The sequence below is a fragment of the Vibrio phycocola genome, assembly GCF_054404255.1.
In genome coordinates this window covers 1-230,686 of the sequence record NZ_JBTAMQ010000008.1, presented here as the reverse complement: position 1 = coordinate 230,686, position 230,686 = coordinate 1, and the positions used below count along the sequence as shown (strand labels likewise).

196 protein-coding genes and 3 pseudogenes (1 of these 199 cut by a window edge) are annotated in these 230,686 nt (G+C 41.2%); 137 read left to right on the top strand and 62 right to left on the bottom strand.

The window, feature by feature from the left end:
* The 5 genes from ACXJY6_RS12765 to ACXJY6_RS12745 all read right to left on the bottom strand — a co-directional run.
* Nucleotides 1-30: the beginning of an ATP-binding cassette domain-containing protein gene (locus ACXJY6_RS12765; RefSeq protein ID WP_456049945.1), read on the bottom strand. Its footprint begins 1,917 nt before the window's first position; only the first 30 of its 1,947 coding nucleotides appear in the window; its start codon is at nt 28-30; its stop codon lies beyond the left edge, outside the window.
* Nucleotides 31-380: 350 nt separating this feature from the next.
* Entirely contained in the window at nt 381-2,495 is a 2,115-nt protein-coding gene (locus ACXJY6_RS12760; RefSeq protein WP_456049944.1) for an alpha-galactosidase, read from the bottom strand.
* A 108-nt stretch (nt 2,496-2,603) separates the two neighbouring features.
* Nucleotides 2,604-3,830 carry an ABC transporter substrate-binding protein gene (locus ACXJY6_RS12755; RefSeq protein ID WP_456049943.1) on the bottom strand — a complete coding sequence of 409 codons (1,227 nt, stop codon included), beginning with the start codon at nt 3,828-3,830 and terminating at the stop codon, nt 2,604-2,606.
* 180 nt (nt 3,831-4,010) lie between these two features.
* Nucleotides 4,011-4,862, bottom strand: a complete 852-nt coding sequence (locus ACXJY6_RS12750) for a carbohydrate ABC transporter permease (protein ID WP_456049942.1) — start codon at nt 4,860-4,862, stop codon at nt 4,011-4,013.
* On the bottom strand, nt 4,862-5,782 hold the full coding sequence (locus ACXJY6_RS12745) for a carbohydrate ABC transporter permease (RefSeq protein WP_456049941.1): 921 nt from the start codon (nt 5,780-5,782) through the stop codon (nt 4,862-4,864). Before ACXJY6_RS12745 ends, ACXJY6_RS12750 begins: the two co-directional genes overlap by 1 nt.
* A 317-nt stretch (nt 5,783-6,099) precedes the next feature.
* Here ACXJY6_RS12745 and ACXJY6_RS12740 point away from each other — a divergent pair, with 317 nt between their 5' ends.
* The 3 genes from ACXJY6_RS12740 (at nt 6,100) to ACXJY6_RS12730 (ending at nt 9,507) form a co-directional block, all read left to right on the top strand.
* Nucleotides 6,100-7,185, top strand: a complete 1,086-nt coding sequence (locus tag ACXJY6_RS12740; protein WP_456049940.1) for an ABC transporter ATP-binding protein — start codon at nt 6,100-6,102, stop codon at nt 7,183-7,185.
* Nucleotides 7,186-7,316: 131 nt separating this feature from the next.
* Entirely contained in the window at nt 7,317-8,534 is a 1,218-nt protein-coding gene (locus tag ACXJY6_RS12735; RefSeq protein WP_456049939.1) for an MFS transporter, read from the top strand.
* A 235-nt stretch (nt 8,535-8,769) separates the two neighbouring features.
* Nucleotides 8,770-9,507, top strand: coding sequence for a sulfite exporter TauE/SafE family protein (locus tag ACXJY6_RS12730; RefSeq protein ID WP_456049938.1), 738 nt, complete (start codon nt 8,770-8,772; stop codon nt 9,505-9,507).
* Between the two features lie 113 nt (nt 9,508-9,620).
* On the opposite strand, the gene mobB is transcribed toward ACXJY6_RS12730, so the two are convergent.
* Together mobB and ACXJY6_RS12720 are read right to left on the bottom strand one after the other, a co-directional pair.
* Nucleotides 9,621-10,121, bottom strand: a complete 501-nt coding sequence (gene mobB / locus ACXJY6_RS12725; protein WP_456049937.1) for a molybdopterin-guanine dinucleotide biosynthesis protein B — start codon at nt 10,119-10,121, stop codon at nt 9,621-9,623.
* Between the two features lie 125 nt (nt 10,122-10,246).
* Nucleotides 10,247-11,779: a sigma-54 interaction domain-containing protein gene (locus ACXJY6_RS12720; RefSeq protein ID WP_458768581.1), complete on the bottom strand. Its 1,533-nt coding sequence runs from the start codon at nt 11,777-11,779 to the stop codon at nt 10,247-10,249.
* Between the two features lie 273 nt (nt 11,780-12,052).
* Here ACXJY6_RS12720 and ACXJY6_RS12715 point away from each other — a divergent pair, with 273 nt between their 5' ends.
* The 3 genes from ACXJY6_RS12715 (at nt 12,053) to ACXJY6_RS12705 (ending at nt 16,426) form a co-directional block, all read left to right on the top strand.
* The gene (locus tag ACXJY6_RS12715) at nt 12,053-15,016 is read left to right on the top strand and encodes a molybdopterin-dependent oxidoreductase (protein ID WP_456049935.1); all 2,964 of its coding nucleotides are present in this window, start codon (nt 12,053-12,055) and stop codon (nt 15,014-15,016) included.
* Nucleotides 15,017-15,018: 2 nt separating this feature from the next.
* Nucleotides 15,019-15,876 carry a 4Fe-4S dicluster domain-containing protein gene (locus tag ACXJY6_RS12710; protein ID WP_456049934.1) on the top strand — a complete coding sequence of 286 codons (858 nt, stop codon included), beginning with the start codon at nt 15,019-15,021 and terminating at the stop codon, nt 15,874-15,876.
* Nucleotides 15,877-16,237: 361 nt separating this feature from the next.
* The gene (locus ACXJY6_RS12705; protein ID WP_456049933.1) at nt 16,238-16,426 is read left to right on the top strand and encodes a hypothetical protein; all 189 of its coding nucleotides are present in this window, start codon (nt 16,238-16,240) and stop codon (nt 16,424-16,426) included.
* A gap of 128 nt (nt 16,427-16,554) precedes the next feature.
* On the opposite strand, the gene ACXJY6_RS12700 is transcribed toward ACXJY6_RS12705, so the two are convergent.
* The 6 genes from ACXJY6_RS12700 to ACXJY6_RS12675 form a co-directional block, all read right to left on the bottom strand.
* Nucleotides 16,555-16,767, bottom strand: coding sequence for a hypothetical protein (locus tag ACXJY6_RS12700; protein ID WP_456049932.1), 213 nt, complete (start codon nt 16,765-16,767; stop codon nt 16,555-16,557).
* 169 nt (nt 16,768-16,936) lie between these two features.
* Nucleotides 16,937-18,262, bottom strand: a complete 1,326-nt coding sequence (locus ACXJY6_RS12695; protein ID WP_456049931.1) for an MFS transporter — start codon at nt 18,260-18,262, stop codon at nt 16,937-16,939.
* A gap of 589 nt (nt 18,263-18,851) precedes the next feature.
* Nucleotides 18,852-20,594: an FAD-binding protein gene (locus ACXJY6_RS12690; protein WP_456049930.1), complete on the bottom strand. Its 1,743-nt coding sequence runs from the start codon at nt 20,592-20,594 to the stop codon at nt 18,852-18,854.
* A gap of 11 nt (nt 20,595-20,605) precedes the next feature.
* The gene (locus ACXJY6_RS12685; protein WP_456049929.1) at nt 20,606-22,270 is read right to left on the bottom strand and encodes an FAD-dependent oxidoreductase; all 1,665 of its coding nucleotides are present in this window, start codon (nt 22,268-22,270) and stop codon (nt 20,606-20,608) included.
* 67 nt (nt 22,271-22,337) lie between these two features.
* Entirely contained in the window at nt 22,338-22,775 is a 438-nt protein-coding gene (locus tag ACXJY6_RS12680) for a MarR family winged helix-turn-helix transcriptional regulator (RefSeq protein WP_456049928.1), read from the bottom strand.
* Nucleotides 22,776-22,977: 202 nt separating this feature from the next.
* Nucleotides 22,978-23,793: a fumarylacetoacetate hydrolase family protein gene (locus ACXJY6_RS12675; protein WP_456049927.1), complete on the bottom strand. Its 816-nt coding sequence runs from the start codon at nt 23,791-23,793 to the stop codon at nt 22,978-22,980.
* 506 nt (nt 23,794-24,299) lie between these two features.
* On the opposite strand from ACXJY6_RS12675, the gene ACXJY6_RS12670 reads away from it, so the two are divergent.
* The 10 genes from ACXJY6_RS12670 to ACXJY6_RS12625 all read left to right on the top strand — a co-directional run bounded on the left by ACXJY6_RS12670 (nt 24,300) and on the right by ACXJY6_RS12625 (nt 34,034).
* Entirely contained in the window at nt 24,300-24,950 is a 651-nt protein-coding gene (locus ACXJY6_RS12670) for a CoA transferase subunit A (protein WP_456049926.1), read from the top strand.
* A gap of 5 nt (nt 24,951-24,955) precedes the next feature.
* Nucleotides 24,956-25,612, top strand: coding sequence for a 3-oxoacid CoA-transferase subunit B (locus ACXJY6_RS12665; RefSeq protein ID WP_456049925.1), 657 nt, complete (start codon nt 24,956-24,958; stop codon nt 25,610-25,612).
* Nucleotides 25,612-25,965, top strand: coding sequence for a cupin domain-containing protein (locus ACXJY6_RS12660; protein ID WP_456049924.1), 354 nt, complete (start codon nt 25,612-25,614; stop codon nt 25,963-25,965). Before ACXJY6_RS12665 ends, ACXJY6_RS12660 begins: the two co-directional genes overlap by 1 nt.
* A 63-nt stretch (nt 25,966-26,028) precedes the next feature.
* Nucleotides 26,029-26,844, top strand: a complete 816-nt coding sequence (locus ACXJY6_RS12655; protein ID WP_456049923.1) for an SDR family NAD(P)-dependent oxidoreductase — start codon at nt 26,029-26,031, stop codon at nt 26,842-26,844.
* Between the two features lie 42 nt (nt 26,845-26,886).
* Nucleotides 26,887-27,840 carry a 3-hydroxyacyl-CoA dehydrogenase family protein gene (locus ACXJY6_RS12650; RefSeq protein WP_456049922.1) on the top strand — a complete coding sequence of 318 codons (954 nt, stop codon included), beginning with the start codon at nt 26,887-26,889 and terminating at the stop codon, nt 27,838-27,840.
* Between the two features lie 79 nt (nt 27,841-27,919).
* Nucleotides 27,920-28,891 (top strand): cyclase family protein, encoded by a 972-nt coding sequence (locus tag ACXJY6_RS12645; protein ID WP_458768580.1) that lies wholly within the window; start codon nt 27,920-27,922, stop codon nt 28,889-28,891.
* 152 nt (nt 28,892-29,043) lie between these two features.
* The gene (locus ACXJY6_RS12640) at nt 29,044-30,222 is read left to right on the top strand and encodes an acetyl-CoA C-acetyltransferase (RefSeq protein ID WP_456049920.1); all 1,179 of its coding nucleotides are present in this window, start codon (nt 29,044-29,046) and stop codon (nt 30,220-30,222) included.
* A gap of 43 nt (nt 30,223-30,265) precedes the next feature.
* On the top strand, nt 30,266-31,186 hold the full coding sequence (locus tag ACXJY6_RS12635) for a beta-keto acid cleavage family enzyme (protein WP_458768579.1): 921 nt from the start codon (nt 30,266-30,268) through the stop codon (nt 31,184-31,186).
* A 158-nt stretch (nt 31,187-31,344) separates the two neighbouring features.
* The gene (locus ACXJY6_RS12630; protein WP_458768578.1) at nt 31,345-32,328 is read left to right on the top strand and encodes a LysR family transcriptional regulator; all 984 of its coding nucleotides are present in this window, start codon (nt 31,345-31,347) and stop codon (nt 32,326-32,328) included.
* Nucleotides 32,329-32,558: 230 nt separating this feature from the next.
* The gene (locus tag ACXJY6_RS12625) at nt 32,559-34,034 is read left to right on the top strand and encodes a sodium:solute symporter family protein (RefSeq protein ID WP_458768577.1); all 1,476 of its coding nucleotides are present in this window, start codon (nt 32,559-32,561) and stop codon (nt 34,032-34,034) included.
* Between the two features lie 378 nt (nt 34,035-34,412).
* Here the strand turns inward: ACXJY6_RS12625 and ACXJY6_RS12620 are convergent, their stop codons facing one another.
* From ACXJY6_RS12620 to ACXJY6_RS12610, 3 genes are read right to left on the bottom strand one after another with little or no spacing between them, the layout of a single operon-like run.
* The gene (locus ACXJY6_RS12620) at nt 34,413-36,464 is read right to left on the bottom strand and encodes a bifunctional diguanylate cyclase/phosphodiesterase (protein ID WP_458768576.1); all 2,052 of its coding nucleotides are present in this window, start codon (nt 36,462-36,464) and stop codon (nt 34,413-34,415) included.
* A complete protein-coding gene (locus tag ACXJY6_RS12615; protein WP_458768575.1) occupies nt 36,461-36,976 on the bottom strand; it encodes a YfiR family protein in 516 nt (171 codons plus the stop codon). Before ACXJY6_RS12615 ends, ACXJY6_RS12620 begins: the two co-directional genes overlap by 4 nt.
* 36 nt (nt 36,977-37,012) lie before the next feature.
* Nucleotides 37,013-39,079: a TonB-dependent receptor plug domain-containing protein gene (locus ACXJY6_RS12610; RefSeq protein WP_458768574.1), complete on the bottom strand. Its 2,067-nt coding sequence runs from the start codon at nt 39,077-39,079 to the stop codon at nt 37,013-37,015.
* An 891-nt stretch (nt 39,080-39,970) separates the two neighbouring features.
* On the opposite strand from ACXJY6_RS12610, the gene ACXJY6_RS12605 reads away from it, so the two are divergent.
* From ACXJY6_RS12605 to ACXJY6_RS12570, 8 genes are all read left to right on the top strand, one after another.
* The gene (locus ACXJY6_RS12605) at nt 39,971-41,869 is read left to right on the top strand and encodes a cadherin repeat domain-containing protein (protein ID WP_458768573.1); all 1,899 of its coding nucleotides are present in this window, start codon (nt 39,971-39,973) and stop codon (nt 41,867-41,869) included.
* Nucleotides 41,870-41,911: 42 nt separating this feature from the next.
* Nucleotides 41,912-43,228 carry a cadherin repeat domain-containing protein gene (locus ACXJY6_RS12600; protein WP_458768572.1) on the top strand — a complete coding sequence of 439 codons (1,317 nt, stop codon included), beginning with the start codon at nt 41,912-41,914 and terminating at the stop codon, nt 43,226-43,228.
* Between the two features lie 289 nt (nt 43,229-43,517).
* The gene (locus ACXJY6_RS12595) at nt 43,518-47,954 is read left to right on the top strand and encodes a beta strand repeat-containing protein (RefSeq protein ID WP_458768571.1); all 4,437 of its coding nucleotides are present in this window, start codon (nt 43,518-43,520) and stop codon (nt 47,952-47,954) included.
* Nucleotides 47,955-48,288: 334 nt separating this feature from the next.
* On the top strand, nt 48,289-52,197 hold the full coding sequence (locus tag ACXJY6_RS12590) for a beta strand repeat-containing protein (protein ID WP_458768570.1): 3,909 nt from the start codon (nt 48,289-48,291) through the stop codon (nt 52,195-52,197).
* Nucleotides 52,198-52,367: 170 nt separating this feature from the next.
* Nucleotides 52,368-55,013, top strand: coding sequence for a sulfotransferase (locus ACXJY6_RS12585; protein ID WP_458768569.1), 2,646 nt, complete (start codon nt 52,368-52,370; stop codon nt 55,011-55,013).
* Between the two features lie 188 nt (nt 55,014-55,201).
* Nucleotides 55,202-56,428 carry a TolC family protein gene (locus tag ACXJY6_RS12580; protein ID WP_458768568.1) on the top strand — a complete coding sequence of 409 codons (1,227 nt, stop codon included), beginning with the start codon at nt 55,202-55,204 and terminating at the stop codon, nt 56,426-56,428.
* On the top strand, nt 56,425-58,623 hold the full coding sequence (locus ACXJY6_RS12575) for an ATP-binding cassette domain-containing protein (protein WP_458768567.1): 2,199 nt from the start codon (nt 56,425-56,427) through the stop codon (nt 58,621-58,623). Before ACXJY6_RS12580 ends, ACXJY6_RS12575 begins: the two co-directional genes overlap by 4 nt.
* The gene (locus ACXJY6_RS12570; RefSeq protein WP_456049907.1) at nt 58,613-59,827 is read left to right on the top strand and encodes a beta-barrel domain-containing protein; all 1,215 of its coding nucleotides are present in this window, start codon (nt 58,613-58,615) and stop codon (nt 59,825-59,827) included. Before ACXJY6_RS12575 ends, ACXJY6_RS12570 begins: the two co-directional genes overlap by 11 nt.
* Nucleotides 59,828-59,937: 110 nt before the next feature.
* Here ACXJY6_RS12570 and ACXJY6_RS12565 read toward each other — a convergent pair whose 3' ends face one another.
* From ACXJY6_RS12565 to bcsG, 4 genes are all read right to left on the bottom strand, one after another.
* Nucleotides 59,938-63,312: an EAL domain-containing protein gene (locus tag ACXJY6_RS12565; RefSeq protein WP_458768566.1), complete on the bottom strand. Its 3,375-nt coding sequence runs from the start codon at nt 63,310-63,312 to the stop codon at nt 59,938-59,940.
* A gap of 251 nt (nt 63,313-63,563) precedes the next feature.
* Entirely contained in the window at nt 63,564-64,886 is a 1,323-nt protein-coding gene (locus ACXJY6_RS12560; RefSeq protein ID WP_458768565.1) for a GGDEF domain-containing protein, read from the bottom strand.
* A 7-nt stretch (nt 64,887-64,893) separates the two neighbouring features.
* Nucleotides 64,894-65,910, bottom strand: a complete 1,017-nt coding sequence (locus tag ACXJY6_RS12555; protein WP_458768564.1) for an ABC transporter substrate-binding protein — start codon at nt 65,908-65,910, stop codon at nt 64,894-64,896.
* Between the two features lie 170 nt (nt 65,911-66,080).
* On the bottom strand, nt 66,081-67,685 hold the full coding sequence (gene bcsG / locus ACXJY6_RS12550; RefSeq protein WP_458768563.1) for a cellulose biosynthesis protein BcsG: 1,605 nt from the start codon (nt 67,683-67,685) through the stop codon (nt 66,081-66,083).
* A 243-nt stretch (nt 67,686-67,928) separates the two neighbouring features.
* On the opposite strand from bcsG, the gene ACXJY6_RS12545 reads away from it, so the two are divergent.
* Genes ACXJY6_RS12545 through ACXJY6_RS12520 form a run of 6 tightly spaced genes read left to right on the top strand, consistent with a single transcriptional unit; the run spans nt 67,929 to nt 78,525 of the window.
* Nucleotides 67,929-68,132: a hypothetical protein gene (locus ACXJY6_RS12545; RefSeq protein ID WP_456049902.1), complete on the top strand. Its 204-nt coding sequence runs from the start codon at nt 67,929-67,931 to the stop codon at nt 68,130-68,132.
* Complete coding sequence (locus ACXJY6_RS12540) at nt 68,110-68,874, top strand: ParA family protein (protein WP_458768562.1); 765 nt, start codon at nt 68,110-68,112, stop codon at nt 68,872-68,874. Before ACXJY6_RS12545 ends, ACXJY6_RS12540 begins: the two co-directional genes overlap by 23 nt.
* A gap of 37 nt (nt 68,875-68,911) precedes the next feature.
* The gene (gene bcsA / locus ACXJY6_RS12535) at nt 68,912-71,467 is read left to right on the top strand and encodes a UDP-forming cellulose synthase catalytic subunit (protein WP_458768589.1); all 2,556 of its coding nucleotides are present in this window, start codon (nt 68,912-68,914) and stop codon (nt 71,465-71,467) included.
* A gap of 3 nt (nt 71,468-71,470) precedes the next feature.
* Nucleotides 71,471-73,681 (top strand): cellulose biosynthesis cyclic di-GMP-binding regulatory protein BcsB, encoded by a 2,211-nt coding sequence (gene bcsB, locus ACXJY6_RS12530; RefSeq protein WP_458768561.1) that lies wholly within the window; start codon nt 71,471-71,473, stop codon nt 73,679-73,681.
* A gap of 15 nt (nt 73,682-73,696) precedes the next feature.
* Nucleotides 73,697-74,815, top strand: a complete 1,119-nt coding sequence (gene bcsZ / locus ACXJY6_RS12525; RefSeq protein ID WP_458768560.1) for a cellulose synthase complex periplasmic endoglucanase BcsZ — start codon at nt 73,697-73,699, stop codon at nt 74,813-74,815.
* Nucleotides 74,812-78,525 (top strand): cellulose synthase subunit BcsC-related outer membrane protein, encoded by a 3,714-nt coding sequence (locus tag ACXJY6_RS12520; RefSeq protein ID WP_458768559.1) that lies wholly within the window; start codon nt 74,812-74,814, stop codon nt 78,523-78,525. Before bcsZ ends, ACXJY6_RS12520 begins: the two co-directional genes overlap by 4 nt.
* Nucleotides 78,526-78,623: 98 nt before the next feature.
* Here ACXJY6_RS12520 and ACXJY6_RS12515 read toward each other — a convergent pair whose 3' ends face one another.
* Both ACXJY6_RS12515 and asnS read right to left on the bottom strand, forming a co-directional pair.
* Complete coding sequence (locus ACXJY6_RS12515) at nt 78,624-79,814, bottom strand: amino acid aminotransferase (protein WP_458768558.1); 1,191 nt, start codon at nt 79,812-79,814, stop codon at nt 78,624-78,626.
* Between the two features lie 245 nt (nt 79,815-80,059).
* Nucleotides 80,060-81,460 carry an asparagine--tRNA ligase gene (asnS, locus tag ACXJY6_RS12510; protein ID WP_456049895.1) on the bottom strand — a complete coding sequence of 467 codons (1,401 nt, stop codon included), beginning with the start codon at nt 81,458-81,460 and terminating at the stop codon, nt 80,060-80,062.
* A gap of 480 nt (nt 81,461-81,940) precedes the next feature.
* On the opposite strand from asnS, the gene ACXJY6_RS12505 reads away from it, so the two are divergent.
* Complete coding sequence (locus ACXJY6_RS12505) at nt 81,941-82,438, top strand: DUF2127 domain-containing protein (RefSeq protein WP_458768557.1); 498 nt, start codon at nt 81,941-81,943, stop codon at nt 82,436-82,438.
* Nucleotides 82,439-82,480: 42 nt separating this feature from the next.
* On the opposite strand, the gene ACXJY6_RS12500 is transcribed toward ACXJY6_RS12505, so the two are convergent.
* Nucleotides 82,481-82,954, bottom strand: coding sequence for a peroxiredoxin (locus tag ACXJY6_RS12500; protein ID WP_458768556.1), 474 nt, complete (start codon nt 82,952-82,954; stop codon nt 82,481-82,483).
* A 188-nt stretch (nt 82,955-83,142) separates the two neighbouring features.
* On the opposite strand from ACXJY6_RS12500, the gene ACXJY6_RS12495 reads away from it, so the two are divergent.
* Complete coding sequence (locus tag ACXJY6_RS12495; RefSeq protein WP_456049892.1) at nt 83,143-83,544, top strand: phosphate-starvation-inducible protein PsiE; 402 nt, start codon at nt 83,143-83,145, stop codon at nt 83,542-83,544.
* Nucleotide 83,545: 1 nt separating this feature from the next.
* Here the strand turns inward: ACXJY6_RS12495 and ACXJY6_RS12490 are convergent, their stop codons facing one another.
* Complete coding sequence (locus ACXJY6_RS12490) at nt 83,546-84,130, bottom strand: CoA pyrophosphatase (RefSeq protein WP_458768555.1); 585 nt, start codon at nt 84,128-84,130, stop codon at nt 83,546-83,548.
* On the bottom strand, nt 84,127-85,530 hold the full coding sequence (gene pabB / locus ACXJY6_RS12485) for an aminodeoxychorismate synthase component I (protein ID WP_458768554.1): 1,404 nt from the start codon (nt 85,528-85,530) through the stop codon (nt 84,127-84,129). The genes ACXJY6_RS12490 and pabB overlap by 4 nt, the downstream gene beginning before the upstream one ends.
* A gap of 193 nt (nt 85,531-85,723) precedes the next feature.
* On the opposite strand from pabB, the gene ACXJY6_RS12480 reads away from it, so the two are divergent.
* The 8 genes from ACXJY6_RS12480 (at nt 85,724) to ACXJY6_RS12445 (ending at nt 93,488) form a co-directional block, all read left to right on the top strand.
* Entirely contained in the window at nt 85,724-87,241 is a 1,518-nt protein-coding gene (locus ACXJY6_RS12480) for a fumarate hydratase (RefSeq protein WP_456049889.1), read from the top strand.
* 128 nt (nt 87,242-87,369) lie between these two features.
* Nucleotides 87,370-87,558 carry a hypothetical protein gene (locus ACXJY6_RS12475; protein WP_456049888.1) on the top strand — a complete coding sequence of 63 codons (189 nt, stop codon included), beginning with the start codon at nt 87,370-87,372 and terminating at the stop codon, nt 87,556-87,558.
* A 108-nt stretch (nt 87,559-87,666) separates the two neighbouring features.
* The gene (locus ACXJY6_RS12470; protein WP_458768553.1) at nt 87,667-89,049 is read left to right on the top strand and encodes a YcjX family GTP-binding protein; all 1,383 of its coding nucleotides are present in this window, start codon (nt 87,667-87,669) and stop codon (nt 89,047-89,049) included.
* A complete protein-coding gene (locus tag ACXJY6_RS12465; protein ID WP_458768552.1) occupies nt 89,046-90,095 on the top strand; it encodes a YcjF family protein in 1,050 nt (349 codons plus the stop codon). Before ACXJY6_RS12470 ends, ACXJY6_RS12465 begins: the two co-directional genes overlap by 4 nt.
* A 143-nt stretch (nt 90,096-90,238) precedes the next feature.
* A complete protein-coding gene (gene tyrR / locus ACXJY6_RS12460; RefSeq protein WP_456049885.1) occupies nt 90,239-91,783 on the top strand; it encodes a transcriptional regulator TyrR in 1,545 nt (514 codons plus the stop codon).
* A 52-nt stretch (nt 91,784-91,835) separates the two neighbouring features.
* Nucleotides 91,836-92,402: a GNAT family N-acetyltransferase gene (locus tag ACXJY6_RS12455; protein ID WP_458768551.1), complete on the top strand. Its 567-nt coding sequence runs from the start codon at nt 91,836-91,838 to the stop codon at nt 92,400-92,402.
* 39 nt (nt 92,403-92,441) lie between these two features.
* The gene (locus tag ACXJY6_RS12450) at nt 92,442-92,996 is read left to right on the top strand and encodes an HD domain-containing protein (protein WP_458768588.1); all 555 of its coding nucleotides are present in this window, start codon (nt 92,442-92,444) and stop codon (nt 92,994-92,996) included.
* A gap of 9 nt (nt 92,997-93,005) precedes the next feature.
* On the top strand, nt 93,006-93,488 hold the full coding sequence (locus tag ACXJY6_RS12445) for a DUF2947 domain-containing protein (RefSeq protein WP_456049883.1): 483 nt from the start codon (nt 93,006-93,008) through the stop codon (nt 93,486-93,488).
* Nucleotides 93,489-93,520: 32 nt separating this feature from the next.
* On the opposite strand, the gene nqrM is transcribed toward ACXJY6_RS12445, so the two are convergent.
* A complete protein-coding gene (gene nqrM, locus ACXJY6_RS12440) occupies nt 93,521-93,733 on the bottom strand; it encodes a (Na+)-NQR maturation NqrM (RefSeq protein ID WP_458768550.1) in 213 nt (70 codons plus the stop codon).
* A 257-nt stretch (nt 93,734-93,990) separates the two neighbouring features.
* On the opposite strand from nqrM, the gene ACXJY6_RS12435 reads away from it, so the two are divergent.
* The 7 genes from ACXJY6_RS12435 to ACXJY6_RS12405 all read left to right on the top strand — a co-directional run bounded on the left by ACXJY6_RS12435 (nt 93,991) and on the right by ACXJY6_RS12405 (nt 104,540).
* Nucleotides 93,991-97,098, top strand: a complete 3,108-nt coding sequence (locus tag ACXJY6_RS12435; protein ID WP_458768549.1) for a beta-galactosidase — start codon at nt 93,991-93,993, stop codon at nt 97,096-97,098.
* 99 nt (nt 97,099-97,197) lie between these two features.
* Nucleotides 97,198-97,905, top strand: coding sequence for a DUF2057 family protein (locus ACXJY6_RS12430; RefSeq protein WP_458768548.1), 708 nt, complete (start codon nt 97,198-97,200; stop codon nt 97,903-97,905).
* A gap of 326 nt (nt 97,906-98,231) precedes the next feature.
* Nucleotides 98,232-98,942 (top strand): GntR family transcriptional regulator, encoded by a 711-nt coding sequence (locus tag ACXJY6_RS12425; protein ID WP_458768547.1) that lies wholly within the window; start codon nt 98,232-98,234, stop codon nt 98,940-98,942.
* A 9-nt stretch (nt 98,943-98,951) separates the two neighbouring features.
* Nucleotides 98,952-99,842, top strand: a complete 891-nt coding sequence (gene prpB / locus ACXJY6_RS12420) for a methylisocitrate lyase (RefSeq protein WP_456049878.1) — start codon at nt 98,952-98,954, stop codon at nt 99,840-99,842.
* 138 nt (nt 99,843-99,980) lie between these two features.
* Complete coding sequence (prpC, locus tag ACXJY6_RS12415) at nt 99,981-101,108, top strand: bifunctional 2-methylcitrate synthase/citrate synthase (protein ID WP_456049877.1); 1,128 nt, start codon at nt 99,981-99,983, stop codon at nt 101,106-101,108.
* Nucleotides 101,109-101,149: 41 nt separating this feature from the next.
* Nucleotides 101,150-102,601 (top strand): bifunctional 2-methylcitrate dehydratase/aconitate hydratase, encoded by a 1,452-nt coding sequence (locus tag ACXJY6_RS12410; protein ID WP_458768546.1) that lies wholly within the window; start codon nt 101,150-101,152, stop codon nt 102,599-102,601.
* Nucleotides 102,602-102,650: 49 nt separating this feature from the next.
* On the top strand, nt 102,651-104,540 hold the full coding sequence (locus ACXJY6_RS12405; RefSeq protein WP_458768545.1) for a propionyl-CoA synthetase: 1,890 nt from the start codon (nt 102,651-102,653) through the stop codon (nt 104,538-104,540).
* On the opposite strand, the gene ACXJY6_RS12400 is transcribed toward ACXJY6_RS12405, so the two are convergent.
* Entirely contained in the window at nt 104,505-104,711 is a 207-nt protein-coding gene (locus ACXJY6_RS12400) for a hypothetical protein (RefSeq protein ID WP_458768544.1), read from the bottom strand. The two genes, ACXJY6_RS12405 and ACXJY6_RS12400, sit on opposite strands and share 36 nt — an antisense overlap.
* A gap of 4 nt (nt 104,712-104,715) precedes the next feature.
* Here ACXJY6_RS12400 and ACXJY6_RS12395 point away from each other — a divergent pair, with 4 nt between their 5' ends.
* The 9 genes from ACXJY6_RS12395 (at nt 104,716) to ACXJY6_RS12355 (ending at nt 111,798) form a co-directional block, all read left to right on the top strand.
* Nucleotides 104,716-105,846, top strand: a complete 1,131-nt coding sequence (locus ACXJY6_RS12395) for a ribosomal protein uL16 3-hydroxylase (protein WP_458768543.1) — start codon at nt 104,716-104,718, stop codon at nt 105,844-105,846.
* 316 nt (nt 105,847-106,162) lie between these two features.
* Nucleotides 106,163-106,675, top strand: coding sequence for a ferredoxin-type protein NapF (gene napF, locus ACXJY6_RS12390; protein ID WP_458768542.1), 513 nt, complete (start codon nt 106,163-106,165; stop codon nt 106,673-106,675).
* Nucleotides 106,672-106,980, top strand: a complete 309-nt coding sequence (locus ACXJY6_RS12385) for a chaperone NapD (RefSeq protein ID WP_458768541.1) — start codon at nt 106,672-106,674, stop codon at nt 106,978-106,980. Before napF ends, ACXJY6_RS12385 begins: the two co-directional genes overlap by 4 nt.
* Before the next feature lie 13 nt (nt 106,981-106,993).
* Nucleotides 106,994-109,483, top strand: coding sequence for a periplasmic nitrate reductase subunit alpha (napA, locus tag ACXJY6_RS12380; RefSeq protein ID WP_456049870.1), 2,490 nt, complete (start codon nt 106,994-106,996; stop codon nt 109,481-109,483).
* Nucleotides 109,484-109,585: 102 nt separating this feature from the next.
* On the top strand, nt 109,586-109,996 hold the full coding sequence (locus ACXJY6_RS12375; RefSeq protein WP_456049979.1) for a nitrate reductase cytochrome c-type subunit: 411 nt from the start codon (nt 109,586-109,588) through the stop codon (nt 109,994-109,996).
* A gap of 9 nt (nt 109,997-110,005) precedes the next feature.
* On the top strand, nt 110,006-110,581 hold the full coding sequence (locus ACXJY6_RS12370) for a NapC/NirT family cytochrome c (protein ID WP_456049869.1): 576 nt from the start codon (nt 110,006-110,008) through the stop codon (nt 110,579-110,581).
* A gap of 9 nt (nt 110,582-110,590) precedes the next feature.
* Complete coding sequence (locus tag ACXJY6_RS12365; RefSeq protein ID WP_456049868.1) at nt 110,591-110,722, top strand: TIGR02808 family protein; 132 nt, start codon at nt 110,591-110,593, stop codon at nt 110,720-110,722.
* 260 nt (nt 110,723-110,982) lie between these two features.
* A complete protein-coding gene (locus ACXJY6_RS12360) occupies nt 110,983-111,384 on the top strand; it encodes a hypothetical protein (RefSeq protein WP_458768540.1) in 402 nt (133 codons plus the stop codon).
* 129 nt (nt 111,385-111,513) lie between these two features.
* Complete coding sequence (locus tag ACXJY6_RS12355; protein ID WP_456049866.1) at nt 111,514-111,798, top strand: hypothetical protein; 285 nt, start codon at nt 111,514-111,516, stop codon at nt 111,796-111,798.
* 76 nt (nt 111,799-111,874) lie between these two features.
* Here ACXJY6_RS12355 and ACXJY6_RS12350 read toward each other — a convergent pair whose 3' ends face one another.
* Nucleotides 111,875-112,426: a hypothetical protein gene (locus ACXJY6_RS12350; RefSeq protein WP_456049865.1), complete on the bottom strand. Its 552-nt coding sequence runs from the start codon at nt 112,424-112,426 to the stop codon at nt 111,875-111,877.
* 259 nt (nt 112,427-112,685) lie between these two features.
* The gene (locus ACXJY6_RS12345; RefSeq protein WP_458768587.1) at nt 112,686-114,227 is read right to left on the bottom strand and encodes an alanine/glycine:cation symporter family protein; all 1,542 of its coding nucleotides are present in this window, start codon (nt 114,225-114,227) and stop codon (nt 112,686-112,688) included.
* 947 nt (nt 114,228-115,174) lie between these two features.
* Here ACXJY6_RS12345 and ACXJY6_RS12340 point away from each other — a divergent pair.
* The 4 genes from ACXJY6_RS12340 to ACXJY6_RS12325 all read left to right on the top strand — a co-directional run bounded on the left by ACXJY6_RS12340 (nt 115,175) and on the right by ACXJY6_RS12325 (nt 118,952).
* Entirely contained in the window at nt 115,175-115,762 is a 588-nt protein-coding gene (locus ACXJY6_RS12340) for a histidine phosphatase family protein (protein WP_458768539.1), read from the top strand.
* 376 nt (nt 115,763-116,138) lie between these two features.
* The gene (locus ACXJY6_RS12335) at nt 116,139-117,578 is read left to right on the top strand and encodes a glyceraldehyde-3-phosphate dehydrogenase (protein WP_458768538.1); all 1,440 of its coding nucleotides are present in this window, start codon (nt 116,139-116,141) and stop codon (nt 117,576-117,578) included.
* A gap of 187 nt (nt 117,579-117,765) precedes the next feature.
* Nucleotides 117,766-118,335: a histidine phosphatase family protein gene (locus ACXJY6_RS12330; RefSeq protein ID WP_458768537.1), complete on the top strand. Its 570-nt coding sequence runs from the start codon at nt 117,766-117,768 to the stop codon at nt 118,333-118,335.
* A gap of 140 nt (nt 118,336-118,475) precedes the next feature.
* On the top strand, nt 118,476-118,952 hold the full coding sequence (locus ACXJY6_RS12325; protein ID WP_456049861.1) for a GNAT family N-acetyltransferase: 477 nt from the start codon (nt 118,476-118,478) through the stop codon (nt 118,950-118,952).
* Between the two features lie 75 nt (nt 118,953-119,027).
* Here the strand turns inward: ACXJY6_RS12325 and ACXJY6_RS12320 are convergent, their stop codons facing one another.
* Together ACXJY6_RS12320 and ACXJY6_RS12315 are read right to left on the bottom strand one after the other, a co-directional pair.
* On the bottom strand, nt 119,028-119,840 hold the full coding sequence (locus ACXJY6_RS12320) for a Cof-type HAD-IIB family hydrolase (protein WP_456049860.1): 813 nt from the start codon (nt 119,838-119,840) through the stop codon (nt 119,028-119,030).
* 138 nt (nt 119,841-119,978) lie between these two features.
* Nucleotides 119,979-121,175 carry a tetratricopeptide repeat protein gene (locus tag ACXJY6_RS12315; RefSeq protein WP_458768536.1) on the bottom strand — a complete coding sequence of 399 codons (1,197 nt, stop codon included), beginning with the start codon at nt 121,173-121,175 and terminating at the stop codon, nt 119,979-119,981.
* Nucleotides 121,176-121,359: 184 nt separating this feature from the next.
* On the opposite strand from ACXJY6_RS12315, the gene ACXJY6_RS12310 reads away from it, so the two are divergent.
* The 14 genes from ACXJY6_RS12310 to ACXJY6_RS12245 all read left to right on the top strand — a co-directional run bounded on the left by ACXJY6_RS12310 (nt 121,360) and on the right by ACXJY6_RS12245 (nt 135,030).
* The gene (locus ACXJY6_RS12310; protein WP_458768535.1) at nt 121,360-122,079 is read left to right on the top strand and encodes an HAD family hydrolase; all 720 of its coding nucleotides are present in this window, start codon (nt 121,360-121,362) and stop codon (nt 122,077-122,079) included.
* A 31-nt stretch (nt 122,080-122,110) separates the two neighbouring features.
* Entirely contained in the window at nt 122,111-122,242 is a 132-nt protein-coding gene (locus ACXJY6_RS12305; RefSeq protein WP_458768534.1) for a GFA family protein, read from the top strand.
* Entirely contained in the window at nt 122,230-123,054 is an 825-nt protein-coding gene (locus ACXJY6_RS12300) for an aminoglycoside phosphotransferase family protein (protein ID WP_458768533.1), read from the top strand. The genes ACXJY6_RS12305 and ACXJY6_RS12300 overlap by 13 nt, the downstream gene beginning before the upstream one ends.
* Nucleotides 123,055-123,091: 37 nt before the next feature.
* On the top strand, nt 123,092-123,592 hold the full coding sequence (locus ACXJY6_RS12295; RefSeq protein ID WP_458768532.1) for a GNAT family N-acetyltransferase: 501 nt from the start codon (nt 123,092-123,094) through the stop codon (nt 123,590-123,592).
* A gap of 248 nt (nt 123,593-123,840) precedes the next feature.
* The gene (locus ACXJY6_RS12290) at nt 123,841-124,752 is read left to right on the top strand and encodes a siderophore ABC transporter substrate-binding protein (RefSeq protein ID WP_458768531.1); all 912 of its coding nucleotides are present in this window, start codon (nt 123,841-123,843) and stop codon (nt 124,750-124,752) included.
* A 29-nt stretch (nt 124,753-124,781) separates the two neighbouring features.
* Nucleotides 124,782-125,720: an iron chelate uptake ABC transporter permease subunit VctD gene (vctD, locus tag ACXJY6_RS12285; protein ID WP_456049853.1), complete on the top strand. Its 939-nt coding sequence runs from the start codon at nt 124,782-124,784 to the stop codon at nt 125,718-125,720.
* Complete coding sequence (locus tag ACXJY6_RS12280) at nt 125,710-126,660, top strand: iron chelate uptake ABC transporter family permease subunit (RefSeq protein ID WP_458768530.1); 951 nt, start codon at nt 125,710-125,712, stop codon at nt 126,658-126,660. Before vctD ends, ACXJY6_RS12280 begins: the two co-directional genes overlap by 11 nt.
* 5 nt (nt 126,661-126,665) lie before the next feature.
* A complete protein-coding gene (gene vctC, locus ACXJY6_RS12275) occupies nt 126,666-127,421 on the top strand; it encodes an iron chelate ABC transporter ATP-binding protein VctC (protein WP_456049851.1) in 756 nt (251 codons plus the stop codon).
* 112 nt (nt 127,422-127,533) lie between these two features.
* Nucleotides 127,534-128,229, top strand: coding sequence for a response regulator transcription factor (locus tag ACXJY6_RS12270; RefSeq protein ID WP_458768529.1), 696 nt, complete (start codon nt 127,534-127,536; stop codon nt 128,227-128,229).
* Nucleotides 128,226-129,572, top strand: coding sequence for a histidine kinase sensor domain-containing protein (locus ACXJY6_RS12265; RefSeq protein ID WP_458768528.1), 1,347 nt, complete (start codon nt 128,226-128,228; stop codon nt 129,570-129,572). Before ACXJY6_RS12270 ends, ACXJY6_RS12265 begins: the two co-directional genes overlap by 4 nt.
* A gap of 110 nt (nt 129,573-129,682) precedes the next feature.
* Nucleotides 129,683-131,635 carry a TonB-dependent receptor domain-containing protein gene (locus ACXJY6_RS12260; protein WP_458768527.1) on the top strand — a complete coding sequence of 651 codons (1,953 nt, stop codon included), beginning with the start codon at nt 129,683-129,685 and terminating at the stop codon, nt 131,633-131,635.
* 177 nt (nt 131,636-131,812) lie between these two features.
* Entirely contained in the window at nt 131,813-132,745 is a 933-nt protein-coding gene (locus ACXJY6_RS12255; RefSeq protein WP_458768526.1) for an FG-GAP repeat domain-containing protein, read from the top strand.
* A 101-nt stretch (nt 132,746-132,846) separates the two neighbouring features.
* Nucleotides 132,847-133,485 carry a glutathione S-transferase family protein gene (locus ACXJY6_RS12250; protein WP_458768586.1) on the top strand — a complete coding sequence of 213 codons (639 nt, stop codon included), beginning with the start codon at nt 132,847-132,849 and terminating at the stop codon, nt 133,483-133,485.
* Between the two features lie 243 nt (nt 133,486-133,728).
* Nucleotides 133,729-135,030, top strand: coding sequence for a hypothetical protein (locus ACXJY6_RS12245; RefSeq protein ID WP_458768525.1), 1,302 nt, complete (start codon nt 133,729-133,731; stop codon nt 135,028-135,030).
* A 113-nt stretch (nt 135,031-135,143) separates the two neighbouring features.
* Here ACXJY6_RS12245 and ACXJY6_RS12240 read toward each other — a convergent pair whose 3' ends face one another.
* The 3 genes from ACXJY6_RS12240 to ACXJY6_RS12230 are packed head-to-tail and all read right to left on the bottom strand — an operon-like array spanning nt 135,144 to nt 140,516.
* Nucleotides 135,144-137,945 (bottom strand): Hsp70 family protein, encoded by a 2,802-nt coding sequence (locus ACXJY6_RS12240; protein WP_458768524.1) that lies wholly within the window; start codon nt 137,943-137,945, stop codon nt 135,144-135,146.
* 46 nt (nt 137,946-137,991) lie between these two features.
* The gene (locus ACXJY6_RS12235; protein WP_458768523.1) at nt 137,992-139,896 is read right to left on the bottom strand and encodes an Hsp70 family protein; all 1,905 of its coding nucleotides are present in this window, start codon (nt 139,894-139,896) and stop codon (nt 137,992-137,994) included.
* A complete protein-coding gene (locus ACXJY6_RS12230; RefSeq protein ID WP_458768522.1) occupies nt 139,896-140,516 on the bottom strand; it encodes a DUF2760 domain-containing protein in 621 nt (206 codons plus the stop codon). The genes ACXJY6_RS12235 and ACXJY6_RS12230 overlap by 1 nt, the downstream gene beginning before the upstream one ends.
* Nucleotides 140,517-140,763: 247 nt before the next feature.
* Here ACXJY6_RS12230 and ACXJY6_RS12225 point away from each other — a divergent pair, with 247 nt between their 5' ends.
* Nucleotides 140,764-141,294, top strand: a complete 531-nt coding sequence (locus tag ACXJY6_RS12225; protein WP_458768521.1) for a 3'-5' exonuclease — start codon at nt 140,764-140,766, stop codon at nt 141,292-141,294.
* Nucleotides 141,295-141,570: 276 nt separating this feature from the next.
* Nucleotides 141,571-142,569 carry a branched-chain amino acid aminotransferase gene (locus tag ACXJY6_RS12220; RefSeq protein WP_458768520.1) on the top strand — a complete coding sequence of 333 codons (999 nt, stop codon included), beginning with the start codon at nt 141,571-141,573 and terminating at the stop codon, nt 142,567-142,569.
* A gap of 104 nt (nt 142,570-142,673) precedes the next feature.
* On the opposite strand, the gene ACXJY6_RS12215 is transcribed toward ACXJY6_RS12220, so the two are convergent.
* The 3 genes from ACXJY6_RS12215 to ACXJY6_RS12205 form a co-directional block, all read right to left on the bottom strand.
* The gene (locus ACXJY6_RS12215) at nt 142,674-142,901 is read right to left on the bottom strand and encodes a glutaredoxin family protein (protein ID WP_456049839.1); all 228 of its coding nucleotides are present in this window, start codon (nt 142,899-142,901) and stop codon (nt 142,674-142,676) included.
* Between the two features lie 81 nt (nt 142,902-142,982).
* Complete coding sequence (locus ACXJY6_RS12210; protein ID WP_458768519.1) at nt 142,983-143,849, bottom strand: AraC family transcriptional regulator; 867 nt, start codon at nt 143,847-143,849, stop codon at nt 142,983-142,985.
* 140 nt (nt 143,850-143,989) lie between these two features.
* Nucleotides 143,990-144,529, bottom strand: coding sequence for a peptidylprolyl isomerase (locus ACXJY6_RS12205; RefSeq protein WP_458768518.1), 540 nt, complete (start codon nt 144,527-144,529; stop codon nt 143,990-143,992).
* A gap of 225 nt (nt 144,530-144,754) precedes the next feature.
* On the opposite strand from ACXJY6_RS12205, the gene ACXJY6_RS12200 reads away from it, so the two are divergent.
* Nucleotides 144,755-145,099 (top strand): YajD family HNH nuclease, encoded by a 345-nt coding sequence (locus ACXJY6_RS12200; protein ID WP_456049836.1) that lies wholly within the window; start codon nt 144,755-144,757, stop codon nt 145,097-145,099.
* An 8-nt stretch (nt 145,100-145,107) separates the two neighbouring features.
* Here ACXJY6_RS12200 and ACXJY6_RS12195 read toward each other — a convergent pair whose 3' ends face one another.
* Complete coding sequence (locus ACXJY6_RS12195; protein ID WP_458768517.1) at nt 145,108-145,563, bottom strand: tellurite resistance TerB family protein; 456 nt, start codon at nt 145,561-145,563, stop codon at nt 145,108-145,110.
* Nucleotides 145,564-145,626: 63 nt separating this feature from the next.
* Nucleotides 145,627-145,989 (bottom strand): VC1380 family protein, encoded by a 363-nt coding sequence (locus ACXJY6_RS12190; RefSeq protein ID WP_456049834.1) that lies wholly within the window; start codon nt 145,987-145,989, stop codon nt 145,627-145,629.
* Between the two features lie 201 nt (nt 145,990-146,190).
* On the opposite strand from ACXJY6_RS12190, the gene hrpA reads away from it, so the two are divergent.
* Both hrpA and ACXJY6_RS12180 read left to right on the top strand, forming a co-directional pair.
* The gene (gene hrpA, locus ACXJY6_RS12185) at nt 146,191-150,114 is read left to right on the top strand and encodes an ATP-dependent RNA helicase HrpA (RefSeq protein ID WP_458768516.1); all 3,924 of its coding nucleotides are present in this window, start codon (nt 146,191-146,193) and stop codon (nt 150,112-150,114) included.
* Between the two features lie 137 nt (nt 150,115-150,251).
* Entirely contained in the window at nt 150,252-150,743 is a 492-nt protein-coding gene (locus tag ACXJY6_RS12180) for an outer membrane beta-barrel protein (protein WP_456049832.1), read from the top strand.
* A gap of 289 nt (nt 150,744-151,032) precedes the next feature.
* Here ACXJY6_RS12180 and ACXJY6_RS12175 read toward each other — a convergent pair whose 3' ends face one another.
* Nucleotides 151,033-151,260, bottom strand: a complete 228-nt coding sequence (locus tag ACXJY6_RS12175; protein ID WP_456049831.1) for a hypothetical protein — start codon at nt 151,258-151,260, stop codon at nt 151,033-151,035.
* Between the two features lie 236 nt (nt 151,261-151,496).
* On the opposite strand from ACXJY6_RS12175, the gene ACXJY6_RS12170 reads away from it, so the two are divergent.
* Entirely contained in the window at nt 151,497-151,745 is a 249-nt protein-coding gene (locus tag ACXJY6_RS12170; protein WP_456049830.1) for a DUF3297 family protein, read from the top strand.
* 81 nt (nt 151,746-151,826) lie between these two features.
* Here ACXJY6_RS12170 and ACXJY6_RS12165 read toward each other — a convergent pair whose 3' ends face one another.
* Nucleotides 151,827-152,336, bottom strand: coding sequence for a 3'-5' exonuclease family protein (locus tag ACXJY6_RS12165; RefSeq protein WP_458768515.1), 510 nt, complete (start codon nt 152,334-152,336; stop codon nt 151,827-151,829).
* A 283-nt stretch (nt 152,337-152,619) separates the two neighbouring features.
* Nucleotides 152,620-153,522, bottom strand: a complete 903-nt coding sequence (locus ACXJY6_RS12160) for a GGDEF domain-containing protein (RefSeq protein WP_458768514.1) — start codon at nt 153,520-153,522, stop codon at nt 152,620-152,622.
* Nucleotides 153,523-154,033: 511 nt separating this feature from the next.
* Here ACXJY6_RS12160 and ACXJY6_RS12155 point away from each other — a divergent pair.
* The 16 genes from ACXJY6_RS12155 to ACXJY6_RS12080 all read left to right on the top strand — a co-directional run bounded on the left by ACXJY6_RS12155 (nt 154,034) and on the right by ACXJY6_RS12080 (nt 172,274).
* Nucleotides 154,034-155,737, top strand: a complete 1,704-nt coding sequence (locus tag ACXJY6_RS12155) for an alpha-amylase family glycosyl hydrolase (RefSeq protein WP_456049827.1) — start codon at nt 154,034-154,036, stop codon at nt 155,735-155,737.
* Nucleotides 155,738-155,817: 80 nt separating this feature from the next.
* A complete protein-coding gene (locus ACXJY6_RS12150) occupies nt 155,818-157,173 on the top strand; it encodes an ABC transporter substrate-binding protein (protein WP_458768513.1) in 1,356 nt (451 codons plus the stop codon).
* 64 nt (nt 157,174-157,237) lie between these two features.
* Complete coding sequence (locus tag ACXJY6_RS12145) at nt 157,238-158,101, top strand: carbohydrate ABC transporter permease (RefSeq protein ID WP_458768512.1); 864 nt, start codon at nt 157,238-157,240, stop codon at nt 158,099-158,101.
* A 6-nt stretch (nt 158,102-158,107) separates the two neighbouring features.
* A complete protein-coding gene (locus tag ACXJY6_RS12140; protein WP_456049824.1) occupies nt 158,108-159,070 on the top strand; it encodes a carbohydrate ABC transporter permease in 963 nt (320 codons plus the stop codon).
* Between the two features lie 2 nt (nt 159,071-159,072).
* Nucleotides 159,073-160,170: an ABC transporter ATP-binding protein gene (locus ACXJY6_RS12135; RefSeq protein WP_458768511.1), complete on the top strand. Its 1,098-nt coding sequence runs from the start codon at nt 159,073-159,075 to the stop codon at nt 160,168-160,170.
* A gap of 53 nt (nt 160,171-160,223) precedes the next feature.
* Nucleotides 160,224-161,237 (top strand): LacI family DNA-binding transcriptional regulator, encoded by a 1,014-nt coding sequence (locus ACXJY6_RS12130; protein ID WP_458768510.1) that lies wholly within the window; start codon nt 160,224-160,226, stop codon nt 161,235-161,237.
* A 7-nt stretch (nt 161,238-161,244) separates the two neighbouring features.
* Complete coding sequence (locus ACXJY6_RS12125) at nt 161,245-162,381, top strand: glycerate kinase (RefSeq protein WP_458768509.1); 1,137 nt, start codon at nt 161,245-161,247, stop codon at nt 162,379-162,381.
* 203 nt (nt 162,382-162,584) lie between these two features.
* A complete protein-coding gene (locus tag ACXJY6_RS12120) occupies nt 162,585-163,556 on the top strand; it encodes a hypothetical protein (RefSeq protein ID WP_458768508.1) in 972 nt (323 codons plus the stop codon).
* A 147-nt stretch (nt 163,557-163,703) separates the two neighbouring features.
* On the top strand, nt 163,704-164,054 hold the full coding sequence (locus tag ACXJY6_RS12115) for a RidA family protein (protein WP_456049819.1): 351 nt from the start codon (nt 163,704-163,706) through the stop codon (nt 164,052-164,054).
* A gap of 110 nt (nt 164,055-164,164) precedes the next feature.
* Nucleotides 164,165-164,653, top strand: coding sequence for a DUF3617 domain-containing protein (locus tag ACXJY6_RS12110; protein ID WP_458768507.1), 489 nt, complete (start codon nt 164,165-164,167; stop codon nt 164,651-164,653).
* 323 nt (nt 164,654-164,976) lie between these two features.
* Complete coding sequence (locus tag ACXJY6_RS12105; protein WP_458768506.1) at nt 164,977-166,095, top strand: methyl-accepting chemotaxis protein; 1,119 nt, start codon at nt 164,977-164,979, stop codon at nt 166,093-166,095.
* Between the two features lie 2 nt (nt 166,096-166,097).
* The gene (locus ACXJY6_RS12100; RefSeq protein WP_458768505.1) at nt 166,098-166,892 is read left to right on the top strand and encodes a hypothetical protein; all 795 of its coding nucleotides are present in this window, start codon (nt 166,098-166,100) and stop codon (nt 166,890-166,892) included.
* Between the two features lie 294 nt (nt 166,893-167,186).
* Complete coding sequence (locus tag ACXJY6_RS12095) at nt 167,187-167,639, top strand: Fur family transcriptional regulator (protein ID WP_456049814.1); 453 nt, start codon at nt 167,187-167,189, stop codon at nt 167,637-167,639.
* Nucleotides 167,640-167,649: 10 nt separating this feature from the next.
* Complete coding sequence (locus ACXJY6_RS12090) at nt 167,650-168,651, top strand: CobW family GTP-binding protein (protein WP_458768504.1); 1,002 nt, start codon at nt 167,650-167,652, stop codon at nt 168,649-168,651.
* Between the two features lie 127 nt (nt 168,652-168,778).
* Complete coding sequence (locus ACXJY6_RS12085; protein ID WP_458768503.1) at nt 168,779-170,065, top strand: peptidoglycan DD-metalloendopeptidase family protein; 1,287 nt, start codon at nt 168,779-168,781, stop codon at nt 170,063-170,065.
* Between the two features lie 178 nt (nt 170,066-170,243).
* Nucleotides 170,244-172,274, top strand: a complete 2,031-nt coding sequence (locus ACXJY6_RS12080) for a hybrid sensor histidine kinase/response regulator (RefSeq protein ID WP_458768502.1) — start codon at nt 170,244-170,246, stop codon at nt 172,272-172,274.
* Between the two features lie 68 nt (nt 172,275-172,342).
* On the opposite strand, the gene cqsA is transcribed toward ACXJY6_RS12080, so the two are convergent.
* The gene (gene cqsA, locus ACXJY6_RS12075) at nt 172,343-173,524 is read right to left on the bottom strand and encodes an alpha-hydroxyketone-type quorum-sensing autoinducer synthase (RefSeq protein WP_458768501.1); all 1,182 of its coding nucleotides are present in this window, start codon (nt 173,522-173,524) and stop codon (nt 172,343-172,345) included.
* 345 nt (nt 173,525-173,869) lie between these two features.
* Between cqsA and ACXJY6_RS12070 the strand changes: the two genes are divergently transcribed.
* Entirely contained in the window at nt 173,870-174,505 is a 636-nt protein-coding gene (locus ACXJY6_RS12070) for a LysE family translocator (RefSeq protein WP_458768500.1), read from the top strand.
* Here ACXJY6_RS12070 and ACXJY6_RS12065 read toward each other — a convergent pair.
* Nucleotides 174,502-175,413, bottom strand: a complete 912-nt coding sequence (locus ACXJY6_RS12065) for a DMT family transporter (RefSeq protein ID WP_458768499.1) — start codon at nt 175,411-175,413, stop codon at nt 174,502-174,504. The genes ACXJY6_RS12070 and ACXJY6_RS12065 overlap by 4 nt on opposite strands.
* A gap of 124 nt (nt 175,414-175,537) precedes the next feature.
* Here ACXJY6_RS12065 and ACXJY6_RS12060 point away from each other — a divergent pair, with 124 nt between their 5' ends.
* Nucleotides 175,538-175,990, top strand: a complete 453-nt coding sequence (locus ACXJY6_RS12060; RefSeq protein ID WP_458768498.1) for an Lrp/AsnC family transcriptional regulator — start codon at nt 175,538-175,540, stop codon at nt 175,988-175,990.
* Between the two features lie 5 nt (nt 175,991-175,995).
* Here ACXJY6_RS12060 and ACXJY6_RS12055 read toward each other — a convergent pair whose 3' ends face one another.
* Nucleotides 175,996-176,619, bottom strand: coding sequence for an SGNH/GDSL hydrolase family protein (locus ACXJY6_RS12055; RefSeq protein ID WP_458768497.1), 624 nt, complete (start codon nt 176,617-176,619; stop codon nt 175,996-175,998).
* A 226-nt stretch (nt 176,620-176,845) separates the two neighbouring features.
* Between ACXJY6_RS12055 and ACXJY6_RS12050 the strand changes: the two genes are divergently transcribed.
* Nucleotides 176,846-178,744 carry a PhoX family protein gene (locus tag ACXJY6_RS12050; RefSeq protein ID WP_456049805.1) on the top strand — a complete coding sequence of 633 codons (1,899 nt, stop codon included), beginning with the start codon at nt 176,846-176,848 and terminating at the stop codon, nt 178,742-178,744.
* 56 nt (nt 178,745-178,800) lie between these two features.
* Here ACXJY6_RS12050 and ACXJY6_RS12045 read toward each other — a convergent pair whose 3' ends face one another.
* Nucleotides 178,801-179,754: a hypothetical protein gene (locus ACXJY6_RS12045; RefSeq protein ID WP_458768585.1), complete on the bottom strand. Its 954-nt coding sequence runs from the start codon at nt 179,752-179,754 to the stop codon at nt 178,801-178,803.
* Nucleotides 179,755-179,905: 151 nt separating this feature from the next.
* On the opposite strand from ACXJY6_RS12045, the gene ACXJY6_RS12040 reads away from it, so the two are divergent.
* Nucleotides 179,906-180,379, top strand: a complete 474-nt coding sequence (locus ACXJY6_RS12040; RefSeq protein ID WP_458768496.1) for an Lrp/AsnC family transcriptional regulator — start codon at nt 179,906-179,908, stop codon at nt 180,377-180,379.
* Nucleotides 180,380-180,447: 68 nt separating this feature from the next.
* Here ACXJY6_RS12040 and ACXJY6_RS12035 read toward each other — a convergent pair whose 3' ends face one another.
* The gene (locus ACXJY6_RS12035) at nt 180,448-181,176 is read right to left on the bottom strand and encodes a helix-turn-helix transcriptional regulator (protein ID WP_458768495.1); all 729 of its coding nucleotides are present in this window, start codon (nt 181,174-181,176) and stop codon (nt 180,448-180,450) included.
* A gap of 105 nt (nt 181,177-181,281) precedes the next feature.
* Here ACXJY6_RS12035 and ACXJY6_RS12030 point away from each other — a divergent pair, with 105 nt between their 5' ends.
* The 5 genes and pseudogenes from ACXJY6_RS12030 (at nt 181,282) to ACXJY6_RS12010 (ending at nt 184,657) form a co-directional block, all read left to right on the top strand.
* The gene (locus ACXJY6_RS12030; protein WP_456049802.1) at nt 181,282-181,647 is read left to right on the top strand and encodes a hypothetical protein; all 366 of its coding nucleotides are present in this window, start codon (nt 181,282-181,284) and stop codon (nt 181,645-181,647) included.
* Between the two features lie 65 nt (nt 181,648-181,712).
* A complete protein-coding gene (locus tag ACXJY6_RS12025) occupies nt 181,713-182,129 on the top strand; it encodes a GFA family protein (RefSeq protein WP_456049801.1) in 417 nt (138 codons plus the stop codon).
* A gap of 137 nt (nt 182,130-182,266) precedes the next feature.
* On the top strand, nt 182,267-183,259 hold the full coding sequence (locus ACXJY6_RS12020) for a D-cysteine desulfhydrase family protein (protein WP_458768494.1): 993 nt from the start codon (nt 182,267-182,269) through the stop codon (nt 183,257-183,259).
* 62 nt (nt 183,260-183,321) lie between these two features.
* Nucleotides 183,322-183,778: pseudogene (locus ACXJY6_RS12015) on the top strand (GNAT family N-acetyltransferase).
* A gap of 174 nt (nt 183,779-183,952) precedes the next feature.
* Nucleotides 183,953-184,657: a hypothetical protein gene (locus tag ACXJY6_RS12010; protein WP_458768493.1), complete on the top strand. Its 705-nt coding sequence runs from the start codon at nt 183,953-183,955 to the stop codon at nt 184,655-184,657.
* Nucleotides 184,658-184,766: 109 nt separating this feature from the next.
* Here the strand turns inward: ACXJY6_RS12010 and ACXJY6_RS12005 are convergent, their stop codons facing one another.
* Nucleotides 184,767-185,894, bottom strand: a complete 1,128-nt coding sequence (locus ACXJY6_RS12005) for a zinc-binding dehydrogenase (protein ID WP_458768492.1) — start codon at nt 185,892-185,894, stop codon at nt 184,767-184,769.
* A 58-nt stretch (nt 185,895-185,952) separates the two neighbouring features.
* Nucleotides 185,953-186,630, bottom strand: a complete 678-nt coding sequence (locus ACXJY6_RS12000; RefSeq protein ID WP_458768491.1) for a glutathione S-transferase family protein — start codon at nt 186,628-186,630, stop codon at nt 185,953-185,955.
* 217 nt (nt 186,631-186,847) lie between these two features.
* Here ACXJY6_RS12000 and ACXJY6_RS11995 point away from each other — a divergent pair, with 217 nt between their 5' ends.
* The 10 genes and pseudogenes from ACXJY6_RS11995 to ACXJY6_RS11950 all read left to right on the top strand — a co-directional run bounded on the left by ACXJY6_RS11995 (nt 186,848) and on the right by ACXJY6_RS11950 (nt 198,135).
* Nucleotides 186,848-187,747 (top strand): LysR family transcriptional regulator, encoded by a 900-nt coding sequence (locus tag ACXJY6_RS11995; protein WP_458768490.1) that lies wholly within the window; start codon nt 186,848-186,850, stop codon nt 187,745-187,747.
* Nucleotides 187,748-188,069: 322 nt separating this feature from the next.
* On the top strand, nt 188,070-190,532 hold the full coding sequence (locus tag ACXJY6_RS11990; protein WP_458768489.1) for an EAL domain-containing protein: 2,463 nt from the start codon (nt 188,070-188,072) through the stop codon (nt 190,530-190,532).
* Nucleotides 190,533-190,910: 378 nt separating this feature from the next.
* Entirely contained in the window at nt 190,911-191,444 is a 534-nt protein-coding gene (mog, locus tag ACXJY6_RS11985) for a molybdopterin adenylyltransferase (protein WP_458768488.1), read from the top strand.
* Nucleotides 191,441-191,953: pseudogene (locus tag ACXJY6_RS11980) on the top strand (GNAT family N-acetyltransferase); the annotation flags it as partial. The gene mog and the pseudogene ACXJY6_RS11980, both read left to right, overlap by 4 nt.
* Nucleotides 191,954-192,104: 151 nt before the next feature.
* Nucleotides 192,105-192,731 (top strand): HD domain-containing protein, encoded by a 627-nt coding sequence (locus ACXJY6_RS11975; protein WP_458768487.1) that lies wholly within the window; start codon nt 192,105-192,107, stop codon nt 192,729-192,731.
* Between the two features lie 253 nt (nt 192,732-192,984).
* Nucleotides 192,985-193,416 carry a MarR family winged helix-turn-helix transcriptional regulator gene (locus tag ACXJY6_RS11970; protein ID WP_458768486.1) on the top strand — a complete coding sequence of 144 codons (432 nt, stop codon included), beginning with the start codon at nt 192,985-192,987 and terminating at the stop codon, nt 193,414-193,416.
* Between the two features lie 17 nt (nt 193,417-193,433).
* Complete coding sequence (locus ACXJY6_RS11965; RefSeq protein WP_458768485.1) at nt 193,434-194,612, top strand: MFS transporter; 1,179 nt, start codon at nt 193,434-193,436, stop codon at nt 194,610-194,612.
* Between the two features lie 682 nt (nt 194,613-195,294).
* Nucleotides 195,295-196,254 carry a TRAP transporter substrate-binding protein gene (locus tag ACXJY6_RS11960; RefSeq protein WP_456049790.1) on the top strand — a complete coding sequence of 320 codons (960 nt, stop codon included), beginning with the start codon at nt 195,295-195,297 and terminating at the stop codon, nt 196,252-196,254.
* Between the two features lie 78 nt (nt 196,255-196,332).
* The gene (locus tag ACXJY6_RS11955; protein WP_456049789.1) at nt 196,333-196,812 is read left to right on the top strand and encodes a TRAP transporter small permease; all 480 of its coding nucleotides are present in this window, start codon (nt 196,333-196,335) and stop codon (nt 196,810-196,812) included.
* Between the two features lie 15 nt (nt 196,813-196,827).
* Nucleotides 196,828-198,135 (top strand): TRAP transporter large permease, encoded by a 1,308-nt coding sequence (locus ACXJY6_RS11950; protein WP_456049788.1) that lies wholly within the window; start codon nt 196,828-196,830, stop codon nt 198,133-198,135.
* Nucleotides 198,136-198,191: 56 nt separating this feature from the next.
* On the opposite strand, the gene ACXJY6_RS11945 is transcribed toward ACXJY6_RS11950, so the two are convergent.
* From ACXJY6_RS11945 to mpaA, 7 genes are all read right to left on the bottom strand, one after another.
* On the bottom strand, nt 198,192-198,560 hold the full coding sequence (locus ACXJY6_RS11945; protein ID WP_456049787.1) for a hypothetical protein: 369 nt from the start codon (nt 198,558-198,560) through the stop codon (nt 198,192-198,194).
* A 209-nt stretch (nt 198,561-198,769) separates the two neighbouring features.
* Nucleotides 198,770-200,476 carry a dipeptide ABC transporter ATP-binding protein gene (locus tag ACXJY6_RS11940; protein WP_458768484.1) on the bottom strand — a complete coding sequence of 569 codons (1,707 nt, stop codon included), beginning with the start codon at nt 200,474-200,476 and terminating at the stop codon, nt 198,770-198,772.
* A complete protein-coding gene (locus ACXJY6_RS11935) occupies nt 200,476-201,381 on the bottom strand; it encodes an ABC transporter permease (RefSeq protein WP_458768483.1) in 906 nt (301 codons plus the stop codon). The genes ACXJY6_RS11940 and ACXJY6_RS11935 overlap by 1 nt, the downstream gene beginning before the upstream one ends.
* Nucleotides 201,382-201,390: 9 nt before the next feature.
* Nucleotides 201,391-202,353, bottom strand: coding sequence for an ABC transporter permease (locus ACXJY6_RS11930; protein ID WP_458768482.1), 963 nt, complete (start codon nt 202,351-202,353; stop codon nt 201,391-201,393).
* A gap of 113 nt (nt 202,354-202,466) precedes the next feature.
* Nucleotides 202,467-204,071 (bottom strand): ABC transporter substrate-binding protein, encoded by a 1,605-nt coding sequence (locus tag ACXJY6_RS11925; RefSeq protein WP_458768481.1) that lies wholly within the window; start codon nt 204,069-204,071, stop codon nt 202,467-202,469.
* A 318-nt stretch (nt 204,072-204,389) separates the two neighbouring features.
* Nucleotides 204,390-205,220, bottom strand: a complete 831-nt coding sequence (locus ACXJY6_RS11920; protein WP_458768480.1) for an alpha/beta fold hydrolase — start codon at nt 205,218-205,220, stop codon at nt 204,390-204,392.
* Nucleotides 205,221-205,363: 143 nt separating this feature from the next.
* Complete coding sequence (mpaA, locus tag ACXJY6_RS11915; RefSeq protein ID WP_458768584.1) at nt 205,364-206,074, bottom strand: murein tripeptide amidase MpaA; 711 nt, start codon at nt 206,072-206,074, stop codon at nt 205,364-205,366.
* Between the two features lie 389 nt (nt 206,075-206,463).
* Between mpaA and ACXJY6_RS11910 the strand changes: the two genes are divergently transcribed.
* The 5 genes from ACXJY6_RS11910 to ACXJY6_RS11890 all read left to right on the top strand — a co-directional run bounded on the left by ACXJY6_RS11910 (nt 206,464) and on the right by ACXJY6_RS11890 (nt 210,251).
* On the top strand, nt 206,464-206,874 hold the full coding sequence (locus tag ACXJY6_RS11910; protein ID WP_456049781.1) for a methylglyoxal synthase: 411 nt from the start codon (nt 206,464-206,466) through the stop codon (nt 206,872-206,874).
* Nucleotides 206,875-207,295: 421 nt separating this feature from the next.
* Nucleotides 207,296-207,994 carry an HAD family hydrolase gene (locus ACXJY6_RS11905; RefSeq protein WP_458768479.1) on the top strand — a complete coding sequence of 233 codons (699 nt, stop codon included), beginning with the start codon at nt 207,296-207,298 and terminating at the stop codon, nt 207,992-207,994.
* A gap of 139 nt (nt 207,995-208,133) precedes the next feature.
* The gene (locus ACXJY6_RS11900) at nt 208,134-208,940 is read left to right on the top strand and encodes an AraC family transcriptional regulator (protein ID WP_458768478.1); all 807 of its coding nucleotides are present in this window, start codon (nt 208,134-208,136) and stop codon (nt 208,938-208,940) included.
* Between the two features lie 75 nt (nt 208,941-209,015).
* On the top strand, nt 209,016-209,639 hold the full coding sequence (locus ACXJY6_RS11895) for a LysE family translocator (protein ID WP_458768477.1): 624 nt from the start codon (nt 209,016-209,018) through the stop codon (nt 209,637-209,639).
* Nucleotides 209,640-209,903: 264 nt separating this feature from the next.
* On the top strand, nt 209,904-210,251 hold the full coding sequence (locus ACXJY6_RS11890) for a DUF3316 domain-containing protein (RefSeq protein ID WP_458768476.1): 348 nt from the start codon (nt 209,904-209,906) through the stop codon (nt 210,249-210,251).
* Nucleotides 210,252-210,345: 94 nt separating this feature from the next.
* Here the strand turns inward: ACXJY6_RS11890 and ACXJY6_RS11885 are convergent, their stop codons facing one another.
* Nucleotides 210,346-210,801 carry an Lrp/AsnC family transcriptional regulator gene (locus ACXJY6_RS11885; RefSeq protein WP_458768475.1) on the bottom strand — a complete coding sequence of 152 codons (456 nt, stop codon included), beginning with the start codon at nt 210,799-210,801 and terminating at the stop codon, nt 210,346-210,348.
* 150 nt (nt 210,802-210,951) lie between these two features.
* Here ACXJY6_RS11885 and ACXJY6_RS11880 point away from each other — a divergent pair, with 150 nt between their 5' ends.
* The 4 genes from ACXJY6_RS11880 (at nt 210,952) to ACXJY6_RS11865 (ending at nt 214,583) form a co-directional block, all read left to right on the top strand.
* Nucleotides 210,952-211,866: a DMT family transporter gene (locus ACXJY6_RS11880; protein ID WP_458768474.1), complete on the top strand. Its 915-nt coding sequence runs from the start codon at nt 210,952-210,954 to the stop codon at nt 211,864-211,866.
* A 25-nt stretch (nt 211,867-211,891) separates the two neighbouring features.
* Nucleotides 211,892-213,097, top strand: a complete 1,206-nt coding sequence (locus tag ACXJY6_RS11875; RefSeq protein ID WP_458768473.1) for an amino acid aminotransferase — start codon at nt 211,892-211,894, stop codon at nt 213,095-213,097.
* Between the two features lie 402 nt (nt 213,098-213,499).
* Nucleotides 213,500-214,069: an outer membrane beta-barrel protein gene (locus tag ACXJY6_RS11870; protein WP_458768472.1), complete on the top strand. Its 570-nt coding sequence runs from the start codon at nt 213,500-213,502 to the stop codon at nt 214,067-214,069.
* Between the two features lie 22 nt (nt 214,070-214,091).
* The gene (locus ACXJY6_RS11865; protein ID WP_458768471.1) at nt 214,092-214,583 is read left to right on the top strand and encodes a putative outer membrane beta-barrel protein; all 492 of its coding nucleotides are present in this window, start codon (nt 214,092-214,094) and stop codon (nt 214,581-214,583) included.
* Nucleotides 214,584-214,650: 67 nt separating this feature from the next.
* Here the strand turns inward: ACXJY6_RS11865 and ACXJY6_RS11860 are convergent, their stop codons facing one another.
* The 3 genes from ACXJY6_RS11860 to ACXJY6_RS11850 all read right to left on the bottom strand — a co-directional run bounded on the left by ACXJY6_RS11860 (nt 214,651) and on the right by ACXJY6_RS11850 (nt 216,771).
* Nucleotides 214,651-215,679 carry an AraC family transcriptional regulator gene (locus tag ACXJY6_RS11860; RefSeq protein WP_458768470.1) on the bottom strand — a complete coding sequence of 343 codons (1,029 nt, stop codon included), beginning with the start codon at nt 215,677-215,679 and terminating at the stop codon, nt 214,651-214,653.
* A gap of 195 nt (nt 215,680-215,874) precedes the next feature.
* Nucleotides 215,875-216,309: a DMT family transporter gene (locus ACXJY6_RS11855; protein ID WP_458768469.1), complete on the bottom strand. Its 435-nt coding sequence runs from the start codon at nt 216,307-216,309 to the stop codon at nt 215,875-215,877.
* 3 nt (nt 216,310-216,312) lie between these two features.
* The gene (locus ACXJY6_RS11850; protein WP_458768468.1) at nt 216,313-216,771 is read right to left on the bottom strand and encodes a DMT family transporter; all 459 of its coding nucleotides are present in this window, start codon (nt 216,769-216,771) and stop codon (nt 216,313-216,315) included.
* A gap of 94 nt (nt 216,772-216,865) precedes the next feature.
* Here ACXJY6_RS11850 and ACXJY6_RS11845 point away from each other — a divergent pair, with 94 nt between their 5' ends.
* The 7 genes from ACXJY6_RS11845 (at nt 216,866) to ACXJY6_RS11815 (ending at nt 224,587) form a co-directional block, all read left to right on the top strand.
* Nucleotides 216,866-217,777, top strand: coding sequence for a LysR family transcriptional regulator (locus tag ACXJY6_RS11845; protein WP_458768583.1), 912 nt, complete (start codon nt 216,866-216,868; stop codon nt 217,775-217,777).
* 430 nt (nt 217,778-218,207) lie between these two features.
* Complete coding sequence (locus ACXJY6_RS11840) at nt 218,208-219,359, top strand: HDOD domain-containing protein (RefSeq protein ID WP_458768467.1); 1,152 nt, start codon at nt 218,208-218,210, stop codon at nt 219,357-219,359.
* Between the two features lie 9 nt (nt 219,360-219,368).
* Nucleotides 219,369-219,737 carry a response regulator gene (locus tag ACXJY6_RS11835; protein ID WP_456049767.1) on the top strand — a complete coding sequence of 123 codons (369 nt, stop codon included), beginning with the start codon at nt 219,369-219,371 and terminating at the stop codon, nt 219,735-219,737.
* Entirely contained in the window at nt 219,734-220,318 is a 585-nt protein-coding gene (locus ACXJY6_RS11830; RefSeq protein WP_456049766.1) for a chemotaxis protein CheX, read from the top strand. The genes ACXJY6_RS11835 and ACXJY6_RS11830 overlap by 4 nt, the downstream gene beginning before the upstream one ends.
* A 14-nt stretch (nt 220,319-220,332) precedes the next feature.
* Nucleotides 220,333-221,643 carry a sensor histidine kinase gene (locus tag ACXJY6_RS11825; protein ID WP_458768466.1) on the top strand — a complete coding sequence of 437 codons (1,311 nt, stop codon included), beginning with the start codon at nt 220,333-220,335 and terminating at the stop codon, nt 221,641-221,643.
* A gap of 23 nt (nt 221,644-221,666) precedes the next feature.
* Complete coding sequence (locus ACXJY6_RS11820; protein WP_458768465.1) at nt 221,667-223,289, top strand: EAL domain-containing protein; 1,623 nt, start codon at nt 221,667-221,669, stop codon at nt 223,287-223,289.
* Nucleotides 223,286-224,587 (top strand): response regulator c-di-GMP phosphodiesterase, NosR family, encoded by a 1,302-nt coding sequence (locus tag ACXJY6_RS11815; RefSeq protein WP_456049763.1) that lies wholly within the window; start codon nt 223,286-223,288, stop codon nt 224,585-224,587. Before ACXJY6_RS11820 ends, ACXJY6_RS11815 begins: the two co-directional genes overlap by 4 nt.
* Before the next feature lie 67 nt (nt 224,588-224,654).
* Here ACXJY6_RS11815 and ACXJY6_RS11810 read toward each other — a convergent pair whose 3' ends face one another.
* Nucleotides 224,655-226,310, bottom strand: a complete 1,656-nt coding sequence (locus ACXJY6_RS11810; RefSeq protein ID WP_458768464.1) for a sensor histidine kinase — start codon at nt 226,308-226,310, stop codon at nt 224,655-224,657.
* Between the two features lie 9 nt (nt 226,311-226,319).
* The gene (locus tag ACXJY6_RS11805; RefSeq protein WP_458768463.1) at nt 226,320-227,135 is read right to left on the bottom strand and encodes a phosphate/phosphite/phosphonate ABC transporter substrate-binding protein; all 816 of its coding nucleotides are present in this window, start codon (nt 227,133-227,135) and stop codon (nt 226,320-226,322) included.
* Between the two features lie 416 nt (nt 227,136-227,551).
* Here ACXJY6_RS11805 and ACXJY6_RS11800 point away from each other — a divergent pair, with 416 nt between their 5' ends.
* The 6 genes and pseudogenes from ACXJY6_RS11800 (at nt 227,552) to ACXJY6_RS11775 (ending at nt 230,573) form a co-directional block, all read left to right on the top strand.
* A complete protein-coding gene (locus tag ACXJY6_RS11800; RefSeq protein WP_458768462.1) occupies nt 227,552-228,007 on the top strand; it encodes a GNAT family N-acetyltransferase in 456 nt (151 codons plus the stop codon).
* 45 nt (nt 228,008-228,052) lie between these two features.
* Entirely contained in the window at nt 228,053-228,568 is a 516-nt protein-coding gene (locus ACXJY6_RS11795) for an SF0329 family protein (protein ID WP_458768461.1), read from the top strand.
* Nucleotides 228,569-228,633: 65 nt separating this feature from the next.
* Nucleotides 228,634-228,771: pseudogene (locus tag ACXJY6_RS11790) on the top strand (colicin E3/pyocin S6 family cytotoxin); the annotation flags it as partial.
* Between the two features lie 24 nt (nt 228,772-228,795).
* Nucleotides 228,796-229,062: a DUF6980 family protein gene (locus ACXJY6_RS11785; RefSeq protein ID WP_458768460.1), complete on the top strand. Its 267-nt coding sequence runs from the start codon at nt 228,796-228,798 to the stop codon at nt 229,060-229,062.
* A gap of 378 nt (nt 229,063-229,440) precedes the next feature.
* Nucleotides 229,441-229,962: a hypothetical protein gene (locus ACXJY6_RS11780; protein WP_458768459.1), complete on the top strand. Its 522-nt coding sequence runs from the start codon at nt 229,441-229,443 to the stop codon at nt 229,960-229,962.
* 143 nt (nt 229,963-230,105) lie between these two features.
* Nucleotides 230,106-230,573 carry a GNAT family N-acetyltransferase gene (locus ACXJY6_RS11775; protein WP_458768458.1) on the top strand — a complete coding sequence of 156 codons (468 nt, stop codon included), beginning with the start codon at nt 230,106-230,108 and terminating at the stop codon, nt 230,571-230,573.
* Nucleotides 230,574-230,686 lie beyond the last annotated feature (113 nt).

Genomic DNA, 230,686 nt, shown 5'->3' with positions numbered 1-230,686 from the left:
TTTGATCAGTAAAGAAATAATTGATTTCATGCAAACCTCAAAGAGAATACGTCAACTTATATTCTGTGCTAACTGTAGACGTTGCAATCCAACCCACTCGATGAGTGAAATGACTTATATAACCCTGGAGCGGGACACTTAAATACATTGGATAGTTATTTTGCGAACGACAAAGTTTTATCTAGTATTTTATGAGTATAGGATAAGAATTGATAACTTGTGGATTTAATTAGTAATTTTTTGTTAAAAGAATGAAAGTAAAGTGGCAAAGTAAAGGAACAACCGTTTAATTGATACGAATTGGTTGTTCCGAATACGATTTATGGTAAATATCGTGAATGAAAGACTTGTCGGAATGAAAATAAGTTGAATAAATAAACTCAGGAAATTTCTTTAATAGAAATCATCATAGCCGATTCTGGGTCTTGCACTGGCATGGTTAAACCAATCTTAGTTAATACATCACCGCTAACCTTCATTGACGTTTTCATCCACGGTGGCACTTGTTTCATCAGTTGCCAGCTTGCTTCTGGAAAATCAACAAGCTCTAACGAATATTGCTTATTAGGATCTAGGTAATCCAGTCGCAACGGCTCAGGGATAGCATGGTCTGGCATCGTCAACTGGCAGACTGTGATCAGCATTTCATTGGCATTTTTAACTCCATAGACGTTGCGAGTGTTGTCGCAGCAATCCAAATAAAACACCTCGCCAGAATGAAGTAAAGGCCGAAAACGTTTGTGCAGTGCGATATAGCGAGAGAATGCGGCTTTTTCTTTGTCGCTCTCTTTAACAGGGTCGAGCTCAACGCCCATATGTCCGCTGAGTGCGGTGATACCGCGTAAATTGATATTGTGCTGGCGTCGAGTTGTATGGCTGCTCGCGGGGCCTATATGGCTGCCCATTACTTCAGGTGGGAAGAAATAACTCATGCCTTTTTGAATGGTTTGGCGTTCTAGAGCGTCGTTGCAGTCTGAGGTCCAGAATCGGTGAGTGCGCTTAAGGACTTCGAAATCAATACGGCCACCGCCTGATGAACAGGATTCAATTTCAACTTTAGGGTGTTTACGTAGAAGAAGATCAATCAGTCGATAAAAGGCGAGAGTTTGACCACGAGTTGCCGATTGACCTTGATGCGCTGCTTGCACCAATTCTCGGTTCATGTCCCATTTTAAATAACCGATATTGTAGGTCGAAAGAAGATCATCGAGCCGTTCGAACAAATAGTCGAAACAGGCAGGGTTTTGCAGGTTAAGCACAAATTGATTACGACCGCTAGGCTGATCGTAACCTTCAATCCCAAGTACCCAATCGGGGTGTTCACGGAACAAATTGGAGTCGGGATTGACCATTTCCGGTTCAACCCATAAACCAAACTCCATACCGAGTTTATTAACCTGTTCAATAACGGGTTCAAGTCCATTAGGGTATTTGGTTTGATCTAGAAACCAGTCCCCAAGGGCGGCGTGATCGTCGTTGCGACCAACAAACCAGCCGTCGTCGATTATAAAGCGTTCAACACCCATGTGTGCGGCTTGTTGCGCCATATTCTGAATATAATCTGGATCGTGGTCGAAATAGATTCCTTCCCATGTATTTAAATGAACAGGGCGCTTGTTCTGTGTTGGAAAGCGCAATATATGTTCACGAACCGTGCGATGAAACTGCTTGCGAATCCCATTGAGACCATCTTGGCTATAGCAAGCATACAGTGTCGGTGTTGAGTACGATTGACCCTGTTCTAGGGTAATTTCACCGGACGCTAACCATTCACTCATTTGAATAAAACGGCGTCCATCGCTTTTGGTTTCACAGCGCAATTGATGGTTGCCGCTCCAACCTAGGTGAAACCCCCACACTTCGCCAGTTTGTTCAGAAAATCCTTTACAGCCTACCATGGCTCCGGGGAAGTATTCGTGCGAGGTTCTGCCACGGCGATTGGTTTGGTTAAACGCACCGTGATCTAGGGAAACGCGTTGGGTTTGAAATTCTCGGCTCCAACGACCATGAAAACTCATTAATTCGTTGGCACGGTGTGGTAGGGGAAGAGTATTGTGTAGTTGCGCAAGCTGATAGCTTTGTTCGCCATCATTTTTTATGGTTATTTTCTTCGTTAATACACCCGCATCATCGAGTATAAGGTTAATGGTTAAACTAAGCTGCGCAAGCTCATCGTTACATTCAAACCTTGCTGAGTGATCATCATGTTCAACACTCTGGACTGAAAAAATCGGTGCCCAATCGATATTGTTTCCGGTTTTATCGGTGCGAAAACCTTCAATACCGGGAGAGCTATAAAGGCCACGACCAAATTCAGGACAGAGGGTTATAGGAATATCTTTGTCTAAACGAGCTTGAGGAATAGCGCGTTGAGTGAGTTGTTCGATTGTGTGATCAACATGAGCAAGTCTTGCACCCCAATAGAGAACTTGAGGCATTGGGTTAATTAGAATGACGAGACTGGTTTGTGCGTTAGATAGATGAATTATTCCCATATTGATAACCCTAACTTGTAAAACTAAAACGGAAGGACAGATTGTATTTAGAAAGAAACCGCAGCCAATTCGACTGCGGTTTCTTTTCTCCGAAGAAGCGCTTAAGACTTATTTAAACTCTCTTTGGCGTACTTTTTCTAGACGTTTTAAGATCGCATCTAAACGTTCAGGTTTTACCATAAACTCTTGGAAACCTTTCATACCTTCTTTCGCCATAGCGGGAGAAGTATCACGGTCATAAAACTGTGCAGTACCGCTTGCATTACTTAGCATTTCAACGCCTTTATTCAAGAATTCGTTGTCTTTTGCTTCTGCTTTGGTATTGGTTGGAATTTGCAACAACTGTTCGTTGATCAATTGTTGATTCTCGGTACGAGCGACAAATTCCAGGAATTTACGTGCATCTTCTTTATTCTTCGCTTTAGATGGAATATGGATAGTATCCATTGGAGCGTCTTCCGCGACCGCAACGGCTGGGTCAATAATTGGGAACTGGAAGAAGCCCATTTTGCCATCTAATTCTTCAGGGAAGCTAGGTGTAATGAAGTTGCCGATAAGGTACATCGCCGCTTTGCCGTTGTATAGGAACGGTTGCGCTTCCTGCCATGAATAAGACGCATGGTTATCGAGGAAGTAGCCTGGTTCAATTAACTCTTTCCAGTTCTCGAAGGTTTTCTTAACGCGCTCATCAGTGTAAGGGATTTTTCCATCCATTAGATCAATGTGGAAGTCCAAACCGTTGGTACGAAGATTGAGATAATCAAACCAACCAGCTGCGGTCCATAGGTATTTGGTGCCAATGGCAAACGGTGCAATATCTTTTGCTTTAAGGGTTGCTGCCGCTGATTTTAGATCTTCCCACGTTTTAGGTTCGCTAATACCATTTTGCTCAAACAGGTCTTTACGATAATACACGCCCCACTGGTAGTAGGTGTATGGAACGCCGTATTGCTTGTCATCAACCGTCATTGCTGGTGTGGCCGGTTTGTAATCATCGTACATGTTTTGGTCTTGCCAGATGTCACTAACATCTTCGAACAGCCCACGTTCAACAAAGGTTTTCATACGGTTACCAGCATACCAAAAGACCACATCTGGCGGTGACGTCGCAAGCCAGTTACGAATCGTAGTTTTGTAGGCTTCTTTATCGTATAGATTATATTTGATCGTGATATCTGGATTTTCAGCTTCAAAACGTTTAACGACTTCAGCCCATGCCGCTTTTGGCGCTGGATCTGATTGGTCAGAGTTTATCACCAATTCCCCTGCAAATGCTGTTGTTGTTAATGCAGCGCTAAGCATCATGGTTTGCGTGATATGTTTGATGTATTTCATATTAGAAGTCCCTTATTCCGGTTCTTTGATTCACGTTTTTCCGTTAGAGTTTTTATTTTTATTTCAGTTGTTTATAGCGTTATTAAGGTGTAATAAATACACATAGCTATTTTGATTAGGCTGCATGACAATACTCTTTTTTAGGCATTCCAAATACCCGGTATTGTCACACAAAGCCAATTATCCTTTGGTTGCGCCCAAGGTTAATCCGGTAATAAAGTGGCGCTGCATGGTAAAGAACAAGATTACTGGTGGAATCGCGGCGACGATAGCGCCTGCAGACATAAACTGCCACGATGCCAACCATTGACCTTGTAATGCACTTAAGCCAGCGGTTACTGGGCGAACTTCGTCACTCTGTACTAATACCAATGCCCAGAAATAGTCATTCCAGATGAAGGTGAACACGAGTACCGACAATGCCGCTAGAGCAGGGCGGACAAGTGGCAATACGATGTGCCAGAATATTTTCCATTCTCTCACGCCTTCAACTCGTGCCGCTTCAATAAGAGCATCTGGAATCCCGACGATAAAGTTACGCATAAACAAGGTACAGAACCCAGCTTGAAATGCGACGTGAAACAAGATTAACGCCCAATGGGTATCGTATAAACCAAATGCGATGGTGAGGTCGCGTACTGGAATCATTAGTATTTGGAATGGAACAAAGTTACCCGCGATAAAAGCTGCAAAAATCCAAATATTGGCTTTAAATTTGTATTTCGCAAGGGCGAATCCGGCCAAGGTGGAAAGTGCGACGGCACCAGCAACAGCGGGTAATGTAATAAACAAACTATTAATTAAATATTGACCCATAGGTGTCGCAGTAAATATTTGCGAATAGTTTTCAATAAACTGAATATCAGTTGGCCAGCCCCAGTAATTGCCTTTATTGATGTCATCGATTGAACGAATTGAGGTCATCATTACGGCAAGGAGAGGCAATAGCCACATCACAATGGAAATCGGTAATGCAACGCGGTAGCTAATATTGGTGAAGCGACCGGCTTTTTCAATTGGCTGGGGATACATTATTTTTCACTCCTCAACATACGCCACAAGAAGTAAGCGATATAGATATCCATAATTAAGAACAGTACAACGGATACCGCTGCGCCATAGCCCATACGATAGTTAAAAATTGACTCTTCATACATTTGATAAGCAAGAACGGATGAGCTGCCCCACGGGCCACCGGCGGTCATCGTGGCGACTAGATCGAATGAACGTAGTGCGCCAATAATGGTAACAACTATGGCAATAAACGTAGCAGGTCTAAGTTGTGGAATTACAATATACCAAAGCATTCTCAATTTCTTAGCACCGTCCAAACGGGCGGCTTCGAGTTGCTCGGGGTCGAGATTATTCAAGCCAGTAAGATACAAAATCATACAATAGGAAATTTGTGGCCAAAGTCCGGCGGCGATAATTCCGTAAGTAACATAATCTTCATTTGCGAGTATCGCGATTGGTTCAACACCAAACCAACCGAGCGCGATATTGAGTAAACCGAAACTTGGGTCGTAAAACCATGCGAACACAAGACCCACTACCACTTGAGAGATAACAAATGGAAAGAAAAAGAGAGACTTAACAACGCGGATTCCTTTAACTTGTTGATTAAGGAATAGGGCAATCGCGAGACCAATTGGCGGAGCTAACATATAAAATATTAACCAACGGATGTTGTTGCCAAGCGACGTATAAAAAGCTTCGGAATCGAACAACTCGATGTAATTTTCAAATCCAACCCAGGTTTTTTCACCTAATCCATCCCACTGATAAAAGCTCAATGAAATACTGCTGATAATCGGATAAATCACATAGACCGCAAATATAATCATCGCGGGAGTTAAAAACAGCCAAGGCGCTAATTTGATGCCCACCAGCTTTTTATTGCGCGCTGAAGGCATATTGTTTTTTGGGTAGCTAACTGTCACAGAATGCTCCATTTATTGCCGCTTCATCGAATAGGTAATGTTAATTCCTGTCTTTCGACGTGTTTGGTGAGCTGAAAAAGGCGATATAAACCAGTACGTATTAGCACTGGTATGATCCAAATCATAGAGATTGACGAAAAAATTAATACCGAAGAATTCACGTTTTGTAAACGTTTCCACAGATATCGTACAAGTTGGCTTCGGAAGTATGATGACGATCAACAATTTCAATTTGATTTCTCACAACAACGAGCAAAAAGAGTATGTTTTGCTCATCAACGAACATTTACAAACATTCCATTTAGTAGAAGTGGGTAAAGGAGCCTGTAATGGCAGACATTACGTTAAAAAAAGTCATTAAACGTTTTGATAGCGTTCAGACAATCCATGGTATTGATTTACAAATAGATGATGGTGAGTTTGTCGTGTTTGTCGGTCCCTCTGGTTGCGGAAAATCAACCTTGTTACGTTTGATCGCTGGTTTAGAGGAAATCACTGAAGGCGAGATTAATATTGATAATACGCTAGTGAATGATGTTGACCCTGCTGAACGTGGCGTGGCAATGGTGTTTCAATCTTACGCCTTATACCCGCATATGACGGTTGAAGAAAATATGGGCTTCGGTCTAAAAATGAACGGCGTCCCTGCTGATGAAATTGCGGCTAAGGTTGATGCCGCCGCTAAAACATTGCAACTTGACCAGTTACGTAAGCGTAAGCCGAAAGAGTTGTCCGGTGGACAGCGTCAACGGGTAGCGATTGGACGTGCCATAGTTCGTGATCCTAAAGTCTTTCTATTTGATGAACCTCTTTCGAATTTGGATGCAGAGCTCCGTGTCGAGATGCGCTTGCAGATCGCTAAATTGCATCAAAAATTAAAGAATACTATGGTCTACGTGACTCATGATCAAGTTGAAGCGATGACTCTCGCCGATAAAATTGTTGTTTTAAGGGATGGCAGAGTAGAGCAGGTTGGTTCACCTTTGGATCTGTATCACAAGCCAGCAAACCTGTTCGTAGCGGGATTTATTGGGTCGCCTAAAATGAACTTTATACCGACGACGGTAAAATCTTTGACGTCAGACTCCGTTACTTTAAGTGCGGGTGATAATAGTGAGTTCATTGTCTCGTGTTCAAATAAATCATTCTCTGTTGGTGATAAAGTGACGTTTGGAGTTAGACCAGAGCATCTATTGGTTGGCGACGAAGCCCAAATCAAACTTACATTCCAAAGTGATGTGGTAGAGCGTTTAGGCAATAGCACATACATGTTTGGTCAATCTTCAGGAGTTGAAGGGTTTAAAGTTCACCTAGCGGGTGACAAAGAAGTTAAGAGTATGGAAACTTTAACCTTGAGTTGCAATGATTCTGAAGTCTATCTATTCGATGAAAATGGCATCGCTATCGAACGCTAGATATCAAATCAATTAAAATTAATTGACGTTAAAAGCCCGCATTTATGTGGGTTTTTCTATTTCAGTGTTAGAGTGTCGGCAATTTAATCACAATGTGCAGATTCACTCGACCACCCATAACGGAAACAACGATGTCAAATAGCAATAAAGTAAGAATTTTAGCATTTTTAGGTATCTTGTTTGTCGCGTTAAACCTACGTGCTCCATTTACTGCCGTTGCGCCTGTGCTTGGTCAAATTATGGAAGGATTATCGTTAAGTTCTTCAGCGGCGGGGTTTCTTACGGCATTACCGCTGTTGTCATTTGCTATTTTCTCTCCGATGTCTGCGTCTCTTTCTCGTCGTATCGGATTATACCCTTCACTTACCATTGCCTTGGTCTTGATTGGACTTGGCATCACACTGCGCTCATTAGGTTTTCAGTCATTTTTATACCTTGGAACGGTCATGCTTGGTGCGGGAATCGCCGTGGGTAACGTACTGCTTCCTGTGGTCGTCAAGGTTAATTTTCCGACCAAAATTGCCGTTATAACGTCACTTTATATTTTCGCTATGGGCGTAAGTTCAACATTAAGCTCGAGTTTAATGGTACCGATTTCTGGGATAGAGTTGTATGGATTCACGGGATGGCAATTAGCGCTGTTTTTAAATCTACTTTTTCCTATTATCGCCTTGATGATATGGATTCCGCAAAAGATGAGTGGTGCCTCTTCATCAGATACAACAACGTCAGATTCTAGCGGGTTGATGTTTAAAATGCTGAAATGTCCTGTCGCTTGGCATCTTACTCTAGGTGTAGGATTAAACTCTTTTATCTTTTACTCTTTTGCCGGTTGGTTACCCAAGATTTTACATGACTTTGGTTATGATGAAATAACATCAGGCTATATCTACGGCTTCCTTCAGTTTTCAACCATGGTTCCTGGGCTATTACTGGTGCCGATTTTGTCTCGTGTTCGTAGTCAACGACAACTTGTTTCACTAACCGCAATCTTAAGTGTTTTGGGAGCAGTTGGGATGATATTGTTACCACAGTTTGCCATTCTATGGGTTGGGGTATTTGGTCTAGCGAATTGTTCTACTTTTATCATCGGAATATCGTTTATTGGTTTAAGAACAGAAACACCCCTTCAAGCTGCGGCTTTATCAGGCATGTCGCAAAGTATCGGCTATGGTTTAGCGGCAACAGGCCCATCAATTATTGGTTATTTGCATGGTGCTACGGACTCATGGACAGCCTCGTTGGTAATGATCACCGTTGTTGCTTCTATCTGTGGTGTATTCATTAATCTGGCCGCGAGAGATCGTATGGTGTTAACGCGTGGTCGATACAACCAGAACCTTGATTAATTGCTCTGATCATAGAGTAGGGTGTTCAGCAATCTTCTATATATCAAAAACTAATTTCTGCTGATCGAATATTTTTTACATCATAATGTGTTGCATATATAAGTATTCCAACTTGAAGTCATTTAATCTAGCGCCACAGTACTCAATCCTTCCCCAGTATTCGATTCTGGCGGCGAACGTGTTTTAAGCATTGACTTGATATACGTAAATGTAAGTTTATATAAGAATATTCATTATGATTACAGATTATCTTTTCTATTTAACTGCTATACCGGCTGTATTAATTTATGGAATCAGTAAAGGTGGGTTTGGTGGCGCACTAGGCGTTATTGCGGTGCCTTTGATGGCCTTTACGACGTCACCAGTGCAAGCTGCTTCTGTGTTGTTGCCAATTCTATGTGTAATGGATGCATTTGCTATTCGTTATCACTATAAAAATTGTGATTTTAGTGAAATCAAAATGATGATACCGCCGGCGATTGTGGGAATCATTGTGGCATCATTTATTATGGGGTTTGTCTCCGATCAAGCTGTTGAACTTGTTGTCGGTACTATCTCACTGTTGTTTTGCGCACAGTACTATCTAAAAGGGGCGACATTTAAAACTTACAAATACTCAGGACAGTTTTGGAGTGCATTATCTGGATTGTCGAGTGCCATGATTCATGCTGGTGGTGGTCCAATAAGTATGTATTTGCTGCCGAAAAAGCTCGATAAAATGGTGATGGTCGGTACGATGGCAGTGTTTTTCGGTTTAATGAATTTGATTAAACTGATTCCTTACACCTACCTAGGTAATTTTGATCATCAAAACTTAATGACGTCTTTAGTTTTGATTCCATTGGCTCCCATTGGCGTTAAAATCGGGACGATGTTACTTAAAGTGATCAGCCAAGAGCGAGTTTATCAAGTTTGCTATTTTTTCTTGCTGATTTCCGGTGGGAAGTTGTTTTATACAGGCCTGACGGGTTAGTCCTATTTCATCCCATTGAACCTGACAGCCAGTGACGATGTAGAATCTCTCTGGCTGCATGATTATTCTTACTAAACGTGCATCAATAAATAACGTCTTAAACAACAAATCCTTTATCGAACAACAGCTTGCCCATTTTCTAATAACCAATCAATTAGCTGTTGCGTATTATTCAAATCTAATATCTTTAGTGACTGCGGTACGTCATAATCGGCAATGTTAATTGTGTCATCGATGGCAATAGCATCTGAGCAAGAAAAATAACTAATATCAATCTCATTTCTAAAGATCGCGATTCGCGGTAAAGGCAAGGTTTTCAAGCCTTCGACAATCAAAATATCAAACTCGGCTAACATCTCGATAATATTCTCAATTTCTCTAGGTCGCTGTGATAAATAGGTTGTTCGAGTTGGCGATGTCACAACAATTTCAGCGCCGGTTTGACTAAATTTCCAGCTATCTTTACCTTCTTTGTCGAACTGAGCCTTATCACTTGGGTCGTGTTTGACAATGGCTAAGCGATAATCTTTGGTCAGTTGTTCAGCGATGCGTAATATTGTGGTGGTTTTACCGCTGCCAGATGGGCCGGTAAAAGCAATCGAGATCGGATTCATGAAACTATCCTTTTTTGCTTGAGAATAGGAGATGAGAAACTTGAGTAACGCAAAACTAAGGTTACTCAATGTGAATAATTTAGCCTCGCTAGAGTAACGAGTAATACTGATAAAGCAAGTGTGGATTATTCGTTATATGAGATGCCTAATTTTTTAATTCGGCTGCGTAAAGTATGTGGATTAATATTGAGCAATTGTGCTGCGCCATCTGGTCCTTGTATCTTTCCATTTGCCACTGCTAACGCCCGTTTTATATGTTCACGATTAATTTCTTCGAGAGTTAACATAGCGGTATTTGGATTGATATTAACCGCTGGTGCAAAGTCAACCACGTCTGAATGTCGATTTAGATTGAAAATTATTGGCCTACCGTGTGCCGCAATCACTGAGCGTTCGATAACATTGGTGAGTTCGCGAATATTTCCTGGCCAAGAATGACTTTGCAACTTTTCGATTTCACCAATCGCAACTTCTGAGGGCGGAAGATTAAACTTCTTGCGGCATTGCTGGATAAAATAATTGGCAAACAATGGAATATCTTCGAGGCGTTCACGCAGAGGTGGGATCTTAATTGGGAACAAGCACAAACGATAGTATAAATCTGGACGAAACTCATTGCTCGCAACCATATCTTCTAGTGAGCGGTTTGTTGCGGCAATAACACGAATATCAAGCTTAAGTGTTTTCTTTCCACCGACTCTCTCTATCTCACCATTTTGCAGTACTCGAAGTAGGCGAACCTGAGCTGCTTTCGATAATTCACCGACTTCGTCGAGAAATATTGTTCCTTTGTTCGCTCGTTCAAAGCGGCCAATCTTTTGTTCCGAAGCGCCGGTAAATGCACCTTTTTCATGACCAAATAGCTCACTGTCAACGAGCGATTCTGGTATAGCTCCGCAATTCACTCTGATATAAGGCTGGGATTTTCGAGATGAATTGTGTTGGATCATATTGGCAATCACATCTTTACCTACGCCCGTTTCACCAAGAATGAGTACAGGAGCATCAGTATTAGAAACTTCATCGACCTTTTGAATAGTACGCTTTAAACCACTATTGCTACCAATAACGTCGTAATGATTAATCTGGTTATATTTTGATTTCAGTTGTTCATGTTCATCAAGTAGCTTGGAGTGCATATCTTTAATCGCGATATGCTTTAAGCTGTTAGAAACCGCGATACCGAACGGGGAATCGAGAGTCGAGAACAGTTGTGCATGCTCTGGCTTAAACTGTCCTCTACCTTTCGCTAAAAGAACGAGGTCACAGATTCTCTCGTCACCAATTTTAACTCGAGAAATCAAGTGAGAGTAGTGCTCATCACCGTAGATAGTCGCCATATGATCTTCGACTAATGAACTGATGGGATCATCGACAAAGTCATTGATGATTTTGACACCCAAACCATATTCCCAGCGCGTGATATGACGCATTTCTTGTTCGACAGGAATGATAATACTGCATAGGTGCCCATGGTGTTTATCGGCTGTGGCTAATATCCGTAGGGAACATAAATTCTCGTCCCATAAATGGACAGACAACACATCTGCAGGGATAACATCACGCAAGAAATTAATACAATTTTTCAAGCTTTCTTCAATGTTTAAACTTCCAGTTAATGCCTCAACGGCCTGGCGATAAAATAGGTTATTATCCATTCGTTTCCATGCTAAATACTGTGCTGTTTTGAAGCCGAAATTATACCTGTTTAGTTATGATATATCATAGTGATATATCACAGAGTAGGAAATATCATAGGATATAAAAAGTGACTAAAGGCTCTGAATTGATGTGGATCATGATTAGTTTAATATTCTGTATGACATTGATCATGGATTTCTAACTAATTAATTTTTAAAGGTTTGGCTCGTTTATTGCTCTTAATAGATCAGAAAAAATAAAGAGTAGTAACTGGGAGCATAATTTTGAAAATGGCCAATATAGCTTCAGAGAAGCAATTGAAGGTAACTCTGCTCGGTTTAGCCCAAGCAGTAAAGTTATTGTGTAAGACGGATAGAAAATTCAAAGCGCTTGTCGCTAAAGAAAATCTTACCGCTTGTATCTGTGTTCGTACCTCAAAAACAGGACGTATTTTTAAGATTACTGATGGGAAAATGTCTTCCAAATCAGGTAAAGATCTTGATGCTGATGTTGTAATGATGTTTAACACTGCAGCAGATGCAATGAAAATGATGGTGCCATGGCGCGACTATCAAGATGTTATCGATATGGCGAAACTGTTCAAAGTTGAAGCCATTGGTGATGAGAAACTGATTGTCCAGTTCACCGATATTCTAGGTGCAATTGTCGACAATCAAGCTAAATATGGTACACCAATGCCTGACGGTACGATGCGTTTTGTCAGCAATACCAATGGTGGTCCAGTCTTCGTGTATGTTAAAGACGACAAAATTATTCGTATAACTCCGATCGATTTGGCTGATGACGATCCAGAACCATGGACTATCAAAGCACGCGGTAGAGAGTTTACTCCAACGAAAAAGGTAACCGTTAGCCCACATACACAAGCGATCAAATCTACTATCTACTCAAAAGACCGAATTCTTTACCCTATGAAGCGTGTCGATTTTGATCCAGATGGTGAACGTAATCCACAAAACCGTGGTATTTCTGGCTATGAACGTATTAGTTGGGATGAAGCAACGGATCTTGTCGCGAAAGAAATTGGACGTGTTAAAACTGAACATGGTCCAGGCGCAATAATGAATGGTACGGGTTCGCACCACTTATGGGGTAACTTGGGTTATTGGTTATCTTGTCGTATGCGTTTCTTTAACATCATTGGTACCTCTTATGTTGCCCATAACCCAGATAGTTGGGAAGGCTTCTACTGGGGTGCAATGCACCACTGGGGAAACTCGATTCGTCTAGGTTCACCAGATACCTATTCAACCGTTGAAGATGCACTAAAACACGCAGAGATGATCGTGTTCTGGTCGAGTGATCCAGAATCTACTTCTGGTGTATACGGTGCGATGGAAGGTACACAGCGTCGTCTATGGGCGAAGCAGTTGGGTATTGAATTTGTTCACATTGACCCATTCTATAACCACACAGCAGCATTGCTTGGTGGTAAATGGTTTGGTACTAACCCGGGTACAAGTAACGCAATGGCATTAGCAATTGCTTACGTTTGGATGCAAGAAGGGTTATACGACAAAGACTTCGTTGAAGATAAGACCGAAGGATTTGCAGAATGGAAAGAGTACGTTATCGGTAACGAAGACGGCATTCCAAAAACACCTGAATGGCAAGAAGAAGAGACAGGTATCCCAGCACGTGATGTGCGTGCATTAGCCCGTAAATGGGGTAATAAGAAAGTGTATCTTGCAGCGGGTGGTGTTCAAGGCTTTGGTTCTGCATGTCGCAGTGCAACCGGTGCTGAGTGGGCACGTTCAATGGTTTGTCTAATGGCGATGCAAGGAATTGGTAAGCCTGGTGTCAACATGGGTAACCTACAACAAGGTACGCCAGTTGATACTCGCTTCTACTTCCCTGGATACTCAGAAGGTGGTTTATCTGGTGACTTTGAAGGTACAGGTGTTGGTGTAAACATGTACCAACGTATGCCACAAGTTATGACGATGAACCCGGTCAAACAGAAAGTGCCTCGTTTACGTATCCCTGAAGCGGTTATGGAAGGTAAAGCAGAAGGTTACTTAACGGATACCAAGCACATTGAGGGACAGTTCTGTGATTTCAAATATCCAGCACCTGGTCACTCGCAAATTAAGATGTACTACAAATATGGTGGCTCTCACTTTGGTACCATGAATGACACCAACCGTTTCGCGAATATGTATCGCAGTGACAAGTTGGAAGTTGTGGTAAACCAATCAATTTGGCTGGAAGGTGAAGCGAAGTTTGCGGATATTATCCTACCAGCGTGTACCAACTTTGAACGTTGGGATATCGGTGAGTTCGCAAGTAGTGGCGGTTATATCCACCATAACTATAACCAATGTAACCACCGTGTTATTACGCTTCAACACAAGTGTATTGAACCTCTGGGCGAGTCGAAATCGGATTACGAAATCTTCCGTATGATTGCGACTAAGTTAGGTGTTGGTGCGTACTTCTCTGAAGGTTCGTCTGAACTTGAATGGGTAAGAAGGCTGTATAACGGTACCGATCTACCTGAGAAAATTTCTTGGACGAAATTCCTTAAGAAAGGATATTACATCGTTCCGCCACCGAAAGAGGAAGATCGCGATCCAGTTTCTTGGAATTGGTATTACGAAGGCAGAAAGAAAGATGTGCCTGAAATGAACCCATTACCAGCAGAATACAGTGATTCATTCAGAAGTGGGTTGCAGACCCAAAGTGGCAAGATTGAATTTGTGTGTAACAGCTTGAAACGCTTTGCTCCTGATGATCCTGAGCGTCCAGTAATGACTAAGTACATCCCATCTTGGGAAGGTCCACATTCTGGTGAGCTATATGAGAAATACCCACTACAGATGATCACACCACACAGCCGTTATAGTTTCCACACAATGGCTGACGGTAAAGATTCACATATCAATGATATCGTTGATCACCGCGTAGAAATCGATGGTTACTACTACTGGGTTATCCGTATTAATGGTGCCGATGCTGAAGCTCGTGGTATCAAACATCATCAGATTGTTGAAGTATTCAATGATCGTGGTTCTGTTCTTTGTGCGGCGGATATTACTGGTCGTGTGCCTGCAGGTACCGTTCACTCATATGAATCGTCAGCGCTTTATGAACCAATTGGTATACCTGGAAAATCTCCAGATAAAGGTGGCTCTATGAACACATTGACACCAAGCAGACCAATTATCAAAAAATCACACTCCACAGCGTGTAACTCATGTCTGGTTAATATTAGAGTTTGGGAGGGAGAGTAATCATGGAAAATCAACAAGTTATCGCTAAGTGGAATCTGGTTATTGATGTAGAGAAATGTGAAAACTGCAATAACTGTTTTCTAGCAGATAAAGATGAGTACTGTGGTAATACTTTCCCTGGTTACTCAGAGTCTCAACCTCGTCATGGACATCGCTGGATTAATATCCTAAAACGCGAACGTGGTACTGGATCTTTAGTCGATATGGCTTACGTCCCAACGATGTGTGGTCAATGTACTGACGCTCCATGTGTTCAATCATGTAAAGATGGTGAAATCTACCAGCGTGAGGACGGCATTGTTATTATTGACCCAGTCAAAGCTAAGGGTCAAAAACGTCTAGTTAAATCATGTCCACATGGTCATATCTGGTGGAATGAAGAGTTAGAATTACCGCAAAAATGGTTCTTCGACGCACATTTACTAGATGCAGGTTGGAAACAACCTCGTTGTGTTCAGTCATGTGGTACAGGCGCGATGCAATCGATGAAAATCTCTGATGAAGAGATGAAAGCGAAAGCGGCGAAAGATGGCCTTGACGTGTTGGGTGAAGAACATGAAACTCAACCACGAGTTTGGTATAAGAACTTATATCGCTACACTAAAGAGCACGTTGCTGGTTCAGTGGTAATGACTATCGACGGTATCGAAGAGTGTGCTGAAGCTGCTCAGGTTGTGCTGTCTAAAGGTGACGAAGTTATCCAAGAATTAACAACGGATTTCTTTGGTGACTTTAAATTTGATGCACTAGATGCAAATTCAGGTGAATACACGATAACTGCAACGAAAGATGCATTGTCAGGTAGCGTATCATTTGAATTAAAAGAGAGCGTTAACTTAGGTGTCATTGCACTGGCTTAGTGTCTAACGCTTAAGTACTAAGTCTCTATAACTTAAGATAAGACCCATAACTTCATAGTATAAGGAGTTATGGGTCTTTTTATTACCTGCACTTTTATCTTGTAATAATCTTTAATTGCCTCGATCGTCGCTAGTTTTCTTTGCAAACTTCTTCAAATTAACTCTTCTAATTGCCTTCCGACGACTTTATTTGATAATTGTATGACTTTTAGTTTATTACTGGAGAATCAGAGACTAACCATCCTATTAAAAGAAAATCATTCCTATTTAGCTCATTATGCTTAAAAATTGTTAGGTAGATCACATTGCATATGCTATATTTATTGATATAAATCAATAAATGAAAATCTTTGGAGTGGTTATGGTCATTGTTAATATTATTATGCTATTGCTAGCGGTTGTTGTTTGTTGCATATGTGTTGCTATAAATCTTTATTCAAATTCTCGCCGAGAAAGAGAAACTCAATTTCATGAGTTATGGTTTGTTACTGCTAAAAATAATTCAGCAGCCTCTCGAAATGCCGCAACTCAATTTGATTTCGAAGCTTAGTATCATCGTCTAATCGACTATTTATTTGATAGCGAAAGGGCGACGACGATCTCAATACCATCATACACTTTCAGAAAATCCCACAGATATTGGAAGTATCGCCAAGTGACGAATCGTGTTCTCTGGGTCTAAAGATACGAGATACATCCACACGATCCCATCTTCATTGCGGTAAATCGAATTAATGCCGACACAAGCCTGTTTCTGTTGCTAAAGCGAAATTGCGTTCCTGAAAGACTTAGAGTCATCAGCATAACCGTAGTTGGCGCAACGAGAGCGTCAAATAGCACATTAAACGCAAAAAAGAAGCCGAGCGGTTGAGTAGGCAGCTTAGGTTCCACACCAACACTATTTGATGTTTAGCATTTTAGAGGTTGAGAAAAAATGAATGTTATCCGAGTTGGATGAGTAGGTTGTGTGGAAGTGCGTGAATCAGAAGAAATTAAGTTAATTACTGAGTATAAAAAATAAGAAACCCCTGTAAGCGTACACTTACAGGGGATGTCGTTATCAGCTTAACGATTCACGAGTAGAAGCAAGCTTTTCTTTTTCTTCAAGTGCAATACGCTCTGGGTCATAGGTTTTCTTAATCGATAAGAACATGAAGCAACAAACCGCTGCAATAGGAATGAAGGTCATGAAAGATAACGTGTACGATCCGGTAATATCATTCATCACTGCTAGGTAAGTCATACCTGCACTCATACATATCATCTGGAAGCCATATAACCATCGGTTAACGTTAACAAACTCATCACGACCAAATACATATGCGATCAGTGATGGCATTAAGTTAGGCATACCACCGACGCCGAGAGAGATACAGAACAAGGCTAGGTAGATCAAGTACATGCTGTCCGGTCCACCAAACGCAAATCCAGCGGATCCAATGACATAAGCAAGAGAGAAGACAGCATTGGTTTTAGGAGTACCAATTTTATCGTCTAACCACCCCCAGAAATAACTGAGTGGCATACCTGCGATGGCCATAATTGACATTAGAGTAAGAGCGGTTTCTAACTGCATACCAGAACTTGTTAGAATAGGAATAACTTGACTCATAATTCCAGCCATCATCATCCCGCCGATAAGACCCCACGGAATGGTGACATACCAAAACTCCTTACACACTAATAGGCGTTTAAGTGTCCACTGTGTAATTTGATTATTTTCTTTGTGGCGTATCGCTTCTACTTCGGCTTTTTCTTCAGCCGTAAATGGGATTCCATCTGGATCAAACCCATGGTCTTCTGGTTTTTCTTTCATCGCCCAGATACCGAGAATACCCCAAAATGCAATGATGGCGCCGAGACCTGTATAAAAAGTTACAAAGCCCACTTCCATAAAAATGGGCAAGCCAATTGGGGTGAATGTTGCCGTACTTAATGGTGCAGAAATGGTTACAATACCAAAGATAACACCCTTATAGCGCATGAACCAATTCGCAATTAGACCACCTTGTATGAACATGAGTACAGGAGTGATGATGGTGAGGATAGTTTGGATTATCATGATCCCCATCCAAGAGTCCACTCGTCCCATCATCGTCACGGAAAGACCTGCGATTACAATTGAAGGTACCCCAATCTTTTTGAAACCCATCTTCATGATGAGCGCACCGGTAACAACCCCCGCAACAACACCAAGTAAACGAACCGCTGAAATGCCACCCATAATCTCACCAGGGGCCATCCCAAACTTTTCTACGAGCGCAGGCATTAGTATGTTCATACTGTCTGGACCTGCGATAGTTAATTGCAAGTACATTGTGACAAATACATAGATGATCACACCGAGTGCCTTAGCTTTAAAGCCTTTTTGCAGCACCTTTTCCATGTTTCCTCTCTTATAAGTTAAATTGTAGTGATTTAAATTAGATTAGTTGAACAAAATGTTTAATATGTAAATAGGTAATTATATTACAATCAATAAATAAAACTTTTTAATATATTATTAACCATACTCTTTTCAGGTATTAATTAAAGTATTAAAAAATCACTCTAGATATTTAATAACAATATTGATCGAGATCTGGTTCACAGAGTAAATAATAATAAGAGTCACATCACGGTTATATTGATACATTTTCTAATTATGAGAATGCATTTCCCATTTATGGTGGTGCCTTTTGTAGTAAGGCTTTTCGGCTATATGGAAATAAGATTTATTTGTATTAACATGCGGTTTTTGTTTATTGATTTAAAACAAATAAATGACATATATTTTTGAAATAAGTTGTATTGAAATGAAGTTTTAAAAGATGGGTATAGTGTGATAATACAATGTTAATATATTCAAATAAGGAATATTAATTAATTTCTAATTCTATTTTTATATATTATTAAAAGACAGGTCAAAATAATATAATTATTTTGACCTGTCTTTGATATTAAAATAACGTGATTAATTCTAAAGCTTGATTAAATTAATCAAGTATCCCTGCTTTTTCACGTGCCTCATCTTCACCTGGATATACATATGCGTATTTTTCTCGATAGCTTAACGATGAATCTGGGTGCCACTCCTGAGGAATTGGGTGTAGTTCAGGGTGAACATGACCCTCGTCGTTTAGCGTCAGTTTAACCCATGCGAGATACTTAGAATCATCACGATATGGATAATCTTCACGGTAGTGAGTACCACGACTTTCTTTACGCTCCATGCCAGCGACAAGCTTCATTTCGGCGTTAAGTAGCATATTGCGACATTCATGAGCATTGCGCAGTTCGTGAAAATCCTCGACGCGCAGGTTATTTGCGAACTTTTTCTGCAAGTATTTGATTTGCTTTAGCGCGATTTCCAAGCGATCTTGCTCTTTGGTGTACATAACATAGTAAGGGTACATGATGCCTTGCATTATTCGAGTTACCCAATTTGGGTTGAATCCTTGTTCATTGTTAATAGGGAATAAAATTTGCTCTTTCATTTCCTCAAGAATTAAAACATCGACACTTGGCGTTGGTTGATCTTTTACATATTCAGCTGCAGCCCAACCAGAGCGAGCTCCTTGTACTGCAGACCCTGAAGATGATGAACCAAAACCGGCATATCCGGCGCCATTTTGCATTGAACACATTGCATCACCAGCTGCCCATAAGCCTTCGAGGTTTGAGCGGCCGTTGATATCTTGTGGAAAGACTCCTTCACCTTTATGGTTTCCCATACCCGTGGTTGAATACCCGGTTTTCATGCGTTCGGCTGTACCTGAGCCACTTGTTATATGGCAAGTTCCGCCCGGGCCTTTTAAGTATTGAGGATCCATCGGCTGTCCGCCAATGTTGATACCAATTGCGGTATCGATGCGTAAGCCCATTTGTCCGCCATTGAAATCTTTAGGATCAAGTGGACCGTCTTGACTCGGTGGACCGCCACCTAAACCTAATACCGTTTTCTTACTCGTTGCATCACCCGATGCTCGTTTCAAGCCTTTTTCATCTAGATAGCTAAATGGACGAGAAGGGTGGGCATCGTTGAACTCTTTGCCAGAAATTTGTGCACCAGCACGTATAGCCATCGCATCACCGTCGGCTGTGGTAGACGAACATGGGTATCCCATACCAACGGGTTTAAGTGAAGATGGGCCTGAACAAAGAATGGTGGCTTTTGCTAGAATTGCATACGGTTCACCTGTTTCCATATGGAAACCCATGCCGCCAACCACTTTTTCACCTTCTTTGATAAGCTCGACAATCATCACACGCTCAACCATTTCGACACCGACTGATACTGCTTTGCGACGCATAGGGTCGCCTGCGGCACAGTATTCTATAGACCGGGAAACTGTACCGTGTTGATAGTAATACGGGCGACCTTCTTCTGGATAATCTAATGCGGTAGTTGCACCCCATTCCCGAAGTTCATCAAAACGATCACGCGCTTCATCCATTAAAAGATTAGAGAAGTCTAAGTTGTTTAAATATTCACCTGATAATTTAAACTGAGTTAGGTAATCATCTCGGGTGATCTTTCCGTGGAATTCATCGTAAACAAACCAAGAGTTTGCCCAAGGTGTAAGGCCAGACCGACCAGTACGACCTTTCACTGCCATCGTAACTTTAGCGCCTGCTTCAGCTGCTTTTACTGCAGCAAAGCAGCCAGCAAAACCACCACCGATAACAAAGATTTCGGTCTCAATAACGTTAAGCTTCATATTCTTTTTGTTACTCATAACTGAACTCCTTATTGGTTTAGGTCTTTGCCAAGATTGACGACATCGAAGTTATGTAACGATGTCATGTATGCGCCTTCTGAGATTTCAATACAATCTGCAGGGCAGAAGTGTGCACAAAGCCGACATACTTGACAGTCATCAACGTAAGCAATTTTTGAGCGGCTACCACAGGTTAAGCAGCGTTCAGCTTCTCTTTGAGCTTGCGCTCTAGTGAATGATTGCATAGTTTCGTCGAAATTCGCGACGCGAACTTGTGCATCGGTAGACGTACGCTCTTGGCGCTCTTCAATGTATAAGTTGTTGCCTTGTGGAACAGGTTTTGCAATCTCTTGTTCTACTTCCGGTTGTGCCAACTCTTCACCTTTTAAGTAGCGGTCAACCATTACAGCAGCACGTTTACCGGAGGCAAGAGCCACGACGACGGTTGTTGGTCCTGTTACACCGTCACCAGCGCCAAATATATCTGATTCAACTTGTAGAGTTTGCTTATCAGCTTGAATATACCCTCGTTTGTTAGTTGCAACTTCAGATGGTACCAATTCTGCTTCAGCAGTTTGGCCGATGGCCATGATTACTGTTGTAATTTGAAGTTGTCCAACAACCTCACTACCAATTGAAGGGTTAAATGAAAGATCGGCATTTCGAACGCTTTCACATTCTAGTAGTGAGACGCCTGACAATGTTCCATCTGTTTGACTGAATGACTGAACACTACGCTGAGTATGGAAAATTACACCTTCTTCTTTTGCTTCTTTGATCTCTTCTGCGAGTGCAAGCATGTTATCTTTGTGTCCAGGCTCTATACGCTCTAAGCAAACTACATGCACTTCTTTTGCACCTAAACGAACAGCGGTACGAGCTGCATCTAACGCCACACTACCACCACCGATTACAGCAACACGTTGGTCAATAGAGTCAACGTTACCCGTACGCACACCTTTTAGGAATTCAATTGCTGTAGTTATTCCTTTAGAGTCAGCACCAGGTACCTTTAACAGCATTGGTTTTGCTGCACCGGTTGCCGCAATAAACGCTTTAAACCCCTGCGCTTCTAATTCAGTTTTAGTTATGTCTTTACCCACCGCAACACCAGTCTTAAACTGGATGCCCATTTTTTTATAAAAATCAATCTGTTGGGCGATAATTTCGTTAGACAAGCGGAAAGCGGGAATTGAATATTGAAGAAGACCGCCCGGTTTTTCATCTTTTTCGAATACGGTAACTTGATAACCTTTTTGAGTCAGCGTATAGGCTGCACTTAGGCCTGCTGGCCCAGAACCAATAACGGCGACTTTATCACCACTGTTACAAGGTGGCACAACACCATTATCTAAAACGATATCACCTAAATATTGTTCAATCCCGTTAATGTTGATGGCGGTATCGACTTGAGCACGGCTACATTCTGTCTCACAAGGGTGAGGGCAAACACGACCAGTAATAGAAGGCATTGGATGGCGCGATTGCAATGCAGCAGCGGCATCGTTTATTTGGTTTAATTTGATGAGATAGTGATATTCACGTTGATTTAGTCCTAGTGGACAATCACTACTGCATGGTGAAATTTCCGGTTGATTCTCTGAGGTGTCAAGCCGAAATACATCCATTGGGCAAGATTCAACACAGGTTCCGCAACCTATGCAATCTTCCGTATATATCTTTCTTACAGGCATTGCTCGTGCTCCAATACTATTTATATTTGTAATTTAGTTGCCCAGGGTAACTAATTGGGCAAAATTTTTAGTTTGTTACGTTGTTAATCATCTTTTTTAATGTTGATTTAAAGGCTTCAGCTTCTTCTGCGCTGATGCCTTTAAATACGCTATCTTTATGTTCATCAATGGTTCTGTGGACTATGGCTCGTATTTTGTGACCTTCAGGTGTTAAAAATACGTCCTTATTTCGCTGGTCATCACTGCGTTGGACTCGTATTGCTAGGTTGTTCATCTCGAGTAAATTCAGAGCTTTGACGACCGAAATTTTATTCATTTTTGTCAGTTCGGATAAACGTTTTTGACTCAGTCCGTCTTCTTCAAACAAGTACAACAGTAAGTGAAGCTGTTGGCTTGAAACATTAAGGCCTTGCTCACGAACTCGTTTTGCCAAACCTTCTTTTAAATGCTTATGAACGACACCTGTGAGGTTGAGAGGGCAATCGCTTGTGTAACACTTTTTCATCATCAATCTTAAATTTGGTAAATTTCGTTTCCCTAGGAAACTAAAATTAAGAAGCAATTACAATCAAATACTTACTCTTTGTGGTTGTTATGAGCTTTAGATCAAATTTGCTATTTCCATAATGTTAATGGCGTTTTACTTCTGTGGTAATTGTGTTTTAAGTGATGAGTGAATTTTAACAATCTGGAACGATTGTTAACGTTTAATCAGAAGTAAAGTGAATCTGGTTTTCCACTATCCCCACATCTTCAATAGCGACTGATACTATATCGCCATCAGAAAGAGCTTGCGTTCGTCCCGGTGTCCCCATAAATATTAAGTCTCCGGGCTTTAGGGTAAAATAGTGACTAAGATAGCTGACGACTTTACTTACGCTGTGAATCATAAATCGAGTACTCTCTTGTTGAACCACTTCATTGTTTAAACGTGTGGTTAATACGACATTTTCATAGTCGATCCCGCGGGTAATCGTATTCGCCAGTGGCCCAAAACCATCACTGGCTTTCGCTCTCATCCACTGCAAGTCTTGAGATTGCCAACTCCGTTCGGTTAAATCGTTACCTACCGTTACGCCAAATACATAATCTTTTGCATTGGCTTCTGAGACATTTCTAGCTTCTCGGCCGATAACCAAAACAAGCTCACCTTCGAAATGTAAGTTGTGAGCGTCTTTAGGCACGTCGATAGTTTTACCCGATAAAATCAGCGATGAAGGCAACTTGAGAAACAGTGGCGGTGCTTGTTCAGAAGGAGAGGAGAGGTGGCTGGCGAAGTTCATACCTACGGCAAAGACTTTTTCTGGCTCTGTTGGAAGTAAAAGTTCAACGTCTTGGAACGATAGTGGTTTACTACTCAAAGTATATTCAGAAAAAATATCACCGATTATCGGTTGGATTGAAATCCCTTCTACTTTTCCATAATAAGTGTTTTGTTGGTATTGGTAGCGAACATATTGCTCTGGTGCCGCTTGGACAGTACCAGCGAGTAATAATGTAATAAAGAACAGATATCTTGCCATGGAGTTCTCCTTGCTAAGAATTTTTGAAGCTCTTCGGTGTGAGCGCGCATCGACCATATAACTGTTAACTTATCAGATATGAATAATAAATAGATGTCTTTTTTGGTTGAGTGCTAAACCCAGCAACGCAAAAAATACATTGTTGCTTGATTAATTCCTATCCCGAATTTCGTATTTAACTACACAAACAGCCAACTTTTCATAATTTCCCTAAGAATTTTTAAACCTTTGTTTATATGTGTATATAGGTGAAATTGTAATCAGGTAATGAAAGTTGACCTAGCGCACGAATAATTCGATCAATATTTCATAAATGACAGCTGCTCGTTTCACTGGTGGGAAAAACAGTCTTCATATCGTGATATTTCGTCACTGAGAATGATTTTTGTGACCAATATCATGAGCTTCATTTCATAAATAGGATGTTCGATCTTATTTTTGCTGTTCTGAGTTGTTTCAATCGGAGTAGAGTTTGTTGCAGTTGAAACAAGAAGAGAATTCTTACAATGCTCAGGAAAGATATTTTATCCCCCAAAGAAGCCGCTGCAAAAGTCGAAGATGGCATGACTGTTATGGTCGGCGGATTTATGACAATAGGTACTCCAGAAGCGTTAGTCAATGCCGTTGCTGACTCTGGCGTGAAAAACCTAACGATTATTTGCAACGATGCAGGCTTGCCTGGTAAAGGCGTTGGTAAGTTAATTGAAAATGGTCAAGTGTCGCGCTTGGTTGCTTCTCATATTGGACTGAACCGTATTGCTGGTCAGAAAATGAATGCTGGTGAAATGGAAGTTGATCTGGTCCCACAAGGTACGCTCGCCGAGCAAATACGATCTGCTGGAGCGGGCCTTGGTGGTGTTTTGACCAAAACAGGCCTTCATACTCTTGTCGAAGAAGGTAAGCAAAAAGTTACGGTTAATGGTCAAGAATATTTACTTGAAGAGCCAATTAAAGCCGATGTGGCGCTTCTAAAGTCAAGTTTGACTGATGTTTATGGAAACACGTCATTTAATAAAACAACTGCGAACTTTAATCCAGTAATGGCAACCGCTGCCGAGCTTGTCATGGTTGAACCTGACCAAATCGCAGAACCTAACGAAGTTGATCCAAATAACTTCTCTCTTCCTTCAGTTTTAATTGATTTCATCGTGAGGTAATTGATATGTCCATGAAAGATATGATTGCTAAACGTGTTGCTCAAGAGCTGAACATTGGTGATTTAGTAAATTTAGGCATCGGAATGCCAACATCAGTTGCGGATTTTGTACCCGCTGATAAACACGTAGTCTTCCAATCTGAAAACGGTATGGTCGGCCTCGATGCGACGCCTGCTGAAGGTGAAGAAGATTGGGACCTGACTAATGCTGGTGGAACACCTGTGACCGCTGTTGAAGGTGCTGCTTATTTTGACTCAACATTCTCATTTACTTTAATTCGCGGTGGTCATGTTGATGCAACCGTTCTTGGCGCGATGGAAGTTGACCGCGAAGGCAACCTTGCAAACTACATGATTCCTAAAAAGATGGTCGCTGGAATGGGCGGCGCGATGGATTTAGTAAGCGGGGCTAAGCGCGTCATTATTATGATGACTCACTGCAACAAAAATGGCGAGCCTAAAATTCTTGAAGAGTGCACCTTACCACTCACTGCAGCCAAGTGTGTTCATCTAATTGTTACCGAGCTGGCAGTTATCGAACCAACTGAAGCTGGCCTAGTACTTAAAGAGATTGCTTACAACACAACCGTTGAAGAAGTTATTGACCGAACAGGTACTGAATTAATCATACCTGAATCAATTGAAATATTTGGAGAAGAATAATGAAACTCGTTCAAGCTAAAGACGTATCTGAATATCAACCACCAGCGCATTTTAATGTTGCTTGTCAAAAAATTCAGGGTCCAGAAACTGGCCTAGCTAAGTTTTGGCAAGGTCTTTCAATTTTTGAAGCTGATGGTGGCGCTGAGTGGCAATACGCCGAAGGCACATTCGGATGTGAGACTGAAAAAACCTATTTTGTTATCGAAGGTGAAATCACAGTGGAAAACGAAGCGGGTGAAACCTTTGTTGCAGGGCCACTTGATTCAATCTCCATGCTGCCAAATGAACAGCGCAAAATGTGGGTGAGTGGTGGCACTGTTGCTAAAGTTCTCGTCACGATTACCGCAGCGTAAAAGTTATTAAGCAACACAACAGATTAATAAATTAAATTTAAAAATATTAGAAGGTACAGAATAATGGTCATGACAAAAACATGGGATAACGACTTCGCAAAAAACTGTTTCGATCTTACAGACCGAGTTGTTGTTATTACTGGTGGTAACGGCACATTAGGCGCAGCATACGCTCAAGCATTTGCTTTACATGGCGCAAAAGTTGTTGTTACTGCTCGTAAAATGGAAACACTGCTAGAAACTGTAAAGTCAGTTGAAGAAGTAGGTGGTGTATGTACTGCTATTTCTGGTGACGTAACAAGTGTTGAAGCACAGCAAGCTATCGTAGATCAAGTTGATGAAATGTACGGCCGTATCGATATTTTAATTAACAATGCTGGCATGGCATTCCGTGCTCCAGCTGGAGAAATGCCTGCAGACAAATTCGAACAAGTATTGAGCGTGAATGTTACTGGTACTCTTGTTCCTTGCCAAGTTTTTGGTAAGTACTTCATGAAAAAAGGCCAAGGCAAAATCATCAACACATCAAGTGTTCGTGGATTCTGTGGTCACCCAGATGGATACTCTGCGTACTCTGCATCTAAAGCCGCTGTTGATTCAATCACTAAGCAATTGTCTACAGAATGGTCAATCAAAGGTGTGAAAGAAGGTTTCCGCATCAATGTAAACGCAATCGCACCAACATTGATTAAGTCTCCATTAACTCAAGAAATCTGTGAAGATCCAGCGCGTATTGCTCCTTTCCTAGCTCGCTTACCAATGGGACGTGTTGCTGAAACTAAAGACATGTTTGGTTTGGTTCTTTTCCTCGCATCTGATGCATCTGACTTTATTAACGGTCAAATTGTCTACGTAGACGGTGGCTGTACAGCGGGTTAATTGCTTGCTGGTTGTCCTCCTGAAATTTACGAAAGGTGAATTATGAAACACACTGACATTAAAAATATTACGATAGCTGGCGGATCTGGAATGATGGGCGTGGGAATTGCGCAAATCTTTGCAGCGGGCGGCCGTAATGTCACGATTAAAACACGTAACGTTGCAAATTGTTCTGTTCACGAAGATATGGCATCTCAATTAGATATGTTCATTCGTGAAGGCCTGCTTGATGCTGACCAAAAACATAACATTCTTGATAAAGTTACGATTACAGCTGATGCGATTGAAGCATATTCTAACGCTGATCTTATTTTTGAATCTGTACCAGAAGTTATGGATATCAAGCACGCAACGTTCAAAGAAATGGAAGCGCACGCAAGCCCAGAGTGTATTTTTGCATCGGGTACATCTGTGAAATCTATTACTGAGATAGCTGAAGTTGTAGAGAAAAAAGATCGCGTTGTGGGTATGCACTTTTGGAACCCAGCGGTACTTATTCCATTAGTTGAAGTTATTCGTACTGAAGCGACGAGTGATGAAGCTATTGATGTTTGTATGGACTTGCTCACCGATTGTGGTAAAGCACCAGCAGAATGTAAAAAAGATGTACCTGGTTTCTTAGCTAACCGTCTGCAGCATGCGTTGTGGCGTGAAGCTTTCTATATGTTAGATGCCGGCATTGCTGATGCAAAAACCATCGATGAATGTATTAAAAATTCATTTGGGTTCCGTGTTCCTCAACTTGCCCCATTTGAAAATGCGGACATGGTGTCAACGGAACTTAGCCTGAACATCCATAAGTATATGTTTGAATACTTGTATTCAGGCACAGAGCCTAGTGAAACATTGCAACGTCTTGTTGAAGAAGGCAAATCAGGCTTTAAAACAGGTGAAGGTTTCCAGAAGTGGACCGAAGCTGAAGCAAAACAGTCTAAAGATGATCTATTTAAGTACCTAATTGATCAAACTAAATATCGTAAACAAGCGAAAGCTTAACACGCTATGACGTACCCAATTTTTGGGTACGTTGATTCTACGTAAAATCTAATTAAGAATAATTCATTGGAGCAATAAAATGAGTAACAACTACGTTAACCCGTTCGAAGGTAAAGTGATTGTCGACCTTTCTCACCCTGTTGGTTCTCAGTCACCTCAGTGGCCTTACTTCCCACAACCAGAAGTGACTCGTGCACACGGTCTAGCGAAATCTGGCGTATTAACTCAGTTCTTCAAAATGCCAATGCACTGTGGTACTCACGCAGATTCTCCACGTCACGTAATTGAAACTGAATTTGACGGCCGCCGTGCTCGTTATACTCATGAAATGGATCTGAATGCTTATTGTGGTCCAGCGGTATGTTTAGACCTTTCTGATCTTGAACAGTGGACACTAATCAAAGCAGAACACATGGATGCTGCACTTGCTAAAACAGGTGTAACTCACGCTGAACTAAAAGACATGATCGTGATTATTTACACTGGTATGTGTGAAATCTGGGACGACAGCAAACAGTACTACCACTACGCAACTGGTGTAGGCGCATCTGTTGGCCACTGGTGTATGAAGCACGACATCAAAGCATTGGGCGTTGACCAACAAGCACTTGACCACCCTCTACATACATCTATCGGCGAAAAACTTGCTGGTAAATTGTCTATGGGTCTAGAAGGATACTCAGGTCTTCCTCTACGTCACGAATATATCGAGAAATTTGGTATTGAAGAGTTTGCTCACTTTGATCGCGAACTATATAAAGAAGTTCACGGCGAAGAAGCGTACCAAGAGCTTTACGGTTTAGTAGAAGAAAAAGGTATGTGTAACGGTGTTTGGGAACCATGTCACAAACTGTTATTAGGTAACGGTAAGGTAGGCTGGGAAAACGTTGGTGGTAATGTTGCTAAGATCGCTGGTAAGCGTTGCACAATCATCGGTGCTCCACTGAACCTTTACTGTGGCGATGGTTCTATGACTCGTCTAATGGCTGTTATTGATAAAGACGATGTAAACGATGTTGCAGACCGCGTATACCCATACGGCGATCACTAATTAGATAGTTAATTTAAATTTGAAACTTCTTTGCTGTATTTGATAGTTGCCTACCTACCTACTTAATAATTAAGCGATGAAGTTTCTCTTTTTATGGCCAATCGAATCGGAGTAAAACGAATTCGGGTTGGTTTAATGAAATGAGGCGTAAAATGAAAGACATAGTCATTGTCAGCGCAAAACGTACAGCTGTTGGTGCATTTCTTGGCGCATTTAACAGTGTGTCCGCTGTCGATTTAGGTGTAACAGCGGTAACAGCAGCGCTTGAAGACGCTGGTGTTAAACCAGAGCAAGTTGACACTTTGGTTTTTGGTAATGTGTTAAACGCTGGTTTAGGCCAAAACCCAGCTCGTCAAGTTGCTATTAATGCTGGTATTCCAGCAGACCGTACTGCAAACGTCGTTTCTATGGTTTGTGGTTCAGGACTTAAAGCCGTAATGGATGCAGCAAACCAAATTCGTTGTGGTGAAGCTGAAATTGCCGTAGCGGGTGGGACTGAGTCAATGTCTCAGTCGGGTCACATTGTGTCAGGGATGCGTGCCGGGACTAAAATGGGCGACGGTAAGATGGTTGATACCATGTTACGTGACGGATTGACCGATGCTTTTGGTGGATACCATATGGGTATTACGGCTGAAAACTTGGCGGAGAAATTTGGGTTTACTCGCGAAGCTCAAGATACGTTCGCGGTTCAATCTCAAAATCGTGCAGAAGCTGCTATCACATCAGGTCGCTTTAAGGCAGAAATCGCTCCACATACAATCAGCACTCGCCGTGGCGACACAGTAGTAGATACCGATGAATTTCCGAAATTTGGAGCTTCAATGGAGACGGTTTCTAAACCACGTCCAGCGTTTAAGAAAGACGGTACAGTCACAGCTGCAAATGCTTCTGGTATCAATGATGGTGCAGCGGCAGTTGTTCTGATGACCAAAGAAAAAGCGCAAGAGCTTGGTCTCACACCAATGGCAACGATTAAAGCTCAAGCGACAGCAGGTTGTGCTCCAGAAATTATGGGATACGCTCCTGTTCCGGCAACTGAATTGGCCCTTAAGCGTGCTGAACTGTCAGTTAGCGATTTAGACCTTATCGAAGCGAACGAAGCATTTGCTGCTCAAGCAATGTCTGTTTGTGCAGATCTAGGCCTTGATTCTGAAAAAACAAACGTCAATGGCGGCGCAATCGCTATAGGACACCCAATCGGTTGTTCTGGTGCTCGCGTACTTGTAACACTGCTTCATGAGATGCAAAAGCGTGAATCTCAATATGGACTAGCAACGTTGTGTATCGGTGGTGGCCAAGCGGCTGCACTTATCGTTGAGCGCAGCTAAGCTGAGTTTCTAACCATTTAAAATTTACTTAGAGGTAATATTTATGTCTTTGGCAAACAAAAGAATTGTAACCGTTGCTTGTACTGGTGCATGGCCTAAGAAAGAACAGTTTCCGGATGTACCGGTAACTCCTCGCGAAGAAGCTGATGAAATCATTGCATGTCATGCGGCTGGTGCTTCAATTGCTCACATCCACGTACGTGATGACAACCAAAATGCAACAATGGATCTTGAAAAATTCGTTGAAACTGTTGGTTATATCCGTGAAGCGAAGTGTGACATCGTTCTTAACTTAACCACGTCTGGTGGGCTAGGACTTGCAGATGAAATCCGCATGATGCCTTTCCAAGAGCTACGTCCAGAAATCGCAACGTTTGACGCTGGTACTATGAACTGGGCACACTCAACCGTATTTGAAAATACGCCTGTGTTCTTGGGTAAACTTGCTAAAGAAATGCCTCTAGTAAACGTTACCCCAGAAATTGAAATTTTCGATATCGGTATGATTCATAACGTACTGTTCTATCGTAAGTCTATCGATAAAGCGAATGCAAAAGCACGTGATGCTGGTGAAGCAGAAGTTCATAACCCATTCACTCGTCCACACTTCCAGTTTGTATTAGGTGCACCAGGCGGTTCTCCAGCTGAAGTTCATATCCTTTTACAAATGTTAGATGAAGTTCGTCGTCATTGGGGTGACAACTTTACTTGGGGTGGTTTAGGTATTGGTCGCGGTCACTTACCTATTATCAATGCTTGTATTGCACTTGATGGCCACATCCGTGTTGGTATGGAAGATAACGTTTACTACCGTCGTGGTCAGTTAGCGAAATCCAATGTCGAATTTGTAAACCGTACTAAAGAAATGTTGGCTTGTTGTGACATGGAAATTGCGACGCCTGATGAAGCTCGTCAAATTCTAAATCTTAACAAAGCAAACTTCCCATCGTGGAAATCATATTAATAATCAATTAGTTGATTATTAAGTTTAAAAAGGGATTATTATATATAATCCCTTTTTCATTTGTGCGATGTCTCATAACTGTCGAATTTTTTCATATAGAACGCCAAATGGTATTACTATGAGCGCTATTCGTAAATGTACGTAGTTTGGGCTTTACAATGTTTAACGACGATTTAAAAAAAATGAATATAGTCACAAATCCAAACGCGATTGATCCGCAGCAACTAGTAAGAATGTTATTTTTTATTGAGTTAATCAATGCTGGTTCAATCACTAAAGCGGCTGAGGCACTTAATGTTTCCACCAGCACAGGCTCTCGTTGGTTAAATGATCTTGAGCATGAACTTGGATTAAGTATCTATCAACGAAATAATCCCAATGAGCGTTTAACTGAAGCGGGTTCATTTTTATATAATAAATTCTCCGATATAACAGGTGATATTCATTTAATGATTAATGAATTGACCCAATTTACCAAAGAAACTCGTGGTAATATTCGTGTTTGTTGCACACCTATTTATGCTGAAAATGTTGTATTACCAATCGTGGGTGAATTTCTTGATGAAAACCCCTTGGTTAATATTCAAATGATGGTCACGCCAAGATCAATGGACTATTACAAAGACCATGATTTCATTATTTCTGCAATTGCGGGCTCTGCCTCTAATAAAGATGCTGAATTATTACTAGTTAGGCGAAATTTATTATCTCAAAAATTTATTACTGTCGCATCACCTGAATATATCCGTAAACATGGTGAACCATTAGTTCCTTCTGATTTAATTGACCATCGATGCTTGTACTCTAAAGCACTGCAAAACCAAAATGAGTGGTTGTATAAAAAAGATGGTGAAGTAATGCCAGTTAAGATAATGAAATTCATAGAGTTATCTGATGGTAAAATGGAAGTGGCTGCTGCGTTAAATTCTATTGGTATTACATATGTTCCAGAATTTATTGTTTCCAAATATATTCAAGATGGTTCTTTAGTTTCTCTATTAGATGAATATGAAACCGATGATTGGTTCTTAAATGTATATTATTTACCACAACGGTTTATGACTCATTGTATAAAATCATTCAAAGATTTTTTCTTAGAACATCACAGAGATAAAACGAATAAATTTACAAATCCTCTCTAATTACAATTCATATAATAATACTAGGTCAGAACAAAGGTTCTGACTTTTTTTCATTTAAATTACTCTATTGTAACATTTTTTATTAATGGGAATGGGGTTCCTATATATGCATTCTAATTAAATCGAAATGGTGACCAGACCTTATTTTTTATCGATATATATGAGGCACAATTGCGGTGAAATTGAAGCAAATTGGGCTCGATTGAGACAAATAAAATAAGAGGTTTACTATGAACTCGGTGTTATTAATGGTACTCATTTATAATGTCATCGTTATTGGTGGGATTGGGTGGTACTTAAATCAGAGAGAAAAGGCGTCTGGACAAGTAACAGATATGGCACGGGGGGGAGCTGATGCAAATATGGCTATGTTCTCTGTAACATTAGCTATTACTTATCTCGGCTCTGCGCACGTATATGGATTAATGGAAGTGGCATATGGAATGGGTGCGGTCGCACTTTGGTTCTGTTTTGCTCACACTATTTTAATGTGTGTTATTTGTCTTGGTACGGGCCCTTGGGTTCGTAGGTTTGGTTGTACAACAATCCCAGAACTACAAGGCCAAATGTTTGGAAAACAAATGAGAAACCTAACTGCATGTATTGGTGGTATGGTTGTATTTGGTCTAGTGTCTCTTGAAACACAAGCTCTTGGTATTGCTTTATCGGCAACCAGTGGCTGGACACTTCCTGTATCAGTTGTTGTCGGTGCGATTCTTGGTCTTGCTTACGTTAGTATGGGCGGTATTAAGCAAACCATGTGGGTTAACTTAGTCAATGCAGTTGTGATGTATGGCTCTATTATTATTGCAGGATTCTATTTAGCGTTCGTATTACCAGAAGGTTGGAACGGCGTTAGAGAGTTTTATGTTAATAATGGTCAGGAATTTAAACTCAGCATTTTTGGTAACTCTGACCTGTTATTTGGCTTCGGTATTGCTACAGTATTTTCGGTTGTTTTCTCGCAATCAGTCAACCAACAAGGTATGGCTGCTGCAATGTCGGCGAGAGACGAAAAAGTTATACGTCGCTCATTATGGATCGCTGCACCAATCAACGGCTTATTCGGTGTGTTCCCAGTTTTAGTTGGTCTAGCGGCATTTACTATTCCTGAGTTTGCAGAGTTAGGACCGAAATTAGCCGGTGCAACGTTGGTTACTAAACTTTTACCTACCTGGTTAGTAGTATTATTACAAGCTGGCTTCCTTGGTGCGCTATTGTCAACGTACGCGATGACCGTTTTAGCGCCAGCGACAATATTTACTAAAGATATCATTCAAGCCAACCGTAAAACGCCTATGACGCCAGTTGAAGAAAAACAAACTATTCGTCGTATGATTCTTATTTTTGGTGTTGTGGGTGCGATTCTTACCTTCTTTAATCAACCAGCAATCGTCCCTTCGATTAACTGGCTATTTGCTTGGTTAGCACCACTATTCTTTGTGACTATCGCAGGCTTGTTCTGGAAACGAAATGCTACCGTTGCTACTACCGTTCTCCTAATCTCATGGGCTTGTAACTTAGCATGGACTATTCGCCCTGTTAAAGAAGCGATCATTTCTGTAATACCAGCAAGTGCTCCTTTACAGAATGCACACATCACCGCGGTAGTGGGTTGCGTGCTTACCATTGTATTACTGGCGGTAACGGGCGAAGCTAAATCAGCAATGCTAAGTAAACAAAAAACCGCAACTGTTGGAGGTTAATGAATATGAACTTTGCCGGAGAACTATTTTTAAATGCATTCGCAATGATGATAGCGATTGTCGTAACGGGATATATTGTCTCACGAATATTAACTTCAATTTGGGGTGATAAGTAATGGACCAGACAGATGTATGGATGATTGGTGTTATAGTTTCAGGTGTTGTGTTTTACATTTGCACAATCTACTTCGGACGTGACTAACAACGACTATCAACACATATAATGTATTAAGCATTACCGAATAAAACGTCTGAAAGCAGCTCACTTTGATGAGCTGCTTTTTTCGTGCGTGTGTTTTAATACTATCAATACGCTAAGTCGTTGGAGCTTATATTGAGTTTACCCTGTGGGACAGTTACATACCCCATAACCAAGCGCTAAATACTGTATCGGAAGGATGGTGATGTATCGCTAGAAAGTAGCTCTTCAAAGCGGTCCATATTGAGAGGACTAGAGAAAAGGAAGCCTTGGCCATATTCGCATCCATATTGAGCTAACAAGGCAAGCTGTTCATGTTCTTCTACACCTTCGGCCACAACTTTAATATTTAGATTATTTGCCATACTCACCATCGTTTTACAAAGGGTGTTGCTTGCAATATCTTGATTGAGTTGACTGACAAAACTACGGTCGATTTTAATTATGTCGACGTCAAGTTTCTGCAGATATGAAAGCGATGAATAACCAACTCCAAAATCGTCGATAGCTATTTCAATCCCCATTTTGTTCAGTGCAAATACTTTATCCAGAGCAGACTGATCATTCTCCATTAATGTGTTTTCGGTAATTTCAACAGCAATGGCATGCTTGCCGAGATTCGACCGTTTTAGTTTGTAAATAAGATCATCAAACCAGAGGCTATCCTTACGGAATTGCACAGGTGACGCATTGATTGAAATGGTAAAATTAGGATCGTACACTTGACGGAATCGTTTCGCCGCAGCTATAGCCTGATCCGTGATCCAACATCCGATATTGTTCACTAATCCATTATCTTCTGCATGTGGAATGAAATCGTCAGGTGAAATTAGTCCTTTTTCTGGGTGATTCCAACGTATTAGGGCTTCCGCTTTTTCAATTCGTCCATTACGAATATTAACTATTGGTTGGAAGAATAACTCGAACTCATCATTTTCGATGGCAGTCCTCAAATCGTATAGCATACGTCTTTTGAGTTGCATTTTGTCAAGCATAGGTTGTTCGAAAAAGCGGTAACAGTTTCTACCCGCGTCTTTTGCAGCGTACATTGCTAAATCGGCTTTCTTCATGATCGCTTCAACCGTCGTCCCTGAAGTAGGGTAGGAACAGATTCCGATACTTGCTGTTATGTTGACTTCTTCACCAAGAATTTCAAAGGGCATTGATAATGCTTCTCGAGTTTTTTCGGCGATATGAGATATTGCGGTGCGATCGCAAGTTTCGTTTACTAGAAGCGTAAACTCGTCGCCACCTAGGCGGGCAAGTGTATCTTTAGAGCGTAAACTGGCTTTAATTCGATTTGCCGCTGAAATAATGAGCAGGTCTCCAGCATCATGCCCCATGGTATCATTGACCTCTTTGAATCCATCCAGGTCGATGAACATTAAAGTGAAAGTATGGTCAATAAAGTCGTTAATTAATTCGCTCATTAACTCAATCAGATAACGCCTATTTGGGAGATCGCATAAAATATCTTTATAGGCTTGATCCTTGAGACGAATATTGGCAACTTTCAATTGTTTTGTTCGTTTTGATACTTGCCATTCTAGTGTTTGGTCTCGTTGCTCAATGGTGGCAAGCATTGAATTGAAGCATCGTGTTAAGTCGCCAATTTCATCTTCACGAGAGTGCTCCGCTCGCAGAGAGTAGTTATTACTTTGTGTCACTTGATTAGCAGTAAACGCAAGCCGGCTTATCGGTGTGGTAAAGTGACGGCTGACGGCGACCGATACACCAAAGCTGATAAAAAGGGTTATCCCTAGTATTATGGATATAAAAATCACAAAAAATTGCACATGCTGGTCAATTAAACTGTCATCCGCTTGAATGATCAATTCACCATAATAGGTACCCTCCATAACAAGAGGAGCACTAATTTGCTTTAATTTTATTTGTGATTGTAGCGGCAGCTCGATGTTCGTTTGAGCAACAAAAATGTCACCATTCGAATCGTGAACTGTTACCTCTACGATACTGGGCTGATCATTTAATGGCTGGATGAGTTCATTGGCAGTGTCTTTGTCATCGAATATCAGAGAGGCAGTCAAATTTGGCGCTAGTATGTCAGCAATAGATTGTAAGCGAAGTGTTTCAGAGCTTTCAGCTGTATTGTATTCATAAACCGAGAAAACAAGAGACGATATCGTGGTTGAAATTACAGCAATCATCATCAAACGTATCGTAAGCTGCGTTTGAAGTGTTTGCTTAATCTTTGGCCATAGTCTTATCATTTCGAGACATCCTCAATAACTCGACCCATTCTCAAAACCTTCGAACTTAATTTAATGCCATTCTCTTCCAATGAATTAGGAGCGACTTCAAAACGAACCTTACCACCAGCAATGAAAAAGTTAATATGGCCACCTTGTTTGATAAAATCTCTCGATTCTCCGACAACCATTGTTCGCTTTAATTGAGAGCTTTGTAGATATTGCTTAGTATTGGGTGTATTTGAACTAATAAATATCGAATGACAATGTGCTTTCTGGAGTGAATCAGGTGTACCGATATAGTCTATTAAAACGGACTTGCTTTTTACTTTTTGTTCTTTCAATACGTCAGTTGCTACCTGCTGAAAAACTGGGTCAGTAGTGCAAATTATGTACTGCTTTTCGTTATCGCTATTAAACCATTCTCCCTCACTGTATCGGGCAAAATTGTAGATAAATCCGGCTTTTAGCGCTTTTTCGCGATCATCGGCACGCGAAAACCCTGGCAACAGTGTTACCAGTAATAGGATCATGAACAGCGCGCGTCTTAACATGCTTTACTTAGCCGATTAAAATGTGAGTAGTAATTTTGCTGTAACTGTTGGTTCGATGTAACTTGGAATCGTAAACGTCATATTGGTGTCAGCATATTCTATATACGAATTATTTAATAAGTTATTCGCCGACAATCCAATCATAATTTGTTGTGACATCAGCCAATTCCAATTTAAGTCTAACGCATAAAAATCGTCGGTTTCATAGGCTTCGCCATCTTCGTAACGCAAAACACTATAAATCATATGGTTATCATTAATACGTGCTGAGGTCTTAAATAGCCATTGTCTAATTATCGAATCGTTACTCAGAGTAGCAACGTTACTGTTCGGCAGGGTATAATCGATTGATATATAAGAGTATCCGAGCTCAGACTTGATATTGTCGGTAAACTGCTTAGTTAGCACAAGCTCACCGCCGTAAGTTTCAAGCTCAACATCGGTGATGAAGGTTTGATTCACGTAGGCATTGTTTATGTAGTCGATTAGTGCAGCAGGATCATTTATAGCTAAACCAACAAACACGTCTGCTAACGAGTAACTCGAATCAGAGTCAAATGACGATTCTAGTGCGGTAACATTATTTGAATTGGTATGAAACAAAGAAATATCTGCCGTCCAGTCAGTGCTGTTGTAGCGATAACCGATTTCTTTGGACACCGATGTTTCTGCCTCGACATCTTCATTGCCTTTAAGCATTTGCGTCACATACATATCTTCATATGCACTTAGGCTTGGGTCAAGTTCTGAGACAGAGACTCCTCCCACTGTGATATCGGCACTATATTCGATCAATGATGGAATTCTTACGCCTCGAGAAACAGACCCCCAAAGTGTATGACGAGAGTCTGGCGTCCAGACCAACCTTGCCATCGGTTGATGTTCCCAACCTGTCATTTCATTGTGTTCGGATTTATTGCCAATAATGAACTTCAATTCGTCAGGTGACAATTCAAACTGTGCTTGGATAAATGCACCATATTGTTCCATTTTATATGAGTCGTTTTCTATGGCTACATAGTCAGTTTCGGAAAGCTCAAGATCCGCATAGCGATAGTTGATACCCCAGTCAAACTGAATTGAATTCATCAATGCGTTGCGCTGATAATCAATATCGAGAGTGTTGTTGTTCTCTTGGTAATACATGTTTTTGCTTGTCGTGCCCGTGTAAGCCACCTGCAACATTTGACTGGTATCTCGATCGACGGAATGGTCTACTCGAGACATTAACGAATAATTCCGACGATTATCTTCATCAGTAATAGGGGTATTGACGTGTGTTGTAGCATCTGGAACTCGGATACTACTGCCAATGTCTTGTTCTTGATATTGACTTTGTACCAATAAGAAAAGGTCGTCTCGCAAGTTGAGATCGAGCCTTCCCATAATACTTTCAGATTCACTGTAATCATTAGTACCTATATCAAATTTATAGGCATCATCTGATTCGCTCATCGTGCGAGATTGGGCAGATAGTCGAAATGAACCTAGGTTGTCTAAGTCATTGCCATAGCGCACAACTAAATCATGATCGATTTTGCTGCCTGTAGCGGCATATACTTTTGTACCACGAGTATCTTCACTATGCTTCGTTATTATATTGACGACGCCATTGGTTGCGTTACTTCCCCACAGTAAACTACCTTGGCCACGAATAACTTCTATTCTATCAATATCGAATAGAGATAAATTTAGCGACTGCCAATTTACTCCTGCATGGATAGGGTCATACACACTTAGGCCATCAACCAATACAAGCAGTTTACTAGAGTAGACTCCTGCGCTTGAACGGATACTGACAGCCCAAACATTATTGTCGATCTGGCGAACCTGCATCCCTGGTACAAGTTTCAATGCTTGAGGAATGGAATCTGCTCCAGCGCTTATAATATCATCACCGGATAACACATAAACGGAGGCAGCCGTTTCACGAGCGGATTGCAGTCGTTTCATGGCGGAAGAAAGTTGTACATCCGAGCCCATAAGGGATTCCATGTCAAGTGCATCGAAGTCGAGGTCACTGGCTAAAGCGAATGTGGGTGCTAAGGTAGTAATTAAAGCTATTCGACAGAAATGGTTCATAAATATTCCTCAAGATAACATTCATCTCGGCTTTATCCGATCGACTCTTGATATAAATTCACGTTATAAATCAACTATAGTCAACGTTTTTAAATTTTAATACTGTCAAGATTATGGACAATTACATGTCAACTTATTGACTATTTTAACGTTTAGTAAATACTAAAAACTATATTATAGAGGATGAATCTAGACCTTGTTGATATTTATTAATTTACTTAGATTTAATTTAAAAACTAAAGCTAAGTAAATAGGAATAGTAGTAGTGATTTGAAATGAATTTTGTTTTAACTGGTTGTATTTGAATGATAACTACTTGGGTTTTTTCGAAGAGGTAAATGAGTGGTTATATATGTTACACTAATTAACATATATAATTATTATAAATAATATCTAATATATTTTATATGAAGTATTGAATGATAGTATTTCTGTAAATATCGACCATAAACATATTAGATGAAAATATTTGTATTATATCTAAGCTCTTATATATGTGTTTAGTTGACCAATTATAACAATTAAAACTAAGGATAAGATTCTATATTCCCCTCTATTAACTAATTCTCATTCTCTATATATTATTCTATCAATACATTGTCAAAATTGTTGATTTGTCCCTCAAATGTTCAAACTTTACCCGTATGTTACCAATTTATCACTTTGAGTTGACGCTACGGTGCATTATTTAAAGTTAATATAACAACTTTCCAATATTCTCATTTTTGATAATTGTTGATTTTGCCCATTAATTCATATGGTTATTGGGGTATTTTAGGTGGTTGCCTATGTTAACATGTGGTTATAAGAAGTGAGCCATGGTAAATAATTGCGGTGTTAGTAAACTACTGGCAAAGCTAAACCAATCATTCAAAAAAAGGTAGATACAGGATGTCTCTGCAACTTAAAGTCGTCTCAGGTGAAGACGTTTCTTATTTAAAGTTAAGCGAAATTCATATGGTATATTACGCACAACCGGGTGCTGTATATACATTAGTTGATGCCGAAGGCAATGTTGTTACCGAGGATCTTGAACTCAGACATCATCTCGACAAGCTAGAAATTATTCATGAGGACGCCCCTGTAGCGGTGCTCGAAGATTTTTACGCTCCTTCAGAACAACCTGCTGTATATGCATTTGAAGAGGTTGGTGAGTCGAATGTCGATGATCTACAAGATAACTCTGCAATATCTGGTGGTGATGTCGGTGCTGAGCCGGGCGTAGTGTGGAACTCCGAGATAGCATCTCTTAATGAGAACGTTGCTACTACCGATCTAGGATTAGAATCTAGCGTTGTTGCAGAGCCAGTTATTGTTTCGGATTATGACACTTCAACATCGGATGATGTGAGCTTCTCGCTCACAGAAAACACTAATGTCTTATATACGACCCTCGGCGTGGTTGGTGCCGCTGGTGTTGCTGCGCTTGCTTCTGGTGGCGGTAGTGGTGGCGGTGATTCTGGTAGTCCAACGGATTCAGGCAACTCAGCGGCATCGGATACGGACACATCTGATCCGTTATTTACTAGTGGATCTTCGGCGACTGCAATTAATGAAAACAGTGGTAGTGGACAGGTTGTCTACACAGCAGTTGCAACCGATGATAGTAGCGTTACCTACAGTCTGTCTGGGGCGGATGCAGGGTCGTTTAGTATTAACGGCTCGACTGGTGCAGTTACATTAAATACCGACCCAGACTTTGAGTCGAAACCAAGTTATTCGTTTACCGTGACTGCAACGGATTCAGAAGGTAACTCATCGGCTCAAAATGTGAGTTTAGCTGTAAATGATGGTGATGAGAATGCGCCTAGTTTCTCAAGTGGTTCGACGGCTTCTGTAACTGAGAATAGCGGAAGTGGGCAAGTTGTTTACACAGCAGTTGCAAACGATGATAGTAGCGTGACCTACAGTATTTCTGGGGCGGATGCAGGATCGTTTAGTATTAACGGCTCGACTGGTGCAGTTACATTAAATACTGACCCAGACTTTGAGTCGAAACCAAGTTATTCGTTTACCGTGACTGCAACGGATTCAGAAGGTAATTCATCGAACCAAAATGTAAATTTAGCGGTCAATGATATTGATGATACATCACCTGTCTTCACCAGTAGTACAACGGCAACAGCAATTGACGAAAACAGTGGTAATGGTCAAATTGTATATACTGCGACAGTAACAGACGCAAATCGTGTGACCTACAGTATATCAGGAGACGATGTAGATGCAGGCTTGTTAAGTATCGATAGTAATAGCGGCAGGGTTATTCTCGTTGGAGATCCTGACTTTGAAACACAATCAAGCTATTCGTTCACAATAAAAGCGAGTGATTCATTAGGAAATTCCACTTCGCAAGATGTCTCATTGGCAATTAACGACGTTACTGAAATTGATCCTAGCGTGGTGGTTTTTGACCTTACATCTGGAGAGTCATCGGATCATAGCAATCAAACATTCAATGTAAATGAATCTTATACGATTTATATTGTTACTGATTCATCAAGTACATTAAGTTTAGGTTCGAGTGAACAATGGCGTACTGCGGGTAATCTCGGAGATGATGATGAAGTAGTACTAATTGGTAACGTTGATTTTGATTTGGGTACCGGTTCCTCCAATGGTGTGGCTACTTTAATGGCGTGGCAAATGAAGTCGCCTGCAAATGCATACTTAAGGTTTGATAGTGGGACTTTTGCCTTAGATGGGTTTAGTGGACAATTATGGTCTGGCGTAATTACTGTTGCCCCTAGCCAAGGTTATGAAACATCATTGCCAGCTGGTGTATCTGTTTAACAGTTATTTTCGATTTTAAGTTATAAAATAAATAGGTGTGATATGTCTTTCCAACTCCAAGTTGCAGTTGATGGTCAGGTTTCATTTTTAAAACTCAGCCAAATTCATATGGTGTATCAAACCCAGCCAGGGGCAACATATACGTTAGTGGATAAAAATGGTGACGTCGTTCTAGATAAATTGGAACTCAGACATCACCTAGATCGTTTGGAAGTCGTCTATGACCAAGATCCGGTTGCTGTACTTGAAGGTTTTTATTCGGCGAATAGTAATCCAGCAATGTATTCCTTAAATGGTACGGTCGGAGTTGATGGAAGCAGTCAGGCACAGGGAGTGGTATTTTCAGGTGGCGGACAGTCTGAGCCAGGTTTAGTTTGGAGCTATGAAACAGATTCGCTAATGCTTGCTGAGGACACAAAGCAAGATAGTGTTGAAGATGTTATATTAGAAACCACTTCAAATAACGAGATCAGTTCTGCACCACCTACAGAAGAAGTTGCAGTTGTATCTGTAATTGAAGAACTAAACGCCAAGCAAGAAGATGACGTTAACCAGTTTGAATTCTATGAAGAAGAATCTGGTAATGGTATTTTGTATACAACTCTAGGCACGTTGGGAGCAGTTGGTGTCGCTGCTTTAGCGTCTAGTGGAGGTGATAGTTCAAGTAATTCTGGGCCTACGCCTTTGCGGTTAACTAGTGCAAGCTCAGCATCTGTAGAAGAGAATATCGGTGATGGTCAGGTCGTATATACGGCAATCGTAAACGATAACGGCGACGTTAGTTATGGTCTATCCGGGACTGATGCGAATAGCTTTATTATTGATGGTACCACGGGGGATGTTACTCTTATTGTAAATCCCGATTTTGAAACTAAGAGTTCTTATTCATTTGATGTTAGTGCTACGGATGCCGATGGTAATGTTGTTAGTCAGTCAGTTTCATTGTCTGTAACTGATGTAACGTATCAGACAGCGATTGAATTCGACTTAATCAATGGCACTTCATCCGATGATGATGGACGAATATTTGATCTAGACACAGAATATACTATTACAGTTACCACAGATGGTTCATCAAATTTCAATGCTAACTTCATGTGGAGTAGCGCCGAAAATTTATCTGAAGATGATATAGTCATTCTCAATCATACTGATATAACGATAAACCGTGGACTTAACACGGAAGTAATAAACGGAACTGATACTACGCAATTCTATAGCTGGATTGCTATAGGATTAGGTGGAGGGACAAATTTCGAAACTGTATCTCTTTACCATAATGGTGCTTTTAATCAAGGATCTAACTCAGTTCAATTATGGAGTGGGACGGCGACTTCACTAAATGTCCAAACGTCCTAATTCTTTAACCAAAGAACTTTTAGGTTCATGATTTCCTCTGTTAATACGACTATTTGATTGCTTCATGTAATGGGTCAAATAGTCGTTCCTCTGTCAATTCTCTGACATCTACTTTACTCTTTTTGTCTATTCTTACTTTTAAGATTTTTGTTAAAAGTGATTTAATAACAATATCTTAGTTGTATATGCTCTAGATTTCGGGTTTTCCGTCAATATCTGTTCTGTGGCAAATATGAATTTTGTTTGTAGAATGTTGCATAAGTTAGATTAATTGATAGTAGGTAGCGGTATGTCTCTACAGCTTAAAGTTGTATCCAATGGTCAAGTTTCCTTTTTGCGATTAAGCGAAATTCATATGGTGTACTATGCGCAACCTGGTGCCATTTATACTTTGGTTGACAGTAATGGTAATTCAGTTGTCGAAGACATAGAACTTAGACACTACCGGGATAAGCTCGAAATTATTCATGATGAACGCCCTGTAGCGATCTTAGAAGATTTCTATACTGCAATGGATCAACCTGCGGTATATTCATTTAATGGCGATTTTGAGTCATCTAACGGTTCACAAGAATTAGATGGGACTTTAGTTGCCGGTGGCGACGTAGGGTCCGAACCTGGCGTGGTTTGGAACTCTGAAATTGATTCTCTTGATCTAGATTCTGGTGTAGAAGAGTTAATTGAACTTGAAACTACTACAGTCTTTCTAACGGAACCAGAATTAGGTGACACTGTCACTAATGAAGCTTTGGAAGAAGTAACTCAAGATTCTTATACTGGTCTTGAAGGTTTAACGGACACCGGAGTCACGACCACTGATTCAGATATCGTAAGCATATCTACTGACGAACCAACTGATGGCTTTATTATTGAATCCGGTAATTCTGATTCAGGCGGAAATAACCTTTTATACACAACCCTTGGTGTACTCGGAGCAGCCGGTGTCGCAGGTCTAGCTGGCGGAAGTGATAGTGGGAGCGGCGGTGGTGGTTCATCCGCTGTTACATCAGTTAGCGTATCAGCATTTGCCGGTGAGTTTATTTCTACTGTCGGTGTTACTGTTTATGATGAATTTGGAAACGTTTTAACTAGCCAAAATGTGGACATGAGTAATGGCAGCGTGTCATTAACATTAGGTTCAAGCTATTCCGGCCCAGTATTGGTCGTAATATCAGATATCAATGGGACCGGTGCCGATTATATCGACGAAACTAGTGGAGTAGGTACAAGCCTTACTACAACGTTAAGCGCAATGACGACAGTTTCCGGAAACTCGGTCGAGGTTAGTGTTACTCCTCTTACCGAACTTGCAGTACAAAAAGCTGGGATAGATCTCAATAACATCTCTGTGTCTAGTGAAGATGTTGCTGTCAATGAGGCGATTGGTTCTCTATTTGGCGTTACAGATATTACCGGTAATGTCGTTACCGTGTTAGATGACGACTATATCGATGGAAATACAGATGCCGAATTGTATGGTGAAGTGCTGGCAATGCTTTCTGGCGCTGATACTAATACTGGAAGTCTTTCACAAACAATCAACCAGCTATCTAATGAAATCACTATTAGCTCAAGTGGTGCTGCATCGATAACTCAAGCAGGGACTGGAATACTTGAAAAAGGCGCCGATACCTTTGAAAAGAGTGACGATAGTGGAATAGATTTAGGTGGCCTTATTGATACCGTTGATCCTCTAATCACAAGTGGTTCAAATGCGAAGACGCTTGCTGAAAATAGTGGTGCAGGACAAGTAGTCTATATAGTAGCGGCAACAGATGACAGCACGCTAACCTATTCATTATCAGGCGCAGACGCAAACGCATTTAGCTTAAATAGCTCAACAGGGACAGTCACACTAATTGCAGACCCAGACTTTGAATTTCAGCCTCGTTATACATTTACAATTACTGCCACTGATAGTTATGGAAACGACACTAGTAAAACTGTAAATCTTGCAATTACGGATGTGGATGAAGATGCGCCTTCTATAAATAGTCCAAGCTCTGTTACTGTGGATGAGAATAGTGGATCAAATCAAGTTGTATATGAACTCAAAGCGACGGATCAAGGCAGTGGTAAATTAACCTACAGTTTTAGTAACGTTGACTCAGATTTAAGTGTTGATTCTTCAACAGGTAAAGTTACGCTAAAGACCAACCCCAATGCTGAGGCTAAGCCTAACTATCAATTTACCGTAACTGTGACTGATGTCGAAGGTAACTTTTCAAGTGACGTTGTAACTATTGCGGTGAATGATCTTGATGAAAGTGATCCTGAAATTACGAGTGGTACGGTAGCGGCTGCAATCAATGAAAATAGTGGTAATGGTCAGGTGGTTTATACTGTTACGGCTGCTGATACAGCGGACATCGATGACAGCGCTAGCACTAGCTCATCTTTGACTTATAGTTTATCAGGTGCAGACAAGAGCTTCTTTAGCATTAATAGCTCAACAGGTCATGTTACATTAAAGGCCTCTCCTGATTATGAAACAAAGCAGAGTTATTCGTTTACCGTAACAGCGACAGATAAAGCAGGTAACAGTGATACAGAGAATGTTACTTTGAACATAAAGGATGTCGATGATACCAATCCAGCTTTCACAAGTTCAAGTTCAGTTTCAGTAAATGAAAATGTTGATGCGGGTACATTAGTTTATACCGCCGTTGCCACCGACCAAAATTCCGTAACTTATAGCCTTACCGGTTCTGATGCAAATAGCTTTAATATTAATAGTTCAACTGGCAAGGTGACGCTTAAAGCTTCTCCTGATTATGAAGCAAAGTCGAGTTACTCGTTTACCGTTAGGGCGACTGATGCAAACGGGAATTCATCGGATAAACCAGTTACTTTATCGATAAACAATCTTGATGACACCGCACCGGTATTCACCAGTTCTAACGTTGCTTCGATAGAAGAAGGCAGTGGCAGTAATCAGGTGGTTTACACCGCAATAGCGACTGATGATAGTAGCGTAACGTATAGTTTGTCAGGAGCTGATAAAGACAGCTTCACCATAAACAGCTCGAATGGTAAGGTTTCGATAAAGAATAACCCAAATTTCGATAGTCAATCGAGTTATAACTTTACTGTTGTTGCAACTGACTCAGCAGGCAACGAGACCAATCAAAATGTAACGTTGTCTGTCATAGACATAGACACTTCAGCCCCAGTCTTTTCAAGTGGTAACATTGCAAATGCTATTGATGAGAATAGCGGTAGCGGACAGGTCGTATACACAGCTGCTGCGGCAGATGATAGCAGTGTCACATATAGTATTTCAGGAGCGGACGCGGGCTCATTTAGCATTAACAGTACAACAGGGGCTGTGACATTAAATGCCGACCCAGATTTTGAGTCGAAACCAAGCTATTCGTTTACCGTGACCGCAACAGATTCTTCTTTGAATTCATCGATTCAAAATGTGACGTTGGCGGTAAATGATCTCGCGGATACAGATATAACGGCGCCTACCTTTACTAGTAGTCCAACAGCTTCAGTAGATGAAAACGTTAGTGCCGGTACATTGGTTTACACAGCAGTTGCAACTGATGCTAGCGCGTTTACTTACAGTCTTACCGGAGCCGATTCCAGCGCCTTTAATCTTAATTCTTCAACGGGCGCGGTCACATTAAAAGCTTCACCTGACTATGAAACAAAAACCAGTTATTCATTCACGGTTACTGCTACCGATACATTTGGTAACGCATCGGCTCAAAATGTTACGTTGGCGGTAAACGATCTCGCGGATACAGATATAACGGCGCCTACCTTTACTAGTAGTCCAACTGCTTCAGTAGATGAAAACGTTAGTGCCGGTACATTGGTTTACACGGCAGTTGCAACCGATGCCAGCGCAGTTACTTACAGTCTTACCGGAGCCGATTTCAGCGCCTTTAATCTTAACTCTTCAACGGGCGCGGTAACATTAAAAGCTTCACCTGATTATGAAACAAAAACCAGTTATTCATTCACGATTACTGCTACCGATACATTTGGTAACGCATCGGCTCAAAATGTGAGTCTAGCGGTTAATGATGTCGCCGATACAGATGTATCTGCTCCTGTATTTTCAAGTAATGCCGTTGCAAATGCTATTGATGAGAACAGTGGAAGTGGTCAAGTGGTATACACCGCAGCAGCTGTTGATGATAGCAGTGTCACATACGGTATTTCAGGAGCTGACGCGGGTTTGTTTAGTGTTAACGAATCAACGGGGGCAGTTACATTGAATGTCGACCCAGATTTTGAGTCGAAACCAAGCTACTCGTTTACCGTGACTGCAACGGATTCATCTTCGAACTCATCAACTCAAGATGTCACGTTAGCGGTTAATGATCTTAATGAAAACAGTACAGCGACTGTGGTATTTGACTTAGCAACGGGTGACTCTACGGGCAATGGTGGATCATTCGATGCTAATACAACTTACTCTATCTATGTTGTTGCTGGTGATTATGATGGAACTGCAGTTGAGCAGTGGACACAGCCGAATAATTTAGGTAATGATGACTCAATAACTTTTGTCAGCGGGACGGAAACATGGGATGGCGATATCTCAAATCGTATTAATTCTGGGACTGTAGGATGGACATCACAAGTTAGTAATATTCATCAAGTTGATCTATGGGACGGGTCGATTGCTAACATTACCAATGGGTCTCAATTGCCAGTAGCGATAAACTATACAAACATATTGCCAACGAGTGCTGCACTACCTACATAATATACACATTGAACTAATTGAATCGCTGCTATTGCACTTATATCTCTAAGTGTAATAGCAGTATGATAATTTTGTCCTCGCTGTAAACTCTTTATTTAAGCCTAATTGTCTAATCTACTAGCTGAAAAACGTAAATTTCCCAGTGATAATACTCTTAAACTGAGTCAATTTTAATGCGTATACAGGTTTCTAATTCCCCCTTGCTTCTTTCAACTTCGCTGATGATTTATACATCAACTTATACTTAAATTGCGAATACCTAGTTTTTAACTAAAATTAATTAGTGAATTGTTTTGATATCAATCTTATAGACAATAATAAAGTAGGTACCCATATGTCTTTTCAGCTCAAGGTCGTCGCTTCAGATGGTCAAACTTCCTTTTTAAGATTAAGTCAATTTCATATGCTTCATCAAGCTCAGCCTGGTGCAGTGTATACACTGGTTGATAGTAAGGGGAATGCTATTACTGATGATCTTGAGCTTAGGCATTACCTTGACCGGTTAGAAATCATTCACGACGAACATCCAGTAGCGGTGTTAGAGGGCTTCTATGCCGAAATAAGTGATTCGCCAGCATATTCATTTGATGGTCATATTAATTCGTCGACTGGCGAAGACAGTTTTGTTCTGGGTGGCGATGTGGGTTCTGAACCTGGTGTTGTTTGGAATTCAGAGATTGACTCATTTGATGCTGACACGGGTGTCGAAGAGTTCGCGATACGTGATGTTATAGAATCAACACCGATTACAGATGATACTGCATTTAATGAGGTTATCGAAGAACTACCCATTATCGATGCTGTTACGACAACGGATATTGCCTCGACGAATACATTGATTGAGCCGAGTACAAGTAATGATTCCGATTATGATTTTACCAATAATACGGAATCGGGCAGTAATACGTTTCTTTACACAACACTCGGAGTTGTGGGTGCAGCGGGACTAGCTGCCTTAGCGGGCGGTGGGAGTTCCGGTGGTGGTTCCGGCGGTTCGACTTCTTCCTCTAGTGTATCTGTAACCGTCTCTGCTGTAGCGGGCGAATTTACTTCAAGTGTCACCGCTAGCGTTTACGATCAAAGTGGGAACCTTCTTACTAGCCAAGAAGTAGACATGAGTAATGGCGATGTATCTTTAAGCTTTAACTCTAATTACGAAGGGCCGATAGTAGTGGTTATTTCAAACCCTAGTAGTGGCGCTGCAACTTATATTGATGAAACAACCGGTGCGGTAACCTCTTTGGATACGACACTTGCTGCAATGACATCGATCAGTGGTGGTTCAGTAAGCGTAAGCGTAACTCCCTTAACGGAATTGGCAGTACGTGAACTGGGCATCGATTCTGCAAGCATTGTTGCTGATAGCATTTCGCTGACAACATCAGAAATTGATGACGTTAATGATGCTATCGGGTCGTTATTCGGTATTACTGATATTACTGGAAGTGTCACAGTTCTGGATGAAGATTATGACTCTAGTGACGGCGTTGACGAAGCAGAACTTTATGGTCAAGTACTCGCGATGTTGTCTGGGGCTGACAGCATAGATACTGATGGCGATGGTAATACAGGCTTAGATGCGACTCTTGACGCATTATCTGATGAGATAACGATCGATGATAGCGGAGAGGCAAGTATTACCGGCAACGGATTCGATATTCTAGATAATGGCGCGGCTGCTTTTTCGGGCAGTGGAAGCAGTACCAGTGATGAAAGCTTAGTTGATATATTTGAAGACTTGGGTATTGATACCACCAATCCAATAATAACCAGTGGTTCATCGGCGACAGCGACAACGTTAAGTATTGATGAAAATAGCGAGAGTGGGCGAGTTGTCTATTCGATAACCGCTACTGATGACAATACGTTAAATTATTCCATATCGGGAACCGACGCTTCTGCTTTTGTTATTGATGGTTCTACTGGGGAAGTGACATTAAATTCAACACTAGATTATGAAACTAAGGATACGTATGAGTTTAGCGTCGACGTTACCGATACATATGGTAATAGCTCTAGTCAAACGATAACGCTAAATGTAAACGATGTGGATGACTCGGCACCTAGTGTCGGAAGTATTACTGTTACAGATGATATAGGTAGTGTGACAGGCCCTCTATCGAATGGTGATACAACCGATGACAGCAGTATCGTGTTAAGTGGAACATGTGAATTGGGGTCAACGATATCTATTTATGATGGTTCAACGCTATTAGGAGCGGCTACAGTTAGCGGCACAACATGGAGTTACAACGCGAGTGTAAGCGATGCGATAACGTATAGTTTTAACTATACTGAAACTGATTCAGCAGGGAACACCAGCACAGCTAGTTCAAGCATTTCGATTATCGGGGATACTACAGCCCCAACGACGACAATAAGCGGTATAGATATTAGCGTCGATACTGGCAGTTCAGATTCTGATTTTATCACAAGTACGGCAAGTCAAACGGTAACCGCAACATTAAGTTCGGTGTTAGAAAGTGATGAAAGTCTTTATATATCTGTTGATGCCGGCACAAACTGGATCGCAGTAAGCAGTAGTGATATTAGTGGAACGAGTATTTCTACGAGTGCGACCCTTAGTGGAATTAGTAGTATTCAATTCAAAGTTATTGATGATGCAGGGAATGAAGGGGCAATAGCGAGTCAAAGTTATACGTTAGATACTACAGCACCAACGACGACAATAAGCGGGATAGATATCAGCGTCGATACTGGCAGTTTAGATACAGATTTTGTCACAAATACAGCAAGTCAAACGGTCACTGCAACGTTAAGTTCGTCCCTAGCAATTGGCGAGGCTCTGCATATATCTGTCGATGGCGGCACAAGCTGGACAGAGGTAAGTAGTGGTGATATTAGTGGAACGAGTATTTCTACGAGCGCGATTCTCAGTGGCTCTAGTAGTATCCAATTCAAAGTTATTGATGATTTAGGTAATGAAGGTACGACTGCTAGTCAAAGTTATACGTTAGATATGACTGTACCTACGACAACAATAAGCGGTATCGACATCAGTGATGATACTGGCAGTTTAGATACAGATTTTGTCACCAACATTGCAAGTCAGACGGTTACCGCAACATTAAGCTCGGTTCTAGTCAGCGATGAGACGTTGTATATCTCAGTCGATGGAGGCACAAGTTGGAGCGCGGTAAGCAGCAGTGATATTAGTGGTACTAGTGTTACGACGAGTGCGACGCTTAGCGGTACCAGTAGTATTCAATTCAAAGTTGTTGATGATGCAGGAAATGAAGGGGCAATAGCGAGTCAAAATTATACGTTAAATACAACTGTACCCACAACCACAATAAGCGGTATCGATATCAGCAACGATACTGGCAGTTTAGATACAGATTTTGTCACCAATACTGCAAGCCAAACTGTAACCGCAACGTTAAGCTCGTCCCTAGTAATTGGCGAGGCTCTGCATATATCTGTCGATGGCGGCACAAGCTGGGCTGAGGTAAGTAGTGGTGATATTAGTGGGACTACTATTACGACGAGTGCGATTCTCAGTGGCTCTAGTAGCATTCAATTCAAAGTTATTGATGATGTAGGTAATGAAGGTACGACGGCGAGTCAAAGTTATACTTTAGATACCACGGCAACAATTACCATTAGTGCCATAGAAACCGACAATATCGTCGATGACACCGAAGATAATGATGTCACGATTACAGGTACAACAACAGGTATTGAGTCAGGTCAAATAGTTTCGATTACCATAAAAGATAGCAGCGATAGCACAGTAACAAGCACGACAGCCACTGTTGGAGGCGATGGAAGTTGGACAGCCGCAGATATTGATATGAGTGCGTATACCGATGGCGATAATTATACTGTCAGTGTTTCTGCAACCGATGTTGCGGGTAACAACGCTATGGATGATCAGGACATTGCCATGGCAGTTGACGTTGTTTTCGACCTTACTACAAGTAATACTTCTGCGGGTACATTTAGCACCGATACGAGTTACACTATCTATATTGTTGTTAATTCAAACAGCTCATCATCATTTACTTCTTCATGGACTTCCGCCTCAGAGTTAGGCGCTGATGATGCGATTGTTTTGGTGGATCAAGTGAATGGCAATGGCACTGGAATAACCTTGACGGTGTCTGGTCAAGTTACGTGGGCAAGTGGTCCTGTTGATTTGTGGGCAGTACTAGCTCCAACAACATTAATAGCGAATATATCGACCATAAACACCTTACCAACAAGTGTATCGACGAGTTAGCAGTATTCCTTATATTGCCTTTACTTTTTTGATGAGAAAGCCACTACTTACTTAAATGAGTAGTGGCTTTCTTTTGAAAATATGAATTCAATACGCACTATTACGTAGCACACTAATTTTGTTACTATACCGCGTTATAAAGCGAAATTTACATTAACTCTCAGGAGGTTATGGTGTCCTTAATTGTCAGTCTGCGTCGTTTGGTTGATCTGCAACAATTTAGTGAATTAGCTCAGGCTGCGGAAAGGTATTTGGCGGAAACTAATGACCAGCAAGCGTTGCCATTACTTGCATTAGCACACGCTAACCTAGGTGAACGAACCGAAAGTATCCGTTTATGTCAACGCTTGGAAGATCAACTTGAGCAATTAGATAGTGAGGCTCGAATCGATCTTGCCGGTGTGTATTGTGTACTACAGCGCGTTGATGATGCATTGTCACTACTTCAAAAAACACAAGAAGCTCATCCTGAAAACGCTCTATTACAAGCTCGTCTTGCTTGGTGTTATATGGCTAAGGGTGAACCACATCAGGCTCTCGAATTTTGCCGAAGATCAGTGAAGCTAGCGCCTCATCGCTTGCCGGTGTGGAATGCGTTGATTGGTCTTTATCTTAGAGAGAAAGATTTCTACAATGCCCAACAAAGTTTAGACAAGGCCATTGATCAGTTTGGCCACCAATATGATGATCTGTCCGAATCAGTACAAGATTTCTTTAGTGCTCAACTTCGCCAATTGCAATTAGAGCTCTGGGTTGCGACAGAGAACCAAGTACAAGCAGAAGAGTGGCTCGAACAGCGTAGGGATGATATTGAAGAGAATGATTGGACTCAATTAACGGCGGGTTATGCGGCTTTGCTGGCAAGTCACGATAAACACGATGCGGCCATTGATGCATTAAATTCGGCGTTAAAGCATTATCCTCAAAGTCTTAATTTAATTTCTCAGCAAGCTGAGCTGGCTCAGGTTTTGGGACGTCATTTACAGTCGGCCCAGTTACTGCGCCGAGCGATTCGCTTTGCAAAAGAGCAAGGTAAACAGCAAGTCATTTTGTGGGTTCGTTTATCGGCCGTATGTTTGATCGGTATGCCAGAACGTGCACGTAAAGCCGCGGAACAGGCTATTGAGCAAGCACAAGCATTACAAGAAGATCAACAAACGTCATCTTTTATGATCAAGCAGCTTCAAGTTCAAGCTAAAAACGCACTCGCTCAAGTTGAAAGTCAGGAGCAGAATTATGATTTGGCTGAGACGCTCTTTAATCAGATATTAGACGATAACCCTTACTTTTTACCCGCACTTTCTGGCTTAGGTCAGCTGCAAATGCAGTGCGGAAATATCGATACGGCAATTGAACTGTTTGAGCGCATTAAAGAGATCGATCCTGCCAAAGGATATTCTTCACTTATTAACGCTCGACGCTTTCCAGACGATGTGGAAACGTTGAATCGTATGGAAAAGGTCGCCCGTCAACCCGGGTTAGAAGGTAGCGTAAAAAGTGGGTTGCTATTACAAATTGCGTCTGCTTACGAAAAACGAAAAGTTTACGATAAAGCGTTCGAGCTCGCAGTAGAAGGGAATGACGTTAATAAAGCTCGGCTGAATTATGATCCAAAAGCGCATCGCAATCAGTGTGCGCGTATTCGTGCTCGCTTTAGTAAGGCGCTATTCCAGCATCGTAAAGAGTGTGGTAGCGATTCTTCGCTTCCGGTATTTGTTTTAGGTATGCCTCGCTCAGGGACCACATTAGTCGAACAGATTATTTCTGGTCATAGCAAGATATTTGGAGCTGGAGAGCTAGGTGTGATCCCCGCTCGGAAACAGGGTTTAGAACGCTGGGAACGTCATGTCGGCTCTGGTCGAACTTACCCTGATTGTGTCGACGATATTTCACCTTATTTAGCGAAGAAAATCAGTGATAGCATTATTACGGAACTTAAAGAACTCGCGGCGGAGGATAAACCCGACGCGATCCATGTGGTCGACAAGTTACCACACAACTTTGAACATGTTGGTTTGATTAAATTTCTCTTCCCTAATGCAAAAATCATTTCGGTTCGCCGTGACCCAAGAGATATCGCAATCTCTAACTATTTTACCGATTATCAAGCCAAATTCGGAGGTATGGGGTTTGCGTATGACTTAACTTGGATTGGAGAGCAACTTGCCGATCATAATTTGTTAATGCATCACTGGAATCAAGTATTTCCCGGAGAGATTCTGGAACTCAACTATGAAGATGTAGTCGAAGACCTAGAGGGCAGTGCGCGTACAATGCTCAAATATATTGGGGTAGAGTGGGAAGATCAGGTACTTGGTTTTAATGAGTTAGATAGGCCAGTGAAAACAGCGAGTGTATGGCAAGTACGTCAGCCGATTTACAAAACATCTAAAGCCAAATGGAAACATTACCAACGTTACCTCAAACCACTTATTAAGGGAACCAATGCCAAAATTGTGCCGGATCCTATCACCGATATGTTGACCCTCCCTGAACCTGGTTTTCTACAAGATGGTGTTGCTCTTTTTCAAGATAACAAGCTTGATGAAGCCGAAATGAGTTTGAAGAAAATGCTGCATCATAATCCGGAACATGCCGCTGCGAACTATATGGTGGGGTTAATTTACTGCCGTAAAGGTCATATCGCAAACGGTATTGAGTTGCTTGAGAAAGCACTCGACACTTGCCCTTGGCAAAAAGATTGGCGCGATAACTTAATTTTGGCTTATGAAGAAACTGGAGAGCATGAAAAGGCAGCCTTATTGAGAACTAAAGTGAATCGAACGTTGGTGGATGAAGATTTAGACGAAGATTGACATAGGTAGAATGTGGAAAGGGTAACCTTTATGAGTGGGAAATTTGAGTTAATCAGGTTTTAAGCTCATCATTATTAAAATGTCGTTATGGCAATCATGTTATGATTTGCTGTGTAGTATAGTTCTGGCTAATGGTTGGTATTTACGTGTTAAAGCGATTTAGTTTGGTCACATCGGTAGTTGTATTCATGTCGTTATCTATAACGCCTTTACCTTCAGTCGCCGAAGAGTCTGTGATGTTATCGTCACCGAACGATGTAAATGTTGGATTAATAGGGGCACTGAAAGCCACCTTAGAACATAATCCAGCGGTTAAAGGACAAAACACTCAGCTTGCTATTCAAGACAGTCAAATTGACGCCGCGAAGGCGGGGCGTTACCCATCGCTAAATGGCTCAATTACAACTCAAGGTGATAATGCGAGCTTTATCGAAGTTGCTCAACCCTTGTGGGCCTTTGGCAAAATCGATGCGACAATTGAGGCAGCTAAATCCAATTATACGTTGGAAGAGCAGGCGTTGTTGCAGGTTAAACGCGAATTGATGGAAAGCACTGCCACAGCGTACACACAAGTATTGAGTGCTAGATATAAATTGGACGTTTCTACACGTAATGTCGAAACGTATCAACAGCTATTTGGTAAGATCAAGCGACGGCATCGTGGTCAGTTAGCGTCCTATGCCGATGTTAACTTGGCAGAATCACGTTTGCTGCAGGCAACGGCCGACAAATTTGGTTATGAAGCCGAGTTACAATCCGCACTCAACGAACTAAATACGCTAACCCGTGTGGAAACTACTGCTGAGCTGGCTATTGACTCCGCTCTTTTACAACTCCCATCTTCAGAGCGTTTGAAACAACTCACATTAGAAAATAGCTCAGATATTGCTCATGCCGCACAGTTAATTGAATTGGCAAAAAGTCAGCATCAGCAAAAGAAGAGCGCTCTTTTTCCGACAGTTTCGTTAAAAGTGCAGCAGTATCTAAACAACTATTATGACAACGAAACACGAGTTGGACTGGTTGTCGAAGGCTCATTGGAAGGCATGGGTGCCGCGGGTTTGAGTCAAGCTCAAGGAGCTGAAATGGGAATTGTTGCGGCCGAGTACGAATACGATAGCGTCAGAAATGAGGTCGAACGCGAAACTCAGAACCTATTCTTAAATGCATCTTTGCAACAGCAGTTACGAGAATCACAGCTAAAGTCGGTGGCATCGCTCGAGAAAACGATGTCTTCATTTTTACGTCAGTATGAAACCAGCCGTAAAACTTGGGTGGAGGTACTGAATCAACAACGAGAATTGACGACGATGCGTTATTCGTTAATCGAGACAGATCAGCAATTTTCAGCGCTGACACTTAAACTTGCAATTATGGCTGGTCAATTGGATCGGTTGACTGGAGTAGCTCGATGAACAATACAACGCAAAACCCGTCTTCATTATTGCCGATACCAAATCAGCCCTTAAAAGCGTTACTTGAGCGCCTCAATGTAAGTGTAAATCAAGGAGCGTTAAATAACGCTATTAAGTCCGTTGATGAGGAGTTAACAGGGTCACCATTGTTGACGCGTCTTGGCGCAATATTTCAAAAATTGAAATTGCGTGGCGTACAGCCAATGGAACTAAATTGGCACCGTTTTGACCAACGACGCCTACCTGCACTGTTATGGCTCGACAATCAATGGCTGGTGGCTGAACGTGAAGATGGAAAAATTCTATTGTCCGATGAAAATGGCCAACGGGTTGACCTTGAAGAGGAGATGCTTCAATCGGCGAAAGTTTTGTGGCTTAAAACACCGGATATGGGAAAAAGTTCAGCAGAAGGCGCTTCAAAAGGTAAACGTGCCTCGGCGATGGTGTGGCAAGAACTGTTTCGAACCAAGGGTTGGCTACGAGATGTTGTGATAGCAACATTAATGATCAATTTGCTTGCTGTAGCGACGTCAATTTTTGCGATGCAAGTTTATGACCGCGTAGTACCTACCTTAGCGTACGCGACTTTGTGGACACTTGTCAGCGGAATGGGGATCGTGATTCTCATCGACTGGTTTCTAAAGCAAGCCCGAAATCGAATACTGGACAGCTTATCGTGTAACGTCGACCGTAATTTATCACAGCGAGTGTTCGAACATGTAATGCACTTACGTCTAGATACTAGACCGCAAAGTCTTGGGACATTAGCAGCTCAAGTTGGTGGGTTAGATTCAGTTCGACAATTCTTTTCTTCTGGGGTTATTTTCGCCTTGGTCGATATGCCATTTGCCTTAGTATTTATCATTTTTATCGGCTTTATCGGCGGGCCTATAGCGTGGGTATATGTGGCTCTACTCCCGGTAGCGCTGTTGATCGGACTGTTTGCTCAGGCTCGTTTACGCTCCTTAGCGAAAGAACGAATGATTCGAAGTAACGAACGCCAAGGTTTGCTCGTTGATGTAATTCGTGGATCGGAATCGATACGAGCGAGCGGCGCAAGTTGGCGTTTCTCAGATCAATGGAAGGATATTACTCGTTCAATTTCTGGCTACAATATTACTCAGAAAGACATTAGTAATCGGACAATCAATGTTGTTGGAAGCTTATCATCGTTAGCGTATGTTGCAGCAATTGTCGTTGGGGTTGGACAGATAGAAAGCGGTAACCTTAGTATGGGGGCATTGATCGGTTGTAGTATTTTAGGCGGGCGTGTCATTGGGCCAATTGCACGAAGTGTTCAAATTATCTCTCAATGGCAAGGCGTGTCTCAAGCTCTTACTATGGTAGACGGACTGCTTGATTTAAGTACAGAACGTGAACCAGAGCAATCCTTGTTGGTGCCAGAAAAAGCGCCAGATGCGATTGCTCTACGCGACGTGAGTTTTTCATTTCCTGAATCACCAGTGCTGCAATTAAATATTCCTCAATTAGACTTTAAAGCGGGTGATCGAGTACTTCTTGTTGGTGCGATCGGCAGCGGTAAATCAACGTTATTAAAAGTGCTAGCAGGCTTATATCGTCCGACTGAAGGGAGTGTCAAACTTGGCAATGCGGAGTTATGGGAAATCGACCCAGCGGTCGTGAGCGACCAAGTCGGTTATCTTCCACAAAATGTGCATTTGTTTAAAGGGACGTTACGTTCGAACCTCGCGCTCTCTGGGGCTGTCAGTGATTCCGAGTTACTGCGAGTATGTGAAACTCTTGGTATCGATAGAATTGCATCAGCTAGCCCTCGCAATATGGACTTACCCATTAGCGAAGGTGGCGAAGGATTATCTGGTGGTCAGAAACAAATAGTTGGGCTAGGTCGTGTCTTCTTAGGACAACCTAAAGTGTGGCTCCTTGATGAACCCACTGCATCACTCGATTACGAGAGTGACGAACAGGTGTTGAATGCAATCAACTCAAAAGTAAAACCGGATGATATTTTAATTATTTCTACTCATCGCACTGGTATCGCTTCGAGAATGGCGAACCGAATAATCGCTCTTGAACAAGGTAAAGTAGTTGAAGATGGAAGCCCAGATATTGTAATGGCTAAGTTAATGTCTCGCCGAGGTCAGGGAACGAATAAAACAATGAACCCGAGCTCTAAACCAGTCGTAACAAATGGAGGGCGAAATCGTGTTATTTAGTCGATTTTTTGATGACCCAGAAGCCGTGCAATTGCGAAGAGCAGAACGCTTAAGTAAAAAACATAATAGTGCTTACTCGCTTGTTTTGTTTATTTTATTCATTGGGTTTTGTGGGTTTATTGCTTGGGCGAATGTCTTTCGTATTGATCAAGTTGCCCGTGCAAGTGGAGAAGTGATCGCAAGCAGTCGCGTACAAGTGATAAAGGCGGTTGACGGTGGGGTGTTACAGGTTTTGAACGTACGCGAGGGTGATCGAGTTGAAAAAGGTGATGTGTTAGCACGATTAGATGAAACTCGCTTTGCGGCGTCAGTTGAAGAAATTAAAGCATTATTATTTGCACAAAAGGCGAAAACGGTACGATTGAGAGCCGAAGTGACTGGTCAAGAAACCTTGGAGTTTCCTGAAGACCTAAATAATTATCAGGAAATTTTAACTGTTGAGCGGGCGCTATTTAACCAGCGCCGCCAAGGGCTTCTTGATGAAATCAAGGTCTACGAAGACGGTATTGCGTTGGCTAAAGAAGAAGTTAACTTAATGAAAGGATTAAAGCGGCATGGTGATGTTAACCGTAGTGAAGAGATTCGAGCAGAGCGTGCGTTAAACGAACTTGAGTCTAAACTGGTCTCTCGCAAAAACCGTTATCTTGAAGAAGCGAGCGAAGAGCTTACCAAATCTGAAGATTCCATCGCTCAGAATGAACAAGTACTGATGCAACGCCAGCAACAATTGGATGACAGCGTGTTTGTTGCGATGGTGCCTGGGATAGTAAAAAACATTCAAGTTACAACAATTGGTGGGGTGTTGCGTTCCGGTGAAGAGCTGATGCAAATCATTCCAATTGATGACGAATTAATCATTGAAGCCAAAGTGAGTCCACTTGATATTGCGTTGGTGAGAAAAGATCTTGAAGCCATGGTTCGTTTTGACCCATTTGATTACACTATTTTTGGTGGAGTGATTGGCAATGTGGTTTATGTCAGTCCCGATACGTTAAAAGAACAAACCTCTAATGGTGATGAAATTTTCTATCGTGTGCATATCTCCATTCCAACAACGCCTGTTACGACTACTACAGGTAAGGAACTAGAGATTCTGCCAGGCATGACAACGCAAGTTGATATTCGTATTGGTGATCGTACGTTATACGACTATCTGTTGAAACCATTGCGTAAAACACTTTCTGAGTCGCTAGGTGAACGGTAATGGTTTCGTAGTAACAGAATAAGAAGACATTGGTCTATGGTCGGAGCCTCCAATCAGCAATATGCAGATTGGAGGCTTTTGGGTTTTGATAGATTAAAAAAGCGTTTACTTTAAACATCTAAGGCGTTTAAAAAGCTTGGAACTTGGTATGAATACAGTGGCCGAGCAAAGTAATACCCCTGAATAATGTCACCACCTAATCCGAGTAAGAAATCAAACTCACCGACCGTTTCAACACCTTCTGCGACTATCGTAAGATTTAGACTTTTTGCCATCGTAATAATCGCGGAAATTATTTTCGCATTGTCTCGGTTTGTTGTGCAATCGTGGACAAAAGAACGATCAATTTTAAGGGTATCAACTGGCATGTTTTGTAAGCAACTGAGCGATGCATAGCCAGTTCCAAAATCATCAATAGCAATACTTAAGCCGTAGTCTGATAATTTTTGCAAGATGACTCGAGCTTTCTCCTCATTATCGATTACTGCGCTTTCTGTAACCTCTATCGTTAAATATTTTGGATCGATTCCTGACTTCTCAATCAGTGAAATAAACTCAGATGCAAGTTTTGGGTTTCTGAATTGTTTCGTAGAGACGTTTACTGAACACTTTAAAAATATACCTGCATCTTGCCACTCACGTTGTTGCTGACATACCGCATTAAATACCCAAAAACCAATTTGTTCGATTAATCCCACTTCTTCCGCGATAGGAATGAATTCGTCCGGGCCTACAACAACCAGATTGCCATCATCTTCCGGCTCATTTAAACGAATTAAGGCTTCGAATCCGGTGATTTCTTTGGATATCGAATGGACCAATGGTTGGAATTGGAGTTGAAAATTATTCTCTCTTAGAGCACGGTGAAGTAAGTTACGAATTAAAACCGTTCGTTGGAGCTTTTCTTCAATTTCAGGTTTGTAGAAGGCGAAGCGATTCTTACCATTTTGTTTAACCTGATACATCGCTTTGTCAGCGTTGATTAATAATGACTCTGCCGATTGGCCATTCTCCGGGAATATTGAAATGCCAATACTCGCGGTAACAAATATTGACTGGTCGTATATCTGAATCGGACTCGATAAAATGTCGATCATTTTTGTAGCGACGTGTTGCGCCGTGGAATTATCATTAATATTTGGCATAATGAAGACAAATTCATCACCACCAAAGCGAGTCAAAATATCATATTCACGGGTACATTTTTCAAATAGATAGGTGACCTTTCGTAATAAGATATCACCAGCGTTATGACCCATTGAATCGTTGATTAATTTGAATCCGTCAAGGTCGATAAATAATACCGCAAATTTACTTTGGCTATATCGTGACTGTAGCACGACCTCATTGAGCTTAATGTTGCATGACGTTCGATTTGGTAAATTGGTCAAAGGGTCATAATAAGCCAACTGTTTTATATGAGCTTCGTGTGCTTTTATGTCTGAAATATCTTTATAGGCACCTCGGTATCCAACTATGCGATCGAGTTTTATTATTGGCTTACCTGTGGCAAGTAGTACCTTGCGACATCCGCTTTTGCTTATGTAACATTTCTCATAACTCACCAAATCGTTATCCCCGGCCATTGAATTCATTAATTCAGAAACATATAAAGGATTTGGGTGTTCTAACAAGTTAACAAGCGGCGTTCCGACAATCATATCAGATTGATATCCCAAGACACTTTCTACGCCATCAGAACAATAGGTAAAGATTCCTTGGGTATCAATTTCCCAAAGCCAGTCGGACGCGCTATGAGCAATGTCACTGAATTTCTTCTCGGCTTCTCGCAAATTCTCGACATGTAATTGATTTTTGATGGCGGAGGAGAATAGGGTAAGAAGCCCTTCATATATCACTCCTTTTCGTTCACCAAGGCTAAAAACACAAAACCCGAGAAACTCTTCTTGAAAAGAAAGTGGCATTACTAATAGAGAAAATACGTCACCATAGGGTTCGATTTCTGATGGCAACAACTGCATTGGGTTATAGGAAGATGTTACTACGTCTAAGCAATGATTATCTCTTAATGCCATAATATTACGAACTAAACTTTGTGGTTTATCTAAATCTTCAAATATACTAATGTAGTAATCCGTAATATTTAATCCATCAGCTAACAATAAGCTTATTTCTTCTAGGTTAAATTGAGAATTAAGTTGAATTCCAATTTCTCGCATCACACCTACGTATTTATCTGATTCAAAATTCCTATATCGTGAGGCTTTTTCATTATATGATTGAACTACATTTAATATGTCGGATGCTAACTGTGCCTCAATGTGATTATTATTCTGAGAAATCCTCTCCATAATAAAGTGATGAATACAAAGTGATAACTTAGTCCATAAATATAACTCTTTTGTCTTAAATGAATGACTCAATTTGTCTTTTAGATAAATGATTAATTCATTTGAGTTAGTAGAATTTATATCATTAATAAATAAAGAGAGTAGATGTTGAGATATGTCTTTATCGAGTGTAGAGCGAATCTCAGGTAGGGTGTTGGATATTATTTGATTGAGCAAGGTATGAAAATTAGATAATGATAATGTTTGGTCGACTACTTGTGGTAAGGAAACCAAATCATAGTCAGATCCTTTGCAACCACAAGAGTGTCGAATTTTTAGTGAAGTAGGGAGCACCAAATTGTCTTTAAATGGATGCCCTTCAATGGCTGCGATCAAACGTTCAGCAGCGTGCCATCCTAGTTCATAAGTTGGTTCGACAATACTGGTTAGTGATGGCTCTGTGAATAAGCTGTCGTCACTGCCCATTGACCCTGTCACGATGACATCTTCTGGTACTCGTATACCAAGTTGTTTTAATGCAGTGAGTGTCGTACGAGCTAGATTATCGGTACCAGCGACAATCGCTTGTGGCCATAAGTGTCTTTCTCTATTGAATAAGTTTGCGAGTCCGGGAATATCTGCGTGTAATAGCGTGTCACTGGTGATAGTAAACTCTTCGTCAAAGCTTAATCCATGAGCTTCTATTGCTTCAATTAACATCTGTTTTTTTACAATTGTAGAGCGATGTATTCCTGTCGCTCCAGCATACGCAAATCGTTCTACGTTGTGTTGTACTTTAAGATGAGCAACCAACTCCCACATCCCTTGGCGTGAGCTATATCCTACGTCCATATACTCTGGCAGATAACTGGCGACAGTAACTATTGGGATGTCAGAAAATTGTTTGAGGAACTGAACTTGCTCATCTTCAGGTATAAACCTGCTTAGTGAGCCCATCGGAACAACAATGCCATCGACTAACGACGTGTCTATAAGCTCAAAAATACGATGGCGTGACATATTAATCGGTGAAGGTTTAGAAAATGCAGCCCCAGAAAAACAAATCACGTTATATCGATGTTGCTTTGCATAATCCGACGCACCGAATATTACCCCTTCAGAAAAAGGTGTAGCCATCATATTTGTCATAACTGCGATGGTGGGTCGATTGGTTCTTAGGTTGGGCATACCCATCGTGTTGTACCGTGAAATTAATAAAATAATAATACAATAACAATAAACTTATTGCATAATTGCTGCAATGATAGAAATAGGAAATCAAACGGTGGTCGTTATAAAGAATGTCTTACTAGTGAGAAATTACGCTAGTTATAAAATTAGCATTAGTGGATGAGTATAAATATGGATTTGTCAATATAAATAGGTGTTAATAAATGCATTGTAAAAAAGTTTATTTATTATTTTGGTCTTTAATTATCGAAAATTTACATTATGTTATTAATAACATAATCAAGTTTATTCTTTTTGGCTTTATACATCGAATTGTCAGCAAGTTGTATTATTTTATCAATATCGAAGCTTTCATAAATATCACTGAAAGAGACGCCGATACTTACATTTACAGGTAGTATTAAATTCTCATATGGTACAGGCTGAGAAATAACGTCTTTAATATTAATAACCAGTATCTCTAATGATTCGATATCTTTGAAATCCTCAACGATTAAGATAAACTCATCACCACCGAATCTGAAAATATAATCTAGGTCATCTAACGAATTACGCATTCGCTGTCCTATTGTTCCCAATACAACATCCCCTGCAGTATGCCCATATTTGTCATTAATTAACTTGAAATCATCGAGATCAAGCATAATCAGCGCAAATGTTTGATTATGCATTTTGCAATATTCGATACGTTGCTCAAGAATAGATTTCAAATTATGACGATTGAATAAACCCGTCAGAAAGTCATAATGCGCGATAGACTCTAACTTTTCATTCGCTTCTTCTAACTCGTGGGTTCGCATTGATACACGATACTCAAGTTCTTCGGTTATTGACATTAGCTCCTGGTTTGTCTTCGCCAATGTATCTTGATGATATGAAAGACGTTTGATGAGTTGCTCAAATGAATTAGCCACAATTCCTATTTCGTCTTTCCGTTGAGTAAGGTCGCTTTGAAGTGTCTTATCTTGGTCAACTTCAAGGCTTTGAATTTGGGAGATAAGACTATGCAATGGTTGTCCAAAATTGAGCCGAAGGAAAACGAGTATTGCTAAGATAGCTAAAAGTGACACGATTCCAGAGTGAAGTAAAATTGTGTTAATAAAAGCAGTAGTATTTTTAAAAATATAATTCTGGTCGAGTTCAACAACAATATATAGCTGATGCGGTACAGTACTGCTGACAGCTTTCTTTATTGTGTAACTGCTCATATTCGAAGTATGACTGAAAGTAAGTAGATGCTTGTTTTCTGTATATACGACGTCATCAGTATTAGGGAAGGTAAACAAACTTTTGCCACTTTCGTCACAAAGTGTAACGGACAATAAACCTTCAATATTGTCGAACACTTTGCTTAAAAGGGTCTCATAGCCATTGAATTCCTCAGGAAGCAAGCCTAACTTTAACAGCTTCTCTGTCTGAAATACGAGTTTACTCGCCGCGTTATTCCCTCTTTCAATTAACACATCGTGATAGCGGTTGCTGATCTCTTTTGAAAACATAGTCACAAGAATTACCGTCACTAAAATAAGTCCGGCGCTAAATATGAGTGTTATTTTTCGACTGAGTAAACCTTGCACGTTACTATTAATCCCAGCTGTATTTATTTTTGACTGAGTTATCCAACAGCAATTGAACATCCAGTTTAATGCCTAAATCTTTTGCTCTAGATAAACTAATCATGGGCTCACCTTTTAGACTTGGGGACATCTTTATTGACTTGGGACTTACTCCATCTTTTAATATTCTGCGTGCCATAACACCTGCGAGGTGGCCTTGTTCATACCCAGAAACTGCAACGGCACAAAGGGTTCCATTATCAACTCTAGACTCCCAGAATGAAAAGTCGGGTAGTTGACTATTCTCTGCTGTCCATTTTAGTATTTTTTTATAATCTACATTATTGCCTAAACGATCTTTGAGATTAAATACACCAAGGAGTGCAATAGCATCAACTTCATTCTGAAGCTGCGTAATCGTTTCTTTGTATTCATCAAAAGTATGCATGAGCGACCAATTAACGACGTCTATCTCCATTTCCGGTACTAACGCTTCTTTCATTCTAGAAATAACACCAACCCAGGTTGGATCGTTATCAACGATAACGGTGATACGCTTGATATCTTGTTGGATTTGACGGAGCAAATTGATGGTTGGAATAATATGTTCATACTCCATTACACCAGTCACATTTGAAGATCCTAAAAAGCCATATTCAGATGGGGCTCGATTTACGGCACTAAATACGATCGGCATAGCTGATCCAACATAATCTTGAGCAACGTATTTTTGGGCATTATCATCGTTGGTGTATAAAAGGTCAGGTTTCCAGTTGGAGATTGTTTCTTTGGCTAATTTAGCTTTAGTTTCAATGGCAGAGACAGAACTGACTCTTTTTGTATCAAGTTCAATGACTTTGTAGTCGACATCTAAATCGCCTATGCCATCTTTAAAACCCTGGAATTGTTGGATATTCCAATCCCAACTATGGTGATAACTCATTACATGAAGAATTTTGAACCTGTGAGGGGCGGAGTTGGCACTTACATTGGTTATCGAGAAACAAAATAAAAGTGTATACAGCCATCGTTTACTAAGAGTCATTGAGCTTACCTATATACATCTAATAGTACTGTTAACTTTAGTACAAGATGCAGTTTAAGGCGCATTAACCAATTAAGTGATCAGTATCTAATAGCTGAAAAGTGAGAGCTTAGTAGCATATGAGTGAAAACGTTCGATATATCTGCTGTGAATTGCGTGATCTATTGCGACTATTCATTGGTAGGATATTCATTCCAAGTCCGTTCATCGAGTGTGATGTAACTTTTGTCATCTTTCATCATCATTGTCACTCCAGCATTTTGAGCAACGATCGGTGTTGAAGGTAGGTTTGCAGTAAGTAAGTCTAAATCTAAATGTCTTGCACCGTACGTATTACTATCAATGATGTTTGTCGTAAGTTGTCCTAACGCTAAATGACTTGATGGGGCATCTATCTGAATACGAGAGTCTTGCTTATTAAGGTTTGCTCCAAAGAAAGTGACCCCAACAGGAATATTAATGATCGCTGGGGCGGGGATGTCACGGATACCAGATACTTGTATTTTATCACCGCGCAAGCCAGAACCATGCTCAGGTATGAATACGACAGTGATATTCCTGCCGCTATCTTCTATTTGTTGATATATGGTGTCTAAATCACTAAGAAGGTTGTTAAGCCGACGCTTGTAACTGACGATACTGGTTGAATTGTCGCTATTAACAATACGATTACCATCATGTAATGAGATCGTATTGTATAAGGTGACACTATTTGTTACATCGGAGTCAGACTTTTTCAATACTTGATCCAATACGTCTAGATCTCGTTTTATAGGCGAACCATCAAATGCAACCTGATATCGGTCAAGAGTATTATATTCGGTTGTGATGTTCGTCATATGCCCAGCTTCACCAATCAATTGAGTAAAGTTATCGAACACCCCATTGTGATTCATTGTGATACTAGTATCAAAACCAAGTTTGCTAAGGTTCTCGAAGAGATAACATGCTTGACTGTTTGCTTCATCGAACAACGTAGAGTGACTTGGCTGACCACATCCTGCACGTAAAAGTCTCACTACAGCTGGCCCACTATAAGAGGTGGCAGAATTGTAGTTTGTAAATGTTATATCAAACCGTTGAAATAATGGATGTTCTGATAATTGCGCAAGTTTTAAATCATCCCATGATAGTGAACAAATACTGATGAACAACATGTCAAAAGGTGCGACGGAATTCGAATCTGCAACCAAGTGAGTTTGCTTTAATTTTTGATTATCAAAAAAATTGTCCCTATATGAAGACAGTGTTTCATCTAGGCTAAGCGTGTTTTCGGATAGATTATTTTTTATCGAATTGTTTTGTATCGACGATGAGGTCAATTGAATTAGTGAAATATAGCAAATAGTCAATAATACAATAACGGTAATACGGAGGTAATGACGAATAAAATTATAAACGACGCATAATGCTAGAAAGCCAATAAATACTTTTATATCGACGAAGCGTTGAATTAAGTCAAGTAGGTAAAGTGTATCAAATTGTAATACCGATTCTAATTGATTAATTAAGCTAGTAAATGGTGGAAGAAAAGAGTCGAAATATAATAGACAGCATGCTATGAAACCAAGAATTAATTTTTGAAGAAAGCGATTGGAGAGAATCTGTGGTAATAAAATTATTAACAAGAAAAAAGCAATGTTATAAATAAGGTTAAAATCTATAAGATCGGTAAAAAAAAGATAAAATTTTATCACGAAATATACGTTCCACCATTTTATGTCAATGTTTAACTTTTTGAAATTGTGAGAAATTAATTCTGATGGTGTTGACATGCTTTGGTGTCTCTTGGAAGTATTACTTCGGAGTAGAATAAATTGTGTATTTAAATATAGATTAACATCTTAGATGTATCAATTCTGAGAGATATTCTTTTAATTTAGATTAAACTAACCTATACATTTGAATGTATTAGATTTAAGACTGGAAATTGCATTACTTTTTATAGCTACTAATATTAGGTTTAGTTTTAAGTGATTCTATCCATTCATTGTTGGTAGGCTAGATTAGGAGCTAAAGTGAAGAGTAAAGATATAGAAGAAATTTATGCAAACTATGAAATATCTAATGGGATCTATAATGAAATAAATCAATCTAATGATTTAGATAGGATTCGTAGGAAATGGGCAATATTTTCTCTCATTAACAAAGATATTAATGTTTTGGACAAAAATAACTCTTCAGATGGTCAAAATTTAAATGAAAACAATTGCGCTGCTTAATCTAAAATCTGGATGTGGTGCCACAACAGTCGCTGCTAATCTTGCGGATATATTATCGATATCACACAAAACTTGGCTTTGGCAAACCGATGAAATGGATCAATTATCTCTTCATTACGGTCAAAGTATTGATTTGAGTGTAGAATGGAAAGCAGAGTTAGATTCTTCTTGTTTTAACAATAAGTTAGATTCTATCTATTCCAGCGATTTACCATTTACGTTTTTTTCAAACCCCCACAATTCTGGTTTCAGTCTTGTGCACATCGATGATTGTCATTGTTTAAGTAAGCTTAGTAGAACGCTGAAGCAATTTGATGAACAAGGTACTCCATCTTATTCGGTCGTCCACATACCACATGAATTTCATCGTTTCGTTGATTTGTCTGAATTATTCGATTTGGTCATAGTAGTTGGGGCCGCTGATGCACAGACTTATCAACGCTTAAATATGCTGAATGGCTCACTAAATAACTCATATTTCGACAACGATAATGTGAAATTACTCATCAACAGATATAGCCCTGAGCTAAGTATTGAGAATGATCTGTATACCATTATTAGCGACGAGTTTACTGATAGAATTTTGCCTGATCCTATTTTCAATTCCCCTGAATTTCTAGAAGCGGCAGCGAACATGGTTACGCTAAAATCGTACGCAAATAAATCCTTTGCCCACAAGAATATAGAGAACCTGGCGCAATGGTGCGGAACATGGCTTGAAGCGGATACTGATAGTGAATAATTCCGCTGGTAAGTCGAAATCTGGTTTTACCGATGTAATGGCACTGTTTGAGGCGCATTACGGTGTAACTTCGTCAGGTGTCGGGCGAGTGTTAGTTGGGTTCTGGTGGCTTTTTTCATCGATTATACTCACATCAACCATCAATGGGATTGCTTCTTGGAAGTTACTGGTTTCACTGTATCCTAATGTGAATTTTTGTCGCCCTTCGTTGGTAGATCCTCTACGATTTTGCATTCAATCCATTTGGTTACTGTTTGTTCTTTTATCTAAACTACTCACACTATTTTTCTATTTTCCCTCCTGGATAGCGATGGGCGCTAGGTTTGTTCTAACGACGTTAAAGCGCAAAATTTCTTTTGTTGGAAAACGAATTACCGATTTCGAACATAGAAATGAACGTTCAGATAATAAGGCACAGTCCACGTCTAAATTAATCGTAAATAAAGTTATTCTCGCGTTCTTTCTTAGTGTGTTTGCAGCTATAGCGACGGTGTTTGTGATGGTTCCATTATCATTAGAACAGCAAATAATGAGTGTTGGAATTATTACTTTGGTTGCATTTGTATTACGTTCCGTACCAGGGCGTATTTCATTGCTTGTCATGATGTCGATCTCGGCCATTGTGTCTACTCGTTATATTTGGTGGCGTTTATCCGAAACAATTAACTGGCATGACGCGATGTCTACTGCATTTGGCGTTATTTTACTTTGCGCCGAGGTTTATGCATGGGTCGTTCTGATGTTAGGGTATTTTCAAAACTCGTGGCCGTTAAATCGGGTCCCCAAGCAGTTAGTTTCAGACACAACTAAGTGGCCAAGTGTTGACGTTTTCATACCAAGTTATAATGAACCTCTAGATGTCGTTAGGGCAACGGTGTTCGCTGCTCAAGGAATCGATTGGCCCAAAGATAAGCTCAACATCTACATTCTTGATGATGGTAAGCGAACGGATTTTGAGGAGTTTGCAGAGTTAGCTAACGTCGGCTACATAACTCGAACCACCAATGAGCATGCTAAAGCCGGAAATATTAATAAAGCACTACTAAAAACGGATGGTGACTTTATTGCAATATTTGACTGCGATCACATACCAACTCGCGCATTTCTTCAGCTCACTATGGGGTTGTTCCAAGAGGATCCAAACCTCGCGTTAATTCAAACCCCTCATCATTTTTTCTCACCAGATCCGTTTGAACGAAATCTTAATAATTTTCGGTCAGTACCTAATGAAGGCAGTCTATTTTATGGATTAGTTCAAGACGGCAACGATCTTTGGGACGCGGCATTCTTTTGTGGCTCTTGCGCGATAATTAAGCGAGGTCCGTTGCAAGAAGTCGGTGGTATTGCTGTCGAAACGGTAACAGAAGATGCTCATACCTCTTTAAGGCTTCATCGATTAGGTTATAAGTCAGCATATTTGAAGCAGCCCCTTTCTGCGGGGTTAGCGACAGAGACACTTTCTGCTCATATCGGGCAAAGAATTCGATGGGCACGGGGAATGGCTCAGATATTTCGCATTGATAACCCACTGGCAGGTGTTGGTTTGAATTGGCGACAGCGCTTGTGCTACCTGAATGCAATGCTCCATTTCTTGTCGGGCATTCCAAGAATGATTTTCTTGTTGGCTCCCTTGGGTTACTTAGTTTTCGGCGCTCATATTATTGATGCACCAGCAGTAGCACTATTGGCGTACGTGATCCCCCATATGGTTATTTCCAATATTACAAACTCGAAGATTCAAGGTAAGTATCGCTACTCGTTTTGGGGAGAGGTATATGAAACTGTACTTGCGTGGTATATCGCAAGACCAACTACGGTAGCCTTGTTTGCGCCTCATAAAGGCACATTTAATGTGACCGCTAAGGGTGGGTTAATCCCGTCGTCGCATTTTGACTGGTTAATCTCGACGCCATATTTGGTATTTATGGGATTAAATTTAATTGGCGTCATATTTGGTCTATTCAAATTAGACCTTGATGATTTTGGTACGTCATCCACGATAGCCGTTAATCTGATGTGGACGGCATACAATTTACTGATCATCGGCGCAGCTATCGCGATTGCTCAGGAATCTAAACAAGTACGCAAAGAGCATCGGGTCGGCACCGCATTTTCTGCTCAAATGAAAATACCAGGCGGTTATCGGGTTGAGACAGAAATGATTGACTTCTCATTAAGCGGAGTGAAATTGAAGTGGAATATCGAGTCAGAACTTGGTCATCAACTCACGTCCGGTGACAAGGTAATGTTGATTCTGCAAAAAGGGCAACAACGTTGTAGTTTCGACGCTAACGTGATTGCAGTTGATGCTTCAAGCTGTCGTTTACAGTTTGAAACTATGTCATTAGCTAAGCAGGTCGAATATGTGCAATGTACCTTTGCACGCTCAGATATATGGAGCCGTTGGCAAAATGAATATAAACACGACAAGCCTTTAGACAGCTTATTGCAAATATTTAACGCTGGTGGAGTAGGCTATTATCAATTAGTGAAGAATATTTGTAACGTTAAATTGGGCAGATACAAACCCCTATTGCCAGTGGCTAAATTGTTAGTTTCTCTTAAACCACATCCCATTCTTAAAGAACTTTAATTTATGAACATGAAAATGAAAAACGCGTTGATACAAGCCGCATTGATAGCTGTACCATTAATTGCTGCTTATCCTTCGATGACATTGGCCGCAGATAACAAGAGTCAATCCTCACTCTTACATGAGTATTCGTTCAAAGATCTTGGTGTGGCAGGGACGTTAAAATTACAGGGTAACCAAAGCGTCGGATACCTTGGGTTTGGGTTAAGGCTCGATCAAGTCGCTGAGTCTACGAGTGTTAGATTAAATTATATTGCGTCTCCTTCACTGTTGGAGAACTCTTCGCATCTGAAAATCTACCTTAATGATCAATTAACCAAAGTGATTGAGTTCGATAAGCGAAATGTAGGCAGTCAGTCGAGCGTTGATATCGAACTGATGAATGAGTTTATTACTGATTACAATCAACTAAAATTTGAACTTGTCGGCTTTACTGAAGATCAATGTCAGCACCCAGATCGCGCAAACATTTGGCTAGAACTTGCCGAACAAAGCTCATTAATCATCGAAACTCAACGTCTAGAGTTAGCGAACAATCTGAGTATATTACCAGCACCTTTTTTTGACCCTCGAGATTCTACTTCACTTGCATTGCCATTAGTAACAAGTTCCTCGCCATCCTTAGGTGTCATTAAGCAAAGTGGCATAGTTGCATCTTATTTTGGCGCGCTAGCAGATTGGAGAGACACCGACTTTAGTTTGGTCGAAGATCAATTGCCACAATCGAATGCGATAGTCCTACTAACTAACGATCAAAAACCTTCGTTTCTGGCTGACTTAACGGATGTTGATGGTGCATATTTAGAAGTGATCGATCACCCTACTAGTCAGTATCATAAACTACTACTTGTTATGGGGCGCGATGAAGCAGACCTACAAAATGCTGTGCTTGGCTTGATCTCTAATCAAACAGCACTTAATGGCCCGATTAGCCGTGTAGACTACATTGAACCTCCTCAACCTCGTTTACCTTATGATGCCCCTAAATGGCTCAATACGTCAGCACCTGTCAAGTTTGGCGAACTTATTTCCGAGTCATATCAGTTTGAACAACAAGGAAATCATGGTGGTGCTATAGGGTTTGATTTTACGCTTCCACCTGACTTATTTGTTTGGCGCAGTAAAGGTGCTGAGCTTGATGTCTCCTATCGCTATTCTCCTTTAAAGCCCGATCAAATTTCTCAATTAACCGTGAGTTTAAATGGTCAGTTCTCTGGTGCATTTTCATTGGATGAAGTGAGTGGTGCAGAAGAATCAAACTCAATGTCCCTTCCAGTGATTGATGGTATTAATGCTGCATTGAGTATGGCGCCCATGGTAAGTCAAGGTGAGCAGAACAAACTAGGACTTAAATTTCAATTTGCCAATGGAAACCAAGGGGAGTGTTCCACTGAGCGCGCGAATGCATTTTTTGGTTCGATTAATCCCAATTCGACGATTGATTTCTCTGGTTTTCCTCACTATATGGAAATGCCCAACTTGTCGTCGTTTGCCAACAGTGCTTTCCCTTATACGCGCTTAGCTGACTTAGCCGATACCTTGGTTATATTGCCTGAAACTCCGAATCAGAACGATTTGCAGAGTTATATTAACTTTATGGCATTTACCGGTTCGACATCGGGATTCCCAGGTTATTACGTTTCTCTTGCCTACGGAAAAACATCCGCATCTTTGACCGGTAAGGATATTTTCGCCGTTAATTTGCCGTCTGAAGTTTTGACTGAATTAGGGCAAGAGCAAAACCGTGTCATCCTTGGTAATGATGGAACTGTTGAATTTTCGTCAATGGTTCAACAAGATAAAACATCTGTCGATAAACTCCAAAATGACGTCAAACTCACTCAAAGTGGTGCGATGGCAACGGTGTCGAGTTTTGAGTCTTCCGCGACATCAGAAAGAACCGTTGTTGCGCTTAATATGTCGTCAAGTAACGCTATGGAGTTGTTGTCCCCGTTGTTTAAAGGAACAGTGAGTGGGGATGTGTTTTACGGTGGTACCGCGGTTATTAATTCACAAGAAATTAAAAGCTTTGAGGCAAAAGAGAGTTACTACATTGGCTCACTTCCAATTATGAAGTTTATTTGGTTTCATGCTTCACAATTCTCTACGGCTCTATTAGCGGGACTTTTAGTTTTTATCGTTTTCTTTAGTTATCTAGTATGGCGAGCACTCTCAAATATTGCACATGACCGAAAAAACGGAAAACCTGATTAAATGGAGCAGGATTAGATGAATGTAAAATCGATAATTGGATTGTTGATGCTTCCTTCTTTCACAAGCTTTGCCGAGCAGTGTGATTGGCCTGAGTGGGAAGGGTTCAAAGAGCATTTTATCGTAGATGGTCGAGTTATCGATTACAGCGACGAACGCAAAATTACAACCTCAGAAGGGCAATCTTATGCAATGTTTTTTGCTCTCGTTGCCAATGACAGAAAAACGTTTGATCAGTTATTTCATTGGACTCAGACTGAACTCTCCAATGGCAATATAGGCAGCACGCTACCTGCGTGGTTGTGGGGATGGAACAAAGAACTTGGTCGTTACGATGTGTTAGACAGCAACTCGGCATCAGATTCTGATTTGTGGATTGCCTATGATTTGGCTGAAGCCGGTATTATCTGGAATAACTACGCCTATCGTTCCGCAAGCAAGCGTTTAGCAAAAAACATTTTGGAGTATGAAACGGTAAACGTCGATAACTATGGACTCGTACTTTTGCCTGGTCCTGTGGGTTTCGATCTTGGTCGTAATACATACAGGCTCAATCCTAGCTATAGCCCAATTCAGATCTTAGAGCGAATCGCCCAATTAAACAGTGATTCAAAGTGGGATGATTTGATTTCTAGTGGTTACCGCGTCACTTACGATTCCGCACATAATGGTTTCTCACCAGACTGGATTGAAGTCACCAACGGAAAACTACAGGTCGATCGGAAAACAGATGGTGTAGGGAGCTACAACTCAATTAGAAGTTATTTATGGGCTGGGATGCTCCACGATGATGCACCACAAAAAGAGGCATTGCTTAAACGCTTTAAGCCCATGGTGAGCAGCACAAAAGTAAAAGGGTATCCACCGCGTCTTGCGAATACCATTCGAGGTACGGCTAAGGAGCAAGGTAGTGAGGGTTTCTCGGCTTCGATGCTACCAATGCTTAAGTCGTTAAACGAGAATAGAGCTTTGAAGCGGCAGTTAGCACGCGTCAAAAAGGGTATGAAATTTGATAATAACGAACGTTACTATGACTCAGTACTAACCTTGTATTCGTTAGGTTGGCTGGAAGGTCGTTATCGGTTCGGTGCGTCTGGAGAGTTAATTCTCCCATCAAATGAGCAATGCAAATCATGATGACTAGATTAAAAGCCCTTTTAGCTGCATTTGCGGTAGTCGGTATCAGTAGCGAAGCTTATTCTCAACCCTTGAGTTTTGACTATTTGGCGACAATGCCAACGTCATCAGAATTAACACAACTTAGAAAAACCTTAGTTTCTGGTACTACGAGTAAAGGCAACTTAATTGAGGCTTTGATAGAACAGGGTAAAAATGCCTATGCGAATTATCGATACGATTTGGCTAGAGGCGCGCTTCAACGAGTATTAGCCGTAGATCCGAACAATATAGAAGCAAACTATTACCTAGGGTTAATGGCTGTTGATAGCGGTGAGTTTGATAAAAGCGATGTGATTTTGAGGGCGATTCCTATTGATAGTCGTTATTATCAATTATTGATAACCTATAAAGATATTCATACTCAACGCAGTTCAGAATATCAACGAGCTAAATTGCTCGCTAAAGCGGGACGTTACCAACTTGCGCGTGAACAGTATCAGGCGCTGTTTTCTCATGGGATACCCGCTCCTGATATCGCTATCGACTACCTCATTATTGAAACTAAAATTGAGGCGACACGCTCGAATGCGCTTCATGGTTTGCATCAGCTAAATATTGAATTTAATAATGTTACTCGTTATCAAATTGAACTTGCAGATCATATTTCCAATAGTGATTCTAATTATACGTTGAAGCGAGCCATATATAATCGATTTATTTCAGACAATACCTATGGGAAACATGCGGCTAAATCATGGCTTAAGCTTATTTCTGATTTGCCCGCAACGGAGCGTTCAATTGCTGACATTATATTGCTTGAACAAAAATTTTCGGATGATAAAGAAGTATTAAACGATCTTGCCGACATCAAAGAAATGAAGGTCGCTAGTATTGCTCAGAAGAGAGACCCTGTTTATCAAGCCAAGCACGCAGCGATAATGTTCTATGACAATGAAAACTATGAGCAAGCAAAACTTAAAATCAATTCTGTGATCACTTCTGGGCGAGCAGATGCCGAGATATATGGATTACTCGGTCATATAGAAACAGAATTGGGCCATGCAATCCCAGCATTAAAAGCGTACAAACAAGCAATATCGAAATCACAAGATTCAAAGACGCGCGCACATTGGCAGTCATACAGTGATGAATCGGAATATTGGACGACACTTGCTTTAGCAAAGCAAGAATTCGCGATGGAAAGTTACTTTGAAGCTCAGAATCTGTTTGCTCAAGCAGTAACGATTATTCCCGACTACGCCGAAGCTTATATTGGACTAGCAGATGCGTACTATCTGCGTGACAGATATCAATTAGCGCTAGAGAGTTATCGAATTGCGCTCACGAAAGAGAAAACAAGCGCTCGTGCACTCGAAGGTGAGTTTAAATCGCTAGTTGAAGTGAGAGGCGTGCGTTACGCCGTCGAGTATTATGATCTCAAACCACTATCTCAACAAAAACAAATTGAAACCCTAGTAAGAAATACCAAGTACGAAAACGAACTCAATGAATTTGATAAAGCATTAAGAGCCGGGAATACACAGCGTGCCAAGACGTTAATTGGTCGACTGGCAAATGACGGTATTAGTGATGCATGGTTACGAAGGAAGGTCGCATTAGGGCTCATTGATGTTGGTGAAGAAGGCAGAGCAAACGCATTGATGAAGCGTTGGTTTTCACAAGACAAATCTCCTGAAATGGCTCACGCTTACAGTATTTACCTTTCGGGGTTGGATAATGTATCTGGAGCAATTGATGTATTAAATCAAATCAGTTTAAAACGCTTTACTCCTTCTATGCATAGTACGTTACGTCGCCTTAAACTTGAGCGAAGACTTACTTTTATTTCACGCCAGTACGATAAAAATAATGGTATCGCTAACAGCCAGATTCAAAACTTGCTTAATGAAGTGAGTGATGATTCATTGTTGCGCTATGCGGTTTTAAGATCGTGGTTTTCGATGGGTGAAACATATCGTTCGTCGGTAGCATTAACGTCTGATATTCCAATGTCAGATGAACCTAAATCGTTGCAGCTAGAGTATTTGGATTTACTGGTTTCATTTGGCTTGTATGATGAGTTTGAACGTCTCAGTAAGCAATGGGGTTACACAAAGCAAACCAATCTATCGGCTCAGCAGTTAGCCGATTGGCGTGAAATCAAAACAGAATTTGATTTGCGAAAAGCCGCTGAGTGGCGCGACGATGGTAATAGTCAAAAAGCAACCGCACTTTATCGGCGGACTCTATCGTTATCTCCCAACGAGTTAAGTGTCAAATTGGCGCTGTTGTCGGCAATTGTTGAGGACGAAGGTAAAACCAATGAAGCATATAGGCTTAGTGATGACTTATACCATTCACGTAAAAAGTTAAGTCTAGATGACTCAAAAACCTTAGCGACATTACTCGACGAGCTCAATCGAGAAGATGAATCGACTAAGCTACTGTATGAATTAAGCGAGAATAGTGGTCGCGATCGTCAATTGATGAGTGATTTGCTCTCGATCTCAGTTTCTCATCGCAATCGAATCCTATCTCCCAAGCTTGCTGCTCGAGCATTGACAACCAATGCACGCGCTAAGTCGAACCAATCAAATTTATACGAAATATATCACCAAGATGATTTGACCGAGGTTGGTAAGGCGATTCGTTCAGATATTGACACGATGCAAGCGCAGTCAAACATTGATTTAGCGATTGGATTTCATTCGTCGCAAAATTCGAGTAGAAATATTCAGCGAACGATTCCAATTGAAGTGAGTTTCCCCGTTGATGATATAGATGGAAAGTTCTTTGTCAGAGCGGATTTACTGGAACTTGAAACTGGGAATATAAAACAAATTGATTTTCTAAACGAACAAAGTGAAAGCGATATCGATCAGAATATAAATGGTCAACTATTCGGTATCGGGTTTAGGGGGAATGGTTGGAGTGGTGATATTGGACGACTAGACTTCGATACTAAATCAACGATCGTTGGTGGCATAACCATCCCCGTTGACATTTCAAGTATTGGTATCGATGTGACATTATCGCGAAGGCCTATGACCTCCACCATTGTCTCATACGCTGGCGTAGAGAATACCGATGGTCAATCTCGAGAAGAAACCGAGTGGGGTAAAGTAACAAAAACTGGTGTCAAAGTAGACTTAAGTTATGATCAAGGCAACGCATGGGGAGCTTGGATGAGCCTGCAGTATCATCAATTAAACGGTGATAATGTGGAAGATAATCACCGTTCTGCATTGCTAGGAGGACTGTATCATAAGCTTATTCAGGCTGATTCAGAGCAACTGTCAGTCTCTCTAAATTCAATTTGGTTTTCGTTTGATAACAATCAGGATGAGTTTAGCTATGGCTTAGGTGGATACTACAGCCCTCAAAGTTACTTTTCACTTTCCGTTCCCGTTAGCTATGCGACGCGAATTACTCCTAAAGTATTGTTATGGGGCGGAGCGGGGGTCTCTTATTCAACAGTGAAAAGTGATGGGTTGTTTAATACTGACGAAGAATCGTCGACGAGTCAAAGCTTTGGTTTTAGTGGCGAGGTCGGGATTGAAACACGACTTTATAAACACTTAGATTTGGGGCTTAGATTGAGTCATCAATATTCTGAGGATTATGAGCCATTTGAGGTGCAACTCTATAGTCGCTATTACCTGAATCAAATATGGAGTCATGGCGATTTAACGCCGAATACCATTACGCGTTATGCAGAGTTTGATTAGTCCTAAATTACAACTCGTTTGATAAAAAAGCCTCCATTTGGAGGCTTTGACTATCATCAGCATTGAATTGTTAAATTCTCACGAAGTAATTAATAAATTTATAATACTTGAGCAATTGCTTTGCATAGCGGGCCCATATTGGACTTAGTCATACCAGCGACACTGATGCGGCCTGAACCAACGATGTAGACACCAAATTCTACTTTAAGATGATTAACTTGCTCTTTAGTTAAACCCGAGAATGAGAACATTCCATTTTGACGAGATATAAAGCTAAAGTCTTCCTGAACACCCTCAGCTTTGAGTGAAGCAACAAACAGTTCACGCATCTCTTGAATACGGTCGCGCATCTGTTTAACTTCAATTTCCCATTCAGCGCGTAAAGCATCGTCATTCAAAATATAGGTAACGACAGCAGATCCGTGAGCTGGTGGGTTAGAATAAATTGAACGGATAATCGCTTTTACCTGTGAGAAAGCGGTCGTTGAAAGTTCAGCATCGCCAGAAACCAATGTGAATGCACCAACGCGTTCGTTATAGAGTCCAAAATTCTTTGAGAATGAACTCGCGACTAAAATTTCTTGATTGTGCTTAGCGAAAATTCTCAACCCTTGTGCATCTTCTTCAACACCCGAAGCAAATCCTTGATAGGCAAAATCAAATAATGGTAATAATCCTTTTTCAGCACATAACTTCGCTAATGTTTCCCACTCTTGTTCCGTTGGGTCTATACCGGTAGGGTTATGGCAACAGCCGTGCAAAAGAACGACATCACCTTCAGATGCCTTCTCTAAATCAGCCACCATTGCGGCGAAGTTTTTCTCTTTGGTCTCTGAGTTGTAGTATGAATATTCTGAGATAGGTAAGCCGGCTGCTGCAAACACGCCTTTATGGTTTGCCCATGTAGGATTACTCACCCAAATTGTTGCGTCATTGAGCTGACGTTTAATAAATTCGCCAGCCACACGTAAGGCGCCAGTTCCGCCTGGAGCTTGTGCAGTTTTCGCAAGCTTATTTGAAACAATATTTGACTTTTCGCCGAATAAAAGCTTTTGAACAGCTAAGCCATATTCTGCAGTCCCTTCGATAGTTAAATATGATTTAGTTTTTTCGCTTTCTAAAAGCGCAGCTTCTGCTTTCTTTACCGTTGCTAATACAGGGGTTTGCCCTTCTTCATTCTTATAAATACCAACTCCAAGGTTGATTTTATTCGAACGTTGGTCCGCTTTAAATTCTTCTGTAAGGCCTAATATTGGGTCTGCGGGGGCGGCTGCGATTTTTTCAAACATGTTTCTCGTCCATATTTTTGAGGGTGGGTTAAAGTGTGCAAATCCCATTATTTATACCTGTATGAATGGTGTGTTACAACCAATAGATGAAGGTAATTTTGAAAATATATAAATATCGTTTATTTGATTGATTTGAACCCAAATACAGCTGTGATTCTTAAGACTAAAAAATGCGCTAATACAGAATTTAGTCATAAAAAAGCCGCTTGATAAGCGGCTTTTATGGCGGAGCAGGTATTCTATTTTTAGAAATTTGCGGAACGCGGAGTTCTTGGGAAAGGAATAACATCACGCACGTTAGCGACACCAGTTACGTAAGAGACCAAACGTTCAAAACCAAGGCCAAATCCAGCATGTGGAACAGTGCCGTAACGACGTAAATCACGATACCAGCTCATGTGTTCAGGATCTAATCCCATTTCAATCATGCGAGCATCAAGCACATCCAAACGCTCTTCACGTTGTGAACCACCGATGATTTCGCCGATTCCAGGAGCAAGAACATCCATGGCGGCAACGGTTTTACCGTCATCGTTTAAGCGCATGTAAAACGCTTTAATGTCTTTAGGGTAGTTTTTAACGATAACGGGAGCTTTAAAGTGCTCTTCTGCTAAGAATCGCTCGTGCTCAGATGAAAGATCGATTCCCCATTCAACATCGAATTCAAACTTTTTGCCTGAGTCGATCAGGATTTGAACCGCGTCAGTGTAATCAACTTGAGCGAAATCAGAATCAACAAATTTTTCTAGACGAGTAATGGCTTCTTTATCGACACGTTGAGCGAAAAACTCTAGATCGTCACGACGCTCTTCTAGAACCGCCTTAAATACATACTTAAGCATATCCTCAGCGAGTTTAGCTGCATCGTTCAAATCGGCAAACGCAACTTCAGGCTCTACCATCCAAAACTCGGCAAGGTGACGGCTTGTATTCGAGTTTTCAGCACGGAATGTTGGGCCAAATGTATAGACTTTACTTAATGCACACGCGTAGGTTTCGGCATTTAACTGACCTGATACGGTTAAGAAGGTTTCTTTACCAAAAAAGTCTTCATTGTAATCAACGTCACCAGCTTCTGTACGAGGTAGGTTGTTCATATCCAATGTGGATACTCGGAACATTTCTCCTGCACCTTCAGCGTCAGATGCCGTAATTAATGGCGCTGAAAGCCACACATAACCTTGTTCGTGGTAAAAACGATGAATCGCTTGCGATAAACAGTTACGAACGCGGGCTACAGAACCAATGATGTTGGTACGTGGACGTAGGTGAGCAACTTCACGAAGGTATTCAATTGAATGGCGTGTTTTTGCCATTGGGTAGGTATCAGCATCTTCAACCCATCCCACAACCTTAACATTGGTCGCCGCCATTTCGAAATCTTGGCCTTTAGCTGGAGATTCAACGATGGTACCCGTGATTTCAACTGAGCATCCTGTCGTTAACTTAAGGACTTCGTCGTTGTAATTATTAAGGCTATTAGGGACTACTGCCTGAATGGGATCAAAACAAGAACCATCATAAATAGCAATAAAAGAGATTCCAGCTTTGGAATCACGACGTGAGCGAACCCAACCGCGAACAGTTACTTCACTGTCTACCGCTAACTTTCCACTCAATACGTCAACTACAGGCGCGTAAGTCATTTTAGTCTTCTTCTCCATAAAGGTGTTTTGCCCCAATTTCGGTGAAAATACTGTGGTAAACAAGGCCGAAAAGGGCATTAATGCAATTTTGAAAATAATTAGGCAACAGTTTACCTGTCAATTTTATCGCTTCAACCTTTAATCTAAATTTAGCCGTGATTTCTTTTCGATATCGAGTCAATTGTGGTTAATAGATAATCGGCGGATCTGAGTTGTGAGACAAATCCATATAAAATTCATGGTTACTTCAATCGAGGGTCGAGAAATATCAGGAATAACTATAGTATTATCAATAGTGATTTTTGATGATAAAAGCCGTTGCTTTTATGTATATCACCATATGGTTCGCCTTAATGGGAATTAAGGGACTAAACTTATTGGTATATTAATTGTCATACTGACAACAGAGTCTTTAGCCTATTCGACATGAATGTTGCAAGGTTAGCGTTAAAACTAAATGGAAGAAGAGGCACATACTGTATGAAGGGTAAACAAGAATACAAAGGCGTAAAAGCGGTCGCATTATTTGCGATGGCGAGGGCTGCGCTCGCATTCTTGGCATGTTATGGAATCTATGTTCTCGCCGGTCAGAACATTCCGGAACTGATTTATGACATCGCAGAAACAATAAATATTAGTCGCGAAAACCAGCACGTTACTAAGTTAGCTCATAAAGCGGAAATGATCACACCGGGCAACTTGCAGGTTGTTATCGCCTTAGTATTCCTATATGGCTTAATAAGGATCGTTGAAGCGTATGGGTTGTGGAACCAATATCTTTGGACGGAATGGTTTTCGTTTATCAGTGGTAGTATTTATATTCCATTTGAACTTTATGAGTGTGTGACATCACCATCAATTCTTAGCTACGTTGTTTTGGCAATCAATTTAACCATTGTCGGATACTTATATTGGGTAATAAAAACAAGAAAGAAAAAGAAGCTATTGGCGGCTAATGAATATGTTACAGAACAATAGAATAACGCGCCGAAAGGCGCGTTATTGGTTTGAAGCATAAGATTACAGACTCTTAATTATCTCTTCAGCTTTACTCACTCCAAATGACTTTTCTGGTTCTACATTTAACGTGGTGACCACTCCGTTTTCAATGACCATAGCGTAACGCTGAGAACGCACACCGCCAAAAGTTGCAGTATCCATATCTAAACCAAGAGCTTTGGTAAAACTGGCATCTCCATCACCGAGCATCATGATTTCATCCGCGTTCTGGGCTTCTCCCCAAGATTTCATTACAAACGCATCATTGACTGAAATGCATGCGATAAGATCCACGCCTTTGTCTTTTATTTGGTCGGCTAAAACTACGTAGCCAGGTAAGTGAGACTCAGAGCAAGTTGGAGTGTAAGCACCAGGAACCGCAAATAGCACCACTTTTTTCTCTGCAAATAACTCATTGAGATTATGGTTAGCCATGCCTTCTGTTGTCAGTTGGCTTACGGGAGTTGCAGGAATCTTGTCGCCGATTTTAATCATTAGGTATCCTTACTATGTAGAAAAACGTTGTTGTAAAAGAATAGCCTTAAATCCTCTTTGTTAAAACGGAGCATTAGTAAGGCTTTTATTTATTTAGAGATTTACGAAAGCTTTTCAATTGGTTATCGTTAAAATGTCTTATTAAGTGGCTAGGATGGCCATAGTATTTTCAAAGGAAAGTGGTAGCGATGAGTATTCTTAAAAAAAATGGTGGTAAAGTTCTCAATATTGTCGAAGATCTTGGGTTGTTATTAATTGGTTTATTGACCGTAATAGCGATGATTTCTGAGGTGCTATTTATCATTGACCAGATGGCTGTAACGTTAGCCGATCTGCTGCTTCTGTTTATCTATTTAGAAGTTCTTGCAATGGTGGGTTTGTATCTTAAATCGGGCCGCTTACCTGTGAGAATGCCCCTTTATATTGTGATTGTTGCGTTAGCTCGATACATGGCGCTAGATATGAAGAACTTAGACACATGGAGAATGTTGGGACTATCGGGAGCGATATTAATTGTTGCGTTGGCTATTTTGGTTATTCGTTACGGCCATACTCGATTACCTTACGATAAGATCGGCAAAGATGTGTAATTCACGATATACGAATGTGACGTTGAAGTGAGTCGATGATTTGTGCTGTCGCTCCCCAAATTAAGTAATTTTGATAGGGGATTGCATAGATACTATGGCTGCGATTTTTTCGTAAAATGCTTAACGATTTTATATTGTGAGGACTAAGTAGGTACGAAGCGGGAACTTCAAATACCTCGGCAACTTCATTGTGGTCAATGTTGAGTTCATAATTCGAATCAATTATTCCAACAATCGGTGTCACTGAGAACCCGGTTACGGTTGTGATTGGCGGAAGTTGACCGACAACGTCGATCAGCTCATTTTCTATCCCAACCTCTTCATAAGTTTCACGAAGCGCAGTATCGCTCAGACTCATATCGTACCCTTCGACTTTGCCTCCGGGAAAGCTAATTTGACCAGGGTGATGGCGCAAATGCTTTGCTCTTTGAGTCAAGATTATGTGGTATCCAGTATCACGCTCAACTAGACCAATCAATACCGCCGCATTCCGCAGGTTCTGATCGCGATTGGGCAACTGATTACGATAGAGTTGTGGTTGAGACAGACTAAATTGACGAATAAAAGCGTGACGATTCCAGATCATTTTCCTACCTTTTCTTGATAACCATAACTTAGTATCGGCAGGATTCGGGATAACTTGTCAAAAGTTTCTTGATATTCGGCATCGACTTGACTGTCGGCAACGAGGCCGCCTCCAGCCCAAGCGTATAATCTTCCTTTATTCGCAACCAAGGTTCGTATGGTTATACTCGTATCGACTTGTCCATTCCGACATATATAGCCAATACTGCCACAGTAGACATTCCGACGATGAGGCTCGAGTTCTTCGATTATTTCCATGGCTCGAACTTTCGGTGCACCAGTAATAGAGCCCCCTGGAAAGCACGCCCGCAATAAATCGGTGGCTTGATAGCTAGGAGCCAATTCCGCACGAATAGTACTCACTAAGTGATGGACAGCGGGGAAGCTTTCAATATCAAATAGGCTAGGAACAGAGACAGAACCAGGCAAAGCGACCCGGCCAATATCATTGCGCAACAAGTCGACAATCATAAGGTTCTCAGCCTGATCTTTCTTAGCATTCTTTAGGTCTTCGACATGAGCTTCGTCTAGATGCGGGATATCACTTCTTGGTCTGGTTCCTTTAATTGGCTTCGTTTCTATAACTCGGTTATTTAGCCCAATAAAGCGTTCGGGAGAAACACTGAGAACCGCCCCTTGAGGAAGGCGGAGAAATGCAGAAAACGGCGCCTGATTAGAGGTCGCTAATTCCTGATAGGCTTTCCACTCACTACCGTGATAATTCGCGATAAAACGCTGTGCTAAATTTACCTGATAACAGTCTCCTGATAAGAGGTAATGATGAATTTTAGCAAATTTTTTCTGGTAGCTTTGCGGCGTCATATTTGACGTCCAATCACTGGTCAACGCAAATTCTAATTCAATCGCTTCCTGATTGGATTGGATGTGTCGGTCAATAAACTGCTTTGCGTTTGATAAATTCTCTCCAACTAACTGCGCAGTTTTACATTGATGATCAATAACTATGGCCCAAGTATATATGCCAATCGCCATATCCGGCATATCGATATCATTTTCAGCAATAGTTGGGATACGTTCAACTCGGCGCCCCAAATCATAAGCGAAGTAACCCAAAGCTCCACCGGTAAACGGAAATTCCGAATCAATGGATGCAGAAGGGGTGAACTTGGCGGTTAACTGAGCAATAAGTTCAAAAGGGTCCGTTTGACTAGATTGTGTATCACCAGAGATATCAATCAGTGTATCTTCACCAAAAGTGGTTAATGTTGCACATGGATTTGCAACAATAATATCGTATCGATTATCGACATGATCATCGGCCGCAGAGTGTAATAACATCGACCAGTCGAGAGATTGTAAACTATCGAAAAGTGAAGTTGCTAAGTCTTTCTGGTATTCCATTTCGACAATGGATAAATGTAAGTTTTTATTGTTAATCATTTGTTTAAAATGTGACAGAGAGTAAGCTGACTGCGTAGAATGATTGTAAAACCAAGGGTATCATAAAATACAAACATAAAGTTCTACGACGTATCGTTCATTATGGTTATTTTTGATGGAAGCGAAGTATTATATTCAATCTATAACGATAATAAACTACGGACAGTAGATCACACATTAAATGAGGCAAGCAATGACGGTAATTAAAAAGGAAGACGTAATCAGCAGTGTGGCTGATGCGCTTCAGTACATCTCCTATTATCATCCTCTCGATTTCGTTCAAGCTCTAGAAAAAGCCTACCACAAAGAAGAGAGTCAAGCGGCAAAAGATGCCATGGCCCAAATCTTAATTAACTCACGTATGTCCGCAGAAGGGCGTCGTCCTATCTGTCAGGATACGGGGATTGTTACCTGCTTCGTTAACATTGGTATGAATGTCCAATGGGAAGGCGATATGACAGTTCAAGAGATGGTAGATGAAGGGGTTCGTCAGGCGTATACCAATCCAGATAATCCACTTCGTGCATCGGTGTTAAAAGATCCTGCGGGTAAGCGTATCAATACTAAGGACAACACACCTGCGGTTGTTCATATTAATATGGTACCGGGAAACAGTGTTGAAATTCAGATTGCCGCGAAAGGTGGTGGCTCTGAAAACAAAACTAAGATGGTGATGCTCAATCCATCCGATGATATTGCTGAATGGGTAGAGAAAACCCTTCCATTAATGGGGGCGGGTTGGTGTCCTCCTGGCATGCTGGGTATTGGTATCGGCGGTACAGCAGAGAAAGCCGCTGTGTTAGCTAAAGAATCGTTAATGGAACATATTGATATCCAAGAGTTAATTGATCGTGGCCCATCAAATGCTGAAGAAGAATTACGTTTAGATATCTTTGAGCGTGTGAATAAATTGGGTATCGGTGCGCAAGGTTTAGGCGGTCTAACAACGGTTGTTGATGTAAAAATCAAGTCAGCGCCAACTCACGCAGCGTCTAAACCCGTTTGTTTAATTCCAAACTGTGCAGCGACACGTCACGTTCACTTCACTCTAGACGGATCTGGCCCTGCTGAATTAACACCACCAAAACTTGAAGATTGGCCAGATATCACTTGGGAAGCGGGCGCAAATACACGTCGCGCTAACTTAAATACCGTGACTCGCGAAGAAACACAAACTTGGCGTACCGGAGAGACTGTTCTACTTTCTGGTAAAATTTTAACTGGTCGTGATGCTGCACATAAACGAATTCAAACCATGTTAGCCAATGGTGAAAGTTTGCCAGATGGTGTGGATTTGAAAGATAAGTTTATCTATTACGTTGGTCCCGTCGATGCTGTTGGCGACGAAGTTGTTGGACCTGCTGGACCGACGACATCAACTCGTATGGACAAATTTACCGACCTTATGCTTGGCGAACAAGTCGGTATTATGGGCATGATTGGTAAAGCGGAACGTGGACCGGCGGCAGTAGAATCGATCAAGAAACATAAATCGGTTTATTTAATGGCCGTAGGCGGAGCTGCGTATCTAGTGGCTAAAGCGATTAAAAAAGCTCGCGTTGTTGCCTTTGAAGAACTCGGTATGGAAGCGATTTACGAGTTTGAAGTCGAAGATATGCCCGTTACGGTTGCAGTTGACTCAACTGGCGCCAATGCTCACCAAATTGGTCCTGACACATGGAAAGTGAAAATAATGGAAGCCAATAAGTAAGCAAGTCTTATTAGTTAGCCACGTTTACTTTTTGCTGATAGAGCTGCCATTGAAACGGCAGCTCTTTGTTTTTTAGTATGTTATCCTCGGAAACAATCTACATACTTATTCAAGTTTCGAGTACTAACATGGTCAAATTTATTAAATTTTTACAACTTTGTTTTTTTACGTTATTCGCCGTAATGGTGGGATATGATTTCTTTCTTCAAGGGTTTGGGATATTGACAGAGCGCTATGTGTTACTAAGCGGAGCGTTCTTATTGCTTCTCGAACTCGCATTACTGGTGATCGTGAAATTAATCCAAGATGACGTGTAGCTGCTTTTATTATCGCCACTTTAAAATGAGAACGACGAACCACATATAAAGTTGATAACAAAGCACAACATTCAGCGCGTAAACTGTTTCTCGAAGGAGCCGTACCTCTTGATAGATTTGACTCACGAAATTTCAGACATATTAAACCGAACGGTAGATGGAAATATTAAGATTGCCGTTACTGGTTTATCACGTGCTGGTAAAACCGCATTTATTACATCGCTAGTGAATCAACTGCTACACACCTCAACCCATCAGAATTTGCCGTTTCTAAATGCTCAACGAGAACATCGCCTTATTGGAGCAAAACGGGTTTCTCAACAGAATATGTTGATCCCCAGTTTTAACTATGATGATGCGATGACTCAACTGCAATCCACACCTCCACAGTGGCCAGTGCCGACAAGAGATGTGAGTGAGATTAGATTGGCACTAAAATACCGCACGAATAGTCGCACCAAAGGTCTGTTTGGCAGAACAAAAACGCTATATCTTGATATTGTTGATTATCCTGGAGAGTGGTTATTAGACTTGCCAATGTTAAATCAAAGTTTTGAACAGTGGTCTCAGCAGCAATTCGATGCAATCAAAGGTGTCAGAAAAACACTCGCAAGTGATTGGCTTAGTCACTATAACGAACTCGATTTTACCCAAAATGTTGACGATGGGACATTGACTCGAGTTGCTGAGAGTTACACAGAATATCTGAATCAATGCAAAACGAGCGGTCTTCATTGGGCTCAGCCTGGGCGTTTTGTATTACCCGGAGAGCTTGCTGGAGCACCTGTGTTGCAGTTTTTCCCAGTACTGTTTGATAGAAAGGCATCTGAGCAACAACGTGATTCAAGTTACCAAAAGCTTCGCAACCGTTACCAGGAATATCAATCTAAAGTCATCAAAGCGTTTTACGAGCAACATTTTTCGACCTTTGACCGTCAGATTGTACTCGTGGATTGCTTAACTCCATTAAACCACAGTGACGAAGCCTTTTCCGACATGCGTGATGCTTTAGAGCAGCTCTTGACCAGCTTCAAATATGGACGTACGGGACTACTCGGTCGTTTATTCTCGCCAAAAATTGATAAAGTGCTTTTTGCAGCGACGAAAGCTGATCATATTACGCCTGATCAACATGAGAACTTGGTATCGTTGTTAACTCAATTAGTCCACCCAGCTTGGCAGCAAGTTGCCTACCAAGATATTGAGTTAAGTTGCGCGAGTGTTGCGTCTATTAGAGCAACGAAATCAGGAAAGATAGAAGCAGATGGTGAGTCTCACTTTGCTCTTAGAGGCAGAACAGAGCAGGGGAACAGTATTACTCTTTATCCGGGCGATGTTCCTCCTAAGCTACCAGAACCAAGCTTTTGGAAAGATGAAAATAGCTTTAATTTTCGTTCATTTATGCCTCCACGCCTAAGTAATGATGAACCATTACCACATATAAGAATGGATAGTGTTCTCGATTTTCTATTGGGAGATAAATTACGATGAAAGATATAAAACGCGAACGAATATTTGAAGAACCAACGGATAATCAAAATGAAGCCATTGGCGATCCGTTTAAGGCGACTTCGTCGAAAGAGTTTGATTTAGCGGCAACCTTTGTCGAACAAGACTCTCTTGCTAGTGAAGCCGCTTTGAGTGATGTTGCATCCGTTATTCGCCCGAGTCGCACTCGGAAATGGGGCGTTTCTCTACTTGCTGTAGGGTTTACTGGGCTATTGGCGTGGCAATTGACTGATTTAGTATTGGATGCAATTAACACCAAAAGTTGGTTGAGTCTGGGCTGGACGGGCTTTATTGCTGGTTTGTCAGTATTTGGTATCGCGAGATTGTTGAAAGAAGTGATAGCCTTAAGAAAGTTACGTCATCACTTTACATTGCAAGAACAAGCTGAAGCACTCATTGAGCAAAATAGTGTCGGCCATGCACAAGAGTTTTGTGAAAAACTCGCAACCAATGGCAAAGACGCGGTCGATAAGGTCAAGCTAGCGGAATGGAAAAACAAGCTGCACGGGGCTCATAGTGATGCGGAAGTATTCGATCTCTATGACAGTATTGTGATGAAGCAACAAGATGAGCTTGCACTTGAAACCATTTCGAAATATTCCAGTGAAAGCGCCGCTCTGGTGGCAATAAGTCCGCTCGCGATTGCCGACATGTTACTGGTTGCATGGCGAAACTTGAAAATGGTCGATGATCTTTCCGAGATTTATGGGGTATCTTTGGGCTATTGGGCGCGAATTCGTTTGTTTAAAAGCGTCCTGAAAAACATGGCATTTGCCGGTGTGACCGAATTGGCAATCGACAGTGGCATGGACATGTTATCGACCAGTTTAGCCAGTAAGTTGTCGGCACGAGCAGGGCAAGGTATTGGTGTGGGTATCTTAAATGCGAGGCTTGGTGTTCAAGCTCTAACATTACTTCGGCCATTACCCTGGTTTCCTGATCGCAACGTTAAATTAGGTCATGTGCGAAAACAGATTATTGGCCGTGTTAAGTCGTTAGTTACTGATACTACTAGCAATAAAAAATGAAGATTAGAATAACCCGTTCGTTAATCGGCTTTAGATTGATTATGCGGGTATTTTTATTAAATAAGCGATGAGATACCTTGACCTAGTTAAGGGCTTGATAGACACTACTGTCAACTTTACCTTACACCTAAGGATTGGTGGACGTGCGTCTAGAAGTTATATGCGAAGATCGTCTCGGATTAACCCGTGAACTACTTGATCTCCTAGCCAGCCGTAATATTGATTTACGAGGAATCGAAATTGATGTTGTCGGCATAATTTACCTCAACTGTCCTGACATCGATTTTGATACATTCAGCGAACTAATGACACAGATACGTCGAATTCAAGGGGTAAAAGACGTACGAAAAATCCAGTTTATGCCGATTGAGCGTCACAATACTGAATTGGTTTCACTCCTAAATAACTTACCCGATGCTGTACTCTCTATCGACCTAAAAGGTACGATTGATATGGCCAATAGTGCAGCTATAGCGTTGTTCAACAAATCGGAACAAGAGATTGTTGAACAGCCGATTTCAAATTTTGTTACCTCTTTTAATCTGACCGATTGGCTTGAAGGAAATCAAGCTCGCTTGCGTGAATATATTGTATTAGATGGGCTGGACTATCGTCTTGAAATTATGCCGGTTTATATTCAATCCGACAGCCATGAAAAAACACTCGCAAGCATTATGATGATCTTCCGTGCGAGTCAAGCACACGGCGAGGTTAACAGTCTATTGCCTTTGCATCATGATTTAGGGTTTGAGCACTTTGTTGGGGTATCCAACCGCCACAAGGCATTAATCAATCAAGCTAAAAAACTCGCGCTATTGGAACAGCCTTTATTGATAGAGGGCGATACGGGTACTGGCAAGGAAATGTTAGCCAAAGCTTGCCATAACCGTTCTGAACGCGCAAATGCACCATTCTTGGTTCTGAGCTGTGCATCGATGCCTGATGATGTGGCTGAAACGGAATTGTTTGGTCATGCTCCCGGGTCGTTTAATCATCAGCAAGGCCATAAAGGAATTTTCGAGCAAGCCGACGGTGGCACAGTATTTCTCGATGAAATCGGTGAGATGTCACCGCATTTGCAGAGCAAGTTACTCCGCTTTCTACAAGACGGCTCATTTCGTCGTGTCGGTGAAGAACAGGAACTTCAGTTCAATGTTAGAGTCATTGCCTCTACTCGGCATGATCTTGCATTATTGGCCGAATCGGGACAGTTTCGTGAAGATCTCTATTACCGCCTTAATGTATTGACTCTTAAGATTCCCACATTAAAAGACCGACCGAGCGATATTCAACCTTTAGTCGAATTATTTGTTGCTAAGCATTGTAAAGTACTGGGGATGCTAAAACCCCAAATTAGTACCGAGCTATTTGAGCAACTGGCGTATTACCCTTGGCCAGGCAACATTCGTCAGTTGGAGAACTCGGTACTCAGAGCATTAACTGAAGTCGATGACCAAGCGATGAATATTGAGCATTTTCAATTACCGAGCGTAGAAAGTGAGGCCGCTGCTGCATTGCAGTTAAACTTGGAAGGTACACTCGACACAATCATGAGTGATTATGAGTCAAAAATATTGGATAAGCTGTATCAATCTTTTCCGTCGAGTCGAAAACTCGCGAAACGATTGGGGGTTTCTCATACTTCAATTGCCAATAAACTGCGTGATTATGGCATCAATAAGTCTTAGTCTCGAGTTAGAACACAATTTATCGATAAATGGTAAAGAGGTTTAACGTAAGATGACCGCTGGGCATGTCTATTTAACCGATGGTAATGTAATCGTTCGTGATGCGCGTTTGGATGATGCATCGAGAATTAGTAGTTATTTTATTACCAATCGAGACCACTTAAAACCGTGGGAACCAGAACGAGAAGGGGTTTTTTATAGCCCTGCGTCATGGTCGCAACGCTTAATTAAGTTAGCTGAATTACATAAAATAGGCTTGGGTTTTTACCTGCTTGTGTTTGTTGACAATAAGATGGTCGGGACCATTTCATTCAGTCAATTAGTCCGTTTTCCTGTTTATTCATGCAATGTTGGATACTCTTTGGCTGCTGCTGCAGTTGGAAAAGGTATCATGACCGCAGCTTTAAAATTGGCGTGTGAGTATATGTTCGAAGAACAACATATGCATAGAATCAATGCTGCTTATATGCCGAGAAACAAACGTAGTTCAAATGTGTTACATTGTAACGGGTTCGTTGAAGAAGGATTTGCAAAAGAATATTTATTAATTAATGGGAAATGGGAAGACCATAATTTAACCGCATTAATTAACCCAAATTGGAAACCAAACGAGGAATAACGTTTGAACAAAAATTTAGAAAAACAACTCGAGTTGGTGATGGAGCTGGATCAGCTTAAATCAGTTTTACGCCGTACTAGAGTGAAATCTGCAGGCGGACGTGAAGAGAACAGCGCTGAACACAGTTGGCACGTTGCATTGATGGCTGTGTTATTGGAAGAGCATGCCAATCGTCCCGTAGAGATAGCGCGCGTAGTTAAGATGTTACTGATTCATGATGTAGTAGAAATTGATGCAGGTGATACATTTGTTTACGATGCTGTTGCGTCGGCAACCCAAGAAGACGAAGAACTAAAAGCCGCGAAACGCTTGTTCGGAATGTTACCTCAAGAACAAGGCGAGGAGCTATACCAACTTTGGTTAGAGTTCGAAGCCGCAGCAACGGCGGATGCACAGTTTGCCAAAGCACTTGATCGTTTAGTGCCAATGTTGCTCAATTATCACAACCAAGGTCAAAGTTGGAAAGAACATGGTATTCATCGTGATCAAGTGATTGCAGTGAATCAACGAATTGAAGTTGGTTCGCAAACGTTGTGGGAATACGCACAAAAGATCATCGGTGACGCAGTCAAAAACGGCTGGTTAAAATCTTAGGAGATAGGTTTGGCTTATATATCACTTGAAGAATATTCACGGAAGTGGATATTCACCCATGCTTCAATGCCATTGCCACCAGAAGCATTAGAACAAATAAAACCGATGTCTCAACAACGCGCGAGTTTGTTTTGGAAAGAGAATGTCAGTGATTCAAGCCCTGATGCTGAAAGGTTAGCTCAATCGGATTGGCCGATGAAATTGGCCAACTGGTCAAATGAAGTCAACTGGATGCAGGAGTGGGAAGGGGACGATGCGGCATTGCCTTTGGCGGTTTTAGAACACATAAACTGGCAGGATGATGTGACGGTCTATTTCTGTTATGAAAAATACAACGTCATTGAAACCAAATGGAAAGTATTTAAGCAACATTGGAAGAACTTTCTATTTTATGACGATGGGCCAATATTGATTGCTCGGCGTCGTAATGAAGCGCTTTGGTTTCATGATAATGGTTCGGTGAAAATTGGTTTTCGAAATAAAGAAGCGTAATGAAGAACGCTTGAAATAGGTAGGTCAATCGTTTACTCGGTTGGCTTACTGGGTTCTTCTATTTGATATAGCTGCTTCTCAACGTCATGCTCTTCACAAACCGTTTCACAATTACACAACCTATCTACATCTACATTTGCCAACCCACCACAGCTGCCCTGTATTGCTTTGCGCTTCATCATTACGCCAATAGCCATTAAAGCCATCACAATTAGAAAAAATAGAAACGTATAAAGTAATGTCATCGCTAACCTACAAGAAATCAATTTCGATTTATAGATAATAGCATATGCAATTTATAAAGTCGAAAGAGGTTATATTTCAAGGAAACTCGACTTACTTTGCTAGAAAATCTAACGTTGCTCTCAGTTGTTAACTGGCTATTTTGATAATTTATCGGAATTAATGTAAACGTTACCATTGATAGCATCGTACTATTAATTTTTCGTTCTACACTCGGATTCATCTATTCTAATAAGTCACCACAAAAGGTCATTCATCGATGAAAGATTTCAGCTCCATCATTGCCGCAAGAGATTGGGAAAATCAGAATGTTACTCAACGAAACGCGATTAACGCGCACGCTGTTTATCATGGTTACTGTGATGAAGTAGAAGCGTTGCAAAATGATACCTTGAGTAAAACGGCAAGTAATCAAATCAGTTTAAATGGCGAATGGAAATTTAAGTTGTTTGATCAGCCAGAATCCGTGGTAGCTGAACAGGTAAGTAGAGAGTGTGACGACAGCGGATGGGAATCTATTACGATACCAAGTAATTGGCAACTTCAAGGCTTTGATCATCCGATTTATACCAACATAAAATACCCCTTTGCTGATACGCCACCAATGGTTCCATCTCAGAACCCAACAGGGGTCTATCGGCATAAATTCAAATATAAGTTCCAAGAAGGGAGTGACATTGTCACGTTTGAAGGAGTGAATTCAGCATTCCATCTCTGGTGTAATGGTGAATGGGTAGGGTATGGTCAAGACAGTCGCTTACCAACCGAATTCGACCTAAACACATTTCTTGTTGATGGAGAAAACCAAATCACCCTGATGGTCATGCGTTGGTCGGACGGTTCATATTTAGAAGATCAAGATATGTGGTGGCTCAGCGGAATATTTCGTGATGTTACCCTAACGCATAAAGCAACATCATATTTGTTTGATATTGATATTAAAACAGACCTAGATGCGTTGTATCGAGATGCGCAGTTAAAGGTTGAAACACATATTGCCAATGTGAGTGATAACCACAGAGTCGAAGTCAGTTTATACGACAGGGCTGGAAACACGATCATTGAACCTGTGTCAGCAATGCCCAACACTCGCTACGTCGATGAAAAAGGGCGTTGGGCAGACAAAGCCTTCCACGATATTCGCGTGGCAAACCCTTCAAAATGGAGTGCGGAGTCCCCTAGCTTATACCGCATCGTGATTGCCCTCAAAGACGGTCAAGGAAATACTCTTGATTGTGAAGCTTACAACATAGGCTTTCGCAAAGTTGAAATTACGAGTGGTTTGCTCACTTTAAATGGTAAGTCGCTACTGATTCGCGGCGTCAATCGTCACGAACATCATCCTGAGCTTGGTCACGCGGTGGATCGAGATTCTATGATTGCTGATATCAAATTGATGAAACAGTTCAACTTTAATGCCGTTCGCACCGCGCATTATCCAAATCAGTCTTTGTGTTATGAGCTGTGTGATGAATATGGTCTCTATGTGGTTGATGAAGCCAATATTGAAACTCATGGTCAGTTTCCAATGTCTCGACTATCCAATGACACCAGTTGGTTGCATGCTTATAGCGAGCGAGTAACTAGAATGGTCGAAAGAGACAAGAATCACCCTTCAATTATTATTTGGTCGCTGGGTAACGAATCGGGAATTGGAAGCAACCATCACGCCTTATACCAATGGATCAAACAGCGCGATCCATCTCGACCTGTACAATATGAAGGGGGAGGTTCGGCTACTGCTGCTACCGATATCATCGCACCGATGTATGCCCGAGTAGAAACTGACCAACTTTTGCCCGATGCGCCCGATGTGGTGCCAAAAATCGCGATCAAAAAGTGGATATCACTACCTGACGAAACTCGGCCGTTGATTCTGTGTGAATATGCGCACGCAATGGGAAATAGTCTCGGCAGCTTTGAAGACTATTGGCAAGCGTTTCGTGAGTATCCTCGGCTTCAAGGTGGATTTATCTGGGATTGGGTTGACCAAGGAATTACCAAGGTCGACGAAAACGGTCAAAAATATTGGGCATATGGTGGAGACTTTGGCGATGAAATCAACGATAGACAGTTTTGTATCAATGGTTTGATTTTTCCAGATCGAACGCCGCATCCAACACTATATGAAGCGAAGCAATGTCAGCAGTTTCATCAAATTGAGTTAGTGGCGTCGGATCCTTTTACTGTCTCGATTACCAGCGAATATCTATTTACTGATTCGATTGATGAACAAGTGCGTTGGCGTCTACTTGAGAATGGACATGAATTATCATCGATTAGTCTTGATTTAGAACTTTCGGCACAACAAACGATCACCTTAAACGTTCCCGATTTTAATTGTACCTATGTGGTGGGCAAAGAGTATTTTGTTGAAGTTAGTGTGATAAAAAGTGTTGCGACGAATTGGAGCGAAGCTGGGCATATTATCTCACAACAGCAATTTCCATATAGCAAGGTTGAAAGGCTTCAAGCACCAATACCAAAATTGGCAACAGACTCATTTGAGGTTGTAAAAGATAACACATCTCTGATTGTTATAAATGGTCGCCAGAAAGTTATATTCTCTACTTCAACGGGACGAATTGAACAGTGGACAGTCAACGGCGAACCACAACTCGCATCTCCAATTCATGATAACTTCTATCGAGCACCTCTCGATAACGATATCGGCACCAGTGAAGCCAATTTTCTCGACCCTAATTCATGGATTGCCGTTTGGTCGAACGCTGGTATTGGCGATTGGCAACATCAAGGTAAACTGTTAACTCATTACGTTACGCCTTTTGCGGTAAAAATAGTGAGTGAACATCATTATCATTTTGAATCTGAACTTATGCTGGTTACCCAGTGGGAAACGACGATTGAATCAAACGGTGACATCAGTTTTGATATTAAGGTTTTGCCAGCGCCTTCATTACCCTCATTACCTAGGGTCGGGGTCGAACTGGGATTGAACCGCCAACCTGAATCTGTCAATTGGTATGGTCGTGGGCCCCATGAAAATTACCCTGACCGCAAAGCATCAGCACAGATCGGAAATTACACGGTATCATTAAGTGAAATGCATACCCCTTACATATTCCCTACGGATAATGGTCTGCGTTGTGATGTTCGTTGGAGTTCTATTGGGAAATTAATGGTCAGTGGAATACATCAATTACAGGTGAGTCGTTACAGTCTGGAAAACTTAACTCTCGCTAACCATACCAACGAGCTTATTGACGACGGAATTTGTTGGGTGAGGCTAGATCATTGTCATATGGGCGTTGGTGGTGATGATTCTTGGACTCCTAGTGTTCACGAAGAGTTTCGCTTGAAGAGTAAAGAATATCGTTATCAATTGACATTGAATATGAGTATATAACTCTCAATTTATGTAAGTCTCACAGGGAGCTTTGCAGTTTTCTGATAATATGGTGAGCTTGGATAGGTTAAGAGTTATTAAACTAGTTTGGATAAATTCATGAAACTACGGAAAATTATTATTGGTGCGCTAATCGCAAGTTGTAGTGCAATCGTAAATGCTGAAGTGACAATAAAAACCGATGACACAGTCAGTATCCTTTCAGTGAATGCGAGTTCCCCAGACATAACCAGTAAAGGGTTTTTGTCATCGGAGCGTACGGTTAATTTACCCGATGGTGTCAGTCAAATTGTATTTAAATATGAACCTTACTTTGACGCTGAGGTAGATGGTCAAGAACGAACGGTGACAGTATCAAGTAAAGCCATTATTGCACGTTTTGAAGCGACTAATACCGAGCTAACGTTTGATTTTCCTAGCTATAAAAATGTCGATCAAGCCGAAGCCGATATTGAAAACCTTCACTGGTCTCTGAATGATAAAAGTGGTGCACCAATTGCCGTTGTCGAAGATGTATTGATTAAAGGTGGTGTACAAATCTCAAGAAATTACAGTCGTGAAGCAGAAGATTATAATAGGAAAGGTCGTGGCGTTGCAGTTATTGCCCCTTTTGGTAGTAGCTCGACTGTTGTTGCTCCAGCCCCAGGAACATTAACAACGACAAATGTTGCGTTAGATAACGCTACAACCTCTCAGAGCAGTAGCACTCCCGAAAACGGGAATACTGCAGAAGAGATGTTGCTATTCTGGTATCACAAAGCTGATGCGCAAACTCAAGCGCGCTTTAGAGAATATGTGAATCAATAAATCCCGAAAAGTTAACGCAACTCTCCTTTAAACACATGTTGGCAATTATGTACCAACATGTGTTTAGTCTATCGAAAAAATAGTCGGTTTTAGTCAATCAATAACGGTGAATAGCTTTACTCCCTTCTTTTAATTTTCCTTTAATATTGTCAACAATGTCACTTCATGAGATTTAATTTATAAGACTTTAGGTGCGACATTCCCCCTTATTACGCTAATTCAGCCAGTTTTATTTTAGACCTTAGTCTAGATTGTCGACAATAGTATTGATTGTCGACAATCTAACCGATTATGCTTGTTGCACGCATTGAGGACAGGTACCAAATATGATGGGCGAATTGAAACCAATAAAAAAACAAAGAAACCAGGAAAGTGAAAAAGAGAACACCAAATCGGAACATCTTACCGAATACTTAGTCGATGCCATCGTTCAAGGAGAAATTCCTTCTGGTAGTAAAATCTCTGAACCGGAGCTAGCAAAGCGTCTTGCTGTAAGTCGTGGCCCATTGCGAGAAGCGTTAATGAGACTAGAAGGGTTGGGGTTAATCGAAAGAATTCCACATGTTGGCGCTCGTGTTATTGAGCTCACCAGTGAAAAATTAATCGAGCTTTACTCGGTACGTGAAGCATTAGAAGGAATGGCAGCACGGTTAGCTGCAAAGAACATCTCTGATGAACAATTAGCGGAGTTAACGCAACTACTGCAATCGCACCGCGAACACCTTAATCAAAATGGAGGACAACGCTACTTGCAACAAGATGGCAATTTCGACTTCCATTACTTGGTTATAAAAGCAAGCGGCAACCAACACCTTATCACTTTGCTATGTGACGAACTCTACCAGCAGTTGCGAATGTTTCGCTATCAATCTCCACGAGCGGTAACCGATCCCCAAGAAGCACTTCGAGAGCATGAAAATATACTTCATGCCATTTCTCAACACGATCAAGAGTTAGCTGAAATGCTCATGCGTCGTCATATCGCGGCAAGCAGAAAATTGATTGAACTTGATTTAAACAATGAATCCTCTAATTAGGAGAAGGTGATGTCAGTGACTCCCGGACAAAAATTTAGACAGGCAATTGTCGACAATAACCCGCTACAAATTGTCGGTGCGATTAATCCCTATTGCGCAATGATGGCAGAACAACTGGGCCATAACGCTATATACCTTTCTGGTGGTGGTATCGCCAATGCGTCATACGGATTACCCGATTTAGGAATCACCACGTTGAATGATGTGGTAGCTGATGTTGATAGAGTAACTAATGCGTCGACGTTGCCACTTCTAGTTGATATCGACACGGGTTTTGGTGGTGCATTTAACATTGCTCGTACCATTAGAATGATGGAGAAAGCGGGCGCCGCAGCGGTTCATATGGAAGATCAAGTTGCTCAAAAACGATGTGGCCACCGACCAAACAAAGCCGTAGTCAGTACTCAAGAGATGTGTGATCGCATCAGAGCTGCTGTTGATGCAAGACACGATGACAGTTTCGTTATGATGGCTCGAACGGACGCTCTCGCAATTGAAGGCATAGATAAAGCGATAGAGCGAGCAGTTGCTTATGTCGAGGCAGGTGCTGATATGGTTTTTCCTGAAGCGATTAATCAACTCGAGCAATATCAACAATTCAAGGAAGCACTTGATTCCGCTATTGGTCGTCCAGTGCCAATTCTTGCCAATATTACCGAATTTGGACAAACACCTTTGTATTCATCAACGGAACTGGCCAGAGTTGGTGTTGATATGGTGCTTTATCCATTGAGTGCGTTTAGAGCCATGAATCGAGCGGCTGAACAGGTTTATCAATCATTACTAAGTGAAGGACATCAACGTGACGTAGTTGACCAAATGCAAACGCGATCAGAGCTCTACGAATATCTCAACTATCACCAATATGAGGATAAGCTTGATCAGTTATACAAATCTTAACTAGCTCCACGAACTGACAAAAATAGTTCAAATACATCTAATAACGTGAATCGATCAACGCGACTTTGCCCATAGAGGCTCGTCCAAAGAGACGACGACAATCAGTCACTTAAGCGCAGCGATCAAAAGGAGATAACCATGCCTTATAAAGCAATAGGCGGGGCGGGCTTGCGCGGCCAAAGCGCAGGTGAAACCGCAATATGTACAGTTGGTCAATCTGGAACTGGACTTACATACCGCGGCTACGACATTACCGACCTAGCAAACAATGCAACATTTGAAGAAGTAGCACATTTGCTCCTTCGTGGTCATTTACCCAATAGCCACGAACTCGATGAGTACTGTAAACACCTTCAAAACTTAAGAGGCTTACCTCAACCACTCATCGATGTACTCGAGCGAATACCTGCCAGTGCGAATCCAATGGATGTATTGCGGACGGGATGTTCTATGCTCGGTAACATCGAAATAGAAGAGTCATTTGATCACCAACTGCACGCTAGTGAAAGGATGTTGGCACTGTTTCCTGCGATCATCTGCTATTGGTATCGCTTTTCTCACTTTGGTATACGTGTCGATACATTTGATCAAACTGAAGAGACTACGGGTGGTTACTTTCTCCGTTTACTCTCCGATGCAACGCCGAGTGAATTGCATCGTAAAGTCATGCATTGCTCACTTGTTCTGTACGCTGAACATGAATTCAATGCCTCGACTTTTGCGGCACGTGTGTGTGCATCCACACTATCCGATATCCACTCGTGCGTCTCTGCTGCGATCGGCACATTGCGCGGTCCCCTTCATGGCGGTGCTAATGAAGCAGCGATGGCCATGATTGAACCTTGGCAAACCCCCGAACAAGCTGAAGCTGAATTACTTGCTCGCTTAGAACGCAAAGAGCTAGTGATGGGCTTTGGTCATGCAATATATCGAGAATCCGACCCAAGAAATGCGTTAATCAAACATTGGTCGAAATTGTTGTCTGACGAGCAAGGAGACTCGGTGCTATACGCCGTTTCAGAGCGGGTTGAGCAGGTAATGAAGCGCGAGAAAGACCTATTTTGCAACGCCGACTTCTTCCATGCATCGGCCTATCACTTTATGGGCATTCCAACCAAATTATTTACCCCGATTTTTGTGATGAGCCGTTTAACTGGGTGGACTTCTCATGTATTTGAACAGCGAGCGAACAATCGAATTATTCGCCCAAGTGCCGATTATACGGGGCCAGATCCACAAGCTTGGTTGCCTATAGAGCAGCGTTAATACATTGAACTAATAATTAGAATCCATAGGAATATATCGATATGAGCCAAAATGTAGAATTTAACCAACGCCCGCAGCCAGACCAGTTGCTAATTGATATCGCGGAATATGTTTGTAATCACGACATAACATCTAATGAAGCATATAACACCGCGAGAAACTGCCTTATTGACACACTAGGTTGCGGCCTGTTGGCATTACGATTCCCAGAGTGCACCAAGCATTTAGGGCCGATTGTACCGGGGACAACGGTATTGAATGGTGCTCGAGTACCGGGTACTTCTCACGAGCTAGATCCGGTAACGGCTGCCTTCAATATCGGCTGTATGATCCGTTGGCTCGACTTTAATGACACCTGGCTTGCAGCGGAATGGGGTCATCCATCGGATAACTTGGGTGGCATCCTTGCAACGGCTGATTACCTAAGTCGGGTCGCTGTTTCTCAAGGTGAGCAACCACTAACCATGCGTGACGTGTTAACCGCGATGATTAAAGCTCATGAAATTCAGGGCGTCCTCGCAATTGAAAATAGTTACAACCGAGTAGGGTTAGATCATGTGCTTTTAGTCAGGGTTGCCTCGACAGCGGTTGTTACTCGAATGCTTGGTGGCACCAAAGATCAGGTGATCGATGCGGTGTCACAAGCTTGGGTTGATGGATGTTCGTTGCGAACCTATCGCCATTCACCCAACGCAGGTTCGCGTAAGTCATGGGCTGCGGGAGATGCGACTTCTCGCGCAGTGCGTCTCGCAATGATTACCATGAAAGGTGAAATGGGAATTCCAACGGTGTTAACTGCGCCCAATTGGGGCTATTACGACGTACTTTTCAAAGGAGAGTCCTTTAAAGTTAACCAAGCGTTCGATAGCTATGTTATGGAAAATGTACTGTTTAAGATTTCATTTCCAGCGGAGTTTCATGCTCAAACTGCGGTCGAATGTGCGGTCACATTGCATCCACAAATAAAAGATCGTCTCGATCAAATTGAACGTATTGAGTTAACGACGCATGAGTCAGCGATTCGAATCATTTCAAAAGAGGGCGATCTCGCAAACCCAGCTGACCGAGATCATTGCTTGCAATATATGGTTGCTGTGCCGTTGATATTTGGTGATCTGGTCGCTGAACACTATGAAGATGCATTCCACAACGAAAATCCAATGATCGACCAACTACGTTCGAAAATGGTGGTACAGGAAGATGCGCGATTCACTCAAGAATATCTAGAGTCTGACAAGCGTTCGATAGCCAATGCTATTCAAGTTTTCTTTACCGATGGTTCAAGCACAGAGAAGGTGACTGTTGAGTATCCGATTGGGCATCGTCGCAGACGCGAAGAGGGAATCCCTGTCTTAGAAGCGAAGTTTGAGCGCAACCTTACAACAAGGTTCCCTTCTGCTCAGGTCGATTCAATTATGGCGCTATCACTTGATCAAACCGAATTAGAACAAATGCCGGTGAACCAATTTATGCAACGCTTGGCGATCAATTAACGGACTATCGGTGACGGATTAGTGATTCGTCACCGCAGTAGGAATCATTATGTCAAAATACGAGAATGAATATCGCCAATCGGTTGTTGATCCTGAAGGATATTGGTTAAAACAGGCCAAAGAACTGGATTGGTTCACTCAACCTAGTATTGGGTTGTCCCATGATGAAAATGATATTGAACGTTGGTTTACCGATGGTGAACTCAATACCTGTTGGCTAGCATTGGATTTTCATTGTGAAAACGACAGGGGAGAGCAAATAGCACTAATTTATGACTCTCCAGTGACCAATACTAAACGACAATATACTTACTTTCAGTTGCGAGATGAAGTTGCTAAGACGGCTGGGATGTTGGCTGAATTGGGTGTCAATAAAGGCGACCGTGTCGTTATATACATGCCTATGATTCCGCAGGCCGCGATTGCGATGTTAGCCACTGCTCGTCTAGGAGCGATTCACTCAGTCGTATTTGGTGGGTTTGCGTCAAATGAGTTAGCGGTACGGATTGAAGATGCTGAACCAAAAGTTGTCTTAACCGCGTCTTGTGGAGTTGAAGTCAGCAATGTGATTGCCTATAAACCTTTGGTCGATCAAGCGGTAACCGAAAGTCGCTGTAAACCAGATGCAGTAGTGATTTGGCAGCGACCTGAGTTATTGGCACCGCTAACTGAAGTTCGCGATAAATCTTGGCAATCATTAATCAACACCGCACAACCTCATGATTGCGTTAGCGTGAATGCGATAGACCCCCTCTATATTCTCTACACATCAGGAACGACAGGAAAACCTAAAGGCGTCGTGCGTGATAACGGTGGCCATGCGGTGGCCATGAAGTATTCAATGAGCGCCATTTATAATGTCAAACCTGGTGAAGTTTTTTGGGCAGCATCGGATGTGGGTTGGGTGGTTGGCCATTCGTATATTGTTTATGCGCCACTAATTCATGGCTGCACTACGATTTTATTTGAGGGTAAGCCAGTGCGAACGCCAGACCCAGGTGCATTTTGGCGAGTGTGCCAAGACTATAAAGTGAGCGTGCTATTCTCCGCGCCAACCGCCTTTCGTGCGATAAAGAAAGAAGATCCTCAAGGAAAATTGGTTAATCAATACGACTTGTCCACATTGAGAACCATCTTTATGGCGGGTGAGCGGTTAGATCCGCCTACCTTAGATTGGGTGCTCGATAAAACCGCTAAACCAGTTGTCGATCACTGGTGGCAAACAGAAACTGGTTGGGCGATTGCGTCGAATCCAATTGGTATTGAAGCAATGGAGATTAAACCAGGCTCGGCAACCAAGCCAACTCCTGGTTATCAAGTATCAATTTTGGATGAAATGGGGCTTAAAGTTGGCCCGAATCAGCAAGGCTTTGTGGCATTAAAACGTCCTTTACCACCGAGTTGTCTTCCAACCGTTTGGCGCAATCACGAGCGTTTTGAATCAGGCTATTTAACGCAATTTCCCGGTTATTATGTGTCGGGTGATGGTGGCTACTTCGACGAGGATGGCTATTTGTTTATTATGGGGCGAATAGACGATGTCATTAACGTTGCTGGTCATCGTCTTTCCACTGGAGAAATGGAAGAAATCGTCGGCGCGCACAATGCAGTCGCTGAATGTGCCGTTGTTGGAGTGCACGATGAGCTGAAGGGCCAATTACCCTTGGGTTTTGTTGTGTTAAAAGACGGTGTGAAAATCGACGATGAAACTCTAGAGAAAGAGTTAGTTAAATCGGTACGTGAGCATATTGGGGGCATTGCTTGTTTTAAACACGCTATTGTCGTTGAACGTTTACCAAAAACCCGTTCAGGGAAAATTCTCCGTCGTATCATTCGTCAAATTGCCGATGGTGAAAGTTATACAGTACCTTCAACAATTGATGATCCAAGTAGTTTGAACGAACTAGAACAGCAACTTCATCAGACCGTGGGCGATTGATGTGTAAATTGAAGAGATAGCAAAAGCGACCACAAATGGTCGCTTTTTGTATTGAGCATACGCTAATAAAATTTTTGATGACGACGTGTTGTATCGATCTCTGGTAATATGTGCGCCCAATATCGCATAGGTAGAGGCTTGAATACCAAACGCCTCAACACCCAAGGTCATTATAATGTTCCAGCTTAATTTAGATATCAGTCATTTTTTAGAAACCTATTGGCAAAAAAAGCCGACGGTGATTAAGCAAGGCTTTAGACACTTTGTTGATCCTATTACTCCTGATGAAATTGCAGGTCTTGCAATGGAAGAAGAAATCGAAAGTCGCCTTGTCTTTCGAGATACCCAGCAGCAGTGGCAAGCTGAGTGTGGCCCGTTTGAAACCTTTGAACGACTTGACGCTGATGGGGCAACATTATTGATTCAGGCTGTCGACAATTGGCATGAAGATGCGCAACAACTAGTCCGTCCCTTCCGTTTTTTGCCAAACTGGCGCATTGACGATTTGATGATCAGTTATTCAACTCCTGAAGGGGGAGTCGGGCCTCATATCGATAACTACGACGTATTTATTATTCAAGGTTTAGGTAAACGACATTGGCGTGTCGGCAAGCAAGAAAAGCTAGATGAATTCGCAGCGCATGGTGCACTTAAACACTGCGAAGCGTTCGAAGCGGTTATTGATGTAGAACTCGAGCCAGGAGATATTTTATATATCCCAAACGGGTGTCCGCATGAGGGTTATGCTATCGAGCCTTCGCTAAATTATAGTGTTGGATTTCGCGCCCCAGACCAAAATGACTTGTTTAGTAGTTTTGCCGATTATCTGATCGATAACAATCCAAAAGCAGAGCGATATACCGATATTTCGATGCACCGGAGAGAGAAATCCGGGCAGATAGAATCCCAAGAGTTAGCTGAGTTACATCGAGTAATGCTCGCAAGTTGTGCAGAACCAGAACAGTTAATACCTTGGCTAGGAAGAATGCTGAGTGATGCTAAACATGATTTAGATCTAGCTCCACCAGACATTCCATACACACATACTGATGTGATTGAAGCGGTAAATAATGGTGCACAGTTTGTTCGTTTAGGCGGGCTACGTGCGATGTATTTTGAACATGACTCTTCGTTGATATTCATCAATGGAAAACAATACGATGTTTCAAAGTGTATTAAATTTGCTCAATCGCTATGTGATCAAGATGAAGTATCGAACCAGATGCTTGATTTACTCACCCATTCGAATGACGTAATGAACTTATTTATTAAGTTAGTTAATTCCGGATATTGGTACGAGCGTTAGCTTATTATTACTCACGTTAGTTTACTATCGTACGCACGAGTTTAGCATGGTAGGTTATTTATCAAGCCTGCCATTTACCATCTTACCTTACTTTTTTCGGTTACATTTCCTCAGCACTAGCTTGTAACATTCTTATGGACGAGCGATATCTGTGAGTATTTATACCGGCCTCAATTTAATTATTAAATAACGTGACACAAATCACCTTTTAAAATTGATCGAAATCAACGGAACATATCCATTACCTCTTTGTGGGTATAGTGTTCTGGCAACTCCCTACCTAGACTTACATCATATTCTGTTTGGTCACGAGATTATGGTCGATTTATCTAAACGAAGATTGTTTCAGCCTCGCGCCCGCGTGACGCCTATATCGTCCAGTGCATTGCCATGGCTTAAAGATCCAGCGAGTTTTACTGACCAATGTACGCGATGTGGTGAATGTATTCCGGCGTGTGAAACTAAGATCATTGTGATTAGTGATGGTGGGTTTCCTCATGTCGAGTTCAATCTAGATGAATGTACCTTTTGTTACCAGTGTGCAGATGCTTGTCCTGAGCCATTATTTTTAAACCGTGAACATCCAGCGTGGCAAGACAAAGCAATAATCGATGCTAAATGTTTGGCAAAAAACAGAGTGGATTGCCGGTGTTGCAATGAGAGTTGCGAACAGGCGGCAATCTCTTTTCATCATGCTGTAGGTGGTCCTGCTACACCAAGTATATCGACTCAATTATGTAATGGTTGCGGTGCGTGCGTCGCGACTTGTCCCAGCCAAAGTATCACCATTTCTATCCCAGCTGATGTTAAAGGGCAGAGTGAAATATGAGCGAATCCAAAGAGTGTCAAATTGCGAGTTTGGTTCTACTGACCACGCCCGGAATGGCAAATGCGGTAGCGAAAACGTTAGAAGAATTTTCGATTGTCGACGTTGTCGCGGTCGATAAAGTAGGCAAATTAATTATTTTATTAGAAACGGAAGACGAAGAGTTACTCCATAAAACGATGGATCAATTACGTATGGTTGAGAATGTACTCAGCGTTGCGTTGGTGTATCACCAGATAGACCGTGGGGAAACCGATAATGAGCAACCTAGCGCTAGCCCAAAAGCAGCACTAGCGAAGCCATATTGAGCGAGGAAGTTCGATGAAAACAACAAGACGAGAATTTATTAAGGCGAATGCCGTAGCATCAGCTGCCGCTATTGCAGGTATCACGTTACCTGCGGGAGCATCGAATTTAATTGCCAGTAGTGATGAAACGGCGATTAAATGGGATAAAGCAGCGTGCCGTTTTTGCGGTACAGGTTGTTCGGTATTAGTTGGGACACAAAATGGCAAGATAGTTGCCACTCAAGGAGATCCTGAAGCGCCGGTAAACAAAGGGCTAAATTGCATCAAAGGGTACTTTTTATCTAAGATAATGTATGGAAAAGACCGTATTGAGCAGCCGCTTCTTCGCATGACCAATGGGAAGTTCGACAAACATGGCGAACTTCAACCAGTATCTTGGGATACGGCATTCGACGTCATGGCCGAAAAATGGAAAGCTTCCTTAAAAGCAAAAGGCCCAACATCGGTGGGAATGTTCGGTTCGGGCCAATGGACGGTAATGGAAGGATATGCTGCTGTTAAGTTAATGAAAGCAGGATTTCGTTCAAACAATATCGATCCAAACGCACGCCACTGTATGGCATCTGCGGTTGGTGCATTTATGCGTACCTTCGGTATCGATGAGCCTATGGGCTGTTACGACGACTTAGAAGCAGCCGATGTGTTTGTTCTTTGGGGATCAAACATGGCAGAAATGCACCCAGTGCTTTGGACTCGATTAACTGACCGTCGTTTAAGTCATCCTCATGTAAAAGTGAACGTACTATCGACTTATGAGCATCGTTGTTTTGAATTAGCGGATCACGGTTATATTTTCAATCCTCAAAGTGATTTGGCTATCGCTAACTATATTGCTAACTACATTATTACTAATGATGCGGTTAACTGGGATTTTGTTAATAAGCATACTCATTTTAAGCAAACAGCAACCGATATTGGTTATGGGTTACGCGACGAGCATCCATTACAGCAACAGGCTGAAAATGCGAACTCGGGTAAAATGACGTCGATAGACTTTGAACAATATAAAGCGTCAGTAGCGCCTTACACCGCAGAAAAAGCGTCAGAAATTTCTGGTGTTTCAGTCGAAAAGCTTGAAATATTGGCGAAGCAATACGCAGATCCAAACCTAAAAGTGATGTCATTGTGGACCATGGGGATGAACCAGCACACTCGTGGTGTATGGATGAACAGTTTGGTTTATAACATCCACCTGCTTACTGGCAAAATTGCAACTCCAGGAAATAGCCCGTTCTCATTGACTGGGCAGCCTTCAGCATGTGGGACTGCGCGCGAAGTTGGGACATTCTCACACCGCTTACCAGCTGATATGGTGGTGGCAAATCCTAAGCACCGTGAATTTGCTGAAAAAGTGTGGAAACTACCTGCAGGTACAATTCCACCAAAACCTGGCTTTCATGCTGTACTACAAGACCGTAAGTTAAATGACGGAGTGTTGAATTGTTATTGGGTTCAATGTAATAACAATATGCAAGCTGGTCCTAACATTAACGGTGAGCGCCTACCGGGCTATCGTAACCCAGAAAACTTTATTGTTGTTTCTGACCCTTATCCAACGGCAACAACCATGGCGGCGGACTTAGTTTTACCAACGGCTATGTGGGTAGAAAAAGAGGGCGCATACGGAAATGCAGAACGCAGAACTCAAGCTTGGTATCAACAAGTTGAGCCAGTAGGCGAGGCTAAATCTGACTTCTGGCAAGTGATTGAGTTCTCGAAACGTTTCGCAGTTGAAGATGTTTGGTCAGAAGAGCTTATCGCGAAGATGCCAGAATATCGTGGTAAGTCGCTATACGACATCCTGTTTGCCAATGGCCAAGTAGACAAATATCCATTATCCGAAGTTCAGGAGCTAAATGATGATGCTCGTCACTTTGGTTTCTACGTTCAGAAAGGACTATTTGAAGAGTACGCGACATTTGGGCGTGGACACGGTCATGATTTAGCGCCATACGATGTCTATCATCAAGTGCGCGGGTTACGTTGGCCTGTTGTGAATGGAAAAGAAACCTTACGTCGATTCAAAGAAGGCTCGGACCCTTATGCGAAACCAGGATCCGGTTGGGATTTCTACGGCAAACCAGATGGGAAAGCGTTCATCATTTCTGCACCGTACGAAGCACCACCAGAAGTGCCAAATGAAGAGTTTGATATGTGGCTATGTACCGGCCGTGTACTTGAGCACTGGCACACTGGAACAATGACCCGCCGTGTTCCTGAGCTCTATAAAGCGTATCCAGATGCGTTATGTTTTATTCACCCTGAGGATGCGAAAGCCAAAGGTTTACGCCGTGGTGATGAAGTTAAAATTGAGAACAAACGTGGTGAAATTCGAGTTCGAATCGAAACGCGTGGACGTAATAAGCCACCAAAAGGTTTGATTTTTATTCCGTTTTTCGACGCGAGAATTTTGGTGAACAAGTTGATTCTAGACGCGACAGATCCGCTATCGAAGCAAACGGATTATAAAAAGTGTCCCGTTAAAATCACCAAAATCAGTTAATTTTCTAGGAGAACGATTATGAAGCCACTATTTATCGTATGTTGTGCCCTAGTCAGTTTACTGGGCGCATCACTGACTGTTAGTCATGCTGAAACCACGACTATGGATGATGAGTTCGTCATCAGTAGCGAAACGGCAGGGACGGACATTGTTTCATCACTAAGAGGCCATACTGCACTCGAAGCTACTCGAGCAGCAGATGACATGAAAAAATACCCTAGGGAACAAGTACTGGAGAGTGAGTTTGTATTTCAACCACCTTTAGTACCGCACTCGATTCGTAACTATGAAATATCGTTAAATGCAAATAAGTGTTTAGCGTGTCATAGCTGGAAAAATGCAGATGAAATGAACGCAACCAAGATTAGTGTTACGCACTTTGTAAATCGCGAAGATGCTGTACTATCGGATGTGTCTCCACGTCGCTATTTCTGTACTCAGTGTCACGTACCACAAGCAGAAGCCAAACCATTGGTGGAAAATACTTTTGAACGCGTAGATTCTTTGCGTTAAGGGGCTGAAATGAAACTAATAAAAACGTTTTGGCGACGCTTAACCCGACCAAGTGCAGCAGCTGTGGGTGTTGTTTTGTTAATGGGTTTTGTGGGCGGTTTACTGTTCTGGGGGGCGTTTAATACTGGAATGGAAGTGACTAACTCAGAAGAGTTTTGTTCTGGCTGTCATGCGCCGATTGTTGCAGAAATTCAGGATACGATTCACTATTCTAACCGCTCCGGAGTTAGAGCCATTTGTTCTAATTGCCATGTTCCTCATGATTGGTCAGATAAGATCGTGCGTAAGGTTCAGGCGTCAAAAGAGCTTGTTGCGCATATGATGGGAACGATTGATACCACAGAAAAATTTGAAGCGAGGCGAGCCCACTTGGCAGAACGAGAGTGGGCGAGGATGAAGGGTAACGACTCCTTAGAGTGTCGGAACTGTCATGAATTCGACTTTATGGACTTTTCTGAGCAAAGCAAAACAGCATCGTATCAACATTCGACTGCGCTGGCATCAGGAGAGAAGACCTGTGTTGACTGTCATAAAGGTATCGCACATAAACTGCCTGATATGAAAGACATTGAAGGTTGGCAATAGGAGTTTACTATGAGTGCATTAGAATCATTTGTCTGGCACCTACTTGGATACAGCGCTATGCCTGTGATCATTTTATCGGGCTTCTTAATTGTAGCGATGATCTGCGTTTGGTTACTATCAATTACCAAAGACAGTGAATAATAAAATCGACAACTCACTGGTATAGAACTTAAATTTGATACTACCGATAAAGCGACCAGCAATGGTCGCTTTTTTAGTTTCGAGAAAGGTGAATATATTGCTCCGAAAACGTGCGTTACGAGTTTAATTAATAAAAAAAGTATGAGATGTTATGCGATATAAATTGACGAGTTGCATAAGAGATATATCACCGATGAAAAAGTTTTTTATTATTGCAGGGATCGTATTTACCATACTGCTGGCTGTTGCGACGGTAGCTGTTGGCCTGTTGGCCTGTTGGCCTGTTGGTCCATAAAGGTAGCGCGCTCGATGAAGAAAGCCAAAAATATGTAAATACCGTTACACCAGAAGTGTTGTCGAGTCTGGATAAAGAAACCTTGTTTCTATTTGCCGATCGAGAGTTAATCAATTCAGCGACATCTGATGAGTTCGATAAGTTGTTCCGTAAATTCAGAGAGCTTGGCACGCTTCGTAGTTTTAATCCAAGCATTGGCGAAGCTAATATAAATTTTAATGACTCAAATATGACAATCACCGGTAGTTATGTGATGAAAGCAGAATTTGAAAATGGCGAAGCGATGATTAAAGTGACCGTGATAAAACGTGGTGACGAATGGAAAGTAATCGGATTCTATATCGACTCACCTATATATCTGAATTGACGTCGTTCTGAATTAAATACCGAGCGTTCAAAATCGATAGTGGTATCACGAACTGCGCTAAGCAATTGTGTTAAAAGTGAAAAAAATACTGCTATGCTGAATCATCAGCCGAATAACTTAGGAACGAATATGAACTTGGATAAAGCCAGAAAACGCATCGCAAAGCAGGTGAAAAAAGGTATTAAAGGGTACCCTCAAATTGCTATTTCTTACTTTGGGGATAATTTAGATACTGCAACGGAAGTACTTGTTCAATTTACACTTGAAGAAGGCTCTGAAGCTCAAGAGCAGCGGTTTTCTAGTGAAACCGATGCGCGTGAGAATGAGGTAATTCAATCAGCTTTGGTCAAAATAATTGATCGCGCAGATGCGAAGTCAGTGATTGAAATTGAAGGTGTTGCCTTAAAATCATAATGTCCGAAACTCAACCTATTGTGTGATTTGAGAGGGAAGGTTCTTTAATAGTAAAATGAACTTTCCATTTTCCAGATTAAGTACGGTAGTCTTTTACGCCAATTTTTAAAAAGTTAGCGAGCAATTGAGCATCGTCTAGTAATTGTTGTTCATTGTTGTGATTCAATACGTTGATTCTGCGCCCATGCTTTGTAAGTAAGTTCAGCTCATAACACTGATAACTAAGTGCGTGCTTGGCTTCAATTGTTTTGTTGTTAATGTGCAAAGACATGATATTAGCAAGTTTTACATCACGATCTCTTCGGTTATGGAAGATTCCTAACTCTTTATCAAAGCGGGCTAAACGCAAGAAAGGACGAATAAGCGATATGCCAAAAGTCGCAATTGCAACCCCAAACCCTCCTAGAAAAATAACCAGATCATATTTATTTGAAACAACGAGTAAATATCCAGCAAGTCCCATCAAGAAAGCTCCAACGACTATATAGACAATGCAAAAAAGCATAGAGCTAATGGTTGGCTTTAAAGAGGCGACATTGCCGTTGACCACAATGACATGAGAAAGAAACTTTGGACCGTTTTTTAGTAGCGGACGACTTAAATCAATAGATAGATAATTGGTTTTCATCACATGTGCCTTATTTGTGTGAGTTAGTTACATTAGAGCATGTAAAATTATGACGGTCAGAGTTCAATCGCAAAAACGTACAATTAGAATATTCTTTGAGACTAGTGTTATTAAGTATAGTACGTTTAATGGCCACATGATTACGTCATTAAAATATACCGATATAACTAATTGAAAGTGAGTTATCTTGAGGAAGCGTGTAAAAAAATAGGCTGCCGAAATAGTGTTCGGCAGCCTAATTAACTAAAATATTTTAGCTCTATTTCTCGTAAGTCTTAATTTCACCAGATTTGATACGAGCAATGAAAGAATGTAATTCTTTTTTAACTACTGGCATCAAGAAGTAAAGTCCGATGATGTTAAAGATAGACATAGCGAAGATGGCTGCATCAGAGAAGTCAATTACCGCACCAAATTTAATGGTCGCGCCAACAACAACAAAGAAACAGAACATCAGTTTGAATACCAATTCAGTTGTTTTGCCTTCACCGAACAGATAAGTCCAAGATTTCAAGCCGTAGTATGACCAAGAAATCATTGTTGAAAATGCAAATAGCACAACCGCTAACGCTAATAGATATTTAAAGATACCAGCAGTTTCAGTGAATGATGCTGCAGTTAGGGTTACACCAGTTAAACCTGAACCATCAAATGGAGCAACGTTTAGACCAGCGATAGTGATAACTAGAGCTGTCATTGTACAAATCACAACAGTATCAATGAATGGTTCAAGTAGTGATACTAGACCTTCAGTAATTGGCTCTTTTGTTTTAACAGCAGAGTGAGCAATTGCTGCTGAACCAACACCAGCTTCGTTAGAGAAGGTTGCACGTTTCAAACCTTGAATCAATGCACCGATAATACCACCAGCAACACCTGCACCAGTGAAAGCACCTTCGAAGATAGCGCTGAATGCTGCACCCACTTGACCAATATTAGAAATAATAACGATCAGTGACATACCAACATATAAAACGGCCATCCAAGGAACAACACGCTCAGTTACCGAAGCAATTGAAGGCATACCACCAACAATTACAGAGAATACCAATGAAGCTAAAACGATACCGGTAATGATTCCGTATTCGCTTGGAACATCAAACGCGTACGTTAACATTGCGTGAGCTTGGTTTGCTTGGAACATATTACCGCCGCCCAATGAACCCAAGATACACATTAATGCAAATCCAATCGCCAGAGCTTTACCTAAGCCACCTAATCCTTTCTCAGCTAAGCCTTGGCTAAGGTAATACATTGGACCACCAGAAATAGCGCCCGAAGGTAATACAGTTCTGTATTTAACACCTAATGTACACTCACAGAATTTTGATGCCATTCCCAATAGACCACACATGATCATCCAGAAAGTTGCACCTGGACCACCAATGGCCAATGCTGCACCAACACCTGCAATATTACCAAGACCAACAGTACCCGAAAGCGCCGTTGTTAATGCTTGGAAGTGAGATACTTCACCATGATCTTTTGAATTAGGATCGGTGTATTTACCTTTGATGATATTGATTGCAAGTCCAATACGTTTAAATTGAATAAATCCAAAATAAATCGTGAAGATAAGAGCTGCGATTAGCAACCAACCAACAATTAGAGGAAAACTAGCTTCACCAACAGGAACACTCTTAAAGATTAAGCCTACAAACCAACCTGTATAGTCGTTAAAAAAGCCATCAACAGAGTTACTAACGCCTTCAACAAATTGCTTAAAGCCACCTGTTTCTTCTGCCAACGCATTCGTACTAAAAAATGCGAGAAGGAGAAGCATAAAGTTTCGGAGTTTCATCATATGTATGTCCTTATATACTGTTCCGTTATCGAGTTACATTGTGGATAAAATATATTACTCGATAGTTTTAATTAATTCTTTTTTTAATAAAGGTAAATATTAATAGTTAACTTAAGCAAGTAACGTATTTCGCTGAAATAATCGTCAATTTTAACGTAAATCTCTGACTCTTGAATGAAATAAAAGTGAATTTCACGGTGTAATCGAAGTTTATCAGCTTAATTAACTTGCTAGTGAAAGTAGATTACCCTTAGTGTTACGCAGTTGTAAAGTTCTAATTAAAGGTAGATGTCTCATTATTGATTATTGCCCATTAATTAACTAAAAAGTATATAGCGTAGAAAACGGAAGGGCTTTAATCTTCTGATGTAAGTTAATATTTAACAATTTGATTTTATTGAAATTAAATTTAAAATAAGTGTGTAGGTGAATATTGAAAATAAAAACTGCTAAGTAAAATTTCTAATCTCGAATGATCTCGAAATTCTTTTATTAATGAATGCTAATTTAATGAAAAATAACAGCTCATATTTTTCCATTTGCCACAATATATAGTTAATGCATGAGTAGATAGATTTACCAATAATTAAGGAGGTTCCTAATATTTAAACTGGGATGCGTAGAAGAAGCTTGCACTATAATTGGTAAACATCGCACCAACTTGATGCGCATAAATGTCGAAGAGTTTAATAGTTATATTCTAAGTACATTTGCTTAACACTGCAGTTGAATATTCTCGGACGAATTTTCAGCGAACAAGTGTTACTCTTAAATAACAATATCCTAAGAACTACTATGGGTTAAAAATAAATAAAACCCTTATGTAGGAGAGGGTTAGATAATCATTTGTTTATAAATTATACGTATTAATCATCGGCAGGAAAGTAGCTGAAATAATACAACTAGAATAGTATGATGCCATCAAATGATCGGATGGAGCGACTATGATTGTCTTAATAAGACATGGCCAAACAGAATGGAACAAGTTGAAAAAGTTTCAAGGTTGGCATAATTCTAACTTAACAGACTTAGGCAAAACTCAAGCATTAACTGTCGCCAAAAAGCTGAGGCATATTGTTGGTGGATCTAAAGTCACGCTAGTTTCCAGTCCGTTAGGAAGAGCGATGGAAACCGCCCAAATTATTTCATATGAACTGGGATTAGAGCAGGATAAAATCCCAACAACCCCTTTATTAAGGGAATGTTCTTTTGGAGAGTGGACAGGAATGACACCCGAAGAAATTGAAAGGAAATACCAAGAAGAATGGCAAAGGCGAAGCAAGGATAAGTGGAACTATGTGATTTCTGGTGGGGAAAGTTATTCTATGGTCGCTCAACGAGCCGATAGATGGCTAAATTCAATAGTTAATGATGATGACACCATTACGATGGTGGTGAGTCATGAGGTCATTGGCAAAATGATTCGCGGAACATACCTAAAGCTAGATGCAGAGCAAAGCATCAGAAAAAGCCAAAATAATAATGAAATCGTTGTGTTGGACAATGGAAAAGAGCACAAGATTAGCGTTTAAGCAAAATTGGTTTAATGTCTAACATCAAGATATCAAAATAGATCACACCTAAAACTTGGCCTCTTTAATATGGCTGAATGCCCAAACTCAGCCATCGACTTTATTGCGAACTTTACACCTTGCCTTATCTAAAGTTCGTTTCAATTAGTACCAGTCAAGATGATCTACCTACGGAACATATGTGTCTAACTACTTCCGAGCGTATTTACAACCAATCATTTCACTACGCCTGATTAATATGAAACTTATTTTTCCTAGCAGAATAACACCTTAGCCCTTACAATCTCATTACATAAAAATAACATAGATACACTTACTCAAAACCTCGACTCACACCCTACATGTGTTGTCGTCCTGATCCAAAGGCCCAATACCAATGAATTCAGAAAAACACCTATTAAATTGGCAAAATAGCCAAACCATAGCTGAAACGATTACCCCAATGATTCGCCAACTTTATCGTCAAAAAGGCGTTGAAGTTGTCTTATTTGGTAAGACGCAGGTCAACGCCTATGTCATTGATATCATCAAATCACACCGTCTTGGTCGGCACTACACTGGTACGCCGCTTTCTCTTGAACAGACATCTCCAATTGTTAAAGCACTCACTGAGATGGACGATCTTTCGTCGTGCAAAGTCGATGTCGGTCAGCTGGCTCTTCAATATTGGCGAGACCACCAGGACGAAGCGGGTATTGCCGATTTTCTACAATCGGTTTTACGTGATGCACTTAATGGTGAAACGGTTGTTGAGCCTCAAGACGTCGTTTTATATGGTTTCGGACGAATTGGACGACTTCTTACGCGTTTACTTATTGAAAAATCAGGCCCTGGGTATCCACTTCGCCTAAAAGCAATTGTGGTGCGTGGTGGTAAAGATGGAGACTTGGAAAAGCGCGCTAGTTTGTTACGCCGAGATTCTGTTCACGGTCAGTTTAATGGCAGCATCATCGTTGACCAAGAAAATAAAGCGATCATTGTTAATGGTAATTATATTCAGATTATTTACGCTAATAAGCCGCAAGACGTCAATTATGCTCAATATGGTATCAATAACGCGCTGGTCGTCGATAATACGGGTGTATGGCGTGACACAGAAGGTTTGAGCCAACATGTCGCTTGTGAGGGCGCAGAAAAAGTGCTGCTAACGGCACCAGGAAAAGGCGATATAAAAAATGTCGTATTTGGTGTCAACGAAAGTGTTATTCACCCAGACGATACGATTATTTCTGCTGCAAGTTGTACAACAAATGCAATTACACCGGTGCTTAAGGTTATTAATGATAAATACGGTGTAACGTCGGGTCACATTGAGACAATTCACTCATTTACAAATGATCAAAATCTAATCGATAATTTTCACTCTGGTGACCGACGTGGTCGCAGTGCTTCGCTTAATATGGTTCTTACCTCAACGGGGGCGGCAACGGCAGTAGCAAAAGCACTGCCTGTTCTTGAAGGTAAGTTAACGGGTAACTCTATCCGTGTTCCAACTCCGAATGTATCCATGGCAGTTGCGAATCTAAATCTTGAAAAGGCCACCGATAAAGCAGAATTAAATGCTTACCTTCGTGAAATGGCACTAAATTCGCCTTTATCGGCACAAATTGACTACACAGATTCAACTGAGGTTGTTTCAAGCGACCTCGTGGGGTCTCGTTATGCCGGTGTGGTCGATGGTGTTGCAACGATAGCTCAAGATAATCGATGTGTTCTCTATATCTGGTATGACAATGAATTTGGCTATAGCTGTCAGGTAGTTCAGTGTATGGAGCAAATGATGGACGTGCGTTACAAAACGTATCCTGTGAACTAGTTATCTCGAACTATCTCAATTGTTCCTTATTCTTAATACCCATAGCTGAATCCTTGGTTATGGGTATTATCAAGCCTAAATGAGAACAATTGTTTCTAGAACGCGCATATTCAGTTTATAGTAAACTATTGAATATACGGTTACATACATTTGGGTGCCGGAAACGTCACACAAACAAGGTCAGACGATGACAAAATTAATTTTTGTAAGGCATGCGCAATCAGACTCTTCGGTAAAAGATGATTTAACAAGACCTTTAACAGAGTCTGGAATAGCGGCTGCCAAAAAAATTCCAGAATTATTCATAGATACTCACATAGATCACTTCTACTGCAGTCCATATATTCGCTCGATGAATACTATTCAATACTTAGCTGACCAATGTAGTAAACATATAATTACTTGCTTCGATTTAAGAGAACGAAAAATAGGGACGTGGGTTGACGATTTTGATGAATACGCACAAAAGCAATGGCATGATTTTGATTATAAGGTTGAGAATGGCGAATCGTTAAATGAAGTGCAGCGACGGAATATCAATCAAGTAAATAAGATCTTGGAGTGCAATCAGAATAAAAATATCGTTATTGGAACACACGGTACCGCATTGTGCACCATTCTGAATCACTACGATGCTGACTATAACTTTGAGTATTTTCAGTCTATTGTTAAGAAAATGCCGTTATTTATTGAGTTAGAATTCGATGGCTTGTCACTTATTTCAATAAGAGAATGCCACAAACAGATCGTTTGGTAAGTATTTTATAAAAGCTACATTACTAGGCTTTAACCAGTAGATTGAATTATGATAATCAAATAGCGATAAACTTTACGGGATTGAGTGGCATTTTATCTATATCTACATACACTTTAATAACACCCTCAATAAGTTAAAGTATGAATACGTATATGATACGCCATGCAACCGCAGATGATTTATCTAGTCTCCATAAGCTGATGTTTGAACTACACAACGAACATCATCAAGCTGAGCCCGATCATTTCAAATCCGCAAATCAAGTCATGGCGGAAAAAGACATTAAACAATATATAGATGCGCCCGATGCCTTTGTCTTTGTTTCCGTTTTTGAGCAAGGTGTTGTGGGTTTTGCTACCGGGCACTTTGGTGAATTTGAGTCTTCAATTAGTCAACCTGTAATGATGGGCAGTATTGATGAACTCTACGTGTATCCAGAGTCACGAAATCATGGGATTGGTTCTGATTTATTAACACGCTGCGCGCAAGAATTTGAAGACTACGGGGTAAAACAAGTAATGGTTGAAGTGTGGGACTTTAACCAAGTCGCGATAAAATTGTACCGCTCACTTGGTTATCAAGCGCATATTCACTGTTTGAGGAAGATATTGGACTAAAGCAATTGTTGATAACTCTAATCCGTATTTCTTTCTCTGCCCGTTAAAGCGTGGTTAGTAAATGAGTATGAGATATTAAATATTGGTTAAAGCGAACTTTTCAATAGCGTGTGCAACACCATCTTCTATATTTGAAAGAGTCACATAATCCGCCAATGCTTTGGTTTCATCGGTGCCGTTGGCCATTGCTACGCCAAGACCGGCGAATTGAAGCATATGATGATCGTTTCCCGCATCACCCATACATATTACCTCTTCAGAAGTTACACCAAGATGATTGGCAATCATTTCAATGCCAACGCCTTTATTGCATTGAGGATTTAGAAACTCTAAAAACCACGGTGCACTTTGAACAACCATAAATTCATCATAAAGTTCTTGCGGTACTTGTTTGATAGCGGCATCTAATTGGTCTTTTTCATCGATCAGCATGACTTTGGTGATAAGATGATCGTCTTCGAGCGTTTCGAAATCTACAACGTTAATGTCACATCCAACAAGCTCAGCTTCGAGTTCGGTGTAGCGACTAATCTTCGGCGTAATTAACCCCAACACTTGGCTGTGAGCATGAACATTCACACCTAGCTGTTTACCTAGGCGAGCCACTTTCTTTGCCGCTTTGCCATCAATAATCTTCTCGCTTATGATTTCACCATTACCTACTTTTTCAACTACTGCACCATTGAAGTGACAGACATAGTCATCATCGTCGCGAATGTTAAGTTCGTCTAGAAATGCTTGCATACCAATACGAGGACGTCCGGACGCTAATACGATTTTAATACCTTGAGCTTTAGCTAATGCGATAACTTCTTTATTGCGAGGAGAAATTTTGTGTTGATTATTTAGCAAAGTCCCGTCTAAATCTAACGCGATGATCTTGTACATAATTGACCTGTGATGGAAGTATTTATACTGAAAGTAAAACAAGCACATAGGCTAGTACTAATGCTCATCAATTACCAGCGTTTAATGGGCATTATAGAGCTGCATTGTGTCACTTAAATGAAGCTATATTTGAAATGATCAGTCTCCGGAATAACCGATTTCATGATACGCATCTTCGAGGTTCATATCGGTTTTATCTGGGAATTCAGACTTGATCTGCAGAAGGGGTTTCATCGAATACAACATATATTCAAAGTCGAGCGATATCGCTTCTTTAAATAAAGGATAAGCTATTTCGGGATGTCCAAGGTTGCGATAAACATCGGCTAAACTGTGTAACGTCCAAGCACTAGGCCCAGCAACGTTTAAGTAATTCACTAATGGCTCTAAAGCTTCATCCCATCTGCCTAGTTCTAGCGCACATTTTCCCAGTGTGGCTTGTATTAGATCATAACGAGCTTCTTTCGCAGCTAACTTGGCATGATGGTAACATTGTTCCCATTGACCATTATAATGGTAGATTCCGGCGAAGGAATTTTGAATTAAATATGAAGGGTGATCTTTGTAAGGCGCCAGTGCAAGTAATGCATCTTCAGAGCTATATTCGGTTAATGGAACATATAGTTTGTCATAGATTATATAACCATCGAGATGTGCAAAGTCAGTCATATTGAGCCTAAAGTTGGGTCTCAAATTATCGATGGTTTTCTCCATTATTTCATAACTTCCACCCCATCTTGGCGTACGTGATCGGAGAACACGCCCTGCTAGAGTGAGATTATCTTTTTTGTACTTTAGTGCTTGCTGAAACGTAGCCTCGATAAATTGTTTACTCTCTTCTCCAGAGTAGTTCATAGCGATACCGATTAACTCTTGATAAGCGATAAGTAAACTGGGATCTTTTTCCAAGGCTAAGTTCAAATATTGATTTGAAATGTTGTACATGTCATTCATTTGTTTTAGATCACTCGCACTGACTGAACTTATCCATTTATTACCACGAGCTTGACTAGCGAGATCGGCGTAGTAAATACCTAAGTTAAGCAGCCGATACGCTGAGTGTGATCCCGAAGCTTCCAATAATGAAATCGTTTCCTTTAACCAATCTTCCTTTAAATCTCGTTTGTAGTAAGTTTGATAAAAGGCAGTTTTAAATAAGTGCGAGTCTATTTTACCTTCGATGAACTGTTCATTTGCTTGATTTTGAAGTTGTTCTAATTGTATAAAATCGTGATTCTTATACAAAGTGCGATACAAACCTATCTCGACGGATGCGTATAAATGCATAGACGAGAACACACACATGAACGTGATTAAGGAAACCATTCTTTTCATAAATCTACTTACCATCCATTTTGAATTCTAACGCGCTGAGTTAATGCCGTTCGACTCATAGTAATTCAATACAACATTTCTTATGCAACAATAGATCAATTGAATGTAAATAACGTTAAAATAATTGTGTTAGCTTAGATACTGGCTTTTTTAAATATTAATGCGTTCAAAAGGTATTGGCGTTATGACAATTAAAGCGGTTTATTTTGATTTAGATAATACTTTAGTACATCGTGCTCAAAGCATTGAGAAGTTTTCGCTCGCGTTTATTAAGCGTTATGGTTGCCAACTTGAGACAACGGATGTATCCCAGATATCGTCTTTAATAAAGGTGACTGATAATGGCGGGTATTTACCAACTGAACTACCCAAAGATTGGCATAAAGGGCCGAAGTTGCCGAGGATATCAGACCTTATCGGAATTGAACTTGCAGCAAGCTTGAATTGGATCATACAACCTACTGCCGAGGAACTAACTCAGTTTTGGCAATTGACCTTTCCACAATGCGCTGTAGAAATGCCTGGTGCTAAAGAACTTTTACTGCACCTTGATGAAAAAGGTTATTTTATTGGAATCATTTCAAATGGTGCGCAAGCATCAAGAGCAGGGCATTTAGCAGCGACTTCATTTGCTCCTCTAGTTCAACAAATGGTCAGTTCCGAGGCGTTTGGTTTAAAGAAACCGCACCGCGATATTTTCATTCAAGCGATATCAAAGCAAGGTTTTAGACCTCAAGAATGCGTTTTCATCGGTGATCATCCAGTTAATGATTATCAAGGAGCGTTGTCAGCAGGGATGAACGCAATTTTGCTACTTGGTTTTCATACCATCACAGATCATTCTGAATATCCATATAGTATTCAACACTTATCAGAAGCCGTTGACCTAGTCGCTACGTTTTAAAAATATTGAACTTAATTTATATAGAGAGAGAATGAATATGAAGTATACGGGAAGTTGTCACTGTGGCGCGGTAACGTTTAGGTTTGATGGTGATGAAATAACTAAAGGGCTGCGTTGCAATTGTTCAATATGCATTAAAAAAGGATCGCTATGGAAGAATTAACTGGCGGCAGAGTAGGGCAAGTATTTTTTTCCGATGATAAGGTGATTCGCCCTAGTGGAAGTTGGTCTCAGACGGTTCATGCTTTACTTGATTATTTAAGGTCTCATAATTTTAATGCGGCTCCTATTTCGTTTGGTTTCGATGAACGTAAAAATGAAATCCTCTCGTTTGTCACTGGGGAAGTTTGCAACTATCCATTAAATGATGCGTTTTCCTCTGATGAAGCTTTACAAAGTGCTGCGAGGTTACTTCGTCAGTATCATGATGTAACTGTGGGTTTTGTCGAAACAACGCGTGATGAGCATTTTAATTGGATGCTACCGGCAAGAGAGCCCCAAGAAGTGATTTGCCATGGTGATTTTGCTCCCTACAATGTGGCAATCAAGGACAAAAGAGTCGTGGGGGTCTTCGATTTTGATACCGCACACCCCGCACCGAGAATTTGGGACATTGCTTATGCGATATATTCCTGGGCCCCATTTAAAACCAATCCCGACGATAGACTTGGAGATATTGTTCAACAGTCCAATCGTGCGAAACAGTTTTGCGATGCATACGGTTTATCGGGCGTTGCACGCGTGCAACTTGTGGATACGATGGTCACCCGAATAGAAACACTTACTAACTTTATGCAAACTGAAGCTAACAACGGAAATGAGACGTTTATCGCTAATCTTAAAGATGGCCATCATTTATCGTATCACGCCGACATGGAATATATAGAACGACATAGACACATTATTACGGATCGCGTTACCGCTCCAAGTATCTCCAGTCACGCCACTTTAAGACCAAGTGCGTCTGACTCCTAGTAAACTAGCACAATCTAACTCAGCAGGTATATTCACCGTGGAATTTTATGTAAGACAGGTAACTGAAAACGATGCTGAAAGTATTTCAACATTACTTAATCCTATTATTGAAGAAGGTCGATACACTGTACTCGACACAACTTACACGCCAGAAGAAGAGAAGGAATTCATTCGTCAGTTTCCAATGCAGGGGATATTCAGCGTTGCGATCGCCGAAGACAATTTAAACGTGGCAGGCTTTCAGAATGTCGAGCCTTTTGCTGCGTACACCAGAGCCTTCGATCATGTGGGCATTATTGGCACTTTTGTCGACAGTCAATATCGTGGAAAAGGGCTCGCCAAGCTCTTATTTATTGAAACCTTTAAACAAGCGAAGCTAAAAGGTTACGAAAAATTATTTGCCTATGTTCGTGGCGACAATGAAAGAGCATTAAATGTCTATTTGAAGCAAGGATTTGAAATTGTTGGCGTCGCAAAAAAACATGCCAAGATTAAAGGTGAGTATATCGATGAAGTGATGATTGAAAAGTGGCTTTAAGACTACACTAATGAACTGATAACCTATCAATTTCCCCAAACAACATGACTTGTGATATCAACTAAACGCTTTAGTATCATGAGTCACTCATCCATTCTTGATATATAAATCAATAACTTCTTAGATTTAACGGATAAAGTACTTTTGCTCTCATCGTCGCAATAGTTGATTGATGTATTTGAACCATATGATGTATAGTTACGAAACTAAATAATAATCATTACTATTAACATCAGTGGAGTAACCCAATGCGCACCAAAACTAGCCTCTTTATTATTGGTATGATGACCTCTTTTTTTTCATTTGCTGAGCCAATAACGGTGACGCATCAATTGGGTAGTGTCACATTAGATAGCGAGCCTAAGCGTGTCGTCGTCATTGGTGTTGGAGTTCTGGATACTCTCGATAGATTTGGGATCGAACCTGTTGCAGTGACAAAGGAAGTGACTTTCCCTGATTATCTCAACAAATATAAAGATGATAAATATGTGTCAACCGGTAGCCTATTTGAACCTGATTTTGAAACGATTTATTCACAAAAACCAGATGTGATTATTATAGGGTTACGCAGTACGCCGCATTATGATGAGCTCAGTAAAATTGCGCCTACTATTGTGTTTGGCACAGAGGAAAACCAAAGTTATTGGACGAGCACGAAAAAACAGTGGAGAACAATTGGCAAGGCGTTCAATGTGAAACAGAAGGTAGAGCAAGAAATAGAGGCGTTAGACAAGGAGTTTAAGGAAATATCAGCCTACAACCAAACCCACGCCATGGATGCATTAACTGTTATGAGTTCAGGTGGCAATATTACCGCATTTGGCGCTCAATCACGGTTTGGTACCATTTACCAAGATTTTGGTTTTAAACCTACTGTATCTATTGATAAAACCGCGACGCACGGTGATCTTATTTCGTATGAGTTCATTAACACGGCGAACCCGTCTACCTTATTGGTGGTTGACCGAGATGTGTTAGTGAATAAAGGAAAGAGCACTACTCACGAAGATTTTGAAAATGATCTCATAAAAGCCACTAAAGCTTATAAAAATGGGCACATGACCTTTCTTAATTTGAACGCTTGGTATTTGGCTATTGCTGGAGTCACTGCGACAGAAATCATGATTAGCGATATAAAAGCTTCGATTGGCTTAGAGTAAGTATTTGACGCCAGTCGGAGAAAGTATTTTTGAAGTTGTTAGTTATTGGTCTTGTGATCTTGAGTTTCCTATCGCTATTTATTGGCGTGGGAAATTTAAGTTTTCTCTCGCTCATCAATCAAAACGAACATGCATGGGAGCTACTTGTATATAGCCGAATCCCTAGGCTACTGGCAATTTTACTTGCTGGGGGCGGTCTTAGCATTGCTGGTCTTATTATGCAGCAGATCAGTCAAAATAGATTTGCTGCACCTTCGACATCGGGAACAATAGAGTCGGCTATGCTCGGTTATGTGTTGAGTTTAATCGTATTTGGCAATGGTGATAACGTCATCGTAATATTCTCTACGGCGATGCTCGGAACTTTTATTTTTATTCAGTTTATCCAGCGAATTCAATTTAAAAATGCCATTTTTGTCCCCTTAATCGGCATCATATTTGGTAACGTGGTCCAGTCACTGGCCACGTTTATTGCCTATAAATATGATGTTGTCCAAAATCTATCGGGATGGGGCGTCGCAAATTTTGCGGATATTCTCCAAGGAGAGTTTGAATTACTGTATATCGCTATTCCAATCGGTATCTGCGGCTACCTTTATGCGACACGCATTTCCGCTGTGGGTATGGGGAAGGATTTTGCAGTCAATTTAGGACTGAACTATCAACAGGTTCTGATTTTGGGTGTGTTATTGGTTTCTGTAATGTCAGCGTCGGTCGTGATGATAGTGGGGCAACTTCCGTTTCTCGGCCTGATCGTTCCAAATTTAGTTAGTCATTATTTTGGTGATAACTTAAGGCGTAATATTCCGCTAACCGCGCTACTTGGTGCCCTCGTGGTTCTATTCTGTGATATGGCCAGTCGTTTGATTATTTTCCCTTACGAAGTACCGATTTCAATCATCATTAGCATTATCGGTGGGTTTATCTTTATTACGTTGATCTTGCGAGGTCAACGAGATGAAAACTAGTACTGTTTTAAAGATTTTGCTTTTCGTGAGTATCATCTTTGTTTCGTTATTTATTTGTGTTGGTTTAACTGCTGATAATTATGAATATTTTTTATCGAGGAGAATACCAAAAGTACTCGCAATCATTTTAGCGGGTGGAGCGATTGCACAATCATCTCTCGCATTTCAAACCATTACCAACAACCGTATATTAACGCCAAGTATTATGGGGTTTGATGCGCTTTATTTGCTGATTCAAGTTGTCGTTGTCGTGGTATTTGGCGCAATGAGTGCCTTGGTTATGAATGACTATATGAACTTCGCGATCTCGGTCAGTATTATGATTGGATTTTCGTTAATGTTGTTCTCATTTTACTTCCGAGGTTCAAGGCTAAACTTGATTGCATTGCTACTTTTAGGTGTCATTTTTGGTCAGTTATTCTCGAACATAGCTGACTTCTTTATCATGCTGATGGACCCTAATAATTTCGCCTCTGTTCAATCCAATATGTTCGCAAGTTTTAATAACGTTAACGTTGGTCTTGTGTACGTTTGTGCTCCAGTCTTAGCCGTAACGAGTTGGGGGCTATATCGTCTACATGCTCAACTCGATGTTTTTTGGCTAGACAGAGATAACGCAATTAGCTTAGGGGTTGATGTGAAGAAAGTTACAATTCAAGTGCTCGCTTTATCATCTGTCATGATTGCTATCTCAACCGCTTTGGTCGGTCCGATTTTGTTCTTTGGTATTTTAGTGACTAACTTAACACGCGAGATTTTTAACACGTATCAACACCGGATACTACTCGTCGGATGCGCATTGCTAGCTGTCACCTCATTACTAAGTGGTCAATGGGTGGTCGAAAACATATTTAACTTTTCGACCACCTTAAGTGTCGTGATCAATCTTATTGGTGGGATTTATTTCCTAACAATATTGCTTAGAAATAAAATGGTTTAACATCGATGATCAAATTAGAAAAACTCTCTAAAATGTTTTCAGATAACACCGTTGTTGATAACGCAAGTGTCGAGTTTGAACGTGGCAAAGTGACATCAATAATAGGTCCAAATGGAGCAGGTAAGAGTACATTATTGTCCATGGCGAGCCGGCTTTTAAAAAAAGACAGTGGTTTGGTATATGTGGATTCACGAGAAATATCAGAATGGGACAGTAAAGAACTCGCTAAGAAACTCGCTGTTTTACGGCAATCGAATACGGTCAATATGCGTTTTACTGTCAATGAAATGGTGTCCTTTGGTCGCTTTCCCTATTCTCAAGGCAACTTAACTGAAGAAGACAATCGAATTATCGATGACGCCATTCACTACCTCAACTTAACCTCAATTCAAAATAAGTATCTAGACCAATTGAGTGGTGGTCAGCGCCAGTTGGCTTACATCGCAATGGTGATTGCCCAAAATACGGATTATATATTTCTCGATGAGCCGTTGAACAATCTCGATATTAAACACTCACTGCAGATCATGCGAACGGTTCAGAAACTTGCACATGAGAAGAACAAAGCGATGGTTGTTGTCATCCATGACATTAATTTTGCCGCTTGCTATTCAGATACCATCATTGCAATGAAGCGTGGTAAGGTCGTCGCAAATGGAAGTGTGGATGACGTTATTCAAAGTAATGTGTTAGAAGGAATCTACGAAACGCCCTTTAATATCGTTAATGTCGAAGGCAAACGCATGTGTACATATTATTGATTCAATAGTTGGCCAACTAAGTACGTCCATTCCATTTGTTATTCTACTTTAAACCTCGTAAACTCTGCTAACGATAATAATAATGATTATCGTTAGCAATTTGGAGTCTACGATGCCGCAAATTATTCCCAGTATTTTGATTGTGGAAGATGATCTATCTTTAAATAAACAAATCTCAGAAATTCTTACTGAAAAGGGATTTTCGGTTGAGCAGTGTTTTGATGGTGAATCAGGACTAGAGTTGGCATTGAGTACCAAGTTCGACCTTATTTTGCTCGATGTATTGTTGCCAAAATTAGATGGCTTTTCTGTATTGAAACGCTTACGTAATAGTCGTTCTACTCCAGTGATGATGATAACAGCGTGTGGAGCGGAAGAAGAGCGTATTCAAGGGTTTAGTAAAGGAGCCGACGATTATTTACCCAAGCCATTTAATATTGTTGAACTTATGCTCCGTATAAATGCATTGTTGAGAAGAACAATGCAAAGCCAAAATAAACTAATCAAGGCTTCCCAGCTTCAAATCGACCTGTTCACGCTAGATCGAAGTAACTTAAGTGTTATTTATGATGGATACGAACTAACGTTTACTACGATTGAATTTAATTTACTTTGGACATTATTAGAAAACCAAGGCGAGGTACTAAGTAAACCTTATTTATATCAGGCGGTACTCGAACGAGAGTTTAGTGCTTACGATCGCAGCTTAGATATGCATTTAAGCCGAATCCGTCGCAAACTTGTCGCGAGTGGTATGTTTTCTGATCGTTTGAAAACGGTTCACGGCAAAGGTTACTGCTTTTCATGAAAACAACATTTTTCTGGTTACTATCAAGCTCGATTATTCTAGTGACCATTGCTCTGATTTCACTAATGAACTATTTGATTGATGAAACCGAATTAAACATGAGTTTCATTAAACAAGAGCACCAACAAGAGCTACTCAATTACGGCTTAGAGGCAGAGAAGTTGTACTTAAGTGGTGACACACGTAAGTTAGAACAATGGTTAATTGACCTTCAAGAAAAAGAGTCGACATGGATAGCGATAGTGCAGTCGAGTCTTGATCCCATTTTGGGGACAGAGATGGATCCAAAATACATGAGCTCATTTGTGTTAGGTCGGGGAGTCACTTGGAAGGTACACCTTTACTTTGATTTGAACCCAGTGATGGATCTTCCGTTTGTTGATAAAAACACCCATTTTTTAATTCGCCTGCCTGAAAGAATGCGCCCTGGAGCGTATTGGAAGCACACCGATCTGTTACTCAAATTAGCAGTTCCATTATTACCGTTATTGCTTTTAACGCTCCTTATCTATCGCTATCTAATGTCACCGTTACAGCGACTAAAAGTCGCGACAAAAAAATTCAGTGAAGGGGATTTGAAGGCTCGAGTTCGACCCAGTTTAGGTCATCGAAATGATGAACTTACTGAGTTAGCTGATGTGTTTGACCAGATGGCAAACAACACCAGTGATCTCATTATTAAACAGCGCCAGTTGATAGCAGACCTCTCTCATGAGCTCAGGACGCCTATTACTCGGATGGAGCTAGCGATCGGAGGTGCAAAGCAAGGTATCGCTCAAACCGAACTTATCCCGAGACTTGAAAAAGAAGCAAGAGAGCTGCGAACATTAGTTGAAGACACCTTAACCTTAGCATGGCTTGAAAATGAAAAACCGAGTTTACAAGGCGAGGAGTTTAACTTAATTGAGTTAATTGAAATCATTCTTGAAGATGCAAAGTTTGAATTTCCAAATGCACAATTTATCACTCAATTTCCAAAAAATGATCAGAAGATTAATTGTAATCAACGAGCACTAGGTCAAGCATTAGAAAACCTGATTAGAAATGCTCTGAAATACTCACCAATTGAAAAACCAATCACAATAGCGGTTGAAGATAACAGTTCGAACTTAGTCATTAAAATTAATGATCTAGGGAAGGGCGTGCCTGAAGAGTTGTTAGAAAGTATTTTTCAGCCATTTTTCCGTGTGGATAAATCACGTGATAAACGTTCGGACGGGTTTGGCTTAGGGTTGGCATTAGCACGTCGACAGGTTGAAGCGATGTCCGGCCGTTTAAAGGCTAGAAATAGTTGTCCGGGATTAGAAATGAACATATCACTTCCTTATTCCTATCTCAAATAATGATAATACGTCTCATTTGTAAAAGATGTAACAATCCTTTATTTCACGCTCAGATCAGCGAAAATAGGTAATGAGAATAGTTATCATTATTATAGAGAGTTAAAAAAGATATGGAAATTAACAATTGGTGCAAACCTAGCATCATTTCAATCGCAGTCGCATCGGCACTATTTAGCCCTATTTTGACTGCACAGGAGCAAGAAGCTGACGTAGAAACATTGACTGTAACAGGTCAGCAACAGTCTGCACTTGATATCTCCATCAACCAAGATGCATTGGCAAAAATGCAAGCTAACGATCTTAGCGACGTGTTTGATAATGAACCAGAAGTTGCTGTTGGTGGCACAGGTGTAGCGGAAAAAATTTATGTGCGTGGTCTAGAAGACACAATGCTAAATGTGTCGATCGATGGGGCAACGCAATCGGGCTATCTTTTTCACCACCAAGGTCGAATCTCAGTTGAGCCAGAATTGCTAAAAGAAGCAAACGTTCAAGCTGGTGCTGGTAATGCATTAAGTGGTCCTGGTGCGCTCGGTGGTGCCATTAAGTTTGTGACTAAAGATCCTCAGGATATGCTTCGTGGCGATGAAACATTCGGCGCTCTAGTTAAAGGTGGCTATTATTCGAATAGCAATGGGTATAAAGCCAGTGTTAGCCTGTATGGTCAGGTTAACGACAATTGGAGCGCGCTTGCTACCGTGATTCAAACGGCTGCTGATGATTACAAAGATGGCGAAGGTAATGACGATACTAACAGCGAATACGATCAACAATCAGGCTTTGTTAAATTGGTTGGTGAGTTCGACGACAATCAACGAGTCAGTGTAAGCCATGATCGTCGTGTTGATGACGGTGATAGACTACAACGCGGCAACTGGGCCCCAAGTATTATTAATGAAGTCATTCCTCAGGAAGCCTTACGCCAAACAACGACCGTTAAATACGCGATTAACCCTTCCTCTAACCAGTTGGTAGACCTAGAAACCAGTGCTTACTACACCGACAATAACTTCATGCAAGAAGGTTCTTTCGGCGACTACCAAGGTGGTGTTGAATCCTTTGGGTTGGATATTCGTAATACCAGTATTATCGAAAACAAGGTCTTCACTTATGGTATCGACTACCGCAATGACGTTGCGAGCCTAAACAATAATTCTGACCCGACTTATGATACGAATGAAGATAAAGGTGACGTCTTAGGTTTGTACATTCAGAGCAACATACAACTTGCACAAGAATGGCAACTAAACTTAGGTACACGTTACGATATATATAAGTTAACAGATACTGCTGATCAAGAGTTCGAGCACAAAGGCTTTAGTCCAAATGCAAGTGTCGTGTTTACGCCATCTGAGGCTTTAAATCTAACGTTGGGTTATTCACAAGTGATGCGTGGTATTCAAACCAAAGAAACGTATGTACTGGATTACTACCAAAATGCTGAAGACAGAAAAGAAGAAACAGCTCGTAACATAGAGTTCGCGGTCGATTATCACTTAAATGACGTTGCACTTTCTGCAACCGTATATCGCGCCACCATAGATGACGTAGTAAGCACCATGGATTTAGCGGGCGGTTCGAGTACTGAGCTAGGTAATGTTGGCGAACTAACGACCGATGGTTTCAGCCTTGCGGCACGCTATAACTGGCAAGCGTTTAACACAAGTTTAAGTTACAACCACAATAAAGCTGAGTTAAATGGTTCACCTTTATCTGATAGCACGTATACGTTAGGAACTTCTACTGGTGACAATATTGTAGCCAAGGTAAGTTATCAAGCTTCAGACAGTGTAGAATTTGGTTGGACAGGTAACTTTGTGACGCGACTTACTGATGTGGCTGAAGGGGAATATGAGAAAGCGGGCTATGGTGTTAACGATATCTATGGTCAATGGTTACCACTAGCAGACGATTCTCTTACGGTAACATTCACAGTTAAAAACGTATTCGATAAACAGTACCGTGACCAAGCAACGTACGGTTATTACCCTGGCTACGAGTACATTTATGGCCCATCAGAACCAGGCCGAGACTTCCGTCTTAACGTAGCGTGGGCACTGTAGATATATGAGTGACAATGTAACCTAATGCTATCATTAGAAAATGAAAGGCTGGCTTTCAGTTACATCAACTTTTTTAAAAACATCTGAGATATAACGATAGGTGTGTTATTTTCTAAAATAACACACCTTTTTTGTTTTACTTCTCTACTCATGATGCTTTAACACGGAGGCGATATTTTGCGACTATGCCAACTCCATTTTCCATTCGTAACACGACTTCGTGTATTGCTGTTTGTAACATTATCTTTGGTGTTATTACCAAATGTAAAAGCAAATGAGTTAACGATTACACCTGTTGAATTGAAGCCAAATACTGACAACATTGAAAAAAGACCGGGGCAAATCCCTTTAAGTCGAATTGCTTATGGTGACAATGATGTGTCAACGGCATGGTACACCAATGCGACCGAGCGTTATCCACATGGGATTTTGGGCGATGAAAGTGAAGCGGCAACCCTTAATATTGAAACGCGTGAAGGTAAGACTCTAGAGTTTTCGTTACCCAACACACGAGTATTTGAAGATTTAGAACCAAGAGTAATCGATCTTGATGGCGATGGTATTGATGAAATTATTACGATTGAAAGCGACACTGAACTCGGCGCGTCTTTATCTCTATTTCAGGTAGAATCTAATGCTATCGTCAGAGTAACATCAACTCCCTTTATCGGGCGTTCGTTTCGTTGGCTAAACCCAATTGGAGTGGGAGACTTTGATGGTGACAGTGTCACTGATATTGCCCTTGTTGTAACACCACACATTGGCGGCAAGTTACATGTCTATCGCTACACGAAATCAGATCTAACCTTGCTTACTGAATATCTTGGTGTGAGCAACCATCGTATAGGCAGCACCGAACTTGGTTTGGGGGCTGTTGCTCACTCAGTTGAAAAAGAAGGTCAAAGCCAAACAGAAAAAGATTTACTGATAGTACCCGATCAAGCACACCAAGCTCTTGTTCTGTTGGAATGGGAAAATGGTCAATTACAGGAACGCAGTAGAGTGTCGTTACCAAGTCGTTTAGAGACGTCACTTACGCCCGCTGGACCAAACCAATGGACATTTACGTTGATAAATGGTCAGTCGTTCACGTTAACATTACAGATGTGATAACTGAGGTTTGAAATCAACCTCTGGTTCTTATGGTCGATATTCAAAAGAATACGGTTATGAGTCAGAATATCCAAAATGCATATGACAAGGAGTCAAATTTGTTCAAGCTTTACTATTATCCCAATAATGCGAGTCTAGCGCCTCATTTTATACTGCATCACTTAAAGGCTGACTATGAGTTATTATTAGTTGATAAAAAGTCGGACTTTCATAAATCAGCGGATTACCTCAAGCTAAACCCAACGGGGCGAATTCCCACGTTAGTTGTAAATGACCAGGCTATTTTCGAAAGTCCCGCTATTTGCATCCATATCTGCGAATTTTACCCTGAGTCAGAGTTAATGCCATCTATTGGTGATCCTAAACGGCCTTTATTTTTTCAATGGCTTGCCTTTTTGAATAATACGTTACAAGCAGAAACCATGGTTCGACATTATGCTCACCGTCATACTAATGATGAAACCACAATTCCAAATGTTGTTGCTGCGCAAGAGGATAGAATTGCTGACGCACTATCAATTATTAATGATCAACTTGAACACAACGACTACTTTCTTGGCGATACTTTAACAGCATGTGATTATTTCTTGTTTATGCTTGTAGGGTGGGTGTTATCAATAGAGAAATCACCGCTCAGTTTCAAATACCTAGCGGAGTATCTGAATAAACTGAGTTTAAACCCAACGATTCAAGCGGTTTGTGACATTGAAGGGATAGATTTAGCACCATTTAAATAATACGAAAATAAGTCATTACAATACTTCTACTTATTTTAATTTACGAATTTATTGCTTTTAATACAACGTTGGTTCTCGGTATTGAGAGCAAGCTTTATTAAATTTTAAAATCATTAACTCCTAATATTTACGCGATAACTATCATGCTAGAGTCGCTCAAAATACATAATTGAATTTAATATAGTAAACACATCACAGGTGTCGGTATTACTATTTATTTGATCAGATTGATTTTGGGTGACAATGAAAAAGAACATGAAGTTTGGCCTATTAGCATTTGTAATTTCCGTTAGTTTATTTGGGTGTCAAGCCGATAGCGGCGCATCTACTGGCATATCTCAGTCTACCGACGAAACTACAGATGAGACCACTGATTCATCTACTGACGAAATTACAGAAGAGCTTACTGACGACACTACTGAAGAGGTGTTAGTTTCAGATAGTGATTATCTTGCGAGCTGGTTGGAAGGTTCTTGGGGGATCACCCAACGAGTCGATGGCGGATATAAACTTGATGCTTCTGCGGGGTCATCCGACTGGCAAGCTGGAGCCGAGGAGATTGTCGCTAACATTCCGGCAGCAGGACATGTGATTACATCGTTTACACACCCCGCTCATGCATATCTATTTACATTGCGAACGAATAATAATATCGATGTCGCTGCCATCCACCCAGAAATGGTGCCAGCGATAGAACACGAGCAAATAATTCTTGATGTCATTGATATCTACCGCGATGCAGGAAAAAAGGTCATTCTTTATTTAAATGCGGCTGGCCCTTCAATGGCAGAGGAGCGTGGAGACCCAGAAATTCAAGAAGCATGGGAAGATTACTTTAACGACGAGTGGGATGGCGACGAAGGTGCGGCTTGGCGCAACTTAGTGTTGGGTTATGCTGAACGATTCGATGGATTAGTCGATGGGTATTGGTTAGATAATGCGAGTAATTTGCCTGGTGAACTGTCTGAATTTATCGAAATGTTACGCAGTGTTGATCCAACGCTAGCGATTGCTGTTAACAAATCAAAAGCCTATTTTACCGACGAAGACGGTAACTTTTTGTATGTTGATAGTGATGGTACAGATGATGAAGATGATTCCGACTATAAAATCGTTAAACATGTACCATTAAATGAATATGGCGATTTCACCGCAGGGCATGTCACTCCGTTAGGTAGAGGGGCACCACCTAACTCATGGGGTTATGAAGAATATACGATCCCAGATATGGCCGAAACACCGTGGGAAAGCTACGACGGAAGCAATAATACGCTCAAACATGGCTGGTTCCCTATAAGAAACTCATGGAGTGGCTCAAATGCTGACCTTGTTTTTGAGGTTGAGCAAGCCTATCGATTTGTTCGTACTATTACCGATGATGGTGCTGCAATGACGTGGTCAACGACTCAAACGGATGGTTATATGACATCTGATGAGATGGACATCATGATAGAAATCAACGATAGAATGACACAGAGCCCGAAAGCCGACTACGCAGAATATGTAAGACCTGAAGGGGCATATCTAGTCGGTGACAGCGAGTAAAGCAGCTATTTCGTTATCTGTTTTTAGGTCGGTTCAGAGAATAGATGTCTGACATCTATTCTCTTTATTATTTTCGTTTAACAAAGCTAAGTAGCGAAAACAAACTCGTTGTTTTATTCTTTTACCAATCTAAGACCATTAGGAAGGCTATCACCGAGTAAACGTTTTGCTTCGCCTTGATCTAATGAGGAGACTTCTGTCATCAAAACTTTCCAACTGGCAGGACATTTCACACCATTCAGTTTTTCCAATACGCGTTCACGCATCGAGTCTGAAATATCGAGTAATCGATCACCTGTTTTACGACACATCATCACGACGGCAAAAACCAGCATTTGATCTTGTTTCCAATCGAGAGGTAGTAGCTTTTCTAACCACTGTTCGGCTTGAGCACGAGGAATAACCTTATGAGCACTGCCATAAAATAATGAACGTGATGCTAATCGACCGACCGCCCACCAATGGCTCTGGCGATAGTCGGTACTATTTTGAGCCCGAGCGATAAACCAATTCGCCAATAACGTTTTGTCTTCTACCTCAAGGTGCTCAAGTGACGCGGCGAGGCGAACCATCGCGTCGTAACCTTTTTGGTAGGCTTCATTATTGGACTTGTTACGATGTGCGCCTGGGTGAAGGTACTTGGCAATCGCGGCCAACAATTGTTCTTGTTGATCTTGATCTAAACCACCACTGACTCGACGCCAACAAGTCCACCAATCACTCCATGTTTGCTGATCTTTGCACTGAATACCCTGAGAGAAAACTTCCCAAAGTTGTTTAATTCGCCATTCATCGACGGCATCACCAAAGCCTGGACGAAGTGAAAAACCAGTTAAGCGCAACCAATGTTTTTCATGTAAATCCGAACGACGACGTCTTTTTTTTCCTTTTACAATGGCATCAAACAGCGTTCTGAGCGTTTCAAAGTCCCACTCTTCGCGTGCACCTAATAACGACTCCAAATCCTTATTAATTCGCTTGATAGCTTTGTCGTCTTTATTTGCTCGATTGGCACTGTAAAGCTGAGCAATAACCTCAGTGGCTTGAATTAACTTTGGATTGGTTTTCTGTGGCGAAGAATTACTTTGAGTTGATTGATTACGCACTTCAAATTCGAGCAACCAACGTTGGTCGCTGTCTTCAGTATTGACACATTCAACCTGCAGTGTGCCGACAGGTGTTAGTTGACTCGCTAGGTAGACTTCTTGACGTTGTTTTTGGTTCGCAGCAAGTTCAGAATCTGTATCGCCAGCTAAAGAGCTTATATACGGTGGAAGTGGGTGAAACTGCTCAGTATTAAATTGGGTCAGTAAGCCATTCTGGATTGGCGTATTTGGGTGAACGGTATCGTGAGTTGTGGTCAATAAATTAAAACGAACAGGTTCACCTAAGGTTAATGCAAAACGGCGGCTGGTCAGACGAATCTCTTGGCTCTCTTCGGTTCCTTTCGCTAACAAACAAATCGCTTTGTCTTTGCCGTTTTCGGTCAGTTGAAGAAAATACGAACGGGCGACACCGCCACCAATTTTAAGTTGAGCGCCACGTCTCGCTTTTGCATAAGAAACCGCCCCAAGTGCAACAGACAAATCCGGGTGAGGGTTGTCGAGTAAGGTGACAGGATCACCTTTCCAACCTTCCAAAACCTCAGCCATGCGAGTCTCAATCAGTGGACTGTTGAAGACACCACCATTGAGTAGTAAACCGACTGGCACTTGAGTTTCATTATTGTCGCCACTGGCTTGGCGGGCGATCTCTTGGTGCTGATGTAAAAATTGAGCTACGTGTTTTGATACCGCAGGATCCGATACGTACGGCAGCCCAAATTCGACAACTGCACGTTGCCGTTGAGAGGGATGTTCGTCAAATGAGGTCACAGGGAAGAATCCATCAATCGCGATGTTTTGCACTTCTTCCTTCGACAATGCGACCGACTTGGTACCACCGAGCAGCTTTGAGCCACTGCCGAGTAACGTAATTTTAGCGCTCTCTGCTGCATCTTCAATTAACAAGCTTTCTTTCGCATGACGGGTTTGTTGAATAAGTTTACTAAGCCGTGCAGCCGATAATTTCTGAGCACCGTTTAAGCGTTGCTCGGTTATATGAGCGAGAGCAAGGTCGATGTTGTCTCCACCGAGCATTAAATGTTCGCCGACACCGATACGGTTGAGACTTAACCCGTTTTCGTCATGTTGTGCGGAAATTAGGCTTAAGTCTGTGGTTCCGCCGCCAACATCGCACACCAAGACCAGTGGAACGTCTTTGAGTTTCTCTTCTGCGACATCTTGATAGCGTGCATACCAATCGTAAAACACCGCTTGGGGCTCTTCGAGTAATAATATTTGGCTTAAACCAGCAAGTTCCGCCGCTTCGAGCGTCAGTTTTCGAGCACTTTCATCAAACGATGCCGGAACCGTGACAACGACTTCTTGCTGTTCTAACGGGAAGCTAGGATGATGAAAGTTCCACGCTAAGCGGATGTGGTTTAAATAACTGGCGCTAGCAATAAGTGGCGAGACTTTTTCGGTATCTTCGTTGGCAGCCCAAGGTAAAATTGCTTCCTTACGGTCGACCGCTTGGTGTGACAACCAACTTTTTGCACTCGATACTTGTCGTCCTTCAACTTGAGCGCCTAAGTTTCGTGCCCATTCGCCAATAATGGCTAGTGGAAAATCTCCTTCGACTACACTGGCTTCCCACGGAAGTTGAAGATCTGATTCAAGTATTTGGCCTTTGGCAGGATGATAGCGAAATGAAGGTAATAGAGGCCTACGTACGACTTCTCCAGGTCCAACGAGCTGATCAATCTGGAAAATTTCTACCGGGCTGTTTTTTAACTCTTTGGTATTTTCACAATAGGCGACAACAGAATTCGTCGTGCCAAGGTCGATGCCGACAAGGTATCTCGGAGATGCCATAATCACTCTCTTGAAAAAAACGGCACCCTAAGATGCCGTAAATTAATTACTCAGATTCTGACGTTGTCTCTTCACGGACGTCAAATTCAACTTGCCAACTTTGTCCACTATCACTGGCAATCGCAGATAAACGCAGTGTACCGACTTCAGTTACATCAGCGGCCAACGTAACGGGAACCACTTGGCCTTGAGAGCGACCTTCAGAGACAGGAAGAGTCATTAGTATTTCTGGTAATTCTACCAATTCATCATTACTCCACGATTCTAAATGGGTTCCTGCAATATCATCACGGCGTACCGTTGAACCAAAGAATTGAAACTCAACGGGTTGGCCAATGATCAAGCCGAATTCTTGAGTATCTAACGTAACACTTGCGCCTTCTTCCATACCAAACGGTGCTACACACAAAGCTTCTAATGGTGGTGCCATGCCCGGAATCGCAGGCATAGAACTTTCAATTCCAACGTAATACGACGAAGCGATACCACCGCGAATTCTGACGCCATCACCTTTGCGAATCGTACTGTAGTAGGCTGCGCCTTGTGCTACCGCCAGATCCAAATCAATCCCTTGTAGTGCTTTCGCATTAGGGGCTTGTGCATCGGTTAACCATTGATTCAATGTCGACAGCAAACGATTCGCGAGAAGTGATGATTTTAGAACCCCACCATTGAATAGAATCGCCGTGGGTTTAATGAATTCTGCTGTGGGCGCGGCACCAGGCATTTCTCCAGGCTTTTCTCCAGGAATTCCAGCAAATGACATATCAAATGGTGAGACTTGTTCCGCGTCTTGATTTGCATTGGCTTGCTTAGTCAGAAATGCCGCGATGTGGCGCGTAATACCGGCATCTTGCGCGTACGGTAATCCCATTTGAGTTAATGCGCCGCGTGCTCTTTGCGCTGGCTGTTCGGAAACGTTCACAATAGGGAAGAATCCGTCAACTAAGGTTTGCTGTACTTCGTCACGGGTTAATTCTGTTTTTAGTGTTGCGCCGAGTAATTTAGATCCGCGGCTCGGTACGACAATTGAAACTTCGTTAATATCGTTGTCGCTAAGCAAGGTTTCTTTAGCATCACGGCAGGCGTGCATCATCGCTTGTACTTGCCAATTTTGCAGCTCTTTACCTTGTTGAGCTAATTTCATTTTCAAACGGTAGGCGAGGGCGAGATCCATATTATCTCCGCCAAGCAAAATATGTTCACCTACTGCGATTCGGTTTAACGCGAGGTTACCATCTTCTTCAGTCACTTCGACTAAAGATAAGTCGGTTGTTCCGCCGCCAATATCAACAACCAAAACAATGTCGCCGACATTCAGTTCATCACGCCACTGATCGCCATTTTTATCGATCCAACTGTACAGTGCAGCTTGCGGTTCTTCTAAAAGGGTAAGATGTTCAAATCCAACAGAGCGTGCTGCTTCAGCGGTAAGCTCTCGTGCACCTGGATCAAAAGAGGCTGGTATTGTCACCGTGACATCTTGCTCAGAAAGTGGAGCATCAGTGAATTGAAAATCCCACGCTTCAATAAGGTGAGCGAGATATAATTCCGTTGCTTCTACCGGGGAAATCTTTTCGACATCCTCAGGGCTACCCGCAGGAAGTATCGCTTCTTTACGGTTAATGCCAGCATGACATAACCATGATTTCGCACTCGAAACCAAACGAATTGGCGTTTTACTTCCAAGATTTCGCGCAACAGCCCCAACTAACGCTAACGGCTCTGTTGTCCATGGAAGCGCTCGTGAGCTGACATCCATTTCATGTTCGTGGGGTTGATATACAAATGACCCCAACTGATTTAATGATTCAACCGTTCCTGGTCCTGTCATTTGCGGCACGGAAAAAACATGAACTAGCTGCGAATCTTCTTGATGATCGACGTACGACAGTACGCAGTGTGTTGTCCCTAAATCGATACCAACACTATAACGTGGAGAATGTTCCATTACAGTTCAACCTCTGCTGGCGCAACGATAGACGCATCAAAATCTTGAGAAACTTGCGGCAGTGTAATGCTATTCACTTTCCAACCTTTGTGAATAAGCGTACCAGTGAACGGAGCACTTCCAGTAACATTACCGGTTAAGCGAATGGCTTGAGAATTAAATCCTTCTTCAACCATAACTCGAGACTCTTCGTCTTCTACACGTACAGGACTAAGAGATATGTATTCTTTAAGTAATTTCTGACCACCGCTATGAATAACACGAGCTGCGGCACCGACTTCTTCATCTGAATAAGCGGTCACATCTTCATTTAAGAAATCGATCAATCGAGCTTCTTTTTGCATTAGTGATAATAATTGCATGGCTGAATCGGTCGAAGCACTGTGGACTTTAGATTCAACTTGAACGACTTTCTCGACAATCTTTTCAACTTCTACGACTTTTTCGACTTCAACAATTTTGTCGACGGTTTTTTCAACTTCAACGATCTTCTCTATCGGCTTTTCAATCACTTTACCTTTACGAGTCGCGGCAATGATTAGAAAAAGTACGCTACTTGCAGCCAATCCAGCGTGAAGCATATCGAAGGTTTCAGGAATAATATTTAAATCGAAGTTCATAACAAACACTCAGCTTTATTGATAAAGCTCGGAAACACAGGCTCCAAGCTGAAATTAATGAGGATAAATTTGGCCAGATATTACCACAATCCGTTCGAATGTAAGATTCCGTTTACTTCTTATTACGAATAATCTCTTCTATTAGTACATTATTTGTCCACTGATAAATATACAACTAGATAAAGCATCGATTTTTTTTATCAGTTCGGTATCATCGCGGCAGAATATAGAAAAAGGTAATGGAACTGTGAATCACAACCGTATCGTATGTTTTGATCTGGAAATGTGTTGTTGGAACACTGATGGTGTTGGCACGAGTGGCGAAATTATTGAGATTGGCTTGGCAGAAATTGATGTCGAAAAAGGCGAAATAATGAAGCGCGCGCAATATTACGTTAACCCTGAGCACGACGAAATCTCTCCATTTTGCACAGAGTTAACCGGTATCACTCGACGTACGATTGAAAAGCAAGGAAGAACGCTAGAACAAGTGCTGAAAAGTATGATCAAGAATTTTGGCGGTGCTAATAAGATTTACGCGGCGTGGGGTAGAGATGATCTTATATTGCAGCAAGAGTGTGAGAGTAAAGGGCTGACAATGCCATTTAAGGAATACATCAATCTTGCGACCTTATATCGCATTCAACATCGATTAAAAGATAAACGTATCGGTCATCGCGATGCACAGGAAAAGTTAGGTATCGAGTGGGAAGGTCGGCAGCACTCAGGCTATGTTGACGCGCACAACTTGGCGAAAATAGCGTTAGAAATGCTCTAGCGTCAAAGATAAGCTCTATGCACCATTGTTCGAATAAGTAAAAAATCTTTTTCTACAGAGCATTTGGTTAAGAGCGCCAAAATTGATGTTATTTAACAAATTTCTTTATTATTTCAATAAATATACTGTGAATGCGCATCAATGGCATAATCCCACTTTCTTATAGACGTAAACTGTTTTAGTATTCTGTAGCTAAGTTTTGGACACCTAATCATCATCGCCTGGCCAAACTTGCTCATACACTCATTTCGTAATTTCATTTAGTAGGAAATCATAATGGCGGCTTTTGGTAGCGTGTTTATGCCGAAAATGGCATTAGCAACATTCGAAAATAATCAATGGTCTGACACTCAGATCGTTTCATCAGATAGTATTTCTCTTCATCCTGGCGCACACGTCTTACACTATTCAAGTACTTGTTTTGAAGGCTTGAAAGCATTTCGTCATGACGATGGTAGCGTCCATGTTTTCCGTATGGATCAAAATATCGAGCGTTTCGCGCAAAGCAGTGAATTATTGTCTCTTCCTCAAATCGACAAAGAACAAGTGTCGAACATGATTAAAGACATCGTTGCACAGTATGCGGCCGATGTACCTGTACCTCCAGGTTCAATGTATATTCGTCCGACTCACATCGGAACAGAAGCCGCGGTAGGTAAAGCAGCAGCGCCATCGTTAACTTCATTTTTATATATTTTGTTGTCTCCGGTGGGGGATTACTTTGCCGGTGGCTCTTGTGCATTGCGTTTATTGTTGGATGAAACGGGTCAACGTTGTGCGCCGCATATGGGAATGATTAAGAGTGGTGGTAACTACGCAAGTGCCCTTGCTCCAACTCTAGAAGCAAAGAAAGAGTATCAGGCCGATCAGATCTTATTCTGTCCAAACGGCTATATTACCGAAACTGGTGCGGCCAACTTCCTAATTGTCGATGGCAATGAAATCATCACTAAGGCATTAGACTCTAGCTTCCTTCATGGTGTAACTCGTTCAAGTATCTTAACCATTGCTAAAGACTTAGGGATGACAGTATCAGAACGTGAAGTCTCAGTAGAAGAGCTTTTGGAACGCGCAGCAAAACCAGGCGTTGAAGCTATGCTTTCTGGAACCGCTGCGGTACTAACTTCCGTAGGTACACTGATTCACAATGGTGTTGACTACAAAGTAGGTTCAGGCGAAGAAGGGCCAATGGCTCAAAAACTGCGCCAAGCACTCAATGATATCCAATGGGGTAAAGCACCCGATACTCATAACTGGTTAACGAAAATCGCTTAACACGATTGAGTAAATTTATCGTATAAGTCAGATTCGCAATACAGAAAAACCAGCGTAGTTACGCTGGTTTTTTATTGGGTATGAGATAAATAGAGCTTTTCTGTTTAGCTTTTATAGATCTTCTCAAAGTTCTTTTGATTCCAACCTACCATCACCTGATCGCCAATTTTAAGAACAGGTATAGTTCGCGCGCCCATTGCTTGAAGTTCTTTACGACCGCGTTGCATTTTCGCATTGGTCAAACGGTACGGATAGCCTTTTTCATCCAAATAACGCTGCGCTTCCTTGCAATGTGGGCACTTGTCAGCAACATATAAAACCAGTCTTTTCATTCTTAATCTCAATGGGTTTAACAGTAATTAGCGTTCATGATACGGAATCAAACTAGAGGTGCAATACATCCTCGACAGAATCTAGTCTTTTAATAAGAACCAACATTCGGTTACCAGTTCGGTTTCTGCTACTTCGTGTTCGAAATTCTGATAACAAAATAGGCAGGGGAGTTCGCCAAGTTGTTCTCCAGATGTTGGAAGCCATTCGCGTAACATCGGATAAATAGTATCACTGATATTATCTCGCGAGCCTTTATGTACAGCAATCGCGTAACGGCCCTGAGGTAATTCGGTTTCTGTGACGCTAGGATCGGAGATCACCAAATTTTTGGGAATCGTGAGGGCGAGATCAAACCGAAACTTCTCAGGGTCTGTTGTTGCTGGGTCATCATACGCCAACCCGAATGCGTCTCCCGCAGAAGGTTTTATGCTTATTGGTTGTGATTTCGCCCAACTTACGAGCTTGTTTACGCTAATACCCAAATCCTTTGGATCTCCACGGTGCTCGATAACGGCTAAACGACGCGACTCAATCTGCTTTATTTCAACATTAATATTACGTTCCATAATCTTTGTTCCTAGCTTTGATATAACATAAGGAGGGCTTTTCCACATATCCCAACTGCCTTGGATTCTGAACTGCTTAGGCGTGAGTCCGGTTGCGTGTTTAAACGCTCGGGTAAACGCTTGATGCGATTCAAACCCAGCATCAATGGCGATGGTGATGATGGTGGTAGTGTGGTCAATAATTAATTGGTGAGCGGCTCGTTTGAGGCGCAACCAACGAATAAATTGTTGTAAAGATAGCCCGGTATAAGCGGTAAAAAGACGATGAAAATGGAACTTTGAAAAGCAGGCGACATCCGATAAACACTCGAGTGATAGATCATCGTCTAAGTGTTGTCCTATATATTCAATAACGGATTGGATGCGTTGTTCGTCGTTCATTGTTCGTCCTCTTGATACCTGAAATAGAAGTGTATGGAATACTGCTATTTCAGGTTTAACCATTCTTGCTCAATCGTATTGTTTAAACGAAAATGGAATTAAGAGAATACCAACTTAATAAACGTCGGTTGCTGAGTCGCTTATTCTTGCACAGAAATGCCATTAATCATGATGGTATCATTCGGTCTGTCGGCTCGGCCCGTTTTAACCGCGGCGATCGCGTCGACAACGTCAAGACCTGAAGTGACTTTACCAAAGACAGCGTATCCCCATTTTCCAGGGTTGCCATCTAAGAAAAGATTGTCTTTATGATTGATGAAAAACTGACGAGTGGCTGAATGAGGAGCATTGGTACGCGCCATAGAAATGGTACCACGTAAATTACTTAAACCATTTTTCGATTCATTTTCGATTGCAGAAAGCGTTGGTACAAGTTGGTTGGCGCTATCATAACCACCACCTTGAATCATAAAGTCACTAATAACACGGTGAAATGTTGTGTTTTTATACCCATCTTTTTCAATATAAGCGAGAAAGTTGTCGACTGAAGCCGGCGCTTTATCGGCGTATAGCTCGAGTGTAATTTCTCCTTTTGTTGTATCTATAACAACGATAGGGTTTGTTGCAGCGAAAGATAAAGTACTGAACAGTAGGGTACATAGAGATATGAGTAATTTCATTGATTAGGAATCCTTAATTTGTGCGAAGTTCTAGTGTAGCGCTAAGCAATTGATCTTGAAATGGTTGATTAACTAAGGTTAGTAACGAAATATGTGATAAGCGTTATTTCAGATCAATAATGTATTTTAGGGATTGTGATGATAACCGTGTAACGCAGATTCCTTAGAGACAAAAAGCCGTGCTAAAATAGGTGCCATTATCGACTTATCATTATTGGTTTTATTATGTCATCAGATTTTACAGGTTCTAGCGCAGCGTATGCTCGTCAAGAGAAAGGATACCGTGAAAAAGCGTTGAAACTCTATCCATGGGTTTGCGGCAAATGTGCTCGTGAGTTTGTTTACTCAAATCTGCGTGAACTAACAGTACACCACATCGATCACAACCATACCAATAATCCAGAAGATGGTAGCAATTGGGAATTATTATGCCTGTATTGCCATGATCATGAACATTCAAAGTACCTCGATCATGATCTATATGGTGGGGAAACTGCAGCCCGTGAAGATGAACAAGAAAGCGCGACCTACAATCCATTTGCCGATCTTGCTAAAATGATGAAGAAATAGATTTCTTGCTACGATGCGCTCTCGTCACCAGATGAGAGTTTCGCGCGAATAAATAAGCTGTGATCAACATAAAGCAATTCAGCCGATTTGCGTATCACAGCATCTTCTAGCGGATCAATGACACCATCAGCATGAGCCACATCCCACATTGCTTTGATTAGCGAATAACGTTGTTCTTGAGTGAGTTCACGTAACTGAGAGGTAAAGTCGTACAGAGAGACCGAATTTTTGGTTTTGTCTTGTGCCACTCGTAATAGTTCATCACATTCTTGCTCGGGTAACTGAGTCAGAGTTGCGAGTAAATGTCTCTTTGCGTTAGTTTCCGCCGCATCAACTTCATAATCTGCGCCAGATACTTCCGTTAACATACAGGCAATGGCCAAATTCGGGTTATCAGTGTTTGAACGCGATAAGTCGTTACCGTCTAACAGTTCTTTAAATAGTGAAGTGATTGCGCTAAACATGATAAGTCCTGCCTTTTCTTTTTCCAGTATCAATAACAAATAAATTTAGAATAACGAGACGGTTCATTCCTCATCAACAGATTGCTCAAGTGTCTCTAGCATTTCGACAACGTCAGAAGGAAAGTGTTCATGAACGTATAAAACTAAATTTAATATCGCTTTTTGTTTTTGTTCCAGAGGCGCTTTTTCTAAGAAAACGGCCATAATGTGGCTTTTGATCAGTTCGATTTCGTGATCGACAAAGCCTCGACCTTCATCATCACCTTGACCATCTTCCGGAGCATTGTCGAATTCACAAAAAACGAAATCATCTTGTGACGTGACATTGATTAAACGTTCTGGCAACCACTCGTCTCCAGTGACAACGTCAGGGTCACTTCCTTCAGGTAAGTCAGACAATATTTCTAGTAGTTTAGACGCTTTCAATTTTTGTTCTCTGTAGGGGAAACATTATCATTGTAATGGTGATCGTGAATGAATGTGAAATAATATCAACTCATTAGGTTCAATGTAGCAAAAATTCTCGAATTGGACGAGAAAGAGATAACGAGTTTGCTTTGATGTCTTGTTACATGATTATGATACAATCCTGCCAAAATCGATAACATTGAAACCGTAGGATTCGTTTTGACCGCCTCACAATCTCCAAATAAAAATTCAAATCAAGCTAACACTAACGATGCTAAGACGCTTTTTGGCACCGTTAACCAATGTATGATGCGAGACCGATTTCGTTTAACTAAACGTATTCATGGTGCACAGCGGATTAAAAAAGAGGAATCAAGACACGCGGTTTTTGATGAAATCGCGCTTGATATTGCTAAGTCGATCATTCAAGCAGAATCGAGAGCAAATCACGGTGCGACGATTGAATATCCTGAAATTCTGCCAGTTAGCCAAAAGAAAGACGATATCGCAGAAGCAATTAGCCAAAATCAAGTTGTGATTATTGCCGGTGAAACTGGATCGGGTAAAACCACGCAGATCCCCAAAATTTGTGTTGAGCTCGGGCGAGGGCAGTTCGGCTTTATTGGTCATACTCAACCAAGACGCTTGGCTGCTCGTTCGGTAGCATCACGGATCGCTGAGGAAACGCAGACTCAACTGGGTAACTTCACCGGCTATAAAGTTCGATTTAATGACAAAATTTCCGATGATACCCAGATCAAATTGATGACCGATGGTATTTTGCTCGCTGAGATTCAGCATGACCGCTTTTTAAATCAATACGACACGATCATCATTGATGAAGCGCACGAACGCAGCCTCAATATTGATTTCATTCTCGGTTATCTAAAACAACTACTTCCAAAGCGTCCTGATTTAAAAGTCATTATCACGTCCGCAACGATTGATCCTGAGCGTTTTTCAAAACACTTTAACAATGCACCGATCATCGAGGTTTCAGGCCGAACTTATCCTGTTGATACAAGATATCGCCCGTTAGGTGGTGAAGATGACACAGACCGTGATCAACTTGAAGGTATTTTCGAAGCTGTCGATGAATTGGGGAATGAGAGCGACGGTGACATTCTTATTTTTATGAACGGCGAGCGGGAAATTAGAGATACGGCAGAAGCATTAAACAAACGCAATTTGCGTCATACCGAGGTTGTCCCATTATATGCAAGGCTTTCCTCTGGCGAACAAAATAAGATTTTTCAATCCCATACTGGAAGACGAATCGTACTTGCTACAAACGTTGCAGAAACATCGTTAACAGTACCGGGTATTCGTTATGTTATCGATCCGGGTACTGCAAGAATCAGCCGTTACAGTTATCGGACTAAGGTTCAGCGTTTACCGATTGAACCAGTTTCTCAAGCGAGTGCCAATCAACGTAAAGGTCGTTGTGGTCGTGTTGCAGCGGGTATCTGCATTCGTCTCTACTCAGAATCGGATTTTGATAACCGCCCCGAATTTACCGACCCAGAGATACTGCGTACCAACCTTGCATCGGTTATCTTGCAGATGACGGCGTTGGGTTTAGGCGACATTGAGGCATTTCCCTTTGTTGAAGCACCCGATAAACGCAATATTCAAGACGGCGTCCGTTTACTCGAAGAACTTGGGGCCATCGGAGCGAGCAAAGTTGGTGAGAAAAAGCGCTTAACCGCGATTGGTCGTCAGTTGTCACGGTTACCGATAGATCCCCGTCTAGCACGAATGGTGTTGGAATCGACAAAAAATGGCTGCTTGAAAGAAGTGATGATTATTACATCTGGCTTATCGATTCAAGATCCTCGTGAGCGTCCTTCAGATAAGAAGCAAGCTTCCGATGAAAAGCATAAACGCTTTTTTGATGAGGATTCAGATTTCGTCACACTCGTAAACCTTTGGAATCACATCGAAGAACAGCAAAAAGAGTTGAGTAGTAATCAATTTCGACGTCAGTGCAAAAAAGAATATCTAAATTATCTGCGTATTCGTGAATGGCAAGATGTCTATTTTCAACTGCATCAGTCGATGCGCGAGATGGATTTCAAGCTCAATGATCAACCGGGCAACTATCAAGCGATTCATGTGTCAATTCTTACTGGTTTACTTTCTCACATTGGCGCAAAAGACGCTGAGAAACCAGAATATCAAGGCGCGCGTAATGCTCGATTTAATCTGTTTCCAGCATCAGCGCTGTTTAAGAAGAATCCTAAGTGGGTCATGGCGGCAGAGTTGGTCGAAACCTCTAAACTGTGGGCGAGAATAGCAGCCAAGATTCAACCAGAGTGGGTTGAACCACTTGCTCAACATCTTATTAAACGTAGCTATAGTGAACCGCATTGGTCGAAGAAAAGTGCGGCTGTTATGGGGTTCGAAAAAGTCACGCTTTACGGTATTCCAATCATAGCTCAGCGTTCAGTTAATTATGGAAACGTTGACCCAGTGTTAAGTCGTGAAATTTTCATTCGCAGTGCTTTAGTTGAAGGGGATTGGTTTACTAAACACAGTTTCTTTAAGCAAAATCGCCGTCTGTTAATGGAAGTAGAAGAGCTTGAACACAAATCGCGCCGTCGTGACATTTTGGTGGATGATGAAGAATTATTTCAATTCTACGATCAGCGAGTCGGTACTGAGGTCGTTTCAGGTCGTCACTTTGATTCGTGGTGGAAGAAAACCAGTAAAAGCCAACCAGACTTACTCAATTTCGAAAAAGAGATGCTATTTAAGGGCGATGCCAGTCATGTCACCGACTTGGATTATCCCAACTTTTGGCACCAGGATAAATTAAAGCTCAAGCTTAGTTATCAATTTGAACCGGGCGAAGATAGTGACGGTGTCACCGTGCATCTACCATTACCAGTACTTAATCAAGTTGAGCCTGTTGGTTTTGATTGGCAAATACCAGGATTACGCCAGGAACTGGTCATTGCTCTGATTAAGTCTTTGCCAAAAACATTGCGAAAGAATTTTGTTCCAGCGCCAAATTACGCAGAAGCCTTTTTGTCTCGGGTAACACCATTAGAAATGCCATTACTCGATGCCTTAGAAAAAGAGTTACGTCGTATGTCGGGTGTGGAAATTCCCCGAGAAGCTTGGAACTTAGAGCAGGTACCCGATCACCTCAAAGTCACATTCCGCTCAGTCGATCATAAAAACCGTAAACTTAAAGAGCATAAAGATCTGTTCGAGCTGAAAGAGAGCTTAAAGGACGAGGTAAAAGAGACCCTATCTCAAGTTGCCGATGATGATATTGAGCAGAAAGGTTTACACACTTGGAGTTTCGGAGAACTGCCGCAGGTTTATCAACAGAAGCGGGGCGGTTATGAAGTTAAGGCGTACCCAGCGATAGTAGACGATAAAGACAGTGTCGGAATTAGCTTATTTGAAACCGAACACGAACAACAGCAAGCGATGAAAGCGGGTCAACGGCGTTTGATTCTACTGAATGTTCCGTCACCAATTAAATATCTTCATTCGAATCTGCCAAATAAATCAAAATTAGGGCTCTACTTTAACCCCTACGGTAGAGTGATGGATTTGATTGACGACTGTATTTCGTGTGGTATTGACAAGCTGATTGAACAGCAGGGCGGTTTAGTCTGGGAATCACAACAATTTGACAGTTTAAAGGAACACGTTCGCGCGAATTTAGACGAAACTGTTGTTGAAATTGCACAACAAGTAGAGTCAATATTAACGACGGCTTTTCAGATTAATAAGAAGTTAAAAGGCAAAGTTGACTTCACCATGGCCTTTGCACTTTCTGATATCAAAGCTCAAATAGAAGGGCTCATCTTTAAAGGGTTTGCAACTGAATGTGGCTACAAAAGGCTGTCCGATATTCAGCGTTATCTTAATGCCATAGAGCGCCGTTTGGAGAAGTTACCCATTGATCCTAATAAAGATCGACTGCATATGCTTAAAATTGAATCTGTACAACAAGATTACAAGCAACTGCTCAACAAGATCCCGAAATCTGTTACCGTTCCTGACAATGTTAAGGAGATACGTTGGATGCTCGAAGAACTAAGAGTCAGTTTTTTTGCTCAACAACTTGGTACGCCTTATCCCGTATCAGACAAACGTATCAAGAATGTTATCTCAGATTATTGAAGATGAATTATCGAGTATTGTTAAGTTTAGGTATGCTACTTGCATTAGTTAAATTAATTACGAATAAAGCACTATTTTTTGACACAAGGTCGGCATCAGTTTGCCACCTTAGTTAAACCAGATATAGAAGGTTTATTATGAAAAAAGCACTTATTGCAGCAGCACTTATTAGTATTTCATCATTCTCTTACGCAGATTCTTTAGTTTATGCTGGAGCTTCTGTCGGTCAATCGAGTTTAGGTGATGGCGACGGAACTTCATTCACGGTACACGCAGGTACTGGGATTCTTCCTTTTATTGGCATTGAAGCCGGTATTGTTCGTTCAGGTGAAATGGATACTGCTTCGGGTGTAACGACTGAAATTACTTCAGGTTATGCCGCAATAAAACCCAGCATCGATTTTGGCCCGTTGCATATTTATGCGAAAGGTGGCCTACACCGTTGGGATCAAACAACCACAGTAGGGTCAAATGAGTCAGCTGATGAAGGGATTGATATTATGTATGGCGTTGGTGCTGAATACTTTCTCCTAGGTCCTATTTCATTTGGTGCAAGCCTTCAAACCTATATCGTTGATGATGAAGAACTGACGAACTTCACGTTAAATGGTACGTTCCACTTCCTGTAAGCAACAACAATTGGCGTCGATTTATAGCGTCAAATGGCTAACCTCGGGTTAGCCTTTTTTTATTTCCATCAAAGCTATTTAATTGTGTTAGCGGCAAAACTGTTGCTCATCTTTGTTGCGGCAGCGCGAAACTCTCAAGAACTTTTGACTCGATTTCGATTTGATTAAGATTTTAATATTTGAACGAATAGTTGTTTGAAAGGTGCGAGCTTACATCCTTGTAGAGCACGACTTAAATAGAAGTTAAAAGTTGATCAGTAACAAAGGGATATCTGTTTTACTCCGTTACTTATGCAAAATTGCTGTCTTTGTAGATGGATTTATATAAGGCTTTTGCTTCTGCTTTCATCGCTTGAATATCTGTTTCTTTACCAATTAGACTGAGCGCATTTATCATGCTGTCTGAATAGCATTGAAACAGTGACGCTGCAAATTTGGCCGAGCAAGCTCCTCGCTTTACATCATTAGTACGCTCTAAAGCGTAATGTCGCATAGAACTCAACAATTCATTTAGCATGGCTGTGATCTCTCCCTCTTAGTCAATCACTTATGTATGGTAATAAAGGCCAATAAGTTCAGTATTATAAACGGCAATGACTCTCCGCTTATCTTTCTCTATATACAATAAGCAATTTTCGAACCAGAAATTAAAATATCGATTGAAATTAGAAAATGGAAATAGGGTTGAGTGCTTGAGCCAAGCTACAACATTGACTACAATGACTCACTTTTAACATTAAGCAGATCAAAACTATGACTGACACAAATTCAAAACCTGAACTACCCGATCACCTTTCTGGTAACCCTCGCAGCCCACATTTTGTTGAAGAGTGCTTTGAACACCAAATCGGTATTCGTTTGAATGGAAAACAGCGTAATGACGTAGAGGAATATTGTATTAGTGAAGGTTGGGTAAAGATTCCATCACCTAAAGCGTTGGATCGTCGGGGACAGCCTATATTAATAACGCTAAAAGGTACTGTAGAAGCATTCTATATCTAGGCATTTTGCTAGTAATTAAGAACTAGTGAGATAGTAACAACAAGACAAATAGCCGTTAACAACCAAATAACGGCTAATGATTTATGCGGACATTGTAGATATTTGATCGTACGTCCTTAAAAAGGTTTCTTGAACAACGTGCGCATCATTAGAAGCACGATGGCGGCGAATATCCAAATCTTGGATAACTTCTACTTTAGTTTCGTCCCACAGATATACCTGTTGTTCTTTAAGAATCAATTCAATGGATGACAGTTTAAATTCCATTTCGATTCCGGCGACCTCAAATAACTTGATTAACCATGGATGATCAACAACCCACCCATCAGAGTAAATAGTTTTACCTTTCAGTAGTGTATTGAGTTGTTGAGCAACAACCGCTGGAGTTCTTCCGTGGGAGAACAATTTTTTTCTAGTTAATTGGTGAACATCTTCGGCAGAATCGTCCCAGTAGTTCCAACTCGACTCAGGTCTAACTAAAGTACAATACTTGGTTTTGTCTTCTAAAATTAGTCCAATCTCTATAGGGTAGCTGTTTGAACCAAACCCGGATGCCTCTATATCAATGATTATTGGATTTTGCATAGTCATTCGAATCTCATACTGTTGTTGACGCATAAGTTAACTGTAGTCGAAATAAAACTAAACACCTAATTTCATTGAAATAATAGTCTAGTACATGGGAGCAGCTCACGAAAATGCGTTGAATCTAGGCATTTGGGCCCATATTCGAGCTTACGTTGATTGCATTTTAGGGAGTAGATTTATAATCGTATGAATTTCAGGAGATTAACTGGCTTTTTGTTTTCTGCGCGCCGGTTTTGCTCTAACCGTAGATATAACGTATCCAGATCAAAGAAGCCTGGTTAAGAAATTACATCCATTCAACTCGGTTTCTACCATTTTGCTTCGCGTGATAAAGAGCATCATCGGCTCTTTTTATCGCGTCTCGGCTCGGCTCATTGCTTTTTTTAATAGCGATACCAATACTGACGGTAATTCCATTGCCATGTTGGATATCGAGCGTCTTAATGTTTTCCATGACCGCATTGGCAAGAGTCATAACTTGATTTTTGTCATCATTGTTAATGATAATCGCGAACTCTTCGCCCCCAATACGACTCACGATAATGTTGCTAGACATCATTTCAGCAAGGGATTGACCGAAAGCCCTTAAAACATTATCTCCTTCTTGATGGCCATATGTATCATTTATCAATTTAAAATGATCGATATCGACGAGTAAGATGGAGAGTTTTTCAGCTTCATGGTTATTGAGGACTTGAGCGAAGTAGCGGCGATTTGGGAGCTGTGTTAACTCATCAAACATAGCTAAGTTTTTGGCTTGGTTATAACTGATAGAAACCGTTCGAATTGCGCGCGCGATCCCAGCAGTGCTGATTAGCATCCCGATTGTCCGTAATACATCTTCTCCCCATAGTGAGAGAGATAAGGGTTGGAAGTAGAATTCGTCACCGATATCCACAACCGTCGCTAGTATCCACAGATAAAGCCCAAAACTCAGTAATGCATGTCCACGAAAACTTAAGATAGAACTTACTTGAACAGTAAAGAAGATAATAAACAGCGCAAATAATCCCATAAATTCAAAGATAAAGCTAAAGTTCAATGCTTTAATGCGATCGATAGGGGGAAGCTGCTGCAAGCTAAAACTGGTGATTAAGATGCTAAGAATTAATATTCCGACAAGTAACCAACGTCGAAAACCAACTTCGCCTAATTTTAAATTCTTAGCTTCTATTTGTAGCCTAATCATACCCGTGAACTCATGTCTTTAGCTTATCTCTAGGGAGCAAATAACTAACAAATTGTCGATAAAATGACTTTTATTAATAATCGCCATTTAACCATATATGCTCCTTAGGTTTCAATCGTCAACAAGCATTATCACGTATGAATTACGGGGTTTATTTCACCGTTATCAAAGTCGAGAAACTATACCAATTAGCGCGTTTGAAATCCGCACTTCGAAATGCACATAACGACTCATATTAATGGTTTATTTGGAGAACATAATTTTGTCGGACTAAAAAGTTTACATTCTTAGCCGACGCTATAAACGTGTTAAATGAGATATCAATCACACATATCCAAAACCGGTTTTGATTAGTATGAAAACGAGACTTTGATCAATAACAATTTAATATCGACCATATAATATGATTTCAATCAATTATAAATGATGTGAGTTCAAGTGACTCATTTTTTTATAAATAGAGTCAAAACCGGTTTTGGTTGACTGTTACATTATTTACGCGGATTTATTTATGGTATTGGAAGAAAATTACACATCGTTAGTGACGAAGCACCTGCAACAGATATTAGCGGGGGTTTATTCACCCCAACAACTGAGCTCATTGATCCCAAGCTTAGAAGGAATAATGAGCAGGTTCAATGGAATCGATGACCCGAAGCAGTGGGTTGACCAAAGTGACGTAATCCTCATAACTTATGGCGATTCGATAAATGAAAGCGGAAATCCACCTCTGCATACATTAAACACGTTTCTCAACCACAATGTGAAAGGTATTATTTCGGCTGTTCACCTTTTACCTTGTTTCCCTTATACATCTGATGACGGTTTTTCTGTCGTTGACTATTGGAAAATTAACCCTGATCTTGGTGATTGGTCACATATTTCCGAACTTTCAAATCATTATGGCTTAATGTTCGACGCGGTAATCAATCATATTTCGAAATCTAGCGATTGGTTTCAAGGGTATTTAAATGGTGACATGGCTTACCGTGACTTCTTTACCGAAATGAATTTGGACCGTGATTATAGTTCGGTTACTCGTCCACGCGCACTGCCGCTTTCAACTCCATTTGAAACCACACATGGCAAAAAAAACATCTGGACAACATTCAGCGATGATCAGATAGACCTAAATTATCGTTGTCCTAAAGTGTTTGAGAAAATCGTTGAATTGCTTCTTTTCTATGTTGAGCAGGGTGCATCGTATATACGTCTTGATGCTATTGGGTTCATGTGGAAGGAGCTCGACACGCCTTGTATCCATCTGCCACAGACTCACGCGATTGTACAAGCGATGCGAGCGATTATGGACGCCGTTGCCCCTCATGTTAAATTGATTACTGAAACCAACGTACCGCATAAAGACAACATTAGTTATTTTGGCAATGGACAAAATGAAGCGCATCTCGTGTATCAATTTCCATTGCCACCATTAACCTTGCATACACTTCAGACTGGTAATAGCGACAAAATAACAAGCTGGATGCAAAATCTAGAACCATGCTCGGAAAAAACTGCCTTTTTTAATTTTCTAGCGTCTCATGATGGAATAGGAGTTCGACCTGTCGAAGGAATACTTGCACCTAGTGAAGTTAATCACTTAGTGGAGGTTGTACAAGAAAACGGTGGGCGTGTTTCGTATAAAAATAACGGTGATGGCTCACAAAGCCCATATGAACTAAACATCAACTTCTATGATGCAATGCGGAATAACAACGCTGATGAAACGACTAATTTAGATCGTTTTATCGCAGCTCAATCGTTACTAATTTCTATGGCAGGAGTGCCGGGTATTTATATACATAGCTTGCTTGGTTCGACTAATGATCTGAAAGGTCTCGATATTTTAGGCTACAACCGCGCGATTAACCGTGAAAAATTAAACCTTTCAACATTACAAACAGAACTTGATGATAGCTCAACCCAACGTCATCAAGTGTTAAGCCGTTTCAAATTATTGTTGACGCTAAGACGTGGTCAACCTGCATTTTCCCCGTCTGCATCTCAGCGCGTAGAAAAGGTTGATTCTCGTCTCATAACTTTTGTACGAAATGAAGAAATCTTAGTTGCAATCAACATTAGTGACCAGTCGGTATTATTCGATACTAATGAAGCCTTACCCGATGTGCGAAAAGATCTGATTACTAATAGGTCTGTACAGAGGAAAGTGTCTTTAGAGCCATACCAAGTCATGTGGTTGGTCAATAAATCATAAATAACGTAAAACGTAACATACGGCTTTGCTCTATTAAGCCACCCTACAAAATAAGCAGTCCTATCAATAAGGATATAAAAATGAAACTGAAACTCAAATCCCTCACTATTGGATTGGCTACCGCAGGATTAGCGCTACCAAGCCTAGCAAACGCAACAACGGTGGAATACTGGACGACCCAAACTCAATCAGACCGGTTACAAACCATTGAGATTATGGCCGATGTATTTGAAGCGTTAAATCCTGGTATCGATGTGAAAATCATTGGTGTCGACGAAAACGACATGCCGAAACAAATTGCTGCTGCGGCCGCATCCAATACGCTACCTAACTTGATCGAAGTTGACTCGAACTTATCATTGGCATTTGCCGAAGAGGGCATTGTGGATACTAAGGCTAATACTGATGTTGTTAATGCATTAGGAGCGGATCGTTTTTACAAAGGCGCATTAACTCTGGTTAGTGAACCAAAAATTAACGAATACGTCTCTGTACCATACAGCGGCTGGGTGCAGGGAATTTGGTATCGTGCTGATTGGTTTGAAGAAGCGGGACTTGAGCCTCCAACAACGTGGGATGCAATAGAGAAAGCAGCGAAGCATTTTTATAAACCTAAAGAGAATCAATACGGTATTCTTGTTGGAACAAAAGCGGATAACTATGCAGAACAATGTTATACCCAATTTGCGCTCTCAAATGATGCCGGTCAGTTTAACAACGAAGGTGAGTTAATCTTTAATTCTAAAGCGCAATCCGAAACGTTAGATTTTTATACCAAATTAGCCCAATACAACCCACCAGGGCCGCAAACTTGGCGCGCTCGCGACTATTACCTTCAAGGTAAATTGGCGATGTTCTTTTATTCATCGTATATCCTTGATGACATCGCCTTGGCTGAAGCTGCTGCAAGTTCGCTAGGAACAGAAAATTTTGCCGATCTAAAAGGCGCTGCTTTTGATCCCGACTTAGCTAAAAATACTCGCTTAGCCACAACGATTACAAAAACCTCGCCATCTTCGTTTGGAACCTTGGTTGGGTTTTCGATCATGAAAAACGAGGATAAAGCCGAAGTTGAGGCGACAAAGTCATTTGTTGAGTATATGAACGAGAAAGACCAAGTGGTTGCCTATTCACATATGGCAGTCGGTGGTCATTTACCCATGCTTAGAGATATCGCCGAAACTGACGAATTCTTAGAGGATCCCAAGGGTATCTTTGCTCAATATGGTAAAGAATCGATTAAAGAAATTGTCGCTGGATTTGAGAATATTAAGAACTTTTCTGTCGTAGATGGTAAGGCGTTCCCTAAATCAGGTGAGATTTTTGCTAAGCAAATCATTCCGCGGATGATTTACAGTACAACCATCGAGAATAAAGGGACTCAGGAAGCATTATCTTGGGCTGAAGAGCAAATGAAACTCGTCATAGCTGAATAACTCATGGTAAGTCGAGAGCAGAGGTTGTGTGATGATTAACCTCTGCTTCTCACAAGGAAATAATATGACTCCTTTAGAAAGAGCAGAAGCTAGATTCGGTTGGAAGTTGGTTGCACCGACTATTGTTGTACTTAGTTTACTTATCCTATATCCATTGCTTTACAACATCTATCTTAGTTTTTTCGACGTTCAACTCAATGGTGATAAAACGTTCGTTGGGATGGATAACTATTTCAAATTACTGTCGAATGCTGACTACTATTCTGCAGTCGGCACCACGAGTCTTTACCTCTTCGGTACTGTTGTGGGGACCACTTTGCTGGGGTTGGCGATGGCATTATTGCTAAAAGAACCATTCACAGGGCGTGGATTGGTTAATGCCGCAATCATGCTACCGTATGTTGCTCCTGTGATTTCGGTTGTTTTTGGCTGGCAATTTCTTTTCGATCCAATTTCGGGTGTCGTTAACTATTTGATGGTTGATGTGTTTAGCCTTTGGAGTGAACGAACGAATCTTATTGGCCAACCAGATTCAGCATTGTGGGTGGTGATCATTTTCGATATTTGGAAACACGCCCCCATTGCCTATATGTTAATTTTGTCGAAGCTAGTGTCCATTTCCCGAGATCAATATGAAGCGGCATCTATAGATGGATATGGCCCGATAGGGCGCTTTTTTCATGTTACCTTACCTGAACTTCATTTTGTTCTGGCAACCGTTATCTTATTAAGATTGATCTGGAACTTAAATCGTTTTGAAGATGTATTTCTTCTTGCGCCCAATGTTCAAACACTCCCAATATTTACCTACTACCAAGCGTTCACCGGCGTCATTGACCAAGGGTTGGCGGCGGCAACGTCTGTAATTCAACTTGGAGTATTGTGCGTGTTTATTTGGTTCTACATTAAAAAAATCATGAAGTGGTAATTAATTATGCTAGGCAAACGAACATTAAAGGGACGTATTGGTTTTTTCATTGCAGTGGCGCTACTGGTTAGTTTTAGCTTATTGCCATTTGCTCAAATTCTTTCTACTTCTCTTAAACACCAATTTGATTGGGGTAATCCATCTTTGATTCCTCAGAAAATCAATTTCGAGGCATATGAAGAGCTATTAGGATTAACTGAACCACAAGAAGTTGAAATACCTGCGGCGATCCAAAAAATTCTCGCGAATCCAAAATTACCTCAAGCAAAAAAAGAGGCGATTGCCGCTAAATACACGTCAAACGATAATCTATTTCCATTTGGGAAATATATGTTGAACAGTGTGATTTTCTCAGCGAGCGCTGCCACCATTTCGTTACTTTTAGCGGTGATGGGGGCGTACTCAATCAGTCGACTTCGCTTCAAAGGGCAGGTTGTCATTCAGCGCTCAGTGCTTTTTGTTTATATGGTTGGCGGGGTATTACTTATGGTTCCTCTGTATCAAATGGCAATGAACATTGGACTAGCTTCAACAATGTGGGGAAGCGCATTTTGCTTGTTTCTTATTTACATCGTTCAGACATTACCTGTCGGAATGTACATGCTTGGGAACTACTTTAGGGGGATTCCATTTGCCCTAGAAGAAGCAGCAATTATGGATGGTTGCTCTCGAAAAGAAGCGATCATCAAAGTTGTTTTACCGCTATCACTTCCAATGTTAGCAACCGTATTTATTTACTGCTTTATTATCGGGTGGAATGAATATCTATTTGCCTCGGTATTTCTTAAACAATACCCAGAGTTCCATACACTTCCATTGGCTTTACAAGAGCTATTCGTGTCAAAAAATGCCATTTGGGATCGCATTATGGCGGCATCGATGCTGACACTTGCTCCAATTGTGGTGTGTTTCTTATTTGCTTCTCGCTTTATGAAAGGCGGAAAAACTGACGGTGGCGTTAAGGGTTAATCATGGCTTCTATTCAACTAAAAAACATTGTTAAAAACTACGGTGACACAAAAGTCGTAAAAGAAATCAGCTTAGACATTGAGGATGGAGAGTTTGTTGTTCTTGTTGGCCCATCTGGTTGTGGAAAATCGACCACATTACGAATGATTGCAGGTTTAGAGCAAGCTACGTCAGGAGATATTGTTATTGGCGATAGAGTCGTTAATGATATCGAACCTCAACATCGAAATATCGCAATGGTATTCCAAAATTATGCCCTTTATCCTCATAAGTCGGTTAGAGAAAATATCGTTTTCGCACTACGTCGTCTAAAAGTCGACAATGTTGAGATTCAACGCCGTTTAAAAGAAGTATCTGAGATGCTTCAACTCGAAGAGTTGTTAGACCGCAAGCCCGCTGATTTATCCGGTGGACAACGTCAACGTGTTGCTATGGGGCGAGCAATTATCCGGGAAGCCGATGTATTTCTATTCGATGAACCTCTGTCTAATCTTGATGCAAAGCTTCGTGGGCATATGCGAACGGAGATAGGTAAGATTCATAATAAATTTGGTCGAACAAGCGTATATGTCACCCACGATCAGGTTGAAGCGATGACGTTAGCGGATAAAGTGGTCGTACTTCACGATGGCTACATCGCTCAAGCTGGAGCACCAATGGATATTTACTTGAATCCTGTGAGTATATTCGTTGCTCAATTTATTGGTTCACCATCAATGAATATTATTGAAGGTACTCTATTTAATGAATACCTAGCAATTGGTGGCTATCAAATTCCTAGAGATAAACTCACCAGCGTTCAATTTTCTGAGTCAATTGGCGATGAGGGAAGAGCAGTAAAAGTTGGTATACGACCAGACTTTTTTAACGACAAGCGTTATTTTTCTCAAGATGACTCTACGTTTAATTTTAATAACATTCGCATCGATTTAATTGAGCCAATGGGGTTCGATAAAGAAGTTTTGTTCTCGCTAGGTGATGATACTATCAAAGCTAGACTCGACCTTCGTTCAGAAATAGCTCGTGGTGATAGTCTAGATCTACTTGTCGACCTCTCAAGAGTGCTGTTATTTGATCAACAAAGTGAACTGCGTATATAGTCGTAGCCAAGTTAAGTGGTTCTTAAACGTTGCAGGGGAAATAGTGTACTTCTATGTCAATCAAGAAATTAGCTGAATATTTGGGTTTGTCTAAATCCACTGTATCAAGAGCGCTCAATGGTTACAGTGATGTAAACCCTGATACACGAAAACGGGTTCTGGCTGCCGCGCAAGATATTGGTTATCGTCCCAACCCAACAGCTAAGCGACTGGCATCGGGTAAGTCGCGTAATGTTGGGATTATATTACCTGCGAACTCACGGCTTTTTGTTTCTCCTGCGTTTTCAAAAGTCCTCGCTGGTGCATCTGAACTGCTTGCTAAACATGAATATCAACTGATAGTGACAACACTATCGCACTGGCAAGATGAATCTCAAGTCTATACCGACTTCATCGATAGTGGGTTGATTGACGGGATGTTTATTGTTCGAACTCGTATCAATGACTCTCGCATTGCTATGCTCACCGAGCGAGGCTTCCCTTATGTTTGCCTTGGGCATGATGACGGTTTTCCCAGTGACAGTTTTGTTGACGTAGATAATGCTAAGGCGTTTTATGATATTACTAAACGCCAAATCGAATTGGGGCATCGTAGAATTGCATTTCTCGATGCACCCAAAGAACTGACGTTATCTAAAGCTCGTAAATGCGGTTATTTGCGAGCCATCGAAGAAGCCGGGATTGATGTAGACCATCGCTTACTGCTTAATGGTGAACTTAACGAGCATGCGGCAACTAATATGGCAAAAGAAGTCTTATCTCTTGCGCGACGCCCGACATCAATATTGTGTGCTGATGATACCATGGCATTAGGAACGATAGCGGCATGCGAAGAGCTCGGCTATCAACCTGGCTCGGATATCGCGATTGCCGGATATGGAGACTATGAACATAGCCGATACAGTAAGCCGTCGATCACAACCTTAAGTTATGATACCCACGCTATTGGAGAAGAAATGGCGAAGTTGATGTTCAACAAACTCGAGCATAAACGATTTCAAGTCTGTAATTGGTATGAAGCGAGTATTATTGCTCGTCAATCCGATTCAAACGTTAAAATTTCATAGGACTAACATGAAGATTGTTATTGCCCCTGACTCCTTTAAGGAATCATTATCGGCACAGCAAGTCGCTGAGACGATTAAAGCAGGATTTGAAATCCATTTCCCTGATGCCGAATACATTGCTGTTCCAGTGGCCGATGGCGGTGAAGGGACATTAACAACATTAATCGAAGCTAAAAAAGGGCAGATCTTCAACGCTAATGTGGAAGGTCCACTGAGACAAACCATTAACGCCCGTTGGGGACATTTTTATGATGGTTCTCAATCAACCGCTGTGATCGAACTTGCCGAAGCATCCGGAATAGCCCTTAACCAAGTGAATGAACGTAATGTAGCAATCGCTTCGACGTTTGGAACGGGCCAATTAATAAAAGCAGCTCTAGACTATCAAGTTGATCGAATCATTCTGTGTTTAGGAGGGAGCGCAACCAATGATGGTGGAGCAGGTATTGCTCAGGCTCTTGGCATTAAGTTACTGGATAGTCGTGGTCGTGAAATCTCTCGAGGTGGGGCTGCTCTATTAACCTTAGATTCAATCGATATTAGTGACCTTCATCCCAGAGCTACTTATGTAGAATGGTTTGTTGCTTGTGATGTATCTAATCCTTTGTGCGGTGAAAATGGAGCCAGCGCGGTGTTTGGCCCACAAAAAGGGGCGACGAACAGCCAGGTAATGCGTCTCGACACTGCATTGAAAAATTTTAGTGATTGTGTAGCGCACTTAACAGGGCACAATCACAGCGAAACACCTGGGTTTGGCGCAGCTGGAGGTACGCCATTAGCGATATCTCTGATTCGAGACCCGATTCTTAAACCAGGTATCGATATTGTACTTGAGGCGGTTCAACTTGATCATCATCTCAACAACGCCGATCTAGTGATCACAGGTGAAGGTCAGATGGACCATCAAACACTGCTTGGGAAAGCACCATTTGGCGTTGCTCGGCTCGCTAAACAGCTCAATATTCCCACCATCGGGATTGCGGGTTCGCTTGGTAGTGATCTTACTGGGTTAGATTGTTATTTTTCTGCAGTATTTGGAACGGTTCGCGCGCCGCAAAGTTTGGAAGCTGTATTAGAGGAAGCTCAGTACAATCTTAAAACGACTGCGAGCAATATTGCCGCAACGATTAAAGTGAATATATAGAAGTATTAGGGGACATTACTAACTCGGTAGCCATTATATTTTTAGATACTTTAGCCTCAAAATATCCCTCAAAATTCAATAAGCTTCTTTATCGAAGATACGAAACAGTAGAGCTCAACTTTAAGATTTTTTAACTCGCGAATTTGACTTTCGCGTATAAAATGCAGCATTGTCGTTTTAGTCGCATAACTATTGGAAAAGATATGAATACGCCATTTATAACTCGAACGGTTTTAGCGAGTACTTACTTAGCAAGTTTTATTCTTCACGCCCAAGATTTACCATCTATTGGGAACTACGCAGGTTCAGGTTCCGTCACTCATGGACTAGGGCAAACGCTTGTCGAAAACCTATTCGAATGTGATAGAGGTCGAGCAAGAGTATCACCGCTTGGAGAAATAACCGATACCTCGGGAAAAATCTGGAATCTTCCTGCGGACAATGAATTTGCAAGTGGTCTATATGCAACTGATCTCTATAACGTTTGCAATGGAATTACACCTTCAAGTCTAAATGATGTCGACACAAATAGTGTGCCGGTTGTAGAAGTGGATAGTGATGGAGAAGTCATCACTGGATATATCTTTGCAGATAACTACTTTGAATTGTACATAAATGGCCAATTGATTGGGGTTGATTCGGTTCCCTTTACGCCGTTTAACTCAAGTATTGTAAAGTTTCGAGTAAATACGCCTTATACCATCGCTGTAAAAGTGATCGATTGGGAAGAGCATATAGGCGTCGGGACCGAAAGAGGTCGTGGAAGCAACTATCATCCAGGTGACGGTGGCTTTATTGCTAGCTTTAGTGATGGAACTGTTACAAGTTCCGATTGGCGAGCACAAACCTTCTATACTGCGCCAATTTATGACTTGAGCTGTTTATCAGAGACGAACCAAACGAGAAATTCAGCGACATGCTCTACGAATGGCGACGGCGAAGGTGAGAATGCCTTTGCCGTTCACTGGGAAGTGCCAAAAAACTGGAAAAGTGACACCTTTGATGATTCAGCTTGGCCCAATGCAACCACGTATACCGAAAATGTAATTGGCGTTAGGAATAAAAATGGCTACATGAATTTTAGGGAAAAGTTCACTGGTGCGAAGGCGACCTTTATTTGGTCTTCCAACGTTGTATTGGATAACGAGGTATTGCTACGTTACAAAGTTGAGTAATCCGAAAAGATGTCCATGCATATAATCGATCTTTTATTTGAGACAATGCCAACTGGATAAGCGATTCTCCACATGCAATTTAGATGGTAAAAACGTACAATTGGCGCGATTAAAATTAACAGTCTAGTGATGGATTAGGAGCAACAATTGATTGACCGCATAGAAACTAAGCAACGCATGAGCCGAATTGTTAAACACAATGGTACCATTTACTTATGTGGGCAGGTGTGTAAAGACGCTGAACAAGGCATTAAAGAACAAACTGAAACTATGCTGGATAAAGTCGACGAGCTCCTTTTAGCAGCGGGAAGTGATAGAAAACACATTTTATCCGCCACCATTTATATCAAAGATATGAAAGATTTCTCTGAAATGAACAATGTTTGGGATAATTGGGTCCCAGAGGGTTATGCGCCGGCACGAGCGTGTGTTCAAGCAAGTATGGCAAGGGAAGCGTTGCTCGTCGAAATTTCTGTTATCGCCGCAGAAATCCAATAACTTCAAACATTCGAAAGTTAACTTATGGGCAAATTGGACTTTATTGTGTGATAAGAGTAAATATAACCACAATTTATATATGTCTACTCTTGTCATTAGAGGAATAATTAATGAAAACACTTAAATCTGCATTGTTAATCGTGGGGTCTTTATTGCCTTCAGCGCAAGCGTTCGCAGAAGATTACGATTTCAAACCCGGCCTTTGGGAAACAACATTTACAAATGAGATAAATCAAATAAGCGTACCAGCGGAACTTGAAGCGTTAGTTCGTAGTGGTCTCGAGCAACCAATGGATCCAGAAACACAATGTATCCACGATATAAATGAATTATTTGATTCTGGATTTAGTGGCAGAGAAGACGAAGAAGAAAGCTGCAACACAGAGGTGAACCGCATCAACGCAAATCGCGTCAATGTGTTGGCAAGTTGTAGTAGCCCTCAAGGAACAATGCAGTCTGAAGGTGTTATCAATTTAAATGGCGAAACCATGACTTATAGTGGCGATGTCACAACATCTGGCGAAGCAATGGGTATGAAAATGAATATGATCATGAAAATCTCAGGCAGTGCCAAATACATCGGTGAATGTTCCGAATAACAATATTATATTACCCAATTAATATGATTCGAATTAATATACCGTTACCAGAATGAGTAGGTAACGGTATTGAGCATGGTAACGTTTTTGTTACTTGGCCTATTGATCTATTCTCGCTCGAAAATCTCATCACCTCGCCCCAACATAGTGCCATACTGCACCATTGCACAGTAAATAGTGAAAACCTTCGCTCATTTGGCAGCCTGTAAGTTGTTAATAAATCGATAGTTTATATATTAATCCCTCTATGTATAGGTTGGTTCAATATTTGCTTCATTTTTGAGAAGTATAGATGAACCATCGATTTTACTGGGGGAGAGTAAATGCGTAAGTATATTCAATCTTTAGGGGTTACCGGAGCATTATGGTTACAAAGTAGTGCAGTTCTATTTTCTGTCATGTTGATCAGTTTTGGAGCTAGCAATCAAGCGATCGCAATACTACTACTCACGGCTGTCTTTTCTAGTTACGTTTTGTACGAGGTTCGTCAAGATCAAAAGAACTTCCTTGCGCAAGTGACTGCTATACAAAATGGACATGCGAGTGAGTTAGATTCAACGAATACTGGGCCACTGCAACAACATTATCCCAAAATAGACGACTTGGTCCGGCTTTCAAAACGTAAATTGCGTGAGGTTCAATCGATTCGAGATGAAATGGTGTTTTCAGCACAAGAGCTCGCAGATAATGCCCTCAATGTTGCTAGTCATTGTCAGGCGCAAGCCGATATTACGACATCGTCCGCTTCCGCAGCTACGGAAATATCATTAAGTATCGATGATGTATCAAAACGGATTGAGATCACTCAACAGGCAATGGAAACTGGAAATAGCCTTTGTCACAAAGGGCGTAAAGAACTCACGAATACTCAAGAGTATATGGCCAGTGTTAGTGAGCGTATTGTTGAAACAAGCCAAAGTATTGAGGAACTCGATAACAAATTAAGCGCAGTTGTTTCTGTGTCCAAATTTATTCGTGAAATCGCTGAGCAAACTAACTTGCTGTCTCTTAATGCAGCAATAGAAGCAGCGAGGGCAGGAGAGCATGGCCGAGGATTTAGTGTTGTCGCTGATGAAGTACGAGGGTTAGCGCAGCGTACACACGATTCAGCAACATCAATAACCAATCAAGTAACAGATGTTACAGCAAGTATGTCAGAAGTAATTAAGCAGATGGAGATGGCCGTTGAATCAACCTCTAAGTGTGAAAAAAGTGTTGATTCGGCATATACGTCACTACAAGAAACAGTCTTGTCGATTGAAGAAGTGGTAGAGCAAATTAGAGGCATTGCCACTGCATCAGAGCAACAGGCAATTGCTACACGAGAAATATCTGAAAATATGGAACGAGTTGCGACTACTGCTGGACACAATGCAAATATGGCAAAAGAAAATGCCAGTGTCGCAAGCCATCTGCAAAATATGACTCGAATGGAGGCCTAGTAATGACCCACTTCGATCTTTCAGCCTTACTTTCTTTGATGATCTCTTCTATATCCCTAATTAGCATTATGATATTTATTCGTTACCGTAACACTAAAGAGAGCAGTAGGCGTCGGAAAGAGGGTATCAAATGGCTCAAGCAGTTTCGTTTATTACTTGCGTTGGTTCAACAACATAGAGGTTTGAGCAATGGATTGATATGTGGTGATAAGGAGCTACTTCACCGATTAACCCCGCTGAGTCAAAGTATCAACCAACTTCAAGATCAACTTATAGTGCAAGGTAGCTGGCTATCCGACAACGATCGTTGGTCCGGAATCGACAGTCATTGGCAAAGACTTTCGGTGAATTTCGAGACTTTATCGGCTAAAAATAATTTTGATCAACACTGTAAACTCATCACAAATATACTGTACCTTATTGATGACGTTGCCGAAGAGTATCGACTCTACGAAGTTAAAGATAAGCAAGAACAGTCAATTCGTTACTTATGGCAAGATTTACTGGTGACCGCTGAAAATATAGGACAGGCCAGAGCACTTGGAACTGGTGTTGCCGCAGCCGGTATATGTACCAGTGTCGATAGAATTCGTCTAAGTTACCTACATCAATCCATAACAAACGTAGTTAAACACAGTAGCGATAAAAAAGCGGTTGTCGAACTGCTCCAAGTTATCGAACAAAAAATCATTATCGATGTCCCCACAGTAAATGCTAAATCCTACTTTGACTCAGCGACCGTAGCTTTAGAGTCTGTATTAAGCGAGTTTGATGCGATTCTTGAAGAACAGATGTAAATATAATGCTGAAAATCAGATTATCCTGAAAATGCAAACTAGAGTTGAAAGAATGTTAATTAATGTCCGACTGTTTAACAGTTGGTATTCAAGCGGCTGATTAAATTCGAATATATAACTACGTACGGCCTGTTCGTGATACTTGGTAATACTAGTTAAAAATTCTTCTTTATCACAAACACCGACAACTAAGTTCGGTGTTTTTTAGTTCTAGAACCGAGATATAAAACATCAATTGGCAAGATTAACGTTATGTTATAACATAACCATCTAGTTTTTTTTCTGGAAACGAGAATGAAGGACATTGATACCATTGTTGATCACGCAGAGAAAAGTTGTATCGCTCATCATAAGCAATTAACCCCAAAGCGAAAGCTGGTACTACGAGCATTGATTCATGCCAATAAAGCCTTGTCAGCTTACGAGCTGGTGGATTATTGCAAAGAACATTTCAATCAGAACCTTCAAGCGATGACCGTCTATCGAATATTAGATTTTCTTGAGAAAGAGCATTTATCACACAAGCTTAAAATGTCTAATAAGTATATTGTATGTTCTCATATTCTCAGTGGAAGTGAGCATGGCGTTCCTCAATTCTTGATCTGTTCCAAGTGTGAAAAGATCAACGAGCAAATTATCGACCCTCGTTTAATTAATGGCTTGCAAACCAATGCAAAGCTAGAAGGTTTTACTGTAACAAGTCCACAACTTGAAATTAGTTGTATTTGTGACGATTGCATTGATTAGGAAAGGGCGAATGAGTACGAATAACAAAAAGATATTGGCAGTACCCACTAACATTATTACTGGATTTCTCGGTGTTGGTAAAACCTCAGCGATCTTAAACCTTTTAAAAAACAAACCTGATAATGAACGCTGGGCAGTACTTGTCAATGAATTTGGTGAAATTGGGGTCGACGGTAATTTAATCAATGGGCAAAAGGGGAAGGATCTCGTCTTTATCCAAGAAGTTCCGGGCGGATGTATGTGCTGTGCCGCTGGGTTACCCATGCAAATAGCCCTAAACCAACTGTTAGTTCAAGCCAATCCCGACCGATTACTTATTGAACCGACCGGCTTAGGTCATCCAAAAGAAGTATTACAGGTACTATCATCAGAACATTATCGTAAAGTTCTTTCTCTGCAGAAGAACATTACGTTGGTAGATGCTCGTAAACTATCAGACACAAGGTACACCGACCACGAGACATTCAATCAGCAAATAGCCATAGCAGACATAGTCGTTGGTAATAAAAAAGATCTTTACCAAAGCGGTGATCAAGAATCACTGATAAATTATGTCGCGAAGTTTAATAACCCAAATGTCGAAATTATTTTTGCTGAACATGGTAAAGTTTCACACGAACAGCTTAAAGGAAGTACACTTACTCAAGAGTATTCGTCTAATCATCATCACCATCATCACAGTTCAAAACCATTGGCTTCAGAGTTGCTAATGCCAGAAAGTGGCATGATTAAAGCAACCAATGAAGGGGAAGGGTATATAAGTGTTGGTTGGCGCTTCGCACCTGATAAACTATTTGACCGTAAGCAACTTATAAATCTATTTTTGCAATTAAATGTCGAGCGATTAAAAGCTGTCTTTATCACTTACGATGGAATTTTTGGATATAATTTGACGAAAGATGGTCTAACGGAATCTGAGTTGGACGAATGTAGCGAAACTAGAATCGAAGTTATCGCAGATTCGATCGATGAAGAGTTAGAGAACCGACTTCTGCAATGCATTATTCGCTAAGCAGAAATAAAATAGATTTACATAACTGACTTTATGTGACATCGTCACAAAGTCGGTTATATATGTAAATGATTATTGTTGTTATGTCGGTAATGGATTATCAAGAGAATAAAGTAAGTGTTACCCCATGAAAATGTTTAGAACTATTGCTTCAGTCACTGCGGTACTCGCCTTTACCTCTGCTTACCTTATCCCGACCGTTGATGATTCAAATCAGCCTGCATCTCACTCGGTATTGAATAAAAAAGAAGTTACAACGCAACTGGTCGATCAAACAACACCAATCGTAAAGACTGAAGATATCCAATTAGTAGACGGACCAATAGAAACTTTAGAACCAGAAAAAATACAATACACAGTGAAACCTGGTGACACGCTTAGTAATATTTTTTCCCAGTTAGAAATTTCTCTTGAAACGCTACAGCATATTTTATCAGTCGATCTCAATCACCTTCGGCTTGATACCATAAAACCCGGCGAGCAATTGGAATTCGTTGTTTCTAGCAATAATGAATTACTGAGTATGATTTACCATATCAGCTTGGTCGAACACGCGGTATATACCAAAGAGCAAGATGGTTCATTCTCATATCAGTTGAATGAGATTCCTGGAGAGTGGCGTGAAAAGTTGTTTTCAGGGATCATTACAGGAAGTTTTTCTGTATCCGCAAACAAGCTTGGACTTACATCAAATCAAATAGGCAATATCACTCGTGTCCTACACGATAAAATTGACTTCTCTAGATCATTACATGCAGGTGATCGGTTTAATATTTTGGTTAAGCAACAATTCTTACATGATCGCCCAACTGGAAATAGCGAAATTCAAGCAATCTCATTTACTTTTTCTAGAGGTCTTTCTAAAAGAGAAGTGTCAGCATTCTTAGCGCCAGATGGACGATTCTATGATAGGGAAGGGAATAGTTTAGAACGCGCGTTTAACCGATATCCAGTAGACAAGAAATATCGCAGAATTACGTCTTCTTTTAATCCGAGACGGAAACACCCCGTTACAGGACGAATATCACCACACAATGGTACTGATTTTGGGACGCCAGTAGGAGCGCCAGTCTACTCGACCGGTGACGGGAAAGTAATCGGATTACGAAATCACCCTTATGCTGGGAAATACCTCGTGATTCAACATAACAGCGTCTATAAAACACGTTATCTTCATCTTAGTAAGTTCTTAGTGAAAAATGGCCAACAAATCACGCGAGGCCAAAAAATTGCACTAGCTGGTGCTACAGGTCGATTAACTGGTCCTCATTTACACTTTGAAGTATTAGTACGAAACCGGGCAGTTGACGCGATGAAAGCTGACTTACCAATCGCAACCACTATTTCCCAAAAAGATAAGGATGCCTTTTATGCATCGGTATCCGCATTTGATTCTTTAGTTAATAATAGCTAGGCACCTTCATAGCGTTTTGAATATCACCAATGAATGAAATCGGATAATCATCAACGAATTATTAAATATTAGATTGCAACTATATGAATTGTATGCAATAAAGGACATATAAGGTATTTGAAATCAACAACTCACCGTTGTCGAATCAATCTCATAGTCTAGTGACTTGATATTAAAGATGGAAAACATTAAAAAAGTCTATCAATATGCAGAGCCAAATCTCACTCTTGTTGGGTGGATGGGGTTTATCGGGTTCCCGGTATATTACATTATCTGGGCGTTTATCTTCCCTCAGCCCTATGAAAATATTGGATTCCGGCTGCTGTGCTCGGGACTATTCTTTGGTCTTATCTATCGTAACCATTTTCCGATGAAATGGCGTGATCATTTACCTATTTTATATCAAATCACAATCATAATTTGTTTACCCAGTTTCTTCTTCTATATGCTTCTTATGAATGAATGGAACACCGTTTGGCTTATGTCATTTATGACAGCAATTTTTATTCATATTTTGCTTGTGAACGTAACTTTAATTATGTTCGCGCAAACGTTTATAGGTGTAACACTAGCGATAGGTTTAGCCTGGCTAAATCAAGATTATGCCATCGAATTTCGTATGGATTGGTCGCACATTCCAGTGTTTTTGTTTATCTATCTATTTGGTAACCTGTTTTGCGTTCGAAACCAAGTCGAGCACGAAGCGAAAGTGTCAATTGCTAAATCCTTTGGTGCTGGGATTGCACATGAGATGCGAATTCCATTAAGTGGCCTTTCATCATCGATTAATGTCATACAGTCGGTGCTACCCATTCTAAAAGACAGTAATACCAATCAATGTCTGATAAGTCGCAAAGATGTCGAATTACTAAGAGAAGTCAGCACTGATGCCCTCAAAGTTATTCATTCAGGAAATGAAACGATTGATTTACTGCTGACTTCAATCGATGAAAATCGCGTTTCGCGTTCGACATTCAAACATTACTCGGCGCAAACGACGGTTGAGAGTGCTATCGAAGATTTTAGCTATCAATCCCCAATTGATCGAGATGCCATTTCTATTGATGTGAACACAGAATTTATGTTTTTTGGCAGTGGCTCCTTGCTCAAATATGTCATGTTTAATTTAATCAAGAATGCCTTCTACCATCGTAGCTCTGCGGGATTTCATATTAATATCGTGTTGACTCATGGTAATGATAAGAATCAGATTGTTGTGACTGATAACGGGGCAGGCATATCTAACGATGTTATACAAAATATCTTTCAAGATTTTTATACAACCGGAAAGTCAGGTAATTACGGCTTAGGACTGCCTTTCTGCAAAAAAGTGATGCGTTCATTTGGTGGTAATATTAGCTGCTGTTCAGAAGTCGGAAAGTGGACGCAGTTTACTTTAACTATGCCCTTGATTGAGTCTGAAGCAGTTAAAAGTATTAAGTATGAACTCACTAAACTTAAAACTCTTCTCTATATCGGTGACAATGATGAGATTATTGCGAATATAAACCGCGCTGCGGCCTCATTAGGATTCAAGCCTGTCGTTTACAACCCTGCATCAGCATTGGCCCAAAGAACATTTGAATTCAATCATGATTTGATTGTTGTTGATATTCAAAATGCGGGACCATTGGTAAATCAGTTAGACGCGATCGGGTCATCAGCAAGGTTTGTTTACTTGTATGACCAAGTGCCGCTTGACCTACCTCATAAAGCCTCCTTTCAACCGGCATGGATTGAAATACACAAATGGCTCGAAGAGAGTGAGTCGATTATTGACCATTTATTGTTCGTTGAATACCCAATAGATCTCGAATGTCCTAACAGCCGAGATGTTAATCAAAAACATAGAACCATAATGTTGGTCGATGACAATGATTCGATACGAAAATTCACTGCGATAATGCTGGAAAAACAAGGCTTTGATGTCATACAAAAGGAAAATGGCAAACGAGCACTTGAAGCTTTGGAACATACAGCCGTAGATCTAATTATTATGGATATCGAAATGCCTATCATGGATGGAATTAAAACGTCGCGTACTATCCGTGCTAGTCATAAAGCTTTTGCGCAAATTCCTATCATCGCTCATTCGGGTGACAATTCACCAGATACACTAAAAGACATTTCATCATCAGGGATCTCTGATTTCATTGTAAAGCCGGTCGATAAAAATACTCTTCTAAACAAAATTTCGAATTGGGTGTAAAATTTTGAGAAACAGAACTCTGAGCGATCCAGAGTTCTGTAAATCTTATAACTTACCGTTTTTAGTCTCTAATTGAACTCTAATTCGGGATGGAGAAATGCATCTTTACACACCGCTAAGACATGATTAATGTCATCCACCGTCAAGTCAGAATTAACCGAAAATCGAATGATATTTCGATTTTTTCCTGTTGCTGGACGACAGAATACCGCGCCAAATACATTACGGTCTTCAAGGAAATCACGCACACGTTCGGTATTTCTTTCATTTCCACATTCGAGAGCGATAATTTGAGATTCACTGCGGATATTGAAACCAATCTGTATTAAGCCACAACGAAGTTGTTTTGCTCGATCGGCTAGTTTTGTTCGCTTACCATCAGACTCTTTAATTACGTCAAGGGTCTGTTCCAATCGTACAATTTCATGAGGCAATACTGTCGAGCTAAATATCGCAGGATAGGCTACAAAGGGTAATGTCTGTGCAAGCGTTTTTGGTCCTAAGATTGCTCCGGCACGATAAGCGAATGTCTTCGCTAAACTGACGGTGATAAAATCGACCTGCTCGGTAAGGTTCAGTGCTTTGACCAAGCCAGAACCGTGTTCGCCATAGACACCTAAAGAGTGAGATTCGTCGACAACCAAAGCGCAACCAAACTCCTGAGCCATTTCGTAGATGTCTCGTAATGGCGCGATTGTGCCAATCGTACTGTACACCGAATCCACAACAATAACGCCGGGGCCATAACGTTGAATCTGTTTACGAAGGTGGTTGATGTCGTTGTGCATAAAAGGGTGGGCACGAGCGCCTGCAGCCCTAATTCCTTCCCAGAGAGACATATGTGCAAAGAAATCGGTATAAACAGGCGTGTTTGGTCCACAAATTGTTTGCAACAACCCCATATTCGCAGCCCAACCAGATTGCGCGAGTAGACAACTCTCGAACCCCATGTAATCGGCAAGTTGATTCTCAAACGCTGGCTTTGATACAGCGTCTTGCAAAAATATTGCCGACATTACGACGTTATCGTCATTTTCTCCTATAGCATCACGGTGTGCTTTTTGAATCTTTTCGTCATGCGATAATGACAGGTAGTCATTACTTTGCATGACAATGGCATCCCGCTGAGGACGTTTCCCTAAAACCAAGTGTTTGTGGTTTTCATTCTGATGAATTAGATCGGTAAGGTAAAAACCTAGGCGTTCTTCAACAAAGGGAGGTAGTGGTTTCAGATTTGATTTATCACTCATAATAAGTTCTCTTTGTAAGATAAAAAAACGCCAGCGCTGACAAAAATCTATATTGCCGATTGGGCATTAGATGTCATCGCTCAAATTGTATAAATATGCACTCTCTTGCAAACTTAGAATTTGAGGGTAGAACGCTGTTTATGAGTCCGTACGGTTTGGAGATCTAACTGACTGAATTTAGATTAAATTGACACTATCGGAATGGATAAGGCAGTGTTAATGTTTGACTTTCATGGCATCACTCGTCAAAGATAGGAAGTAAGGAAGTAAGGAAGTAAGGAAGTAAGGAAGTAAGGAAGTAAGGAAGTAAGGAAGTAAGGAAGTAAGGAAGAAAGGAATACAATTATGAATTACGACACATTATTAACTTATTTCTTTGTCGCCTTTTTCTATGTGATTAGCCCTGGGCCAGCAGTATTTCTAGCGATCTATAACGGGGCGGTTAGCGGTGTTAAGTGTGTTGTGGTATCCGCTTTAGGCAACATCCTTGGTTTAATGATCCTATCAATAGTTTCGATTACTGGCTTAAGCGCTATTCTTCTCGCGTCATCGGTGCTGTTTATGGCGGTTAAGATATTGGGGGCTGGGTATCTGATCTATCTCGGAATTAAGCAAATACGCTCAAGCAATTCAATACAAAAGAAACCTCTTTACCAAGGAGTTAAAGCAGAACGCTCACTGTTTTCTTATTTTAAAGAGGGCTTCATCATTGCGGTAACCAACCCAAAACCCATCATATTTTTTACTGCTCTTTTCCCTCAGTTTATCGATGCAGATAGACCGTTACTATTTCAGTTTTCAATAATGACCCTGTTGTTTATGTTCTTCTCGTTTTCATCATTAACCACTTATGGCTACTTAGCTCAGCGAAGTAAAGGGTTTCTGTCTAATTCGAAAAATGTAAAGTGGTTCCAGCGTATTAGTGGCGGTTTATTTGTTGGAATGGGGTTTAGTCTTATTAGCGTCAAAAGTATTAATTAATCCAACGATTTCGATTTTATTGAGACCGCGGGACGAGAAATCGATACCATTCCTAGCGCTAAAATCATACCAAAAATGATCAAGCATGCTCCCATAACTTCTTGGGTGCTCATGGTTTCGCCCAGCAGTAAAAAGCTCAAAACCAATGCAACAGGCGGGACAAGAGACGCAAATATTGCTCCTTTCATAGCGCCTAAACAAGCGACGCTTTTCGAGTAACAATACAAAGCAACAATCGCGACAAGTATACCTTGGTAGGCGCCATGTAAGAGCAGTAAATCTACCGGCGTATTTTGAATAACATCAAAAGTAAATGGCGCACAAATAACTCCGGACACGACTGAAACCAATGCAGTTGCCACCCATGAATCAAGTCGCCAATATTTACCAAGCAACGTAAATGATGCCCATAAAGCACCACAACCAACAAACATTAGATCACCAAACACAGTTGCTTGAGTAATATTGTTCACATTGAATAATCCAATAGTAACCACTCCAACCACTATGGCACCAATCCCAAAACGCTTGTTTATATCGATTGTTTCTTTGAATAACCAGACGCTACCTATGGATGAAAACACCAACATCGTGCTTGGGGCAATTGCACCAAAGTGAGCGCTAGAAGATAGGTTTATACCGTGTGTTGCAAGTAAGACGTAGGGCGCACCCGCACCGATAGTCAACAAGGTACCTTTAGTCAGAATAACTCGAACATGTATAGCATGATGGATTAATACAGGAAACAAAATCAGACCGGCGATTGAGAAACGCAGTGCTGCGATGTCTATAGGGGTGAGAGCGTGCGTGGCACCAATCTTAGATATTACTGGCCAACTTCCCCAAATTAACGAGGCAATAATCCCCAAAACGAGCCCAACTCCATTATTTTTAATATTAGCTATCATTATTACGCCTCTCCGATGATGTATTACTCTAGGATAAATCAACCGAAGCTTTACATTGCAGCTTAACGAGCGATAATATGAATTATTACTGCATTTATACATTAATTTAGAGGAAAAGCTGCGTATGGATGATTTTGATCGGCAAATACTAAAAAGTGTCCAAGATAACAACAAAAAAACGTCTGAAGAACTGGGGATTGAAATTGGTCTATCCGCAACGGCTATCCAGCGAAGAATCAAGAGGCTTAAGGAATTTGGCGTTATTTCGAAGGAAGTTGCAATTCTCGATAGTGACCAGCTAGGCGGATTTGTCACTATCGTCGTTGATGTAGTTATGGTAAAGGGGGGGGCGTCGGTAATTGAGCGATTCAAAAGAAAAGTATGTGATCATCCTGAAGTCCAACAATGTTATTACATTGCTGGCGAAAAAGATTTTGTGGTAATAATTACAGCAGAAAGCATGCAACGATATCAGGCGATAACACGAGAATTGTTTCTCGATGACGATACTATTTTAAAGTTCACCTCAAACGTTGCCATGCAGTCGGTTAAAATAGGGTTAACCGTACCAATCTGATTAAGTTACTTAAATAGCTTTGGAATTAACTCGGCAAGTTTTTCAGCTAACACAAGATGCTGTTCAACCTGCCAATGAATGCCTTCTTTTTCGCACGGCGTAATGATTTTAGCAGCGTCTAAAAAGTGACAACCGAGTTCTTGTGCTCTTCGTTCATAAAAATGTCCAAGCTGTTTGGACTTTTCTTCCGCTCCTTCGAATCCTTCTTTTAATGGATCAGCTTCGTAAACAAGGGGTGGAGAGATGAGCAAAACTTTAGGCGCGCTAGGCATAAAATCATGATCAAAATTTTGTGCCACTTGCACTAAGCGTGCCGCTCCTTTAGATATATCACTTGCACTGACGTTGAACCGAGATTTAAGATCATTTGTTCCTAATAAAATCACGACCAAATCTGGGTGGTGACTTTCTAAACAGGGTAGAAGATAGTCCAACCCTTTTTTACCTGGCTCAAAAGGATCTTCAAACACAGTAGTCCGGCTGTTTTGACCTTCTTCGATAATGCGATACTCGGAAGTGAGTTGAGATTGAAGAAGCATAGTCCAGCGTTCATTTTGATTGTAACGACGTGACAAGTTTGGAGCGTAACCCCAGGTGTTTGAGTCACCAAAACATAGAACCGTTTTCATGGAATCGTCCTTAACTGAGTGAAGTCTGCCGAGGTTTTATTCTATGAGCAAACCTCATTTTACGCCATTGGAAACAACAATAAATAACCAGAAATGTTGAACTGTAAGAAATACTTAAGATATCTATTACCAAAATGAAACGAAATTGAAATATAAAAACTTCATCTTAGTGGCAAAACTATAGCAAGCGGTAAATACAACGTTTGCACTTACAAGGAAGCGACTCATGAAGCAATTCAATCAAGAAAATGATCAACGACCACTTACTCACGAGCCAGAATTCAATCGACTTGTCGACGCTGCAATGTCACGAAGAAGTTTTTTGAAATCTGCTGGCGCTGCCGGGACCGTCGGTTTCTTTGCAGCAGCACCATTGAGCCAAGCCATTGCCGGTTCAATGTCCAACAAAACTGTGACAATTGGTTTTGAAGCAATTCCAACTTCGACGGCCGACACTGTTGTGGTTCCGGCAGGTTATCAGGCTGATATTCTGATTTCATGGGGCGATCCTGTATTAAAAGGGGCGCCAGCATTTAGCCAATCGAACGACGCAAAAGCTCAGTCAATGCAGTTTGGTGACAACAATGATGGGATGACATTTTTCCCAGTTTCTGACGATAGAGCAGTACTTGCGGTAAACAATGAGTACGTCAATAAAGAGTATCTTTACGCACACCAAGGCAAAAACATCACCGAAGATGATGTATATAAAGCTCAAGCAGCTCACGGTGTTTCCATTGTTGAATTAACGAAAAAGAATGGTAAGTGGGTCACGAACCCAGATGGTCGCGTAAACCGCCGAATTACCGCTTCGACCGAAATGGAAATGACGGGTCCTGCTCGTGGACATCAGTTGCTGAAAACAGATGCTGATCCATCAGGTACTAAAATTCTTGGCACCATGAATAACTGTGCTAATGGTCAAACTCCATGGGGAACGTATCTCACCTGTGAAGAGAACTTCAATGGCTACTTTGGCGCTTCATCAGACAAAGAATTTGATGAGTCGTATTCGCGTTATGGTCTCAAGAAAGAAGACTGGAACTACGATTGGTTTAAGCACGATGAACGCTTTGATATGGCAAAACATCCAAATGAACCACATCGTATGGGGTGGGTAGTTGAAATTGATCCAATGAATCCTAATTCAACCCCTAAAAAGCGCAGTGCACTTGGTCGCTTCAAGCACGAAAATGCCGCTTTAACTCTAGACGATTCAGGCCATGCTGTTGTTTACTTAGGTGATGATGAACGCGGTGAACACTTATACAGATTTGTATCTAAGAACAAATATGTTCCTGGTGCGGCATCAAACTTAGATCTTCTTGAAGAAGGGACCTTATATGTTGCTAAATTCAATGGCACAGAAGGGGAGTTAGCGGGTAAAGGCGAATGGCTTGAGCTTACTTGGGGCAAAAACGGGCTTACACCTGAAAATGGATTCCCAGATGCAGCATCCGTATTGATATTTGCTCGTCTTGCTGCAACACAAGTTGGTGCAACCACAATGGATCGTCCAGAATGGGTAACCGTTCACCCTGATAACGAGTCCGTATTCTGTACGCTAACAAACAATAAATACCGTGGTGTAAAAGAGTCGCAGCCGCTTAATGTGGCAAACCCTCGAGAGAAGAACCCTTACGGTCACATCATTCGTTGGCGTCCAACCAACCGTAACCACATCGGGGATACGTTTGACTGGGATATCTATGTCCTAGCGGGAAATCCGGAAGTACACGATTCTGGGCTTATGGCGGGCAGTGACAACATCAACAAAGACAATATGTTTAATAGCCCAGATGGTATTGGCTTTGACCGTTTTGGACGTCTTTGGATTCAAACCGATGGGAACTATAAAAACGAAGGAGATTTTGCTGGAATGGGCAATAACCAAATGTTTTGTAGTAACCCAGAAACCGGTGAAATTCGTCGCTTCTTAACTGGCCCAGTTGCATGTGAAGTGACGGGGTTAACCTTTGCTCCAGACTACAAAACCATGTTTGTTGGGATTCAACACCCAGGTGAGAAACTGGCTGACTCGCACTTCCCTGAAGGCGGAAACAGCATTCCTCGTTCATCTGTGATTGCGATTACTCGTAAAGATGGCGGTATCATCGGTGCTTAATCGTTAAGTAAGAATATAGTCACAGCCCTTAGTCTCATGATTAAGGGCTTTTTTACTTATTTATTAGGGCTTGAGGCATATTTCAGATCTGGTTTTGGCATTCGATAAAATTGAGAAATAATGGCCATTACCAAAATAGAAAATACAATTCGAAACCAAAGTACCATAGTCACGTCGGCCCCTAGCAGCAACACCAGTGCGGTGTCTTCAATAATACTGTGGAGCAAATTCAATAACATCACCGTTATCATGGCATCTCTCGCCGTTAAATTCCCATTCTTAGATTGATTAATGATTAAACCGCCACCGTAGGAAAGGCCTAACGTGATACCGATAACGGCTAAGTTAGCAGCTTCTTTGCTAACTCTAAGGAGTTTCAATAAAGGTGCCATTAATAATGCCATCGCATATTCAACTCCAAGAAGTTTTAAAATTCTCAGCCCTGTAATCAGTACACAGATGACAACAAATATGCTCCCCAAATTAATAAGTTGCCCAATGCCCCAATCGAGGTAACTTTCGTAAACACGCGGTTCACTCTGCCAGAGTATCATAGCTGCTTGCTCGCCTGTTCCTGAGTACCGATAATACATATTCTGAAGCCACGCAAAAACAAATCCTCCAGCCACTCTCAAAGTGATAGAAACCCACATTGGAACGCCCGCTTTCTTTGAAATAATACCTTCTAAGGGGAGAGAATGGCATATCAATAGCAAACTACTTAATACCGTAACCTGAGCGACCGATAGCGTGGCTCCGGAGTCGATAAACACAACAATTCCGGCATATATATTAGTCAACATGGTCGTTGCCCAAACAAGTGCCATCGAACTCGGAAGCCCAAGGCTCGCCATTATCGGTTCTAAAAGTGAGCTTAGCAGCGTCACTCCACCGAGATCATCGGCTATTTTTATCAGCACAATCATAGGAATCATAATTGCAAATAACGATACGGTGGTCGTCTTGATTTCACCGCTTATTTGTTTAATTTCGACTATTAATCGATTCATCATTTATCGCCTTATATGGCTAAGTTCATAACAATATGATAAAGATATAGCCGTTCATTGTATTTTGAATTTGCTATTAATAGTGACGATAAATTTCTTATATAGAAAAAATACATCTAAAAAGTTCTTATTTATATAGGTTTGCAAAATTATGGAAATTGACCGCATAGATCGAAAAATTCTGATGATTATGCAAAGAAATAATAATATTCCTAACGTTGATCTTGCTGAAGAAGTGGGATTGTCTCCGCCAGCCTGTCTAAAACGAGTCAGGCGTTTAAGACAAGAAAAAGCCATTATCGGTGACGTGTCACTAGTCAATCCGGAATTGGTGGGGAAATCTATGACGTTTATTGTGTCAATCGAAATGGAGCGAGATAGAGAAGATATCTACAAGAACTTTCGCTCTATGATATTTAAGTTTCCTGAAGTAACTCAATGTTACCAAATATCAGGCAGCTATGATTTTCTGCTTATTGTGAGTGTCAATGATATTCCACAATATGAAGCGTTTCTAGATCGTTCGATACGTAAAGACCTCAATATACGGAAGTTCCATACGTCGGTCTCGTTACGTACGGTAAAATTTACCACTGAAGTTAACTTAAATGAATCAGGATCATAGAGAAACGTTAGAAACATTTATGAACCGCTCGGCGAACATGCGTTCATTTGGTGAGATAACCGACGTCACTACATAGTGTCAAAATACTCGCCAAAATCACCGCTTAAACTTCTGATGCTTCTGAGTCGAAAACGATTATTCTCAACACTGGCATGAGTGAGACGATCGATGCGGAACAACCTTGGTGCGTCTCTTAAATAGTCCCAGCTCAATAAATACCACGCTGGCCAGTTGAGTAGTATGAACTGAGGTTCGATCCGCCTTGTTGTTTCGGTGCCATTTTCGGACAAATAGCCGATAGAGAGTGTTTGTTGCTGAATAAATGCTTGGCTTACATTAGTAAGAAATGGTTGATGTATGTTTACAACCGATGATGATACTTCGCTTGAAGCGATAGCACCTACTAACACACGCTGGCGTAATAAGGTGATTCGCTTTCTCTGCTCATTGTTGAGAAAAAAGGTCAGCTTGCTTTTCACACTAGAGATAGTATCTCCTAAAATTGGACAGCTTAACGACTCAGTTAGCGCCAATGCCATTAACGTATTCAAAATCTCCTCATCACTCAAGAAGAAGCGAGGAGGGCGTGTCATCCCTAATAGCGAAACACCACCGCCCGCACCACGCTCGGTTTCAATGTCGTAACCTTGCTCTCGCAACAGCGTAAGATCTCTGGAAATACTCCTTATCGACACACCTAAGGATGCCGCGAGTGATTTTGTCGTTGTTAAATTTTTGTTCGCTAAGAGCCCTATAAGTTTTTCGAGCCTATCTTGCTTGTTTTGAAAACTGCGCATAATTAATCGGTCATTAAGTGTCGTATTTACCAATAGGATATCACTACCAATGACACGAAACGTATTTCCAACATGTTTTTTACAAAATATCAGGAGTCTTCAACAATGAATCCAAAGGGCACCACACTTGCTATCACCATGTTAGCCTCGTCAATGAGCTCTGCTTCAACTTATGAAATAGTCAGTACGAAATTTATCGACGGAATTGAGTATCATGAACAAAAGCTAGCGATGGAAACACTCAATTCCGTTGTTCAGCGTTTTGAAGGTTTTCAAAGTCGTCGATATTTTTACAGTGAGGAACTTAACCGTTGGACCGATATTGTCGTTTGGGAAAATGCTAATCTTGCTCAAGCGGCGTCTATGCAAGCTATGGAGAATGCTAAGGCTCAGAAAGTCTTTTCTAAAATGGATATTGAAAGTTCTATTTTTTCACATTATCAAGCTGTCGGGCAATTGGGCGCAAAGTAATGGACTTATAGTGAATACAAACACTCATATATCATTTTTTCTTAAGTAAATAAGGAACCACTCCTATGTCTCATTCAAATGCAAGCTGCCTATGTGGTGCTGTAACAATAGTCGCTAATAATATTAATCCTAAGTTTACCGTGTGCCATTGCCAATCATGCCGAACCTGGGGAGGTGCACCTTTTTTTGCCGTACAGTGTGGAACAGATGTAAAAATAGATGGTAAGAAGTTCGTTAGAATGTATGAATCCTCCGCTTGGGCATCTCGAGCATTTTGCTCTGAGTGTGGCACGCATCTTTTTTATAAACTGAAAGCAACGGGCGAACACAATATGCCGGTTGGGTTATTTCCTACCTTAGAAGGGTTAGAAATGGACATGCAATATTTTAGTGACATGAAACCAAGTTATTACTGTTTTTCTAATCAAACCAAAGAAATGACCACCGCTGAAATAATGGCGTACTTTGCTGAAAAAATGTAGGGAAGTACAAATGTAGCAGTGTGATGTATGGGTTGCAGTAAGTATCACTTTGGTGTTTTATAGTCATTAAACACGGCAAACTTACTCCAAATGGGGTAAGAGCATACGTACCATTGACTAAATAGCGATACTCCATCATGCCCGATTTCAATACTATTCCTAGAGTAAACATTGTTCACGCACCAACTCCACTAGAGCACTTGTCACGTCTTTCTGAGGTATTAGGATGCAACGTCTATATCAAACGTGACGATTGCACCGGGCTTGCTGGCGGCGGCAACAAAGCGAGAAAACTGGAATATTTGATCGCTGATGCTCAACGTCAGGGCGCTGATACTTTAGTGACGATCGGTGGGTATCAATCTAATCATGCGAGACAAACCGCTGCTGCCGCGGCTAAATTTGGTTTTGCTTGTGAACTAATATTAGAAGATGTGAAGGGCACACCAAAAGCTGATTACTATAACAACGGTAACGTATTACTCGACCAGCTGTGTGGAGCAAACATCCATGCTCTTGAACTTGAAGACGACGGTAACGCTTACACAGAAAGCTTAATCAAAAGCTTAAAGGAAGAAGGTAAAAAGCCGTATTTGATTCCAATGGGGGGTTCCAATGTTATCGGCAGCTTGGGGTATGTTCGCTGCGCCAATGAAATCTTGCAACAAACTTCCGACAAAGACATTAAAATTGACCAAATAGTCTTGGCATCAGGAAGTGCTGGTACACAGTCAGGTTTATTGGCGGGACTCATTGCTGCCCAAGCAGACATTCCGGTACTTGGTATCACAGTAAGCCGCTCTACCGACGATCAGCAACAATTAGTGATAGCGTTACTTAAAGACACGCTGACGCATCTTGGTATCAATCCGAAACTGGCTGAAGGCAAAGTCATCGCAGACGGAAGTTACTATGGTGACGGGTATGGAATGACCACACCAGCGATGATTTCAGCGGTAAAACGCTGTGCCGAACTGGAAGGGATATTACTTGACCCGGTTTATACCGGAAAAGCCATGGCGGGGTTTATCGACTTATGCACCAAAGGAAAGATCAAACCCGGCAGCAATCAACTGTTTTTACATACCGGTGGCAGTCAGGGCTTATTTGCCTATCGGGAAGTATTCTAACGCTAGGTTTTACTGAAATTTTGAATTGGACATACCGACACTGACATAGGAACAACCAAAATATGGACATTAAAATAGATGATCTTTCAGGTGGTGAAGTCATTACGTTATTAGAAGAACATCTCGCCGACATGTACGCGACTTCTCCGCCAGAAAGTGTTCATGCATTGAATGTAAACGAACTCAAATCCTCTGATATCACATTCTTCAGTGGTTGGATTAATGGGGAGCTTCAGGTGCGTCGCCATAAAACAGCTTAACTCAACACACGTTGAGCTGAAATCAATGAGAACATCAACGTCAGCGCGTCAATCTGGTGTGGCTACCAAGCTTCTAGTCCATACGCTTGATGCTGCGGCTAGCCTTGGTTATCGAAAAGTGAGTCTAGAAACGGGAACTCAAGATTTCTTTCTCCCAGCTCGAAAACTCTATGAAAAATTTAATTTCCAATACTGTGAACCTTTTTCAGACTACACAGATGATCCTCATAGCTGCTTTATGACTAAAGAGTTGAGTTAGAGAAGAGTTGACTATAAGAGTTTATGTCCAACTTTAACTAAGTACAGAAAAATGATGAGTCCTTTTGTTTTGATAAGTTTGAAGCAGTATTCAATGAACACGTGCCACATAAAGAGTGAGCATAATTGAAGTAACTCGTTCTCGTTTTAACGACAGGGATGCTATGAGCTGATTATGAAAAAAATATTTATGACTACACTGGTCGCTTTATTATCGCTCGCTGCAATTACACTCCCCATGTACTATGAACTGTATGGCCTAAACCCAACCCAACAGTTGGTCACAATTATCGATGGAGGTTGTGCTCAGCAAATAACTGCTCGAGGGGGAAGGGGGAGCTTTTCAGTATGTTCAAGCACCGTAAAAGATGAAACTGGGACTTTGCATAGTGCAATCTCAAATTGCCCGTTATATACGATTGGCTGGAAGGTCATGGCGAACATTGGCAGCAGTTTGTTTACTCGCAAATCGAAGTATTCGATCAATTGTGATGAAAGTATCGCATCTGCATTCGATTACGAACGGTCTGGTAACCCGACTCATCGGTTAGTCACAATCACTGGTGGCAATTGCTCTTCACAGGTAGCGAGTATAGAAAAAAGTTTTTCTGGCGAAGAAGTGAAAATATCTGAGTGTATGAGTACGATAAAAGATGAAACTGGTACGTACCATCAAGCGATCTCAAATTGTCCCAGTTTTACATTCGGCTGGAAAGTCATTGCCAACATTGGTACTGGTTTGTTTCCAGAAAACCAAATCTACTCAATCGATTGCCGTGCATATATTGATTTAACCCACACGTATCGTAGCTTTGGACTTCACGACAAAAACACGTTGTTTTGGAAAAAGATCAATTCACCAATACTCAATCGAAAGTAATTTATACTAACGGTTCTCCCTGAATTTCGTAAATTAACGGCTTTCAGCCCCATTACATGAAATATACATAATAGGGCGGAATGGCTAAAAATTAGAACGCTAGAACAATTTACACTTGCGGTGTAATTAAGTACTTCTCACCAGTAGCCTGTTTGGAATACGTTTCTAATGACTCGATCTTGAGCGCATCTTCCAAAGAAACTTCATGAGTGTAATGACTTGCGAATGTTGTGGTGATTTCATCCGCAACTCGTTGGCGCATTGAGCTAGCGGTTTCCGCTCCAAGTTTTCCTAAAGCTTGAAACAGTAAGAATCCATTTACTCCCCAAGAAAAACCAAAGTTACGATTAAGGGTTATAGGGCCACGATCTAATGCCCCGTAGATGTATACCTGTTTGAATGTTGTCGTGCCATAAACGCTGTATTCATCTGAATCACGAGAAATGGCTGCTTCCATACAATTAAGAACATCGCTGCTTAATTGTCCGCCACCGATTGGATCAAACGCGATAGTGGCACCGGTTTCGATAATCGCGGTGGTTAAATCGGCAAGAAAAGTAGTACTACTTGAATTGACGACATATTTAGCGCCTTGATCTCGTAACAGCGCTTCTTGTTCTGGTTTACGAACAATGTTAATTAAATCAACGCCATCGGCAATACAAATACGGTTTAACATTTGCCCTAGGTTAGATGCGGCAGCGGAATGAACAATCGCTTTATGACCTTCTGCGCGCATGGTTTCAACCATGGCTAACGCAGTAAGCGGGTTAACAAACGAAGACGCACCCTGTTTCGCGGTCGTACCTTCTTTGAGTTCTAAGCAGCTTTGTACATTGGCACATAAAAATTTACGATAGGTACCGCCACCAATTACTGCAACGGTTTTACCAATTAACGCTTGTGCAGCGGGAGACGACCCCGCTGAAATTACGGTTCCTGCGCCTTCATTACCAACAGGCAAAGATTTACCGATACGATTTTTTAGTGATGACATATAGTGAGGGGGAACGTCAGCCGTAATCGCTGGGCCGTTTGCGGTTTCAGACTGGGTCGCTGTTGCTAAATCCGCGGCACCAAACATCACCGCTAAATCGGAAGGGTTTAACGGCGCCGCTTCGATTCGAATAACCACTTCATCTGCACCCGGTTGTGGCATCTCAATATTTTGCAATGCAAGCGTCAGTGTATTGTCTTCGCTGATGGTTGAAGTAAGTTGAGTATTTGTCTCTGACATATTATTTTTCCTACAGTATAAGTCGTTATTTGGGTAATAAATACCGAGTATCTAAGTGCTATTTAGAATTGAATGCTTGAATCTGCACCTTAATTTTTTCCATAAACTCTGGCATGTTTTCTAAACGATCTGCTTCGACACTTTGGGCAACATCAGTTTGACTCATCACTGAATTCCACTCTTTCATTCCAGGGACTTGGCCAACAACATCCCAATCCAGATGTGAAGGGGCAAAAGCATTAACGATCGTATTAACGTGATAAAGATAAATGTCCGCCATTGTGAATTCACGACCCGCAACCCAAGGTGAAAACTCGCATAAATGACTGAGTGCGGCAATTCCACGACTCAACACTTGGCGAACTTCTGATGTCACCATCTCTGGAGCTTCCGTGCCAGAAAACGCGTAGGGGATTAACCGTCTACTTGGAAGCTCAAAATAGAGCTCTGCGACCTTCATAATCTGACGCACGGCCGCTCGCTCACTTGAATCGGTTGGGTATAGCGGATTCTCTGGGAATGTCTCTTCAATAAAATCGCAAATCACACTCGACTCTGACAGATTGAAACCTGATTCGGTCGTGATAACAGGGATTTTGCCAGCAGGGCTGATTTCGAGCAGCTTCTGATCACCAGCATAAATTAGATTCTCTTGAAAGGGGATCTCTTTATATAAAAGGGCATGTTTTACGATGTTGTAATAGTTGCTCGAGGGGAAACCATGCAGAGTAATCATAAGTCCAATTCCATTGTTTGTGTTAAGGCGTAATAAATGTCGTTCCGTACTAAAGTCGAGGAGTGAATTTATAGGACAGTTAGTACTTAATTCGCTAAGTGTGAGCATTATTACTGGTTTTAATTATGTGATATATAGGGGAAAATGCGAATCACAATTGCTTTTATAACAATAATAAAGCAACAGTGCTTTCCTATTCACAAAATGGAGATATTCATTGGATGAACTAAGAGCTATCCGATACTTCAGCAAAGTTGTCGAAACCGGCAGTTTTACCAAAGCAGCAAAAACGTTTAATGTTCCACCATCTTCGTTGTCTCGACGTGTCGCCGATTTAGAAAAGAAATTAGGCACAACTTTGCTCAAACGTTCAACCCGAATTGTAAAATTAACCGAAGTCGGTCAAATCTATTACAACGATATACAAAAAATATTAAATCAGTTAGCGCAAAGCAACGAAACGGTCCGTAGCTATCAAAGTAAGCCAATGGGGCGTTTGCGTATTAGCTCAATGGTGGGTTTTGGTAATCAGATTTTGTTTCCGTTGTTGGATGAATTCAGCGAACTGTATCCTGAGATTGTTATCGATGTCAGTCTCAGTGATGAGTTGTCAACGCTTGGTCGTGACGATGTCGATATTGCCATTCGAGGTGGTTATGCCCCCAATGAACGAGTTCTCGCCATTAAATTGATGGACAATAATTTTGTTCCTGTCGCATCACCTTGCTATCTAGAAAAATACGGTGTTCCGAAGAACCCTATAGAGTTAAAAAATCATCATGGTCTTTATTTTAAGTCGCCAATTGGGGTTATGCCTTGGTTATGTCATTTAGACAATCAATGGCAGGATGTCTCCGGACCCGCGGTCGCAATATCAAATAACGGCGCTTGGCTGTCAAAAAAAGCGTGTCGTGGGGAAGGCATCATAATGTTACCGAGATGGGCTTTGGCTTCACAGCTCAAATCAGGAGAACTGCAAGAACTGATGTTTGAACAGGAAATATCCGTAACTCAAAACACCAATATGGCTGTCTACTTACTCTATCAAAAACAACGCTACTTAGTGCCAAAAGTAAAAGCAGCCGTCGATTTTTTAGTGGAGCGGGTACAAAAATGAATCTATTTTTTTTTCATATAGATGCTGAATTAACGATGACTAACAAAAATAGTCACAATAAAAGTGAGTGATACTTCACAACTTCGATCATTGTGTTGATGTTCAAAAAATGAGCATTGTCCATTCAAAGCGTTATCAGCGTTATTACTAAGAAAAAATACGGATAACAGCATGAATAAAATTAAGTTTTCAAAATTTTAAAAGTTACACATTCACAAGTTATCACTCCTATACTATATGAGTAGCATATGTATTCTCAATTGATTCATTGTCTGTTGAATGCGTGTTGTTTGTTATTTCCTATCTTATGTTTGAGTTGATTATGCAAAAAATTACCAGTTTAACAAAAGAAGACTTAATTGGATTTCATCACAAAAAGGAGCTTCCGTTTGCTTGGAAACCCAACACAAATGAATTTAAGCTGGATCTGAAAGTGCTACGTACAATGCACATTATCTCTCAGGAAACTGAGTTGGCTACTGTTGAGGATTTTATAACTCTGTTTTCTGAGAATGACAGGCGACGACTTATAAACATGCTTGAATTAGCTGTTCAAGGGGGTGACCCTGAACCAATCAAAATTTGTATGGTGACGGCTTCAAATAACATTAGTCTTTGCCTTATTTCTGTTAAAAGGGTCTCAGAGAACTTTATCGTTGGTGTATTAATGCCATTGTTTGTATCCCCAACAAGTGAAGATCTCTCATCTATATGCCATCAACTTTTTGAAAATCAGCATCGAGGAATGATCGTTACTGATGATGAAACTCGAATCATCGCGTGTAACAGCTTATTTGAACAAAACAGTGGCTATCGAATTGATGAAATTCTTGGAAAGAAAACCTCGATATTTAATGCCGGTAAACACGGTAATGCATTTTTTGAGGATATGTGGGAAAAGCTGAATACTCAAGGATTTTGGTCGGGGCTCATTTTAAGTAAGACTAAATCTGGTAAGGCCATTCCACAAGAGCTTGTTATCCAAAAAATCACCTCTATTAGAAATAATGTGTACTACCTGGGTTCAGCCCACAACTTATCAGAGAAACTCTACCGAGTCGCAGGTAGAGAACATGGTGGAATAGAGCTATTAACTCAACTACCAGGACAAGATGAGTTCGAGTTAAAACTTAAAAATACCGTTGATACTCTTACTGAAGACCAAGGGATGCTGGTCGTTTCATTTATTCCGAATTTTAATACTGAAACAGAAGATGTATTTGAAAGTAAGAAGCAACTCGCTAGTGCACTTGCATATTACGAAAATGACTGCATTGCAGGCTGCTTACATAAAGATGTATTCGTAATCGGTATCGTTTACAGCCGCTCTTCGGATATGTCTCACTCTCAGTCTATATTCCGAGCGATACGCACAAGATTCAACACGATTAAGCAGCGAGTAGAGGCGGAGGTTTATCGGAAAATATCAAGTAGCACCATAGGGGTCTCGGTACTAGGTATGGATACCAATATCGATAAAAATTTGATCTCGCATTCATTACAAGCAATGTATGAAAAACACTCATCGAATGGTACGAATTTCTGTTTTTACAATAGATCACTACATGATCAAGCAAAAGTTCGGGAGTGTAATGAAGATATCGTTCGCAAGGCTATTCAAGAAAAAACTCTGGAAGTATATTACCAACCGATCGTCTGTACACATCAGTGGAAAGTAACGAAATTGGAAGCCCTTTGTCGGTTCAAAGATCAAAATGGCAAGTTGCTTGATACAGGCGAAATGATCAATGTGGCAGAAGAGTTATCATTAATCACAGAGCTTGATCTCACCATAGCTGAGATGGCGATAAAATCTCGCGACAAATTAGCCGCTTTATTTGGTAATGATATTCAGATAGCAATTAATATCTCCTTAAACTCAAACAAACCAATCAAGAAAATGTTTCAAGATTTAATGAAAGTCTTTAAGTCCTATGCTCATCACCTACCTTTTATCACAATTGAGCTGACCGAAAGTGCCTACTTCAATAGCGAAGATAATGATAGCAATTTACTTTTAAAACTCAGACAAAAGGGGCTAAAAATTGCTATTGACGATTTTGGAACGGGATATTCTTCATTCGCATATCTAAAAGATGGCAACTTTGACGTTTTGAAAATTGACCGTGATTTCATTACTAACCTCACTGTTGGGTCTAACAATTACTATATTGTAAAAATGGTCACTCACTTAGCACACACACTTGAAGTAAAGGTTGTGGCGGAAGGGGTGGAAAATATTCAAGAAGTCCATATTTTAAAAGAATTGAACGTAGATTACTTACAAGGATTCTATTTTGAGCGGCCAATGCCGGTGACCAAACTTACGCCAAAAACCAACGATAAAATCAGAAAGCTTGTTAAAGATTTAGATAATTCTGGTGGTTCTAAAGTGAGCTTAATTATACAACCGCCACTTTTATCACCTGACAATAACCTAAAAGATATAAAAACAATCTTTGATGACTCTTCCTTTAGTGTACTGCCGGTTGTTGTCGATAAAAAGTGTGTCGGGATCATTACTCGAGAGCAATTCTATCTATACTCAACCCCTTCTCTAGGGACCGAGCGAGAAACCATGCAGGATTATCAATCATTGTGCAAAAGGGTCAGTGCTATGATGAATGTTCGTATGAAGGTAGTTCATGAAACCATTAATGACGGTGAAATTCATGAAAAAATACGAAACAATTATATTTTTCCATGGATAGTGATTAATGACATGGGACAGTACATGGGAATCATTGATTCTCACAGTATGAACCATTACCTCAATGAGCGTTAAGCGCTAAACACTATCAAGAGCAGTTTTGTTTACCGATCGTTAAGTATTACGAGAAACTTGGCTTTGATTTCAATGTTGAACCTTTCGAAACTTTAGCTTTTGAATATGTCAAAGACCACAATCTCAAATTAACTGAGACGGTATTAATTGGCGATACTGAGCACGATCTCGAAGTCGCTAACGAGCTAGTCAAATTGCATTCTTGTATCTAATGGGCACCATTCGCACGATAGATTAGCAACACTTCACCACAGCGCTTATCCTACTTTATCTAAGATAATCAGTTGACCTGAAACAATGCATTCCGATCTCTTATTTGACCAATGTTTTCTAATGCATTAGCGTGTGTAACAAATTTAGCCAACCAATGAGAAAAAAATGACAAAAGCTAAGATCGGTATTGTTACGGTTAGCGACCGTGCAAGCGCAGGTGTGTATGAAGACATTTCAGGTAAAGCTATTATTGACACTCTAAATGAGTATTTAGTTTCTGAGTGGGAACCAATCTACGAAGTGATCCCCGACGAACAAGATGTTATTGAAGCCACATTAATAAAAATGGCAGACAAACAGGATTGCAGTTTGATCGTCACTACAGGCGGTACAGGGCCTGCAAAACGTGATGTTACTCCAGAAGCAACTGAAGCCGTTTGTGATCGAATGATGCCTGGTTTTGGCGAACTTATGCGCGCTGAATCTCTTAAGTTCGTTCCTACCGCTATTTTGTCACGTCAGACTGCCGGTCTTCGCAATGACTCGTTAATTGTAAACTTGCCAGGAAAACCAAAGTCGATCCGAGAATGTCTGGATGCAGTATTCCCTGCAATTCCGTATTGTATCGACCTAATGGAAGGGCCTTACTTAGAATGCGACGAAGCAGTGATTAAGCCGTTTCGTCCTAAAGCAAAATGAAAATACTGACCAACGTTTGCCAACCAAACGATTTTATTATTCGTCCACTTAGCGACACCGATAACCAAGAGATTGCTGATTTAATACGAACAGTATCGGCAGAGTATGGATTAACTGCCGATAAAGGATATGGCGTTTCAGATCCGACTCTAGACGATTTGTATTCAACGTATGATCAGGATAGAGCGGCGTACTGGGTCGTTGAGCATAGTGGAAAAGTCGTAGGGGGAGGAGGGTTTGCACCTTTGGCTGGCGAACCCTCAGTTTGCGAATTACAGAAAATGTATTTTTTACCTCAAACTCGAGGACATGGCTTAGCTACACAACTGGTTGCTTTGACTCTAAAACAGGCAAAAGCACATGGATATCAAGAGTGCTATTTAGAAACAACTGAGTGCCTTAAAGAGGCGATAAAATTGTACGAGAAATTGGGTTTTGAGTACCTCAATGCACCACGTGGTGATACCGGTCATGATGCGTGCGAAGTTATCATGCAAAAATCAATTTGATGTTCATCGTGAAACAAACATAATTAACCACCTGCTTTACTCTGATTATTTTGTAATAAAGATAAGAGAATAGAATAGAGAAAGGTCCAAACATAGCCAAGAGTATGTTGAAAACCATACGCTAGCAATATTAGATTTCACGGAGTAGAGAATGGTAGAGCAATTTGAATCATTGTTTTTCAATTTTATTAAATCAGAGATGCAACAGGACCTAGCTCATGATTTGACTCATGTTCAAAGAGTGGTAAAAACAGCTAAAAGCTTGTCATTAAAAGAAGAGGCAAAACTCGAAATAGTCCTTCCTGCTGCGTACCTTCATGACTGTTTTTCTTTCCCTAAAAACCATCCAGATAGAGCAAGCAGTTCAACCATAGCAGCCAAGAAAGCGCTTAAGTTTCTAGAGAAAATCGGTTACCCATCTGAGTATTTCTCTGACGTAAGCCATGCGATAGTAGCCCACAGTTTTAGCGCCAATATTGCACCTGAAACGTTAGAAGCCCAAATAGTGCAAGATGCCGACAGGCTCGATGCCTTAGGCGCTATCGGTATTGCGAGGTGCTTTCAAGTCAATACCACGTTGGGCTCCGATTTCTACCATAAATTGGACCCGTTTGCGCGCGAAAGAGAGTTAAACGATAAGCAATATTGTATTGATCACTTCTATGTGAAGTTGCTGAAGCTCGTTGAAACTATGAATACGACTTCGGCAAAAATAGAAGCCGAGCGCAGAACTTCATTTATGAAATCATATTTAAAACAGCTAGAAAAAGAAGTCTAATGACATTGGTATTTACCTCTTTGTATAAAAGCCGTCTCAGATCCCCATAGCAAACTAAATTTATCGTTTTTCTCGGTGTTTTCTTCCTCTGTTCAGCGGCTGTCCTGCTATCAATGAAACGCTAAATCTAATTCTAATTAAGATATTTATTTCATTTCATACCCAAAATAACGTTGCGATCGCAACCATGTAAGACTATATTAGTTGCTATAGCAACTAATATAGTCAAATCTAAAATAGGTAGGAACTCGATATGAAAGAGAAATATGACCCACTTGGCCGCTTAATTTCAATCTTATATCGGTCTAGCCAAAGCCACATTAGTAAGGAACTTGAACCTTATGGCATTGGAAGTGGTCAGGTTAGCTTTCTAGCTGAACTTACCTATCAAGATGGTGTTAGCCAAGAAGAACTGGCGAGCTTCTTTAAGTGCGATAAAGCAACGGCAACAAGAGCACTACAGCACTTGGAAAGTCAGGGATACGTGGAACGAAAACGATCACCAGAAGATGGACGCGTTAATCTGGTGTATCTAACACCGAAAGGAAGCGATTTTAAGCCAACCTTAAGAAAAATCTTATACGGATCAATCGAAATCTTAGTGGAAGGGTTCTCTGATGAAGAACGACACCAGGTGATGGGGCTGCTAAATCGTATGGTAGAAAATGCGTCTAATTTGAAATAACAGGACAATAACAAGTTATGAAAAGTATGATTAAACCGACTATTTTATCACTCTCACTACTAACGGTAATGGCTGGAGCAGCAGTTGCTCCAGCGATAGCCCAAATCGCCACTGCATTTCCAGAAACGAGTGAATCCGCGATAAAACTCGTCGTAACAATGCCGGCCATATTTATGATCGTTTTCACACTCATTTCCGGACAACTTAGTTCTAAAATATCTGCACGTAGTATTTTAGTAATAGGGCTTCTTTTTTATCTTATTGGTGGGTTGGGTAGTGCCTTTGTCGGAAGTTTCAGCATGTTGCTTTTGTCGCGAGCAGTACTTGGAATCGGCGTTGGTCTAATCATGCCCTTGTCGACAGGTTTAATCGCTGATTTCTTCGATGGCAAAGAGCGAGCAAAGATGCTCGGTTATTCCGTTTCAGCGACACAGCTTGGTGGCATCATTTGCTCTATCGCTGCGGGAGCATTGGCTACCCTGAATTGGCGCTACACTTTTGCGGTTTATTCGATGGGGCTAATTGTGTTTGTATTAATATTATTATTTTTACCCGAGCCTCCGGAGATAAAAGGTGCCGTTACATACAAACAAAAACTGCCTAAGTCAGTGTATGCATGGGCAAGTGGAGCATTTGCTTTAATGGTCGCGTTCTACGCAATTCCCGTCAACATCGCAATATTCATGCAAAATAACCATCTAGGAGATTCATCACTATCAGGAATAGCCCTTGCGGTTCTTACTGCATGTGGATTCATCGCTGGATTGTTTTATGTCAAAGTAAGACTCTTCCTTAAGTCATTTCTTCTTATCGTTCTATTTGGAATGATGGCGGTTGGCTTTTTGTTGTTAAGTCAAGCTGCAAGCGTATCACAAATTTTGATAGCCATTAGTATTGTCGGGTTTGGTCTCGGATGGACAATGCCAACACTGTATTCCGGGGCCAGTCATGCTGGAGGGAAGGGAGCAGGAGTTAGAGTTATGGCCATCGTTTCATGCATGCTGTTTTTAGGTCAGTTCTTATCACCAATAATTTTAGACGCTTTAGGACAACTGTTGGGTAATACCAGCACACGATTCTCTTTCACTATCGTTGCTTTCTGCTCTGGTTCTCTTTGCCTCGTGACTCTGATTTTAAGGACTATCACGCAATGGAAAAGGGGCGCGGCAGAAGATAAAGTCGAATTCATAGAATAGTTCGAACTAGGTGTTATAAACAGTGTTTAACTAGGAACGATCTGCTTAGAAATAAATGTAGATAAACATTGCGGCTGATTCCACTCGTACTGAATGACCTGTTACCTAAAAACAACAGGTCATGTCAGCGATAAATAACAACATCTACATTTATTGTATTGTGCAACTCACTTTATATGTGAATATTTTACTGCAGAAAAATCTATAAAAACTATTATCAAATATCCTAATTAATACGATTAATATCATTGATATTAACTTAAACTCATATTGTAAATAAGCATACTTAGAATAACGCTCATAACAATAAGCATAATATTTAATATAATCTTATTGTAATATGTTATGACTTGGATCCATATGTTAATATTGTGATCGATTATGCCATCACAATGAATCCTCTTAATAAAACCTCACTGCATTGATAAGTTATTGGTCATTCAAGCGTGCTAATCGTGCTTGAGATCAATTAATATTCTCCGGAAAGATCGAAAATGTAGAATATCAGATTAAAAATGTGATCTAGCACAGTGCTTTGATCATACTTCTTGTGTCGTAATATTGTATTACAAGACTACATAAGTATTATCTCCTTAGCTTTTCGAAATAATGTTTCAAAAGAAAGTTTAATTCCAATATTAAAATTATTACTTATTAGATAAATATATTAAGGACAAAAGAAATGAAGAAATTAGTATTGCCTTTGTTGATTACCTCTTTATTTGCTAGCGTGAATGTTTCGGCAAAAATGTTAACGCTTGGACATGCAATGTCATTAGAAAGTGCTGCTCACCAAGGTATGGTGATTATGGCTGACAAAGTGAAAGAAAAATCGAATGGCGAACTGACTATCAAGATTTTTCCAAACGGCCAACTCGGTTCTGAACGTGATCAAGCTGAGCAAGTGGTTACTGGCGCGATTGACATGGCAAAAATCAATGGTGGATTAGCAGAATCTTTTGAACCTACTTTTAAAGTTAATGCACTGCCTTTCTTGTTCCGTGATGTTGCACACATGAGAACGTTCATGAGAAGTGACGCTGCTGAAGAAATGCTAGTTTCAAGTGAAGGCAAAGGATTCATTGGTCTTACTTTCTACGATTCAGGTACTCGCAGCTTCTACTCGAAAAAAGCGATTAATTCTCCTGCAGATCTAGCGGGTATGAAAGTTCGTGTTCCTGGTTCTCCGACTATGATGGAAATGGTTAACCTATTAGGCGGTAAAGCAACACCTGTACCATTCAACGAAGTTTACACCGCGTTACAACAAGGTGTCATCGATGGCGCAGAAAACAACATTTCTAGCCTAGTTGAAATGAAGCACAGTGAAGTTGCTAAATTTTACTCGATGGATCAACACATGATGACTCCTGACGTGATTATCATTTCAGAAGACAAGTGGGCTTCACTTTCAGCAGATGAGCAAAAAATCTTAAAAGAAGCCGCAGCAGAGTCTCTTGAAGAACAGATCAAAATCTGGGACGAAACAGACAACATGAACAAAGCGAAAGGCATCGAAGAAGGCGTTACATTTGTTGAGGTAGACAAAGCCCCATTCCGTGCTGCTGTTAAACCTATGATTGACGAAGCTAAGAAAGACCCTAAATTAGCGGCATTCATTGAAAAAATTGAAGCGCTTTAATTAGTCCTAGCACAATATTAGTAACACTATAATTTTGCCTTGGCTTTGCTAGGGCAAAATTTTTTGAGGTACAACTCCATGTTAACAACTTTCAGAAACCTGCTTGATAGGTTGCTCCTTTTTATTTCATCTTTTGCGTTAATGTTGCTTGTAGTTACTGTCACTTGGCAAGTGTTTAGCCGCTATGTGTTGAATGATCCAAGTAACTGGACAGATGAACTCGCTCGCTACACCATGGTATGGCTTGGTTTATTTGGCGCAAGCTATTTATTCGGAATAAAAGGGCATTTAGCCATCACACTATTGGACGGCGCGCTTAAAGGCAAAGCACATGTCGCATTACATGTACTGATAAATGTAATTTCAGGTGCATTTATTTCTTTAGCATTGCTAAAAGGTGGCTTAGCTCTTATGGGCAGAACCACGCAACAATTATCACCAGCATTGCAATTACCGATGTCTACTGTGTATTCAATACTGCCCATTTCAGCCGTGATTATACTGATTTATATCGTTTTAAATACGGTCGACCTGTTTAGTAACAAAGAACAAGCTTAATAAGGATTCTATTTTATGGACTTGTCCATTGGTGTTTGGCTGCTAGGCCTATTTTTATTCATGATTGCGATAAGCATGCCGATTGCGATTGCGATTGCAATGTCGTCTTTGACCATCATGTATTTCATTTTACCCTTTAACGTAGCAAGCATGACTGCGGCGCAAAAGATCTTTACCGGTATAGATAGTTTCAGTTTGCTCGCTATCCCATTCTTTATTCTTGCCGGAAACATCATGAACGTGGGTGGTATCGCAGGGCGACTTATCAATCTTGCAAAACTTATGGTTGGTTGGATTCCAGGTTCACTTTTGCACGTCAACATTTTTGCCAATATGATGTTTGGCGCCGTTTCTGGATCTGCCGTTGCGGCCGCAGCTGCGGTTGGTAAAACCTTAGGCCCAGAATTGGAAAAAGAGGGCTACGACAAAAACTTAGCTACCGCGGTAAACGTGGCATCTTGTCCTGCTGGTCTCCTAATTCCGCCAAGTAACTCACTCATCGTATTTTCCGTAGTATCTGGCGGAACATCCGTTGCGGCTCTGTTTATTGCAGGTTATGTCCCAGGTATTTTAATGGGATTAAGCTGTATGGTCTTGGCGTATTTCATCGCTAAGAAGAAAGGCTATACCACGAGTGCTAACGATGGCTTCACAACAAAAGATGTACTAAACATCGTTTGGCAAGCAACGCCAAGTTTAGGTTTAATCTTTGTGGTTATTGGCGGCATCATAGGTGGTGTATTTACGGCTACGGAAGGGGCATGTATTGCGGTTCTTTACTCCTTTATTCTGTCACTCTGTTATCGAACGCTTAAGTGGGAGCATTTCCCGCTAATTTGCCGGGAAACAATACAGGTTACGGGGATTATGTTGTTCTTGATTGGTGCTTCAACCATCATGTCATGGGCAATGGCCTTTACCGGTCTACCAACTATGATCAGTGATTGGATGCTGTCGATTTCAGATAACCCAATTATCATCTTCATCTTAATGAATGTGATTTTGCTGATTGTTGGTATGTTTATGGACCTTACGCCTGCCGTATTGATCTTTACACCTATCTTCATGCCAATCGCAGAACACTTAGGAATGCACCCAATTCACTTCGCAATGATGATCATCTTTAACTTATGTATTGGTATCGCGACACCGCCAGTGGGTACGGCGCTATTCGTGGGCTGTAGTGTTAGTGGTTCTAAGATTGAAAATGTAATTAGAAGCATCATGCCGTTCTGCGCGGTATTGATTGTTACGTTGTTAGCGATCACTTTCATTCCAGAAATCAGCTTGTTCCTACCAAGAATGTTTGGGTTAGTTAACTAACGTTTCATTCTGAGTAGTAATTAAAGGGGTGGCTGAGGCTACCCCTTTTTTAATGCTTATTTATGCTGCTCTTCAAATTCGCTAATTGACTTCTTGAGAGTCTCAAGCTCGTCGCAGCCATATGGGCATACTTCTTCTAGACGCTCAGCATACTTCTTAGCACCTTCAAGATCATTGGCTTGCAATTTGAGCTCACCATAGTGCTCGAGTGCACTTACATGACCAGCTTTTAACTCTGCGGGGTCGATATAGCGTTGATCATCTTCAGGGTTCGCGATATCTAACATGCTCATGGTGTAATCCCAATCACGATTGTTTGCCGATTTATCGTTGCTGTTTTCTTCGGCGTGGGCAGGTTGTCCGAATGAAAATAAGCTGAGGGCTAGGGCCGCTGCAATGCATTTTTCATACTGGAGATACATCATAATAGAGAAAGTGCCTTATGGAGTGAAGTAGGTGATAAGTGAATATGTGAAGATATCGCAAGTGTAACGCACCGCTCTTCTCTTTGTTACTAAAAAATATTGTGAAAAGATCAATGGCTCAAAATATAAGCGACAACAGGCGAATACCATTGCTTGTTACAGCACCATAAATACTTTCATAGCAATATGGTGCAAATGTAACCTAGCTGTTATGACACAGCCCAACTCTTTGGCATTACCGGTGTTAATTCGAGTAGTTTCTTCGTGTATTCTGCCTGTGGACGCTTGAATAAATCCTCGGTTTTTCCCGCCTCTTCAATCACGCCATTACGCAGGACAATCATATCATCGGCCATTTGCCGTACGACCGAAAGGTTGTGGCTAATGAATAAAATCGTGAGTCCAAACTTTTCTTGCAGATCCTTTAAGAGATTAAGGATTTCTGCTTGAATTGATACGTCTAAAGCAGAAGTAGGCTCATCACATATTAGAAAGCGAGGGCGCGCGAGTAAAGCACGCGCAACAGCAATCCGTTGGCGTTGCCCTCCCGAAAATTGGTGAGGATATTTATCAATTGCATCCGGGTCCATGCCAACCAAAGTGAGCATAGAAGCCGCAATCTTTTTACGTTGCACAGGATCTTTTTCTAAACCGTAAAACCAGAGTGGCTCAGTTAAAATAGAACCAATTTTATGACGTGAGTTAAGACTTGAATATGGGTCTTGAAACACCATTTGAATCACTCGACGAGATGAGTGGTTACGACTCCGATCTTTTCCTGCTGGCAAAGGTTCGTTCCCAAGCATCATTTTACCGACGCTAGGGTTAATGAGCCCAGTTATGGTTTTGGCTACAGTTGACTTACCAGAGCCACTTTCTCCAACCAACCCCATAATACTACCAGCGTTAACCTTAAAACTGATTTTGTTAAGCGCGATAAAATCACTTGGCTTGCGCCATAATGACGTCCGAGTGCCAGTGAAACGCACTTCCAGACCGTCAATGCTAAGACCAACGGCGAGATCTTGTTTACTGGACTCTTTTTCTGCTAATAACCATTGTTCCGCAAAATCTCCAGTAATCGCGCCATCAGACTTCACCTCTTTCTCGACAGGTACGCGAAATCGCTCTATTTTATGGTCTAAAGGTGGCACAGCGTCCATTAATGCTTTGGTATAAACCTGTTCGGGACGGCCAAGAACTTGTGCAGTATTGCCTGATTCCACCACTTTGCCATTACGCATAACCGTGACTCGATCGGCAATTTGGGCGATAACACCAATGTCATGAGTAATTAAGATAAAACCAATCTTACGTTTATCCGCCAGCGAGCGAATGAGATCTAACACTTGGCTTTGCACCGCCACATCTAGCGCGGTTGTTGGTTCATCTGCAATGATTAATTCAGGATTAGTGCATAGAGCCAGAGCGATAACCACACGTTGACGCATTCCACCCGAAAACTGATGCGGCCAAGACTTGATCCGTTGCGCTGCATTATTGATTCCGATTTCTTCTAGCAAATCGATCGCGCGAGTACGAGCTTCGACAACAGATATCTTTTCATGAGCCAAAATGGTTTCAATTAACTGTTCTTCCACCGTCATCAGTGGATTTAAGCTGGTTTGTGGGTCTTGGAATATCATCGAAATCCGTTTGCCACGTAAAGCATGTGCTTGGCTGTCACTTAAAGCGCGCAAATCGAGTTTACCTAAAGTAATGCTACCTTCGGAAATATAACCCGGCGTTTGCAGTAAACCAATAACGGCTGCACCAACCGTCGATTTACCTGCGCCACTTTCACCCACAAGGCCATGAATTTCACCAGCACTTACCTGTAAGTTAATATTTTCTATTGCTGTTACGTCACCAAAACGAGTAGGGAAGCGTACGGTTAAATTTTTGACTGTCAGCATTAACGTAACCTCGGGTTGAAAACATCACGCATGAAATCACCAAGCGTATTGATTGAAACGACTAGAGCAACCAGAAAAAGTGTCGGTATCCATAAGATCCACCATTCACCAGACAACATAAATTGCATACCGATACGAATAAGCGTTCCTAACGATGGGCTATCGGCTGAAAGACCAATACCCAAAAAGGATAATGTAGCTTCTAACAAGATCGCGGAAGCGAGATCCACAGTCATAATAACCAAAAGAGGCCCGAGAATATTTGGCAAGATATGAATCAACATAATACGAATTGGACGTTGCCCCATAATAATAGATGCTTGTACATATTCCTTATTCATTTCAATAAAAGTCGAAGCGCGAGCGGTACGGGCAAAGTTCACCCACAGAGACAGAGCAATAGCGAGAATCAATACCACGACTCGCAGATCTTGCTGAATGTCTGAAGGTAAAATACCACGGGCAATACCATCAATTAATAAAGCCGTTAAAATAGCAGGTAAAGCCAGTTGAATATCTGCAATACGCATAATAATCGCATCTAAACGTCCGACATAAAAGCCGGCTGCAAGCCCCAATCCCACTCCGAGAACAGTGGCAATAACCATCGCAGACAATCCAATAACCAGGGATAAGCGAGCACCATAAAGCACCGATGACACCATATCTCGACCTTGATCGTCGGTGCCTAACATAAATTGTGATAAGCCACCATCTTGCCAAACAGGAGGCAATAAACCATCCATCAAGCTAAATGACCCAAGATCATAGGGGTTCCCAGAAACAATCCATGGGGCAAAAGCCGCACCAATAAAAATAAGAATAGCGATGACTGCTGCGACAATTACAACAGGACTACGAGTGAAAAGCCAAAGCCCTTCTGAGCGCTTAATCAATTCTTTCATATGCACTCCTTAAGCTCTCAGGCGTGGATCAATCGCCACATATAGAAGATCAACAAGTAAATTTACCACCACAAAGAAAAAGGCGATAACCACCAAATAAACACTCATTACAGGAATATCCACAAAACGAATCGACTCAAGAAATAACAACCCCATTCCTGGCCATTGAAAAACACTTTCAGTCACGATTGAAAAGGCAATCACCCCGCCAAACTGCAAACCGATAATGGTAATTACGGGCACCATCGTATTGGCAAGCGCATGACGAAAATAAAGCTGCCTCATAGGGACACCACGCGCGGTAGCAAAACGAATATAATCCGATCGCATCACATCCATCATTTGTGAACGAACTAGGCGCATGGTCAACGTGAGCTGATACACCCCCAATGTTATGGCCGGAAGAATTAATGCTCGCCAACCGTCTAGAGAAAATAAAGAACTTTCCCAAAGTCCTATGTTTACGGTTTCCCCACGGCCAAAAGTGGGGAGCCAACCAAGTTGCACCCCAAATAAGAATATAAGCACGATACCAATGACAAACGTTGGAATTGAAATACCAATCAATGTGATCATTAAGATGCCTTGAGTAATCAGCCCTTTAGGTCGAAGAGCAGTATAGACACCCGCAGGTATGCCAATAACAAGAGAGATAAGCAGTGCCACAACACCTAATTCAAGAGTCGCTGGAATACGATGGGCAATCATTTCAGCGACAGGCTGACGGGTACGAAAGGAAAAACCAAAGTCGCCTTTTAGCATATCTAAAGTAAAGCGCCCAAACTGACTAATGAATGAGTCATTTAAACCCAAATCTTCACGGAGTCTTTCTTGATCAGCGAGCGAGGTTTCAACGCCAGTCATTTGCGTAATCGGGTCGCCAACAAAACGGAATAAAGAAAAGGCAAGAAAAGCAACCGCAAGCATAACAAAAACGGATTGAAAGAGCCGTCTAGAAATAAAATAAAACATCAATGTTCCACTTTTGAGGTGTTACTAGAAAAATAAATTCATATCGACACAAAGCTAATACCCTGCGAATAGAAGCGTTTTTTACAGGGTATTAGCAATACCTTGCTTTCTAATTACTTCACTGTTACCCAGCGTAATAAGAAGAAATTATCAGCACGTTGTGTCATCTCGACATTCTCTTTAGTCGCCCAAATTAATGGTTGGGTATAAAGCGGAATATACGCCATCTCTTTTTGTGTAGTCGCGACCACTTCATCGATCATATTTTGGCGCTTAACTGAATCTATCTCTTGTTGTATTAATGGCAATAGCTCGTCAACACGTGCATTTGAATAGTTACCAAAGTTCCAAGACCCCAATTTCTTTGCGTTATCTTGGCTATGCAATAGGAAACGAATTGGATGTTCGATATCAAATGTACCTGGAGACCAACCAAGTAAATACATATCAAAATCATCAGCACGTAATTGAGTCCAGTAATCGCGTACTGGGCCGGTGCTCAGTTGAGCATTTAAACCAACCGCACTAAACATAGAAACCGCAGCACGGCACAGTGCTTCATCGTTAATGTATCTATCATTAGTACATTTTAAGCCAAAGCTAAAACCATTAGGATAACCAGCTTCGGTCAGTAACTCTTTCGCACGTTCAGGATCATATTCTGGTCGTTCTGAATTCTTCTCAGAAAAGCCTGAAATACCTTCAGGAACCAATTGCGATGCAGATTCAATCTTTCCACGGAATAAAACACGGTCAATCGAAGCAATATTCAGCGCATGTGCCGCAGCTAAACGAACACGAGGATCTTTAAACGGATTCTCATCTTTCACATCAGAAGAATAGAGCAGAGAGTCATGGTCATGACCAAAACCAAACATAATGACTCGCGTTTCTTCACCTTCTAATACTTTAAACCCTTTGCGGCTTTCGACTTGTTTCGCATCTTGTAACGCAATGGGTTGAATGAAATCAATCTCACCTGAAAACAGGGCCGCGATCCCCGTAGCAGGGTTACCAATTGGAGTGAATGTCGCTTCAGTAATATTGTGAGTTGCGCTATCCCACCATGATGCATTCGGTGCTAACGTCGTTTTTACACCTGGATCGCGACTCGATAATTGAAAAGGACCAGTACCATTTGTGTTCATAGTCGCGAAGTTTTCCGAATCACTTGCTGGTAATTCTGCTTTGTTTTCCTGTGCCCAATCTTTATCTAATATCATAAAGTTGGCAATGGAATCAGGGAAAAGAGGGTTGGGGCTTATTGTGACAAAATCTATGGTGAAGTCGTCAACAATGGTGACTTCCGAAACGGGTGAGAACCAAGATCGCACATCAGCAGCCTCATTTGACGCCCGCTGATATGAAAAGAGAACATCTTCAGCAGTAAACGCTGCACCATTTTGGAAAGTTACATTCTTACGTAAATGAAAACGCCAGCCATTCTTATCAGTCAGAGGCTCCCACGAAGTTGCCAAAGACGGTTCGATAGCCATCGTTTCACCGCGTCGAACTAAGCCTTCATAAATATTATTTAGAAAAGACAATACGGGTGTAGAGTTAACTGCATGAGGATCCAACGTTTGAGGGTCAGTGTTGGAAGCCCAACGAAAGGCTTCTGCTGATACGCTTGTCGACATGCCTACGATCAATACGCCTGCAGTGAGTGAAGTCAAAATACGAGGAAGTAATAAATGCTGAAAGCCGCGTTGTTTCATAAGGTGGCCCTTAAAATAATGGTAAATGAATTGATATCAAATCGAGAATAAACATCTTCTTTCTTAAAGTCTACAAGCAGGTTTTATACCAAGTGAACTAGTACAAAATCAAAATCTTAGAACATGGTTATAATTAGAACGATATGGAACAAGGCAGGTTAAGACCATAGGATTCAATATGATCAATAATTTTTTAGCTTGCAGGACTGGGAAGTTTGAAAGAGAAGTTTGTCAAATTCGTTAACGTAACGAATATCTACATTCAGGTTTAAACAGCCTAAAGTTGTTGTTGGTAGAGCGTAAACCCGAGACTTTCTCTCACTTCATTTTATAAATGGCCTTTTTTACCTCTTCTACATGGGTTAGGTTAATTATATGGCTCGCTCCTTGTAACATGATAACTTCAACTCGAGCTGATGAAAAAATCGATGGGGCTTTTGTCGCACTCCCCGATCGAACAAGGCCATCGTTCACGCCTTGTAACACCGTAATCGGTAAGGTGATCGTGGCAAACTCGCTTTGTAATTCCGCTAAGCTAGGCTGAATCGCCAAGACTTCATCATTTGAATTTACCCATCTTTTTGGAAACCAAGCATTAGGAAGCTTAGCCATCACTTTATTGAACCAGCGAGCCTCTGACAAAGCAGGATCCAGATCACCGGCGAGAATAATGACACCTTTTACATACTGGGGATAATCTGCAGCCATTTTAGGGACTAGTGAACCACCTAGAGAATGCCCAACAAGGATGACCTTTTGCTCTCCATTTTGTCGCCAAATATTTTTTAACACCGGTTTTAATAACCGTGACTGGTCACTTAAAGAAGTTGGAAATACAGCGTTGTCATAACCGGATTCTCCCCAACCAGGTCTGTCGATCACGTTAACAGAAAAATCTTTTACTAGATTTTCATCTTCCAAGTAACGCGAAAAACTTGCCCATCCGCCCGGAGTACCATGAACAAAGACCACACTAGTCTTCTGTTTGGACTGAGTCGGTAGAGAAGGTGAGGAGACGTAATGGAGAGTGTGATCCGCTAGTGTCATATAGTGATGTGTGGCAATACGAGGGTTATCTTTGATACGAGCAACGATCTGTTTATTTTTTTTGATTTCGTTGTGACGCGAGCCACCGAATAAAAACGACACTAGATTCTTCCTTCACCTTCAAACTGATGTGAGTGCTTTGACAATGTAAAACTGTGTTGGTTTCCATTGTTTTGCTCACGAGTCTTTTCATAACCTAGTTATTTGTATCAAACAGTTGCGTCCTAAAGCATGGATTGTGACTATCACGGCAATTCCGCGGTAGAGAGAAGTTTCGTCATAGGGCGAAGATACTCTTTCATCGCGTCATCAGCAGTAATCGAAGGTAGCTCTAATGTGACACAAGGAATGCCTTGTTCTGCACACCAAGAACCAAATGAACCTGGTGTTTCGTAGCCAACATCCGCAACAAGAGGTAATTTGAATACATCTGCTAGCCAGCATCCAAGTTCGGATTTAACTGGGTCATCAACACAATTTAAAGGTTCATGCAGTGAAATGATAAACGCGGGTTTAAGCATGTTAATGAGAGAGATCAATGCCGTCACCTCAGGCTCTCTTGGCGATTTTTGTCCAGTTTTAATGGCAACATCTCGCACATCGGTATCACTGCTCCAGCGATACACAGTATCTTCAGCATGCCAATTCGAAGAGGGAAAGGCTCGATTCAGATCAACACCATGACCATTCGCCCTAGTACCTAACTGATTACCATCGGGGTTGATTGATAGCACGACATCATGCATTAAATATTGAGGCGCAATAGAACGCAAAGCACAAGAAAGCGCGATTTGAGAAATGGTTTCATCACCATGAGTTCCCGCAATAACTAGTCCCTTTCTATGATGTTGCGCCTGTGCAGGGAAGTAGTGAAGTGGGGCGCCAAAATTGGAACGGCCAAACTCACACGGTGACACTGAGAAGAAAGCGCGCTGACTTCTGGTTACAAGTTCGATCATATCTCACCTCCAATCACTTAATGGACTCTAATTATAGTTCGCATAAAAATTATAGAACGTCAAACTTCGGCTTTGTCACTATTTCGCGCCATTGTGTTTGATTTTCCAGACTAGCTTAGCACCTCATTTGTCGTGTTTATTATGGTTATAAATGCCTAGTTCAAGTAGTTAGTATTTAAGAATAATTCTCAATACTCACTTGACAATTTGAGTCTAATTTGGCTTTAGTAACTAGGGAACAATGAGTTAGGTCAACTAACACATTGTAAAAATTTCAATACAACGGTAGGTGGCGAGTCGTGTAATGTAAGAAAGTTGAAAGTAATTATCTCACTTATCTTTTCATTACATTGATCTTATATAAGTTTATTTGGTTGGGTTTTTATATGAAAAAGATTAAACGAATAGCTTTAGTGGCGCACGATAATAAAAAACAAGATTTGATCAAATGGGTCGAATGGAATCATGAACTTTTAATCCGTTACAACTTGATATCAACAAAAACAACTGGAGATTTAGTTGAAAAGGCAATTAAAAATAAACTCAGTGCGAGTGATATAGATGATTTCGAAGTGTTCAAGTTAAAACCAGGTTTAGATGGTGGAGATGTACAACTAGGAGCATTGATTATCGAAGATCGAATCGATTTAGTCATATTTTTATTGGATCCGATGCAAACACAACCTCATAATTCCGACATAACAGCGCTATTGAGAATTGTCGTTTTATACAACATCCCAACGGCATATAACCTTTCAACCGCAGCATTAATGATTTCATCTCCTCTTTTTGTATGAGGGTGATGATAGAACACTGGAAAGCGACTCTGGATAAAATGTTTATGTTGACAAGCATCGACTACTTTATCTATCAGTAAATGGTGAGATTAAGATATATAGTGGAGAAACATCTCTATATATCGTTATTTTAGGCATAGATTATATAGCAACTTTTTCACCTAAATCTTCCACATATCACAAATTTAAAATACACCTTCAATTGCATATTAATGTAACAATATTATCGTTAGAAAACAGGTAGGATTAAACTTTAGACTGTGCTCACATTATGCTTATAGCAGGAACCATAATGATAATGACACAAATATCGAACAAATTTATCAACGTGCTGATCTCGCGTTATATCAATCGAAGCAGAGCGGTAAAAACATGTGCTCTGCTCAATAGCTTTCGGAAGAAATACTGAAAAGGTTACAGCATGATCAACACAATAATTTTCGACTTCTTTGGCACATTGGTAGAGTACTCTACTCATCGGAAATCTTTACAATTTTCACAGACTCATCATTATTTAAATACCAATATAATTGAAATAGAGTATGAGTCGTTTGTAGAAAATTGGCATAAAGTGTTTTGCAAACTGGAGCAACAATCTCAAGACAGCCAAATCGAATTTTCTTTGCACGACGTGCTGACAGAATTCTTATTTTTTGTGAATGCCAAGCAGATATCAGACGATATTGAAGAAGGGTTTATTGATCTGTATATTCGCGAGTGGAGCGCTCATATTAAACCCGTTCCGGGCGTTGAAGCGTTACTTGATAAGCTATATTCAAATTACAAACTTGCGATCGTTAGCAATACACATCACATAAAAATGGTACCAATGTTGTTGGAAAAATTTGCCATGTCTGGTTATTTTACTGAAATTGTAACCTCGGTGGATCATGGCCGCCCCAAACCTCATAAATCAATTTATCAAGTTGCGCTCTCGGCATTACAAGAAAAAGCTGATAATTCAATATTCATTGGCGACTCATATGAACATGATTATTGGGGGCCACAAACCGTCGGGATAAAATCGATACTCATATCAAATAAACCTCCAAAGAATGTTCCAAATGAGCACGTCATTTCAAATATCACCTCCCTAAACACCATTATCAAAATTACTTGATACATAATTATTGGTTGTAGAACAGTGGTGTATATGAGGTAACCAAACAAGAACGTATTGCGCCTATATTTATATTGTGATTTGAGGATATTTACATCAGAATGAAATTCAAACTCTCTTTAAGATCAATAGGCACCGAGTGGAAAAATCGAAGCTCTGGGTAAATCCAGACTTGTCTGGCATAGAACTACTTTCGGCCAGCTATACCAAGTTTGAGTTTTCTAAACATTGGCATGATGAATTGGCGATTGGTGTTATTGAAGAAGGTGCAGAAGGCTTATTGTACCGTGGTAAAAATATCATCATACCCAAACGTCATATCGTCGCTATCAACCCCTCAGAGGTTCATACGGGTTTTTCAGGTTCGCCAGAAGGCTGGCGATATCGCATGTTTTATTTCAATATGAAGTCGCTAAATGACACTTTTGAAAATAGTTGTTTTCCTCTAGACCCTATCATTGATCGCCCAGTTATCCACGATGAAACGCTATTTGATACATTGCTAAAACTGCACATTTCGCTCGAAGAAACATCGTTTCAGTTAACTAAAGAGTCTTTATATACCGTCGCGCTAGAAAAACTGTTTACGAAGTATGGTTCTCCTAAACAAGAGATGTATAAGCATATTTGTACCAGAAGCAGTTATCTTGCCAGAGATTATATTCACGATAATTTCGAGTTAAATCCTTCACTAACCGAACTTGAAGACATTTCAAACTGTTCTAAATTTCAGTTAATTAAAAGCTTTAAGACAGTGTTTGGCGTCACTCCTCATCAATATTTACTTTTAATAAAGGTTTTCAATGCCAAGACTTTCCTTGCTAGAGGGGCGAGTTGTGTCGAAACATCGCTCGCTTGCGGGTTCTATGATCAAAGTCATTTTACCCGCAATTTCAAGAAAGCCTTTGGCGTATCTCCATCCAATTATCTAGTCACTCAGCATTAGTTTTAGCGTTCAATTTTGTACAAGACCACGCGAGATTAATTCCTTATTCTGCGCTTCTTTACTTAGGAGGTGAGTATGAGTTTATTTGTTATTTGGTTAGGGGTGATGTTTCCTCTGGTATTTAGCCCTGGCCCCGCCAACATTGTTTTTGCAGCATCAGGAGCAAAGGTAGGGGTAAGAAAATCTATCCCGTTAATTGCTGGTGTAGATAGTATTTTCATTATTAAGTCGATTTTAATCGGTTACGGGTTAGGGGAGGTTGTTGGCACGCAACCGAAGTTAATGAATGTGCTGCAATTAGTAGGCGCGCTCTATCTTGTTTATATCGCCAGTAAATTCATTCGAGTTCAGGACAGTGAACAGAATAATGCTTCAAGAACACTAGGTTTTTTTGATGGATTGTTGATTCAATTGTTAAACAGTAAAGGCTGGCTAATGGTATTTCTGATGTTTACCTTGTTCGCGCAACAGTCTCAGGAAACATTTGGAGCAAACGGTGTTGCCGTCTTAATTATCTGGCTGGCGGTGTTAAACATTTCTATGCATTTTGTCTGGGTATCAATTGGTGAATTACTGTCGAAACTGTCGAACAGCCCAATGTATGAGAAAGGGATGAATTTCTTTTATGCAGGCAGCCTAGTCGCTGTTGCTGCCTGGCTTGTGATGGACAATCCGCTGTTCACATCACTATTTGCATGACACATGGAAAAACTTTAGCTCCTAGCTAAGTACGAGTAAAGGGCGAGTTAAAGAAAATATCGCAATCTGATAGAGGTGTAATTTCTTGATTTTAAATATTAATCACATCTATTACCGCTAATGAAATATCGAGATAATCTAATTAACGTTTGTAATTTCACATTTACGTTGTCTTTACATAACTTGACGTACATCACATAATTTCAACGTTATGATTAGTCTTAAGCAGTAAGGGCACTGTTAACCAATATTAGGAAAAAGACTATGAAATCATTAATCACTATATTCACCACTTCTCTACTACTAAGCACTGCATCTTTCGCTGGTTCAGTAACACAAGAGGGCAGCACAGACTTAGCGACCGCGACATATCAAAGTAAAGCAGAAGCGTATGATGCTGGATTCAAGATGATCGAAAACTTAAAGACGTTGTCCAGTGATGAGCTTATTAAAAAGCTTCCGTTTTACGTTCAAGCATCTGCTGATGACGTTATGCTCAAAGACACGAAAGTCACCATCACTGAGTTTGCGACTTCTCCGAGCGAAATTAACTACCAAGCAATTGTGAATGTGGATTATAACTTCAGCGCGTATCAGCAAGACGAAGACTAAATCAAGAATGAATAACAAGCCCCGTTACGATAACTCAATTTATCGACGGGGCTTTCTATTTGAAACGAATATACGTTAAGAATAAATCAGCCCGTTAAATATATAATGGTAACGATTTTTTGGTGATGATTTGCCTTACAGATAAATGCGTATGAATGTCTTTTACACTGGTTATTTTGTGAAGTTTTTTTGTAAATGATTCATAACCAGCCAAATCCGGGGTGACGACTTCTAATAGATAATCGTATGCTCCCGAAACAATATGTCCATTTATGACCTCTTCTATACTCGAGAGCGCATATTCAAAGCTTCTGATCGATTCTTCCTGATGATTATTCAGACTCACCTCAACAAAAAACGTCATCGATATTCCTATCTTCTCCTTACTCAAATTAGCAAGGTAACCTTCAATATAGCCCTCATCTTCAAGCCGTTTTAAACGCCGAGCGCAAGGGGAAGGCGACAAGCCAACTCGCTCTGAAAGATCCGCAGTAGACAATCGTCCTTCCGATTGAATAATTTCAAGTATGTGACGATCAATCCTATCCATAATTACCCTCGCCGATTTCAATCAATATTTTATGAAAAGTTAATTCATTCCACTACAAATAGCAATTTCCGGTTAAACATTTGCCGATTAAATGCGTGATGTTTGGTGAATAATATCATTAACAAGTATAGAGAATAGGTAATAGGTGCAATGGAAAGAGCGATCCATTCAGTAACGGGAAGATTGAGTCAGAGCTTTGTCTCTCCTTTAGCAAAAGGTTACATGGCAATGTTTATGGTGTTGATAATCTGGTCAGGGTTTTCTCTCACCATCCGTGCAATCGGTACTTCACCTCTTAGTATTGCTGATGTTGCATTAATCAGGTTTTTTGTGCCATTGGTGCTATTGGCTCCAATGATCCCTTCACACCTGAGAGCCATAAAAACGACGCGCATTTCGGACGTACTATTTATTCTGCTAGGAGGCGTTCCATTTTTGTTCTTAGCTTCTTTAGGGGCAAAAACGACACCTACCGCTTATGTTGGGGCTATCTTAGCGGGGACTTCGCCCTTTTTTATTGCTCTGCTTTCCTATATTTTTTACCACCAGAATGTGTCTTTGAAGCGTGTTCTTTCTTTATCATTGATACTTGTGGGCATCGTGATAATGGTTATCGACCGTACTGGCAACGCGACTAACAGTATGTCCAATGGTGTATTTTATTTGCTATGCGCTGCGCTGATTTGGGCAGGGTACATAATGGGGTTAAAACGTGCGGGCCTAAACGCGATTACCGTAGCAATTATCCTATCGTACTTGTCATTCTTTATTACATTAGGGCTGATTTGTTGCGAGTGGGTTCCGAGTAATTTCGGCTCATTTTCATTTCAAGAAGCTCTACCGTTTATTGTTATACAAGGATTGGGCGTTGGTATCCTCGCCACAATAGGATTTTCCTATGCCGTTGGTCAATTAGGCTCCGAGAAATCTTCGACTATAGGCTCGATATCACCAGGCTTAACAGCACTACTCGCAGTGGCGGTTTTCGACGAGCCGCTATCAGCTGTCATTCTTTGTGGGATAGGATTGACCATTACAGGTGTCATTCTTTCCAACCGCAGTTAGTGTTTATTCAGGGAGAATTAAAGTTATGTTAGAAAACTTACCGAATTTGAGCGGTGACCCATTATGGACACTTTTAGATGAGTTTAAAGACGACCCACGAGAAGAAAAAATTGATCTTATTGTGGGGGTATACCGAGATGAATCGGGTGAAACTCCAGTTATGCAAAATGTACAAGATGCGGAACATTACCTAGCAAAAAAGGCGCACTCAAAGTCATACCGATCGTTATCTGGCAATCTGGAATTTAATCACCAAATTGCAACATTTTTGCTCGGGGATATCAACGCCAAACTTGAAAGCCAATACACGATTCAAACCGTCGGTGCATCGGGAGCACTGAGAGTCTTGGCGGATTTTATTGTGCATCTAGCTCCTAATACTGTTATATGGAATACCAACCCAGGCTACATCAACCATCGACCGATTATGGAAGGTGCCGGGTTAAAGGTTGAGCCTTTCCGCTGGCAGGATAAAGATGGAGAGTTGGATATCGAAACCTGCTTTGCCGATTTGGAATACGCCGTGGAAGGAGACGTCATCTTGCTTCACGGTTGTTGCCATAACCCAACGGGAATAGACCCATCTATCGAACAGTGGCAACAATTTTCAGATTTCTGTCAGCGTAAAAAAGTAATCCCATTTATCGATATCGCTTATCAAGGTTTTGGCGACACACCAGATAATGATGCCGCTGGACTGAGATTGATTGTGGAACAAAATGATGTGGTATTTGTTGCCGCAAGTTGCTCGAAGAATATGGGACTGTACTGTGAGCGTACCGGTGCCGCAATGGTTGTCGCGAATAATAAAAGCCTGCTAACCAACGTACGTCCATTGTTAGAACGCATTACACGAGCGAACTACTCAATGCCACCGAATCATGGCTCCGCAATTGCTTCATTGCTATTCAGTAACCCTGAACCTTGGTTACAAGAACTAACAGGGTATCGAGAACGTGTTATCGATATCCGTAATGAGCTTGGAGACATCTTGTCCGAATTAGGCGCTCCCGCGTCACTCCACGCAATCGCCAAGCAAAAAGGGATGTTTTCGATGTTGCCCTTAAGCACCGCTCAGATGGCGCTATTGCGAGACAAGTATGCAATTTATGGTATTCCTAATGGCAGGATAAATATTGCGGGACTCAGGCAATCTCAGATAAGAATACTGGCCGAAGCACTGGTAGATATCATCGACGACGAGATCATGACTAATCATAACACTCGCTGAACCAACACTGGTTCAGCCTTTTTTCCCCAATACGAGTCGGTGTGTGCAGTATTTGTATTTTACTTGCTACGACTTTAACCAACTCCGCCGTAATTAATCAACTTACTTAACTTCCTTTACTCCAGATTACCTCAAATAACCACGAGTATAGAGAGAAGGTATCACCACTTTGATGCCTTCAACTGCTTGGTACACATTGCCGCCAATAGGAATATCCAAACGCTAATCATCTGCAAACGAAATTTGAATCAAATTGACATTAAATGGTTACAAATGAACATAAACAAAACCATTGTCAGGCCATATCATGCTCCAACGAAATGTCGCTAAATAACGAGTCCATTGACTGGGTCATCGTATTAGGCGATACCGATTTAACCCTAAAAAACGTGAGAGTTTATTATGTCAACTACTGTGAACACCGTTACGCTTGCCAGTTTATTATTATTGCCAGTCGGCTTGGCAAATGCCGCAAACGGGAATTCTTCATTCAAAGTATTAATTGGTGCGAAATCACTTGATTCTGATTGGGGAGACGACGATTCAATGGACACTATCGGGTTTCAGTTTACTTACTTACCGACATCGTCACCTGTGGGGATTGCGCTAGATTTTTACGGCAGTGGTAACGAGAACCAAACTAATGGGGTGACCACAGAAACAGGCGTTGCTGAAATTAATTTTGGGTTACGGTGGCAAGCGCCCGTTTTAGCCGATTCATTTATCCCGTACTTAGGCGGGGGCGTTAGTATTTTAGGCGCTGAACTTCAATCAGAGCAGTCAGGCTCGAAGAAGACTTATGAAGATGAATCTACTGGGTATTGGATTGGTGGCGGGGTTGACTACCTCATTGCAGATCAATGGTCTATAGGTCTTGATGCTCACTATTCGAATAGCGATATGACGCTTAATGGCGAAGAGCGTGACGCGGGTGGATTTACTTGGGGCCTAACGGCGGGTTACCACTTTTAGCAGTAGTGGCGAGGAGTAAAAATTGAAATTAATCACTAAATATTTTGTTGTGTGGGCATCAATACTCTCGTCATTTGCACATGCAAATCAATTTTATGTAGGCACAGACTTTAGCCGTATGACCTTAGATCAAACAGAATTTAATTCTGTAAATGTCAATAATATCTTAGCTGGGTATGAGTTTAATCATTGGGCAATTGAAGGCAGCTACAACATAAGTCGTACACACAATAACTTTTACGGAGGTGACCAGAAAATCAATATGGTTCACCTATATGGAGTTTATCGCAGTCAAGAAACGCTTTTCTATAAAATTAAGTTCGGTGTAACGAATGAAAGATACAAATTTTATGATAGCAATGGGACGTTAAAATTAGACGATGTCCATACCGGTATCGCTAGAGGGGTGGGAGTCGGGTACCGATTTGACCAATTTAATGTTGAACTTGAATATAGCTGGTTAGGCGGTAGTTTAGAGACGTTTGGTATTGGGGTTCGTTACCATTTTAATTGAAACTAGAAACTGGATACAAACAGAGCGATCCACTTTCAATACTGTTCTTTACATATCGAAATGAGCGCTACTCAATGCGTCTTGACTCAATATACTCTTTGGGGGTGGCGTTAAAGTAACGTTTAAACGCTTTATAGAAACTACTGGTATCCTTGAAACCTAGATTATAACTGAGTTCCGTAATACTAGGTGCATTTGGCTTGTTGAGATTGATGATAATGTATTTTTTACGAACTTCATCAACGATAGAACGAAAGGTAGTATTTTCCTTTTCTAGTTTACGATATAGCGTTTGTCTACTGGTATATAGCTTAGTCGCAATTTCATCGATTCCAATTAGATGACCTTCTGACATATTACTCGTAACAATTTCAGAGACTAATGTTTTTATACTGCCAGTATCGTTGAGTGCTCTTAATACTTTATCTGCATTTTCGGCCATTATTTCTTTAACATAGCGGCTACTAGACGTAATAGGGTACGTTAAAAAACTGGAATTAAAGACAAGCTGATTCGTTTGCGAACCAAATTGAATGTTCGACCCGAAGATAGATTCATATTTGTCAGCGTAGTCGGGTTTCTCACAGGTAAAATGAGCACTTTTTATTGAGAAAGGGTGCGCACTAAGCATTCGAGCCCAAGCAACCATCGCACTAAAACTGCGCTCTATAGCTTGATTTGGATAGTTGTACTCTGAATGAATCGTTAACGACAATGTACAATACGTACCATCATCATCGATCTCCCAATGCTCAGAAGGATTCATCAAGATAATATTTTTCTGGAAGAGGGTTAATGCCTCTCCAATGGTATCGGATTGGCTTACCCAACTCGCGAGTACTCCTTTGGATTCCGGGGAGATTTTTTGGCCAATAACAAGCCCTATCTCGGCGCAGGGGTGGAACGTTCCAATTAGACTCCACAGTTCAATGAACGTATTTTCAGGGATACGAGTTAAAGGTGATTTGTTACGTGAATGACACAAACCCAGTGCTCTGTATTTCAATTTAGCCGAAGCGGGCAAATTTCCGCATGCATCGATCACATCCAAAATAGACGCTATCGAAACAGAGTTTGAAAATTTTATATCAGACATTTATATGTCCGAAAGTTAGCAGCGGGTGAGAGTGTATAAACATACCAATAACCTAAAATGAGCTGGAGTACTTATTTGTCATAATACATTAGCATTCTAATTTCTCAATCCTACACGTGAGTTAGCTCATAAGAATACGTCCTGATATTGCCATCAAAAGTTAAGGCTTGAATTGAACCGGACTTTACTCAATCGTTAATTATTCATGCTCTTTTTTTTAACTTCTATCATCTCTTTGAATACGACTCCCACAATGATCAGTCCTGCTCCCACGTATTGTTGAATATAACGATCAGTGCTCAATGAATCAAAGAACACACTCACAAGCATTTGCCCAGCGATAACCAGTACAATGGCATTGGTTGAACCTAGTTTGGTCATGACGAGGCTATTAATCGCGACATATAATGCTCCTATTAGTCCGCCAGAATAAAGCACAATATCACTGGGGAATATTTCTGGAGGGTGATACCAGAAAACGACGAACAGCGAGAGGAAAATTAACCCTACGATGTGATTAAAATAGGAAGCACGAAATGCACCATAATGTAAGCTGAGTTGACCATTCAAAATCCGATTTAGCGCAATGCAAAACCCGTTTAAAAGCCCTAAAAGTATGTATACCGTCATAGATTACCCCTTGATGAATATCAACATAAATGAACCCGATGTAACCAGTAATATAGGGATCAAATCACGATACAGAAACGTTCGTTGTTTAAGATTAAAAAGCCCAAGATGTTCACAAAGCATAGAAAAGACCAGTTGGCCAATGAGTGCTAGTGCCAGAGTTCCCGACAATCCAACGCCACTATTTATGGTGATCGACGCCAAAATCACGGTTAATGCTCCAGGAATGCCCCCAAGATGATAAATCTTAGTCGGTTTTGCCATGTGTACCTTGCTAGGGCTTATACCCGTGTTGAAGATAATGAGTAGACACCAAGCGACAAACGCGCCCACGGCATGAGCTATCCATGACGCACTTAATGCGGATGTAACGGATGCAAGCTGGCTATTTAAGTGGATCATGAGCGCAAGCAAACCGCCACCAATAACCGCAAGTAATGAATATTTATTGAGACGTTGCATTTTAATTCCTCGTTTTTGATACAAATATTTTAATTGGGAATGAAATGAATGATAATGCCTCTTATAACAAAACATTGGAGAGTAATAGTTGACAATAAAAGACTCTTTTTCAGCGATTCCTGTTTTCGTCGCCGTCGTCGAAACGGGGAGCTTCTCTTCTGCTGCCAATAGATTGGGTATGACGAAATCCGCGGTCAGTAAGAGGATTTCGGTACTTGAAGACAGTTTAGGTGTCAGGTTATTTCATCGCACAACCCGAAAGTTAACCCTAACAGAAGCGGGGGAGCGATTTTCCGACTATGCGAGAAACTCATATATTCAAGCGCAAGATGGCTTCGCAGCAATATCGATGTATCAAGGCAGTCCAAAAGGAACGCTGAAGATCAATGCGCCAATGACCTTTTCCAAACTTCATATCGTTCCTTATATCAAAGAATTTCTGGAAAAATATCCTGAACTGGATGTGGTGATGAGTATGGATGACAACCTCATTGATATGACCGAAGGAGCATTCGATGTCGGCATAAGAATAGGAGAGTTAAAAGATTCATCGTTGATCGCAAAAAAACTGGTAGGGTGCAGAAGTGTTGTGTGCGCCGCTCCTGAATACATTAAACACAATGGAAAACCGAGTTGCCCCGAAGAGCTGTCTCATCACAATTGCATCTACTACAGTTTGTTTCAAGCAGGGGTTGAATGGACCTTTTACCAGAATAATAGAAAAATAAAGACACAGGTAAAAGGCAACTTCGTGGTCAATAACAGCGAAGCAATTGAACACGTACTCTTGCAGGGGTTAGGTATTTGTCAAATGCCCACATTTATTATTTCCGAGCACCTTTCAAACGGCACGTTGATCCCACTATTAGAAGAGTTTACGTTACCAGAACATGCCATTTATGCGGTATATCCGGAACGAAAACACTTGCCAGAGAAAGTCAGTGTTTTCATACATTTTCTCAAAGAGAAACTAGGAGATGGCTTCGGCTACTGGGATGACAATTGATCTCTTGGTCAAAGCCTGTGTCTCACACGAAGATAACCTCCAAATCTTGACCGTGGACACCACGGTGAAAACACCCAAATAGGCGAAAACGAGACTCTAGCCTTACTTTGAAGAAGCTGAATTATTGTTAAGTCGCATACAGACTCCTAGTAAACAGTGTATTCAGAAGCGTGACTAATTTGTCATCATCCGCAAAGCACGTTGAATTCAAGGTTTCACCATTAGCAGCTTCCACATCTGCGATTCCGACCACGTTCCCTTAAACGGCTTAACGTCACTCCAGTCACACATAAGTGTAATTTGTTCACACTTTGAACACTTTTTTAACAAAACGCCATATTTTGACTATGCTAGATATATGCAGCTAGGTTTGTAGTGAGGACTCTATGGTAACCACCAAAATCCTATAACTAACGAAAAGCGAGTAACTATGGCACAGAGCAGTTTTCAAGTTCTCTACATTGATGATGATGAATTCATGCTGAAAGCCGCCAGCAGATTGCTGAGGCGTCTTAAGCCTGACTGGACGATTACCTTAATTCAGGACCCAGTCAAATGGCGCGAGCTTGTCGATTCACAAGGCACCTCTCCAGATCTGGTATTAAGTGATTTGATCATGCCAGAGCTCAAAGGTGATGAACTACTCGCACAAGTGAGCCAGCACTTTCCTAATAGTATTCGCGCGTTAATTACGGGTGATACCACAGTTGAGGCCGATGAACTCATCAACAACTGGACCCACTTTATTTTACCCAAGCCCTTTACTGAGAAATATTTTAAACAGATCCTTACCTGTGCAGAACGACTTCAAGCCGCACCATTTTCCACCGATTGCCGTCAAAAACTCGCTGGGATTGAAAATTTGCCGATACAACCCAGCATTGTCAGACAACTTGAGAGCTGTGCGTTAGACGAGCAATGTGGCAGCGCGGAGTTTTCCAATATCGTTGCTAATGAGCCGACTTTGGCAGGACAAGTAATTAAAGCCGCCAATTCGGTATACCTAGGTTTTGAAAGTCGGACGAGCTCTTTGAGCACTGCGGTGTCGAGACTAGGAATGAAGGTGGTGAGCGGATTTGCAATGGCCATGATGAGTCGCAAGAGTTATCAACGACTCAGTGATGAAGAACATGAATCCATAGTCACGCGCCACCAACAGTTGGCAAGTGCGGCGGAAGCATTGGCGAAAAAACTCGATTGGCCCACCGAAGAACAAGAAAAAGTCTACTTAGTTTGCTTACTATCGTCGATTGGAGAGTTGATCCTCAAGGAACATGGCTTCTCAGAAGAAACAATTCCAAAGAACCCACTGGCCTTGCAACTTGGCTATCGAGATATCGATGTCATATGTGCCTATGTACTCATTCTGTGGGGCTATCACTTACCGATTGTCGACGCAATTCTCACGTTAGGTCAATCACCACCAAATTCCACTCCCGAACAATGGGATGTCGGCCAACTGGTTCGCTTTTGCCAACAATACAATGAGGCGAAGGCCAATGGTAGCCAAAATGAATGGGCCGATAGGTTACCTAAACCGCTAACAGAACTTGCGGGTTTATTATTATCACCGAAAGAGTAGGAGGAGCCGATGTCATCGATTTCAATCACCATTGTTGACGATTCAAAGATGTCTCGAAAAGCAGTAATGCGCGCGCTGCCACCCGAACTTGGCAGCAACGTGCACGAAGCTTCGAATGGCGTTGAAGCGTTAGAGAGATTTCACGAAGGTAAAGCCGACGTTATGTTTCTAGACTTAACTATGCCAATCATGGATGGGTTCGAGGTTTTGGCAGAGCTAAAAAAGCTGGAAGCGCGTAACTTTGTCTTTGTGATCAGTGCTGATATACAACCAACATCGCAACAGAAAGTTATGGAACTGGGCGCGGTATCGTTTCTCAAAAAACCATTGGATGCGCCTAGCTTAAAAGCGCTGTTGCACGAGGTGGGGCTAATATGAATCATACATTAAGTGCCGACCATGAGGATTCACTCAAAGAATTGCTGAACATATCCATGGGTCAGGCGGCCTGTAAACTGGCCACCTTGTTGGATCAACCCGTAACCTTGACGATTCCAAGCATCGATGTCGCTTCACCTGATCAATTGATGGAGATGTTTGGTGATGTCAAATCGAATTATTACACACGGCAGCCCTTTTTTGGCCAAATGTCTGGTGAAGTCATTACTCAGTTAACCAAACAAGGTGGCAAAACCATCGCCAGCGACTTATTAGCGCTTGGAGATGGGAAAGAGATAGACAGCCAGACACTTAATGACTGCCTGCTGGAAGTATCCAACATTTTGTCTGGGGCAAGCCTTAGGGGGTTGTGCGAACAAATTGAACTCAACACGCGAACTCAACCACCGGAGATGTACTCGCCTGAGAGTCAACCAATACCCAGTGAAAAGTGGCAACAAGCGATCATTTTACACGTTTCTTTTTTGATCGAGTCAGCCAGTTTTGAAACCAAGACCATCATTTGTTTCGCTGAGGATGGATTTAATGTCATCGTCAACAGGTTAGACGAATGGTTATAACAGAGGGGTGAGGTATGAAGGCAAAATTAGCGCTCTCGGATCTACTCAACCAATTATCAGTGGCTGTTTGCATTGTGCGGAAAGACTACACTGTTGTCATGGTTAACTCATATTTCCAGTCACGCTCTGGCCTCGCTAAAGAAGCATTACTTGGTCAAAACCTTTTGTCCGTTTTTTCTGATGGTGCTACTTTGCTTAAACGCAAGATCGACACTGCATTTGTGATTGAATCACCGAGTTTTTCTTCGTGGGAGCATGCACCACATGTTTTACCGTTCCAATCATCCCGCCAAGTATCAGGACACGAAGAAGAGATGTTTCAGGATCTTGAATTCATTCCTATTCACAGCCAAGACGGAACGTTAGATCACGTCTGCATCTGCGTCTATGATCTTACTGCTCAAGCTTGTCAACACACAGAGCTAAAAGTCTTGTCTCAAAGTCTCCATCGCGAGCAGGCTGAACTCAAAGATGCGTTGAACAATCTAAAAAAAGCACAAAGCCAGTTGCTGCAGTCGGAAAAAATGGCATCAATAGGCCAACTCTCGGCTGGAATCGCCCACGAAATCAACAACCCGCTCGGTTTTATCACTTCAAACGTTCAGACCTTAGATGACTATTTTCGTAAAATCTCAGATGTCGTGACCTCGCTTGAACAAGCAATAGATGATTCAGGTCACGCAGCTTTGATCGAGAAAAAGAGCCAACTGATTGAACAGTCTCAGATTAACTATGTACTGGAAGACGTTACCGATTTGATTGCTGAGTCCCTTGAAGGATCATCAAGGGTGATGTCGATCGTCAAAAACCTCAAAGAATTTTCTCATGCTGATGACTCTGAGTGGCTCTACAGCGATTTGCGCCAAGGGTTAGATTCGACATTGCGTATCATTGACAACGAAATTAAATACAACGCCACAGTAGAGCGTGAGTATGCCGATGACACGCCGAGTGTGTATTGCCAACCAATGCAATTAAATCAAGTATTTCTCAACCTACTGGTCAACGCGAGACAGGCGATGGGTGAAGACAGTGGCGTGATACGAGTGCGCATTCAGCCGATAGCGGATGACAAAGTGGAAGTCCAGATTGAAGATAATGGCTCTGGCATCCCCAAAGAAAATCTCACGACGATTTTTGAACCATTCTTTACCACTAAACCCGTCGGGGATGGTACTGGGCTCGGATTGTCCGTGTCCTATGGAATTATCAATGCCCATGGGGGCACTATTAGTGTCGACAGTGAAGTAGGCAAAGGCACGACCTTTACCTTGATATTGCCAGTGAATAAAGTCACGTCAGACACGGCCGATTCAAGTAATTAAAACAATCTATAGGATGTATTACGATGGATTTTGCTGAGATACTCATAGTCGATGATGAAATGAATATCCGTAATGCGCTGCGACGGGAGCTACGCTTTAAAGTCGCTACGGTACATACTGCAGAAAGCGGGACACAAGCGTTGGAAATATTGGGTTCACACAATATAGACCTGATTATTACCGATTACTACATGCCGAATATGACTGGCACTGAGCTACTTTTAGAGGTTAAGCAACGTTACCCAAATATCCCCGCGATCATGTTATCGGGTCAAGCCGATTTACATGGGGTCACGGCTGCAATCAATGCCGAGGTACTTAAACAATATGTAGATAAACCTTGGAATAGCCAAAAGTTAGCTTCGACAATCGCCACGACTCTAAATGACCATCAACCCACTCGTGATCGCCTAACTCAGATGGCCAATCTCCATGAATTAGACCAACGACTGACCGCTCTGCCACACAAATCCGAAAATGGTCGGTCTTGGTTGCTGGTAATTGTGGATATTACCAAGTTGGATTCATACAACACGACTCATAGTAAGGCTGCTGGGAATAGGCTGATCCAGAAAATGGCATTAGCGATTCAACACGAAGATGATCCCGTCTGGTATCGAGTAGGTGATAAGTTTGTCACATTGACGGAGTTTTCTGCACAAGGTAACCAATGGATTGATGCTCTTAGCGACAGAGTTCGATTGGCCTGCGCGCACACAGACGGTCAAACAGCACGTTGCTACATCGGAGATGCCAAAAAATGGGCACATTGGTGCGAGCAAATATCATCGGAAGCCAAAACGAACACATTGCCAATCAGTGATAATCTCTACTGGTTAATCCAAGAAAACAATCAAGATATCGCAGAAGAATACAAACAGTTGGGTACGTTAATTCACGATCTGGAATTGGGCAAAATCGAAACATTTTTTCAGCCTCAACTGACTCTGGACACTGAGGAGATCACCTATTGCGAGTCCTTGGTTCGCCGCCGGTTGCCTGACAGTTCCTACCAAAGTCCAGCTCAATTCTTACCTCTGATTTACAAATATGAGCTCGACGACATGCTCACTGTTGTGGTGATGCAGCAAGCGGTATCGCTATTACGTCGTAAAGATAAGCCCGAAAAATTAACAGTCAGCGTCAATATTACCGCCAAGCAATTAGTCACGGGGTTTGCACTTAGTTTATTACAAGGCATTGCCACCGATACTACATTCACACTTAGTGATATTGAGCTAGAGGTCGTGGAAAGCGATCAAATTTTCGATTACCAACGTGCACTCGCTCAATTTAATCTACTGCATGACTTAGGTGTCACGATCGCGATGGACGATTTTGGCACTGGCTATTCTGGATTTGAATCACTGTGCGAGCTGCCTTTTGATGTTGTTAAAATTGACGGCCGGTTTATACGCGCCCTGGGAAATAAGGCGTCCGATGAAGTAATTTTGGCGTCGATCACCGACAGTGCCAAATCACTTAATATGGAGGTAGTGGCAGAATGGGTCGAAAAACACAGTCAAGTTGATTACCTAAAACGTAAGGGCTGTAACCGTATACAAGGTTATTTGGTCAGCCCTCCATTACCCGCAGATGAGTTTTTACGCTTTATTAATAACCGTGTCACAGGAGCCGAACTATGAATGATGCTGAAGGCAGCGAAATCCAAGAAAAGTTGAACCTCTTGTTACTCGATGATGAGCCAGATATTCTGAAATCCCTCACACGTGTGCTTAGGTTTGATTACCAAGTGGTCTCGTTTAATAACGGCCACGAAGCTCTCGCGTACTTAGAAGAGAATACTGTGTCGATTATCATTTCCGATATGCGTATGCCCGAAATGGATGGAGCCGAGTTTCTCACTAAAGCGCGAGAAATTTGTCCAGACTCGATCCGCTTTTTGTTAACTGGCTACAGTGACATGGATTCCACTATTCGAGCGGTCAATGAAGGTGGCATTCATACCTACATTGCAAAACCATGGGACAACGAAGGGCTGAAGTTAACCCTGTCTAAGGCGTCAGAGTTATTTGAACTACGTCGCCAAAAGAAGGCACTAACCGATGAACTTCAGCAAAAAAACGCGCAGTTAAATATCTGGAATGATGCTCTGGAAGAGAAAGTAAAACAGCGAACGTCCGCGTTACAAAATTCCAATAAGAAGATGAGTGCTTTGCTGGCGAATCGAACTCGAACCTTTAAAGATATTTTATCAGCGCTGTCGGCCATCATTCAGCATGCAACGGGGCAACCACATCAACAAAATGAACGAGTCGCAGAATACACTAAATTAGTGGCTATCCGAATGGGGTTACCAGAAGCGCAAGTGACACACTGTTATTTAAGTGCCTTACTGCATGAAATTGGCTTGATCGGTGCAGTCTCCGATTCGGACAAGAGCGTAGTACATGGTGACAAGGCTAAAATTCGCCTTGCACCATTGGCCAACGCGGAACTAGGAGCAACCATAATAGGCCAAATCCAACGTTTTAATCCGCTGGTCGACATTATTCGCCACCAGGATGAAAACTTCGATGGAACAGGGCATCCAGCGCACCTAGCTGGTGAGGCGATCCCCATCGGAGCGCGTATTTTAAGGGTGATCAAAAACTACGATTTCTTTGTATCGAGCCCACACAATCCTTCACGACTCAAGCCCAGTAGTGCTCGAGCGTTTATTGAACAACAAGCTGGGGGATTGTACGACCCCGACGTTGCACTTCACTTTTTCGAAGTACTCAAAACAGATATTGAGAAATCGGATCTAGAACTGTGTGTCGGATTAGATGAACTGAAAATCGGAACAGTGATAAAGCAAGATGTTTATCACCCGAATGGCCAAATGATGTTATCCGCTGGGCAAGAGATTAACGAAACGATGCTCAATAAGCTCAAACAAATCGAAGACTCAGTTGAAGTACCTATTGCGGTGTATATTTAATAGATAGAACCAATAGCGAAATACAAGAGTGGATTCGAACTGGATAGTTGTGAGTAGGAGAAACACATCACGAACTTGAAACCACGGAAGTCTCTTCTTGTTCCACGAGGGTGAGAGGAAAGGACAGTGCCACTAGCAAACCACCAGTGTCCCTGTTTTTAATACGCATCTCACCCTCGTGGTTTTGAACGATATTATAGGCAAAAGTCAGCCCTAACCCCATACCTTGACCCACAGGTAATGTGGTATAAAAAGGGTCATACAGACGTTTAAGTTGAGCATCCTCGACGCCACAACCGTTATCAATAACCTGAATAATTAATCTCTCTTCAAGCTGACGTACCGATATTGAAATCTCACCTTCGGATGGTGTTGCTTTGCGTTCACATGCCTGAATCGCATTTTTCAACAACTCAGTAAATAGCTGACGAAAATCCTCTATGTGCACGAGTAATGGAGGTAAGGTATTAAGTGATCGATTCAGTGAAAAGCTCAGAAGATCTGATGGCGCAAGTGCCGCCAAACAATCTGCAACCAGTTCTTTTAGTAATATAGGCTCGCGATTACTTTTATCTTGGTGTAGTTGAGTAGAGTAGTGCTGCAAAGCCGTTACGATGGCACGAACTCGGTCAACACTGTTCATCGCGTCATTGAGACTGTCACGAAAATCTTCTTCTAAACAGTCGACATAATTCGCTTGCTTCCACTGATCAAATTGCTGAATGGCTTGATCATCGCTAACACCGCGTAATGCTTCACTGCGTTCTATCCACTTTAGATATGTACTCAGGTAGCTTTGGCACATCTGCAGGTTGCTGCTGACAGCTCCCATCGGGTTGTTGATTTCATGAGCCACTCCAGCCGCCATGGTACCGATAGACGCCAGCTTTTCAGATTCAACCAATTTTTCTTGGGTATTTTTTAGCTGTTCATTAGAGTCAATTAGCTGTCGATTGGTATTTGTGAGCGCTTGAGTCCTTTTTTGTACTCGAGTTTCCAAGGTTGCATTGGCCTCTTCTAGCTCGTTGCGGTAACGTTCTGCCGTGTTTTCAGACTCTTTAATCTGTGTCACCATATTGTTGAACGCTCGCGAGACCGTCGCCAACTCGTCTCGACCATTCACCCGAATATCGACATGACGTGAGCCTGCCGCAATATCATCAGCCGCGCGCCTCAGCTCACTCAAACGTCGGGTTAAATACGCGCCAAGCACATAAGAGAATAGGGCAACCAACGTCATTTCCCCGAGTACGATTAACGTACTCCACTTTTTCGCAGAGTCGATGGCCGCGTTAAGTGCAGACATATCAAACCCAAGCCATACTGCACCAAACTCGATCCCAGACTCTTCGATCAAGCTCGATACATCAAAAATGCCATCATCGACGAAACTGGAACCCCGTTCGAGTTGTACAGGGTTAAATTCATCGGGTAGATCGCCAGCACTGGACAACAATTGCCCACCTTCACCAAGCACCGCAACATAGATAATATCTTGATTATGCAATAACTCTTGAGTAAACGACTCGACCGTAGCTAAGTCATAGGACAACACTGCGTTTTTGACTGTCGACGCAAACAAGTCTGATGTTGAAAAGGCTCGTTGATCCAATCCGTCAAAGTTGGTCGTTCGCAAATAGTTGAGTGTTAGCGTCAACAATATCGCGAGTAAAACCGCCTCAATTAAAGCAACGCCAAGTATCGTCTTTAGTCTCAATGACATAGAGAAAGCTTACTCTGTAAGGTATTTATCAAGTAGGGTGATATTTAGCGAGCGGACATCATCCCAGTCACTGTTCTGTGCCTGCTCAATACCCTTGAATTTGATGCGTGACAACAATGCTTTGCCATCATCGCTGTCGTTGAGTGCGATTAAAGCGTGCGCAACCTTGTCACTCACTTCTTTTGGTAGGTCGGGATGAGTAGCGAACGCATGTGGTGTATAGCCGGGCGTGCGCCATAAAACTTTCAGATTCTCGCGTACCGTGCTATCAGTATTGTTGAGTGTTCGCTCAATCCCGCCACCTGCTGGAAAAAAGTCTTTGGCAACATTGATGTATACAGAATCATGCGAAGAAACATATTGAGGCGTAAAATTGATGCCCATGGCTTTGAGCGATGAACGTGGAACAACACTGGCGGCAAACGCGGCTGGTGACGGGAATACTAATGTCTCTCCATCTAGATCTTTTAGCTCTTTGATGTCACTGTCGCTCTTGACCACAACAATGCCACGGATCTGCTTGTCTTTTTGTTTTGCAAACGCCTCGTAGCCGGGTTTTTGATGAAATACGGTGTAGTGATAAGGATTCATGTAAGCAATATCGTATTCGCCTTTCAAAACACGTTGCTCAAACTCGGGAATATCTTTAGCGGTACGAAAGATAACTTTATACCCAGTCTCTTCAGAGAGGTGTTTCAATATCGGCCCCCAATTTTTAGCGAGTGTGATCGCCGATTGTTGTGGGACGATGCCAAACGTCAGCACTTGTTCTTGTGCCTGCACCGGCAAGCCAATTAGTAACGCGATCAATGCGAGTTTCTTCATGTTCTTACCTCTTTGAATAAATAACCTACATAAAGCATAGTTAAAAGGGGCGGTTTTTCTAACTTTTTCGGACTTTTAATAAAGCTGGCGGGGTAAGCTACCTTTTAATTTTTCTCGTTATATAGGCTCGATTCCATAACTGAGGCATAAGAAATGTGTTACATATTATTAAGTTAGAACTTAGAATCATTGAGATAACGAGACAAAATAGACAGTTACTGGTTTTAGAATCATTTTGTCTACCGTCGAGGGATGGTTAAGTCTTACAATAGCGGTCATACATTAAGCGATGAAGTTATTAAGTTATTAAGTTATTAAGTTATTAAGTTATTAAGTTTAATGGTCGAGTGTATTGAGTACACCAAAGAATTCACATAATAAGGCGTGAACAGACGGAAATTAAAAAGGAGCTATAAATGGAATTAAAATATCGTGCAGCGAATTTTGAAGATTTAACAAGTCTTGTTACTTTGCTTTCAAATGACCCTCTTGGTAATCAAAGAGAAGACCCTTCTATTCCATTAAATAACTCTTATCTAAAAGCGTTCGAAGCCATTGTTCAAAACCCAGACAACCAAGTGCTTGTTGTAGAGCTGGATAACACGCTAGTCGGGATGCTTCAAATTACCTTTATCCCTTACCTGACGCACATTGGGAGTTGGCGCTGCTTTATTGAAGGAGTCCGAATCCATAGCGACTATCGCGGACAAGGTCTCGGCCAGAAAATGTTTGAACATGCTATCGAGATGGCTAGAAGTAAAGGCTGTTCAATCGTTCAATTGGCAACCGACAAGCGGCGCCCTGATGCAATCAGGTTCTATGAAAAACTTGGATTCAAAGCAACACATGAAGGGTTTAAACTCGCGCTGTAGACTCGCTGGTAACAGTTCTGAGCTCGATACTAAAAAGGCAAAATCATGCAATGGAGTAAACGAAAGAAAAAAGTAGAAGAGTTTTTCTGTGAGTCTATAAAAGGGCGAGTTGAATTACGTTCTACTCATTATCGAGGCTCTCAGGATGAGCAAGGCCGCGGGTATATTACTTTCGATAAAACGGAAATATGGAGTATGTGTACGCTTTCATTTTATTCGATCGAGTACGAACGTATCGAAGAAATTATAAATCGAAAGGGGATTACTCCATATGAAGCCCAAAAAATAACACACGAAGAGTTAGCCTCGGAAGGTAAATTCAATCAATACACTTTCTATGACTCACTAGACGAATACTGCAACAACTCTATAGAAGCATCAATGGAATCAGATAATCTTCTGATAAGGTGCTTGGCAATGTTAGATTCTAGGCTTGGTAAGCGTAGGCTTCGAAACTTAGAATTTTCAAAAGAAAGTCAAAAGGTAGTTCAATTCTATAGAATCCGCTGCGAGTGTGAAGGTATTCCATTTAACAAGTCAAAAAACTACGCGCCTTCATAACCAGACTCAGCAGAGATATGCCGATTAATGAAATATAACTGGATAGTTGAAAGAAAGGTAAGAAGCGAAGATATTATGAGTGGGGTTACACCCACAGTGATATTGAGAAATATGACAGTAATGGGAAGCATCTTTACTCAGTAGAGCCTGAAACAGTAGAGAATTATAAACCACCGACTCCTGTTAGAAAAATTAAAAAATAATATAGGTATTATGAAGGTGAAAAAATGAAATGTTGTGATTCATTTACTTATGCATTGCGAGAGAGCGTCATAAATTATATTCCTAAATTTAGAGAATATGGAATACATATTCCAGATGGTGGCTCGTCGATGTTGACTATAATTTATTGTCCGTGGTGTAGTGCTAAACTACCTAATGATTTACGAGATACTTGGTTTAACATCATATTCGATATGGGACTAGAACCTACTGAGGATCCAATACCAGACATTTATACTTCAGAGGAATGGTGGAAGATTCGAGGGTTGTAATATGAAACAACAATCGAAAAGTTAACGTGTTTCTGCCCCATACCTTCTCAGAACTACCAAACTCTACTGTTAAAATTTCATACGGTAATAACCCACATCATACTCGTCGTTTATATTGGCTCGATTTTCTAGTAGTAAAATAAGAAATATGTTACATATTAATGGGTTACATATTAGTGCTCTTGAGATAACGAGCCAAAATTGAAGAGTGTTTTGTATTGGCTCGTTTTGCTAATGTTAAGTTGAAGATCTATTAATATTTATCCGATATAAAACAGACACTTATCGAACTTTCGGACTATAAACCTGGCCTGTAAAAACGAGCCGGCATATTATTAAAAATGTTAGGCATCAATTCATTCCAACTAGGGAAGTTAAATGACTGTGATTTTAGAAAAAGCAACACCGCTATTAAAAATTATTATTTATGGTGCATTTTTCATTGGCATAAGTTTCGCTCTTATAGGTGTTTGGCTGGTCTATTTGGGGTCGACTGGATTAACGGAATTAAATCTATTGGGGCAAAGTTTTGAGTCAGTCAATGTTGGTATTGGCGCAGTATTTATTGGCGGGGTTGTTGTCTCCCTTACCCTACGGAGAGCGTTTCAAACTATAGAATCAGGTATGAATCACGCCGCTAATGAAGTTCAAGCGAAGGTTGCACGAAAGCAACAACAGCTTTCAGGGAAGCAACTAGAATTCCTAATTATGATAGCTGAAAAAGGAGAAGGAGGAGCATATGCGTGCCACTTGGAAGAAGAAAATAAAATAGGTCTGAGCAGAGAAGATATAGTTTACCGAGCAAGAGATTTAGAAAGCCATGGATATATTTCTATCAAGAACCTTACGGATTATCAATATAATGTTACGGAAAAGGGTCTTCAAGAATTACCAAACTGATATATTTCAGTAAGCAGGTAAATGCCTAACAAGTTGCTCAAACGGACAAAAAACAGTTGGCTTTTGCTCGTTCCTCGTTAATTTTAGCCAACTATTTTTCGCCGCTTAGCAAGGCGTTATGAGGTAGAAGGATTCGAAATTGCATGAAATACAAGATTATTGATAAATCTAAATCGAAAGAAATTGCCAAACTGGCTGTATGTCTAACGAATGAAATTATTGAGCGTACAGGAATCAAACATTTTGATGTTGATATTCCTCTAGCGATTGACCTATGTGAAAACTATGTATCAAATGGCATTTATCATGTTATGGCTGCATTTGATGGAGATAAAATCATTGGGTTTGGTGCTATCTGCAAAAGTCATTCATTATACGCAGAAGGCAGTTTTGGTATTATTCAAGAGTTTTACGTAATGCCAGAGTATCGCTCCAAAGAAGTGGGTAAATCACTTATTCAAGAAATAGTGGAATTTGCTAAACAACAAAAATGGAAGCGTGTTGAGCTATGCACGCCCCCAGTCCCAGAATTTGATCGTACAGTTGAGTTTTACCAAGCTAACGGCTTTAAAATTACTGGTGGTTACAAAATGAAATATGCAATCGCATAACAATCAGCAGCAACGGACTGTCAAGCGTTATAAAATCTACGGAAAGTACAGTGGTAGAAATTCGAGAAATGACAATCTCTGATTACCATGGGGTGATTAGCCTGTGGATTCAA

What these genes read in the sequence shown, in the direction of transcription:
- ACXJY6_RS12760 (WP_456049944.1), bottom strand. Translation starts at nt 2,495, where the DNA reads ATGGGAATAATTCATCTATCTAACGCACAAACCAGTCTCGTCATTCTA.
- ACXJY6_RS12755 (WP_456049943.1), bottom strand. Translation starts at nt 3,830, where the DNA reads ATGAAATACATCAAACATATCACGCAAACCATGATGCTTAGCGCTGCA.
- ACXJY6_RS12750 (WP_456049942.1), bottom strand. Translation starts at nt 4,862, where the DNA reads ATGTATCCCCAGCCAATTGAAAAAGCCGGTCGCTTCACCAATATTAGC.
- ACXJY6_RS12745 (WP_456049941.1), bottom strand. Translation starts at nt 5,782, where the DNA reads ATGGAGCATTCTGTGACAGTTAGCTACCCAAAAAACAATATGCCTTCA.
- ACXJY6_RS12740 (WP_456049940.1), top strand. Translation starts at nt 6,100, where the DNA reads ATGGCAGACATTACGTTAAAAAAAGTCATTAAACGTTTTGATAGCGTT.
- ACXJY6_RS12735 (WP_456049939.1), top strand. Translation starts at nt 7,317, where the DNA reads ATGTCAAATAGCAATAAAGTAAGAATTTTAGCATTTTTAGGTATCTTG.
- ACXJY6_RS12730 (WP_456049938.1), top strand. Translation starts at nt 8,770, where the DNA reads ATGATTACAGATTATCTTTTCTATTTAACTGCTATACCGGCTGTATTA.
- mobB (WP_456049937.1), bottom strand. Translation starts at nt 10,121, where the DNA reads ATGAATCCGATCTCGATTGCTTTTACCGGCCCATCTGGCAGCGGTAAA.
- ACXJY6_RS12720 (WP_458768581.1), bottom strand. Translation starts at nt 11,779, where the DNA reads ATGGATAATAACCTATTTTATCGCCAGGCCGTTGAGGCATTAACTGGA.
- ACXJY6_RS12715 (WP_456049935.1), top strand. Translation starts at nt 12,053, where the DNA reads ATGGCCAATATAGCTTCAGAGAAGCAATTGAAGGTAACTCTGCTCGGT.
- ACXJY6_RS12710 (WP_456049934.1), top strand. Translation starts at nt 15,019, where the DNA reads ATGGAAAATCAACAAGTTATCGCTAAGTGGAATCTGGTTATTGATGTA.
- ACXJY6_RS12705 (WP_456049933.1), top strand. Translation starts at nt 16,238, where the DNA reads ATGGTCATTGTTAATATTATTATGCTATTGCTAGCGGTTGTTGTTTGT.
- ACXJY6_RS12695 (WP_456049931.1), bottom strand. Translation starts at nt 18,262, where the DNA reads ATGGAAAAGGTGCTGCAAAAAGGCTTTAAAGCTAAGGCACTCGGTGTG.
- ACXJY6_RS12690 (WP_456049930.1), bottom strand. Translation starts at nt 20,594, where the DNA reads ATGAGTAACAAAAAGAATATGAAGCTTAACGTTATTGAGACCGAAATC.
- ACXJY6_RS12685 (WP_456049929.1), bottom strand. Translation starts at nt 22,270, where the DNA reads ATGCCTGTAAGAAAGATATATACGGAAGATTGCATAGGTTGCGGAACC.
- ACXJY6_RS12680 (WP_456049928.1), bottom strand. Translation starts at nt 22,775, where the DNA reads ATGAAAAAGTGTTACACAAGCGATTGCCCTCTCAACCTCACAGGTGTC.
- ACXJY6_RS12675 (WP_456049927.1), bottom strand. Translation starts at nt 23,793, where the DNA reads ATGGCAAGATATCTGTTCTTTATTACATTATTACTCGCTGGTACTGTC.
- ACXJY6_RS12670 (WP_456049926.1), top strand. Translation starts at nt 24,300, where the DNA reads ATGCTCAGGAAAGATATTTTATCCCCCAAAGAAGCCGCTGCAAAAGTC.
- ACXJY6_RS12665 (WP_456049925.1), top strand. Translation starts at nt 24,956, where the DNA reads ATGTCCATGAAAGATATGATTGCTAAACGTGTTGCTCAAGAGCTGAAC.
- ACXJY6_RS12660 (WP_456049924.1), top strand. Translation starts at nt 25,612, where the DNA reads ATGAAACTCGTTCAAGCTAAAGACGTATCTGAATATCAACCACCAGCG.
- ACXJY6_RS12655 (WP_456049923.1), top strand. Translation starts at nt 26,029, where the DNA reads ATGGTCATGACAAAAACATGGGATAACGACTTCGCAAAAAACTGTTTC.
- ACXJY6_RS12650 (WP_456049922.1), top strand. Translation starts at nt 26,887, where the DNA reads ATGAAACACACTGACATTAAAAATATTACGATAGCTGGCGGATCTGGA.
- ACXJY6_RS12645 (WP_458768580.1), top strand. Translation starts at nt 27,920, where the DNA reads ATGAGTAACAACTACGTTAACCCGTTCGAAGGTAAAGTGATTGTCGAC.
- ACXJY6_RS12640 (WP_456049920.1), top strand. Translation starts at nt 29,044, where the DNA reads ATGAAAGACATAGTCATTGTCAGCGCAAAACGTACAGCTGTTGGTGCA.
- ACXJY6_RS12635 (WP_458768579.1), top strand. Translation starts at nt 30,266, where the DNA reads ATGTCTTTGGCAAACAAAAGAATTGTAACCGTTGCTTGTACTGGTGCA.
- ACXJY6_RS12630 (WP_458768578.1), top strand. Translation starts at nt 31,345, where the DNA reads ATGTTTAACGACGATTTAAAAAAAATGAATATAGTCACAAATCCAAAC.
- ACXJY6_RS12625 (WP_458768577.1), top strand. Translation starts at nt 32,559, where the DNA reads ATGAACTCGGTGTTATTAATGGTACTCATTTATAATGTCATCGTTATT.
- ACXJY6_RS12620 (WP_458768576.1), bottom strand. Translation starts at nt 36,464, where the DNA reads ATGATAAGACTATGGCCAAAGATTAAGCAAACACTTCAAACGCAGCTT.
- ACXJY6_RS12615 (WP_458768575.1), bottom strand. Translation starts at nt 36,976, where the DNA reads ATGATCCTATTACTGGTAACACTGTTGCCAGGGTTTTCGCGTGCCGAT.
- ACXJY6_RS12610 (WP_458768574.1), bottom strand. Translation starts at nt 39,079, where the DNA reads ATGAACCATTTCTGTCGAATAGCTTTAATTACTACCTTAGCACCCACA.
- ACXJY6_RS12605 (WP_458768573.1), top strand. Translation starts at nt 39,971, where the DNA reads ATGTCTCTGCAACTTAAAGTCGTCTCAGGTGAAGACGTTTCTTATTTA.
- ACXJY6_RS12600 (WP_458768572.1), top strand. Translation starts at nt 41,912, where the DNA reads ATGTCTTTCCAACTCCAAGTTGCAGTTGATGGTCAGGTTTCATTTTTA.
- ACXJY6_RS12595 (WP_458768571.1), top strand. Translation starts at nt 43,518, where the DNA reads ATGTCTCTACAGCTTAAAGTTGTATCCAATGGTCAAGTTTCCTTTTTG.
- ACXJY6_RS12590 (WP_458768570.1), top strand. Translation starts at nt 48,289, where the DNA reads ATGTCTTTTCAGCTCAAGGTCGTCGCTTCAGATGGTCAAACTTCCTTT.
- ACXJY6_RS12585 (WP_458768569.1), top strand. Translation starts at nt 52,368, where the DNA reads ATGGTGTCCTTAATTGTCAGTCTGCGTCGTTTGGTTGATCTGCAACAA.
- ACXJY6_RS12580 (WP_458768568.1), top strand. Translation starts at nt 55,202, where the DNA reads ATGTCGTTATCTATAACGCCTTTACCTTCAGTCGCCGAAGAGTCTGTG.
- ACXJY6_RS12575 (WP_458768567.1), top strand. Translation starts at nt 56,425, where the DNA reads ATGAACAATACAACGCAAAACCCGTCTTCATTATTGCCGATACCAAAT.
- ACXJY6_RS12565 (WP_458768566.1), bottom strand. Translation starts at nt 63,312, where the DNA reads ATGGGTATGCCCAACCTAAGAACCAATCGACCCACCATCGCAGTTATG.
- ACXJY6_RS12555 (WP_458768564.1), bottom strand. Translation starts at nt 65,910, where the DNA reads ATGACTCTTAGTAAACGATGGCTGTATACACTTTTATTTTGTTTCTCG.
- bcsG (WP_458768563.1), bottom strand. Translation starts at nt 67,685, where the DNA reads ATGTCAACACCATCAGAATTAATTTCTCACAATTTCAAAAAGTTAAAC.
- ACXJY6_RS12540 (WP_458768562.1), top strand. Translation starts at nt 68,110, where the DNA reads ATGAAAACAATTGCGCTGCTTAATCTAAAATCTGGATGTGGTGCCACA.
- bcsA (WP_458768589.1), top strand. Translation starts at nt 68,912, where the DNA reads ATGGCACTGTTTGAGGCGCATTACGGTGTAACTTCGTCAGGTGTCGGG.
- bcsB (WP_458768561.1), top strand. Translation starts at nt 71,471, where the DNA reads ATGAACATGAAAATGAAAAACGCGTTGATACAAGCCGCATTGATAGCT.
- bcsZ (WP_458768560.1), top strand. Translation starts at nt 73,697, where the DNA reads ATGAATGTAAAATCGATAATTGGATTGTTGATGCTTCCTTCTTTCACA.
- ACXJY6_RS12520 (WP_458768559.1), top strand. Translation starts at nt 74,812, where the DNA reads ATGATGACTAGATTAAAAGCCCTTTTAGCTGCATTTGCGGTAGTCGGT.
- ACXJY6_RS12515 (WP_458768558.1), bottom strand. Translation starts at nt 79,814, where the DNA reads ATGTTTGAAAAAATCGCAGCCGCCCCCGCAGACCCAATATTAGGCCTT.
- asnS (WP_456049895.1), bottom strand. Translation starts at nt 81,460, where the DNA reads ATGACTTACGCGCCTGTAGTTGACGTATTGAGTGGAAAGTTAGCGGTA.
- ACXJY6_RS12505 (WP_458768557.1), top strand. Translation starts at nt 81,941, where the DNA reads ATGAAGGGTAAACAAGAATACAAAGGCGTAAAAGCGGTCGCATTATTT.
- ACXJY6_RS12500 (WP_458768556.1), bottom strand. Translation starts at nt 82,954, where the DNA reads ATGATTAAAATCGGCGACAAGATTCCTGCAACTCCCGTAAGCCAACTG.
- ACXJY6_RS12495 (WP_456049892.1), top strand. Translation starts at nt 83,143, where the DNA reads ATGAGTATTCTTAAAAAAAATGGTGGTAAAGTTCTCAATATTGTCGAA.
- ACXJY6_RS12490 (WP_458768555.1), bottom strand. Translation starts at nt 84,130, where the DNA reads ATGATCTGGAATCGTCACGCTTTTATTCGTCAATTTAGTCTGTCTCAA.
- pabB (WP_458768554.1), bottom strand. Translation starts at nt 85,530, where the DNA reads ATGATTAACAATAAAAACTTACATTTATCCATTGTCGAAATGGAATAC.
- ACXJY6_RS12480 (WP_456049889.1), top strand. Translation starts at nt 85,724, where the DNA reads ATGACGGTAATTAAAAAGGAAGACGTAATCAGCAGTGTGGCTGATGCG.
- ACXJY6_RS12475 (WP_456049888.1), top strand. Translation starts at nt 87,370, where the DNA reads ATGGTCAAATTTATTAAATTTTTACAACTTTGTTTTTTTACGTTATTC.
- ACXJY6_RS12465 (WP_458768552.1), top strand. Translation starts at nt 89,046, where the DNA reads ATGAAAGATATAAAACGCGAACGAATATTTGAAGAACCAACGGATAAT.
- ACXJY6_RS12455 (WP_458768551.1), top strand. Translation starts at nt 91,836, where the DNA reads ATGACCGCTGGGCATGTCTATTTAACCGATGGTAATGTAATCGTTCGT.
- ACXJY6_RS12450 (WP_458768588.1), top strand. Translation starts at nt 92,442, where the DNA reads ATGGAGCTGGATCAGCTTAAATCAGTTTTACGCCGTACTAGAGTGAAA.
- nqrM (WP_458768550.1), bottom strand. Translation starts at nt 93,733, where the DNA reads ATGACATTACTTTATACGTTTCTATTTTTTCTAATTGTGATGGCTTTA.
- ACXJY6_RS12435 (WP_458768549.1), top strand. Translation starts at nt 93,991, where the DNA reads ATGAAAGATTTCAGCTCCATCATTGCCGCAAGAGATTGGGAAAATCAG.
- ACXJY6_RS12430 (WP_458768548.1), top strand. Translation starts at nt 97,198, where the DNA reads ATGAAACTACGGAAAATTATTATTGGTGCGCTAATCGCAAGTTGTAGT.
- ACXJY6_RS12425 (WP_458768547.1), top strand. Translation starts at nt 98,232, where the DNA reads ATGATGGGCGAATTGAAACCAATAAAAAAACAAAGAAACCAGGAAAGT.
- prpB (WP_456049878.1), top strand. Translation starts at nt 98,952, where the DNA reads ATGTCAGTGACTCCCGGACAAAAATTTAGACAGGCAATTGTCGACAAT.
- prpC (WP_456049877.1), top strand. Translation starts at nt 99,981, where the DNA reads ATGCCTTATAAAGCAATAGGCGGGGCGGGCTTGCGCGGCCAAAGCGCA.
- ACXJY6_RS12410 (WP_458768546.1), top strand. Translation starts at nt 101,150, where the DNA reads ATGAGCCAAAATGTAGAATTTAACCAACGCCCGCAGCCAGACCAGTTG.
- ACXJY6_RS12405 (WP_458768545.1), top strand. Translation starts at nt 102,651, where the DNA reads ATGTCAAAATACGAGAATGAATATCGCCAATCGGTTGTTGATCCTGAA.
- ACXJY6_RS12400 (WP_458768544.1), bottom strand. Translation starts at nt 104,711, where the DNA reads ATGACCTTGGGTGTTGAGGCGTTTGGTATTCAAGCCTCTACCTATGCG.
- ACXJY6_RS12395 (WP_458768543.1), top strand. Translation starts at nt 104,716, where the DNA reads ATGTTCCAGCTTAATTTAGATATCAGTCATTTTTTAGAAACCTATTGG.
- napF (WP_458768542.1), top strand. Translation starts at nt 106,163, where the DNA reads ATGGTCGATTTATCTAAACGAAGATTGTTTCAGCCTCGCGCCCGCGTG.
- ACXJY6_RS12385 (WP_458768541.1), top strand. Translation starts at nt 106,672, where the DNA reads ATGAGCGAATCCAAAGAGTGTCAAATTGCGAGTTTGGTTCTACTGACC.
- napA (WP_456049870.1), top strand. Translation starts at nt 106,994, where the DNA reads ATGAAAACAACAAGACGAGAATTTATTAAGGCGAATGCCGTAGCATCA.
- ACXJY6_RS12375 (WP_456049979.1), top strand. Translation starts at nt 109,586, where the DNA reads ATGGATGATGAGTTCGTCATCAGTAGCGAAACGGCAGGGACGGACATT.
- ACXJY6_RS12370 (WP_456049869.1), top strand. Translation starts at nt 110,006, where the DNA reads ATGAAACTAATAAAAACGTTTTGGCGACGCTTAACCCGACCAAGTGCA.
- ACXJY6_RS12365 (WP_456049868.1), top strand. Translation starts at nt 110,591, where the DNA reads ATGAGTGCATTAGAATCATTTGTCTGGCACCTACTTGGATACAGCGCT.
- ACXJY6_RS12355 (WP_456049866.1), top strand. Translation starts at nt 111,514, where the DNA reads ATGAACTTGGATAAAGCCAGAAAACGCATCGCAAAGCAGGTGAAAAAA.
- ACXJY6_RS12350 (WP_456049865.1), bottom strand. Translation starts at nt 112,426, where the DNA reads ATGAAAACCAATTATCTATCTATTGATTTAAGTCGTCCGCTACTAAAA.
- ACXJY6_RS12345 (WP_458768587.1), bottom strand. Translation starts at nt 114,227, where the DNA reads ATGAAACTCCGAAACTTTATGCTTCTCCTTCTCGCATTTTTTAGTACG.
- ACXJY6_RS12340 (WP_458768539.1), top strand. Translation starts at nt 115,175, where the DNA reads ATGATTGTCTTAATAAGACATGGCCAAACAGAATGGAACAAGTTGAAA.
- ACXJY6_RS12335 (WP_458768538.1), top strand. Translation starts at nt 116,139, where the DNA reads ATGAATTCAGAAAAACACCTATTAAATTGGCAAAATAGCCAAACCATA.
- ACXJY6_RS12330 (WP_458768537.1), top strand. Translation starts at nt 117,766, where the DNA reads ATGACAAAATTAATTTTTGTAAGGCATGCGCAATCAGACTCTTCGGTA.
- ACXJY6_RS12325 (WP_456049861.1), top strand. Translation starts at nt 118,476, where the DNA reads ATGAATACGTATATGATACGCCATGCAACCGCAGATGATTTATCTAGT.
- ACXJY6_RS12320 (WP_456049860.1), bottom strand. Translation starts at nt 119,840, where the DNA reads ATGTACAAGATCATCGCGTTAGATTTAGACGGGACTTTGCTAAATAAT.
- ACXJY6_RS12315 (WP_458768536.1), bottom strand. Translation starts at nt 121,175, where the DNA reads ATGAAAAGAATGGTTTCCTTAATCACGTTCATGTGTGTGTTCTCGTCT.
- ACXJY6_RS12310 (WP_458768535.1), top strand. Translation starts at nt 121,360, where the DNA reads ATGACAATTAAAGCGGTTTATTTTGATTTAGATAATACTTTAGTACAT.
- ACXJY6_RS12305 (WP_458768534.1), top strand. Translation starts at nt 122,111, where the DNA reads ATGAATATGAAGTATACGGGAAGTTGTCACTGTGGCGCGGTAACGTTT.
- ACXJY6_RS12300 (WP_458768533.1), top strand. Translation starts at nt 122,230, where the DNA reads ATGGAAGAATTAACTGGCGGCAGAGTAGGGCAAGTATTTTTTTCCGAT.
- ACXJY6_RS12290 (WP_458768531.1), top strand. Translation starts at nt 123,841, where the DNA reads ATGCGCACCAAAACTAGCCTCTTTATTATTGGTATGATGACCTCTTTT.
- ACXJY6_RS12280 (WP_458768530.1), top strand. Translation starts at nt 125,710, where the DNA reads ATGAAAACTAGTACTGTTTTAAAGATTTTGCTTTTCGTGAGTATCATC.
- vctC (WP_456049851.1), top strand. Translation starts at nt 126,666, where the DNA reads ATGATCAAATTAGAAAAACTCTCTAAAATGTTTTCAGATAACACCGTT.
- ACXJY6_RS12270 (WP_458768529.1), top strand. Translation starts at nt 127,534, where the DNA reads ATGCCGCAAATTATTCCCAGTATTTTGATTGTGGAAGATGATCTATCT.
- ACXJY6_RS12265 (WP_458768528.1), top strand. Translation starts at nt 128,226, where the DNA reads ATGAAAACAACATTTTTCTGGTTACTATCAAGCTCGATTATTCTAGTG.
- ACXJY6_RS12260 (WP_458768527.1), top strand. Translation starts at nt 129,683, where the DNA reads ATGGAAATTAACAATTGGTGCAAACCTAGCATCATTTCAATCGCAGTC.
- ACXJY6_RS12245 (WP_458768525.1), top strand. Translation starts at nt 133,729, where the DNA reads ATGAAAAAGAACATGAAGTTTGGCCTATTAGCATTTGTAATTTCCGTT.
- ACXJY6_RS12240 (WP_458768524.1), bottom strand. Translation starts at nt 137,945, where the DNA reads ATGGCATCTCCGAGATACCTTGTCGGCATCGACCTTGGCACGACGAAT.
- ACXJY6_RS12235 (WP_458768523.1), bottom strand. Translation starts at nt 139,896, where the DNA reads ATGGAACATTCTCCACGTTATAGTGTTGGTATCGATTTAGGGACAACA.
- ACXJY6_RS12230 (WP_458768522.1), bottom strand. Translation starts at nt 140,516, where the DNA reads ATGAACTTCGATTTAAATATTATTCCTGAAACCTTCGATATGCTTCAC.
- ACXJY6_RS12220 (WP_458768520.1), top strand. Translation starts at nt 141,571, where the DNA reads ATGGCGGCTTTTGGTAGCGTGTTTATGCCGAAAATGGCATTAGCAACA.
- ACXJY6_RS12215 (WP_456049839.1), bottom strand. Translation starts at nt 142,901, where the DNA reads ATGAAAAGACTGGTTTTATATGTTGCTGACAAGTGCCCACATTGCAAG.
- ACXJY6_RS12210 (WP_458768519.1), bottom strand. Translation starts at nt 143,849, where the DNA reads ATGAACGACGAACAACGCATCCAATCCGTTATTGAATATATAGGACAA.
- ACXJY6_RS12205 (WP_458768518.1), bottom strand. Translation starts at nt 144,529, where the DNA reads ATGAAATTACTCATATCTCTATGTACCCTACTGTTCAGTACTTTATCT.
- ACXJY6_RS12200 (WP_456049836.1), top strand. Translation starts at nt 144,755, where the DNA reads ATGTCATCAGATTTTACAGGTTCTAGCGCAGCGTATGCTCGTCAAGAG.
- ACXJY6_RS12195 (WP_458768517.1), bottom strand. Translation starts at nt 145,563, where the DNA reads ATGTTTAGCGCAATCACTTCACTATTTAAAGAACTGTTAGACGGTAAC.
- ACXJY6_RS12180 (WP_456049832.1), top strand. Translation starts at nt 150,252, where the DNA reads ATGAAAAAAGCACTTATTGCAGCAGCACTTATTAGTATTTCATCATTC.
- ACXJY6_RS12175 (WP_456049831.1), bottom strand. Translation starts at nt 151,260, where the DNA reads ATGCTAAATGAATTGTTGAGTTCTATGCGACATTACGCTTTAGAGCGT.
- ACXJY6_RS12170 (WP_456049830.1), top strand. Translation starts at nt 151,497, where the DNA reads ATGACTGACACAAATTCAAAACCTGAACTACCCGATCACCTTTCTGGT.
- ACXJY6_RS12165 (WP_458768515.1), bottom strand. Translation starts at nt 152,336, where the DNA reads ATGACTATGCAAAATCCAATAATCATTGATATAGAGGCATCCGGGTTT.
- ACXJY6_RS12160 (WP_458768514.1), bottom strand. Translation starts at nt 153,522, where the DNA reads ATGATTAGGCTACAAATAGAAGCTAAGAATTTAAAATTAGGCGAAGTT.
- ACXJY6_RS12155 (WP_456049827.1), top strand. Translation starts at nt 154,034, where the DNA reads ATGGTATTGGAAGAAAATTACACATCGTTAGTGACGAAGCACCTGCAA.
- ACXJY6_RS12150 (WP_458768513.1), top strand. Translation starts at nt 155,818, where the DNA reads ATGAAACTGAAACTCAAATCCCTCACTATTGGATTGGCTACCGCAGGA.
- ACXJY6_RS12145 (WP_458768512.1), top strand. Translation starts at nt 157,238, where the DNA reads ATGACTCCTTTAGAAAGAGCAGAAGCTAGATTCGGTTGGAAGTTGGTT.
- ACXJY6_RS12140 (WP_456049824.1), top strand. Translation starts at nt 158,108, where the DNA reads ATGCTAGGCAAACGAACATTAAAGGGACGTATTGGTTTTTTCATTGCA.
- ACXJY6_RS12135 (WP_458768511.1), top strand. Translation starts at nt 159,073, where the DNA reads ATGGCTTCTATTCAACTAAAAAACATTGTTAAAAACTACGGTGACACA.
- ACXJY6_RS12130 (WP_458768510.1), top strand. Translation starts at nt 160,224, where the DNA reads ATGTCAATCAAGAAATTAGCTGAATATTTGGGTTTGTCTAAATCCACT.
- ACXJY6_RS12125 (WP_458768509.1), top strand. Translation starts at nt 161,245, where the DNA reads ATGAAGATTGTTATTGCCCCTGACTCCTTTAAGGAATCATTATCGGCA.
- ACXJY6_RS12120 (WP_458768508.1), top strand. Translation starts at nt 162,585, where the DNA reads ATGAATACGCCATTTATAACTCGAACGGTTTTAGCGAGTACTTACTTA.
- ACXJY6_RS12110 (WP_458768507.1), top strand. Translation starts at nt 164,165, where the DNA reads ATGAAAACACTTAAATCTGCATTGTTAATCGTGGGGTCTTTATTGCCT.
- ACXJY6_RS12105 (WP_458768506.1), top strand. Translation starts at nt 164,977, where the DNA reads ATGCGTAAGTATATTCAATCTTTAGGGGTTACCGGAGCATTATGGTTA.
- ACXJY6_RS12100 (WP_458768505.1), top strand. Translation starts at nt 166,098, where the DNA reads ATGACCCACTTCGATCTTTCAGCCTTACTTTCTTTGATGATCTCTTCT.
- ACXJY6_RS12095 (WP_456049814.1), top strand. Translation starts at nt 167,187, where the DNA reads ATGAAGGACATTGATACCATTGTTGATCACGCAGAGAAAAGTTGTATC.
- ACXJY6_RS12090 (WP_458768504.1), top strand. Translation starts at nt 167,650, where the DNA reads ATGAGTACGAATAACAAAAAGATATTGGCAGTACCCACTAACATTATT.
- ACXJY6_RS12085 (WP_458768503.1), top strand. Translation starts at nt 168,779, where the DNA reads ATGAAAATGTTTAGAACTATTGCTTCAGTCACTGCGGTACTCGCCTTT.
- ACXJY6_RS12080 (WP_458768502.1), top strand. Translation starts at nt 170,244, where the DNA reads ATGGAAAACATTAAAAAAGTCTATCAATATGCAGAGCCAAATCTCACT.
- cqsA (WP_458768501.1), bottom strand. Translation starts at nt 173,524, where the DNA reads ATGAGTGATAAATCAAATCTGAAACCACTACCTCCCTTTGTTGAAGAA.
- ACXJY6_RS12070 (WP_458768500.1), top strand. Translation starts at nt 173,870, where the DNA reads ATGAATTACGACACATTATTAACTTATTTCTTTGTCGCCTTTTTCTAT.
- ACXJY6_RS12065 (WP_458768499.1), bottom strand. Translation starts at nt 175,413, where the DNA reads ATGATAGCTAATATTAAAAATAATGGAGTTGGGCTCGTTTTGGGGATT.
- ACXJY6_RS12060 (WP_458768498.1), top strand. Translation starts at nt 175,538, where the DNA reads ATGGATGATTTTGATCGGCAAATACTAAAAAGTGTCCAAGATAACAAC.
- ACXJY6_RS12055 (WP_458768497.1), bottom strand. Translation starts at nt 176,619, where the DNA reads ATGAAAACGGTTCTATGTTTTGGTGACTCAAACACCTGGGGTTACGCT.
- ACXJY6_RS12050 (WP_456049805.1), top strand. Translation starts at nt 176,846, where the DNA reads ATGAAGCAATTCAATCAAGAAAATGATCAACGACCACTTACTCACGAG.
- ACXJY6_RS12045 (WP_458768585.1), bottom strand. Translation starts at nt 179,754, where the DNA reads ATGAATCGATTAATAGTCGAAATTAAACAAATAAGCGGTGAAATCAAG.
- ACXJY6_RS12040 (WP_458768496.1), top strand. Translation starts at nt 179,906, where the DNA reads ATGGAAATTGACCGCATAGATCGAAAAATTCTGATGATTATGCAAAGA.
- ACXJY6_RS12035 (WP_458768495.1), bottom strand. Translation starts at nt 181,176, where the DNA reads ATGCGCAGTTTTCAAAACAAGCAAGATAGGCTCGAAAAACTTATAGGG.
- ACXJY6_RS12030 (WP_456049802.1), top strand. Translation starts at nt 181,282, where the DNA reads ATGAATCCAAAGGGCACCACACTTGCTATCACCATGTTAGCCTCGTCA.
- ACXJY6_RS12025 (WP_456049801.1), top strand. Translation starts at nt 181,713, where the DNA reads ATGTCTCATTCAAATGCAAGCTGCCTATGTGGTGCTGTAACAATAGTC.
- ACXJY6_RS12020 (WP_458768494.1), top strand. Translation starts at nt 182,267, where the DNA reads ATGCCCGATTTCAATACTATTCCTAGAGTAAACATTGTTCACGCACCA.
- ACXJY6_RS12010 (WP_458768493.1), top strand. Translation starts at nt 183,953, where the DNA reads ATGAAAAAAATATTTATGACTACACTGGTCGCTTTATTATCGCTCGCT.
- ACXJY6_RS12005 (WP_458768492.1), bottom strand. Translation starts at nt 185,894, where the DNA reads ATGTCAGAGACAAATACTCAACTTACTTCAACCATCAGCGAAGACAAT.
- ACXJY6_RS12000 (WP_458768491.1), bottom strand. Translation starts at nt 186,630, where the DNA reads ATGATTACTCTGCATGGTTTCCCCTCGAGCAACTATTACAACATCGTA.
- ACXJY6_RS11990 (WP_458768489.1), top strand. Translation starts at nt 188,070, where the DNA reads ATGCAAAAAATTACCAGTTTAACAAAAGAAGACTTAATTGGATTTCAT.
- mog (WP_458768488.1), top strand. Translation starts at nt 190,911, where the DNA reads ATGACAAAAGCTAAGATCGGTATTGTTACGGTTAGCGACCGTGCAAGC.
- ACXJY6_RS11975 (WP_458768487.1), top strand. Translation starts at nt 192,105, where the DNA reads ATGGTAGAGCAATTTGAATCATTGTTTTTCAATTTTATTAAATCAGAG.
- ACXJY6_RS11970 (WP_458768486.1), top strand. Translation starts at nt 192,985, where the DNA reads ATGAAAGAGAAATATGACCCACTTGGCCGCTTAATTTCAATCTTATAT.
- ACXJY6_RS11965 (WP_458768485.1), top strand. Translation starts at nt 193,434, where the DNA reads ATGAAAAGTATGATTAAACCGACTATTTTATCACTCTCACTACTAACG.
- ACXJY6_RS11960 (WP_456049790.1), top strand. Translation starts at nt 195,295, where the DNA reads ATGAAGAAATTAGTATTGCCTTTGTTGATTACCTCTTTATTTGCTAGC.
- ACXJY6_RS11955 (WP_456049789.1), top strand. Translation starts at nt 196,333, where the DNA reads ATGTTAACAACTTTCAGAAACCTGCTTGATAGGTTGCTCCTTTTTATT.
- ACXJY6_RS11950 (WP_456049788.1), top strand. Translation starts at nt 196,828, where the DNA reads ATGGACTTGTCCATTGGTGTTTGGCTGCTAGGCCTATTTTTATTCATG.
- ACXJY6_RS11945 (WP_456049787.1), bottom strand. Translation starts at nt 198,560, where the DNA reads ATGATGTATCTCCAGTATGAAAAATGCATTGCAGCGGCCCTAGCCCTC.
- ACXJY6_RS11940 (WP_458768484.1), bottom strand. Translation starts at nt 200,476, where the DNA reads ATGCTGACAGTCAAAAATTTAACCGTACGCTTCCCTACTCGTTTTGGT.
- ACXJY6_RS11935 (WP_458768483.1), bottom strand. Translation starts at nt 201,381, where the DNA reads ATGAAAGAATTGATTAAGCGCTCAGAAGGGCTTTGGCTTTTCACTCGT.
- ACXJY6_RS11930 (WP_458768482.1), bottom strand. Translation starts at nt 202,353, where the DNA reads ATGTTTTATTTTATTTCTAGACGGCTCTTTCAATCCGTTTTTGTTATG.
- ACXJY6_RS11925 (WP_458768481.1), bottom strand. Translation starts at nt 204,071, where the DNA reads ATGAAACAACGCGGCTTTCAGCATTTATTACTTCCTCGTATTTTGACT.
- ACXJY6_RS11910 (WP_456049781.1), top strand. Translation starts at nt 206,464, where the DNA reads ATGAAAAAGATTAAACGAATAGCTTTAGTGGCGCACGATAATAAAAAA.
- ACXJY6_RS11905 (WP_458768479.1), top strand. Translation starts at nt 207,296, where the DNA reads ATGATCAACACAATAATTTTCGACTTCTTTGGCACATTGGTAGAGTAC.
- ACXJY6_RS11895 (WP_458768477.1), top strand. Translation starts at nt 209,016, where the DNA reads ATGAGTTTATTTGTTATTTGGTTAGGGGTGATGTTTCCTCTGGTATTT.
- ACXJY6_RS11890 (WP_458768476.1), top strand. Translation starts at nt 209,904, where the DNA reads ATGAAATCATTAATCACTATATTCACCACTTCTCTACTACTAAGCACT.
- ACXJY6_RS11885 (WP_458768475.1), bottom strand. Translation starts at nt 210,801, where the DNA reads ATGGATAGGATTGATCGTCACATACTTGAAATTATTCAATCGGAAGGA.
- ACXJY6_RS11880 (WP_458768474.1), top strand. Translation starts at nt 210,952, where the DNA reads ATGGAAAGAGCGATCCATTCAGTAACGGGAAGATTGAGTCAGAGCTTT.
- ACXJY6_RS11875 (WP_458768473.1), top strand. Translation starts at nt 211,892, where the DNA reads ATGTTAGAAAACTTACCGAATTTGAGCGGTGACCCATTATGGACACTT.
- ACXJY6_RS11870 (WP_458768472.1), top strand. Translation starts at nt 213,500, where the DNA reads ATGTCAACTACTGTGAACACCGTTACGCTTGCCAGTTTATTATTATTG.
- ACXJY6_RS11860 (WP_458768470.1), bottom strand. Translation starts at nt 215,679, where the DNA reads ATGTCTGATATAAAATTTTCAAACTCTGTTTCGATAGCGTCTATTTTG.
- ACXJY6_RS11855 (WP_458768469.1), bottom strand. Translation starts at nt 216,309, where the DNA reads ATGACGGTATACATACTTTTAGGGCTTTTAAACGGGTTTTGCATTGCG.
- ACXJY6_RS11850 (WP_458768468.1), bottom strand. Translation starts at nt 216,771, where the DNA reads ATGCAACGTCTCAATAAATATTCATTACTTGCGGTTATTGGTGGCGGT.
- ACXJY6_RS11840 (WP_458768467.1), top strand. Translation starts at nt 218,208, where the DNA reads ATGGCACAGAGCAGTTTTCAAGTTCTCTACATTGATGATGATGAATTC.
- ACXJY6_RS11835 (WP_456049767.1), top strand. Translation starts at nt 219,369, where the DNA reads ATGTCATCGATTTCAATCACCATTGTTGACGATTCAAAGATGTCTCGA.
- ACXJY6_RS11830 (WP_456049766.1), top strand. Translation starts at nt 219,734, where the DNA reads ATGAATCATACATTAAGTGCCGACCATGAGGATTCACTCAAAGAATTG.
- ACXJY6_RS11825 (WP_458768466.1), top strand. Translation starts at nt 220,333, where the DNA reads ATGAAGGCAAAATTAGCGCTCTCGGATCTACTCAACCAATTATCAGTG.
- ACXJY6_RS11820 (WP_458768465.1), top strand. Translation starts at nt 221,667, where the DNA reads ATGGATTTTGCTGAGATACTCATAGTCGATGATGAAATGAATATCCGT.
- ACXJY6_RS11815 (WP_456049763.1), top strand. Translation starts at nt 223,286, where the DNA reads ATGAATGATGCTGAAGGCAGCGAAATCCAAGAAAAGTTGAACCTCTTG.
- ACXJY6_RS11810 (WP_458768464.1), bottom strand. Translation starts at nt 226,310, where the DNA reads ATGTCATTGAGACTAAAGACGATACTTGGCGTTGCTTTAATTGAGGCG.
- ACXJY6_RS11805 (WP_458768463.1), bottom strand. Translation starts at nt 227,135, where the DNA reads ATGAAGAAACTCGCATTGATCGCGTTACTAATTGGCTTGCCGGTGCAG.
- ACXJY6_RS11800 (WP_458768462.1), top strand. Translation starts at nt 227,552, where the DNA reads ATGGAATTAAAATATCGTGCAGCGAATTTTGAAGATTTAACAAGTCTT.
- ACXJY6_RS11795 (WP_458768461.1), top strand. Translation starts at nt 228,053, where the DNA reads ATGCAATGGAGTAAACGAAAGAAAAAAGTAGAAGAGTTTTTCTGTGAG.
- ACXJY6_RS11785 (WP_458768460.1), top strand. Translation starts at nt 228,796, where the DNA reads ATGAAATGTTGTGATTCATTTACTTATGCATTGCGAGAGAGCGTCATA.
- ACXJY6_RS11780 (WP_458768459.1), top strand. Translation starts at nt 229,441, where the DNA reads ATGACTGTGATTTTAGAAAAAGCAACACCGCTATTAAAAATTATTATT.
- ACXJY6_RS11775 (WP_458768458.1), top strand. Translation starts at nt 230,106, where the DNA reads ATGAAATACAAGATTATTGATAAATCTAAATCGAAAGAAATTGCCAAA.